The sequence below is a fragment of the Polaribacter sp. 11A2H genome (assembly GCF_011379025.1).
Taxonomy (GTDB): Bacteria; Bacteroidota; Bacteroidia; order Flavobacteriales; family Flavobacteriaceae; genus Polaribacter.
This window is the reverse complement of sequence record NZ_WTLD01000005.1, coordinates 1-189,083: the sequence shown is the minus strand read 5'-3', so window position 1 is coordinate 189,083 and position 189,083 is coordinate 1. Positions and strand designations below refer to the sequence as shown.

General features: G+C 29.9%; 161 protein-coding genes and 1 riboswitch. Of the genes, 58 read left to right on the top strand and 103 right to left on the bottom strand.

Annotated elements, in window-relative coordinates:
- The 15 genes from GQS58_RS08425 to ytxJ form a co-directional block, all read right to left on the bottom strand.
- Nucleotides 1–744: glycosyltransferase family 2 protein (locus tag GQS58_RS08425; RefSeq protein WP_205860409.1), on the bottom strand; the 744-nt coding region annotated here is incomplete at its 3' end.
- 7 nt (nt 745–751) lie between these two features.
- The gene (locus tag GQS58_RS08420; protein WP_166384805.1) at nt 752–2,044 is read right to left on the bottom strand and encodes an O-antigen ligase family protein; all 1,293 of its coding nucleotides are present in this window, start codon (nt 2,042–2,044) and stop codon (nt 752–754) included.
- Between the two features lie 115 nt (nt 2,045–2,159).
- Nucleotides 2,160–3,293 (bottom strand): glycosyltransferase family 4 protein, encoded by a 1,134-nt coding sequence (locus GQS58_RS08415; protein WP_166384803.1) that lies wholly within the window; start codon nt 3,291–3,293, stop codon nt 2,160–2,162.
- A gap of 4 nt (nt 3,294–3,297) precedes the next feature.
- Nucleotides 3,298–4,437 (bottom strand): glycosyltransferase family 4 protein, encoded by a 1,140-nt coding sequence (locus tag GQS58_RS08410; protein ID WP_166384801.1) that lies wholly within the window; start codon nt 4,435–4,437, stop codon nt 3,298–3,300.
- An 84-nt stretch (nt 4,438–4,521) separates the two neighbouring features.
- The gene (locus tag GQS58_RS08405) at nt 4,522–5,835 is read right to left on the bottom strand and encodes a glycosyltransferase family 4 protein (protein WP_166384799.1); all 1,314 of its coding nucleotides are present in this window, start codon (nt 5,833–5,835) and stop codon (nt 4,522–4,524) included.
- On the bottom strand, nt 5,825–6,391 hold the full coding sequence (locus tag GQS58_RS08400; RefSeq protein WP_166384797.1) for a serine O-acetyltransferase: 567 nt from the start codon (nt 6,389–6,391) through the stop codon (nt 5,825–5,827). The genes GQS58_RS08405 and GQS58_RS08400 overlap by 11 nt, the downstream gene beginning before the upstream one ends.
- Nucleotides 6,384–7,835 (bottom strand): lipopolysaccharide biosynthesis protein, encoded by a 1,452-nt coding sequence (locus tag GQS58_RS08395; RefSeq protein ID WP_166384795.1) that lies wholly within the window; start codon nt 7,833–7,835, stop codon nt 6,384–6,386. Before GQS58_RS08395 ends, GQS58_RS08400 begins: the two co-directional genes overlap by 8 nt.
- A gap of 439 nt (nt 7,836–8,274) precedes the next feature.
- Complete coding sequence (locus GQS58_RS08390) at nt 8,275–8,802, bottom strand: UpxY family transcription antiterminator (protein ID WP_166384793.1); 528 nt, start codon at nt 8,800–8,802, stop codon at nt 8,275–8,277.
- Between the two features lie 1,121 nt (nt 8,803–9,923).
- A complete protein-coding gene (locus GQS58_RS08385; protein WP_166384791.1) occupies nt 9,924–10,202 on the bottom strand; it encodes a hypothetical protein in 279 nt (92 codons plus the stop codon).
- A 99-nt stretch (nt 10,203–10,301) separates the two neighbouring features.
- A complete protein-coding gene (locus GQS58_RS08380) occupies nt 10,302–11,270 on the bottom strand; it encodes a deoxyhypusine synthase family protein (protein WP_166384789.1) in 969 nt (322 codons plus the stop codon).
- A 215-nt stretch (nt 11,271–11,485) separates the two neighbouring features.
- Nucleotides 11,486–13,018, bottom strand: coding sequence for a bifunctional GNAT family N-acetyltransferase/carbon-nitrogen hydrolase family protein (locus tag GQS58_RS08375; protein WP_166384787.1), 1,533 nt, complete (start codon nt 13,016–13,018; stop codon nt 11,486–11,488).
- Nucleotides 13,019–13,027: 9 nt separating this feature from the next.
- Nucleotides 13,028–13,975 carry an agmatinase gene (speB, locus tag GQS58_RS08370; protein ID WP_166384785.1) on the bottom strand — a complete coding sequence of 316 codons (948 nt, stop codon included), beginning with the start codon at nt 13,973–13,975 and terminating at the stop codon, nt 13,028–13,030.
- A gap of 10 nt (nt 13,976–13,985) precedes the next feature.
- The gene (locus tag GQS58_RS08365) at nt 13,986–15,377 is read right to left on the bottom strand and encodes an arginine decarboxylase (protein WP_166384783.1); all 1,392 of its coding nucleotides are present in this window, start codon (nt 15,375–15,377) and stop codon (nt 13,986–13,988) included.
- A gap of 598 nt (nt 15,378–15,975) precedes the next feature.
- Nucleotides 15,976–17,526, bottom strand: a complete 1,551-nt coding sequence (locus GQS58_RS08360; RefSeq protein ID WP_166384781.1) for a DEAD/DEAH box helicase — start codon at nt 17,524–17,526, stop codon at nt 15,976–15,978.
- A gap of 59 nt (nt 17,527–17,585) precedes the next feature.
- On the bottom strand, nt 17,586–17,987 hold the full coding sequence (gene ytxJ, locus GQS58_RS08355; protein WP_166384779.1) for a bacillithiol system redox-active protein YtxJ: 402 nt from the start codon (nt 17,985–17,987) through the stop codon (nt 17,586–17,588).
- A 166-nt stretch (nt 17,988–18,153) separates the two neighbouring features.
- Here ytxJ and clpB point away from each other — a divergent pair, with 166 nt between their 5' ends.
- Together clpB and GQS58_RS08345 are read left to right on the top strand one after the other, a co-directional pair.
- Complete coding sequence (clpB, locus tag GQS58_RS08350) at nt 18,154–20,760, top strand: ATP-dependent chaperone ClpB (protein WP_166384777.1); 2,607 nt, start codon at nt 18,154–18,156, stop codon at nt 20,758–20,760.
- Nucleotides 20,761–20,915: 155 nt separating this feature from the next.
- Nucleotides 20,916–21,413 carry a phosphoglycerate mutase family protein gene (locus tag GQS58_RS08345; protein ID WP_166384775.1) on the top strand — a complete coding sequence of 166 codons (498 nt, stop codon included), beginning with the start codon at nt 20,916–20,918 and terminating at the stop codon, nt 21,411–21,413.
- A gap of 106 nt (nt 21,414–21,519) precedes the next feature.
- On the opposite strand, the gene GQS58_RS08340 is transcribed toward GQS58_RS08345, so the two are convergent.
- Nucleotides 21,520–21,756, bottom strand: coding sequence for a hypothetical protein (locus GQS58_RS08340; protein WP_166384773.1), 237 nt, complete (start codon nt 21,754–21,756; stop codon nt 21,520–21,522).
- 370 nt (nt 21,757–22,126) lie between these two features.
- The gene (locus GQS58_RS08335; RefSeq protein ID WP_166384771.1) at nt 22,127–22,873 is read right to left on the bottom strand and encodes a DUF6503 family protein; all 747 of its coding nucleotides are present in this window, start codon (nt 22,871–22,873) and stop codon (nt 22,127–22,129) included.
- A 101-nt stretch (nt 22,874–22,974) separates the two neighbouring features.
- On the opposite strand from GQS58_RS08335, the gene smpB reads away from it, so the two are divergent.
- The 4 genes from smpB (at nt 22,975) to GQS58_RS08315 (ending at nt 26,473) form a co-directional block, all read left to right on the top strand.
- A complete protein-coding gene (gene smpB / locus GQS58_RS08330) occupies nt 22,975–23,442 on the top strand; it encodes an SsrA-binding protein SmpB (RefSeq protein ID WP_165733248.1) in 468 nt (155 codons plus the stop codon).
- A 38-nt stretch (nt 23,443–23,480) separates the two neighbouring features.
- Nucleotides 23,481–24,410: a geranylgeranylglycerol-phosphate geranylgeranyltransferase gene (locus GQS58_RS08325; protein WP_166384769.1), complete on the top strand. Its 930-nt coding sequence runs from the start codon at nt 23,481–23,483 to the stop codon at nt 24,408–24,410.
- Nucleotides 24,411–24,450: 40 nt separating this feature from the next.
- On the top strand, nt 24,451–25,029 hold the full coding sequence (locus GQS58_RS08320) for a Maf family nucleotide pyrophosphatase (protein ID WP_166384767.1): 579 nt from the start codon (nt 24,451–24,453) through the stop codon (nt 25,027–25,029).
- Between the two features lie 640 nt (nt 25,030–25,669).
- A complete protein-coding gene (locus tag GQS58_RS08315) occupies nt 25,670–26,473 on the top strand; it encodes a carboxypeptidase-like regulatory domain-containing protein (RefSeq protein WP_166384765.1) in 804 nt (267 codons plus the stop codon).
- A gap of 673 nt (nt 26,474–27,146) precedes the next feature.
- Here GQS58_RS08315 and GQS58_RS08310 read toward each other — a convergent pair.
- The 5 genes from GQS58_RS08310 to yiaA all read right to left on the bottom strand — a co-directional run bounded on the left by GQS58_RS08310 (nt 27,147) and on the right by yiaA (nt 32,338).
- Nucleotides 27,147–27,977, bottom strand: coding sequence for a prohibitin family protein (locus GQS58_RS08310; protein ID WP_166384763.1), 831 nt, complete (start codon nt 27,975–27,977; stop codon nt 27,147–27,149).
- Nucleotides 27,978–28,104: 127 nt separating this feature from the next.
- Nucleotides 28,105–28,494 carry an acyl-CoA thioesterase gene (locus GQS58_RS08305; protein ID WP_166384761.1) on the bottom strand — a complete coding sequence of 130 codons (390 nt, stop codon included), beginning with the start codon at nt 28,492–28,494 and terminating at the stop codon, nt 28,105–28,107.
- A gap of 20 nt (nt 28,495–28,514) precedes the next feature.
- Nucleotides 28,515–30,401: a VWA domain-containing protein gene (locus tag GQS58_RS08300; RefSeq protein WP_240914582.1), complete on the bottom strand. Its 1,887-nt coding sequence runs from the start codon at nt 30,399–30,401 to the stop codon at nt 28,515–28,517.
- 375 nt (nt 30,402–30,776) lie between these two features.
- On the bottom strand, nt 30,777–31,697 hold the full coding sequence (locus tag GQS58_RS08295) for an EamA family transporter (RefSeq protein ID WP_166384759.1): 921 nt from the start codon (nt 31,695–31,697) through the stop codon (nt 30,777–30,779).
- A gap of 152 nt (nt 31,698–31,849) precedes the next feature.
- On the bottom strand, nt 31,850–32,338 hold the full coding sequence (yiaA, locus tag GQS58_RS08290; RefSeq protein WP_166384757.1) for an inner membrane protein YiaA: 489 nt from the start codon (nt 32,336–32,338) through the stop codon (nt 31,850–31,852).
- Between the two features lie 150 nt (nt 32,339–32,488).
- Here yiaA and GQS58_RS08285 point away from each other — a divergent pair, with 150 nt between their 5' ends.
- Nucleotides 32,489–33,985: a hypothetical protein gene (locus tag GQS58_RS08285; protein WP_166384755.1), complete on the top strand. Its 1,497-nt coding sequence runs from the start codon at nt 32,489–32,491 to the stop codon at nt 33,983–33,985.
- 2 nt (nt 33,986–33,987) lie between these two features.
- On the opposite strand, the gene hisIE is transcribed toward GQS58_RS08285, so the two are convergent.
- The 9 genes from hisIE to hisG all read right to left on the bottom strand — a co-directional run bounded on the left by hisIE (nt 33,988) and on the right by hisG (nt 42,235).
- On the bottom strand, nt 33,988–34,587 hold the full coding sequence (gene hisIE / locus GQS58_RS08280) for a bifunctional phosphoribosyl-AMP cyclohydrolase/phosphoribosyl-ATP diphosphatase HisIE (protein WP_166385038.1): 600 nt from the start codon (nt 34,585–34,587) through the stop codon (nt 33,988–33,990).
- A gap of 253 nt (nt 34,588–34,840) precedes the next feature.
- Nucleotides 34,841–35,596: an imidazole glycerol phosphate synthase subunit HisF gene (gene hisF, locus GQS58_RS08275; RefSeq protein WP_166384753.1), complete on the bottom strand. Its 756-nt coding sequence runs from the start codon at nt 35,594–35,596 to the stop codon at nt 34,841–34,843.
- A 135-nt stretch (nt 35,597–35,731) separates the two neighbouring features.
- The gene (gene hisA / locus GQS58_RS08270) at nt 35,732–36,469 is read right to left on the bottom strand and encodes a 1-(5-phosphoribosyl)-5-[(5-phosphoribosylamino)methylideneamino]imidazole-4-carboxamide isomerase (RefSeq protein WP_166384751.1); all 738 of its coding nucleotides are present in this window, start codon (nt 36,467–36,469) and stop codon (nt 35,732–35,734) included.
- A gap of 60 nt (nt 36,470–36,529) precedes the next feature.
- Nucleotides 36,530–36,910 carry a RidA family protein gene (locus GQS58_RS08265; protein ID WP_166384749.1) on the bottom strand — a complete coding sequence of 127 codons (381 nt, stop codon included), beginning with the start codon at nt 36,908–36,910 and terminating at the stop codon, nt 36,530–36,532.
- Between the two features lie 12 nt (nt 36,911–36,922).
- Nucleotides 36,923–37,504 (bottom strand): imidazole glycerol phosphate synthase subunit HisH, encoded by a 582-nt coding sequence (hisH, locus tag GQS58_RS08260; protein ID WP_166384747.1) that lies wholly within the window; start codon nt 37,502–37,504, stop codon nt 36,923–36,925.
- Nucleotides 37,504–38,640, bottom strand: coding sequence for a bifunctional histidinol-phosphatase/imidazoleglycerol-phosphate dehydratase HisB (gene hisB, locus GQS58_RS08255; RefSeq protein WP_166384745.1), 1,137 nt, complete (start codon nt 38,638–38,640; stop codon nt 37,504–37,506). The genes hisH and hisB overlap by 1 nt, the downstream gene beginning before the upstream one ends.
- 69 nt (nt 38,641–38,709) lie before the next feature.
- A complete protein-coding gene (gene hisC, locus GQS58_RS08250) occupies nt 38,710–39,765 on the bottom strand; it encodes a histidinol-phosphate transaminase (RefSeq protein ID WP_166385036.1) in 1,056 nt (351 codons plus the stop codon).
- 89 nt (nt 39,766–39,854) lie between these two features.
- Nucleotides 39,855–41,138, bottom strand: a complete 1,284-nt coding sequence (hisD, locus tag GQS58_RS08245; protein WP_166384743.1) for a histidinol dehydrogenase — start codon at nt 41,136–41,138, stop codon at nt 39,855–39,857.
- 239 nt (nt 41,139–41,377) lie between these two features.
- The gene (hisG, locus tag GQS58_RS08240; RefSeq protein WP_166384741.1) at nt 41,378–42,235 is read right to left on the bottom strand and encodes an ATP phosphoribosyltransferase; all 858 of its coding nucleotides are present in this window, start codon (nt 42,233–42,235) and stop codon (nt 41,378–41,380) included.
- Between the two features lie 337 nt (nt 42,236–42,572).
- Here hisG and ttcA point away from each other — a divergent pair, with 337 nt between their 5' ends.
- Entirely contained in the window at nt 42,573–43,367 is a 795-nt protein-coding gene (gene ttcA, locus GQS58_RS08235; protein ID WP_166384739.1) for a tRNA 2-thiocytidine(32) synthetase TtcA, read from the top strand.
- 148 nt (nt 43,368–43,515) lie between these two features.
- Nucleotides 43,516–43,776, top strand: coding sequence for a heavy-metal-associated domain-containing protein (locus GQS58_RS08230; RefSeq protein WP_166384737.1), 261 nt, complete (start codon nt 43,516–43,518; stop codon nt 43,774–43,776).
- Between the two features lie 84 nt (nt 43,777–43,860).
- Here GQS58_RS08230 and GQS58_RS08225 read toward each other — a convergent pair whose 3' ends face one another.
- The 8 genes from GQS58_RS08225 to GQS58_RS08190 form a co-directional block, all read right to left on the bottom strand.
- Entirely contained in the window at nt 43,861–45,186 is a 1,326-nt protein-coding gene (locus tag GQS58_RS08225) for a vanadium-dependent haloperoxidase (protein ID WP_166384735.1), read from the bottom strand.
- 7 nt (nt 45,187–45,193) lie between these two features.
- A complete protein-coding gene (glpK, locus tag GQS58_RS08220) occupies nt 45,194–48,361 on the bottom strand; it encodes a glycerol kinase GlpK (RefSeq protein WP_166384733.1) in 3,168 nt (1,055 codons plus the stop codon).
- A 25-nt stretch (nt 48,362–48,386) separates the two neighbouring features.
- Nucleotides 48,387–50,042 carry a solute:sodium symporter family transporter gene (locus GQS58_RS08215; RefSeq protein WP_166384731.1) on the bottom strand — a complete coding sequence of 552 codons (1,656 nt, stop codon included), beginning with the start codon at nt 50,040–50,042 and terminating at the stop codon, nt 48,387–48,389.
- A gap of 4 nt (nt 50,043–50,046) precedes the next feature.
- Nucleotides 50,047–51,816: a glycoside hydrolase family 36 protein gene (locus GQS58_RS08210; protein WP_166384729.1), complete on the bottom strand. Its 1,770-nt coding sequence runs from the start codon at nt 51,814–51,816 to the stop codon at nt 50,047–50,049.
- Nucleotide 51,817: 1 nt separating this feature from the next.
- Nucleotides 51,818–55,096 carry a VCBS repeat-containing protein gene (locus GQS58_RS08205; RefSeq protein ID WP_166384727.1) on the bottom strand — a complete coding sequence of 1,093 codons (3,279 nt, stop codon included), beginning with the start codon at nt 55,094–55,096 and terminating at the stop codon, nt 51,818–51,820.
- A 156-nt stretch (nt 55,097–55,252) separates the two neighbouring features.
- Complete coding sequence (locus GQS58_RS08200) at nt 55,253–56,830, bottom strand: RagB/SusD family nutrient uptake outer membrane protein (RefSeq protein WP_166384726.1); 1,578 nt, start codon at nt 56,828–56,830, stop codon at nt 55,253–55,255.
- A gap of 18 nt (nt 56,831–56,848) precedes the next feature.
- The gene (locus GQS58_RS08195) at nt 56,849–59,878 is read right to left on the bottom strand and encodes a SusC/RagA family TonB-linked outer membrane protein (protein ID WP_166384724.1); all 3,030 of its coding nucleotides are present in this window, start codon (nt 59,876–59,878) and stop codon (nt 56,849–56,851) included.
- A gap of 503 nt (nt 59,879–60,381) precedes the next feature.
- Nucleotides 60,382–61,398, bottom strand: coding sequence for a winged helix-turn-helix domain-containing protein (locus tag GQS58_RS08190; RefSeq protein WP_166384722.1), 1,017 nt, complete (start codon nt 61,396–61,398; stop codon nt 60,382–60,384).
- A 288-nt stretch (nt 61,399–61,686) separates the two neighbouring features.
- On the opposite strand from GQS58_RS08190, the gene GQS58_RS08185 reads away from it, so the two are divergent.
- The 10 genes from GQS58_RS08185 to GQS58_RS08140 all read left to right on the top strand — a co-directional run bounded on the left by GQS58_RS08185 (nt 61,687) and on the right by GQS58_RS08140 (nt 69,720).
- Complete coding sequence (locus GQS58_RS08185; protein ID WP_166384720.1) at nt 61,687–62,250, top strand: TetR/AcrR family transcriptional regulator; 564 nt, start codon at nt 61,687–61,689, stop codon at nt 62,248–62,250.
- A gap of 74 nt (nt 62,251–62,324) precedes the next feature.
- The gene (locus GQS58_RS08180; protein WP_166384718.1) at nt 62,325–62,876 is read left to right on the top strand and encodes a carboxymuconolactone decarboxylase family protein; all 552 of its coding nucleotides are present in this window, start codon (nt 62,325–62,327) and stop codon (nt 62,874–62,876) included.
- A 97-nt stretch (nt 62,877–62,973) separates the two neighbouring features.
- Nucleotides 62,974–63,708, top strand: a complete 735-nt coding sequence (locus tag GQS58_RS08175) for an SDR family oxidoreductase (protein ID WP_166384716.1) — start codon at nt 62,974–62,976, stop codon at nt 63,706–63,708.
- A 26-nt stretch (nt 63,709–63,734) separates the two neighbouring features.
- The gene (locus GQS58_RS08170; RefSeq protein WP_166384714.1) at nt 63,735–64,049 is read left to right on the top strand and encodes an EthD family reductase; all 315 of its coding nucleotides are present in this window, start codon (nt 63,735–63,737) and stop codon (nt 64,047–64,049) included.
- 2 nt (nt 64,050–64,051) lie between these two features.
- The gene (locus GQS58_RS08165; protein WP_166384712.1) at nt 64,052–64,747 is read left to right on the top strand and encodes a haloacid dehalogenase type II; all 696 of its coding nucleotides are present in this window, start codon (nt 64,052–64,054) and stop codon (nt 64,745–64,747) included.
- A 4-nt stretch (nt 64,748–64,751) separates the two neighbouring features.
- Nucleotides 64,752–65,408 (top strand): DsbA family protein, encoded by a 657-nt coding sequence (locus tag GQS58_RS08160; RefSeq protein WP_166384710.1) that lies wholly within the window; start codon nt 64,752–64,754, stop codon nt 65,406–65,408.
- Between the two features lie 32 nt (nt 65,409–65,440).
- Nucleotides 65,441–66,106 carry a peroxiredoxin family protein gene (locus GQS58_RS08155; protein ID WP_166384708.1) on the top strand — a complete coding sequence of 222 codons (666 nt, stop codon included), beginning with the start codon at nt 65,441–65,443 and terminating at the stop codon, nt 66,104–66,106.
- A 6-nt stretch (nt 66,107–66,112) separates the two neighbouring features.
- Nucleotides 66,113–66,946, top strand: coding sequence for a DUF6503 family protein (locus GQS58_RS08150; protein WP_166384706.1), 834 nt, complete (start codon nt 66,113–66,115; stop codon nt 66,944–66,946).
- A gap of 224 nt (nt 66,947–67,170) precedes the next feature.
- Nucleotides 67,171–68,010 (top strand): helix-turn-helix domain-containing protein, encoded by an 840-nt coding sequence (locus tag GQS58_RS08145; RefSeq protein WP_166384704.1) that lies wholly within the window; start codon nt 67,171–67,173, stop codon nt 68,008–68,010.
- Nucleotides 68,011–68,217: 207 nt separating this feature from the next.
- Nucleotides 68,218–69,720, top strand: a complete 1,503-nt coding sequence (locus GQS58_RS08140; protein WP_166384702.1) for an aldehyde dehydrogenase family protein — start codon at nt 68,218–68,220, stop codon at nt 69,718–69,720.
- Nucleotides 69,721–69,867: 147 nt separating this feature from the next.
- On the opposite strand, the gene GQS58_RS08135 is transcribed toward GQS58_RS08140, so the two are convergent.
- Nucleotides 69,868–70,314 carry a peptidylprolyl isomerase gene (locus tag GQS58_RS08135; RefSeq protein ID WP_166384700.1) on the bottom strand — a complete coding sequence of 149 codons (447 nt, stop codon included), beginning with the start codon at nt 70,312–70,314 and terminating at the stop codon, nt 69,868–69,870.
- A gap of 695 nt (nt 70,315–71,009) precedes the next feature.
- On the opposite strand from GQS58_RS08135, the gene GQS58_RS08130 reads away from it, so the two are divergent.
- The 5 genes from GQS58_RS08130 (at nt 71,010) to GQS58_RS08110 (ending at nt 77,992) form a co-directional block, all read left to right on the top strand.
- Entirely contained in the window at nt 71,010–71,993 is a 984-nt protein-coding gene (locus GQS58_RS08130) for an aldo/keto reductase (protein ID WP_166384698.1), read from the top strand.
- A gap of 108 nt (nt 71,994–72,101) precedes the next feature.
- The gene (locus GQS58_RS08125; RefSeq protein ID WP_166384696.1) at nt 72,102–72,446 is read left to right on the top strand and encodes a DUF3024 domain-containing protein; all 345 of its coding nucleotides are present in this window, start codon (nt 72,102–72,104) and stop codon (nt 72,444–72,446) included.
- Nucleotides 72,439–72,855, top strand: a complete 417-nt coding sequence (locus tag GQS58_RS08120; protein ID WP_166384694.1) for a UPF0158 family protein — start codon at nt 72,439–72,441, stop codon at nt 72,853–72,855. The genes GQS58_RS08125 and GQS58_RS08120 overlap by 8 nt, the downstream gene beginning before the upstream one ends.
- A gap of 268 nt (nt 72,856–73,123) precedes the next feature.
- Nucleotides 73,124–74,326, top strand: a complete 1,203-nt coding sequence (gene sbcD / locus GQS58_RS08115; protein ID WP_166384692.1) for an exonuclease subunit SbcD — start codon at nt 73,124–73,126, stop codon at nt 74,324–74,326.
- Between the two features lie 12 nt (nt 74,327–74,338).
- Nucleotides 74,339–77,992, top strand: a complete 3,654-nt coding sequence (locus GQS58_RS08110; RefSeq protein WP_166384690.1) for an AAA family ATPase — start codon at nt 74,339–74,341, stop codon at nt 77,990–77,992.
- Nucleotides 77,993–78,130: 138 nt separating this feature from the next.
- Here GQS58_RS08110 and GQS58_RS08105 read toward each other — a convergent pair whose 3' ends face one another.
- From GQS58_RS08105 to GQS58_RS08035, 15 genes are all read right to left on the bottom strand, one after another.
- The gene (locus GQS58_RS08105) at nt 78,131–78,946 is read right to left on the bottom strand and encodes an SHOCT domain-containing protein (RefSeq protein WP_166384688.1); all 816 of its coding nucleotides are present in this window, start codon (nt 78,944–78,946) and stop codon (nt 78,131–78,133) included.
- Nucleotides 78,947–79,367: 421 nt separating this feature from the next.
- On the bottom strand, nt 79,368–79,745 hold the full coding sequence (locus GQS58_RS08100) for a hypothetical protein (RefSeq protein ID WP_166384686.1): 378 nt from the start codon (nt 79,743–79,745) through the stop codon (nt 79,368–79,370).
- Nucleotides 79,746–79,866: 121 nt separating this feature from the next.
- A complete protein-coding gene (locus GQS58_RS08095; protein WP_166384684.1) occupies nt 79,867–80,643 on the bottom strand; it encodes a zinc-dependent peptidase in 777 nt (258 codons plus the stop codon).
- A gap of 187 nt (nt 80,644–80,830) precedes the next feature.
- Complete coding sequence (gene typA / locus GQS58_RS08090; RefSeq protein WP_166384682.1) at nt 80,831–82,603, bottom strand: translational GTPase TypA; 1,773 nt, start codon at nt 82,601–82,603, stop codon at nt 80,831–80,833.
- 121 nt (nt 82,604–82,724) lie between these two features.
- The gene (gene moeB, locus GQS58_RS08085; protein ID WP_166385034.1) at nt 82,725–83,777 is read right to left on the bottom strand and encodes a molybdopterin-synthase adenylyltransferase MoeB; all 1,053 of its coding nucleotides are present in this window, start codon (nt 83,775–83,777) and stop codon (nt 82,725–82,727) included.
- Nucleotides 83,778–83,859: 82 nt separating this feature from the next.
- On the bottom strand, nt 83,860–84,972 hold the full coding sequence (gene thiH / locus GQS58_RS08080) for a 2-iminoacetate synthase ThiH (RefSeq protein WP_166384680.1): 1,113 nt from the start codon (nt 84,970–84,972) through the stop codon (nt 83,860–83,862).
- Nucleotides 84,973–85,076: 104 nt separating this feature from the next.
- Nucleotides 85,077–85,679 carry a sugar-binding protein gene (locus GQS58_RS08075; protein ID WP_166384678.1) on the bottom strand — a complete coding sequence of 201 codons (603 nt, stop codon included), beginning with the start codon at nt 85,677–85,679 and terminating at the stop codon, nt 85,077–85,079.
- A gap of 50 nt (nt 85,680–85,729) precedes the next feature.
- Nucleotides 85,730–86,500 carry a thiazole synthase gene (locus GQS58_RS08070; RefSeq protein ID WP_166384676.1) on the bottom strand — a complete coding sequence of 257 codons (771 nt, stop codon included), beginning with the start codon at nt 86,498–86,500 and terminating at the stop codon, nt 85,730–85,732.
- Nucleotides 86,501–86,648: 148 nt separating this feature from the next.
- Nucleotides 86,649–87,254, bottom strand: a complete 606-nt coding sequence (thiE, locus tag GQS58_RS08065) for a thiamine phosphate synthase (RefSeq protein ID WP_166384674.1) — start codon at nt 87,252–87,254, stop codon at nt 86,649–86,651.
- The gene (locus GQS58_RS08060; protein WP_166384672.1) at nt 87,251–88,015 is read right to left on the bottom strand and encodes a hydroxymethylpyrimidine/phosphomethylpyrimidine kinase; all 765 of its coding nucleotides are present in this window, start codon (nt 88,013–88,015) and stop codon (nt 87,251–87,253) included. Before GQS58_RS08060 ends, thiE begins: the two co-directional genes overlap by 4 nt.
- A gap of 571 nt (nt 88,016–88,586) precedes the next feature.
- Nucleotides 88,587–89,189 carry a thiamine phosphate synthase gene (locus GQS58_RS08055; protein ID WP_166384670.1) on the bottom strand — a complete coding sequence of 201 codons (603 nt, stop codon included), beginning with the start codon at nt 89,187–89,189 and terminating at the stop codon, nt 88,587–88,589.
- Nucleotides 89,190–89,388: 199 nt separating this feature from the next.
- The gene (thiC, locus tag GQS58_RS08050; RefSeq protein ID WP_166384668.1) at nt 89,389–91,248 is read right to left on the bottom strand and encodes a phosphomethylpyrimidine synthase ThiC; all 1,860 of its coding nucleotides are present in this window, start codon (nt 91,246–91,248) and stop codon (nt 89,389–89,391) included.
- A gap of 49 nt (nt 91,249–91,297) precedes the next feature.
- Nucleotides 91,298–91,501 (bottom strand): sulfur carrier protein ThiS, encoded by a 204-nt coding sequence (thiS, locus tag GQS58_RS08045; protein ID WP_166384666.1) that lies wholly within the window; start codon nt 91,499–91,501, stop codon nt 91,298–91,300.
- A gap of 49 nt (nt 91,502–91,550) precedes the next feature.
- A riboswitch (TPP riboswitch) is annotated at nt 91,551–91,645 on the bottom strand.
- Nucleotides 91,646–91,716: 71 nt separating this feature from the next.
- Nucleotides 91,717–92,013 (bottom strand): LETM1 domain-containing protein, encoded by a 297-nt coding sequence (locus GQS58_RS08040; RefSeq protein WP_166384664.1) that lies wholly within the window; start codon nt 92,011–92,013, stop codon nt 91,717–91,719.
- A complete protein-coding gene (locus tag GQS58_RS08035; protein ID WP_166384662.1) occupies nt 92,013–93,176 on the bottom strand; it encodes a proline dehydrogenase family protein in 1,164 nt (387 codons plus the stop codon). The genes GQS58_RS08040 and GQS58_RS08035 overlap by 1 nt, the downstream gene beginning before the upstream one ends.
- An 89-nt stretch (nt 93,177–93,265) precedes the next feature.
- Here GQS58_RS08035 and aroB point away from each other — a divergent pair, with 89 nt between their 5' ends.
- The gene (gene aroB, locus GQS58_RS08030; RefSeq protein WP_166384660.1) at nt 93,266–94,324 is read left to right on the top strand and encodes a 3-dehydroquinate synthase; all 1,059 of its coding nucleotides are present in this window, start codon (nt 93,266–93,268) and stop codon (nt 94,322–94,324) included.
- Nucleotides 94,325–94,515: 191 nt separating this feature from the next.
- Here the strand turns inward: aroB and GQS58_RS08025 are convergent, their stop codons facing one another.
- The 3 genes from GQS58_RS08025 to GQS58_RS08015 all read right to left on the bottom strand — a co-directional run bounded on the left by GQS58_RS08025 (nt 94,516) and on the right by GQS58_RS08015 (nt 98,060).
- A complete protein-coding gene (locus GQS58_RS08025; protein ID WP_166384658.1) occupies nt 94,516–97,029 on the bottom strand; it encodes an outer membrane beta-barrel protein in 2,514 nt (837 codons plus the stop codon).
- 207 nt (nt 97,030–97,236) lie between these two features.
- Nucleotides 97,237–97,527, bottom strand: a complete 291-nt coding sequence (locus tag GQS58_RS08020) for a helix-turn-helix domain-containing protein (protein WP_254712997.1) — start codon at nt 97,525–97,527, stop codon at nt 97,237–97,239.
- An 80-nt stretch (nt 97,528–97,607) separates the two neighbouring features.
- Complete coding sequence (locus tag GQS58_RS08015) at nt 97,608–98,060, bottom strand: cold-shock protein (RefSeq protein WP_166384656.1); 453 nt, start codon at nt 98,058–98,060, stop codon at nt 97,608–97,610.
- Nucleotides 98,061–98,336: 276 nt separating this feature from the next.
- On the opposite strand from GQS58_RS08015, the gene GQS58_RS08010 reads away from it, so the two are divergent.
- The 6 genes from GQS58_RS08010 to GQS58_RS07985 all read left to right on the top strand — a co-directional run bounded on the left by GQS58_RS08010 (nt 98,337) and on the right by GQS58_RS07985 (nt 105,190).
- Nucleotides 98,337–99,377 carry a hypothetical protein gene (locus GQS58_RS08010; RefSeq protein WP_166384654.1) on the top strand — a complete coding sequence of 347 codons (1,041 nt, stop codon included), beginning with the start codon at nt 98,337–98,339 and terminating at the stop codon, nt 99,375–99,377.
- Nucleotides 99,378–99,553: 176 nt separating this feature from the next.
- Nucleotides 99,554–100,225, top strand: a complete 672-nt coding sequence (locus GQS58_RS08005; RefSeq protein ID WP_166384652.1) for a TetR/AcrR family transcriptional regulator — start codon at nt 99,554–99,556, stop codon at nt 100,223–100,225.
- A 2-nt stretch (nt 100,226–100,227) separates the two neighbouring features.
- Nucleotides 100,228–101,892, top strand: coding sequence for a peptidase domain-containing ABC transporter (locus GQS58_RS08000; protein WP_166384650.1), 1,665 nt, complete (start codon nt 100,228–100,230; stop codon nt 101,890–101,892).
- Between the two features lie 6 nt (nt 101,893–101,898).
- The gene (locus GQS58_RS07995; protein ID WP_166384648.1) at nt 101,899–103,254 is read left to right on the top strand and encodes an HlyD family secretion protein; all 1,356 of its coding nucleotides are present in this window, start codon (nt 101,899–101,901) and stop codon (nt 103,252–103,254) included.
- Between the two features lie 28 nt (nt 103,255–103,282).
- Entirely contained in the window at nt 103,283–104,683 is a 1,401-nt protein-coding gene (locus GQS58_RS07990; protein ID WP_166384646.1) for a TolC family protein, read from the top strand.
- Nucleotides 104,684–104,755: 72 nt separating this feature from the next.
- On the top strand, nt 104,756–105,190 hold the full coding sequence (locus GQS58_RS07985) for a hypothetical protein (protein ID WP_166384644.1): 435 nt from the start codon (nt 104,756–104,758) through the stop codon (nt 105,188–105,190).
- A gap of 108 nt (nt 105,191–105,298) precedes the next feature.
- Here GQS58_RS07985 and GQS58_RS07980 read toward each other — a convergent pair whose 3' ends face one another.
- From GQS58_RS07980 to GQS58_RS07965, 4 genes are all read right to left on the bottom strand, one after another.
- A complete protein-coding gene (locus GQS58_RS07980; RefSeq protein ID WP_166384642.1) occupies nt 105,299–105,658 on the bottom strand; it encodes a MaoC family dehydratase in 360 nt (119 codons plus the stop codon).
- Between the two features lie 3 nt (nt 105,659–105,661).
- Nucleotides 105,662–106,285 carry a trimeric intracellular cation channel family protein gene (locus GQS58_RS07975; RefSeq protein WP_166384640.1) on the bottom strand — a complete coding sequence of 208 codons (624 nt, stop codon included), beginning with the start codon at nt 106,283–106,285 and terminating at the stop codon, nt 105,662–105,664.
- 76 nt (nt 106,286–106,361) lie between these two features.
- The gene (locus GQS58_RS07970) at nt 106,362–107,483 is read right to left on the bottom strand and encodes a DEAD/DEAH box helicase (protein ID WP_166384638.1); all 1,122 of its coding nucleotides are present in this window, start codon (nt 107,481–107,483) and stop codon (nt 106,362–106,364) included.
- 30 nt (nt 107,484–107,513) lie between these two features.
- Nucleotides 107,514–107,909 (bottom strand): acyl-CoA thioesterase, encoded by a 396-nt coding sequence (locus tag GQS58_RS07965; RefSeq protein ID WP_166384636.1) that lies wholly within the window; start codon nt 107,907–107,909, stop codon nt 107,514–107,516.
- A gap of 105 nt (nt 107,910–108,014) precedes the next feature.
- Between GQS58_RS07965 and GQS58_RS07960 the strand changes: the two genes are divergently transcribed.
- Nucleotides 108,015–109,355, top strand: a complete 1,341-nt coding sequence (locus GQS58_RS07960; RefSeq protein ID WP_166384634.1) for an MATE family efflux transporter — start codon at nt 108,015–108,017, stop codon at nt 109,353–109,355.
- Nucleotides 109,356–109,718: 363 nt separating this feature from the next.
- Here GQS58_RS07960 and GQS58_RS07955 read toward each other — a convergent pair whose 3' ends face one another.
- Nucleotides 109,719–110,390 carry a DUF2461 domain-containing protein gene (locus GQS58_RS07955; RefSeq protein WP_166384632.1) on the bottom strand — a complete coding sequence of 224 codons (672 nt, stop codon included), beginning with the start codon at nt 110,388–110,390 and terminating at the stop codon, nt 109,719–109,721.
- 236 nt (nt 110,391–110,626) lie between these two features.
- Here GQS58_RS07955 and GQS58_RS07950 point away from each other — a divergent pair, with 236 nt between their 5' ends.
- A complete protein-coding gene (locus tag GQS58_RS07950; protein ID WP_166384630.1) occupies nt 110,627–111,439 on the top strand; it encodes a DUF1853 family protein in 813 nt (270 codons plus the stop codon).
- Between the two features lies 1 nt (nt 111,440).
- Here GQS58_RS07950 and GQS58_RS07945 read toward each other — a convergent pair whose 3' ends face one another.
- Genes GQS58_RS07945 through GQS58_RS07930 form a run of 4 tightly spaced genes read right to left on the bottom strand, consistent with a single transcriptional unit; the run spans nt 111,441 to nt 114,349 of the window.
- On the bottom strand, nt 111,441–112,175 hold the full coding sequence (locus tag GQS58_RS07945; protein ID WP_166384628.1) for a head GIN domain-containing protein: 735 nt from the start codon (nt 112,173–112,175) through the stop codon (nt 111,441–111,443).
- 36 nt (nt 112,176–112,211) lie between these two features.
- Nucleotides 112,212–113,285 (bottom strand): hypothetical protein, encoded by a 1,074-nt coding sequence (locus tag GQS58_RS07940; RefSeq protein WP_166384626.1) that lies wholly within the window; start codon nt 113,283–113,285, stop codon nt 112,212–112,214.
- Nucleotides 113,269–113,793: a hypothetical protein gene (locus GQS58_RS07935; RefSeq protein WP_166384624.1), complete on the bottom strand. Its 525-nt coding sequence runs from the start codon at nt 113,791–113,793 to the stop codon at nt 113,269–113,271. Before GQS58_RS07935 ends, GQS58_RS07940 begins: the two co-directional genes overlap by 17 nt.
- Nucleotides 113,783–114,349, bottom strand: a complete 567-nt coding sequence (locus tag GQS58_RS07930; RefSeq protein ID WP_166384622.1) for an RNA polymerase sigma factor — start codon at nt 114,347–114,349, stop codon at nt 113,783–113,785. The genes GQS58_RS07935 and GQS58_RS07930 overlap by 11 nt, the downstream gene beginning before the upstream one ends.
- A 150-nt stretch (nt 114,350–114,499) precedes the next feature.
- Between GQS58_RS07930 and GQS58_RS07925 the strand changes: the two genes are divergently transcribed.
- Nucleotides 114,500–115,159, top strand: coding sequence for a class I SAM-dependent methyltransferase (locus GQS58_RS07925; protein ID WP_166384620.1), 660 nt, complete (start codon nt 114,500–114,502; stop codon nt 115,157–115,159).
- Here the strand turns inward: GQS58_RS07925 and GQS58_RS07920 are convergent.
- Entirely contained in the window at nt 115,149–115,523 is a 375-nt protein-coding gene (locus GQS58_RS07920) for a DUF2200 domain-containing protein (protein WP_166384618.1), read from the bottom strand. The two genes, GQS58_RS07925 and GQS58_RS07920, sit on opposite strands and share 11 nt — an antisense overlap.
- 229 nt (nt 115,524–115,752) lie before the next feature.
- Here GQS58_RS07920 and lon point away from each other — a divergent pair, with 229 nt between their 5' ends.
- Together lon and GQS58_RS07910 are read left to right on the top strand one after the other, a co-directional pair.
- Nucleotides 115,753–118,206 carry an endopeptidase La gene (gene lon, locus GQS58_RS07915; protein ID WP_166384616.1) on the top strand — a complete coding sequence of 818 codons (2,454 nt, stop codon included), beginning with the start codon at nt 115,753–115,755 and terminating at the stop codon, nt 118,204–118,206.
- Nucleotides 118,207–118,530: 324 nt separating this feature from the next.
- Entirely contained in the window at nt 118,531–119,325 is a 795-nt protein-coding gene (locus tag GQS58_RS07910; protein WP_166384615.1) for a phosphocholine cytidylyltransferase family protein, read from the top strand.
- A gap of 173 nt (nt 119,326–119,498) precedes the next feature.
- On the opposite strand, the gene GQS58_RS07905 is transcribed toward GQS58_RS07910, so the two are convergent.
- The gene (locus GQS58_RS07905) at nt 119,499–120,014 is read right to left on the bottom strand and encodes an ankyrin repeat domain-containing protein (RefSeq protein WP_166384613.1); all 516 of its coding nucleotides are present in this window, start codon (nt 120,012–120,014) and stop codon (nt 119,499–119,501) included.
- Nucleotides 120,015–120,077: 63 nt separating this feature from the next.
- Nucleotides 120,078–121,610, bottom strand: a complete 1,533-nt coding sequence (locus tag GQS58_RS07900; protein WP_166384611.1) for a catalase — start codon at nt 121,608–121,610, stop codon at nt 120,078–120,080.
- A 102-nt stretch (nt 121,611–121,712) separates the two neighbouring features.
- Between GQS58_RS07900 and GQS58_RS07895 the strand changes: the two genes are divergently transcribed.
- Nucleotides 121,713–122,636, top strand: coding sequence for a LysR substrate-binding domain-containing protein (locus GQS58_RS07895; protein WP_166384609.1), 924 nt, complete (start codon nt 121,713–121,715; stop codon nt 122,634–122,636).
- A 402-nt stretch (nt 122,637–123,038) separates the two neighbouring features.
- Complete coding sequence (locus tag GQS58_RS07890; RefSeq protein ID WP_166384607.1) at nt 123,039–124,148, top strand: NAD(P)/FAD-dependent oxidoreductase; 1,110 nt, start codon at nt 123,039–123,041, stop codon at nt 124,146–124,148.
- Between the two features lie 496 nt (nt 124,149–124,644).
- Here the strand turns inward: GQS58_RS07890 and GQS58_RS07885 are convergent, their stop codons facing one another.
- From GQS58_RS07885 to GQS58_RS07865, 5 genes are all read right to left on the bottom strand, one after another.
- Nucleotides 124,645–124,857 carry a heavy-metal-associated domain-containing protein gene (locus GQS58_RS07885; protein ID WP_166384605.1) on the bottom strand — a complete coding sequence of 71 codons (213 nt, stop codon included), beginning with the start codon at nt 124,855–124,857 and terminating at the stop codon, nt 124,645–124,647.
- A gap of 11 nt (nt 124,858–124,868) precedes the next feature.
- The gene (locus GQS58_RS07880; protein ID WP_205860406.1) at nt 124,869–127,082 is read right to left on the bottom strand and encodes a heavy metal translocating P-type ATPase; all 2,214 of its coding nucleotides are present in this window, start codon (nt 127,080–127,082) and stop codon (nt 124,869–124,871) included.
- Nucleotides 127,083–127,187: 105 nt separating this feature from the next.
- Nucleotides 127,188–127,757, bottom strand: coding sequence for a helix-turn-helix domain-containing protein (locus GQS58_RS07875; protein ID WP_166384603.1), 570 nt, complete (start codon nt 127,755–127,757; stop codon nt 127,188–127,190).
- Between the two features lie 33 nt (nt 127,758–127,790).
- Nucleotides 127,791–128,474, bottom strand: coding sequence for a potassium channel family protein (locus GQS58_RS07870; protein WP_166384601.1), 684 nt, complete (start codon nt 128,472–128,474; stop codon nt 127,791–127,793).
- 4 nt (nt 128,475–128,478) lie between these two features.
- Complete coding sequence (locus tag GQS58_RS07865) at nt 128,479–130,227, bottom strand: TrkH family potassium uptake protein (protein ID WP_166384599.1); 1,749 nt, start codon at nt 130,225–130,227, stop codon at nt 128,479–128,481.
- A 519-nt stretch (nt 130,228–130,746) separates the two neighbouring features.
- On the opposite strand from GQS58_RS07865, the gene priA reads away from it, so the two are divergent.
- Complete coding sequence (gene priA / locus GQS58_RS07860) at nt 130,747–133,191, top strand: primosomal protein N' (protein WP_166384597.1); 2,445 nt, start codon at nt 130,747–130,749, stop codon at nt 133,189–133,191.
- Between the two features lie 235 nt (nt 133,192–133,426).
- Here priA and GQS58_RS07855 read toward each other — a convergent pair whose 3' ends face one another.
- The gene (locus GQS58_RS07855) at nt 133,427–134,602 is read right to left on the bottom strand and encodes a GlmU family protein (protein ID WP_166384595.1); all 1,176 of its coding nucleotides are present in this window, start codon (nt 134,600–134,602) and stop codon (nt 133,427–133,429) included.
- 502 nt (nt 134,603–135,104) lie between these two features.
- Between GQS58_RS07855 and GQS58_RS07850 the strand changes: the two genes are divergently transcribed.
- Nucleotides 135,105–135,653, top strand: coding sequence for an acyl-CoA thioesterase (locus GQS58_RS07850; RefSeq protein ID WP_166384593.1), 549 nt, complete (start codon nt 135,105–135,107; stop codon nt 135,651–135,653).
- 139 nt (nt 135,654–135,792) lie between these two features.
- Here GQS58_RS07850 and guaB read toward each other — a convergent pair whose 3' ends face one another.
- Nucleotides 135,793–137,268 (bottom strand): IMP dehydrogenase, encoded by a 1,476-nt coding sequence (gene guaB / locus GQS58_RS07845; protein ID WP_166384591.1) that lies wholly within the window; start codon nt 137,266–137,268, stop codon nt 135,793–135,795.
- Nucleotides 137,269–137,477: 209 nt separating this feature from the next.
- Here guaB and GQS58_RS07840 point away from each other — a divergent pair, with 209 nt between their 5' ends.
- The 3 genes from GQS58_RS07840 (at nt 137,478) to GQS58_RS07830 (ending at nt 141,282) form a co-directional block, all read left to right on the top strand.
- Nucleotides 137,478–138,719 (top strand): imelysin family protein, encoded by a 1,242-nt coding sequence (locus tag GQS58_RS07840; RefSeq protein WP_166384589.1) that lies wholly within the window; start codon nt 137,478–137,480, stop codon nt 138,717–138,719.
- 81 nt (nt 138,720–138,800) lie between these two features.
- On the top strand, nt 138,801–140,210 hold the full coding sequence (locus GQS58_RS07835) for a di-heme oxidoredictase family protein (RefSeq protein ID WP_166384587.1): 1,410 nt from the start codon (nt 138,801–138,803) through the stop codon (nt 140,208–140,210).
- Between the two features lie 4 nt (nt 140,211–140,214).
- The gene (locus tag GQS58_RS07830; protein ID WP_166384585.1) at nt 140,215–141,282 is read left to right on the top strand and encodes an imelysin family protein; all 1,068 of its coding nucleotides are present in this window, start codon (nt 140,215–140,217) and stop codon (nt 141,280–141,282) included.
- 219 nt (nt 141,283–141,501) lie between these two features.
- Here the strand turns inward: GQS58_RS07830 and GQS58_RS07825 are convergent, their stop codons facing one another.
- From GQS58_RS07825 to GQS58_RS07800, 6 genes are all read right to left on the bottom strand, one after another.
- Nucleotides 141,502–143,901, bottom strand: a complete 2,400-nt coding sequence (locus GQS58_RS07825) for a TonB-dependent receptor family protein (protein WP_166384583.1) — start codon at nt 143,899–143,901, stop codon at nt 141,502–141,504.
- A 4-nt stretch (nt 143,902–143,905) separates the two neighbouring features.
- Entirely contained in the window at nt 143,906–145,336 is a 1,431-nt protein-coding gene (locus tag GQS58_RS07820; RefSeq protein ID WP_166385028.1) for an HTTM domain-containing protein, read from the bottom strand.
- 161 nt (nt 145,337–145,497) lie between these two features.
- Entirely contained in the window at nt 145,498–146,598 is a 1,101-nt protein-coding gene (locus GQS58_RS07815; protein WP_166384581.1) for an imelysin family protein, read from the bottom strand.
- 92 nt (nt 146,599–146,690) lie between these two features.
- Nucleotides 146,691–147,875 carry a DUF4856 domain-containing protein gene (locus GQS58_RS07810; RefSeq protein WP_166384579.1) on the bottom strand — a complete coding sequence of 395 codons (1,185 nt, stop codon included), beginning with the start codon at nt 147,873–147,875 and terminating at the stop codon, nt 146,691–146,693.
- Nucleotides 147,876–148,004: 129 nt separating this feature from the next.
- Nucleotides 148,005–149,510: a bifunctional metallophosphatase/5'-nucleotidase gene (locus GQS58_RS07805; RefSeq protein WP_166384577.1), complete on the bottom strand. Its 1,506-nt coding sequence runs from the start codon at nt 149,508–149,510 to the stop codon at nt 148,005–148,007.
- A 170-nt stretch (nt 149,511–149,680) separates the two neighbouring features.
- Entirely contained in the window at nt 149,681–150,538 is an 858-nt protein-coding gene (locus tag GQS58_RS07800; protein ID WP_166384575.1) for a hydroxymethylglutaryl-CoA lyase, read from the bottom strand.
- 83 nt (nt 150,539–150,621) lie between these two features.
- Here GQS58_RS07800 and GQS58_RS07795 point away from each other — a divergent pair, with 83 nt between their 5' ends.
- A complete protein-coding gene (locus GQS58_RS07795) occupies nt 150,622–151,797 on the top strand; it encodes an MFS transporter (RefSeq protein ID WP_166384573.1) in 1,176 nt (391 codons plus the stop codon).
- Between the two features lie 293 nt (nt 151,798–152,090).
- Here GQS58_RS07795 and GQS58_RS07790 read toward each other — a convergent pair whose 3' ends face one another.
- A complete protein-coding gene (locus tag GQS58_RS07790) occupies nt 152,091–153,158 on the bottom strand; it encodes a methyltransferase (protein ID WP_166384571.1) in 1,068 nt (355 codons plus the stop codon).
- Nucleotides 153,159–153,488: 330 nt separating this feature from the next.
- Here GQS58_RS07790 and GQS58_RS07785 point away from each other — a divergent pair, with 330 nt between their 5' ends.
- Both GQS58_RS07785 and GQS58_RS07780 read left to right on the top strand, forming a co-directional pair.
- Nucleotides 153,489–156,386 (top strand): FAD-binding and (Fe-S)-binding domain-containing protein, encoded by a 2,898-nt coding sequence (locus tag GQS58_RS07785; protein ID WP_166384569.1) that lies wholly within the window; start codon nt 153,489–153,491, stop codon nt 156,384–156,386.
- Between the two features lie 370 nt (nt 156,387–156,756).
- Nucleotides 156,757–157,746 carry an aldo/keto reductase gene (locus tag GQS58_RS07780; RefSeq protein WP_166384567.1) on the top strand — a complete coding sequence of 330 codons (990 nt, stop codon included), beginning with the start codon at nt 156,757–156,759 and terminating at the stop codon, nt 157,744–157,746.
- A 178-nt stretch (nt 157,747–157,924) separates the two neighbouring features.
- Here GQS58_RS07780 and GQS58_RS07775 read toward each other — a convergent pair whose 3' ends face one another.
- Both GQS58_RS07775 and GQS58_RS07770 read right to left on the bottom strand, forming a co-directional pair.
- On the bottom strand, nt 157,925–158,791 hold the full coding sequence (locus tag GQS58_RS07775) for a flagellar motor protein MotB (protein ID WP_166384565.1): 867 nt from the start codon (nt 158,789–158,791) through the stop codon (nt 157,925–157,927).
- A 186-nt stretch (nt 158,792–158,977) separates the two neighbouring features.
- Complete coding sequence (locus GQS58_RS07770) at nt 158,978–161,617, bottom strand: valine--tRNA ligase (RefSeq protein ID WP_166384563.1); 2,640 nt, start codon at nt 161,615–161,617, stop codon at nt 158,978–158,980.
- Between the two features lie 124 nt (nt 161,618–161,741).
- Here GQS58_RS07770 and GQS58_RS07765 point away from each other — a divergent pair, with 124 nt between their 5' ends.
- Nucleotides 161,742–162,146, top strand: a complete 405-nt coding sequence (locus tag GQS58_RS07765; RefSeq protein WP_166384561.1) for a DUF1573 domain-containing protein — start codon at nt 161,742–161,744, stop codon at nt 162,144–162,146.
- Nucleotide 162,147: 1 nt separating this feature from the next.
- On the opposite strand, the gene GQS58_RS07760 is transcribed toward GQS58_RS07765, so the two are convergent.
- A complete protein-coding gene (locus GQS58_RS07760) occupies nt 162,148–163,485 on the bottom strand; it encodes an aspartyl protease family protein (RefSeq protein WP_166384559.1) in 1,338 nt (445 codons plus the stop codon).
- A gap of 150 nt (nt 163,486–163,635) precedes the next feature.
- On the opposite strand from GQS58_RS07760, the gene GQS58_RS07755 reads away from it, so the two are divergent.
- From GQS58_RS07755 to murB, 4 genes are all read left to right on the top strand, one after another.
- Nucleotides 163,636–164,832 carry a pyridoxal phosphate-dependent aminotransferase gene (locus tag GQS58_RS07755; protein ID WP_166384556.1) on the top strand — a complete coding sequence of 399 codons (1,197 nt, stop codon included), beginning with the start codon at nt 163,636–163,638 and terminating at the stop codon, nt 164,830–164,832.
- Between the two features lie 56 nt (nt 164,833–164,888).
- The gene (locus tag GQS58_RS07750) at nt 164,889–166,352 is read left to right on the top strand and encodes a catalase (RefSeq protein WP_166384554.1); all 1,464 of its coding nucleotides are present in this window, start codon (nt 164,889–164,891) and stop codon (nt 166,350–166,352) included.
- A gap of 165 nt (nt 166,353–166,517) precedes the next feature.
- Complete coding sequence (locus GQS58_RS07745; RefSeq protein ID WP_166384552.1) at nt 166,518–167,303, top strand: hypothetical protein; 786 nt, start codon at nt 166,518–166,520, stop codon at nt 167,301–167,303.
- A gap of 192 nt (nt 167,304–167,495) precedes the next feature.
- Nucleotides 167,496–168,506, top strand: a complete 1,011-nt coding sequence (gene murB / locus GQS58_RS07740) for a UDP-N-acetylmuramate dehydrogenase (protein ID WP_166384550.1) — start codon at nt 167,496–167,498, stop codon at nt 168,504–168,506.
- Nucleotides 168,507–168,654: 148 nt separating this feature from the next.
- On the opposite strand, the gene GQS58_RS07735 is transcribed toward murB, so the two are convergent.
- The 10 genes from GQS58_RS07735 to GQS58_RS07690 form a co-directional block, all read right to left on the bottom strand.
- Nucleotides 168,655–169,329 (bottom strand): SCO family protein, encoded by a 675-nt coding sequence (locus GQS58_RS07735; RefSeq protein ID WP_166384548.1) that lies wholly within the window; start codon nt 169,327–169,329, stop codon nt 168,655–168,657.
- Entirely contained in the window at nt 169,301–169,909 is a 609-nt protein-coding gene (locus tag GQS58_RS07730; RefSeq protein ID WP_166384546.1) for a toxin-antitoxin system YwqK family antitoxin, read from the bottom strand. The genes GQS58_RS07735 and GQS58_RS07730 overlap by 29 nt, the downstream gene beginning before the upstream one ends.
- Nucleotides 169,896–170,672: a YHYH protein gene (locus GQS58_RS07725; protein WP_166384544.1), complete on the bottom strand. Its 777-nt coding sequence runs from the start codon at nt 170,670–170,672 to the stop codon at nt 169,896–169,898. Before GQS58_RS07725 ends, GQS58_RS07730 begins: the two co-directional genes overlap by 14 nt.
- A 68-nt stretch (nt 170,673–170,740) precedes the next feature.
- Nucleotides 170,741–171,847, bottom strand: a complete 1,107-nt coding sequence (locus tag GQS58_RS07720; RefSeq protein WP_166384542.1) for a YHYH protein — start codon at nt 171,845–171,847, stop codon at nt 170,741–170,743.
- 126 nt (nt 171,848–171,973) lie between these two features.
- Nucleotides 171,974–173,422 carry a CotH kinase family protein gene (locus GQS58_RS07715; RefSeq protein ID WP_166384540.1) on the bottom strand — a complete coding sequence of 483 codons (1,449 nt, stop codon included), beginning with the start codon at nt 173,420–173,422 and terminating at the stop codon, nt 171,974–171,976.
- Nucleotides 173,423–173,454: 32 nt separating this feature from the next.
- Nucleotides 173,455–173,769 carry an EF-hand domain-containing protein gene (locus GQS58_RS07710; protein ID WP_166384538.1) on the bottom strand — a complete coding sequence of 105 codons (315 nt, stop codon included), beginning with the start codon at nt 173,767–173,769 and terminating at the stop codon, nt 173,455–173,457.
- A 169-nt stretch (nt 173,770–173,938) separates the two neighbouring features.
- Nucleotides 173,939–174,427 carry a hypothetical protein gene (locus GQS58_RS07705; RefSeq protein WP_166384536.1) on the bottom strand — a complete coding sequence of 163 codons (489 nt, stop codon included), beginning with the start codon at nt 174,425–174,427 and terminating at the stop codon, nt 173,939–173,941.
- 5 nt (nt 174,428–174,432) lie between these two features.
- Nucleotides 174,433–174,756, bottom strand: a complete 324-nt coding sequence (locus GQS58_RS07700) for a hypothetical protein (protein ID WP_166384534.1) — start codon at nt 174,754–174,756, stop codon at nt 174,433–174,435.
- A 61-nt stretch (nt 174,757–174,817) separates the two neighbouring features.
- Entirely contained in the window at nt 174,818–175,396 is a 579-nt protein-coding gene (locus GQS58_RS07695) for an RNA polymerase sigma factor (RefSeq protein WP_166384532.1), read from the bottom strand.
- A gap of 81 nt (nt 175,397–175,477) precedes the next feature.
- On the bottom strand, nt 175,478–176,308 hold the full coding sequence (locus GQS58_RS07690; RefSeq protein ID WP_166384530.1) for a mechanosensitive ion channel family protein: 831 nt from the start codon (nt 176,306–176,308) through the stop codon (nt 175,478–175,480).
- A 133-nt stretch (nt 176,309–176,441) separates the two neighbouring features.
- On the opposite strand from GQS58_RS07690, the gene GQS58_RS07685 reads away from it, so the two are divergent.
- From GQS58_RS07685 to lipA, 4 genes are all read left to right on the top strand, one after another.
- Nucleotides 176,442–176,645 (top strand): membrane or secreted protein, encoded by a 204-nt coding sequence (locus GQS58_RS07685; protein ID WP_166384528.1) that lies wholly within the window; start codon nt 176,442–176,444, stop codon nt 176,643–176,645.
- 13 nt (nt 176,646–176,658) lie between these two features.
- Complete coding sequence (locus GQS58_RS07680) at nt 176,659–177,762, top strand: glycosyltransferase (RefSeq protein WP_205860405.1); 1,104 nt, start codon at nt 176,659–176,661, stop codon at nt 177,760–177,762.
- A complete protein-coding gene (locus tag GQS58_RS07675) occupies nt 177,753–178,316 on the top strand; it encodes an RNA polymerase sigma factor (RefSeq protein WP_166384526.1) in 564 nt (187 codons plus the stop codon). Before GQS58_RS07680 ends, GQS58_RS07675 begins: the two co-directional genes overlap by 10 nt.
- Nucleotides 178,317–178,653: 337 nt before the next feature.
- Entirely contained in the window at nt 178,654–179,523 is an 870-nt protein-coding gene (lipA, locus tag GQS58_RS07670; protein WP_166384524.1) for a lipoyl synthase, read from the top strand.
- Between the two features lie 290 nt (nt 179,524–179,813).
- On the opposite strand, the gene pheT is transcribed toward lipA, so the two are convergent.
- From pheT to GQS58_RS07640, 6 genes are all read right to left on the bottom strand, one after another.
- Nucleotides 179,814–182,240, bottom strand: coding sequence for a phenylalanine--tRNA ligase subunit beta (pheT, locus tag GQS58_RS07665; protein ID WP_166384522.1), 2,427 nt, complete (start codon nt 182,238–182,240; stop codon nt 179,814–179,816).
- 456 nt (nt 182,241–182,696) lie between these two features.
- Nucleotides 182,697–183,254, bottom strand: coding sequence for a phosphatase PAP2 family protein (locus GQS58_RS07660; RefSeq protein WP_166384520.1), 558 nt, complete (start codon nt 183,252–183,254; stop codon nt 182,697–182,699).
- A gap of 4 nt (nt 183,255–183,258) precedes the next feature.
- Nucleotides 183,259–184,422: a peptidylprolyl isomerase gene (locus GQS58_RS07655; RefSeq protein WP_166384518.1), complete on the bottom strand. Its 1,164-nt coding sequence runs from the start codon at nt 184,420–184,422 to the stop codon at nt 183,259–183,261.
- Between the two features lie 8 nt (nt 184,423–184,430).
- Complete coding sequence (locus tag GQS58_RS07650) at nt 184,431–185,159, bottom strand: FKBP-type peptidyl-prolyl cis-trans isomerase (protein WP_166384516.1); 729 nt, start codon at nt 185,157–185,159, stop codon at nt 184,431–184,433.
- A gap of 2 nt (nt 185,160–185,161) precedes the next feature.
- Nucleotides 185,162–185,695: a gliding motility-associated peptidyl-prolyl isomerase GldI gene (gene gldI / locus GQS58_RS07645; RefSeq protein ID WP_166384514.1), complete on the bottom strand. Its 534-nt coding sequence runs from the start codon at nt 185,693–185,695 to the stop codon at nt 185,162–185,164.
- A complete protein-coding gene (locus GQS58_RS07640; protein ID WP_166384512.1) occupies nt 185,685–186,713 on the bottom strand; it encodes a DHH family phosphoesterase in 1,029 nt (342 codons plus the stop codon). The genes gldI and GQS58_RS07640 overlap by 11 nt, the downstream gene beginning before the upstream one ends.
- 403 nt (nt 186,714–187,116) lie before the next feature.
- Between GQS58_RS07640 and GQS58_RS07635 the strand changes: the two genes are divergently transcribed.
- From GQS58_RS07635 to GQS58_RS17165, 3 genes are all read left to right on the top strand, one after another.
- A complete protein-coding gene (locus tag GQS58_RS07635; RefSeq protein ID WP_166384510.1) occupies nt 187,117–187,536 on the top strand; it encodes a nucleoside-diphosphate kinase in 420 nt (139 codons plus the stop codon).
- Between the two features lie 221 nt (nt 187,537–187,757).
- Nucleotides 187,758–188,261, top strand: coding sequence for a hypothetical protein (locus GQS58_RS07630; protein ID WP_166384508.1), 504 nt, complete (start codon nt 187,758–187,760; stop codon nt 188,259–188,261).
- Nucleotides 188,262–188,653: 392 nt separating this feature from the next.
- Nucleotides 188,654–188,899: a hypothetical protein gene (locus GQS58_RS17165; RefSeq protein WP_240914581.1), complete on the top strand. Its 246-nt coding sequence runs from the start codon at nt 188,654–188,656 to the stop codon at nt 188,897–188,899.
- Nucleotides 188,900–189,083: the final 184 nt, after the last annotated feature.

Below are 189,083 nucleotides of genomic sequence, written 5' to 3'. Positions count from 1 at the left end.
ATATTCTTTTAAAAAAGCTACATTGTTATTCTTTTTATATAAATCACACAGCTCCTGACCTACAATATCTACTTTTTCAGGAATTCTATTCGGTTTATTGTCATAGGTATGTGCTCTATCTTGCACAAAAACAGCCAAAGCATTTAAGTTATACGCTATCTGGTTTTTAATTGCCAATTTAGCCCATGTTAATAAATCCTCTCCAGATTTTATACCCAATGGAAAACCATTAATTTCTAGTAACGCTTCCTTTTTAATAACAATTGCAGAAGACCAAAGTGGCGGATGCGAATAGCATGCTACTTCAAAATAATTAGTTAAGATTCCTGTATCACCCTTAAATGGAATCTTATTTAATTTAATAGGTGTCTGATTTCCTTTATAATCTTCCATAAGATAAGCAGTTGCCAATACATTACTATTCGGATACTCTTTTGCTAATGCTTTAATTTCTTTCAGGTAATTTACATTCCATATATCATCTGCGTCTAAAAAGGCAATCCATTCATGTTTTGCTTTATCAACTCCCGTATTACGAGCAACCGAAACACCCGAATTATTTTGATATATCAATCTCACTAATGGATGTTCTAATTTAGATACAATTTTATCTGAACCATCTGTAGAACCATCATTAACAATAACTATTTCATCTGGTAAAACAGTTTGATTTAAGACTGTTTTAATAGTATCAACAATACTATCCTTCTTATTGTAAAGCGGAATAACAACACTTATTTTCATTATAAAATTACTTTCTTTTAGATTTCATTACCAAAGCAAAACCAAAAAATATATACGGATAACTTAAGGTAATTAAAGAATAGTTGACAACATTGTCTGTAAACGCTGTTGCCATAATACCACATAAGGAAGTACCGGCAATAAAAGCAGCATATCTTGCAGAGACATTATTTTTTTTATTGTTATAAATTCTAAATGATTGCCAAACAAAACTGATTATTATGAGTCCGTATAAAACGAACCCTATAAGGCCTGTATCACAAAGTATTTGAAGATAATCGTTGTGAGCAATTCTTATTACTCCAAAAGGATGATTTCCAGAATAAAAACGAGCTTGCATTTGTCCTATACCAGCACCCATTAATTCATTTCCCTTGTAGAAAACTTTTAAACTCCATTCCCACATTGCAAAACGGCCATTACTATCAATAGTATCTGGTGATATTTTACCACTCATATTAAGAACCTCTTCTGCACTATTAAAAGATGTTCTAAACATTTTATTTCTTACTGTAGGCACAAATAAAATAGACGCTACAAAACTGGCAATTATTAAAGCAAACACGGGTATCGCTTTTAACTTATACTTAAAAAAAGATACTGCTAAAAAAAAGACTCCAATACCTATTAAACCCGTTCTTACACTTTCTACTATTGGAATACTAATAAAAAGAAGTATGGCAAGTAGTACATATTTTTTTTTTGAAAACTTGTACAATAATATTCCAGTACCTATAAAAAAAGGATTTACATCTATTACTGCAGGCGGCCACCATAAAATAGGATTATAAATAGAGTAGATGGGAATAATTTTCATTAATACAATACATGTATTTATGATAACACCTGCTATAAAACTTATTTTTAAGGCTTTTATAAAAAAAACATCTGTAATTTTTATAGAAGTAACAACCAATATGACTAAAAAAGGAAATAAAAACTTTAAAAAGACACGAAAACCATATCCTTTTTCGGTAGTTAAAACTAACGAAAACAGCAGCCAACACAAATACAAGGCGTAAATTTTAAGCATCGGTGATGAAAACATTTGTATACCATACTTAAATAATAACCCTAATAAAAATGCCATCCAAATTAATAACAATAAAGCAGAAAAATTACCTGCTTGTACAATTGCTGTAGCCAATAAGAATAAAATAAAACGTTGTTGCGTGTTTATTTTAAATTTAACCCTTTTATTCCAGGTAGTGCTTACCAAATAGGTTTTACCTAAAAAGGTGTATTCAAAACCATAGATGATTATAATTAAAAAAGCTAATAAACTTAATCCTAAAGCCATTTATAATTGAGGATATAAAAACATTCTTTTTTGATTGAAAACAACATTTTCTAAGGGTGTTAAATAAAATTGTAATTTCTTCATCAAACAGATGTATATATTGTTATTAGAAAATTTATATTGTATCATTAAATAATTGAGTCCATTTTGTCATAATTTCATCTATATGAAAACGTTTCACATTCTGTGATGCTGTTTCTCCCATTAGCAACCTTAATTCTTTATTTTTCATTAATTTTTCTAAAGATTTTGAAAAATTTTCTATGTTAAAACCTTCAATTAAATAACCATCTTTTTCATCCGTTATAATTTCTGAAGGACCACATTCGCAATTAAAAGCTACACATGGTAAACCACATTCCATTGCTTCTGTTAGCACTAACCCAAAGCCTTCATATCTTGAAGGAAAAGCGAGTATAGAACTATTTAATAATGCTTCTTTTATTTTTTTTATTGGTGGTTTTAAAAAAAACACATTTTGTAAATTATAACTTTTTATAAGCTCTAGTAAATAATCTTTATCCTGACCTTCACCATAAATTGTTACTTTCCAATCAGGGTTATTTTTTGCTATTAAACTAAAACCTTTAATCAATAAGTCAAATCCTTTTTGCGCTATAAATCTACCAATCGCTATAATTTCTTTTTGTTTACCATTCGATTTTTCTATAGAATTAAAAGATAATGGATTTGAAATTACAGAACTATTTGCAGGATTATTCCACAGTAATTGATCCTTTTCGGTTAATAACACAAACTTATCATACCTTAAAACAACCCTTTGCTGCTTGTACTGAAGATATGAAGCATATAGCTTTCTAAGTCTTCTAAATGATAGATTAGGTATATTAGCCATTAAATGACTTAGATAGTTTTTAGAGAAATGAAATTCGATAATTTTTTTACTACCATCCTTAATCGTATGTAAAAACTGATATTCATCTCCAAACATACTTATGGTAATGTCTGGTTTTAATTCTAATAACTTTTTTGTTAACTCCTTTTTAAACTTTTTTCTATCTGTATTAAAAATTAGATTTAAAACTTTATGATTAGATTGTTTTAAATTTAAATTTTCGACGGTCACATTTTTATTTAACTCAAAAAAAAAGCCGTTTTTAGTATCAGTTCTAGAAACAATAGTTACATCAAATTCTCTTTGAGATGCAAGCCAATTAACTTTAGAAGTTAAAACCCGTTCCATACCACCAGAATCACCTAATGAGTTAATTATATATACAATTTTCATTCTATTAATTAATGGCTAGATGTTTATTATAAATAGCAATATATTTTAAAGCTGTATCTCTCCAAATAAATTTGGATGCTTGTACCAATCCTTTCTTTTCTATTTCGTCTAAGTCAAAAGACTTATTTTCAAATTGTTCCAGTACATCACAAATACCTTCTGGTTCTGAAGATTTTAAATATAAAGCAGCATTACCACCTACTTCTTTTAGAGAACTATTACTGCATGTTATAACAGGGCAACCACAAGCCATGGCTTCTAAAACAGGCAATCCAAAACCTTCATAAGAAGACGGAAAGACTAGAGCCGTTGCTCCATTATAAACTATAGATAATTCGTTATCTGTAATGTTCGCTATAAAATGAATTCTTTCTTTGCAATTAGATTTTTCTATCATTTCTAAAACAAACAAAGGCGGATTTCCCCAAAGAAGCACCAAATCATTAACAGGAAACTGTTTCGATAACTGTATATAAGCTTCTACTAATTTATGTGTATTCTTACGTTCTGCATTACACGAGACGCTTAAGAAATATGAAGAATCTATTCCAATTATTTTTTTAATCCTTTTTAGTAGTAAATCATCTTTTGGTAATTTATAAAAAACCTCGTGCTTTACGCCCCAATAAATAACATCAATTTTAGATGGATCTATTTGCATTGTTTCAACAATATCTTTTTTAGAAGCTTCAGAACAAGTTATAATCCCTTTACATTGCTGCATTAAAGGCGGTACATCTTTTACCATTTGAGTATGATTAAAAGCTTTTTCTTGTATTTTCATAAATAAGGCATCATGTAAAGTTATAATGGCTTTTTTAGGTTTATAAATACGAGCAAAATTATGAGGAACATGCATTAAATCATATTTAGCAAAGCTTTCTTTTATTGGTAGTTTTTCAATTATTTTATTGATAGCTTCTCTATGTGGCAGGTATAAATGCTTCGTTTTAAAATCATCAATAAACTCTTTTGCACCAATACCTTTCATGTTTTGAGAATACAAAATAATCTCAAAAGGCAAATTTTCTTCTAATTTAGAAAATGAATCTATTAACTCTAAAGTTGTTCTACCAACTCCTGTAGTTTTACCTGTTAATAAATAAGGAACTACCGAATTAATATCCAATAATATTTTTTTCATAATTACCTATAAATAATAAACAAATGATACTTAAGAAATAGTCTAATTTTTAAAATCAAAGTAATAAATGCTCTTGTAAGTTGCTTATACAAAACCTCTATAAACTTTCATCAAATCTAATACGTGATTATCTATTAAGTTTACATTTAAAGTTGTCTTTTCTTTTAACTTAAGTAATAAATTAGGCGATTCTATGATCTCTATTATTGCTTTCTTTAATTCATTAACATTATTAGGAGCTATTAATAAACCATTTTCATTATGAGTAATTTGCATTTCTGCTCCACCACATTTTGTTGCTATTACTGGTTTACCCATTTGTAAAGATTCAGCAATGGTAAGTCCAAATACTTCTAAAAAGAAAGCAGGATGTATCATAACATCAAACATTTTTATTTTTTCATTTACTTCTTCTGGAAGTACTTTACCATGCCAGATAATATTTTCGTTTTTATATGTTTTTTTCAAATATTTACTATAACTTTCTTCCACATGATTACCTGTACCTCCTATAACATGAATTTCTGCAGGTAAGGTTAAATTATTAAAAGCTTTCAACATAACATGTACGCCTTTTTCTCTGCAAATTCTTCCTACATAAAAAAACTTTACGGGTTTCTTTTCTTTTGAAACTTCTATGTCTTTCTTTACCTCAGTAATTTTATTTACTTTTATAGAAGGTATTCCATGCGGAATAACTTTTATACTACTTACTGGTGCGCCATTGAGTACCATTGCTTTTTTAATAGCTATTGATGGTGCTATTAATAAACTTGCATTATTATAAATATTTTTCCATTCCCTTTTTTTATTCTCAATAGAAAGTGTGGTTGTAACAATAGGTGTAACATAATAAATAAAAGGAATTTTAAGAAATGCTTTACCAATTGCTAACCTAAGATTAAATGGAATCAATTTTTGTATTGGTAAACTACAAGTTCCTCCTTTTACATTTCTTAATACACAAGGTAAACAGTTGCTCTCTGATGCTGCTACCGTACAAATTTTATCTTTAGAGTTTAACAATGCCCCTGCCGGACATATTAAACCACCATGATGTGCTGTTACAACACAAGGTATCTCTAGTGATTTACAAGCCAACGAAAAGGGAGCTTTAAAACCATGAAGATGTACTATTGATGGATTAATCTCTTTTATAAAATTTCTTAATTCTAATAAATCCCCCTCTAACATTTTGTTCGTAAATGTATAAACAGGTTTTTCTTTATAGTGAGTTAACTTTGTTTCGGAAATCTCTGGTGTTGCAATACTAACATCTATACCTTGCGCAATCATTTGGTTTACGATGTTCTTTACATAAACCTGACCTCCACCATAATTAGAGAAAAAATTAGCCGATGATACTATTAAAATCTTTAAAGGTTTATCATCTTTCATCTGCCTTTGTATACTTTATTATTTTTGCAGGAATACCTACAATAGTTATATTAGATTGAGGAAAAGATTTTGTAACAACTGTATTTGCACCAATGGCAACTTCATTACCAATTTCTATATTACCAAATAACTTTGCACCAGGACCAATGTAAACATTACTACCAATAGTTGGAACTCCATTATTGCTAATTCCTATATTAACACCAGCTTGTAATACGCAATTTGCTCCTACTTTTGCAAAAGGATGCACTACAATTGTTCCGTAATGTGGTATTCTAAGCCCTGGTCCAAAAACATTTGGTGGTATTGAAAAACCTAATTTATAGCCTAAATTTTTATATTTAACTAGATAATACTTTCGCTTTAATCTAGATACTATATCTTTTTTATTTGCATTCAAATAATATTCATAATGTCTTAAATATCTAATAAACATCCATAACAAATTAGGTGTAAAAATTGTTAAAAACTGTTCGTAATTAGTCACAGAAATTATATCATTCGCTTTAGCATCTTCTTCAAGATAATGCTTTAAACTGATTTTATTTTTAACCATTTTTTATATTTAAAACTTCTTTAATTTCTTTAACCATTAAAATTAAATCATTTTTCATGAACACAAAATAGAAAGTCAAAAACACAATTAAAAAAGTAATTGATGCTATTAAAAGATCCATATATAAGATTTCTAAGTAAACATATTGCTTTAATGTAAAAACAATTAATATTGAAATTAGATAGATAACCATATTTTTAATTGAAATATAATACAACTCATTTTTAAAGTTTAATTTTTCTGAAATCACGATTAATCCTGTAACAAAAACAATAATTTGAGCACAAACAAAGCCTATTAAGTAACTATTTAAGTTAGCATAAAATAATAAAATAAAATTTGCAAAAAATAATACCTTATTAAAAATATTAATTTTTAAGTACAAACCAGATAACCCTTTACTTAATAATATATTATAAAATAAATTAAAAATTTGTGGAGCAAAAGCACCAAATATAATTATTTGAAATATACGAACTGAGGGTTCCCATTTTTTAGAAAATAACAATAATATAATTTCATGAGCTCCTACTAAAAACACCCCACAAGCAAGAAAAGATACAAAAGAGATTATCTTAAAAAGTTTTAAAACAGTCTTCTTATATACAATTGGTTCGTTATTAATAGTACTTAAACTAGGTAATAGAATGTTAGATAAAGTAGAAGCTGTATATCTAAATGAAAAGTTTTCTAAAGATTTTGATCTATAGTAATATCCTAAAGTAGCTGGGTTTAATATTTTTCCAATTATTAACGAATCTAAATTTATAAAAATAGTATCTAAAACACCTGTTAAAAAAATTTTTGATCCAAACCCCCATAATTCTTTTACTGCCGTAATACTAAAAACTAATTTAAAACGAAACTTACTTAGTACAAAAATTAATATATTGTTAAGTATTTCTGAAATTAATATCTGGCTAATCAAACTCCATATTCCATAACCATTATATGCCATATATACAGCTATAAAACCACTAATAAAAGCAGATATAATGTTGGATACAGATATGATCTTAAAATTCATGATCCGCCTTAAATGTGCTCTGGTTACATTACCAAATGAATTTATGACAAAACTAAAAGACATCACTCTAATAAGATTTGTTAGTACTTCTTTCTCATAAAAATTAGCAACCAATGGAGCTGTAAAAAATACTAGTCCTCCTAAAAGGACTCCCATAATTACATTCATAAAAAAAACAGAAGCGTAATGTTCATTAGTTACATTAGTACGCTGAACCAAAGCAGTACTAAAGCCAAAATCTAAAAAGACATTTGCTAAATTTATAAAAACGGTAATGATGGCCAATAAACCAAAATCTTCTGGTAATAGAATTCTAGCTAAAATTATGGAAACAAAAAAACCAACTCCCTGCAATCCTAACTTACCTACAAAATCCCAAACAAGACCTGTTAAACTTTTTTTCTTTAAACTTGTCATTTAACTTTATATCCTATTTTTAGAATATTAACTTCTTCACTGTATTGAAGACTCTAACTCAATATTATTAATAGAATCATGATCTCTTAAAACTGAATTATTAAAAAAAACTATTTAATTTTCTGATAAAAGAATTAGAAAAAAAGACCATTCATAAACCCATTAAAATCCTTTTTACAAATATCTTTTAGCCTATAAGTTTTTAGCTCTGAATAGTTTCTATATAAAAGAATCAGTAGCAGTTATAAAACTCTAGAATTACTCTCAATAAAATAGTTTCTTATTATGGAAACATTATAAAATTCACAACAGCAATTAACACCATACCTACCGTTGCTACTAATGCAACTCTTAAAACTTTTTTAATTAAACTCATAGCAATATGTTTTTATTAATTAATAAATATGTTTTTTTGAAGCAGTCTTTTAAAATCAAAATATTATACTTTTTGAAGACTATTTATAGGTAATGTTACTTCAACATAACTCCCTAAGGCTTCCATTTCAATAATTACTTTGTCTTTACCAGAATTAGATAAATAGTTACCATATAAACCTTTAAAGGCTCCTTCAGAAACTGTTATTTTTGTTCCTTTAGCTAAACCAATTGGTCTGTTATATACCGAGGTTAAAAAATTAGTATTGGTAGACAAAATTCTTAAATTTTCAATTTCATAATTTTTCACTACCGCATAGTTTCCTAAATATTTTAAAATAGTTAGAACACCTGCTGTTGGATAAACTTGGGCTAAATTTTTTTGAGTCGATTTTACAAAAACATAAGAATTAATAAAAGGAACTTGTGTTTTCTTTTTACGATCACTCCACTGTTTCACAACAGTTTGCATTGGCAAAAAAGTATCAAAGCCAGCAATAGATAATCTTTCTTCTACCTTTTTTTCAGCTTTTGGTCGTGTATAAACAGCGAACCATTGTAATTCTTCTTTTCTTTTTTTGATTGTATTCATACTATAATATTTTTCTTTTCTCCTATTAATATGTTTTTACATTAACTATAATAGCAATGGTTGTAAATATTTTTGGGGGAATTTTGTGTAAGCGAAAAACCTCCTTAAAAGGAGTAAGTTTAATAGTAAAAATTTGAGGGGAGGTAATTATATTTCTTTTACGGCTTCGCCATCGAAAATCACATTTAGAGTAGTAAATTTTAGAAATTTAAAACAAAAAAAATGACAACGGTGCTAGTACTTAAAAAAAATAAAATAACATATAAAAAATAATTTAGGGAGAAATTTACTATTGTTTATTAAAACCAATATAAAATTGATTAGATAAACAGTAGATTAATTATTTACATTTATACGCCGCTAATTTATACCTTTTTGATTACTGAACAAGTTTAATTAACAAAAAAATCTCTTTTTAAAATAAGTTTAATTAAGTGCTGTTCTTAAACATAAAAAATATAATTGAACATTAAATTTTCAGTAATTTTATTTAGATAGTTTTACATAATTATAAACAACAACATCAAAAAAATAAATATTATACAAAAAATAAACAAAATCTACTTAAATAGTAAATAAGAGATAATTTCTATACAAAATATTTTATTCTCTTAAAATATGTAAAACAAAAATATTAATTTTTATAATTTGGGTTAAAACACCCTTTTTTAATATAGAATAAATTTCTAAAATATAAAAAATTGAGTACTTAATAAAAGTTTTAAAACAACTAACTTAATAGTTCATTGGAACGAAGTATTTAAAAATAAACATCAAATAGAGAGTTCTCAACTTCATCTAAAAAAGTATAAATCGTTTTCAATAATAAATATTTGAGTATGGATCTTACTTTTCAAATTAAGTCTGTTATTTGAACAACATCTGCTTACCTATTTATCATTAAAAAAAATAAATTAGTTCATTAATTTTTCTAAAGAGGTTGTCTTTGGAGTAATTAGCTCCTATAAATTAAAAAAATCACTCAGTCATATTTTTTCCATTATAAAAACACTGAAACAACTATTAATCAATAACAAAAAAATAGGAGTAAAAACACAATGGTTTCTACTCCTATTTACTCATTTTTTACCTCTAATTTATTTAAAGGATTTTTTTACTACTTATATTTCGTCTTCTAGATCATCTACATCTAAGTCTTCATCCTCATCAAAAGAATCTTCATCTTCTGCGTAATCTTCCATAGTTTGCTCTAGTTTAGAGCTAATTTTCACTAAATAAATAGTATCATCAGTCCTTACTTCTACAGCTTTTATGGTTTCTCCTTTTGCATTTTTAAAAGAAATAATATCTTCATAATCATATCCGTCAGGATATTTTTCTACCAACATATCTAATATATCTGTAGTTAATTTTGCGTATTCTACGATTACTCTTTTCATAATATTGATGTTTTATTTGTCATTTCGAATGAGAGAAGAGAAATCTCATGTTAAGATTCCTCAATCGCAAAAAAGCTCATTTCGGAATGACAATTTTATTTACATTTCTAATAAGTAAGCAAAAATTAATGGAGCAACAATCGTTGCATCACTTTCTATGATAAACTTTGGCGTATCAATATCTAATTTACCCCAAGTAATTTTTTCGTTTGGTACTGCTCCAGAATACGAACCATAACTGGTTGTAGAATCTGAAATCTGACAGAAATAGCTCCAGAATGGCGTTTCTGGTCTTTCCATATCTTGGTATAACATTGGTACTACGCAAATTGGAAAATCTCCAGCAATTCCTCCCCCTATTTGAAAGAATCCAATTCCGTTTTCAGAATTATTTGTGTACCAATCTGCTAAAAATGTCATGTATTCAATTCCAGATTTTACAGTACTCGCTTTCAATTCACCTTTTAAAACGTAAGATGCAAAAATATTACCCATTGTAGAATCTTCCCAACCCGGACAAATAATAGGTAAGTTTTTTTCTGCTGCTGCGTACATCCAAGAATCTTTAATATCTATTTCATAATATTGCTCTAAAACACCAGATAATAATAATTTATACATGTATTCATGTGGTAAAAAGCGCTCTCCATTAGCTTCTGCTTCTTTCCAAATTTTGACAATATGTTCTTGAATTCTTCTAAATGCTTCTTCTTCAGGAATACAAGTATCAGTAACTCTATTTAAGCCTTTTTCTAATAAATCCCACTCGTCCTGCGGAGTTAAATCTCTGTAATTAGGTACACGTTTATAATGAGAATGTGCTACTAAGTTCATAACATCTTCTTCTAAATTTGCACCAGTACAAGAAATAATTTGCACTTTATCTTTACGAATCATTTCTGCAAAAATCTTCCCTAATTCGGCAGTACTCATTGCTCCAGCTAAAGAAACTAACATTTTAGATCCTTTATTTAATTGTGCTTCATACCCTTTTGCAGCATCTACTAAAGCAGCAGCGTTAAAGTGTAAAAAGTATTTTTCTATAAAATTTGTAATTGGTTTGCTCATTTTATTTTGTTTTTGATTATTACGAAAATTAAGTTTAAATGTTGACGATACAATTCTGCAAAAAAGCAGAATCACTCGAACTGACAGCACCTATTATTCATGCAGTTTTATCATTGTCACATCGAGTGAAATTTCTTTTTCAGAAATTTTGTATCGAGATGCTTATCAATATAATTGATAATTAAACATCAACTTCTCGTAATACTTTATTTTAATTATTTTTTTGGAAGTTTTCTAACTTCAAATATATCTGTTCTTCTATCTTTTAAATTACGTACGCTACCAAACTGGTTTAAATCTTTTAGCAAATCTAAATCTACATCAGCAATTAAAATCATTTCTGTATTTGTGGTTGCTTCTGCTTTTATTCCATTTGCAGGAAAAGAGAAATCACAAGGAGTAAATACCATGGATTGCGCATACTGAATATCCATGTTATTTACTTTCGGCAAATTACCAACACTACCTGCAATGGCTACATAACATTCATTTTCTATAGCTCTAGCTTGTGCACAATGACGTACTCTAGAATATCCGTTTTGAGTATCCGTTAAAAACGGGACAAACAAAATATCCATACCTTCTTCTGCTAAAATTCTACTTAATTCTGGAAACTCAGAATCATAACAAATTAAAACCCCAATTTTACCACAATCGGTATCAAAAGTTCTTAATTCACTACCACCTTGCATTCCCCAAACTTTTGCTTCATCTGGTGTAACGTGTAGTTTTTCATAACGCTCTTTAGAACCGTCTCTTTTACAGATATAACCAACATTATACAACAACCCATCCTTAATTTCTGGCATACTACCGGTAATTATATTGATGTTGTATGAAATTGCTAATTCAGAAAATTTCTGAACAATTTTTGGTGTATACTTCGCCAATTCTCTAATCGCTTCCGACTCTGGTAAATGGTTATTATCCGCCATTAAAGGTGCATTAAAAAACTCTGGAAATAAAGCAAAATCCGATCTGTAAGCTGCAACTGCATCTACAAAATATTCTGCTTGTTGCATTAATTCTTCCAAATCTTTATACAAACGCATTTGCCATTGAATCAATCCTAAACGCACCACCTTTTTCTTTGTAGCTGCTTTCTTAGACTTTTTCTCGTAATAAATATTGTCCCATTCTAACAAAACTGCAAACTCGCCAGAATTTACATCGCCTTCTAAATATCCTTTTAAAATTTTTGAAGGATGAAAATCATTCGAAATTTGAAAGTTTAAAACCGGATCATGAATTTCTTTACGTTTTACTTTCGCGATGTATTCTTTAGGTGATAAAGTTGCGGCGTATTTATGATAATTCGGAATTCTTCCTCCAAAAGCAATTCCTCTTAAGTTTAGTTTTTCCGCAAGTTCTTTTCTATAATCATACAGTCTTCTACCTAAACGCAATCCTCTGTATTCCTTTTTTATAAAAACATCTATTCCGTATAAAACATCTCCATCTTCATCATGCGTGTCAAAAGTATAATTTCCGGTTATATCTTCATACGTGTGCTGATCATCAAAACTATCATAATCTAATCTAAGAGAAAGCGCACAACCTGCCAAATCTCCATTTATCTTTATTACAACCTGTCCTTCAGGAAATTTATCTATTAAAGATTTAATTTGAGTTTCACTCCAATAAGATCCTGGCATGCTAGAATATGCCTGAATCATTGCTTCTTTAAACTGCTTATAATCAGTTAGAGTTAAATAGTGAAGCTCAATATTTTCTATATTTTTAATCATTTTATAAGACTAAAAATCTTCGTTTTCATCATCTTTAAACTTCGATAATTTGCTAAACGGATTTGCTTTAGCATTCTCATCTCCTTTATCATAATTATCATCATTAGAAGCAAACTTATAGCTTAACATCTTGTAGAATAATTTTGCCGCTAAAAAATCTGATGACTTCTCATTTTCATTCGGACATAATTCTACCATATCAAAACCTACTACATTCTTTTGCGCGAAAACTTGTTTTAAGAATTCTAACGTTTCATAATAGAACAATCCACCAGGTTCTGGAGTTCCAGTAGATGGCATGATCGAAGGATCTAACGCATCTAAATCAAACGTAATAAAAACGTTCTCTGTTAATTGATCTATTACATCTTCTACCCAATCTTCATTTACCGCCATATCATGCGCAAAGAAAACTTTGTCTAAATTCATATTTCTTTTTTCAGAAATATCCATACTTCTAATTCCTACTTGTACCAAATTAGTATTTTGGTTTGCTTCATAAACCGCACAAGCGTGGTTGCACTTAGAACCATCATATTCTTTTCTTAAATCTGCATGCGCATCTATATGCAAAACTGTTAAACTATTAAAACACTCATTAAATGCTCTAATGGTTCCTATAGAAACTGAATGCTCTCCACCAAAAGCAGTTACAAATTTATTTCTGTTGATGTATTTTTTTGTGATCTGGTGCACTTCTTCTACCATTGCTTCTGGAGAAGAATTCTCTGTAATTGCATCTGCTAAATAAACACCTTCTTTATACACTTCAGAATCTGTTTCTATGTCATACAACTCCATGTTTTCAGACGCTTCTAAAAAAGCTTGTGGCCCTTTATCTGCTCCTTTTTGCCAAGTACTTGTTCCATCATAAGGAACAGGAATAATTACGATCTTTGATGTTGACAGGTTTCCAAATTCTTCAGAAATTCCTGCATATGTTTTATTTTTGTTCATTTTTTTCTTTTTAATATCCTAAAATTGATAATAATTCGCTACTTTTTTGCTGTTCTTTAAATACTCTAGAAGTTAAATTTCCGTCTTCATCTCTATCTAAAATTAAATGTTTTGGATGCGGAATTAAGCAATGCTGTAAACCTCCAAAACCTCCAATAGATTCTTGATAAGCTCCAGTATTAAAAAAACCAATATACAATGGGTTATCTTTCTCATAAACAGGTAAATAAATTCCGTTTATATGTTGTTCAGAGTTGTAGTAATCATCACTATCACAAGTTAAACCACCTAATAAAACACGTTCATATTGTCTATTCCATTTATTAATTGGCAACATAATAAATCGCTTATTTATTGCCCAAGCATCAGGTAAAGTTGTTATAAATGAAGAGTTTATCATGTTCCATCGTTCTCTATCATTTTGTTTTTTCTGATACAATATCTCATAAATAGCTGCTCCTGATTCTCCTACTGTAAAGCTTCCGAATTCAGTAAAAATATGTGGCACATCTACTCCTGCATCTTTACAAACTTCATTTATTTGATTGATAATTTCATCAATCATATACTCATAATCATAATCAAAAGCCAATGAGTTTTTAATAGGAAAACCACCACCAATATTTAAACAATCTAACGTAGGGCATATTTTTTTAAGGTTGATGTACACATTTAAACATTTCATCAATTCGTTCCAGTAATACGCATTGTCTTTAATACCTGTATTGATAAAAAAATGTAGCATCTTTAAATCTACTTGCGTATTTGTAGCGATTTCACGTTCGTAAAAAGCAACAATATTTTTATAACCAATACCTAATCTAGAAGTATAAAACTCAAATTTTGGCTCTTCTTCCGATGCTATTCTAATACCAACATTTATCTGTTTATCAGTTTCATCTAATAATAGATTAATTTCTTCGTAATTATCAATAATAGGAATTACGTTCTTATGACCAGAGTTAATTAAACCACCAATATTTTTTATGTATTGGTCACGTTTAAATCCGTTACAAATAACAAACGTGTTGTCTTTTATTTTTCCTTCTTTTTTAAGGTTATTTACAATATCGATATCAAAAGCAGAAGATGTTTCTATATGAATATCATTTTTTAAAGCTTCATGTAAAACATGTTTAAAATGAGAGCTTTTTGTACAGTAGCTATAGAAGTATTTTCCTTTATAGTTATGTTTTTCAATACTATTTTGAAACCATCCTTTTGCTTTGTTGATGTTTTCTGAAATTTTTGGCAAATAAGTAAATTTTAATGGAGAACCATATTGTTCTATTAATTCCATTAAATTAATTCCGTGCCAAAACAATTTATTATTTTCTGTTTTGAATTCTTCTTGAGGAAAATCGAATGTTTGCTCGATTAAATCTATGTATTTTGTGTTCACTTTATTTTTTAAATTAATTGTATGATAAGCCTGTCTGAACTAAAACAGCATGTTTTAGAATAGAAATTATAACCCTAATAAAAAGGATGTTATCACTGTAATATTTGCAAGTAAACAACATGCAGCTTTGAAAAAAGCTGCAATTCTGGAAGAATTGAAAATGGAGATACCTTAATTTTTTCGTTGCATTTCCAAAATGCTAAATAACTATCATACTCCGATTGAGCGTTATTTCCGAAATAAGAAAAACTAAACATTTTACTTAAATAAGTTAAGCAAATGTATATTTTTTTTGAATACAAATAACAAAATCAAAAAAAAAATGATATTTTTTTTGGTTATTAATTTTACTTGTAAATAATAGTAAATAAAGAGGTTACAAACTCTTATTCAGAATAAGCTAAGAGATTTCACCAAAATAAGAATCTAAAAATTTCAAAAAGAAGCTTTTTTTTAGCAAATTAAGGGAAATATATTAAAACAAAAAAACTCTGAAAATTCAGAGTTTTTTTGTCAATCTGAATTTCGTCAGATTTTATAATTACTTCATTTGAGATCTTGGAACAACTTCAATATATCAAATTTTAAAATTTGTTTTTTATTCTTCAATTGGTGGGTGACCATGAATTTCTTCAAAATCTTCATCAAAATTAGTTCTTAAATAAGCGTTTAATTTCTTTCTATAATCGTCTTTTAACCACGTTACAAAATTGTGTGTACTTTTAGAGATACACTTTGCATATCTATTAATTCTATCATCAATTTCTTCACCTAATAATTTTGCTAAAATTAAAGCATCAAAAACATCTTCACTGTTTTCAATACACATTTTTGCATGATGCACTATAGACTTTTCTAAAACCCTTTTAGAAGATTCTCCTTGTCTAATAGTATCTATATATACTTTTTTCATGTCGAAATAAGTATCGGTAGATTTTTCAAACTCTTTTTTAACATCTGCAGTTAACTCATATCTAAAAGTGCTTTCTATATCTTCATCAGAAAGAATTGCATTTAAATAGTAGTCTGGTGCTCTAAACATTTTCTCCCAATCTAAATCTGCTCCCCAAGGACCAAATCTATGAAAGTTGTTACCTAAATCGATAACATCAAAAGTACTTTTATTGTTTAAAACCCTAGAACCACGACCAATCATTTGGTAGTATAAAGTCAACGATTTTGTTGCTCTATTTAATATAATTGCTTCAATGGTTGGCTCATCAAAACCTGTTGTTAAAATACTTACAGAAGAAATAATTGCTCCTGGTGTTTTCTTAAACCATTTTAAGATAAGCTCTCGCTCTGCTCTTGTATTTGTATTGTCTAAATGCGCAATTGGATATCCTGCTTTTTTAAACGCATGAAACACTTGTATAGAAGTGTTAATACCGTTGTTAAAAATTAAGGTTTTCTTTCCTTTTGCAGTTTCTTCGTATGCTGAAACTAATTTAGAAAGCATGTCTGAATTGGTATATAAATCTTCAGAAGACTTTACCGTATAATCTCCATTTGCTCCTACTTCTAATGAAGTTAAACCAACATTATAAGAATATAAATTTGCGCTTGCTAAGTATTCATGATCAATTAAATGCTGAATTGTTTCTCCAACAAATAACTCTTGATAATTCTCATACATTGGCAACTTAATGTTAGAACTCAAAGGAGTTGCTGTTACACCAAGTATAAAAGATTCATCAAAAAATTTAAAGATTTTTGTAAAAGAATTATAATGCGCCTCATCCACAATTACCAAACCGATATCAGAAATATCTAGTTTGTCATCATTTAACCTATTTTTTAAGGTCTCCACCATGGCAACAAAACAACTAAAATCTTCTTGATCGTCTAAAACTGCAGTAGAATTAATAATTTTGTTAGCAACACCAAATTCTTTTAACATCTTAGATGTTTGCTTACTCAACTCAATTCTGTGCGTTAATACTAAAACTTTCTTTTTAAAAGTTTCTAAATAACGTCTTACAATTTCAGAAAAAATTACAGTCTTCCCTCCTCCTGTAGGTAATTGATATAATAAATGGTAATCTTTAGGCGCATCTTTAAACCTTCTAAAAATTTCTTGAAGTGCATCTTGTTGATAACCGTATAATTCTTTACCTACTTTCTTTACTGAAGTGTCTATCTCTGCCAAAGGAATATAAATTTAGGCTACAAAAATAAGACTTAAATAAGGGTTTATGCAAGTTTATACTATATAAATCTCGATAAATTTGTATTTGTGATATCATAATGAGCTGCACTCTCTATAGAAATACCATTTTTAACCACTATTAATTGCGGTGATTGGTGCATTACTTGAAAGGTGTACCCTACTTCATCAGAAATATTTCTGTAATTTAATAAATCTAAATAATAGACTTTTAAATTTTTATGTTCTTCTGTAAAAAGCTTTTCAAATTGCTTAATTACCATACTGCTAATACCACATCTTGTAGAATGTTTAAAAATTAAAACAGCTTCTGTTTTAGAAATTTCTTTAATTTTCTCTAATTCTTCCATAGAAGTTAAAGGAATCCAATTTAAGTATGACACTTTTTCTACTTTTGAGGTATCATCTGCCTTTGCTCCAAAAATCTTATTAAATATACTCATTATCTATTTTTATTGGTTTGTCGATGTAAATATAAGAAACTTTCAAATGTCAAAAAGTCAGCAAAAACAAGGTTTTACAAGACAAATTGACTTATCTTACATACATTATCTATATGGTATTAAAATTGCTTATTACTTATCAAAAGAAAAATAAAAAAAACAAAATATGAACTTTAACAATTATACAACAAAATCGCAAGAGACCATACAAATGGCGCAACAGATTGCGCAAGGTTTTGGTCATAATCAAATAGAAAATGAGCATATTTTTAAAGCTTTAACACAAGTTGATGAAAATGTTTTGCCATTTCTTTTGAAAAAGTTGAACATCAATATAAATATTGTAGAACAAATTTTAGACAAACAATTAGAGAGTTTACCTAAAGTTTCTGGTGCAGAATTAATGATTTCTAGAGAAGCTAGTAAAACCTTAACAGAAGCTGCTGTTATTGCTAAAAAAATGAAAGATGATTATGTTTCTATCGAACATTTAATTCTAGCTATTTTTAAATCTAAAAGTAATATTGCTCAGGTTTTAAAAGACCAAGGTGTTACAGAAAAGCACTTACAAGCTGCCATAGACGAGTTAAGAAAAGGAGAAAGAGTAACATCTCAAAGTCAAGAAGAAACTTATAATTCTTTAAATAAATTTGCTAAAAACTTAAATAAATTAGCCCAAGACGGTAAATTAGATCCTGTAATTGGTAGAGATGAAGAAATTCGTAGATTATTACAGATTTTATCTCGTAGAACTAAAAATAATCCAATTTTGGTTGGTGAACCAGGAACTGGTAAAACGGCTATTGCAGAAGGCTTAGCACACAGAATTGTAGATGGAGATGTACCAGAAAACCTAAAAGGAAAACTTATTTTCTCTTTAGATATGGGCGCATTAATTGCAGGTGCAAAATATAAAGGTGAGTTTGAAGAGCGTTTAAAATCTGTAATTAAAGAAGTAACAAGTGCCGATGGAGATATCGTATTATTTATTGATGAAATTCACACCTTAGTTGGTGCTGGTGGCGGACAAGGTGCTATGGATGCAGCAAACATTTTAAAGCCTGCTTTGGCTCGTGGAGAATTGCGCGCAATTGGTGCAACTACGTTAGACGAATATCAAAAATACTTTGAAAAGGATAAAGCTTTAGAAAGACGTTTCCAGAAAGTACAGGTAAATGAACCGGATACAGAAAGTGCTATTTCTATTTTAAGAGGAATAAAAGATAAATATGAAACTCACCATAAAGTACGTATTAAAGATGAAGCGATTATTGGTGCTGTAGAATTATCTCAACGTTATATTACCAACCGTTTTTTACCAGATAAGGCGATTGATTTAATGGATGAAGCCATGGCTAAACTGCGTATGGAAATAAATTCTAAACCAGAAGAGCTAGATGTTTTAGACAGAAAGGTGATGCAGTTAGAAATTGAAATTGAAGCCATTAAACGTGAAAAAGACGAGACCAAGTTAAAATCTTTACGTTCTGATTTAGCAAATCTAAAAGAAGAACGTAATGAGATGAATGCAAAGTGGAAATCTGAAAAAGATGTCGTTGATAATATTCAAAATGCAAAAGCTGCCATAGAAGATTTAAAAATGGAGGCAGAAAAAGCAGAACGTGATGGAAATTACGGTAAAGTTGCCGAAATTAGATACGGGAAAATGCAAAAAGCCCAAGAAGATTTAGAAGGTTTCCAAAAGGTTTTATCAGAAAATCAGTCTGAAAAATCTTTAATAAAAGAGGAAGTAACCTATGATGATATTGCAGAAGTGGTTGCTAAATGGACTGGAGTTCCGGTTACCAAAATGATACAGTCTGAACGTGAAAAATTGCTAAGGTTAGAAGGTCAATTACATAAAAGAGTGGTTGGACAAGAAGAAGCAATTGTTGCTGTGGCAGATGCCGTAAGACGTTCTAGAGCTGGTTTGCAAAACCCAAATAAACCTATTGGTAGTTTCTTATTTTTAGGAACCACCGGAGTTGGTAAAACAGAGTTGGCAAAAGCATTGGCAGAATATCTTTTTGATGATGAAAACGCTATGACACGTATTGATATGAGTGAATATCAAGAAAAACACTCTGTGAGTAGATTGGTTGGAGCGCCTCCGGGATATGTTGGGTATGATGAAGGTGGTCAATTAACAGAAGCGGTTAGAAGAAGACCTTATTCTGTGGTGCTTTTAGATGAAATTGAAAAAGCACATCCAGATACTTTTAATATTTTATTACAAGTTTTAGATGAAGGAAGATTAACAGACAATAAAGGACGTGTAGCTGATTTTAAAAACACGATTATTATCATGACCTCTAACATAGGAAGTCATATAATTCAGGAGAAATTCAGCAACCCAAAAGCAGATTTAGACGCTGCAACTGAGTTAGCTAAAATTGAAGTTTTAGCACTGTTAAAACAATCTGTAAGACCAGAATTTTTAAACAGAATTGATGATGTAATTATGTTTACCCCTTTAAACAAGGAAAATATATTTGAAATTGTAAAATTACAAATAGCCCAATTAAAGAAAATGATTGGTAAACAAGAAATTACGTTAGACGCAACTGATGAAGCTCTTACGTATTTGGCCGAAAAAGGTTATCAGCCAGAATTTGGAGCAAGACCTGTAAAAAGAGTCATTCAGAAAGAGGTTTTAAATCAGCTTTCTAAAGAAATTTTATCAGGAAAAATCACAACAGATAGTATTATTTTAATTGATGCTTTTGATGACAAATTGGTTTTTAGAAATCAGTCTGATTTGGTAGAAAATTGATAAAAATACTGTCATTGCGAGGAGAAACGACGAAGCAATCTGTGAATATAAACTACAGATTGCTTCGTGTCTCGCAATGGCGTTAAAAATATAGCGGTGTTTGAAAAAACATCGCTTTTCTTTTTTAAGTATATTCGTACTTTAAACATACTCTTATGAAAAAAATTTTATTCCTTATTATACTTACTTTTAGTTTAATAACAGCCTGTTCTAAAGATGAAACAACTACCTATTATTTAATTCGTCATGCAGAAAAAGTTAGAATAGACAATACTAATAGAAATCCTAATTTGAATAAAAACGGACAAGAAAGAGCTAAAAAATGGGCAAATCGTTTTAAAAATGTTCCGTTTGATGCTATTTACTCTACAAACTACAACAGAACCATACAAACTGCCAAACCAACAGCTGAAAGTAAAAATTTAGAAATACAAACGTACAACCCTAGCAAAATGTACGATTCTATTTTTAAACAAGCTACAAAAGGAAAAACTGTTTTAATAGTTGGTCATAGTAATACTACACCCATTTTTGCTAATAAAATTTTAGAGGAAGAAAAGTATCAATTTATGGATGATAACAACAATGCTAGTTTATATATTGTTACTATTACTGGTGATAAAAAAACGAGTGTTATAGAAAAAGTTGAGTAATTTTTTAAGTTTGAAAAAAATTATTGATTTCACTTAACAATTCAGTTTAAGGTTTGTTCATTTTAAGAATTCCAAAAAACGGATTATTTATTGATTTATCAATTAATTATCTGTTTCTAATTTTCATTAAATGAGGAAATTTACTGTACTGCTTTAATCCATATAAAGCTTCAGAAATAAACTCTTTGTTGTATTTCGATTCGATATTCCTACCTTTTAAATATACGATTTCAACATCTTTATTTAGGCTTAGAAGGATACTTTTTTCTATATAATCTTTTGATTTTTTTCTATTATTATAGCAGAAAAAATTCTTCCCTTCATTTTCATTTAGAAATTTCATATATTTATATTGAAACTTTTTCCTTTGAAAATATTTAAATATTACAAACGGAATTGATAAAATTAACACAGAAAATCTTACTACAACTAACAGAACTATTAATAATATTTCTTTTAATTTTTTTACTTATTTTTAGATAATCAATGTTATATATAGAAAATTCACCAATTAGCATTTCCTTTTTTAAATAGTAAAATTATTGATTAAATACAATTAGTTAACAAACACAGGTAGCCCTCATTGCAGCAATTATTTGAACTCTTTTTTATTATTTTCTGAATAAAAAAGCGAGTGCCTTTCGACTGCTCTCAAGATAAACTCCAAGTAGAAAACAGCTTCAAAAAAAATAGATAAAACGTTTTTATCAAGATTATTTTAAAAGCTGTACTTCGATATTTTCTAAATTGATTTCTGACAATTTTTTAAGCTCATTTTTCTCAAAAGCTTTATCAATATCTGTTAAAGAAATTTCTTTGTTTAAAGGCTTATAATTATCATAATTTACAAAACGAATTCCGTTTTTTAAGATTTCTTTGTTGATAGCTCTAAAACGTTTTCCTCCGTCGTTGGTATGGTAAGAATATGCTAAATAATCAACTAAAAAATCTTGTTTTCCAATCCAATAAATAAAAACATCATCAAAATCTTCTCCTCCTCCATCTTCAGAAAAAGTAACTTGTACTTTATAATATTCTTTATCTTTTAAAATAATCGATGGCAATAATTTTTTTACAACAGCTTTGTCATTTAATCCGAATGGTAATACAGAAAAATAATGCACAGAATTTACAGAATTAGATAAAATATTTGCAATTGAATCGTTTACTTGGTAGGGAACTCCATTCACCAATCTTTTAAACTTGTCATTACTTAAAACATCAGTAATAAGTCCTAATTTTTCATCTTTTTGTTTTCTTGTGAGTTCAAAATTTCCATTATTACTTCTATTTGCAATATATTCTTTGTCTCTAAATATAAATTTAATTTCAGAATTAGCCACTTTATCTGCACCAGATGAAATAATGGCTTTATCAATAACTTGTTGTGCAGTCAACTTGTTTTCAGAAGGTTTACAAGAAATTAAGAACGCTAAAAAAAGGATTGGTAAATGTTTCATGGGTTGTTGTTTTATTAGGTGGATAATAGATTTCAAAATTACATTTCTTTGACCAAAGTAAAAATGTATCTTTGTTAAAATTATAAAATTAAAACCAGTCTATGGCTGTTCAGAAAAAGATAAACATAAAGAATAAAAAAGCGCGTTTCGAATTTGAAATTCTAGACAAATACGTGGCTGGAATTCAGTTAACCGGAACGGAAATAAAATCTATTCGTTTAAGTCAGGCTAGAATTACAGAAAGTTTTTGTGAATTTAATGATGGCGGAGAATTGTTTATTGTTAATATGTATATTCAAGAATACATGTTCGGCCACCACTTTAACCATAAACCAAAAAGTGAGCGTAGATTATTAATGCACAAACGAGAATTACGTTCTTTAAGAAAAGACGTTGAAGCAAAAGGAAATACGATTGTGCCTTTACGTTTGTTTATTAATGACAAAGGTTTTGCCAAACTAGAAATTGCATTGGCAAAAGGAAAACAAACGCACGACAAACGAGAAGTTATAAAAGACAGAGATAACAAACGTGATTTAGCACGTATTAAAAAGAGCTTTAACGGTTAATGGATTTTTTAAGACTTATTCGTTACAAAAACCTTTTAATGGTTTTATTAACAATGGTTTTAACCAAATATGCGGTAATAGATTCTATTTTTTTCAGCAATCTTAGTTTTAAAAATTACACCTTAATACATACTACTTATTTAGGCATTACTTTAACATATTATCAATTTACACTACTCGCTTTAAGTATTTTAAGCATCACTGCTGGTGGATATATTATAAATGATATTTTTGATATTGAGGCAGACAAAATAAACAAGCCTTTAAAAGTAATTCTAGAAAAATCTATTTCTAAAAAGAAGGCTTGGATTCTTTACTATTCTAGTACTATTTTAGGTTTATTCTTGGGCACATATTTGTCTTTTACTATTGAAAATAGTTTGTACAGTTTCTTTTTTATAGGAACCATTTTAGTACTATTTCTATATTCTAAATACTTAAAAAAAACACTTATTATTGGTAATTTAATAGTGTCGCTTCTCTTAGGTTTAGTAGTGCTTATCACTGTAATTTTTAACGAACCAAAAGCACATAACAGTAATTTATTAGAAGTAATAAGTAACATGGCAACGAGTATTCGTTTACTATTAATAACAATTACTTATATTGTTTTTTCTGTACTAACCAATCTTATTAGAGAAATAATTAAAGACATAGAAGATATTAATGGTGATTTAAAAATAAAAGCAAAAACATTACCTATTTTATTTGGAAGAAAAAGAGCTTCTAAAGTCGCTTTTTTCTTTTGCGCCGTTTTATTGGTTTTTCTTTTAATTATTTTACAATCTTTAATAAAGGAGTATGTACTTTTAACCTACGGAATTCTATTTATTTTACTACCATTACTCTATTTTATGTATAAATTATGGAGTTCTCAAAGTAAAAAAGATTTTAGCTTACTTAGTAATTTAATGAAAGTTATTATGCTTTTCGGAATTTTATCTATGGTTTTATTTAGACTAAAATAAAAATTGATTTCTGCTTTCGCAGGATGAACAACAAAAATATATGTTAAGAGAAAAATTAAAAGAATACAACGTAATATTAGCTTCTAAATCTCCAAGAAGACAACAGTTCTTTAAAGATTTAGATATCGATTTTACAATTCAATTAAAAGAAGTTGAAGAGATTTATCCGCCTGAATTAAAAGCAACAGCCATTACAGATTTTTTAGCCGATTTAAAATCGAAAGCTTTTTTAAATTTATCAGAAAAAGACATATTAATTACTTCAGACACTATTGTTTGGTTAGAAGGTATAGCATTAGGGAAACCAAAAGATGAAGCAGATGCATTTGCTATGTTAAGAGCATTATCTGGTAAAAAACACCAAGTAATTACCTCTATAAGTATAAAGAGTAAACGTTTTCAAAAAATTATAAACGACATTACTGTAGTTTCTTTTAAAGAGCTGTCTGACAACGAAATAAATTATTACATTAAAAACTACAAACCTTATGACAAAGCTGGTGCGTATGGCATACAAGAATGGATTGGTTTTATAGCTATAGACAATTTAGAAGGTAGTTATTTTAACGTTGTAGGTTTACCTGTACAGAAATTATACACAGAATTAATGAATCTCTAAAGCAATTGAAAAAAGTAAAACAGCAATTTATTTCACTAAAAAACAGTAGATTACCCTAAAACTTTCAATTATTTAACTTAAAGTTAACATACCATACATATTCATTAATTCTAATGTTTTTATAAGATTATAACCTTTGTAATTTTGCACCCGCAAATAAAGCAATTATGAAAACAAGTAATCAAAAAGTAAAAAGTAAAGTTGTAGGACCAACACAAAATTTAAGTAACACAAATTCAACTCTTTGGAATTTAAAAAGACGTTATAGATAAATAGAAATAAACATATAATAAATAAAAAATAAGCTCTTTTTAAATAAAGAGCTTATTTTTTTGATTAACAGTCAACCTAACCATTACTTATACCTACTATTTAAAAATACAAACTAACAAAGAAAATAGATACGAATCGATTATAGTGTCTTAAAATTTATTCTTTTCATTGTCTATAATCTCCTTTCGCAGTCTATCAATTATTTACCAAAACACAAATCTATAAGTTATTGCATTTTCTTCTTAATTTGCTTATTTTATGTATTAATTAGTAACAAATCACTTTTATATTGAATCAACAGTAAAAAAACAGCAGGGTTTTGCAAAAATTTAACCTTTCTAAAAGCAATTATTCCTATTATTGCAATATGCAAAGACTACTATATTTTTTGTGCTTATTAGCTTCCTTAAGCACATTCTCTCAGAACGATACCCTTCGTATTAAAACCTTAAAAGGTCAAATTATTCATGCCGAAACTAAAAAAGCTTTAAGCGCATCTCACATACTAAATCTTAATACCGTAGTAGGTACAATTACAGATGATAGAGGTTTTTTTGAAATTCCTACAAAAGCTAATGACACTATTTTAGTTTCTTACTTAGGGTATGAATCGATAAAATTAAAAATTACAAACGATTTATTAAAAGGTAACGAGTTGCTAATTGCTTTATATGAAAAACCAGAAGAAATTAGAGAAGTTGTTATAAAATCTACCCAATTAATAGGGGTTTTAGAAATTGATGTAAAACTAGTACCTAAAGATCGATTTACAAGAATTAAAATTAATGGTCTTCCACAAACCTACGAAGTTGGTAAACCTAAAGGAAAAGACTTCTCATCACCAATTGCAGCATTATTTCAACCTGTAGATTATTTATACAATCTCTTTGGAAGCAAACCGAAACAATTAAAAAAATTACAGAAACTTAAAAAAGAGGATGACTTACGTAAAATGCTGGCTGGTAAGTTTGATAGAGAAGTAATGATGGAGTATTTGCAAATGGACAGGCAAGAACTTACAGAACTACTTACGGATTGTAACTACTCTGAATATTTTATTAAAAAAGCTTCTGATTTACAGATGATTGAAGCTGTATTGGATTGTTATGAAAACTACAAAGCAATTAAAAATGGTAAAATTGAACGTGATAAAATTCCCGTAAAGAATTAATTTCTTATACCTAAAAACAATAATATTATTATAACCTTGAGGCTAAACCCTCAAGGTTTTTTATTTATAAAATCTTTTCTAAACTTCTATTCTTCAATTAATTTATTGAAACATATTTTCTTAAATCCCTACCTTTCTTAAAAATAACTTGCAAGATAATTAGAAAACACAAAGCTTAGAAGTTAAATTTTGTGCTAGATACTATTAATTAAACACAAGTTGCTAAAGCTAGAAAGAGCCAAAAACAATATTGCTTCCAACTCTAATCAACTACTAAAAACAAACTATAATACAATGACAGTCTTACTTTATATCAAACTTTTTTAACCTCTTTAAAAACACCTTTTAAATTTCTTTTATAGCCTTTATAACTCTTCTCTGTAATTTCAAATGAATTTTACAATACGTATTAACTTATTTTTGATTATAGCCAGAACTAAAAAAACATAGAGCTAGGTAAAACCAATAACCATTGTAAAATAAACAATAGCTTTACACAATTACCTGCGTTTATAAGATAGCAAAAGATACTTTAGATATAACCTAAAACTACCTTACCAGAACTATAAATTTCTAAAAATAGGCACAAAAAAAATCCAGATTTCGCTGGATTTTCATTGAGAAAAAATTTCTCTTATTAATTTTACATCCCGCGTTAGCGGAAATTATCTTTTTACTGATTTCCTAAAATAATAGGTAAACCATCTTTACCAGAACCAATAACAATCACTTTACTGTTTGGTGATTTAGCCAACTCTAAAGTAGCACCGATTCCTTTTTCTTGTAAAATTTTATCAGTTAAAGATGCACTTAAAATTTTATTTGCAACTGCTTTACCTTCTGCATCAATTTTTTGTCTCTCTGCTTCTTTCTTCGCTTTTGCTAATCTAAATTCATATTCTAAAGATTCTTGCTCTTGCTTTAACTTCGTTTCAATTGCAGTTCTAATAGTAGTTGGTAATTTTACATCTTCTACCAAAACTCTTTTTACAAGTAAAAATTGCTCTTTTAAAACTATTTTAATTTCATCTAAAATTTCTTGTTCAATTACATCTCTTTTACTAGAATATAATTGCTCTGGAGTGTAACGCCCAACAACACTTCTTGCTGCCGCATTAATTGCTGGATCTAGCAACTCACGTTCATATTCTTCTCCTTTTGTTTTTATCAACATTCCTAAATTAGAGAATTCAGGCTCATACCAAATTGTACCGTTTACCTTAACCTCTAATCCATTTACAGAAAGTACATTCATTTCAGTAGATATAGACTGCTGACGAACCTTTCTTACAATCATACGATTCCAAGGTGCAACAATCTGAAACCCCTCTCCGTAGGTTTTATCTGTATTAATACCATCTCCTAAAGCTTCAAAAACAACACCTCCTTCTCCAGGCCCAATAGTTACTGTAGATTTAGAAAATAAAATGATTAATACTACCGCTAAAATGATAAAAAAAACACCTCCCTTAGGAAACTTTAGATCTACTTGATTATTCGCCATACTTATAAATTTTGATTAACTACAAATTTACAATTTAACTTTGTGAAACACAATATATATAAACTATATATTCGCTTAAAGATGGTTAACAATTAACATTTGTTAAGATAAAAAATGAATCTTAAATCTAATCTACTAATCGATCTCTTACGTATTCAATCTCCGTTTTTCCATGCTTTTTAGGGTTCCCATTTTCATCTAAACAAACCATAACAATTTTCTCTACCTCAATAATGGTTTTTCTTGTTAATTTATTTCTAACACTGCACGTTAAAGTAAGAGAAGAGTTTCCAAACTTTAAAACATCAATACCTATTTCTATAATATCTCCTTGTCTTGCAGAGCTTACAAAATCTATTTCAGACATATATTTTGTAACCGTTTTTGTGTGTTCTAATTGAATAATTGCATAAATAGCTACTTCTTCATCAATAAATTGTAATAATCTACCTCCAAACAAAGTTCCGTTTGGGTTTAAATCCTCTGGTTTTACCCATTTTCTTGTGTGAAATCTCATATTTAATTCTATTTTTATTTTTAAATTTTCCCGTAATATTTTCTAATAAACCATTCTATAGATAACAAACTTATAACAATAAATAAAACCCATTTCCAATCTATTAAATTTTCTTCTTTAATTATTGATTTTTGTGTTGTATAATAAGATTTATCAGCTAAAAGTGCCTTCTTTAATTTGTTTATTTCATCTTTAAAATAAAGCCTTCCTGCTGTATTATTTGCCAATTTTTGAAGTTTTTTAGCGTTTGCATTGGTAAACTGTTCTTCTATTTGGTAATCTGTAATTTTAAACTTACCGTAGGCATGTATATTTTGTCCGTTTACAGAAACTTTATAATTATAATCTCCTGCAATGAGGTTTTCAATTTCCGTTTGATAAGCGTTATTTATTAATGAAAATGGATTTCTTACAACCTCTTTTGTTGCCATATTAGTAACAATTATCTCTAATGTAGCTCTAGCATCAAACAGATAATTTTTGTCTGTATAAAATGCGGATATTTTAATAACCGAATTGGCAGGATACAAACTTTCTGCATTTACCTCTAAGCGATTTCGTTTCTTATTTGATGCTAAATACTGAACTAAATTCCCAATAAAAGCATCAAAATCTTGAAAGGAATTTGAGTTTAAAAAACTAGCCGCTCTCCATTTCCATAACCCCTCTCCAAACAAAACACTAGATTTCTGATTATTATCTTCTAAAGTTATCAATAAAGGCTGTTTGGTTTCTAATCCGTTTATGTTTTGAAACAATAATGTTTGATGTTCTTTAGAAATCACAACCTCCCCAAATTGATCTTTAAGCGGTGGCAACTGATTGAAACCAATATCTTTTTGTGAAAAAGTTAAAAAAGAATCACTAAATGATGCTCCATAATTTTCTGTTTGATTCAGAATATTTTTAGTAAATCCTAATTGTTGTTTGTTAATGAAATTCCAATCTAAATTTGCTCCAGAAATTAAAAAATAATTGCTTTTATTTATTTTAATTTCACTAAAAACAGTATTAAAGTTATTATTTGGCTGATATAATATAATTAACTGATAATCATTTATTTGATTTTTAAAATTATCAATTAAAAAAACAGCTACAGAACGTTGTTTATTAGTTTCTATCGATTTTTTTAATACGCCTAAATCCGGATGTAAAACAGACGTTAAAATTAACACTTTTGTTTGTTCATCAATTACTTCTACAGAGAAATTTTCACTGTTATTTTTTATATTTTTCTCTCCTTCTATTTTTTTTATGGACGCTGTATAATACTGAAGTCCTTCTTTGCTTGATGTTAAATTAGTTGAAATTGTTTGAACATTATTATTTGCTGAAAACGTTATTTTTTTAGTAAAAACAGTTTTACCTCCTTTAAAGATTGAAAAAAGAGAAGATACACTTTCCTTACCTTCATAATTCAAGAATACTTCTACCGGAAATTTATTTTTTATATAGCTGTATTTATTTACATTTAACTGACTTATTTTTAAATCTTTATACTGAATAGTATCACCAAAAACAATTGGATATATTTTTTGCTTAGAATTGATAAACTCATAATCATTTCCAATCGTTTGGTTTCCGTCTGATAATAAGATTATAGCTGCAATTTTATCTTCATATAAATCATTTACAGCCGTTATTGCTTTAGATATATTAGTTTCTTTCTCTATAAAAAAAAGTGAATCTAAAGGCTTTATTTTACTTCCGAAGGTAAAGGCATTAATATCAAATTTCTCATTAATACTTTTATCCTTTTTAATTTCAGATAAAAATGTTGCTATGTTCTTCGTTTCCTTAAAAAACGAAATAGATTTAGAGGCATCTACTAAAACAGACAAAACAGGCTTTGTGTTTTCTAGTTCTGTTTTTTTTATTATTGGGTTTATCAGCAGTGAAAGTAACAAAAAAAGACTCAATGTTCTTAAAACAAATAATACAACATTAATTTTAGCCTTATTTTTTTCTTTAAAAAAGTACTGAAAATAAGCTACTGAAAGACTCAGTAACAAAGCTAAAATGAGATATGTAATTGTAATTGTTTGCAATGATTTTTATTTATGTAAAAATATATAAAGAACTATGTAAAAACGAATCTTAATTATTATGATACTTGAGTTATACGTAATAGGATACAAAACATTTTATAATTTCTTAGACTAATAAATCTATGAATAAAAAAGACTAATAAAGGATTAAAACAACAAGAGAGCTTCTTAAAATGGTAAGACAATAACTAAATTAGAAATACGAAATAAAAAGAGTTTTCATTTTTTACATATTTATGGTTTTATAACTTCTTCTGCATCTACCTTTGCAATCCTTTTTCTAGAAGTAATAAAATAGACACCTGTTAATAAAACAATAGATGCTAGAATAGATTGATTAGTAAATTTTTCATCTAAAAAATACCATCCTAAAAGCATTGCTATAATAGGATTTACATAAGCAGAAGTAGCAACTTTTTCTGTAGATACTAATTTCAATAAATAATTAAAGGCTGTAAATGCAATAATACTTCCAAAAACAACTAACATAACCATAGATAATTGTACTTCTTGAGACCAATTGAAAGGTGAAATCATAGTTTCATTAAAACTGAAGCTCATAATTAACAAAACTAAGCCTGCAAACAAGGTTTGATATCCTGTAGTAATAAAGAAGTTTTTAGGTAAATCTGCTTTAGAAACAAACACACCTCCATAACTCCAACTTAACACACAGGTTAAAATCATAAATATACCGAGTAAACTCCCCTCAGAAGCGGTTATAGATTGTTGACTTACCAACAAATACATTCCTAAAATACCCAAAGCAACACCAATTACAGATTGTTTTTGCATCGGTTTTCTATCTATTAATCGTAATAATATTAATACAAATAATGGCTGTGTAGATGCTAACAAAGCTGCAAAACCACTATCTAAATAAACAAGTGCCCAAACAAAAACGCCGTTTCCATACACCAAGAAAAAAAAGCCAGAGATACAGCAGTTAATTAGTTGTTTTCTTGTAATTCTAAGATCTAATTTCAAGATTTTAGAAATAATCATTATTAAAATTCCAGCTCCTGAAAAACGGATTGAAGCCATAAAAAAAGGAGGTAAAGCGGTTACTGCAATCTTATTAAATAAATAAGTAGAACCCCAAACAATATAAATTGTAAAAAACGCTAAGACTATTAATATTTTTGATTTTTTCAAAAGAAGTAATTTATTACTCAAAGGTAAATATAGAATAGCTATAAATAAAATTACTGATTAACCTATTTTGCATTTATTTTAACTTATTACAACTATTTAAACCTCACAAGCATAAACTTGTGAGGTTTTGGTTATCTCAAACCATTACTAAACTAACTTTTCTCGTCTGTTAATTTATTATTGATAAAATCTATATCTCTGGTATTTTTCTGTACAGTAATTGCCCCAAATAGACTTAGCAGAAATGAAATTCCGTAAAACCCTTTTTCACTTAAAAGTAAATCAGCATTTCTAAGCCCTATAATTAATAACAATATTGCTGCAAGAACTACAACCCAACTTATTCCGTAATACATTTCACTTACTTTAATCTCTTCTGCTTTATCTCTTACCGCTTTTTGTAGAGAAATTACAGCGTAAATACCCATTAAAAGAATAGCAAAATAAAATCCTTTTTCATTCAATTCCATCGCGGCATTCCATAAACCAATACAGTAAGAAACCAAACCAATCATTAAAGCTCCCCAAGAAGCCCCAACATAAGCAGACGTTGGTTTTGAGTTTAACTCATTCTTTACTTTTTTCTTTTTACTTTCTTTTTTAGTTTCTTCATTAATTGAAGATGTTGTTTGATAATTCATAATATTTAGTTTAATAATTATGATACAAATTTGCAACTCTTTTAAAGTTCTGAGAATTCAATTTTTAATAATTACTGACGATAAAAAGCATTAAAAATTAATAATAAAACATTATTTAAGTATATTTACAAGACATTTACTGACGATATAATGATAAATTTAAAAGAAGTATTAAGTACTTTTACAAAGGAACAACAACAAGATTTCCTTACTTATCTTGATAAAAAGAATAAGAGAAAGGATGCTAAAAACTGTCAATTAGTAACGCTTTTGTTAAAAGATAACTTATCGTCTAAAGAAATTTCTGACAAATTGTACGGAAAACAGAATAAAATAGCTTTACATGCCCTTAGAAAACGGTTATTTCAATCTCTTATAGATTTTACAGCAAACACAAGCATGAAAGAAGAAAATTCCATTGATATTCTTTTGATAAAAAACATTCTTTCTGCACGATATTTTCTCAAAAAAGGGCTACTAAAAGTGGGGTATCAAATTTTAGATAAAACTATTATAACGGCAACTGAATACCAATTATTTGCACTTTTAAATGAAGTATACCATACTAAAATTCAATATGCTCATTTAAATTCGGACTTAAATTTAGATACATTAATTGTAGATTTTAAAGAAAACCAAAATCGACTTATTTTAGAAGACAATCTGAATATTGCATACGCTAAAATTAGAACCTCATTAGCCAATTACCATCAAAATAAATCTAAAATTGACATTAAAAAATTGATAGATGTTGCTTTAAAAGAACAAAACATCACAATTTCCAATTCTTTATCCTTCAAATCCTTGTATCAGATTATTCAAATCACCAGCATTTCTTCTGCTCAAAAATTTGATTATTATCATATTGAAGAATTTATTATAGAAACATATCAAGTTATTCAAAATCATACATCAAAAGACAAACAACTCAATTATCACTTAGAGGTGTTGTATTTAATTGCGAATGTACTTTTTAGAAGCAAGAAGTTTAATGAATCTCAAAAATATTTAAAACTGATGCTCTTCTATATGAATGCGGAAAAGAAAAAATATTATAATGATTTTATTCCTAAGTACAACTTGCTACATGCTTTAAACTTAAATTATACAAATAAACAAGAACAAGCTATTGCTTTAATAGAACCTTATATTGATAAAAAAAACACAGATATTGTTGCTCAATTAGACTTCTCTCTTTCTTTAATCGTATTTTATTATCAGCATAAATCCTTAAAGAAAGCTCAGAAAATAGTATCTAAATTTTACCATACAGATAAATGGTATATTGAAAAAGCCGGAATTGTTTGGACTATTAAAAAAAACTTAATTGAAATTTTATTACTAATAGATTTGGGTAATATAGATTTGGTAGATTCTAGGTTAAAAAGCTTTAAAAGAAACTATTTCTCTAATCTAACAGCAATAAACCAAGAAAAAGTAATTACCTATTTAAAGTTAGTAGAAATCTATTACAAAAACCCAGAGGTGGCTACAACAATTGAATTTAAAGATAAAGTAGAAACTTCTTTTAGTTGGATTAACAATGAAGAAGAAGATATTTTTATGATAAGTTTCTTTGCATGGCTAAAAGCAAAAATGACCAAACAAGATATTTATTTGGTCACGTTAAATTTGATAAATGGATAAACTTATTTACGTCTTCCTTTTAATTCCTTTTCAATGTCTTTTAAAGTAAATCCTTTTGCTTGCAACAACATTAAATAATGAAACATTAAATCTCCAGATTCATATAAAAACAACTCGTCGTTATTATCCATTGCCTCAATAACAGTTTCCACTGCCTCCTCTCCCACTTTCTGTGCAACTTTATTAATTCCTTTTGCAAATAAACTCGCAACGTAAGATTTCTCTGTATCTTTATTAGCTACTCTTTCTGCAATTACATCTTCTAACGTAGAAAAGAAACCATAGTTTTGTTTATTTTCTTCTCCCCAACAAGTAGCTGATCCTTTATGACAGGTTGGTCCATTTGGATTTACAGAAACTAATAATGTATCATTATCACAATCTAGTTTTATATCCACTAAATTCAATACATTTCCGCTTTCTTCTCCTTTGGTCCAAAGTCTATTTTTAGTTCTAGAAAAAAAAGTTACTAATTTAGTTTCTTGTGTTTTTGCAAATGCTTCTTCATTCATATACCCCAACATCAATACATTTTTTGTGGTTGCATCTTGAATAATTGCGGGTACTAAGCCGTCGTTGTTTTTACTAAAATCGATATTCATAATATTATTTTTATACTGTCTTGTCATTTCTAAATGAACCTTTTCAGAGATTTAGACTCCTCCTTATTAGCTTCTCTATTTAATTTCAATCAAAATATATTTTGATTTCAATAACATTCGGAATGACATTTTTATTTCCGTTAATTCCTGCCAGTTCAAGTGATTTCAATTTTCTATCGAAATTGTATCGAGAACTTTTTGTTTATTATCAATTATGAAATTCCTTTTTCTTCGGAATGACATTCTTTATTTTTTATATTCTAACTGGTATATTTTGTTTTTTCAATTCTTCTTTCAACTCCAAAATAGGAATTTCTCCAAAATGAAAAACACTTGCAGCCAAAGCAGCATCTGCTTTCCCTTCTTTAAATGTATCAACAAAATGCTGAATAGTTCCCGCTCCTCCAGAAGCTATAATTGGAATATTCAGTAACTCAGATAAATGCGCCAAAGCTTCATTTGCAAAACCTGCTTTTGTACCATCATGATTCATAGAAGTAAATAAAATTTCTCCTGCTCCACGATTTTCAACCTCTTTTGCCCAATCAAATAAATTCAATTCTGTAGGTATTGTTCCTCCAGCCAAATGGACAATCCATTCTCCATCAATTTGTTTTGCATCAATTGCAACCACTACACACTGACTTCCAAATTTTTCTGCTAATTCGTTTACTAAATCTGGTCTTTTTACTGCAGATGAATTGATAGAAACCTTATCTGCTCCCCATTTTAACAACTCATTTACATTTTCTACAGAAGAAATTCCACCACCAACTGTAAACGGAATATTTACTTGTTCTGCCACTTGATGCACCATTTCTATCATGGTTTTTCTACCTTCTAAAGTTGCAGAAATATCTAAAAAAACCAATTCGTCTGCACCTAAATCTGCATATTGTTTTGCTAAAACCACAGGATCTCCTGCATCTATTAAATTTACGAAATTAACACCTTTTACAGTTCTTCCGTTTTTAATATCTAAGCAAGGTATTATTCTTTTTGTTAACATTTTTTCACTTTTGGCTTTTCGCTTTTGGCTTTTCGCGAATTGCGAACTGCTAAAAGCTAATTGCTATTTAAAATATGTCTCCTTGAGCGCAGTCGAAAGGTTTTTAATAATTTTCGACTGCCCTCGAACTGACATTTAATTATTTAATATAAATTGTTCCAACTGTTTTAAGCTAATTTTATTTTCATAAATCGCTTTTCCTATTATAACACCTTCACAACCATTTTCTGCTAATTTTGGCAATTCATCAAAAGCAGATATTCCTCCAGAAGCAATTAGTTTTACATTTTTTACTTCGGATAAAATCTGATTATAAATATCAAAACTTGGTCCTTGTAACATACCATCTTTAGAAATATCTGTACATATAATATACTGAATACCTTTTTGCTGATAATTAGCAATAAAAGGTATCAATTCTAAAGAACTTTCTTCTTGCCAACCATTCGTTGCAATCTTCCCTCCTGTTGTATCAGGATAAAAATCGGCACCTAAAATAATTTTTTCTGAACCATATTTTTCAATCCAGCTTTCAAAAATTTCATTATTTTTTACAGCAATACTTCCACCAGTAATTTGATTAGCTCCAGAATTAAAAGCAATTTCTAAATCTTTATCAGACTTTAAACCACCACCAAAATCAATCTTTAAATTGGTTTTAGAAGCAATTTGCTCTAATACTTTATGATTGATAATTTGACTTGCTTTTGCACCATCTAAATCTACTACATGTAAATATTCGATTCCTGCAGCTTCAAATTCTTTGGCAACCTCTAATGGACTCTCATTATAAATTTTCTTGGTGCTGTAATCGCCTTTTGTTAAACGAACACATTTTCCGTCAATAATATCTATGGCTGGAATAATTCTCATATTTTTTTTATCTTATATAAGACCTGTCAGGTTTTAAAAACCTGACAGGTCTCAAAGTAATTACTTATTCAAAGCAGTAACCTGAATTTCAATTTTCATTTTTTCATCAATTAACGCTGCAGAAAAAACGGTAGCTGCTGGCTTTACATCTCCCATATATTTTTTTAAAACTGGTAATATTGAATTAAAATCAGACGCAGTTGGTAATATATAAGTAACACGTACTATTTTATCTAAACCAGAACCTGCTTGCTCTAAAACAGCTTTTATATTTTTAAAACACTGCTCAGTTTGGTTTACAACATCATCGGCAATTGTCATATTTTCATAATTAAAACCTGTTGTTCCTGATACAAAAACCCAATCTCCTTCTACTACTGCTCTAGAATACCCCATTTCATCCTCAAAAGGAGAACCCGAACTTATTAATTTTCTTGCCATATTAATTCTATTTTATAAATTTAAGAAGTTTTGTAAAATCTTACTTCCTGCTATACCACTTTTTTCTGGGTGGAACTGTGTTCCATAAAAGTTATCTTTTTTTAATGCTGATGCATATTCAAATTCGTAATCTGTAGTTGCAATTGCTTCTTCACAATTTTCTGCGTAAAAGCTATGCACTAAATACATAAATTCTTTCTCTTTAATTCCTGTAAATAAATCAGATTTTAAATTATAAATAACGTTCCAACCCATTTGTGGAACTTTTACAGCTTTAGAAAATTTCTTTATAGCGACATCAAAAATACCCAATCCTTTTGTATTTCCTTCTTCAGATGAATTACACATCAATTGCATTCCTAAACAAATTCCTAAAACAGGTTGTGTTAAAGTAGGAATTACTTTATCCAATCCGCTTTCTTGCAACATTTTCATGGCAGAACTAGCTTCACCAACTCCTGGGAAAATTATTTTATCAGCAGCTCTAATTTCATCAATATTATTTGACAAAACAGCATCAATTCCTAATCTCTTAAACGCAAACTGAATACTTTTTATGTTTCCTGCTCCGTAATCTATAATTACTAATTTCATTATAACACTCCTTTTGTAGATGGTAAAAACATCTTATTAGCATCTCTTTTAACTGCCATTTTCATTGCTTTTGCAAATGCTTTAAAAATACCTTCTATTTTATGATGCTCGTTTGCGCCTTCTGCCTTAATATTTAAGTTACATCTTGCTCCGTCTGTAAACGATTTAAACAAATGCAAAAACATTTCTGTTGGCATATCTCCAATCATTTCACGTTTAAAATCAGCTTCCCAAACCAACCAAGGTCTTCCACCAAAATCTACTGCCGCTTGCGCCAAACAATCGTCCATTGGCAAACAGAATCCGTAACGCTCAATACCTAATTTATTCCCTAGTGCTTTGTTGAATAATTCTCCCAAAGCAATCATAGTGTCTTCTATGGTGTGGTGTTCATCTACCTCTAAATCTCCATCAACCTTTACGGTTAAATCCATTGCTCCGTGACGACCAATTTGATCTAACATATGATCGAAAAACTTAACACCTGTAGAAATATCATTTTTACCAGAACCATCTAAATTTAATTTGATGTAAATCTTGGTTTCATTGGTATTTCTTGTTATTTCAGAAACTCTATCTTTTAATTTTAAAAACTCGTAAATAGATTTCCAATCTGTAGAAGTTAAAGCAATACAATCTAAAATTTCTTGCTTAGAAGTTTCTATTTCATCTGCACCTAATTCTGGGTCTTCAGATAAAAAGATTCCTTTTGCTCCCAAGTTTTTAGCCAATTCCATATCGGTAATTCTATCACCTAAAACAAAAGAGTTTGCCAAATCATATTGCTCAGAAAAATACTTGGTTAACAAACCTGTTCTTGGTTTACGAGTTTCTGCATTTTCATGCGGAAACGTTTTATCTATATGAACTTCAGTAAAAACAACACCTTCTTTTTCAAAGGCAGACATTACTTTATTTTGTGCTGGCCAAAAAGTATCTTCCGGAAAAGAGTCTGTACCCAAACCGTCTTGGTTGGTTACCATAACCAACTCAAAATCTAATTCTTCGGCAATTCTTGCCATATAACGAAAAACCTTCGGATAAAACTCTAATTTTTCTAAACTATCTAATTGATAATCTACTGGCGGCTCTAATACTAAGGTTCCGTCTCTGTCTATAAATAATACTTTTTTCATACTGTAGCTTTTGGCTCTTGGCTTTTAGCGTTTAGCGAAATGCTAAAGGCGAGTAACCAACAGCTTTATTTATTTTATCGCTTTTAAAGCTCTTAATAATCTTTGATTTTCTTCACAAATTCCAACACTTATACGTAAAGTATTTTCACATAAAGGTTGTGTTGTTCTATTTCTAATTACAACGCCATACTCTATTAATTGCTGGTAACGTTTATTAGCATCATCTACTTTTAACAACAAAAAATTACCGTCTGATGGATATACTTTTTTAATATAAGTTTCACATTTTTCTAGCTCTTTTTTAAGTCGTTTTCTTTCACTTATCAACTGCGAAATTTCGTTTTCAACTTCATCCATTTTCTGCAATCTAACAACGGCTCTTTGCTGGCTTAATTCATTTACGTTATAAGGCGGCTTAATGTTGTTTAAAATTTTAATAATTTCTTTGGATGCATAACAAACTCCCAAACGAATTCCGGCTAAACCAAAAGCTTTAGATAATGTTTGTGTAATTATTAAATTAGGAAACTCTTCTAACTTTTCTAACCAACTTTTATGTTCAGAAAAATCTATATAGGCTTCATCTATAACCACCAAACCTTTAAATTTCATTAATAATTCTTTCACTGATGCTACCGAAAAACTATTTCCTGTTGGGTTGTTTGGAGAACACAAAAACAAAACTTTACTATTTGCATCTGCTTCTTTTAAAATCTTACTAACTTGTGGCTGAAAATCATCATTTAATAATACCGCTCTATTTTCGATGGCGTTAATATTTGCCAACACAGAATACATTCCGTATGTAGGTGGCAAGGTGATTACATTGTCTCTATTAGGCTCACAAAAAGCTCTAAATATTAAATCTAAAACCTCATCACTTCCGTTTCCTAAAAGAATGTTTTCTTTAGAAACTCCTTTTATACCAGACAATAAATCTTTTACATTGTTTTGTTGCGGATCTGGATATCTATTTACACCGTTTTCAAAAGGATTTTCATTAGCGTCTAAGAAAATCATTTCTGTTGTATTAACGTCTTTATACTCATCTCTTGCAGATGAATATGGCTTTAGAGATTTTATGTTTTCTCTAACTAAGTTGTTGATGTTAAAGTCTGTTTTCATTTTATTTTTTGTCATGCTTAATTTATTTCAGCATCTAACTATTTATGTTTTGAGATTCTGAAACAAGTTCAGAATGACAAGCTTACTAATTATTTTAAATCTTTTAAACGAATTGAAACTGCATTTTTATGTGCATCTAAACCTTCTGCTGCTGCCATTAACTCAATAGATTTTCCTATTGTTTTAATACCTTCTTTAGATATTTTCTGAAACGTAATACTTTTTGTAAAACTATCTAAGTTTACACCAGAATACGATTTAGAAAATCCGTTTGTTGGTAATGTATGGTTGGTTCCAGATGCATAATCTCCCGCACTTTCTGGTGTGTAATTACCAATAAAAACAGAACCTGCATTTTCTATATTATCTACATAAAAATCATTATTATTTGTACAAACAATAAAGTGTTCTGGACCATACTGATTAATCAACTCTAAAGCGATTTCATCATTCTCTACAAAAATAGATTTCGAATTATTGATCGCTTTCTGAGCTATTTCTGCTCTCGTTAATTTAGCTAACTGAGTTTCTATTTCTTTGGCAACCTCAGCAATCATTTCTTTTGATGTTGATACCAAAATAACTTGACTATCAGCACCATGTTCTGCTTGACTTAATAAATCTGAAGCCACATAACTTGCGTTTGCAGAATCGTCTGCAACCACTAACAATTCACTTGGACCTGCAGGCATATCTATGGCAACACCATGTTTTGTAGACAATTGCTTTGCAACGGTTACATACTGATTTCCTGGGCCAAATATTTTATAAACTTGCGGAATGGTTTCTGTTCCAAACGTATATCCTGCAATAGCTTGAATTCCGCCAACTTTTATAATTTTTGTAACTCCGCATAAATTTGCAGCATACAAAATAGCCGGATGAATTTTACCTTCTTTATTTGGAGGAGAACATAACACTATTTCTTTACAACCTGCAATTTGTGCAGGAATTGCCAACATCAAAACCGTAGAAAACAAAGGTGCTGTTCCTCCAGGAATATACAAACCAACTTTAGTAATTGGTCTTTTTTCTTGCCAACATGAAACTCCGTTTGCCGTTTCTACAAAAACTTTATCGGTTTTTTGAGCAGTATGAAATTTGGTTATATTTTCTTTTGCAAGAATAATAGCGTCTTTTAATTCATTAGAAACTAATGAAATTGCTTCTTCTATTTCATCTAGCGAAACAATTGTATTTTCTAAAGAAACACCATCAAATTTTGCGGTGTATTTATTTACAGCTGCATCTCCGTTTTCTTTGATATCAGCAAAAACTTCATTTACAACTCCTTCTATATCATCAACCGTTTTTGTAGGTCTCTCTAAAATTTGAGACCACTCTTTTCTGGATGGGTTTATAATTGTATTCATGTTTTAAATTTCTCCTGCAAGGTTTCTAAAACCCTGTAGGTATTTTACTTTTTAATTTATACGAACAAAGTTTTTAAACCTTGCAGAATGTTTGCAAACTTGCAATTTGCGTTAGGGATTGAAACGGCATCCTTTTTGTTTTTTACAAAAAGATATAGTGTAAAGCCCGTTAAAACGCCCTAATAATAATAAATCAACACCTACAAGGTTCTGAAAACCTTGCAGGAGTAGCGGGCTAATTAAAGCACCATTTTTTCGATAGGGCAAACTAAAATACCTTCTGCACCATTAGCTTTTAACTCCTCTATAATTTCCCAAAATTCATTCTTGCTAATTACTGTGTGTACAGAACTCCATCCTTTTTGTGCCAATGGCAAAACAGTAGGACTTCTCATACCTGGTAATAAATTTAAAATGTCATCTAATTTATCGTTAGGTGCATTTAGCAACACGTATTTAGAGTCTCTACCTTTTAAAACAGACTGAATTCTGAATTGAATTTTCTCTAAAATGGCCATTCTTTCATCTGAAATTAATGGTGAAACAGCTAAAACTGCTTCCGATTTTAAAAGAACTTCAATCTCTTTTAATCCGTTTTTAAATAGTGTGCTTCCACTAGAAACGATATCACAAATTCCGTCTGCTAAACCAATATTTGGTGCAATTTCTACAGAACCGTTAATAATGTGCAACTGTGCCTCTATATTATACTCTTTTAAATATTTTTTAACCGTTTCTGGATAAGATGTAGCAATTCTTTTTCCGTCTAAATCTTTTAATGAATTCGCTTTAGATTCTTTTGGCACTGCTATAGAAACTTTACATTTAGAAAAACCTAAACGCTCTATAAAGTCTAAATCGTTTCCTTTTTCTATTAAAACATTCTCGCCAATAATAGCAGCATCTACAACTCCATCTCTTAAATACTGAGGAATATCTCCATTTCTAAGATAAAAAACTTCTACTGGAAAATTTCTTGCAGATGCTTTTAATTGATCTTTTCCGTTGTCGATAGAGATTCCGATATCTTTTAAGATACTCATTGAATCTTCATTTAATCTTCCTGATTTCTGTACTGCAATTCTTAAATTACTCATTTTTGTTTTGTTTGATGCCTGAGCAAATACGGTTTAAAATTAAAAAAACCCGTTTGATTCGCTCAAACGGGTTTATAAATATCTTGATTTTATTCAATACACTTTTAAATCGCTTGACTGCAATTGTAAAAATGATGATGATGGTTTTGAATAAAAGTCATGTCTTGTTTATTTATATGCAAATATCAAAATTTTATTTTTAATTACACTAATAAACATATAAAAAAAGTTATTAAAATTAAATATTAATCAAAATATTAATATTTGTTTAAAATTTATATTTTTTTATTTATAAATCTCTCTTAGCTTTTAAGAACAAACTACTATTTTTGCAGCCATGGAAAACATAAAACAGGTAACAAAAAAACTACAGCGCGCTGTTGCAGAAGCAATACAGCAATTTACTATGATTGCTGAAGGAGATAAAATAATGGTTTGCCTTTCTGGAGGAAAAGATAGTTATGCAATGCTAAATATGTTACTATATTTCCAGAAAGTAGCGCCAATTTCTTTTAATATTGTTGCCGTAAATTTAGATCAAAAACAACCTGGTTTTCCTGTAGAAGTACTCCCTACCTATTTACATAACTTAGGGGTTGATTATAAAATTATAGAAAAAAACACCTATAAGATTGTAATGGACAAAACTCCAGAAGGTAAAACTACCTGTAGTTTATGTTCACGTTTACGTAGAGGAACGCTATATGAAGCCGCCAAAGATTTAGGCTGTAATAAATTGGCTTTAGGACACCATAGAAATGATATTCTAGAAACATTTTTCTTGAACTTCTTTTTTGCTGGAAAAATGGAAACCATGCCGCCTAAATTTAAAAATGATGCAGGTGACTTAGTGGTATTAAGACCTCTTGCTTTTTGTAAAGAAAGTGATATTGAAGAATATGCCAACTTTATGAACTTTCCTATTATACCTTGTAATTTATGTGGCTCGCAAGAAAACTTACAGCGCCAAAATGTAAAACAAATGATTACAGATTGGGAAACAGCGTTTCCTAATAGAAATGCTATTATGATGAATGCTTTACAAAATGTATCTCCTTCTCATCTTTTAGATAAAAACTTGTATGATTTTGATAATCTAGATAGTAAAATAAATGAGGCTTCTTTGGTCTAGTAGTTCTGATTTTAATTCTTTCTTAAAATTATAAAAACATTAGCATTTTATTTTTATGATTCTAACTCGAAAGCGCTAATTTAGCTATGAATTAGAAGTTACCTCAACTTTAAAAAATAGAGTTATTCATTATTTAAAATCATTAAATATGAGCTTAATAACAAAAAATGTGATTACTGGAAATCACGGAAAAGTATTTGAAACAAATGCAAAAGAAAATCACGATTTAGAAAAAATTAAAGACAAACTATCATCTTTAGACGGCATTAAAGATGTAATTATTAATGCAGAAGTCTTTCCTAAAGAATTTACAGTTCATACAACAGAACTAGTTAATATTAAAGAGATTGAAAGCGTAGTAAAGTCTCTAGGTTTTCATGCAATTCCAAAAACTCCTTTTTCTTTATAAAAAAATGCATTCTTGTTCAGTTCTATAAAATTTTGAACTTAATAAGAATGCATTAAATATGACCAAGGTAATAGGATTAATATTTTACTTATGGGGGATTGCTTTTAAAATATATCTTCCTATATTAATACCTTGATCTACTCCATTATCTATCGCTGCTCTAAAATGAATACCTCCATACAACCTACTAATAGCAGCTTCTTTTGCGGCAGCATTAAAAGAGTTAAAATTTCTAATAGGCAATCCAAAAGGCAATTCTGTATCATCTGAAAAACTAAAATTTTCTCCAAAAATAGCCGTTAAAATGGTTGCTGATGCGCCTGAAACTACAGAATGACCACTTGTATATTCTGGAAACGGAGGCGTTTGTAATAAAGGCGTCCAATTTTTATCTATTGTTTTATTTATAAGGGTTTCTGGTCTTATTAAATTACTTCTATACTTCTCATCCCAACAACTTATAAAAGCATCAAAAATACCTATTGATGTTATTGTGTTTGCAGATACAGATTCTTCAAAATTAAAATTACTTTTTTTACAAGCAATCTTTGTAATTCCAATCCAATGTGCACCTGGCGTAATCTTTTTTGTAGCAATCATTAAATGCCCTTTACTGGTTGTCACATAAGGATTACAGTCCCAAAATCTTGCAATTTCGACTTCTTCGGATGTATCTCCGTTTTTTCTAATCTCATTGGTAACTGTATAGACTTCTTGTACTTCTTTATAAAATGTACTGCCTTCATCCATAGAAAATGTTGGATGTCTTTTTGGTTTAAACTGCGAAACCGAATCTAAAAGCATTGGTCTAATTTTCATCCAATGAGGCTCAATTCCGTCCATATAAGCTGGCGGAGTTGGTTGCCATCTAGATGGATCATCAGAATAAAGCTCAAATTTAGGATATGTTCTAGTCTCTTTATAATTGTCTTTACCAGACCATTCTTTAATATGCTTTGCTACTTGCAATCCATATTTTTCTGAAGCTATAAATTCTTCTTTATTTAAGTCCTTCCAACCTGTAAATAAGCTGTCTGCGTATTTTGTAATAATATCATCTTTAAAAATAAGATCTTTACTTACATTAACATAAGCCACTATTGCAGCTACTTTTGTATTTACATTTTTACCTGGTTTTGGAATTGCAGCTAATGATTTTATCTTTGTTGAAAGGGAAACATAATTACTGTCTTTTTGAGCAATAACCTCATAAGCAGCAATATTTGGATATACATAGATTCTGCTGGCAACAGGTGGCGAAAAAATATCATGAATCATTGTTTCCGTTATTTTATCGACAACCTCAAAATAATTATTGGCAGTAACGGTTATTGGCAGCGCTTCCTTTTTACACGCTTGTAGTAGCAGTGTAAGTGTAATAAGTACTAATAAATATGTTTTCCCTTTCATAAATAAATTATTTAAACTCTTCTGAATAATAGGTTGTAGCATCCGTTAACAACAATTCCATTTTCTCTTTCTCTAAAAGGATTCTTTTATCGTCCCAGTCTAAATATTTTATAAAATCTTTTAAAACAATATCAAAATAGACAGCAATACTTGGTATGTTAAAATACAATCTTCCTGTTCTTCGTACAAAGAAATCTGCTAAACTATTGGTCATTTCATAGTTTATACAATACCAAAGTTCTGCTCTAATTAAGTTTTCTAAAGGAGTTCCGTTTATAAAGAAATCCATTTTAGCAACAATTAAATCTGCCTTTTTACCAAAAGTAGTTGTTAAATACCAAGCATGATACGGATCTGAAACACCTTTCTTTAACAAATCATTTTCTACTTCTTCTTGATAAAGTTCTACTTCATAAGAAGAATGTAACGTTGGCGTTACCAAAGAAATATGTTCTGTATCTGTTTTTTTTAATCTCTTTTTTCTTTTCTTTGGAAGCGTTTTTAAAATGACATCAATAACTCTGTGCGCCATTTTTCTATAGCCCGTTAACTTACCACCAGCAATAGAAATTAAACCGCTGTCTGAAACAAAAATCTCATCTTTTCTAGATAATTCTGATGGATCTTTCGACTCTTCATGAATTAAAGGTCGTAAACCTGCCCAATTAGATTCTACATCATCAATGGTTAAATTTACTGTTGGAAACGTATTATTTGCTGCTTTTATTAAATACGCTACATCTTCTTTTGTTGCCACTACTCTATTTAAGTCTCCATTATAATTAGTATCTGTGGTACCAACATAAGTACATCTTCCTCTTGGAATTGCAAAAATCATTCTACCATCTTCTACATCAAAATACACAGATTGCTGCACCGGTAATTTTTTATTAGGAAAAACAATATGTACACCTTTGGTTAAATGTAAGTACTTATGATTGATAGAATTATCTTTCTTTCTAATTTTATCTACCCAAGGGCCCGCAGCAGATACATAATTTCTTGCCGTTAAATTTATTTTCTTACCCGTGTTATGATCGATACAATTTAGGCTTTCAATTTTATTATTGTTATCATAAATGATCGATTCCATTTCACAATAATTAATAACAGTCGCTCCAAATTCTGATGCTTTTTTAAGTAACTCAATTGTTAATCTTGCATCATCTGTTCTGTATTCTGCATAAAAACCACTTCCTAAAACGGTACTATCATCTAACAAAGGTTCTTTCTTAAAAGTATCTTCTTTGTTTAGCATTCTACGTTTATCATCTCCACCAACATTGGCCAACATATCATAAACTTTTAAACCAATAGAAGTCATCATTTTACCATAAGTTCCTCCTTCAATTAAAGGTAACAGCATTTTTTCTGGTAAAACCAAATGAGGTGCTAATTTATGTACAATTGCTCTTTCGGAACCAGATTCTCTTACCAACCCAATTTCTAATTGTTTTAAATACCTTAACCCTCCGTGAATTAGTTTTGTTGATTTATTACTGGTACCCGAAGCAAAATCATTTTTCTCAATTACACAAACACTCAACCCTCTCGACGAAGCATCTAAAGCGATTCCTGCCCCTGTAACACCTCCACCAATTACAATAATATCGAACTTTTTAGAGGTTATTTTTTTTAACTGTTTACTTCTATCTAAAATTGAAAAACGAAGCGGTTTGTTCTTAACCTTCGTACTAGTTGTTTTTGTTTTATCAATTGCATTTAACCAACCTTTGTATTTTTTATTCCTTACTTTTGGTTTCATTTCAGGTTTAAAAACAGTTTCTACTTTTCTTAAATCTTCAATATTTTCTTTCACCCAAAACCCAGCTTTAATACCTGCTAATAATGCAGCACCAAAAGCAGTAACTTCAATCATTTCTGGCCTGTCTACATCAACATTTAAAAGATCTGATTGAAACTGCATTAAGTAATTGTTGGCACTTGCGCCTCCATCTACTTTTAAGGTTCTCATTTCTTTACCAGAATCTTGAATCATCGCATCAATCACATCTTTTGTTTGGTATGCTAATGCCTCTACTGTTGCTTTTATAATTTCTTTTCTACCCGTATCTAACGTCATGCCGTAAATACTTCCTTTTGCTTTAGCATCCCAATAAGGTGCTCCTAATCCTGCGAAAGCAGGAACCACATAAATGTCTTTTAAAGGCGGAATACTTTTACAAATTTCTTCTGTATCGGATGCTTTTTCAATAAGTTGCATGCTATCTCGTAACCATTGTATAGAAGCACCTCCTACAAAAATGCTTCCTTCTAATGCATAATTTACAGGCTCGTTTTCTAAACTACAGGTAAGTGTAGTTAATAAGCCATTATGAGAAACCACTTGCTCTTTACCTATATTCAACAGCATAAAACAACCAGTTCCGTAAGTGTTTTTAGCGATACCAGATTTAAAACCTCCTTGTCCAAACAACGATGCTTGTTGGTCTCCTGCAACTCCGTAAATAGGAATTTTAATATCTTTATACGTTACCGACCCAAAGTCTGATGACGATTGTTGTACACTTGGCAATACACTTTTAGGAATGTCTAATGCTTTTAGAAGGGTTTCATCCCATTTTAATTCCTTAATATTATAAATTAACGTTCTCGAAGCGTTTGTATGGTCTGTTACATGTTTCTCGCCATTGGTAAATTTATAAATTAACCAACTATCTATGGTACCAAAACACAATTCGCCTGCATTTGCTTTTTCTCTTGCTCCGTCAACATTGTCTAAAATCCATTTTAATTTTGTTCCAGAAAAATAGGCATCAATAACCAAACCTGTATTTTCTTTTACGTAATCTGTAAGTCCTTTGTGCTTTAAATCTTCACAAATTTCAGATGTTCGTTTGTCTAACCAAACAATAGCATTATGTATTGGTTTACCTGTTTTACGATCCCAGACAACCGTAGTTTCTCGTTGATTTGTAATACCAATTGAAACAATTTCTTGTGGATTAATTTTAGAATCTTTTAATACTTTATAAAAAGTTTCTAATTGATCGTTATAAATATCTTCTGCATTATGCTCTACCCAACCAGATTGCGGATAATGTTGTTTTAATTCTTTCTGAGAAATTGCTACTATTTCTCCTTGATGATCAAAAATGATGGTTCTGGTGCTTGTTGTTCCTTGATCGAAAGCAACTATATATTTTTTTCCCATGATTATAAAAATCTTATGTTATTTTCTAAAAAATTAAGTAAGTACTTAATACTAAAATTGTAATTGCAACGCCTATAACTTTTGCATATTTCCAAGGAGTAATATCTATTTCTTTTGTAATTTTTGGTGTGTACACTTTTTTACTAGGGTATAATTTTCCCATAATAAGCATAAACGCAACATTAATTACAAACAGAATTCCCATAATATGCAAGAAATGCGGATAGGCTTTTGCCTTAATAATACTTAACTCTTTTGCATTTGTAATACCATTTATGGCGGCTTCTGATAAAGCGGCATCTATAAAATGAGGACTCAATACAAACTGACTTATTAAATACATTAATACACCAATAGTTAATACAATTTTTGCAGCCAACGCTGGTACTTTTTTAGTTGCCATACCAACCGCTACAACAGCCAAAATAGGCACACTTAAACTTCCTAAAGATTCCTGTATGTAAGAGAATAATCCGTCTGGTGCATTTGCTATAAAGGGTGCAATACTCATAGAAATAATTGCTAATAAAAGACCAAAGAATTTCCCAGCTTTTACCATTTTTAATTCAGAAGCATTTTTATTAAAGTATTGACGGTATAAATCGACTCCAAATAATGTAGAACTACTATTTAACAAGCTATTAAATGAACTTAAAACGGCTCCAAATAAAACGGCTGCAAAGAATCCTAAAAATGCTGCTGGCAATACTTTTTTAACCAAAGCAGGATATGCTTGATCTGGATTTGCCAAGTCACTACCAAAAATATGCCACGCAATAATACCTGGAAGTACTACAATAATTGGAATTAAAAACTTTACAAAACCTGCTAAAATCATTCCTTTTTGTCCTTCTGCTAAACTTTTAGCGCCAAAAACACGTTGTAAAATAGATTGATTGGTTCCCCAATAATACATCTGCGCAATCATCATTCCTGTAAAAATGGTACTAAAAGGAATAAAAGAATCAATCTCTCCTTTTGCATTAAACTTCTCTGGGTTCTGAGTCCATAATTCTGTAAATCCATCAGAAATACTTCCATCACCAATAAGCATTAAACCAAAAACAGGAATTAAAAGTCCACCTATTAACAACCCGATTGCGTTTACTAAATCGGAAACTGCAACCGCTTTTAAACCTCCAAAAATGGCATAAATAGAACCAATAATTCCAATAGATAAAACACAAACCCAAATAACGCTAGCTTGCGATATGCCCAATGTTTCTGGTAAATCGAACATGGTACTAAAAGCCAAAGAACCAGAGTATAAAATGGTTGGTAACAATACAACACCAAAAGCTACCAAAAATAGAATTGATAAAATTGATTTTGTTTGTCCATCAAAACGTTCCTGTACAAATTGTGGAATTGTAGTTATACCAGAGCGCATGTATTTTGGTAATAAATAAATGGCTGTTACAATCATAGAAATAGCTGCTAAGGTTTCCCACGCCATTACTAAAACTCCTTGCGCAAAAGATTGTCCGTTTAAACCAACAATTTGTTCTGCCGAAAGATTGGTTAATAATAAGGAGCCTGCAATGGTTATTGCCCCTAAACTTCTACCGCCTAAATAATAACCATCTGCAGATTTTTCGTCTGTTTTACGAGTTGCATACCAAGCAATAAAGGCTACCAATAAGGTAAAACCTAAAAACGAAGCAATAGAAAGTATATCCATTTTTTTATATTTTTTTAGTTAATTGAATCAATCCACAAGCAGGAGCTTCTAAACTAGAAATTCCTTTATTTAATTTAAAAACTGTTGTTTTTACCACTTCCCCTTCACAATTAAAAATTGTTGCTGTAAATTCTCCTAAATCAAATTTTGATTTAAGAATAATTGTTTCACTCAATTTTGCATTTAAGATATCTAAGTTTTCTACTTGCTCATTTATTTCTGAAACGTAGTTGTCGTAAATACCCAAAATCATTTTATCAGCATTTATAATTTGTTTCTGCGGATAGTTTAACAAAGGATTAAAAGGGGTAAAATTCCCTTCTGTAAATAACACCTTATTTTCATTCCAATAATTGGTGTAGAATTTAATCATTCTTAAATGACTTTGGGGTGCTTCTTTTAATAAAATTGAAATTTGCGGTACACCAAACAACGTATTTACCAATTGCAAAGCAGCAACCTCTACAGTTTCTTCTTTATGCCAAGTAATCATATCTGAATGTACAGCCGTATTACCTGCTAACATTTTAATATCTGCAATTCTTATTCTGTTCATCGTAGCATCTCCAGGACAATCGAAAGCTCTAAACATATTACCATATTTACGCATTGCAGGACCTACGTATTTTTGTCTAAACTCTATAAAAACATCCGACTTAATTGCCTTTAAAGTTGTAATAACATCCGTTAACAAACGATCTACAGCTTCATTTATAGAATGATAATCCATTTCTGGTGTCTTCTCTTTTGTCTCTGGATAATGTTTAAAATCATCAATAAAATCAAGTTTAAAACCATCTAAATCCCACTCTATTAAAGCAGATTTATAAATATTGATTAAATATGCTCTCACATCTGGATATCTTGGATCAAAAACGGGTGCCCATCTATGGTTTTCCGTTAAGAATTTTCCTTTAAAACGCTTGAAAGCTTTTGATTTATGTCCGCAAAAAGGAACCGAATACCAAAAACCAACTTTCATACCTATTTTATGAATTTTAGCTACAAATTCTTTTGTCTTATCTAGTCTGTCTGGTTCCCAATCTCCTGTATAATCATAACCTCTATTATCATCTTTTGTTTGCCAACCGTCATCTACAATAATGGCTTTATACCCTAAATCATAAGCCAGTTTACATTCTTCTTCTAACTTATCTTCATCTAAATTTTGATGAAAATTATACCAAGTAGAATACAAAGGCACTAATGCACTTTCTGGTACAGAGGTTGGTTGTAAGTTGTCAAAAGATTCCCACCATTTAGAAACATCTTTAAGCGTTTCTGAAAAATGAACATTTCTAGTATCTATTCTTAATTGAATATTAAAGTCTTTTACTTCATAATTTGTTTCTGTAAATAGGTTGATAAAGCAATAGAAATAATCATCTTCTTCTCTATATCTTGCATTTAACTCTAACTTATTAATGGCGTTAGAACATGCAAAAGTTAACCGATTGCTATCATCATGCCCAAAAAGATTTATTATTGGCGCATCAATAGAAATACGAGATTCCATGTGGTCTAATTCCCAATCTGCCTGAATTCTCTTTGCAAAATCGGTGGTTGGTTTCCACACTCCTTTTACATTATGTGCAGGTATTTTCCATTTTATGGTAATGGGCGCTGGTATCTCTGCTTTTTCTCCGGTTATATTTATATCGAAAATGGTAATATTATTTTCGTTTGATACTACTTTTAAGTTTGATGAAAAGTTCTCTGAACCTCCAACTATTGTAATGTCCTTTTCTGAAATTGTATAATTTTCTTTAATCATCTTATTGTTCTAAATTGATTTTAAACGTTTTAGCTTTCTCGTTGTTCTGTGTTGCAATAATTAATTTCTCTTTATTTATAGTCTGTATTTCTACAATATGATTTGATTGTTCTGGTACATAAACCCCAGATTCATTTGATTTCTTAGCAATAAAACCTGTTTTACTTCCTTCTAAAAAGACACCCGTTAAAGCATCTGAATGTCCATAAATAGTTTCAGTATTTTTATCATTACCTACTAGCAAGGCATCTAAAAAACCATCGTTATTAAAATCTTTTACCAAAATATCATTTATAGGTGCTGTTTGGCAAATAGTTGGTAATTTGTGTACTTTAAAAGAATTCTGACCTAAATTTTCTATATAACAACTAGAAAAAATAGCCGCTTTTAAAGTCTCTTTCTCAAGATCTTTTATATTTAATAATTGGTTAAAGGTGGTATTTGAAAAATCTTTATAAGAAACATAGGTGTCCTTTAATTTTACAAGCTGTTTCATTACATCATCTCTGGTATGCACTGGCAATAAATCTTCACTCCTTTTAGGATCGTTAAAATATTGTGCCATTATTGGATCTACACTTCCGTTTCCGTCAAAATCTTGTTTGTAGATGTAAACAGGCTTGTTTTTCTTCGGATTTACAAAACCATTTTCTCCTTGGTTCCCTACTATAAAATCGATATCTCCATCATTGTCAAAATCACCATATTTTATGGTATTCCACCAACCAGAAGTATCGATATTTTCATCTAAAGTATTTAACCAATTAGAAGTAGATTTTTCTAATTTCCCTTTTTTATTGATAAAAACAGTAATGGGCATCCAATCTCCAACCACCACTAAATCGAACCAACCATCTTTATTTATATCCGCCCAAACGGCATCCGTAATCATTCCTAAACTTTGTAGATCTTTATTAATTGTATCAGTAAAGACACCATTATCATTTAATATCAACTGACTTTTAGGTGCTAATGGATAGCTTCCCTTTATCATTCTACTACCAACAAAAAAGTCTACATCTCCATCTTTATCAAAATCGAAAGGTTTTACACAAGAGCTAATTTCTAGTGTATTTGGTAATCCGTTTTCTTTTCTTGTAAAATGCCCTTTACCATCATTAATATAAATTCTGTCTTGCAGAAACTTAGATCCTTTAGAAAATTCAGATCCTCCACTGGCAACATATAAATCTAAATCCTTGTCATTATCTACATCAACAAAAACAGCATTTGTATCTTCAAAATCTGAATCTAACTCTTGCTGAATTTCAAAAACACCTTGTTTGTTTTGTTTCCAAATGGTAGACGCTTGTCCTTTGCTACTACCAACAAATAATTCATCACCTATATTATTATCTACATTTGCAGCAGCAATACAAGGGCCTAACTTAGAGAATTGACGCATTAGTAAATGTTGAGAAACAAAATCGTGTCCCTGGTTTTCTTTGTGTTTAAAAGAAAACACATCTTCTTTTGCTATAAAAAGGTTATTTATCTTTTCTTCTTTTATCACTTGATTTTTCCCTGAAGAAATATCAACCTTTAAAATAGAATTTGATTTAACGTTGTAAATTTTTGAAACTTTTTTACTTGGCCAAATCACTTGTACAGAATCTACCAAACTATCTTTTAACCCAAAATGTATTTTTGACTCAACTGATGATAAATAACCTCTTGTTTTAGATTGATACTGCTGTTGTACTTTATTGTGAGACCAAAGGGTGACTTTTGCACCAATTGCGTCTTTATTTTCTTTGTTTCCTTTTAGCTCAATTTTTAAATAATTGCTTTTTGGAAAATTTTCTATGGTATTATTTTTTATTAAAAAGGCTTCTTGGTTTAAGTTATTTACAACCAAATCTAAATCTCCATCATTATCAAAATCTGCATATGCTGCTCCGTTTGACAAAGAATTTTCTTTAGAAACCCAATCTGTACTAACATCTGTAAATTTTAAGCTTGTATTGTTTTGATAAAAATAATTAGGAATAGAAACACTTGGTGTTTTAGCTAATAAAGCTGATAATTTCTTGCTTTTAGATTCTTCTGTACCAAATAATGTACTCTGATTAGAATAATTGATAAAATCTAAATCTGTAATGTCTTTTGCATATCCGTTTGTGATATACATGTCTTTATCGCCATCATTATCAAAATCTGCTAAAATTGGCGCCCAACTCCAATCTGTAGAAGAAATACCTGCGTAATTACCAATTTCACTCGATTTTAAAATAGAATCATTTACAAACCCATTATGGAGTTGTAAGGTGTTGTGCATAAATTGTGGCGTATAATTGTTTCTTTTAGAAATTAGATATTTATCATAATTCATAGAACCCAACATGCTTTTTTGCCTTTGGTAACTTTGTGGCAACATGTCTACCACCATAACATCTGGTAATTCATCATTATTAACATCTGCAATATCCACACCCATTGCATTGTATGTAAGGTGATTAAAAAACTGTTTATTTGCTTCTTTAAAACCTAAATGTTTTTTTGTTTTTGCATCTATTCCTTTATTTAAATACACTAAATCTTCTGTAATAAAATCATTAGAAACATAAATATCTGGTAAGTTATCATTGTTAAGATCTTGTACGTTTACACCTAAAGAAAACCCTTTATAGGTAATGCCTAAAGTATCTGAAACGTTTGTAAAAACTGGGTGATTTACACCTGCTACTTTATCGTTTCTTAATAAATAATCTGCTAAGTTTTTAGGCATATAGTGTTTTGGAACTGGAGAGTTTTTATCAAACTTTACATTTCCATTATGTGCTATAAACACATCTAAATCTCCGTCTGAATCATAATCTAAAAAAACAGCTTGCTGACTGTAATTACCATCATTTAAATTATATGCTGCTGCTTGCTCTTTAAAAGTTGGAATTCCTTTTTCGTTTAATTTTTGATTAACAAATAAAAGATTATTACAATTATTCTTACAATTTATACCCGCAACACTTAAATAAATATCGTCCCATCCATCTGCATTAATATCTACAATAGCAACACCTGTTACCCAAGAATTGGTAACAAAACCAGCTGCTTTAGAAATATCTTTAAACTTTAAATCCTTTTGATTTAAGTATATTTTTGATGATACTTGGTTTCCTGTAAAAACAACATCTGATAAACCATCATTATTAAAATCTCCAATACCTACACCGCCACCATTGTATACATATTGAAAATTGACAACATTTAAGGTATCATTTTCTGTAATGGTATTTTTAAACGTAATATTAGATTCCGAAGAATTTATATACGTAAACATCTTTTTTTCCTTTTTAGAAGAACATCCTAAAAAAAGAAATAAGACAAAGCAAGAAGTAAGTAGTTTTAATTTCAAAATAAATGCGGTTTTTAGAAAATAAAAGCCAAGTTTTTAAGCTTGGCTTTTACCAATCAATTAACAGAATTCAAAAAAATCTTAATACCCTAGATTTTGATTTAAGTTTGGGTTTGTTCCTCTTTCTGAAATAGGAATCCAAACAAGTTCATTTTTTCCTGACTGAAATGTACCGCCACTTATAGATTTTGGGTGATATGTTTGCGATCCGTTTGTAACGTGTTTAGACGTTGATCCTAAATAATCTTCTGCCAATCCCCAACGAACCAAGTCAAAGAAACGGTGTCCTTCTCCTGCAAGCTCCATAGCTCTTTCGTCTATAATTGCTTGTCTAACATCTGCTTGAGAAATTGCCGTTGTAAGCGCTAAACCAGAACCAGGTCTTTGTCTTACCAAGTTAAGGTTTATAATTGCATTACCTGTTTGGCCATCTTCATTTAAAGATTCTGCAAGCATTAACAATACATCAGAATATCTAATTATTCTCCAGTTGTTACCAACATTAGTCCCAAGAAAATCTACTTCTCCTCTTGTACCTAAATCCATACCTGTATATTTTTTAGAAAATATAGGTTCTACATTATTATCATTTGCTACTGCAATATCATCTACAAAATCTGTAGTATAAGCAACACCTCCGTAACCAGTAGCTCCAGGATAATTATACGCTAAAGTTTCATTTCTTCTAAAGGTATCTCCATTGTCTTCGTACAATTTCTTTAACCAAGGATTTACAATATGTCCAAAATCTGGCGATTTAGATGGCGGTGCATAATCAATATGATAATTACCCATTGTACCTGTCTGTGGAATATCTGTACCCCATACAAAGTTAGATTGCCCTAAAAATTGTAATTCAAAAACAGACTCTGAATTGTTTTCATTATTTACACCAAAATTATCTCCAAATTCTGAAGCAGGTAATAAACTATACTTACCTACTAAAGTACTTAAAGTAGTATGTGCTTTTTCCCATTCTTTCATAAATAGGTAACTTTTTCCTTTTAAAGCAGTTGCTGCTCCAGAAGTTGGTCTACCCGTATTATCTCCTGTCCAAGTTGCGGGCAACATTGTTTCTGCCATTTTTAAATCTTCAATAATTTGTGCCCAAACATCTGCTGGAGCTGCTTGATCTACTAATAGATTATCAAAATCTGGCAAATCTGTAATTAAAGGCACATTACCATAAAGGTTTACTAAGTACCAATAATCGAAAGCTCTTAAAAAATATGCTTGTCCTAATAACGGATTAATATCTGTACTAGAAAATGTATCTGGAGTATTAATTATTATATTATTACACCTAGCAATAGACTTGTACAATTCTTGCCAAGGCTCTGTTGCCCATCGTCCGTTTCCTGGTCCTCCCTGAAAAGTAGACATTACTGTGTTACCTCCATTCGGAATTATATTAAACTCATCTGAACGTAACAATGCACCTGCATGTGCTATTCTTCCCCAGAAAAAAGTACCCGTTATTGGATGAAAAGCTCCGTTTACTGCAGATTCTACCTGTTCTAAGGTTGCCCCAAAGTTTCCTGTAGAAATTGCATTATTGTTTTTTTGATCCAAAATATCTTCAGAACAACCTATAAGAGAAACAATTGTTGCAACTATAGCCAAACTTAAAAATGATTTTGTTTTATTTAGTTTTTCCATTTTATTATTTTTTATTTATTAGAAAGTTGCTTTTAACCCAACACTAAAAGTACGTGCATTTGGATACGCTCTTAAATCTAAACCTCTTGATAAAAGTGGGTTTACTGAATTTCTTACACCAGGAACTCCCGAATTGATATTAGAACGCCCTCCGTTAGCAGATGCTACATCTGGATCATAACCACTATATTTTGTTAAAACAAAAACATTTTGAACATTAAAAGAAACTCTTAAGTCTTTTACCCAAGCTAAACCAGGATTAGATTCTGTATTAAAATTATAACCAACTTCTAAGTTTTTTAATCTAAAATAAGAACCATCTTCTACAAAGAAAGATGAAGGAGCTCTATTACCCGCTGCATCATTTACAGTAGCTACAGGAATATTAGTATCTGTGTTTGTTGGGGTCCAAGCGTTTAAAACTTCCGATAATTTACCACCATCTTGCCATAAGATATTGTAATAACGACCAACATTGTAAATTTCATTTCCTTGTACTCCATTAAAAGCTAAAGAAAAATCGAATTCTTTATAATTTGCTTTAAAGTTAAGACCGTATGTAAAATCTGGTGTAGGGTCCCCTATTTGAGTAATATCATTTTCATCAACTATAGAATCTCCATTTGTATCTACTCTTACAAAGTTACCTGTTAATGGATCTACTTTATCTTCTACAACCCAACCATAAAACGCGCCCACTGGTGCATTTTCTCTTGTTTCATTAACAACTCTTAAATCTTCATCTATTGCAGGTCCTTGAATTGTTGCTGGAATATTTTTTGCTTGGTTTTTAAGGTTGAATGAAAAATTAGTACCAATTGTGTATGTAAAATCTCCGTCAGATTTATTGTAAGCTACATCAAATTCGAAACCATTGTTTACTAAAGACCCTGCGTTTCTAATAACTGCCTGACTAACTCCTGCTGTAGATGGTACATTAATTGGTACAATTGCATCCTCTACGTTTTTAGAATAATAATCTGCAGTAATTTTAACTTTACTATCAAACAAAGACATATCAAAACCAACATCAAATGTTTTTGTTGTTTCCCAAACTAAGTTTTCATCAACTAAAATTGTTTGTGCTAAACCATTTGCAAGACCACCACCAAAACTTGTTGCAGAACTATTACCATATACACCTTGTGTTGGGTACACTGCATCTGGATAAGAACCTAACTCACCATAAGAAGCTCTTAATTTAAAGAAATTAATTGTTTCTGATTTCCAAAATTCTTCGCTACTTAAATTCCATGCTCCAGAAAATGCAGGGAAATAACCAACTCTATTCGCTTTTGCAAACCTAGATGATGCATCTCTTCTTATTGTCGCAGAAAACAAGTATTTACCATCATAACCATAATTTACTCTACCAAAATAAGACAACAATACAGCTTTAGAATCATTACCTAACGCTTGTGTAAGTGTGTTTAATTTTTCTGAAACTCTAATTAAATTATCACCCGTATTTTCTCCATACAAACCATTACTGCTTTGCGATTCTACAAAACGTGTATGCCCTAAAACAACATCTAATTTATGTACATCATTAAAAGTCTTATTATAGTTAATAGTAGGTTCAAAAGATAAATTTATATTGTCTCTATTAAAATTTGTTAAATCATTTAACTCATTCACATTTCTTACTGGATCTATACTGTTACCACTAGCAACAGAATTTGTCATTAAAAAAGTTGGTGTAAATTGGTAATTGTGTCTTGTTCTATAATCTGCTCCAAAATTTACAGAAGCAGTAAAATCATCATTTATTTCATAATCTAATTTTAAACTCGTAAACAAGGTTCTTGTTGTTTCTAAATTGTCTTCTAAAGAAGCCAAACCAAATTGATTTAATCCTCCTGGACCATGAATATCTTCTGTTGGGCCATCAAAACCACCATCTAAATTTGTGTTAGATAAAGCAATTGTTGGTGCCGTAACAGCATCAAAACCATACCAGTTATTGTTTTGTAATTTTCCTTCTGCTAAACCTAAAGAATGTGTAATTTTTAATTTATTAAATTGATGTTGACTGTTAAATCTTGCATTTAATCTTCTAAAACCAGAACCTATTAAAATTCCGTCTTGATTAAAGTAATTTAATGATCCAAAGTAAGAAGAGTTTTCTCCACCACCAGAAATAGAAATTCCATAGTCTTCTACAAGACCTGCTTTTAAAGACTCTTCTTGCCAATCTGTATTTACACCATTGTAAGTAACCTGCGTTGCAGAACCTTCATTTGTAAAACGTTGGTTTAAATAATCTGTGTATTGTTCACCATTAATAAAATCTAACTTTTTACTTGGTGTATCAAAACCAACTCTAGCAGAAAAAGTAACCTCTAATTCTCTATTCTTTCTACCATGATTTGTTTTAATCAATATAACTCCATTTGCAGCTCTAGAACCATAGATTGCTGCTGCTGCTGCATCCTTTAGTACAGAAATATCTTCTATATCTGCAGGGTTTACATAATCCATATTTGTAACAAATAAACCATCTACAATATATAAAGGACTTGCATTACTTAATGAGTTAACCCCTCTAATAAATACGTTTGGCGATCCTCCTGGTTGCCCACCTGGTGCCTCTACCTGTATACCAGACAATTTACCTTGCAATGCATTTGTTGGGTTACCCGCAACTGTATTAACAATATCTTTTCCTTTAATAGTAGAAACCGCACTTGTTGCTTCTCTTTTACTAGAAGTACCGTAACCAACAATTACAACTTCGTCTAAAGAAGCTGCATCTTCTTCCATAGCAACGTTTAAAGTTTTCTGACCTGTAAAAGTTACCTCTTTTGTTTTAAAACCTAAATAACTAAATACTAATACATTTTCTTTACTTACTTTATCTAAAGTAAAATTTCCATCAAAATCAGAAGTAATCCCTAATGTTGTTCCTTTAATTATAATATTAACCCCAGGAAGCGGACCTTCTCCGTCTGTAACAACTCCACTTACAGAAGAAGTTTGAGCATTTACTACAAAACCAACTAGAAATATGGCTGTGTAGAATAGTTTTTTTAATAATTTTTCATTCATAAAATTAAAATTTAAGTTAATGTTATTTAAAACACAATTTTGCGTTAAAGTCAATTGTTTTTATGATTTTTTACTGCTACTTTTTCATAAAAAACACAAACTGTGATACCCTATGCTACTTGCAAATATATGTATAAATTTCTTATACGCAAGTTTTTAGGTTGTAAACTGAGTTTATCGTAAAATATAAGGCTTAAAATATATTATTGATAATAAATATAACAGACACACTATATTAACATAAATTGTGACTTTTATGAATGGTAGTACAATACAAGGAAGGATTGCCGAGACTAAATCTAATTAAAAAAATTATATATAATTATGAAAGCTAAGAATTCTTAAAATAGGTATACAGATAAATTTTACCCAATGCAGATTGGGCAAAAGAACATTAGAAGAAAAGTGTTTTAGGTTTCCGCTATCGCGGGATTTAAAAAAAGAACACTACTTATTAGGTAAGAATTAGACAAATTATAATCAATTAAAAGATAAGCAAGTAACTATAGAGAATCTATTCTTTTTATATTAAAAGGAATAATTTTATGCACCGTAGTTCTGTGCTTTACAAAACTAGCTGCTTCTAGAGCCATCTGTTTAAAATCTGCAGAAATAGTTGTAATTCCATCAAAAATAATTTCTTTAAAATCGGCATCATTATGGGTTAAAATACCAATGTCTTTACCAACTTTATAATTTAAATCTTTGCAATCTTTTAGCACTTGCCATAGGTTAGAATCACTAATAAAAAAATACAATGTATTTAACTTAATACTTCCTTGTTTATAAGTCTTCTGTACAGATCCTTTTATATTATAATCTTTAATAAACTTATTAAATCCTTTTTTTATTCCTACCGGATAATCCGAATCATCTCTATAAAAAAGAACCACTTTATCATACTTTAAAATCCTACTATGCATCTCCTCTAACTTATGATATGTAGAAAGTTCAAATTCTTGAGAAATGTAAGAATACTCGCTTGGCATGTCAATAAATCTATCTACAATTAATGTCTTTTCTGAAGGAAATTCTTCTATTAAAACAGTAGATTCTTTACTTGGTATTGGTGCAATTACATACATACCATATTTACCATTTATAGTCTCTAATATATTTTTAAAAATAGCTGCATTATTATGATGAAAGAAAATATCTATTTGATAATTTTTACCTAAAGATTTTCTAAATGTATTGTAAAAGTCTTCATGAAAAGATTGAAAAGCAAACAATAACAAAGCAACCTTTAATTGAGATTTAGTATTTACGTTGGCTACATAATACCCTTTAAAGTTTTTAGATTCTACAATACCTCTATTTTTTAAATCTTCGTAAGCCTTTACAATTGTTTTTCTAGCAAAACCAATTTCGCTTACCATTTTATTTATAGAAGGAAGTTTGTCGCCTTTTTTAACAATTTTTTCGTTAATAGCATTAATAACTCCATTAACTAGTTGCTCGTGCTTAGATCTAATGCTTTCGTCTTGCAACTCTTTAATTTTCTCAAAAAAATCATTCATTTGGCAAAAATAACATTTTTTACCACTAATTCAAGATGCTTTTATAGTCTAATCTATATTCCTATAAATGGATAAGCATTACTCAACCTACAAAAAAAGTACTAATTTATACAAGAAAGCAAAAGTCACCTTATTTGTTAGCGCTATTTTTAAAGACTAAGAATGCAGGAATTTTTAACACCTAAACACCTCTCTATTTCTTAATATTATCATAAAACTTAAAAGAAAACATCAAATTGTTTTTTTATTACTAAACGATTGTTTAGTTTTGCATTGTAATTAGAAATAATGGCAAGAAAGAAACAATACAACGAAGACGAAGTAGTTGAAAAAGCAATGAACCTATTTTGGCGAAATGGCTACCAGACAACTTCTATGCAAATGCTCGAAAAAGAAATGGGTATTAATAAGTTTTCTATATATGCTAGTTTTGGTAACAAACATGGCTTGTTTTTAGAAAGCTTAAAAAGTTATAAAGTAAAGGTTAATGTAATTTTAGAGAAATTTAAGAAAGCACAAAATGGTGTAGAAGATATTAAACAATTCTTTTACGATTCTGTTTACATTGATCATAAAGGAAGTGCTCAAAAAGGATGTTTAGTAACTAATACTTATAATGAGTTTTCTGAAAGTGAAGACGCATTAATAAAAGAACAAATGAATTCTTTTATGGTAAATCTTAAGGATTTATTTATAGAAAAATTACAAAAAGACACCACTAAAGATAAAGCTACTGTACTAAAACAAGCTAACTTTTTATTATTAGCAAAGCACGGTTTAGCAGCAGCAACTAGAGTAAATACTCCAAAAGAAATAGAAGATTACATAGAAATGACGTTTATAAATATATAAACTTTTTTTTACCAGATAACTAAACGATTGTTTAGTTAAATTAAACATAAATTATAAATATAAAAACAAAAATTATGACAACTTTAAAAATTCACAACAGCGAAACAGCACCAGAAGAAAGTAAAGCATTATTAGCAAAATCTCAAAAAGCATATGGTATGATACCTGGTTTACATGGTGTTTTAGCTGCTTCACCTCAACTTTTAGATGCTTACCAAGTATTACATGAATTGTTTACAAATACCTCTTTTAACGATGAAGAGTTAACCGTTGTATGGCAAGCAATAAACGTAGAACATTCATGTCATTATTGTGTACCTGCACACACAGGAATTGCAAAAATGATGAAAGTAGATGATGCAATTATAGAGGCTTTACGTAACGAAACTCCTTTAGAAGATGCAAAATTAGAAGCATTACGTACAATGGCTTTAACAATTACTCGTAATCGTGGTAACGTTACTCAAGATGATTTAGATGCATTTTATGCAGCAGGTTACGAAGAGAAACAAGTTTTAGAAATTATTTTAGGTTTGTCTCAAAAAGTAATTAGTAACTACACAAACCATATTGCAAATACACCTGTAGATGCTGCCTTTAAAGCTTTTGCTTGGGAAAAAAAATAATTAGGTAATTTTTTAATTACATAGTAACATCTATAAACCTTTCGTATTTTTTTACGGAAGGTTTATCTTATATTTAATACTTTAAATTTTACAATACATGAGTATTTCAATAGAAAATAAAATTGCTTTAGTAACTGGTGCCAACAGAGGTATTGGAAAAGCAATTGTAGAATCCTTTATAAATCATGGTGCTAAAAAAGTATATCTAGCCGTAAGAGATGTAAACTCTACAAAAGAATTAGTAGAAAAATATGGAGCTAAAGTAGTTCCGCTAAAAGCGGATGTTTCTAATACAGCTTCTATTAACGAATTGGCACAAAAAGCAAATGATGTAGACATTGTTGTTAATAATGCAGGTATAGGAACCCCTTACCCTACAATTGGTAAAGATGCAGAAAGCGATTTTATGAATCAGTTGCAAGTAAATGCTTTTGGTTTATTAAGAGTTGCCAATGCTTTTGCAAAAATATTAGAAGATAAAAAAGGCGCTTTAGTACAATTAAATTCTATTGCTTCTTTAAAAAACTTCGAGCAGGTTTCTACCTATTCAGCTTCAAAAGCTGCTTCTTACTCTTTAACACAAGGCTTAAGAACAGAATTAGGTGCAAAAGGCGTTTTCGTTTTAAGTGTACATCCTGGTCCTGTTGCTACAGATATGAGTGCTGCTGCTGGTTTTGACGGAGGCGCATCTGCCACAGAAATATCCGAAGGAATTGTAAAAGCATTAAAATCTGGCGACTTTCATTTATTTCCAGATGCAATGGCAAAACAATTTGAAAGTGCTTACCAAAGCTTTTCAGAAAATATTGTTTTAGCAAATCTTTCAGAATAAAAAAACACCTATAAAAACACATAATTATGATAAAAGTATCTGTAATGTACCCAAACTCTAAAGATGTAAAGTTTGATGTAGCATATTATAAAACAAGTCATTTACCTATGATTTCTAAAGCCGTTGGTAGTGCTTTAAAAGGTTTAGAATTAGATTTAGGCGTTGGAAGTAGAGTTCCAGGAGAACCTGCTCCTTATGTAGCAATCGCTCATTTATTATTTGATGATGTTGCTTCTTTTCAAGAATCATTTGGCCCTCATGCAGCTGTATTTGCTGCCGACATAAAAAACTACAGCAATGTAAAAGGAGAACTTCAAATTAGTGAATTGATTACTTTTTAAAGATGAAAAACAACCGTAACATAAAACCGAAAGTACTTTTTTTTGATGTAAATGAAACTCTTTTAGATCTTACCAAAATGAAAAAACAGGTTGGTGCCGCTTTAGGCGGAAAAGAAGAATTATTGCCTTTATGGTTTACAACGATGTTACAATATTCTTTAGTAACATCTGCAAGTAGAGATTATAAACCTTTTGGGCATATTGGAGCTGCTGCGTTGCAAATGGTTGCGGCAAATAATGGAATTAAATTATCCGAAGAAAACGCGCGCAAAGTAACTGTAACTGCTATGCAAAACCTACCTCCTCACCCAGAGGTAAAAGAAGCATTGCTTCAATTAAAACAAGCGGGTTACAAATTAGTTGCCTTTACAAATTCATCTACCGAAGGTTTAAAAAATCAATTTAAAAATGCTGGCTTAACAGATTATTTTGATAAAATGTTAAGTGTAGAAGAAACCGGTAAGTTTAAACCTTTTACAGAGACTTACTTATGGGGAGCATCAAAAATGAATGCAAAACCAGAAGAATGCATGTTAATTGCAGCACATGGTTGGGATGTATATGGAGCAATGAATGCTGGTTTTAGAGCTGCTTTTGTAGCAAGACCTGGTCAGCAATTATTTCCTTTAGCGCCCAAACCAGAAATTATAGAAACCGACTTAAAAGAAGTTACAAACGTACTTCTAACTTATATATAAAATTATGACACAAAAATTAAAAATAGACATCGTTTCTGATGTTGTTTGTCCGTGGTGCACCATTGGATACAAGCGTTTAGAAAAAGCAATTATAGAACTTGGTATTCAAGATAAAGTAGACATAGAATGGCAACCATTTGAGTTGAACCCTAATATGCCTGTTGATGGTCAAAATTTAGATGAACATATTACAGAAAAATATGGATCTACTCCAGAACAACAAAAAGATTCTAAATTAATGATGACTGAAGCTGGGGAAGAGCTTGATTTTACTTTCGATTATTTTGATGAAATGCGTATGGTAAACACTTTTGATGCGCATGTTTTATTAGAGTATGCTAAAGATTTTGGAAAACAAACAGAATTAAAAATGTGTTTAACAACTGCCTTTTTTAGTGAACGTAAAGATGTTTCTAAAAGAGATATTTTAAAACAAGCCTTATTAGCTGTTGGTTTAAATGCAGATGAAGGAATGGCAAAGCTAGATAATGAAAATGCTAGAAAAGAAGTAAGAACCAAACAAGATTACTGGAAAAGTTTAGGTGTTAATTCTGTACCAACTATGGTCTTTAATAGAAAAAGTGCAGTAACTGGCGCACAACCAGTAGCTACTTTTAAACAAGTACTTACAGAACTCTTAAAAGAACAGCAAACAGTTTAAACCTACTACTAATTAATTTAAAAATCACTCAAATGGAATCAACAAAAAATAAAGGCGAATTAGATACATTATTAGCTATAAAACGTAAAGAAGGTGCACTTAAATATGGTAAAGAAAAAAATCAACTGTATTCAGATGGTATTGACGCTGTAGCTACTTCCGGTATTTTAGAAAGTGCTTTAAATGTGGGTGATAAAGCCCCTAATTTTACACTAAAAAATGCGTTGAATCAAACGGTTAGTTTATATGATGATTTAAAAAACGGCCCCGTAGTTTTAACCTGGTATAGAGGTGGTTGGTGTCCTTATTGTAACATCACTTTACACTATTTACAAGAAAAATTACCAGAATTTAAAAAAGCAGGTGCAACACTTATGGCTTTAACACCTGAGCTGCCAGATAATTCTTTAAGTACTTCAGAAAAAAATAAACTAGGTTTTAACGTTTTAAGTGATATTGGCAATACCGTTGCAAAAAATTACGGAATTGTATTTCAATTAATAGAAAAAGTGGCAGTAGTTTATGAAAGTGGTTTTGGTTTAAGCAAAGTAAACGGAGATAATAGCAACGAATTACCTTTAGCAGCTACCTACGTTATTGACACAAACGGAATTATTCAGTATGCTTTTTTAGATGCCGATTATAGAGAAAGAGCAGAACCATCTGCTATTTTAGATGCCCTAAACAAGTTAAAATAAAACCAAATGAATACAACCAAAATTATCTTAATCACTTTTAGTGTCTTCTTTTTTTCTTGTGGAAACAAAAAAACAAATTCAGCAGTAAAATCAGATACAAATACAGAGAAAGCAACTCCAATTACCTTTAAAAACAAAGGACACGAATTGGTGTACAATACCGTACAAAAAACGGGAAACTATCAAATGCTTGCTGCTAAAAAAGATGTGGTCTATACCTATTCTTACCAAACGCCAGATGGAAAAACAGATATTTCTACAGAGAAATATATTTTTGATGGAGAACTTTCTTATGGAGAATATGTAAAGCACGAAAGAACATTAACCGAGCTAAAAGGAAAAGTAGAACAAGGATATGATGGAAACGAATATTGGTTAAAAAATAATGGAGAAAACATAACAGATTCAGTAGCCTTAAAAAGAGTTGCTTTTAACAGACCTACCAATTTTTATTGGTTCTGTATGATTCAAAAATTATTAGACCCAAGTGTAGAATATCAATATGTAAAAGCGCAAACAATTGAAGGAACTGCTTATGATATTGTTAAAATAACTTTTGATGGTAGCAATAACAAACCAAAAGACATTTATCAACTATACATAAATAAAGAAACCCAAATGATAGATCAGTTTTTATTTACAGTAATGGATTTTGCAAAATCAGATCCTTTATTAATGAAGTTGAAATATGAAAAAATAGACGGTATCTTAATTCCAACACAACGTACATACAAAGCCTCTAATTGGGATGCAGAAGTTACAGATGCACCATGGGTTCATGTAAATTGGACCAATATTAAATTTAATAATGGCTTGCAAAAAGCGATGTTTAAAAAATAATTAGAAGCCCCATTCTAATAACATTATATCTATTTATTTAGCCCCTTCAGGTTTTTGAAACTTGAAGGGGTTTCTTTTGTAAAAAAACAGTCTTTGCTTAACAAAGATGACAACGAAGAAACTGATTTATAACAAATACCCAAGTAATTTGGATTAGTTTTATTACTTCTTTCAAGAATAAAATACTAATTTTACAATCTTTCACCCGCAAAAACAAAGACTGAATGGCAATTGAAAACATCCCAGAGATATACATAGATAACACTAAAGAGAGTTTAGATTTATTTGTGTACGATTTTAAAATGACCAGTGACGTTGTTAAAAGCAAGGTTAATTTAGGGATGAATATGTTTAGTTTTTTACAAGTTGGTAAAAAGCAAGTGCATTTTGCAGATACTGCTATTGCTGTAAATAAAGAACAGTCTTTATTATTAAAAAAAGGAAATTGGCTTTGGACAGAATTACTAGACACAGAAGCTATTTATTACTGCAAACTTTTCTTTTTTTCTGAAAAAAAACTCACTGATTTTTTAAGTAAATACACCAACAATGTAAAACCATATAAAGAAGAATCTGCTTATTTTGTGATAGAAAACGACGATTACATAGCTTCCTTTATCAGCTCTTTATCTTCTAAAACATTTGACAAAAACAGCTATAGCACTGCCCTACTCTCTCTAAAGTTTGATGAAATAATGCTGTATTTATTAGACAAATATGATACTAAATTCGAGTATTATTTACATTCTTTAATCTCTAAAGAAATATCTCCTTTTAAAAAGACCATAGAAAGTAATGTAGATTCTAATTTAAAAATAGAAGAAATTGCTTTTTTGTGTAACATGAGCTTATCAACTTTTAAACGTCATTTTACAGCTGCTTATAACGAACCTCCTGGAAAATGGTTTCAAGACAAACGACTTCAAAAAGCAAAAAAACTACTACAAAAAGGCACCTTAACACCATCTGATATTTACCTAGATATTGGCTATAACAACCTGTCTAACTTTAGTATAGCTTTTAAAAATAAGTTCGGAATAAGCCCAACGGATGTTTCAAACTAATTAAAACAAACACAAGTATCTGATTTTTAAGACATTAACTTCATATCAACTTTTTCACTTCACCCAAAACACAACATTGAACTTTTTTCATAAGCTATTGAACCAAATCAATAAATAAAACCTTTAGATACCAACATACATTTGCTACATACTTACAAACACCTGTTTTGTAAGAAATTATTAAACATAAATTTAAAACATATAATTATGGCAAATGTAACTAAGCCTGTATTTAAAGAAAAATACGGAAATTTTATTGGCGGTAAATTCGTTGACCCAATTAAAGGTCAATATTTCGAAAACAGATCTCCAGTAGACGGAAAAGTATTTACACAAGCAGCACGTTCTACAGAAGAAGATATTAATCTTGCTTTAGATGCAGCACACGAAGCTTTCCCTGCATGGAGTAACACGTCTGTAACAGAACGTAGTAATGCGTTATTAAAGATGGCTCAGGTTATGGAAGATAACTTAGAGTATTTAGCAACTTTAGAAACAATTGATAACGGGAAACCAATTCGTGAATCTCTTGCAGCAGATATTCCTTACTGTATAGATCATTTCCGTTATTTTGCAGGTGTTATTCGTGCTGATGAAGGAAGTATCTCTGAACACGATAAAGACACGGTAAGTATCGTTTTACACGAAGCTGTTGGTGTGGTTGGGGAAATTATCCCTTGGAACTTTCCAATGTTAATGTTAGCTTGGAAAATTGCGCCGGCTTTAGCGGCAGGTTGTACAGCAGTTGTTAAACCAGCAGAACAAACACCTACAAGTGTTATTATATTAATGGAACTTATTGGTGATATTTTACCTGCAGGTGTTTTAAACATTGTAACTGGTTTTGGTAATGAAGCAGGTGCAGCTTTAGCAACCTCTAAACGTATTGCAAAATTATCTTTTACAGGTTCTACAGCAACAGGACGTACAGTATTGCACAATGCAGCAGAAAACATTATTCCTGTAACGATGGAATTAGGTGGTAAATCTCCAAACATTTTCTTTCCATCTGTAGCAGCTCAAGACGATGAGTTCTTTAGCAAAGCTATAGAAGGTGCATTAATGTTTGCTTTAAACCAAGGTGAAATTTGTACATCTCCGTCTCGTATTTTAGTACACGAAGATATTGCAGATCGTTTTGTAGAAAAAATGCAAGAGCGTTTAAAACTAGTAAAACCAGGAAACCCATTAGATCCAGAAACCATGATTGGTTCTCAGGTATCTAAAGCACAATACGAAAAAATACTAAACTATATTAAAATTGGTATTGAAGAAGGTGCTGCTGTTTTAGCAGGTGGTGAAGCTGGTAATTATGATGGTGAATTAGCCGAAGGTTACTACGTACAACCAACTGTTTTAAAAGGTGATAACAAAATGAGAGTGTTCCAAGAAGAAATTTTTGGGCCTGTTGTAGCCTTAACAACTTTTAAAACAACAGAAGAAGCTATTGCTATTGCAAACGACACTCCTTACGGATTAGGTGCTGGTGTTTGGTCTAGAGACGCCCACGAATTATACCAAGTACCACGAGCTATACAAGCAGGTAGAGTTTGGGTAAACCAATACAACACCTACCCTGCACACGCTCCTTTTGGTGGTGTTAAAGAATCTGGTTTCGGACGTGAAAATCACAAAATGGCTTTAGATCACTACCGTGTTGTAAAAAACATGTTAATCTCTTATGACAAGAAACCAATGGGCTTCTTTTAAGTAAGAAACCACATTCACTTTTTTAATAAAACCTCAGATTCGTCTGGGGTTTTTTCATTTTTTATTTTAAAAGATTATTCTTTTATATACAAAAACAGCCTTTGTTAAATGAACAAAGGCTATTTTAAAATATTGAGAAAAATTACATTATTCTGTAACTGCAGTTTCTTTAATTTCTACTACTTCAAGGTCAAAAACAAGATCTCTACCTGCTAAAGGATGGTTACCATCTATAACAACACTTTCTTCTTTTACCTCTATAATCATTAAATTCATTTCTTGTCCTTCTGGAGACTTAGAAACCAATCCCATACCAACTTTTGGCTCCATATCTTGTGGAAGATTTGCTCTTTCAATTTCTTGAATTAATTGCTCATTTACTTCACCATAAGCTTCTTCTTTAGCAATAGAAATGGTTTTCTTTTCATTCAATTTCATGTCAATTAAACCTTGTTCAAAACCAGGAATTAATCTTCCTTGTCCTAAAACAAATTCTATAGGCTCTTTTCCTTCAGAGGTATCAAAAACTTGTCCGTCTGCTAATTTACCTGTATAATGTACTTTTACTGTATTATTCGCTTTTACTTGACTCATACTATAATTAATTTGAAAAAATAGGCGTTGCATAATTCTTACACAAAAACTATTTTAGTTTAAACTTACAAAAAAGTATCTGCCATAACCAAGCCAAAACTAAATAAAAAGAGTTGCTTTAGTAAAAAACACACGATTTAAAAAGAACAAATAATTCGCTATCACTATAATAGCAGGAGTTAAGAACGTTTTCTCTTTTTTACAAGACAAAATGAACACGTATTTTTAAAACAGCAACTTTGTCAGTATTTGTTCTAAATTATGTTTTTTTTCTGACAGGTTTGTTCTTTCTAGCCCTTTGACTTTTCTGTCAAGAAGATGAATTTTATAAAGAAACAGCGTTTCATTTTTATTTTTTTGTCAATTTCTCCTAAAGTCGGATGAAAAGTCGGAGTGTTTTTTAAATCTTACACAGCACTTTATGCACTGCTTGTCATTTCTACTAGAAGAAAAAATCTCATAAGAATAAGTCTTTTATGTTTTCTCTCTTATAAGATTTCTCCTAAAGTCGGATAAAAAATTGGAGTGTTTTTTTAGGTTGATAAGTAACTAATTACTGTTCATAAATTATACTTCTAAATCTCATTAAATTTGTATTTTTATCTAAAAAAACACGCTCTTATTTTTACTTAGAAAATTTTAAACTAAAAGAAGTAATTGAGTATATATTTATAAAATAGTAAAGAAAATATAAAATGAAAAATAGAACATTAGGAAATAACGGTTTTGAGGTTAGTGAAGTTGGTTTAGGTTGTTGGCAAATTGGAGCTAATTGGGGCAATGAAATCGATAAGAATAACGCTTTTAAAATACTTAATGAAGCTGTTGATAATGGTGTTACATTTTTTGATACGGCAGATGTTTATGGAGATGGAAGAAGTGAAAAGTTAATAGGAGAATTTTTAAAAAACTCTAAAGCTAATATTAAAGTTGCTACAAAATTTGGACGAGCAGCTAATGTATTCCCTAATAATTATAGCGAACAAGCATTAAGAGACAGTGTAGAAGCCTCTTTAAAACGTTTAAATGTAGACGCTATTGATTTATTACAATTACACTGTATACCAACTGTTGAACTAAAAAAAGGAGAAATTTTTGATTGGTTAAGATCCTTAAAAAAAGAAGGGAAAATAGTTCATTTTGGAGCGAGTGTAGAAAGTGTAGAGGAAGGTTTAATATGTCTCGAACAAGATAAACTACAATCACTACAAGTAATTTATAATATATTTAGACAAAAATTAACTCATAATTTATTACCACAAGCCAAGAAAAAAGGGGTAGGAATTATTGTTCGTTTACCACTAGCAAGCGGCTTACTTACTGGTAAATTTACACAAGAAACCAAGTTTTTAGAAAACGATCATAGAAATTTTAATAGAAACGGAGATGCATTTAATGTGGGGGAAACTTTTGCAGGTCTTCCATTTGATGTTGGTGTTAAATTAACTGATGAATTAAAAGCATTTTGTCCAGAAAACATGACTATAGGAGAAATGGCGCTTCGCTGGATTTTAAATCATGAAGAAATATCAACCATAATCCCTGGAGCAAGCTCACCTAAACATATTTCTAAAAATACTAAAGCAAGTGATTCAACACCACTTCCAACAGAATTAATGAACAAATTAGAGGAATTTTACACAAAAAATATTCACCAACATGTTCGTGGAGTATATTAACGAATACAAACCAGCCATAAATAATATACAGTAAAGAGAACTTATGTTAGAAAAAAAATCTAGTATAAATATTATCTTGAAAAATAATTTGGCGAAAAACATTACTAAATGCCAACAAAAATTATAGACATTAATGAAGCTACTATAAAAAAATATGTAGCTTCATTACGTCCGGAAGATTTAGAAATTAGAAACCAAATAGATATTGGTTATCTTTATAAAGCAAATGTTGTCTGCTTATTTGAAATAAGACCAGATTGGCAAAATCCAAATCAAATGCAAAAAATAGAATTTGCTAGAATTAGGTTTTATAAGACTAAAAAAATATGGAAACTATATTGGATGCGAGCAAGCGGAAAATGGGAACTTTATGAACCTTTTTCTGAATCTACACATTTAGGTAAAATTATAGAAATTATAAAAGAAGATAAACACGGTTGCTTTTATGGATAATAAAAAACAACAAATAATTAAAGAAATTGCACAAGAAATAGATTGTGGCAGTGATTGCTATTATAATTTGAAAACAAATGAAATTATAGCAATTCCAGATTCTTCACAAGTATTTGATGAAGATGAATTTAAAGAGGCTTTTAGCGAATCTCTAGAAAAGGTACGTGTGCAAAAAACAGACTTCATAAAAATTAAACCCTTAGAAAGTTTCGAATCCTTTAAAATAATGGAAAGCTTTGTAGCAGCGTTAACCGACCTAAATTTTAAAGAGGAATTGCAAACTGTTTTACAGAGAGGAAAACCGTTTCAGAATTTTAAACATCAAATAGACCATTCTATTTTTAGGCAAGATTGGTTTGATTTTAAACAGCAAGAACTAGAGAAAATAGTAGCTAAAAGGTTATATTAAAGAATCTATAGATATAACTTCTGTATGATTAAATTTATAATCTATAAAAAATTTCAAAAAAATATAATAATAAATTACTCACCTCCTATTTTCTAAATTCATATTTAGAAAAATCACAAAAAGGTCTTTTTGATTGCTCCTTATATAACTCAAAAAAGTTAATTTAGCTTTTAAGTGAATCTTTTATTATACAAATCTTTATTTTCGATTTTAAAACCGATTTAATTCTACTTTTTCAAGATTCACCCGCTAAAAATTTGAAAAGAAAATGAAAATACTGCACACTGCCGATTGGCATTTAGGACATAGATTACACGAACAATCTCAACTAGAAGAACAATCTTTATTTTTAAGCTGGATTGAAACCTACATTATTGAGCAAAAGATTGATATCCTTTTAATTTCTGGTGATATTTTTGACTCCGGTTCTCCGTCTAATCAAAGTTTAGAAATGTATTACAGTTTTTTAGTAAAACTAAACGGAACCACTTGTAAATCGATTATTATTACTGGTGGAAATCATGATTCTCCTGGAACTTTAAATGCGCCAAAACATATTTTAGATGCTTTGTCTATAAAAGTAGTTGGTAAAGCAACCGAAAATATAGAAGATGAGGTTTTTGAAATTGAAATAAACAATGAGAAAGTAATTATTGCGGCCGTTCCTTATTTGCGAGATGGAGATATTAGACGTGCGGTTGCAGGTGAAACTTTTGATGAATTAACAGATAAATACAAAACGGCATTAATTAACCATTATGCAACTGCTGCAGAACAATGTAAGCTTATAAACACAGGCAATGTACCTGTTATTGCTATGGGGCATTTATTTGCAACTGGAGGAACTATTTCTGATAGTGAGCAAAATATCTATGTGGGAACTTTAGGACATATTGGCGCCGAAGATTTCCCTACCTATTTCGATTATGTGGCATTAGGACATCTGCACAGAGTTCAAATTATTGGAGGAAATGACAAAATTCGTTATTCTGGATCACCAAATATTTTAAGTTTTAGTGAAATTAATTACGATAAAAAAATAATTATTTTATCCGTAGAAAACAATAAAATTTGTGATATCAAAGATGAGGTAATTCCTAAATTTAGAACGTTTTACAAGCTTACAGGAACATTGCAAGAATGTATGAATGCTTTTACTACAATTACTTCTAATACCTACAATTTAACGCCTTGGGTAGAAATTGAGCTAAAGGAAGATAACACTGTAAATACAGACGATTTAAAAAAGGAAGCAGAAAAACACCCTTTTGAAATCTTAAAAATTGGGTTAAAAAACCAGCGAAAAGTTAAAGGAATAGAAGAGTTATTAGAAAACACAAAATCAATCAAAGAATTATTGCCTACGGAGGTTTTTAAACTAAAGTGTAAAGAAATGGAATACGATTTAGAAAAAAGCCCCGAAGTTTGGGATGCTTTTAATGAAGTTTTACAATCCGTTAAAAACCAATAAGGCTGCTTTCCTATGAAAATTTTAAAGATAGAATTACAAAATATAAACTCCTTAAAATCGGATACTCCTATTGTTATCGATTTTGAAAATGAACAATTTAAAGATGTGGGTTTGTATGCAATTACAGGCTCTACAGGTGCTGGTAAAACCACTATTTTAGATGCTATAACTATTGCATTATATCATAATGTTCCTCGTTTTAGCGGCTCAAAGGGTACATTATTAGACGTAGTGAGCCATAGTGCACACGATGCTTTTAGTAGGGTTACCTTTGAAAACGACAATAACATTTACGAGGCTTTTTGGGGAATTAGAATTGCTGATAAAAATGGAAAAGCATATAAAAACCCTAAAGAGGAAGTCAGTTTAAAAAACTTAACTACAGATGCCATTTTAGCAACTCAAAAGCGGAATTTAATTATCGAAATTGTTAATGTTACTCAATTAGACTATAATCAGTTTTTAAGGTCTGTAATGTTAGCACAAGGAGAATTTGCTTCGTTTTTAACAGCTAAAGGTCCAGAAAAAGGAAAGTTATTAGAACAAATTACTGGAGAACAGATTTATAAAAAAATCGGTCAAGGAATTTTAGATAGAAAATCTGAGGAGGAAAAAAAATTAAGAGAAATTGAGGCAAAAATTAATGCAGATGATGTTTTAACAGAAGATGCTAAAGCTAAATTAAAGCAACATGATAAAATTTTAGATACCGATATTCTTAAAACTGAAAAGGAAATAAAATCTACGCTAGTTATAACAGATTGGTATGTTCAGTATAAAGAATTAGTTGCAGCTTCTGAAGTATTAAATCAAAACACTAAAACTTTAGACACTTTTATAGAGAAACATAAACCAGAATTAGATTTATTAGATTTAAACGAAAAAGCAGAACCGTTTAAAGAAATCATCCAGAATTTTAATAGAACCGAAAAAGAAATTAATGACAAGGTAGAGCTATTAAAAAAGATTGAAAAGGAAATAATTACACTGAAACCTCAGATTGAAAATTTAGAAGCAATTACAAAAAAAGAAGCTCTTGAAGTAGAAGCTTCTGAGAAAGAGTTTTCTTCTTGGTTGCCAAAATTCGATGCTGTTACAACCTTAGATGGAGAGATAAAAAGTGAAATTGCAACTCAACAGAAATCAAACGAACAGTTAGCACAATTAAAGCAACAGATGGATGCTTTAAAAGTAGATCAGCAAAAACTGACGAAAGAGTTAAACTCTATACAAACAACTATAAAAGTTGATGAATCTTTTGTTGCTGAAAATAAATTTTTAAAAGAAGTTGATTTAGAAATCTCAGACTGGACAACTGGTTTAACAACCTTAAAAGGACATAAAGAAATACTAAACACAAGTATTTTGTCTGTAATTGAAAAGAATAAAGCAATTGCTAAAACTACAGAAAGTTTAAAAGTAAATAATGAACTACTCTTAAAAAAAGTTACTGATGTTACCAAAATAGATCAAGAAATAACCACTATAAGTGCTGCAATAGATAAAAATAATTTATCTGATTTATTAGCAAAAAAAGACAAATTTCTTGTTGCTGAATCTAATTGGAAACAGTTTAAAACACTTGCAGAACAACATAAAAAGACTAAAGAAACCAAAACTACTTTATTAGAAAGCAATAAATCTTACACCTTAGATTTAGAAGTAATTAATAAACAAATAACAAGCTTAAAAAAGGATATTGAAATTCAAGAAAAAGCGGTTATAGATGCTTCCAAAATTTTAGATTTAGAAAGAAGTGTTGCTAAATATGAAACCGATCGTCAATATTTAATTGCTGGAGAGCCTTGTGGTTTATGTGGTTCTAAAGAGCATCCGTTTACTGAACATATAACGGAAATTAATATCTCTAAATCTGAATTAGAGTTAAATAATAGAAAAGAGAAACTACAAACGCTTACCAACTCTAAAGCTACTTTAGATAAAAATGATGTCCAATTAAACACAAGTATTGATAGTTTAACAAAGCAAATTAACACACTTACCTCTGAGTTAAATGCTATTGAAACAAATGCAAAACAATTAAATATTTCTTGTGAATTAAGCAATAGTACTAAAATTGATATCGAGTTAAATTTACTTATAACACAAATAAAAGACTTAAATAAAAATTTAGCCATAGCACAACAATTACAAGTTGATAAAAATAAATTATCAAAAAATATTGAAGGCGAAAAACAAGAGCTTCAATCACTAAAAACAACAATTGCAACGCTTCAGGAAAAAAATAAAAATGCAAAAGTTGATATTGAACAGAGTCAAAAAACGATAGATAATGTATCTGAAATTTGTAAAATTTTAGAGACAGATTTAAAAACTAAACTTTCTAAGTATAAATATGAGCTGCCACTACCAGAAAATACAAACGCATTTATAAATGAGATTGAAGCCATAATTACTCAATATTATAAAAAACAAAAGAATTTAGATGCTTTAAGAGCAGAAACAAAAGTAATTGACACAAGGTTAGAAAATCATAAAAAACAATTAGAAACCTATTCTAAGACAGAAACTGAAACTCTAAAAATCATTAGTGATTCAAACTTAAAATATGCGCAATTAAAAACTCAACGAACTGCTATTTTACCTATTGATATTACCATAGAAAGCAAAAGAAATAGTTTACAAGAGTTAAAAAACAAAACAGTCGAAAAAACAAAGTTGAGCAACATTAGTTTGCAAAAATTACTAGACTCTAAAAATAGATTAGATACTTTAAAAGTTGATAATATTGCCAATCAAAAAGAGCTAAAAAACAAATTAGATACATTTAAAACTTCACTTAATTTACAATTAGTTGGTAGTGGTTTTACATCAAAAGAAACTGTTGAAAGTGCTTTATTAGCTACAGAAGACAAGTTGAAATTTACAACGAATAAAGAACGAATTAAAGAAAATCAGCTTAAGATAAAAACATTAAAAGAAGCAAATTTTAAAGCAAAAGAAGCTTTACATAAAACCAAGAATTTTGAAACTTCTGAAGTAGAAAGCAAACTTACTTTAGAAAATTTAAAATCAAAAAAAGATGGTTTTATTACTGAAAGAGGTAAAATATCTGAAGCTCTTAGAAAAGATAAAGAAATTAGAGATCGAAATAAAGAAGTCTATAAAAAGATTGATGCACAGGCAGATATTTGTAAAGTTTGGAAAGAGCTCTTTAAAATTATTGGAAACTCTAAAGACGCATTTAACGTGTATGTACAACGATTAACGTTAAAACATTTGTTAGACCTTGCCAATGTGCATTTGTATCAATTAAATAAGCGGTATTCTTTAAAAATGGAAGAATCATACAAGCCAAAAGAAGAGCTTAATTTTAATTTGATAGACCATTATCAAACAGATCAAGCAAGATTGGTCGATACTTCTAGTGGAGGTGAAAAATTTATCATTAGTTTGGCATTGGCCTTAGGATTGTCTGATTTAGCCAGTAAAAATGTAAAAATAGATTCTCTTTTTATTGATGAAGGTTTTGGTACTTTAGATAGTAATACATTAGAAACCGTAATTTCTACCTTAGAAACCTTACAATCTCAAGGTAAAATGATCGGAATTATATCTCACGTAGAAAACTTAAAAGAGCGCATACCTACTCAAATTCAGATTACAAAGAAAAGTAACGGTGTTAGTGCAGTTAAAATCATATAGAAAACACAAAAATTCCTCGCCGTAAACTCGCTCGGAATGACAGTAAAAAAAATAAATTACCTACAAAAAAAGCTCAAGTTTAACACTTGAGCTTTTAATTTATAAGATGGAATCGTTTTAATAAAAACGAAGTGAAATTTACAATCTGCTTAATAAATCTATTTTTTTATTTTCAAATTCTTCAACAGAAAGAATTCCTTTGTCTTTTAAACCTGCTAATTTTTCAATTTTACCAAAAATATCTTCTTCAAAAGCACTATTGTTATTATTATTGAAGTTATTATTGTTAACTGGCTGCACTGGAGCTTCCATAATAGGTGCTACTGAAGTTTCTACAACATTATTTTGTACGTCATTATTATGAAAAACTTCTGGTTGTTGTTGCTTATTTTCACCAGAAATAATAGGTAAAGAATTTAAATTTACATTACCATATTGGCTGGTAAAAGAAACCGAATAATTACCACCTTGTTGTTGCCCTACTCCACCAATATTATGATCTAACGTATCAAAAATGGTGACTTTTCCATTTTGCTGAATTGCCAAACGATGTATGTTATTAAAAATAGCATAGCTAGTATCATTTTGACTTCCAGTAGAATTTGGAAAACCTAAATCTCCCCACCAGTTTCCAGAAAAACCTCCTTGTGAATTCGCCGTTTTCGGTAAAGGCTTGTATTGTATTTCTCCTTGGTGAATTAAATTAGATAAATCTACACAAAGTCCGTCTACCAAATATTTAAGGTTATTGTTAAACATATCCCCAACCATGGTCATACCACCTTGCATCCACTGGCCACCACCACCTAATTCGGCAATATTAAACTGCGCCATAGAACCATTACTCCCCATAAGACAATACGTTAAATCTGTAACAGCATTTGTACTTACTCCGTATTTGTTTGCTACGTTTGTCATGTTCTGAAAACTAGCATCTGTAAATATTGCATTCATAATTCTATGTGGTATAATTCTTAGTTCAGTTACACGTTTCTATGTAACAATTTTAATACAAAGGTAGACTATAGTACTATCAATAAGGTTTTTTTAACTTTAAGTTTTAATACTATTAACATGGTAATAAATACTTTAACTCAACATTTTAATATTGCTTTAATAATAAAAAAGTGTAGATAAAAATAACAAATGAAGACTTTTATCCTAATTTATTGGTAAAATGATACATAAAGTAAAATCTAAAAGTGATAGATTTTTTATTGAAGCAAAAAACAATATATAAAATTTTATCTTTTATTATTAAACCTCAAACTTTTGGATACATTTTCTACTTTTAATCGGTAAAACTTATTTTTTTAAAACTATTCTATTTCTAAATTTAAGACTAGATATATTCAGTTTTAAAAATTTCTATAAATTAAGATTGCATTGGAATTTCTGGAAGTTTATTTTTAAAACTTGGAGCATTGTCTCTGTAAGAAACCAATTTCTTTTTAGAAACCATTACAATTAAATCTTCGCTTAATGTAAATAAAGTAGCGGCTCTAAAAGTTTCCATAAGTAGTTTTTCTACTTCAGTCATTACACCTTCTAAAGAAAATTGTAGAAACTCATTTTCTTCTGCATGACGGTATTTTAATTCAAAAACATCTTCACCATCAACCTTAAATAAACGCACATATACATTTAACAACCCTTCACTTTTACGCATCGGTTTGCTTAATGTTAGTTTTACAAACTCATCATTGGTTAGGCTACGTTGTAATGTTTCAAATAAAACTTTAAATTCACTCATGCTGCAAAAATATAAATAACAAATTGTTAAACCCTTTTTTAATCCATTTTATTTGAGGGATTCTTCTCTTAGTTTTTAAGGCGATAAAGAACAATGTAAAAACAGTTGCTAGATACTTTCTTTACTTAATAAAACAAGCTTCTAGCATTTTATACAATTCAGGATGTTTTCTTTGAAACAGTTTTGGTCTTTCAAAGAAATACTCTCCGGCAACCGCTAGAAATTCAATTTCAGAGGTTCCACCATAACTTCTAATATCTGAGTGATCATTATTAATAGCCTCCATTTCTTTATGCACTAATTGTAAATAAGGAATAATATATTGCTTGTCTAATAAGACAGCAGGAATACCGTCTATAACGCCATCCGCTTTATCTAAAAGGTGAATAAACTCGTGAATTGCAGTATTCCCTTTATCGGTTTTGTTGCTAAAACCAAGATGTAAAGCTTTTCTAGATAAAATCATCTGATTTTCAAACCTTCCTGTGCCAACCAAACCTCCAATAGTTCTTCCTTCTATTTGAGAATCAAATTGCAAATCATCATCAAAATAATCTGGATAAATTAATACGGTAGATAAGTTGGTGTACTTCCAATTTGGGAATCTAAAAACCGGAATTACAGCACTCGCAGCAATCAATAAAGTATCTAACTCTTCTAATTCAAAATGAATCGCTTCAATATTAGTTTCCTTTAAAAAGGAAGCCATTTTAGCACGAAACACCTCTTGTTCATCATCATTTAATTTTTCATAAAATAGAATATGTTTTATTAATAAAGGATGCCAATGCTCTGGAACAACAAGTTTCTCTAAAGAAGCTGTACTCTTTTTTCTCTTAGACTTTATGCTTACAAAAAAAACAATAAGAAGTATCGCAATAGCAATTATATATAACATCTATTTTTTTTAAGAATGGAAAACTACGAAAATTTAAAAGATTTAGAACTTATTAACTTGCTACTTTATTTTTCTGATTTTAATTTAATAGCAATTAAATTCCATAAAAAAAGCTCAAGTTTAAAACTTGAGCTTTTTAATTTTATATAGATTTCTGCCTAAACAGAAATGAAAATAATTTTTAATATTATCCTTTAAAAACAATTTTACGCATACGTAAGCTTTCTGGAGTTACTTCTAAGTACTCATCTGCTTTAATGTATTCCATGTTTTCCTCTAAAGAAAAATCTACTTTAGGTGCAATTTTCATAGCTTCATCTGTACCAGATTTACGCATGTTTGTTAATTGCTTTCCTTTAATTAAGTTCACAGCCATTTCATCAGACTTACTGTTCTCTCCAATTACTTGACCAACATAAATTTCTTGGTTTACATCGATAAAGAAAACTCCTCTATCTTGTAAACGGTTTAATGCATATGCAGTTGCTTTACCAGCAGCAGAAGAAACAATTGCTCCTTTTACTTCTTCAGTAAAGTCTCCTTTATAAGGACCATATTCACTAAATCTGTGGTTAATAATAGCAGTACCACCAGTTGCAGTTAAAATTTTGTTTCTCAAACCAATTAATCCTCTAGAAGGAATAGAAAATTCTAAGTGTTGTAAATCTCCTTTTGGTTCCATAATTAACATATCTCCTTTTCTAAGAGATACTAAGTTAATTGCTTTAGAAGCCATTTCTTCTGGTACATCAATAGACAATGTTTCCATTGGCTCATGTTTCTTACCATCAATCATTTTAATAATTACTTGTGGTCTTCCCACTTGTAATTCATATCCTTCTCTACGCATTGTTTCAATTAAAACAGATAAGTGTAAAACTCCACGTCCAAAAACGTTAAATTTATCTTCACTATCAGTAGTTTCAACTTTTAATGCTAAGTTTTTTTCTAATTCTTTAAACAGACGATCTCTAATGTGACGAGATGTTACAAATTTACCTTCTTTACCAAAGAAAGGAGAGTTGTTAATTGTAAACAACATACTCATTGTAGGTTGGTCAATTTCTGTTCTTGGTAATGCTTCTGGCTCTTCTAAATCTGCAATTGTATCACCAATTTCAAATCCGTCAATACCAGTAATTGCACAGATATCTCCACAAGGTACTTTTTCTACTTGAACTTTACCCATTCCTTCGAATACGTGTAATTCTTTAATTTTTACTTTTTTAGTAGTACCATCAGCTTTACATAAACTGTATTCTTTACCTACTTCTAAGTCTCCTCTAAAAACACGTCCAATAGCAATTCTTCCTGTAAATTTAGAAAAATCTAAAGAAGTAATTTGCATTTGTGGCGTACCTTCGTTATATTTAGTTGCTGGTATAGATTCTAAAACAGCATCTAATAAAGGAACGATATCAGTAGTTTGGTTTTGCCAATCTGTAGACATCCAGTTGTTCTTTGCAGAACCATAAATTGTAGTAAAGTCTAATTGCTCTTCTGTAGCTTCTAAAGCAAACATTAAATCAAAAACTTTTTCATGAACGATGTCAGGAGTACAGTTTTCTTTATCAACTTTATTTACAACAACAATAGGAGTTAATCCTAATGCTAAGGCTTTTCCTAATACAAAACGAGTTTGTGGCATAGGACCTTCAAATGCATCAACTAATAATAAAACACCATCAGCCATTTTTAATACACGCTCTACTTCTCCACCAAAATCGGCGTGACCAGGAGTATCAATTACGTTAATTTTTGTGTCTTTATATTGAACAGATACGTTTTTAGAAAGAATCGTAATTCCTCTTTCACGCTCTAAATCGTTATTATCTAACAATAAATCTGTACGTTCTTTACGATCGTCTAAGATTTTAGCTTGATCTATAATTTTATCTACTAACGTTGTCTTTCCGTGATCGACATGGGCTATAATAGCAATATTTCTAATTGGCTGCATTAATATGTTCTTAAATTTCGTGCAAAAGTAGTGATTTTTGATTAAAGAATCTATTCATTCTAAAAAAGTTTAACTATCTAAACCTTAATTTTATATAAAAACACACTTTTTATGTTCTTAATTAAAAACAACCGCCTTTTAAATTTAAAACTCTAGATTTAAAATTGTTGCTTAATAAAGTAGTAATTGCTGTACTACTTCGCATACCTGACTTACAATAAACAACCAAATCTTTATTTTGATACACCTCATCAATACGTTCTAATAATTCGCCCAAAGGGATGTGTTGTCCACCAATATGGTACGCTTCTCTTTCATTATTTTGACGAACATCTAATAAATTATATTTTTCTTTATTCTTATTAAGTTCCTCTAAAGTAATTTCTTCTTTGGATACAATTCCACAGAAAAAATCATAATCGGTTTCTAAAACAGTAACTTCTAAAGTAGTGTCTTTTTCATAATTTAAGACTGTTTGATTCATTTGTAAAGAATCATACATCAATAATTTATTGGCTAAGACCTCCCCTATTCCACAAATAATCTTAATCGTTTCATTGGCTTGTAAACTCCCTATAATTCCGGGTAGCACACCTAAAACTCCAATTTCTGAACAATTTGGAGACTCATCTGGTTTTGGTGGCGTTGGATACAAACATCTATAAGTTCCACTTCCTTGATAGTTAAAAACACTAACCTGACCTTCGAATTTAAATATAGATCCGTAAACTAAAGGTTTCTTTGTAATTACAGCCGCATCATTTACCAAATAACGGGTCGAAAAATTATCGCTTCCGTCTACAATAATATTATAATTAATGAATAATGAAACAGCATTTTCTTTGGTTAATTTCTCATTATAAACATCAAATTTTACAAACGGATTTAATCTTGATAATCGTTCTGCTGCTGTTTTAGATTTAGACAAGCCAATATCATCTATCGTATATAAAATCTGACGTTGTAAATTACTTTGATCTACCACATCGTCATCAATAACACCAATCGTTCCAACTCCTGCAGCCGTTAAGTACTGTAAAACTGGGCAACCTAATCCGCCAGCTCCAATAACTAAAACTTTAGCCTTTTTAAGTTTCAATTGTCCTTCTTCTCCTATTTTATCTAGAATTAAATGTCGATTGTATTGTTTTTTTTCTTCTGATGTTAGCATGATAAATCTAAGTTAAAACGTGAACTTCATAATTTGAAACCCGTAATTATTAAATGATAATTGATCACTGATTATTGATAATTGATTAATTAAAATGTTCCCAATCTTTCCAAACCACTTCTAAATCTTGATTTTTTAGCATTTGTACCACCTCAGCAGTACTTCTTTCATCAGAGATTTCAAATTGTTCTAAAGATTGTGGCTCTACGGTATAACCTCCAGGATTTGTCTTCGATTCGGCACTAATAGATGTAATACCTAAATTGACAATGTGATTTCTAAAAACTTCACTTTCTCTGGTAGACATTGATAATTCTATATCTTCATCAAACAAACGAAACGCACATATAAGCTGTACTAAATCCGAATCTGTCATCTCTACTTTTGGCTCTAAACCACCAGAATGCGGACGCAATCTTGGAAAAGAAATCGAGTATTTTGTTTTCCAATACGTTTTCTGTAAATATTTTAAATGTAAAGCGGTAAAAAAACTATCGGCACGCCAATCTTCTAAGCCGAATAAAGCCCCCAAACCAATTTTATGAACTCCTGCTTTCCCTAATCGGTCTGGTGTATCTAACCGATAATCGAAATTAGATTTTTTTCCCTTCGGATGATGTTTTTTATACTCATCTCTATGATATGTTTCTTGATACACTAAAACTGCATACAAGCCATTTTCTACCAATAATTCATATTCATCTTGGTCTAAAGGCTGTACTTCTATAGTAATATTAGAAAACTGAGAACGGATTAATTGAATCGCGTTCCTTATATATTCTACTCCAACCGTTTTATTTGCTTCTCCGGTTACCAACAAAATATGATCGTAGCCTTTCTCTTTTAAAAAAGCGACTTCCTTTAAAATTTCTGCATCTGTTAGCGTCCGTCTCGGAATTTTATTCGTCATACTAAAACCACAATACGTACAAATATTCTGACATTCGTTACTCAAATACATTGGCACATACATTTGCATGGTATTTCCGAAACGTTTTTTGGTCAATAATTGACTCTTATACGCCATTTCTTCTAAAAACGGTTTTGCAGCAGGAGAAATTAAGGCTTTAAAATCTTCTAAATCTAGCTTATCTTTTGCCAACGCTTGTTGTACCTCAACAGTTGTTTTGTCGAAAATACTTTTTAGGCTAAAATCCCAATTATAGGTATTAAATATATTTATAAACGTGTTATCCATTTTACCTTTGTAATTTATACAATTAATGATTCTATAAGTTTTAAAACTATTTTACTCTTGTTTAGTAAAAATAATTTACTGAATTTAAAATACTACTTCTTGTATTATTCTAGTTTTAAGACTCCAAAAGATTCTGCTACATGAAAATCTGGTTTTTTTGTTTTTGGATCCACCCAACTTATCCACTTAATTGTAGCTATGTCATTTACTAACTCAACACAGTGCCCTCTATAAAGACCAATTTCTAATTGATTCTCTTTAAGTATTTCCTTTTCCTTCAAAAAAGACAAACTTAACTTACCTTCTAATATATAACGATCTTCTTTTATTACAGTTTTAATACATAATGATGTTGGCCACATCCATTTACGATTAAACTTGCGGTATGTATTTGCTTCATAATCTAAAACTCGTCCATTCGGATCCATTTCTAAACAATAATAAGGTGTCATTTCTTTATTTTTTCTAAAAAAAATTTCTACCCTTTCAGATTTTGTTACCTCTAACTTGTTATTAGTTGCTACAAACACTTTAGGCTTGGGCCCAAATGCTTCAAATCTAAAATTTATATATGCGTCATCATAAAAAGCACTAAATAATGTTTTAGGTGAAGTTTCTTTTTCCCAAGGGTAAAAAAAATCATCTAATACAGTTAAATCATCTCTGCTTTCTCCTTCTTTTAATTTATAAATTACAAATTGTTTCATTCTTTTTAATTTTATAACAAAAAAAATAATTTAAAATAATGACTCATACTTTAACTTAAAAAACTCGTTAACGGACTACTTGCTATGGCCATTTCGCTTCTCGGAGCTAACTTTGCTTCATAAGCCATTCTACCAGCTTCCACAGCCATTTTAAATGCTTTTGCCATAACAACAGGGTTTTGAGAAACTGCAATCGCTGTATTTACCAAAACAGCATCTGCGCCTAATTCCATCGCATACGCTGCGTGAGACGGTGCGCCAATACCTGCATCTACAATTACTGGTACGTTAGATTGCTCTATAATAATTTCTAAAAAATCGACCGTTTTTAAACCTTTGTTACTTCCAATTGGCGCACCTAAAGGCATTACACATTGCACCCCAACATCTTCTAAACGCTTACATAAAACAGGATCTGCATGAATATATGGCATTACCACAAAACCTAATTTCACCAATTCTTCTGCTGCTTTTAAGGTTTCTATAGGATCTGGTAATAAATATCTTGGATCTGGATGAATTTCTAATTTCACCCAATTCGTTTGTAAAGCTTCTCTAGATAATTCGGCAGCAAAAACAGCCTCTTTAGCAGTTCTAACCCCAGAGGTGTTTGGTAATAAATTAATACGTTTATGATTTAGATGCGATAAAATATCATCTTCTTCATTAGCCATATCTACCCTTTTTAAAGCCACTGTTATCAACTCACTTTCAGAAGCTAATAATGCTTCTTTCATTAATTGAGATGAACTAAATTTACCTGTTCCTGTAAATAAACGAGATGTAAATTCTTTGTCTGCTATTTTTAATACGTTGTTCATTTTTTTCTTTTTTGATCACTTGTCAGGTCGAGCGCAGTCAAGACCTTTTAATAATTCAGTTAAAATAAGAACCTCTCGAAAACTGCGTTTTCTACTTTCAATTAAAATATATTTTAATCTCAGTAATGCTCGAGGAAACATTGATTTATCAATTTAAAATTTTTTGAAATTCAGCAATACTGCTAACTTTTTTTGTTATTTCTCCAGAAACTGCAATTCCATAAATTCCTGTATTTATTATTGCAGGAACATTTTTTAAAGTGATTCCGCCTATTGCAATAATTGGAGTTTCAGTTTGTAATTCTTCGAGTATTTTTTTGTAACCTAAAACACCCAAAACCGGACTTAAATTCTGTTTTGTTTTGGTAAATTGATAAGGGCCTAAACCAATATAATTTACTTTTTTATCTAATAAACTGGAACAATCTTCAGTAGTGTTTGCAGTCCCTCCAATTATAAAAGACGCCCCTAAATAGGCACGAACTACTAACGGACATTCATCACTTTTACCTAAATGCACTCCGTCTGCTTTTATTACTTTTGCAATTTTGTAATGATCGTTTATAATAAGTCTAGCTTTAAAACTATTTGTTATTTCTCTTGCTTTTTTTGCCGTTTCTAGAATTGTTTCAGCATCACAATTTTTTAATCGCAACTGCACCCAATCTGCTCCAGCAACACACACTTTTTGTATGTTTTCTAAATGAACTTCAGGCGTTTCACCTTGTGATATATATTGTAATTTACTAATCATTCGTTTTGATAATTATGTGTTCCTAATAAAGATTCGTTAGAACTTAAAAACTGTTCCGTGTAGAATTTTGTATTTCTACAAGCATCTTCCAAAGGAAGCTCTTTTAATAAATTTGCCGCTAAAGCGGATGATAAAACACAACCACTTCCATGTTTTTCAAAAATCGGGTTTGTAGTTATTGGCGGAATATTTAGTTTTACTATTTTACTGCAATACACTTCGTCCCAACCTTTTTTATCGGTTCTATGTCCGCCTTTTAGATAAACATTTGTTCTTTCTGCGATAAATTCTATGGTTTGTTCTATGCTTTTATCAGGAAACAACGCTTTTATTTCATCATAATTTGGCGTTATAAAATTGCAATTTTGTAATACTTTTTCAAAGGTTTCTAAATCTTTTAGGGTATGAAATGTAAAACCTGTACTTGCTTTTAAAATAGGATCTAAGACAATTTTAATATTCGGATTCATTTTTTTTAAAGTCAGAATTACTTCTAACAGCGTTTTCCAAGATTGAATAATTCCAATTTTTACAACAGGAATTGAAAAACGTCTAAAAAGTTGTTTTACTTGACTTAATATTACTTTTTTCTTGATCCAAATACAATCTGTAAATTCAATATCATTCTGAACCGTAACTGCCGTACAAACCGATAATCCATATAGATTATGCGCTTCAAATGTTTTAATATCCGACGTAATGCCTGCGCCACTTGACGGATCTAAACCTGCAATGGTTAATATGTAGTTTTTTTGACTCAATTTTTTATTTCTTTTTTTTAATTTTTTCCTTTTTTTTTTAACAGTTTTGTATTTTGAAAACGTGTTCTCGATACATTTTTATTTCGTTACCACTTCATAAAAACACTCGAACTGACTAGAGTTCTCTTTATTGTGTTTAAAATATGAGTTAAATAATCTCCTCTTTTATACCTTTAATTATGGCGTTCCCTTTTAGGTCAGGCTTTCGCTACTCGCTTTTTTGTGAAAGAAAAATTCACAAAAAGAGCTTAGACAAACCGCTCAATCCTTAACGCAAAACAACTTAGTACCTTAAAACGTTTTCTCGATACCTTTTTTATTCCGTTACCACTTTATAAAAACACTCGAACTGACAGGAGTTCTCATTTTTGTGGTTAATTAGTATGCGTAACAGACTTATTTGTTCTCAATAAATTTTAATCATAAAACAAAGATTCTACTTATTTCAACTGTCATTGCGAGGACGAAGGACGTGGCAATCTATACTTAATGCACTTTCCTAATTCTTCCATCTAAATGACTTTTAATTTATATAGTTCTCGACTGCGCTCGAACTGACAAGCCAAAGACATTAATTTATTAAACATACTTGATAAGCATGTTTTATACTTTTAAAACTCTCAACCGGTTTTTCAGCATTCCAAATGCCGCCTAAAACTCCAATTCCTTTAAAACCTAATTGCAACGTTTCTTGGATAGTTTCTGCATTGATTCCGCCCATACCAACAACTTTTTTATTAATATGGTTTACATCAAAACCTCTGCCTTCATATCCTTCTTTAGAAATGGAAGAAAAAACAGGACTTAATAAATGGTAATCGAATTCGAAATAACAATCTTTTAAAACTTTTGGTTCATGAAAAGAAGAGCTAATTGTTTTACCATACATGTTTAAGTTTTTAAAATATTCACTCGGATTATCGATACAATCTATTCTTTTTTGTTCTTGAAAATGAATTCCTTTTAAGTTGAACTCGTTAATCAATTCATGATGATAATGCACTACAATTCTGTTGTGAAATTCGGTATCTATCTGATTCAAATATGCAACGTGTTCTTCGTAATTTTTAGCTGGTTTTCTAAAATGATAATACATTAAACCTTCTTCAAATAATTGGTTTAGTATTTCTATTTCGTTTGGAATATCTTTTTCTGGTGCAATAAGAATTATCATAGTGATTTTAGTTTTTGATATTAAAAGATAAGATTACTTCGTTGTACCTCCTCGTAATGACGATAACTTTCACCTTCTTGTAATTACGGTTGCTAGGTTTTGAGTTAGGGATTGCAGTGGCATCCTTTTGCTTTTTTGCAAAAGATATAACGGAAAGCCCGCCCACGCTTTTTTTTAGCGTGGGAACTTCCTAATTATTTTACAAATACACTTCGGATCCTTTTTCTTTAAACTCCTTAGATTTTTCTTTGAAACCTTTTGCAATTACCTCGTTGTCTACAATGTCGTTTTCGGCTGCAAAGTCTCTCACTTCTTGAGAAATTTTCATAGAACAAAATTTCGGTCCGCACATAGAACAGAAATGTGCCACTTTTGCTCCATCGGCAGGTAAAGTCTCATCGTGATACTCTAAAGCACGCTCAGGATCGAGTCCTAAATTGAATTGATCATTCCAACGGAATTCAAAACGCGCCATACTTAAGGCGTTATCTCGGTGCTGAGAACCTGGATGCCCTTTTGCTAAATCGGCAGCATGGGCAGCCAATTTGTAAGTAACCACACCAACACGAACGTCTTCTTTATTAGGCAAACCTAAGTGCTCTTTTGGCGTTACATAACACAACATAGCGCAACCAAACCAACCAATCATAGCAGCTCCGATACCGGATGTAATATGATCGTATCCTGGTGCAATGTCTGTAGTTAAAGGTCCTAATGTATAAAAAGGCGCTTCGTCGCAAACGTCAATTTGCTTCTCCATATTTTCTTTAATCATGTGCATTGGCACGTGCCCTGGTCCTTCTATAAAACACTGAACTTCGTGCTTACGAGCAATCTGAGTTAACTCGCCCAAAGTTTCTAATTCGGCAAACTGCGCTTCGTCATTTGCATCTGCAATAGAACCCGGACGTAAACCGTCTCCTAAAGAAAAAGCAACATCGTATTGTTTTAAAATCTCACAAATATCTTCGAAATGTGTGTATAAAAAGCTCTCTTTATGATGCGCTAAACACCATTTTGCCATGATAGATCCTCCACGAGAAACGATTCCGGTAACACGTTTTGCGGTCATTGGCACGTAACGTAACAAAACACCTGCGTGAATGGTAAAATAATCGACACCTTGCTCTGCTTGTTCTATTAAAGTATCTTTAAAAATCTCCCACGTTAAGTCTTCTGCAACTCCATTTACTTTTTCTAAGGCTTGGTAAATTGGCACGGTACCAATTGGCACAGGAGAATTACGAACAATCCACTCACGTGTTTCGTGAATATTTTCTCCGGTAGATAAATCCATAATATTATCTGCTCCCCAACGACACGCCCAAACTGCTTTTTCTACTTCTTCTTCTATAGAGGATGTTACGGCAGAATTACCAATGTTTGCGTTTATTTTTACTAAGAAGTTTCTACCTAAAATCATAGGTTCTGCTTCTGGATGATTGATATTTGATGGAATTACAGCACGACCTCTTGCAACTTCGCTTCGTACAAATTCTGGTGTAATTTTATCTGGTATAGAAGCACCAAAATGTTCGCCTTTGTGTTGCTTTCTAATCTCCGTCATTTCATCGATTCGTTGGTTTTCACGAATAGCGATGTATTCCATTTCTGGCGTAATCATACCTTGTTTTGCATAGTGCAATTGGGTAACGTTTTGTCCTTTTTTTGCTCTTAAAGGTTTCTTTAATAAGGCAAAACGCATGTGATCTAAACTCTTATCGTTTAAACGCTCGTTGCAATAATCCGAAGAAAAGCCATCTAATTGTTCTACGTTTTTTCTATCTAAAATCCATTGTTCACGAATTCTTTCTATCCCAGCGTGAATATTAATTTCTTTGTTTGGGTCTGTATAAGGTCCAGAGGTATCATACACCGTTACAGGTTCGTTTGGTGTTTTCTTTTTCGTCATAGAATCCGTCGTATCACTCAATGCAATTTCTCGCATGGCAACTTTTATCTGTGGATGGATTTTACCTGCTACATATACTTTTGTAGAATTAGGAAACGGGTGTCTTGTAATTCCGTCTTGTTTTGGTGCGGTGTCTTTGCTCTTCATAAATTTTAGTTAGATCAATTAAATAGTTCGTTTTTTAATAGTCTAATTACTAACCTCCTTGAGTGGATTTAATAATTAAAACTTCATCACTATTTTGAAGTAACCGTAAAGACCAATCGCTTTTTTTAACGACACTGCCGTTTATAGCAATCGCAATTCCGTTCGTTTTTATTTCTAAAAAACGAATTAATTGTTCAACCACTAAAATTTCTGAAAATTGATGTTTCTCTTGGTTTACTTTTATAGTAATCATATTTTTTAAATATTTACTGTAAACCGTAGAGAGGTAGTTTTTGTATAACTAAATCTAAGCAACTTTTTCCTACGTTGGTATTAACCAAATCAGGTTCTAAGGATTTTTCTCAAACTAATTTAATAGCTACTCCTAAAGTTTACTCTACAAATGTATTGTATTATTTTTTGATAAATAAAGTTTTAAGGACTTAAATTTTAAAATAATTTTAAGACCTATTTTTTGTCACCAGGTAAATCATCTTTAAAAGCCGATGGTAAAATATCTGGAATTAATTTTATTAAAAGTGGTAATAACAATGCGCCTCCCGGAAGCAAGAATACAGCTAAAGCAGGTATAGACTTACAAATATCTAACAATTGTATTCTAATCTTTCCCTTTTCTTCTTCTGTTAAATTAGAATGTGTTGCTTTCTTTATAAGATAAACAGCTTCTTTACTTTGTCTTAATTCTTGTGCAAGACGTAACTTATTTCTATAAAGCAGCGCTTTTATTTCTTCTAAACTTGTCATTATAATTTTCTTCTCTTTCTTTCTGTTTTTAAGAGATTTAACTCTCTACTTGTTTGTCCTGAAACCGATGTATTCTCTTCTGCTCTTCTTATTAAATAAGGCATTACGTCTCTAACAGGTCCAAATGGTAAGTACTTTGCAACATTGTAACCTTGGTTGGCTAAGTTATAACTAATATGATCGCTCATACCAAATAATTGCCCAAACCATAAGCGATTATCATTTTCTTTTATGTTGTGTTTTTTTGCTAAATCCATTAACAAATAAGAACTATCTTCATTATGAGTACCTGCAAATAAAGCCATTTTAGGTTGTTCCATCATGTAATTTATAGCAGCATCATAATTAATATCTGTAGCTTGTTTGTCTTTGCAAATTGGTGATGGATAGCCTTTTTCTTCGGCTCTTTCTCTTTCTTTTTCCATATATGCACCTCTCACTACTTTCATACCAATATAAAATCCTTTGTCTTTTGCTTTGGTATGTAGAGTTTTTAGATAGTCCATTCTATCGTGTTTATACATTTGTAATGTATTAAAAACAATGGCTTTTTCTTTATTATACGTCTCCATTAATTCCTCAATCAATTCGTCTGCAGCTTTTTGCATCCAACTTTCTTCTGCATCAATTAATAACGGAACATCTTTTTGAATAGCTACTTTACAAACTTTATGAAAACGGCCTACTACTCTGCCCCATTCCGCTTGCTCTTCTGTGGTTAACTCTTTTTCTTCGGATAATTTTTGAAATAATCCAAAGCGTCCAAAACCTGATGGTTTAAAAACAGCATAAGGTATCGATTGTTTTTCTTCACAAAAATTAAGAATTTTTAATATTTTTTCTAAAGCGCCATCAAAACTTACCTCTTTATCTTGCCCTTCTACAGAATAATCTAAAACACTATGTACATTTCCGTTATTATACATATTATCTATAATTGGCATACAATCATCTTCTGTTACACCTCCACAAAAATGATCGAAAACAGTAGAACGAATTAATCCTTCTACGGGCAAATGTACTTTTAAAGCAAAATTAGTTACAGCAGAGCCAATTCTTACCATTGGTTCATTTTGTATCATTCTAAACAAAAAATAAGCGCGTTCTAATTGAGAATCTGTTTTTAAAGAAAATGCAACTTTGGTATTGTCAAAAAGTTTCATACTATATCGTTTTAGTAGAAACAAATATAGTTATAGAATGGTAATAATTGAATAATTTATTTTTAATTTGCATACTTAATAATTTATCTATGAAATCTATTAAATCAATAACATACCCAGTTCATTTTCAAGACAAAGCCTACAAAGAGCTTTCTAATTTAATTGCAACTAATAACTATTCTACGCTCTTTATTTTGGTTGATGAGAATACAATGGAACATTGTTATCCTAAATTTATACCCAATCTAGAAACAGACAAACGTATTGAAGTTATAGAAATTGAGTCTGGAGAAATTAATAAAAATCTAGAAACTTGTATTGGCGTTTGGAATGCTATTACCGAATTAGGTGGTGACAGAAAAAGTTTAGTAATTACTTTAGGTGGTGGCGTTATTACTGATTTAGGTGGTTTTGTAGCTTCTTGTTTTAAGCGTGGAATTGACTTTGTAAATATTCCGACGACTCTATTATCTATGGTTGATGCTTCTGTTGGAGGAAAAACTGGAGTTGATTTAGGTGTACTAAAAAACCAAATTGGATTGTTTGCAAACCCCGAAATGGTACTTGTAGATACCGATTATTTAACGACTGTTACAGAGAGAGAAATTAAATCTGGTACTGCAGAAATACTTAAATATGGTATTACCTACGATCTTAAACTATTTAATGAAATAAAGAACAACAAAGGACTGAATATTAATGATTTAATATATAGATCTATAGAGATAAAAAACGAAGTTGTTTTACAAGATCCTAAAGAACAAAGCTTACGTAAAATTTTAAATTTCGGTCACACATTAGGGCATGCAATTGAATCTTTTTACCTAGAATCTGAAGACAAAGAGAACCTTACCCATGGAGAAGCAATTGCTATTGGAATGGTTTGTGAGTGTTTTATGTCTGCTAAATTATTAGGTTTCCCAACCGAAAAAGTAAACGAAGTAAAAGAAGTTGTTTTATCAATCTATACTAAAACAAATCTTTTAAAAGAAGACTTTTCGGACATTATGGAATTACTAAAACATGATAAGAAAAACGTAAACGGACAAGTAAATTTTGTCTTACTAAACGATTATCAAGATTATAAAATTGACTGTAAAGTTCCTGAAGAATTGATTATTGAAAGTATGGAGTTTTATAATAGCTAAGATTATTAGGTAGCTTTGCTTTTAGAAACAAGACATTAAAAAGACCTTTCAACTTAAAAATTGAAAGGTCTTTTTTATGATGAAATAGAAAAAACTAAATGATAAGTACTTCTTTAAATATGCTATCAAAAAAAAAAAAACCCCTTCAGGTTTTAAAAACCTGAAGGGGCTGAATATATATAATCTATGTTTTAAAACTCTTTCTTACCAAATTCACTATCAATAAATTTCGATTTATTTTTGGCTGCATTAAAGGTATAAGATAGGTTTAAAGAAACCATATCTACTTCATACTTATAGTTTGTACTTGTAAAAAAGTTACTTCCAGATGTCCTTATACGCTGTTCATTAGTGCTTAACAAACCCATATCTATATTTTGCCATTGTAAAGTAGCCGTTAATCGATCGTCCATAAACTTTTTTCTAAAGGTTAAGTTCGGAGAGTAAAAACGAGAATCTTCTCCCATTGCTGTATTTCTATCAGACAAATAATTAAAGGTAAACTGTACAGACGCATTTTCCCAGAAATTATAGGTAGAGTTTAGGTTTAAAGAATAAATAGTTGATTTAGAATCTATATTATAACTTCTTTCAATACCATCTCTGTGTTTAAAATTTAAAATACCATCAATTGCATAATTATACACATTTGCACCAAACGAGTTGGTCCAATTTTCTGTTGGTTTAATAGTTGCCCCAATCTCTAAACCAATTGCATTACTTTTACCTACGTTAGAAAACACTCTATTAATTACACTATCTATTATTGCTCCGCTTTGCTCGTAAGCCAACGTATTTACACGATTAATAACATTATCTACATGTCTATAATAAGCCGTTGCATACACAGAATTTCCTTTTTTTAATTTTTTAGTAATTCCTAATTCTACTAAATCTATAAATTCTGGTAATAACGTGTTATCTCCTTGTTCAAAAACCTCTGAATGCTCACGCTCTGCAAAACTATTCATTTTAAAAGTAGTTGTTCTTTCTACTCTTTTACTATACGCTGTTTTTATATTTGTTTTATCATTAATCTTATATTGTAAAGATGCTGATGGAAATAACTTTACAAAATCGTAATTATATACATTTTCGGTTGTTTCACTTCTTAAAGCCTCTTTATACACTCTATCCATAGATTCTAAACGAACTCCGGCTGCATAATCCCACTTACTTTTAGAACCTGTTAATTGCGCATAACCAGAATGAATGGTTCTTTTTAGGCTTACATCACTAGAAAACTCTGGCACAAGGTTTCCATCTCTTTCATACACAAACTTACCTGTGTGGTCTAAATCTCTATATTGATATCCTGTTTCTAAAGTACCAAAAGAAAAAGGTTTCCATTGATAATCTAAGTTAAAACGAGTTCCGTATAAAGGATTATCGTTGGTATTATATTCTTGTTGATAAACAATTGCATTATCAGGGTTTCCTAAATTGTCATTTTCTGTTGGTCCTCCTAAAAAAGTATATTCATATAAGATAGAAGCAGATAATTTTGAAGTATTATCAAATTTATGTGCATAATCAAAACTACCTAAAGCAAAATCTCCTTTTCTAATTCTTAAGTTGTGGTTGTAATAGCTAAAAGTATATTGACGATTATCTGTACCTATTGGAGATACTGCATGATTATCAAAATATACAATATCTGCTAAACGTTCTTTAGTTCGTTTTCCTGCAAAAAGACCAACTGAATATGTGTCTTTTTCATTTGGTGTATAATCTACGTTAAAACGTCCGTTATAAGTAACCTCATCAAAACTACGTTCACCATCCGAAGGTAAAAAAGTTGTTTTATTTTCTGGAGTATTCACAATAAACATTTCTCCTTCTCTTCTACCCGTTTTATCATTTCTTTGGTAACTAGCACCTACAGAAATATTCCAATTATCTGTTCTTTTATTAACAGTTGCATCTATTCCATATCTTCCCGCAGGAACTTTAGTATCGTATTCTTCTATTGAAGGAAATCCGCCACGAACATTAATCTGTGCAAAAGTTCCGTTAACGGCACCTTTTTTAGTGATAATATTTAAGATACCTCCTTTTCCTTCCGGATCATATTTTGCAGAAGGCGCTGTAATTAACTCAACACTCTCTAAAGCATTAGCAGGTAATTGTGCTAAAATAGCACTTGCATCTCCTTGTGTTGGTTTTCCGTTTATTAAAACAGTAAACCCTTTACTACCTCTTACACTAATATCTCCTAAACCATCTACAGTTATAGACGGTAAGTTTTTAACCACATCTACTGCATTTCCACCAACGGTACTTTGGTATTTTTTTGTATCAAAAACTTGTCGGTCTATTTTATGTACAACCGTACCTCTTTCTGACTTTATAACAACTTCATTCAACTGATTTCCAGCACCTAAAACTAATTTTATAGTTCCTAAATCTTTTCTTTCCCCTTTTTTATTGATAACAATTGACTTAATCGTCTTTATTTGATATCCTATAAAAGAAGCTTCTAAATAATAGTTACCAGGTTTTACATCTGCTACAGAAAATAAACCATCAAAATTAGTAACAACACCAGTAACCAATGTTTTATTATTTGTTTTATACAAAGCTACAGTTGCATATTCTAGCGGATAACTTTCATCTGCTTCAATAATTTTACCAGTTAATTGAGCGGTTGCAAATTGACTTATAATAAGCGTGAGTAATAAAAATGCACATTTTTTAAATTTCATTGAAATAAGTTTTTATGTAAGTTATATGTTGGTTAAACTATATTAAGTGGTTAGACTAAATAAGTATAAAAGGTTTAATTGATTTGTTTTGTTACATCACAAAAAAAAACACCTCTTAAACAGCGTCCTTAATAATATCTAGCAAAAGTACTTTAGCTTCTTGTTATTAAAATGGTCTATTTGAAAATTTCACGGTCTATATAGCCTTCATATTAATTTTAACTCCTTATGGGTTTCCCCTGTATATCGTTTAAAATATTTAGTAAAGTGAGAAGAATCTTTAAAGTCTAAACTATAAGCAATATCACTTATTGCGCCATTAGTATATAACAATCTTCTTTTAACTTCTTTAATTATATGTTCTGAAATAATATCTGAAGCAGATTTATCATACTCTTTTCTACAGTTTGCATTTAAGTTTTGAGGAGTAGTCTTTAAATTTTCTGCATAAAAGTTTACATTATTTTTTAATGTGTGAGATGAAAAAGATGTAAATATTAATATACTTTATAGTAAGAAGTAAAAAAAAAATCCTTCTTAAAAGAAGGATTTTTTTTATAAAGTATCTGTGTAAAGTATTAAACTTTCTTAACTTTTACTGCATTCATACCACGCATTCCTCTTTCTAATTCGAAAGAAACTTTATCGTTTTCTGCAATTTCATCTATTAAACCACTTACGTGTGTAAAATATTTTTCGTTATTTTCTAAGTCTATAATAAAACCAAAACCTTTAGAAGAATCAAAGAAAGAAACCTTTCCTTTTCTAACAGGATCTTCTTCTGGTAAATCTTCTTTTTTGGTTACAGAAATCTGAATATCTTCCAATTCATATTCTACTTTTAATTCTGGATCTGGTGGAGTATCTGTTAAATTTCCATTATGATCCACATAAGCAAATTGGATACCTGTTGACCCATTTTCATCTTTGTCCGCTTTTCTAGCGTCCATTTTCTTTTGCTTATCTAAACGTTTTTTTAAACGTTTTTTTTCTTTTTCACTTTTACTAAAGGTTTGCTGCGATTTTGCCATTAAAAATATAAGAGTTTTTTAAATTAATATTTCTGAAAAGATAAAATACCTAACTGGAAATTCGAAATCAAACTAACGCTAACTAGTGTATTTAGAGGAGTGTATTTTTTCTTATGTCTGCAAAGATACGATAAATTTAAAAGTTTTCAAAATAGTTATAGGTTTATGACCATTTATTTTATTAATCCTTAAAATATTATAAAAAAATGCATTTTTAAAAAACCAACTCTAAAACTATTACGTATATATTTTTGATAACTAAAAAAATATTAAATTATGAAGACAATTAAAATTTTCACATTAGTATGTGCAACAGCCCTAGGTTTAACATCTTGCTCTGATAACGAGAATAATATTACAGCTCAAGTACAAACTAAATTATTATTTACCTCTAACAATTCTGACGGAAATGTAAATATTTACAACGTAAACAATACAAAAGCTGTTACTAAATCTACATTAACCACAACCACTAGCGCTGCAGATGGCATCTATTATAATAGTGAAGAAGATTTAGTTATACAAGCATCTAGAACTACTTTTGGCATAGAAGGTTATGCAGGTGCATCATTAGTTCCATCTGATGTTTCTGCAAATGTAAGTGCAAGTGTAACTGCAAGTGTTGTTGGAAGTCTAGATATGAAAAGTCCTAGAGAATTGGCCGTAAACGGTAATTTTTATGTAGTAGCAGACAATGCCGATGCAGATGGAAATACAGAAACTAAGGACGGAAAATTATTTATCTACACTAAAAGTGGAAATCAATTTAATTTAAGAAATACAATTACAACAAATTTTAAACTTTGGGGAATAACCTTTATTGGTAACGATTTGTATGCTATTGTAGATACAACAAATGAGTTAGCTGTTTTTTCTAATTTTTTAAATAACAAATCTACCACCTCATTAAGCGCTACAAAACAAATAGCAGTAGAAGGTATTGTAAGAACACACGGCTTAACGTATGATATGGATACAGATACTATGATTTTAACAGATATTGGTGAAGCTTCTAACGGGCAAGATGATGGTGGTTTTCAAGTAATAGAAAACTTTACAAGTAAATTTAGCGCTACTACTAATGGAAATATTTTAGCTTTAACTGAACAAACAAGAGTTGCAGGTTCTAATACCTTAATGGGCAACCCAGTAGATGTAGCTTATGATGGTGACACTAAAACTGTTTTTATTGCGGAAGCAGGAAATGGTGGTGGAAGAATTCTAGCTTTTAATAATTTTACTAATGGAGGAAACTTAACTCCTATATATAATGCAAGTTTAACTGCAGCTTCTGCAGTATACTTATATAAGAATTAAAAAATATTTCAACTTTTTTAGTTGAATATTTAATGTTGATGTTAGCCTTCCGTTTTTACGGAAGGTTTTTTTATGCAGTCTTTTTAAGTAACCTTTTGTTAAAAATTAAATAAAAAATAGTAAACCATACTTTTATAATAGTAATACTATTATATTTGCACTTTAAATAATAAATTATGAAAAACTTATTATCTGTTTTAAAAATTTCTGTATCAGATAAAATTTTTATAAAAGATCCCGAAACTTCTGTTTTAGGGAAAAAAATTATAGAACATAGTATTTTACTGATTCATGAAATTGGTTTTGAAGCTTATACTTTTAAAAAACTAGGAACTAAAATTGGTTCTAATGAGAGTTCTATTTACAGGTATTTTGAAAGTAAGCATAAGTTGCTTTTATACTTATCATCTTGGTACTGGGCATGGTTAGAATATCAATTAGTTTTAGAAACCTTTAGCATTACTAATCCTTTAGAAAAGCTAGAAAAAGCCATTTTTATTGTAACTAGAGTTGTAGAAGAAGATGGAAATTTACCGCACATCAATGAAAAAATATTATATAAAATTATTGTTAGCGAAAACTCTAAACACTTACTTCCTAAAGAAGTAGATGCAAAAAACAAAGAAGGATATTATGAAACTTATAAAAGAATAATTACTAGAATTAGTGATATTATTTTAGCTGTAAACACAAACTACCCATACTCTTTAAGCTTAGCGAGTACACTAATAGAAGGCAGTTTACATCAACATTACTTAAAAGAACATTTCCCTTCTATTACAAACTGTAATAAAGATAAAAATTCAACACAGTTTTTTACTGAACTCGTAAAAAATACAATTAAATAATTATGGAACAAAAACAATTAACTCCTTGGAAAAGGTTTATTGGTTTATTAAAACTAGAAAGAAAAGACATCTTCCAAATATTTTACTATGCTATTTTTGGCGGAATTGTAGCTTTATCTCTACCCTTAGGTATTCAGGCAATTATCAATTTAATACAAGGTGCACAAATATCTAGTTCTTGGATTGTGTTAGTAATTATGGTTACCATTGGTGTTCTTTTTTCTGGAGCATTACAATTAATGCAATTAAGAATTATAGAAACCATTCAACAAAGAATATTTACACGAGCTTCCTTTGAACTCAGTTTTCGTTTTCCAAAAATAAAAATGAATGAACTGCGTAATGATTATCCACCAGAATTAGCCAATCGTTTTTTTGATACATTAACCATACAGAAAGGACTATCTAAAATATTAATTGATATACCAACAGCACTTCTACAAATTATTTTCGCCTTAATTTTGTTATCTTTTTACCATTCTTTTTTTATTGTATTTGGTATTCTATTGTTACTTTTAATATATATCGTATTTAAATTTACAGCTCAAAAAGGACTAGAAACTAGTTTAATAGAATCTAAGAAAAAGTACAAAGTAGCCCATTGGATACAAGAAGTTGCAAGAACTCTAGTGAGCTTTAAATTATCTGGAAACACTAGTTTAGCACTTCAGAAAAACGATGATTTAGTGAGTCAATATTTAGAAGCAAGAGAAAATCATTTTAAAATATTGATGATACAATTTATTCAAATGATAAGTTTTAAGGTAATAGTAACTGCTAGTTTATTGCTAATTGGTGGTGCTTTAGTTTTAAATCAAGAAATGAATATTGGGCAATTTGTTGCTGCAGAAATCATTATCCTTTTGGTTATTCAGTCTGTAGAAAAACTAATTATAGGTTTAGAATCTTTTTACGATGTGCTAACATCCATAGAAAAAATAGGACAAGTTGTAGATAAAGAGCTTGAACCTCAAGAAGGAGAAAGACCTTTATTTAAAGAAGGTTTAACAATAGAGTTAGAGGATGTTTCTTTTGGTGTAGAAAATAGAGAGAAACATATTATTAAAAATATTTCATTTACCTTAAAACCTAAAAGTAGAATTTTAGTAATGGGAGAAAGTGGCGCAGGTAAGTCTACTTTATTACGTTTAATTTCTGGAGTTATAGAACCCGTTGCAGGTAATATTTATATCAATAATCTATCACTAAGTAGCCTACATTTAAATCATTATCGTTCTCAATTAGGTTTATCGTTATCAGACGAAACACCATTTGAAGGTAGTATTAAAAACAATTTAGTTTTTGGTGATAAAAACATTAAAGATGATATTATATATGATGCTTTAGAAATTGTTGGTTTAACACAATTCTTAAAAGAGCAACCCAAGGGATTAGAAACTGTTTTATATCCCGAAGGGAAACAAATGTCTTACACAATTGCAAAGAAATTAATTTTAGCGAGAGCTATTATAAAGCAACCTAAAATAATGATTTTAGAAGACCCTTTAGATCAATTTAATTTAGAAGAAACAGTCCGTATCATTAATTATTTAACAGATATTAAAAGACCTTGGACTTTAATTGTAGTGAGCAGTAAAAAGAGCTGGAGAACTCAATGTAACGAAACAATTACGTTAGAAAAAGGTGAAATTAAATCAATAAATTAAGTAGCAATGTTAAATATATCTAACAACCAATTACATAAAAACTTTGATTTAGCTGCGTTTAAATCTGGTAAGAATATTTTTACTAAAGAATATTATAAGGCTTTTAATAAATTTCTTTTAGCCTTTGCTATTATAGGTTTTATAGCGCTCTTTTTACCTTGGACACAGAATATAACGGGCCAAGGTTTAGTAACCACTTTAACACCAAACCAAAGACCACAAACAATTCAATCTCAAATTCCTGGAAGAATTGAAGAATGGTTTGTAACAGAAGGAGATTTTGTAAAAAAAGGAGATACCATTTTAAGAATATCTGAAGTTAAAAGTGATTATTTCGACAATCGCTTAATAGAAAGAACTAGCGATCAAATTAATGCTAAATCCTCTTCAGTTATATCATACCAAGGTAAAGTAGCCGCTTTAAAAAGACAAGTTAATGCGCTTAAACAAGAACAAGTGTTAAAAATTGAGCAAACAAAAAACAAACTTTTACAATCTAAATTAAAAGTAAAAAGTGATAGTATAGATTTTGAAGCTGCCAAAACAAATAGCACCATTGCAGAAACACAATACGATAGAACAAAAACTTTGCAAGAAGAAGGTTTAAAAGCCGTCATAGATGTAGAGGAAAAACGAATAAAACTACAAGCTACACAAGCCAAATTAATTTCACAAGAAAATAAATTATTAGCAAGTAGAAATAATGTTTTAAATGCAAAACTAGAGTTATCTAGAATTAATGCAACGTATACCGATAAAATTTCTAAATCACAAAGTGATATGTACACAGCACAATCAAGTGGTTTTGATGCTGAAGCACAAGTGTCTAAATTAGAAAATAGTAGAAGTAATTATAGTGTTAGAAATAGCTTATTATTTATTACGGCACCACAAAATGGTTACATAAACAAAGCGCTAAAAGGCGGAATTGGAGGTACTTTTAAAGAAGGTGAAGACCTTGTTGGTATTATGCCAGAAAAATACGATTTAGCAGTAGAAACCTTTGTAAGACCAATTGATTTGCCCTTATTACATATAGGTGAAAAAATGCGTATTCAGTTTGATGGTTGGCCAGCAATTGTATTTAGTGGATGGCCAAATGCTTCTTACGGTACGTATGGTGCAACGGTTATTGCTATCGAAAATTTTATTAGTACTAATGGTAAATATAGAGTTTTATTAGCGCCAGATAAAACTGCTGATAATGATTGGCCGGAAGCAATTAGAGTGGGATCTGGCGCTAGAACAATTGCGTTGTTAGAAGATGTACCTATTTATTTTGAAATATGGAGACAACTAAATAGCTTCCCTCCTAACTACTATCAACCAAAAGGAGCAAAAAGTGATACAAAGAAAAAATAATATCAATTTGTTTATTTGACACATTATTATGAAAACATATATTTTAATATTTCTTCTATTTTTTACTTCTGGGTATTTTGCACAAGAAAAAGTAGCTTCTGTTATGACATTGTCGGAGTATTTAGGCTATGTAAAAAACTATCATCCTATTGTAAAACAAGCGCATCTTATTATCAATGAAAGTGAAGCTAAATTACTAAAAGCAAGAGGTGCTTTTGACCCAAAAATTGAAGTGGATTTTAATAAAAAACAGTTTAAAGAAAAAGAGTATTATAATAAATTAAATGCCGCTTTTAAAATACCAACGTATTACGGAATTGAGTTTAAAGCAAATTTTGAAAACAATGATGGCTATTACTTAAATCCAGAAAACACGGTTCCAGAAGATGGGTTATATAGTGCCGGAGTTTCTGTTTCTTTATTAAAAGGTCTTTTAATAAATACAAGAATGGCTTCTTTAAAACAAGCTAAATTTTTTTTAAACCAAGCAAAAGAAGACCAACAGATTTTGGTAAATGAAATTTTATACAACGCTTCTCTTTCTTATTTTAATTGGCTTAAAACATATCATCAAAATAGTGTCTATAAAGAGTTTTTAACAAATGCAGAAATCCGTTTTAAAGCTACAAAAATAGCTTTTTTAGAAGGAGAAAAACCAGCGATAGATACTACCGAAGCATCTATTACATTAAAAACCAGAAAACTAAATTTAGAAAAATCTAGAATAAAATTAGTAAAATCTTCTTTAGAATTGTCTAATTTTTTATGGTTAAATGATAATACACCTGTAGAACTAAAAGAAACTATTATTCCTGATATTCATACAGTAGATAATGTAGATGTTACTTTTAATATTGCGTTATTTAATAATGCTAATTTTGATATTACTAACCATCCTAAAATTAAATCTTTAGAATACAAAATAAAAAGTTTACGTATTGATAAAAACTTAAAATTAAACAACTTACTCCCTAAACTAGATGTTCAGTATAATTTTTTAACAGAAAAAAGAAATCAAATAAACTCTTTAAATACTCAAAATTATAAAGCAGGAATTAATTTTAAAGTCCCTTTATTTCTAAGAAAAGAAAGAGGAGATTTTAAACTATCGAAAATTAAGCTTCAAGACAAAAAATTTGAAAATGAAGTAGCTAAAGTTGCCATCAAAAATAAAGTAAATGCTATTCAGCAAGAATTAGATTCTTATGTTTTACAAAATAGTTTAACAACTGATATTGTTAAGGATTATGGAACCTTGTTAAAAGCAGAAGATCGTAAGTTTTTCTTAGGAGAGAGCTCTCTTTTCTTGGTCAATTATCGTGAAGTTAAATTAATTGAAGCCAAGCTAAAAGCTATTGATTTAGAAAATACTTTCTTTAAAACTAAAGCTAGTTTATTTAAAGCTACTGGTATTTCTATTGTAGAATAACTTACTGAATTACATAGTGATACATGCTTTTTTTGTACATTTAGTAAATTGATGAACAATAAAAATAGATGTATGAAAAATAACCTAAACAAACCAAGTAAAGCTTTTTGGATAATTGCAATTGTTGGATTACTTTGGAACACTATGGGTGTAGATGGTTATCTAAACCAGGCTTATCAAACGGAACGTTTTAAATTAATGTACACAGAAGAACAACTAGAATTTATTTACAACACACCGTCTTGGGTAATGGCTGCTTTTGCAATTGCAGTATTCTCATCTGTTTTGGGTTGTATTTTATTATTCTTCAAAAAAAAATTAGCCAAAGTATTTTTTTTAATCGGATTAATTGCGGTATTAATACAAACAACTTATAATGGCTTTATAAACCCTGGTAAAGAACTGTATGGCGTTATGGAATACTCTATGCTAATCATAATTCCACTTTTCGCTGTTTTTCTATTTTGGTTTTCTAAAAAATGTGCAGACGATGGAATTCTAACTTAAAATCCTTTTATTTATTTCCTTTTTATTGAAAAAAAGCGGCAAGAAACTCTGCAACACAAGCTGGTTTTTCTTGTCCTTTAATTGCTATCGTACAAGAAAATGTAACTTTTATTCCGTTATGGGGCATTTCTTTAATTTCCTTAATTGACTATTTACAGGAACAGGATTAGGAAAACGGACTTTATTTAAGCCATAATTCAAGCCCATTTTAATACTTTTTATCGAAAAAGAAGCCTCTAATAATTTAGAAATCATGGCTACAGACATAAAACCATGTGCAATGGTAGCTTTAAAAGGACTCTCCTTCTCTGCTCTTTTTTCATCAATATGAATCCATTGTTTGTCTAAAGTAGCATTTGCAAAATCATCAATCATTTGCTGGGTAATAGTATACCAATCTCCAACAGGCAATTGTTGTCCCTTTATCTTTTTAAAATCTTCGAAATTTGTAAACTCTAATGGTTTCAACTCTTACTTTTTTGTAAATAGATCTTCTTTAATTTTAGGCAATTCTAACTGAAACTTAACAGAAACTACCCTGATAATAACTATAATACATGCTGATAATACAAAAACTACATTTTCAGGAACCTTAAATTGACTTAAAATTAAATAAGCGATTCCACCAACTAAACAAGCAGAAGCATAAATTTCTTTTTCAAAAATTAAAGGTATTTTATTGGTTAAGACATCACGTAAAACACCTCCAAAAACAGCAGTAAGCATACCCATTATTAAAGCAATAATAGGATGTAAATCAAAAAATAATCCTTTTTTTAAACCTAATAAAGTAAAAACACTAATCCCTATTGTATCAAACAAAAACATTGTTTTCCCTAAGTAAATTATTTTACTTTTAAAAAGAAATGTAAAAATAACGGCTGTAAAAATAGTATAGAGATAATTTAAATCACCAATCCAATTTATGGGATGCGCATTCATTAAAACATCACGCAACATTCCGCCACCAACTGCAGTTACAAAAGCAATAATTAGCACACCAAATAAATCTAACTTTTTATCAGATGCTACTAAAGCGCCACTAATTGCAAAAGCAAAAGTTCCTAAGATATCTAAAACATAAATGAGTTCCATTTACATCAATTTAATTATGAAAAATAGTATCAAAAAACCGAAGTTTTTCAACTAAAAAACTTCGATTTGGATTTTGTTATACGGTAACTTCAGAAAACTTAATATTTAACTCTTTCTGAATTTCATGAATTCTCACGATTTCTGAAGGTAAAATAAAAGCAATTGAAACTCCTGTTTTTCCTGCTCTTGCAGTTCTTCCACTTCTGTGGGTGTAGTATTCTAATTGTTCTGGTAATTGATGGTGAATTACAAATTCTAAACCACTTACATCAATACCACGTGCAGAAACATCTGTAGAAACCAAATATTGTAAATTCTCTTTCTTAAAAGCACGCATTACTTTGTCGCGTTCTTTTTGTTGCATATCTCCTTCTAAAGCTGCCGTAGAAAAACCTTCTTCAATTAAAAATGCAGCTAAATTCTGTGCACCTGCTTTTGTTCTACAAAAGATAATACCTCTTTGGTCTTGTCTCTTTTCTAAGAAAGTTACAATATCTGCCGCTTTTTCTTTTAAGGTAGTTTTAGCAAAATGATGACGGATATTTGCATTTACCAAAGAGCTTCTATTAATTTCTACTCTTGGCGCATTAGCATCCATATAGGTCTTTACAATTCTCTTAATTTCTTCTGGCATTGTTGCAGAAAACAACCAAGTTTTTCTATCAGATTCAGTTGTAAACTTTAAGATTCTATTTAAATCTTGTTTAAAACCCATGCTTAACATTTCATCAGCTTCATCTAAAACAACTGTTTTAACATGGCTAATATCTATGTTTCCTCTTTCTATTAAATCGATTAATCTACCAGGAGTAGCTACAACAATATGCGTAGTTCTCTTAAGATTATTCATTTGTCTGTCAATTTTTTCTCCACCAAAAACAGCTTCCACAAATATTTTATCTTCACTAAACTTCGTAAACTTAAATAATTGCTTTTTTATTTGTTGTACCAACTCTCTGGTTGGCGATAAAATTAACGCTTGTATATGGTCTGAACTCGCATCTATATGATGAAGTATAGGCAAACCAAAAGCAGCCGTTTTACCTGTACCTGTTTGTGCTAAACCAATAAAATCTGTAGGCGCATCCAATAAAATTGGAATTGCTTTCTCTTGAATTTCTGAAGGCGTAGAAATCCCTAATTCTTTAATTGCTTGTATATAATCTTTGGTAATTCCTAAGGAAGAAAAAGTTGACATTTTGTATCTTAATTTTGTGCAAAGATACTTTTATTTAGGAAGTTGTAATACTTTTAAAACATTTTCTCTAATTCTTGCAGGCTTAAAGGTTTTAGAATCTAACATTGCCCATATTGTTTTAGCTTTCACCAATATAGTATTCTCTTTATAAAACTCCATAAAACGGACAGAAGTAATCCCTTTGGTTTCTCCCACCCATGTTTTTACAGTAATTAAATCTCCTAAACTAGCTTGTTTTAAATAATCAATTTCATGCCTCATTACTACCCAAACATACTGTGGTAGTGGATGATTTTTGGTTAAATGAGCCCAATGTGTTGTTGCTATTTTATCCATCCATTTTACATAGACCAAATTATTTACATGATCTAAATTGTCTATATCTTCGGATGAAACTGTAATCGTTAATGTAAATACGTTTTCCACTTTAATCAATTTTAGCAAACATAAAAATTTTATGATATATATAACAATTATTGCTGCGTAGATTTATGCAGAACTTAGTCTTTATATCGATATTTGTAAAATATTATGACAGAATTAGCAAACGACTTAGGGACTCAAAAAATTAGTACACTATTAATCAAGCAAGCAGCTCCAGCTACCATAGGAATTCTTGTAATGTCTTTAAATATGATTGTCGACACTATTTTTGTGGGACAATGGATTGGTGTTTTAGCAATTGCTGCTATTACAGTAGTTTTGCCAATTGCTTTTCTAATTTCTTCTATAGGAATGGGAATAGGTATTGGAGGAAGCTCCATTATATCTAGAGCTTTAGGAGCAGGAAATTCTAAGAAAGCCTTTTTAACTTTTGGTAATCAGGTTTCATTAACTGTTATTTTAGCCATTCTTTTTGTAATTCTTGGATTTTTTTTTAGTGTACCTCTTCTAAATTTATTTGGCGCCAAAGGCGATATTTTACCCATAGCATCAGAATATTTTAGTGTTGTTATATATGGAGTTCCCTTTTTGGCTTTTGCAATGATGGGAAACCCAACCATTAGAGCAGAAGGAAAACCTAAATTTGCCATGTATGCAATGATGGTTCCTGCTGTACTAAATGTTATTTTAGATATTATTTTTATCAAATTCTTTAATTGGGGAATGTGGGGAGCAGGTTTAGCAACTACCATTTCTTTTATGAGTTCTGGGTCGTATATATTGTACTTCTTTTTATCTTCTAAAAGTGAATTAAAAATTATTCCTAAAAACTTTAAATTAGATTTTAATATTGTTAGAGAAATTGTAGAATTAGGAGGCGTTTCTATTGTAAGACAAGGTGCAATAAGTATCTTAATGATTGTTTTAAATTACTCTCTTTTTAAATATGGAGGAGAAATATCTATTGCCGTTTACGGAATTATTAATAGAGTAATGATGTTTTCACTCTCACCTGTTATGGGGGTTTCTCAAGGTTTTTTACCTGTTGCTGGTTATAATATTGGTGCAAATAAAAATGAAAGAGTTAAAGAAACTATTAAAAAAGCGCTTTTATATGGTTCTGTTTTAGGAACCATCATTTTTATAGCCATTTTATTTTTTAAAGAAGAAGTAATTGGTATTTTTACAACTGATACTACTTTATTAGCTGAAACACCAAATGCAATGTTAATAGTCTTTTTAGCAACTCCAGTAATTACCATGCAGTTAGTTGGTTCTGCCTATTTTCAGGCAGCAGGAAAAGCATTACCTGCTTTATTTTTAACCCTTTTAAAACAAGGGATTTTCTTAATTCCGTTAGCTTATTTTTTGCCTAAATATTATGGAATTAGTGGTATTTGGTGGTCTTTCCCTATTGCAGATGTTTTATCGACCATAATTACAATTATCGTTTTAAAACGTGAGGTTGATAAGAATTTGAAGCACTAAAATTTTTATATTATTCAGAATGAAGCAGGAAGAAGAAGCTCAATTTTAGAAGCTAAGAGATTTCTCAATCGCCTAAAAAGGCTCATTTCGAAATGACAATTGTCTTTAAAACGAAATTAAAAACCTCCATGAATCTCTTTATGTTCTCTGTGAATCTCTGCGAAAGAACCCAATTATGTTTTCAATGTATTTACAACTGACTCAGTAAAAGGAAACTTCATTTTAGAATATTCAAGATTTCTCAATCGCCTAAAAAGGCTCATTTCGAAATGACAATCGTCTTTAAAACAAATTTAAAAACCTCTGTGAATCTCTGTATTTTCTCTATGAATCTCTGCGAAATAACTCGCCAAAACTCAACTATTAAACAATAGTCTCTCCATTTAAGTTCGTCGTTAAAACATCACTAAACAGATTAAAAAACGGACGTAAAGCTTTAAAACTTTTATCCAATTCTTCTAAAAAGTTAGGTGCTAAAACTTCTACATCTGTAAAATTTCGAGTTGCTACAAATCCTTTTTTACGCAATAAATCGATGTCTTTATGTTCTTTGTCAAAACCTCTTGGTGCAGATTTTAATTCATCTCCGCCAAATTTTCCTTCAAAGTATCTTACAAAGTCTTTATGCTCTAAAATTTCTCTAAATTCAAATGAATCTTGTTCAATTTCTTTTCTTAATCTGAATAAATCATCTTTTTCTGGTTGCCAAAATCCTCCACCCAAAAATGTCCCTCCAGGTTTTATTTGCAAGAAATAGCCTCCGCGTAATTGTTTTCCTAATCTGGAAAAAGAAACAGCAAATCTGGGATTGTAAGGTGTTTTATCTTTAGAAAAACGAACATCTCTATAAATACGATAAATTTTCATTTTATCTATTTCATCATGCTTTTCTAAATCCATTTGCATTGCTAAAAATAATTCTTTTAGATTTTTTTGATGCTTTACAAAAGTAGGTTTGTGCTCTGTAAACCACTCTCTATTATTATTTTCTTGTAAATCTTTTAAAAACTGAAAGCTAGATTTTTCGAATTGCATTTTGGTGAAATTTTTAGAGGTTAAACTTACGAAGTTTTTAGATATTATTGATACGGATTTTACGAATATTCACAGAGATGTTTTTTTTCTCGCAAAGACACAAAATTAAAAATTTAGCAATATCGTTTTTGTTGAGAATACTATTTTAAAATGAGCTTTATAAATTACATTATTTATAAAATCGTACTTTTATTTGTGTGCTTAGCATTAAATTAATTTAAATTTGTGTCTTATATATGCATCAAAAAACAAAAGATATTCAGAAAAGGTATGAAGGATTTTTACAAACACATTGTTTGTGGAAAGGCAATACTGTTTGTGGCTTACATCAATTTAAAATTGAATTGAAATCAACAAAAATTGATATAGACATCAATGAAAAACTACGTTTAGGTAAATATATAGAACGTTTTGTTTCTTATCAATTAGCACAAGAAAAATCGATTTCTATTATTTGTGAGAATATTCAAATTCAGAAAGAAAAAATTACGCTAGGTGAGTTAGATTGCGTCTTGTTAAGAGATGAAAAACCAATTCATTTAGAAGTTATTTATAAGTTTTATTTATATGATTCTTCTGTAGGAAAAACAGAAGTAGAACATTTTATTGGTCCGAATAGAAAAGATTCTTTAGTAGAAAAATTAGATAAACTAAAAGACAAACAACTGCCTCTTCTCTACTCTAATGAATGTATATTGTATTTAAAAACCATTAATTTAAAAGCTTCAGAAATAGAACAAGAAGTTTATTTTAAAGGACAATTATTTATTCCTTTTTCTGATAAAAATCTTGAGTTATCAACATTAAATCAAACTTGTATTGCTGGTTTTTACATCAACAAAAACGAGTTAGAACAATTTAAAGATTGTAAGTTCTTTATCCCAAATAAAAAAGATTGGATTTCTATTCCTCATAAAAATGTTGCTTGGTTAAATTTTGAAGGTTTTAGCCTTGTTGCCGAAGAATATTTGCAAAGAAAATTCTCACCACTTTGCTGGTTGAAAAAACAAAATGGCGAGCTTATTAAAATATTTTTAGTTTGGTGGTAATTTAATTTTTATCAACCACACTTCCAGAACCAACCGATTTACTATTAACTTTTGCAGGGTTTCCTTTGTAATAAACATTACCAGAACCTACTAATTTTGCTTCAATTTTAGAACTTACGCTCGTTTTTACACTACCCGAACCAGCAACATTTACATAAATCTCATCCGTTTGTAAACCGTACGCACTAATGTCTCCAGAACCAGCAATAGAACAAGTAAACTCGTTACAACTACCTTCTAAGTTCATATTTCCAGAACCACCAATAGCAGCTTTAATATTGTTCGCATCAACTTTTAAAGTTATGTTTCCAGAACCACCTAAACTAATACTAAAATTGTTTGCCTTAATTAAACTTTCACTTAAAATGTTTCCAGAACCGCCCAAAGCAACACTTTCAATATCTATATAAGGCACTGTTACTGTTAGTTTTTTAGTGGTACTAATATTTGTATTGTTCTTAAACTTTACTTTTAAAGTGCCGTCAGAAACTTCAGTTTCTATAAAAGGAAGTATATTTTCTTCTCCCTCTAAAGTTATTTTACCTTCTTTCCCTTTAACAAGAATTACATCAAAAGATCCACCTATAGAAATACTTTTATACGTTTCTGTAGTTTTCGTTAGCGTAATCAAATTTCCGTTTCCTTTTATTTGTTTACTGCTTCCAAACCAATTTTGTGCATTTATAGTAAAACTGACCGTTAAAATTAAGCTTGTTAAAAGTATTTTCTTGTTCATAATCGTTGTTTTTATTTTATTTTTTTTATTAGAAATCTATTTAATAGTAACCCCTCCGTACTGAGATTTAACTTTAAGTTTAGAGTTACTTTTTCCAATTCCAAATTTACCCTCGTAATATTTATCTGTTGACTTAGAAATATTTTTAGAAAACACTATATTATTCTCATTTCTATTAAAATCTGCATATTGTAAATCTATTTCAAATTCGAAAACTGCATCTGAATCTACACCAATATTTACACCTGCATATTCTGCATTTACCACCACGTTTTGGAAACCTTTTACTAAGTTTTTAACGGTTAAAGATCCATAATCTGTTTCTATAAATAAATTTTTCTTTACAGTACCAAATTGCATACTTAAATAATCTGAATTTCCTTTTATTTCTTCTGCCTCCTCAATATACATAGAACCGTAATCGCAATTAAAAGCTACATTTACAGCATTTTCTATTTTTACAGTAGAATACTTTGCGTTTATTTTTATATTTCCTGATGTTCCTATATTTAGTTTAGAATAATCACTTTTCACAACCCCTTCTTTCATATAATTAATATTTGAAGTTGTGCAATACTCTAAGTTAATATTATTATTTACTGCTGATAAATTTCCAATAGAAACCTTGCCATAATTGCAATTAATAGCTGCGCTTCCATCTAAAATATCTAGGTAAATATCACCATACACATTATTTAAATTTACGGAGTTAGACCTTGGCATTTTAACAACATAATTAATTTTATAATTAATTTTTTTACTTTTCCCCCACCAAGACCAAGCACTTTTTTGGTTGTCAATAATTGTTCTCGCTTCTACTAAAGAAGAATTTGAATTAAAAGCAACATCTATCGTAGAAAGTTTTTCGTTAACATCATCTAAGTCATCACCTTGTATAGTAATCGTTACTTCAATTTCTACCCTATTTTTATCCCAAGTTGTAATGTTTAAATTGCCGTACTTATTGTTTATAATTAGCTTAGCATCTGTATTTACATTAAAAAATTTAGTAATAACCTTATTTTTTTCATGTTTCTTTGTATCAATATTAGCAGACGTTAATAAGGGAATTAAAAGAAATAATAATGTAATTTTATAGATAGGTTTCATTCTTTTCTAAATTAAGATTTTTAACTTGTTCTATCTGTTTTAAAGTGTTTTCTAATACAGATAAACGTTGCTGATAATTTTTAATCATAGCACTAATAACTTTTATTTGCTTACCATTTTTGTTCAATTCCTTCACAAAAGTAGCATATACATCTTCTAACTCTTCTAACTCCTCTAAAGCATTCTCTATAATTTTTTCTGTATCTAAACTTCTATTTTTTTCTAAAGTTTGTAATTCTTGATAAATTGTTGATACAAAATAAGTCTGTACTTCTTCCATCTTAGGAGAAACATCTGCCAAATCTAATTGTCTTTTTTGATGACTAGACCCCAACCAAAAACCAACAACCAAAACTATAGAAGCTGCTACAGACATCCATGTCCAAGAAGTTTTATTTTTTTTTGTTGAATGATTTAGTTTTCGTTCAAAACGGTCTAAATGCCCCGCATGTGGTTCTTGAAAATCGAAATCCTTTTCAGAAAAAAATTGATTTAATTTATCTTCCATACGCTTGTACTTTGCTATTTTCTGCAAGTAACACTTGCTTTAATTTCTTTTTTGCTCTAGAAACAGTGGTTCTTACATTTTCATTTGAATAATCTAAAATCTGTGAAATTTCTTCATAATCATATCCTTCTATTAAATGCAAAGTTAATACCAATCTGTAATTTTCTTTTAAACTTTGTAAACAAGTCAAAACGTTTTTTGCTTTTAAACCGGTATAGTCAATCTCTTCTTCATCTACTTCATCTATAGAAACAACTTCCATCTTTACTTCTTCATATCGGTTATTTTTCTTTAACTGCGTTAAACTTTTATTAATTACAATTCTCTTTAACCAAGCACCAAAAGTAACTTCCCCCTTATAACTGTCCATCTTTGTAAAAACCGTTAAAAACGCTTCTTGCATAATATCTTCCGCCTCAAAACTGTCTTTTAAAATGCGATAAGCAGTATTGTACATTGCATGGTAATATGCTTTATACAAATCTAATTGCGCGTTTTTATCCGACTTTTTGCAGCGTTTTATAAGGTTGGTTATATGTGGTTGATTAGTTTCCAATAAAACGTTTGTATTCTATAGACTACATTCTTTTTAATTTGTGACAGTTTGCAAAAATAAAAATACTCTTTTTTTATGTGAGATCCATTTTTAAGTATTTGTTGTTACATTTGAACCCTAATAATTGTGCGTGTTTTACTTTAAATTTCTATGGATAAAAAAACAAAGAAACCTTGGCCAACAAAAAAGGCAATGGAACAAGTTTACGAAATGAATCTTTGGGGAAGCAACAACGCTGAGTTTTATTCTGGTTCGGGCTCTCATCAACCAGAAATAATAGCACCTTATATAAAAACTATTAGTTCTTTTTTAACTTCTTTTAAAAGCCAAATTACTGTTTTAGATTTAGGATGTGGAGATTTTAATATTGGTAAAAACTTTGTAAAACTTACTCAAAAATATACGGCTATAGATATTGTCTTAGAATTGATAAAACACAATAAAGAAAACTTTAAAGCAGATAATTTAAAATTTGAATGTTTAGATATTGCTACGGATAATTTACCAATAGGAGATTGTATTATTTTAAGGCAAGTTTTGCAACATTTATCTAATGCAGAAGTACTAAGTGTTGTAGAGAAATTAACAAATTATAAATATGTTATTCTTACAGAACATCTTCCTTGTGATGATTTTATTCCTAATAAAGATATTATTTCTGGACAGGGAATCCGAATTAAAAAGAAAAGCGGAATTGACTTATTAGCGACACCTTTTAATATGAAGGTTAAAGAAGAAAAAGAATTATTGTCTTATACCTTAGAAGACGGAAAAGGCAAAATTGTGACTACACTTTATACTATTTTTTAGGCGCTTGCCTTAGTATCTTTTCCATCTTTTTCCCCTTCGCTAACTCATCAACTAATTTATCTAAATAACGAACTTGCTGTGTTAAAGAATTCTCTATCTCCTCTACTCTATAGCCACAAATCACACCCTTTATCAAATGTACATTTGGATGTAATGTTGCATTTTTAAAAAAAGTTTCAAAGGTAACTTCAGTAACTATCAGTTCTTTTAACTCTTTTTCATTATAACCAGTTAACCATTCAATTACTTCGTGTAATTCAGCGATACTTCTTCCCTTTTTTTCCACTTTTGTTACATAATGAGGATACACAGAAAAAAAATTCATATTTGCAATACGTTCATCATGATGACTTGTATCTTTCAAAATTGGAAATTAATTATTTTATTCAATCAAATTTACTAAAATTATAATAAGTTAAATACTTTAAAAGGAATCTAAACTATTTTAACCTTGGCATAACAATTGTTTTTATATATTAGAGATTAAGAAAAAATATTATTACCTTCTTGATTATCAATAAACTAAAAACAACGAATTGATATTGATCTTAAACTTTTTAAGAATCAATGTCAGTATGACAGAGATATAACAGATGAGCAAACCAAAAATAATGCATTTAGACAATATGTCGCTACATAGTATGTTGAATGAAGATTCTGAATTAATTCCGTTAATGACTCCAGAAGATGAGGAAATTATTAATAAGGAAAGCGTTCCAGAAGTTTTATCCATTTTACCTTTAAGAAACACCGTATTGTTTCCTGGTGTTGTAATACCAATTACAGCAGGTAGAGATGCTTCTATTCAATTAATAAAAGACGCTAACAAAGGCGATAAAGTAATTGGAGTGGTTGCGCAAAGAAATGAAGACGAAGAAGAACCTACTTTAAAAGACATTCATACAACTGGTGTTGTTGCGCAAATTTTACGTGTTTTAAAAATGCCCGATGGTAACACAACCGTTATCATTCAAGGTAAAAAACGTTTCGAGATCGATGCAATAATTCAAGACAAACCGTATTTAAAAGCAACGGTAAAAGAAGCGTTAGAAGACAGAAGTGTAGATGACGAAAAAGAATTTGAAGCAATTATAGAGTCTATTAAAGAACAAGCTTTAGAGGTAATTAAGGAAAACCCAATGTTACCTAGTGAAGCTTCTTTTGCTATTAAAAATATAAAATCAGATTCGTTTTTGGTGAATTTCATTTCATCTAACATGGATTTATCAGTAGCTCAGAAACAAGTCATTTTAGAAAAAGACAATCTAAAAGAACGTGCTTTATTAGCGTTGAAAAACCTAAACAAAGAGCTTCAGAAATTAAAATTACGTAATGATATTCAGTCTAAAACTCGTGAAGATTTAGACCAACAACAACGTGAATATTATTTAAATCAGCAATTAAAAACCATTCAAGATGAATTAGGTGGTGTTTCTAATGACGAAGAGTTAGAAGAAATGCGCAAGCAGGCTAAAACTAAAAAATGGAGCAAAGAAGTTGGTGAAACTTTTGAAAAAGAGTTAAATCGATTAAAAAGAATGAATCCGCAAGCTGCTGAATATGGTGTTCAGAGAAGCTATTTAGAATTGTTGCTAGAGTTACCTTGGGGAATTTACTCAAAAGATAAATTCGACTTAAAATTTGCTACTAAGGTTTTAGATAGAGATCATTTTGGTTTAGAAGAAGTAAAAGAAAGAATTATAGAACACTTAGCCGTTTTAAAGTTAAGAGGAGATATGAAATCGCCAATTATCTGTTTATACGGACCTCCGGGAGTTGGTAAAACTTCTTTAGGGAAATCTGTAGCAGAAGCATTAGGACGTAAATATATACGTATGTCTTTAGGTGGTTTGCGTGATGAAGCAGAAATTAGAGGACACAGAAAAACATATATTGGTGCTATGCCAGGGCGTTTAATTCAGAACTTAAAAAAAGCTGGAACTTCGAATCCTGTTTTTGTTTTAGATGAAATTGATAAACTAAGTAACAGTCATCAAGGAGATCCTTCTTCTGCAATGTTAGAGGTTTTAGATCCTGAACAAAATGAATCTTTTTACGATAATTATTTAGAGGTTGGTTACGATTTATCTAAAATACTTTTTATTGCTACCGCGAATAACTTAGGCCAAATTCCTTGGGCTTTGCGCGATAGAATGGAAATTATAAATGTTACTGGATATACAATTGAAGAAAAAATAGAAATTGCTAAAAGACATTTATTACCAAAACAATTAAAAGAGCATGGTTTAGCAACTGCACATTTAAAGTTAGGTAAAAAACAATTAGAGCAAATTGTAGAAGGTTATACAAGAGAGTCTGGAGTACGTGGTTTAGAAAAGAAAATTGCAAAAGTGGTTCGTTTTGCTGCAAAATCTATCGCTTTAGAAGAGGAATATGACATTGCTATTTCTTCAGAAAAAATAGAAAAAATCTTAGGAACTCCAAGGTTTAGAGATAAATTCGAGAATAATGAAGTTGCTGGTGTAGTTACTGGATTAGCTTGGACAAGCGTTGGTGGAGATATTTTATTTATAGAATCTATTTTATCTAAAGGAAAAGGAAATCTTTCTATTACAGGTAATTTAGGAAATGTGATGAAAGAATCTGCAACGATTGCTTTGCAATACATAAAATCGAATGCAGAAGAATTTGGTATTAAACAAGAAATTCTAGAAAAATATAATGTACACATTCACGTACCAGAAGGCGCAACACCAAAAGACGGACCAAGTGCAGGTATAACTATGTTGACTTCTTTGGTTTCTTCTTTTACACAACGTAAAATTAAAAACAAATTAGCCATGACTGGCGAAATTACTTTACGTGGAAAAGTGTTACCAGTTGGCGGAATTAAAGAAAAAATATTAGCTGCTAAAAGAGCCAATATTAAAGAAATTATTCTGTGTAAAGAAAACGAAAAAGATATTTTAGAAATAAAAGAAAGCTACTTAAAAGGTATGACTTTCCATTATGTTACAGAAATGAAAGAAGTAATAGAAATTGCACTTACAAAGCAAAAAGTTAAAAATGCAAAGAAATTAGTATAAATAACTATTTCATAAACTAATAAAACCTCTATTTTACTGATATCAAATAGGTAATTAGAGGTTTTTTTACGCCTTTTAGAAAATGATTTTTTTATTTAATAAATTGTTAAAAATAAATAGTACCATTCAACTTAGGATAGTAAATTTGCCAAAAAAGGATTTTAAATAAACAATTATACAAGTCAATTATTACATTAATAGACTTTATAAATGTTCTTTAAATTATCTATAAACAAAATATTAAATCATTCAATTTAGTAAACATAAAAGCTTTTAAAAATGCTTTTATGTTTTTTTTTGATAGTATCCCCTAATTAATATTACATGACGAATACTTCTGAAAAGAACACCAACAATAATAGAATTACTACAGCTTTATTACTTGCTGCCGGAACCGGAAGTCGCCTTTTTCCTATCACTAAAGACGCTCCAAAATGCTTAACCTTAGTCAATGAAAAATCGATGTTGGCGCGTTTGGTTACCAATTTAACAGCACAAGGTTTTACACGTCTTATCATTGTAACAGGTTACAAACAAGAATGTATTGTAGACTTTTTAGGTAATCAAAAAGAAGGTTTAAATATTGAGTATGTACACAGTCCGTTATACAAAACCACCAACAATATTTACTCACTTTGGATGGCGCGTAATAGCATTAAAGAATCGTTTGTTTTAATAGAAAGCGACTTGGTTTTAGAAACATCCTTACTAACCAATATGGTGTATCCAGATAGAATGGCTGTAGCAAAAATGCAACCTTGGCTTAACGGAACCACAGTAACGATTAACAACCAAAATAAGGTAATTCAGTTTCAAGCAGGCACTACAGAAGCATATTCAGAAACACGTTATAAAACGGTAAATATTTATAGTTTCTCATTAGATTCTTGGCAAGAAGTTAGTAAAAAACTAAATCAATATATTGAAGAAGGAAGTGTAAATTCTTATTATGAAACTGTTTTTTCTGATTTGGTAGATGAACAAAAATTACAATTAGAAGCCGTTTCTTTCGATAAAAAACCTTGGTATGAAGTAGATAATATTGAAGATTTAGCGGAGGCAGAAAAATTATTTCCAGTAATTGTAGAGGAAGAAGAAATTGAATATGCCTTATATTAAATATTCTTTTAAAAGCTGTTTACTGCTTATAATTTATCTTAAGCAAAGTCAAAAAAACAATATCTTTTTCAATAGAGATTTCTGCTAAAAGCAGTTTTCTCTATTAAAAAAGGATGTCGTTTCAATAAGGACTAAGCTTGTTTATTCATTTTATTAAAAGCTAAAATATTTAATTACTTATTTAAAAGTGCTATCACAGCGGTATTTCCTTGCATAACCGCATGTTTTAAAGCAGTATTTCCTCTATTATCTGTTAAATTTTTATCAGCATTATTAGCCAATAAATATTTTACAATTTCTGTATGACCAAAAGTACTTGCATAAATTAAAGCAGTTGCTCCGTTATAATTTTGTGCATTAACTTCTGCTCCATTTTCTATCAATATTTTAACAATAGAAATAGATCCTTTAAAACAAACGCCCATTAAAGCTGTGTTACCAGATGCATCTTTAGCTTCTACGGCAACTCCTTTTTCTAATAAAAAAGCAACAACTTTTAGTTGGTTATTATAAGCCGATAAAATTAAAGGAGTAAAACCTTTAGTATCTGCTGTGTTTATAACATTATTGTCTAAAGTATAAAGAGCTTTAATTTTATCTAAATCACCATTTCTAGAAGCATCAAAAATAGACTGAGCAGAAATAGTAGATGATAAAATTAGAATTAAAATAAATGTAAGTTGTTTCATAATATATGTAATTTACAAAGAGGAAGCTTAAACTTCCTCTTTGTAATTTGTTTTGTTATTTACTTAGTGGTTCATAAAATCTTTTGCAGAAAAACCAAGAGACTTTGCTACTCTCATTCCATACTCTTTATCTGCTTTATAGAAATAAGTAATCATTTTCATTTGAATCTTTTTATCAGTAACCTGACCTAAATCTCCTTTTAAATTTTTAATTAAATTATCTTGTTGTTGCTTAGAAAGCGATCTATAAAAATCTCCTACTTGTGCAAAATCATTTGTTTTAGAAATCTCTTTTTGTGTAATTGTTACGTTTGTTAGTGTAGTTTCCACTTGTTTATATTGTGGGTCTTCAACTAAAGAAGATCTACTACTTGGTTGGTAATTTACATCTGGGTTTTCAAATCTTTTGTTTCCGGCACTTAACCAACCATCAGAATTATAATTATTAGGATTTTTTAAAGGCTTATTAATTTCTAATTGCTGAAAATTAGGTCCTAATCTATGTCTTTGCGTATCAAAATAAGAAAACAATCTTCCTTGTAAAAGTTTATCTTCAGAAGGTTCTACACCTGGTATTAAAGCAGCCGGAGAAAAAGCAATACTCTCTACTTGTTCAAAATAATTTACTGGGTTTTGGTTTAAAGTCATGGTACCAATCTTAATCTTTTCAATCTTATCTGCTGGCCAATCTTTGGTAGCATCTAAAGGCCAAAAATTAAAAGAATGCATATCTTCTGGCTTTATCAATTGCACATATAAATCCCATTGAGGATAATTTTTATCAGCAATATCTTTACGTAAACTTACCGTTGCATGTTGCCAATCTTTACCTTGTTGTATCGTTGCTTCTTCTGCTGTTAAGTTTTTTTCTCCTTGTTTAGAAACCCAAGAATACTTTACATAGGTTACTTTACCGGCTTTATTAATCCATTTATAACCATGTACACTACTTCCGTTCATATATTGGTAGCCTTTTGGAGTTCCTAAATCTGTATACAATCTCGTAATTAGATGTGTAGATTCTGGTTGATGAGAAAAGAAATCGAAAAAACGATTAGGATCTTGCTTATTCGTTACTGGAGAAGGTTTTAAAGAATGCACCATATCTGGAAATTTAATAGCATCTCTAATAAAAAAGACAGGTAAATTGTTACCAACAATATCATAATTACCTTGTTCTGTATAAAATTTTACAGCAAAACCTCTAGGATCTCTTGCTGTTTCTGGAGAACCTTTTCCGTGAATTACGGTAGAAAAACGAACGGCTAAATCCGTCTTTTTTCCTGCTTCTGCAAATAATACAGCTCTAGTGTAATCAGACATATCTTTTGTTGCTTCAAAGTAACCAGACGCTCCTGCTCCTCTTGGGTGCACTACCCTTTCTGGAGTTCTTTCTCTATCAAAAGCCGCTAACTTTTCTATTAAATGAATATCTTCTAATAAAACAGGTCCGTACTCGCCTACCGTTTTAGAATTTTGATTGTCACCAACAGGAACTCCTCCATTTGTTGTAATTGTGTTTTTGCCGCTATTATTTTGTGCAAATCCAAAAAGGGCTACAGATAAAGCGATAAATGTTATTAATCGTGTTTTCATTTGTAATTGATTTTATTTATAATTAAAGTACAAATATCAATCAGCCCCTCTCATAAATCAAATTAATAGTTTATATCCTTGTATTACTAAAATCAATATAACATGACCCTCCAACAATTAGAATATGTAATTGCCCTAGACACCTATAGGCATTTTGTAAAAGCTGCCGAAAAATGTTTTGTTACCCAACCAACAATTACAATTCAAGTTAAAAAGTTAGAAGACGAAATTGGTTTTTCTATCTTCGATAAAAGTAAATCTCCATTTAAACCCACAAATTTGGGCGAAGTATTTATTAATAAAATTAAAGTAATATTAAGGGAAGTTAGCGAGTTAAAAAACATGGTAAATACCGAATTAGATAGTATGAACGGTGTTTATAAAATAGGAATTATCCCCACTGTTTCTCCCTATTTAATTCCATTAATTTCTGGTTCATTTTCAGAAAAATACCCAAACACCACATTAATTATCGAAGAAATGCAGACAGAAAACATTATTGCTGCATTAAAAAATAAAGAAATTCACATTGGTATTTTAGTAACTCCGCTTAACGAATCTTTTATAAGAGAAATAAAATTATACAACGAACCATTTGTGTTTTACGGACAAAAAGGACAGTTTCCGGAAGATAAAAAAGTAGTTTCTGCAAAAGAAATAGAAAATTTAGATAATATTTGGCTGTTAAAAAGCGGACATTGTTTTAGAAATCAGGTTTTAAAGATTTGCTCTAAAAACACAAACCCAAAAAGTATTCAATTTCAAAGTGGTTCTATAGAAGCTTTAAAAAAGATGGTAGATAATTATGGCGGATTTACCTTAGTACCCGAAATGGCGATTAATAAAAACGACATTGGTTGTCATATTAATTTCGAAGATCCAAAACCGATCAGAGAAGTTAGTATAGCAATACATCATTCTTTAGCAAAAGACCATTTAATAGACGCTATTCGATTAGAGGTTTTAAATAAAATACCGACAGAATTTGTAAAAAACAACCGATTTATTAAAATTAATTGGAAGTAATTTAAAATTCTTTTTTAGAAGCTATTTCCTGCTTTCCACTATATCTTTTTTTTCGTCCCTAAAAAAAGGATGTCGTTTCAATCAGGGCTAAACTTGTTTGTTCACTTTATTTAAAAACAAAAGACTCATATAAATTCTATTTATTATTAAACCTTAAAAAAAAGTAAAATCACTTTTTAAAACGGTTCTATAATCTAATTTTAATACTTAACCTCTCCTTCTTCCATAAGAACAAAAACTAACGTTACATTAAAAAATAACTAGTATCTAAGAACTCATTTAAACTACTAACTATAAACAAACTAGCACTCTATAAAACTCATATATTAAAATCTTTATTTTATCTATTTTATTTTTATTATAATTAAAATAGAATTATTTTACACCAATATTTAAAAGTCTATGAATAATTTTGATGTAGTTATTGTTGGTGGTGGTACTGCTGGTTTAATGTTAGCTAGAGAGCTTGGTAATTTTAAACAAAAAACACTTATTTTAGATAGAAAAGATAATTTATTAGAGTTTTCTTTTAACACACTTGGTAGTTTTATAAATTTAGAAGATTTCAATTTATCTACAGAAGTTGTAGCACAACAAATAGATACACTCGTTTTTCAATCTAAAAGGGTAAAAAGAGAAATTAAAAACATTAATATGTATGTTTTAGACAAAAAGAAACTGCATGAAGAACTTATTAATTCTTTAGACACAAACTACGTAACCATAAAAACTGAAGTTCATATTAAAGATGTTTTAAAAGATGATGCGGGGCTATTTACCTGTGTTACAGATAAAAATGAAAACCAATATTTTGGAAAAATTATTGTGGACGCATCTGGTACAAATGGAATTATTAGTAAAAAAATAGGATTAAGACAAAAGAAAGGAAAACTAGCAACTGGAGTTGAATATAATGTTGAGTATTTAGGAGAATCAAATAAAATGTATCTTTTAAGTGGTAAAGATTATCAAGGTGGTTATGGGTGGATTTTTCCATTAAAAAATAAAAGAGCAATTATTGGTTTTGGAACCTACAATGAAGCCATTATAAAAAATTTAAAACCTAGGTTAAATGAGGTTTTAAACTTACCATTAATTAAAAAATTAGTTAGAAAAGATAATGACAAAGTAGAAGGTGCTAGCGTACCAATTACCCCCGTCTTAGAAAAATTTGTAATTAATAACTTAGTTTGTGTAGGTGATAGTGTTTCTCAAGTAAACCCTATTGTTGGAGAAGGTTACAAGTTTATTTTTGAAGCGGCTATAATGGCAAGCAAGGCTATACATAAATCTTTACAAGAACAAAATATCAATTTTTTAAGTGAATATGAAACTGAATGGAAAAATAGATTTTCAGCAAACTATAAGCGTTCTAAAAGTGCACAAGAAAAAATATTTAAGTACTCTAATAATGATGTTGTAATGGATATAGCATTACTATCAATGAGACTGCGTTCTAATGATAGAATTATCCGTTCTATATCCGGTGAATATGGACTTGAAAAAAATTAAATTTTATAATATAATCTAAATAAAAACCTCTAAAACTGAAATTCAATTCAATTTTTAGAGGTTTAATTTTTTGAATAACTAATATTTAATTTATTATACCCCCTCATTATCTGTATTTAATCACTCACCTCCTTTAGAGTCATAAAAAAAGCATCAAACTCATACCTATCAAAAATTACGCATCCCGTCTTGGTTTTTAATATCTATTACATAAAACCTTTTTGAATCAATCTAAAGAAATTTCTCAGACTTCAAATCAGCTTATTTTCTTTGGTAAATGAATTACTTCTCCAGTATTACAATAGATATCTTACTATTATACCTTTCTGTAACTCTTATAAAAACACACCTATTTTTATAAGAGATATTGTTCTTTACAATTTCCTTCAGCTTGAAATTTAATACTAAAAAAAGTAAAGCTCAAAACACCATAAATTAGTGTTTTGAGCTTTATAATATGTAAATTATAATAAAGATGTTTGTGCAAACTACTTATTTATTGAATTTCTTCAATTTCAAAACCAGCACTTTTAACAGCTTTTAAAACACTCTCTTTATCTTCATCATCTAATTTTACTTCTAAAACTTTATCATCATGCTCTAAATCTACTTTCCAAAAATCTAAGTTATCTAAATCGTTTAGCACAGGTGTTACAGATTTAATGCAGCTACCACAATGAATATTTGTTTTGTATTTTACGGTTGTCATAATTTTTATTTTTAATTTAATTTTTTATTTTTTAATCTTAAACTGTTAGAGAGTACAGAAATAGAACTCATAGACATGGCTGCACCCGCAATCATTGGGTTTAATAAAAAACCATTGATAGGATATAACGCTCCTGCAGCAATTGGTATTGCAATAATATTATAAATAAATGCCCAGAATAAGTTCTGTTTTATAGTTTTCATCGTTTCTTTAGACAATAAAATGGCTTTAGAAATCTGTTTTAAATCGGAATGCATTAAGGTAATTCCAGCACTTTCCATAGCAATATCTGTTCCGCTTCCCATGGCAATACCAACATTTGCTTGTGCCAATGCATGAGAATCGTTTATTCCGTCTCCCGCCATTGCTACAATTTTTCCCTGTGCTTGTAGTTCTTTAACAAAAGCACCTTTATCTGCTGGCATTACATTGGCTTTATATTTTTTTATCCCAACTTTGTTGGAAATAGCTTTTGCCGTTTGTTCATTATCACCCGTAAGCATGTATATATCGATACCCATTTGCTGTAATTTTTGAATGGCTGCAAGTGTTGTTTCTTTTACTTTATCGGCCACTGCAATAATACCCACAACATTATTTTGATGCGCTACATAAACGACCGTTTTAGCTTCTATTTTTAATTCGTTTGCTTTTGTGTTTAAATCAATCGGAATTGTAATATCCTTTTGAAGCATTAAACTTTCATTACCTATGTAATAGAGTTCTTCATTAAATTTTGCTTCTGCGCCTAAACCAGTGATACTTAAGAAAGAATCGATAGCAACACTTTTAGTATCTAACTCTTTTAAATAAGCTACAATTGCTTCTGCAATAGGATGTTCTGACTGTGTTTCTATCGCCAAAACTACTTTTTGTAATTCGGTGGATGAAGTGTTTTTATCCCAAATTAAATCGGTTACTTTTGGTTTCCCTTCTGTTATAGTACCTGTTTTATCTAAAATTAAAGTATCAATTTTATATGCTGTTTCTAGCGCTTGTGCGTCTTTAATTAAAATTCCTTGCTGTGCTCCTTTTCCTATTCCTACCATTAAAGCTGTTGGCGTTGCCAAACCTAGCGCACACGGACAAGCAATTATTAGAACCGTAATTGGCGCTAGTAATGCGTACGTTAATGATGGTTCTGGACCTAAGAAATACCATAAAACAGCAGTAATTAAAGCCAAACTAATTACAACCGGAACAAAAATTCCTGCAATTTTATCTGCCATTTTTTGAATGGTTGGTTTGCTAGATTGCGCTTCTTCTACTAATTTAATTATTTGAGAAAGTAAAGTTTCATCACCAATTTTATTGGCAATAATTCTTAAAGATCCTTTTTGATTAATGGTACCAGCAAACACTTTACTTCCTTTTATTTTTTCAACAGGAATCGGTTCTCCAGAAATCATGCTTTCATCAATAAAAGAGATTCCTTTTTTTACTTTTCCATCTACAGGAATTTTATCTCCTGGTTTTAAAATGATCAGTTCTCCTTTTAAAATTTCATCATACGTAATTACTTTTTCTTCTCCATTTCTAATAGCTGTTACTTTTTTAGGTTGTAAACCCATTAATTTCTTAATGGCTGAAGATGTTTTACTTTTGGCTTTTTCTTCAAAAAAACGTCCTAATAGAATTAGGGTTATAATAATTACTGCCGATTCAAAATACACATGCGGCACAAGTCCTTTACTTAAAAAATATTGCGGATTTATGGTATTAAAAACACTGAATAAAAATGCAATTCCGGTACTTAATGCCACAAGTGTATCCATATTTGTGGAAAACTTCTTTAACCTTTTCCAAGCAATCGTATAAAATTCTGATCCACTATAAAATAAAACAGGCAGTGCAAGTAGCATCATAATCCAGTTTTCATAAGGTATTTTTCCCATAAGAAACATAGACATGATAAAAATAGGTACAGAAAATATAGCAGCGAAAATCAACTTCCTTTTAAGGGAAATCAATCTTTTTTTCTCTAATATTTCAAACTCCTTTTTAGTGTCTTTCCTATTTCCTGTAATTAGTTTAAAACCTATTTCCTTTACTTTTTTAGAAATTGTTTCAAGTGAAATAGTATTTTCATCGTACTTTATGGTTACCGATTGATTTGGGTAATTTACAGCAACTTCCAAAATACCTTTCTGTGGTTTTAAATAGGTTTCTATACTAATTGCACACGAAGCACAGGTCATACCAGAAACTTTATATTGTTCTTTCATGCTATCATCAATTTATTGTATCACAAAAATACAGTTACTGTTTGCATAAAAGGTTACACAATTCCTACTATCATTTGTATAATTATGCCATAATGATTTTTAACTTTAAAGACTATCTAACGGTTGATGATTGGGGTCTTTCATCTTTTTAAACTGAGAAGGAGACATGCCTGTTTCTTTTTTAAACTGAGCAGAAAGGTGTGCCACACTGCTATAATTCATTTGAAAGGCAATTTCCGATAACGTATATTCTTTGTAAAAAAGAAGTTCTTTTACGTGTTCTATTTTTTGCTTTAAAATAAATTTCTCAATAGTAATTCCTTCTACAGAAGAAAAAAGTCTGCTAAGAGAAGCATATTCATGTTGTAATTTATCAGCAATATAATCAGAAAAATTAATGGTTAAAGGTTCTTTAGAATGATGAATTTGAGCTACAATTAACGCTTTTATCTGAGTAATCATTTTTTGACTTTTATCTTCTAAAAGTTCAAAACCTCTTTCCTTTAAACGTGCACTCAACAATAATTTTAGCGTATTATTTATTTCTAAATTACTTTCTAATTTACCTAATTGAATATCCTTAACAGATATTTTTAAATCTTCACAAATTTCTTTTACCACGTCAATACAACGTGGGCAAACCATGTTTTTAATGTAAATAACGTTTGTTTTCATTTTAAAAATTTTAATAAATATTACTGAGGTTTATTATTGGTTTGTAAAGTTTCTTAAATCTTTATTCGCACCATAAATTACTAAAATATCATTTTCATCAAGAACAGTATCTGGTGCAATAACACCTTGTACTTGTTCTTCATTTCTAGATCTTCCTACAACTGTTTTTACTTTTGTTTTTTTAATGGTAGTTAAGGCTAAGATATTATACTTTCTACGCAACTGAATTTCTTTAATACTGCTACCAATGTATCTTGTAGGAATATTTACTTCTATAATACTAAAATCTGCACTTAACTCAAAAGAATCTACCACGTTTGTTAAACATAATTTTTTTGCCCATCGTTCTGCAGATTCTTCTTCCGGATGCACAATTTCTTCAATACCAATGGCATTTAAAACTTTTTCGTGTAAAGGATTAATTGCTCTACTAATTAAGCGTTTTACTTGCAAATTTTTAAACAAAGCGGTTGTCATTACATTGGCACCTTGGTCTTGGCCAAAGGCAATAATAACAATATCTGTATCACTTAAAGGGAGCCCAGAAACAGTAGATTCATCTGTAGAATCCATACAAATAGTATGTGAAATTCTTTCTTTATACATTTCTACTTTTGCCATATTACTGTCTATTCCTATAACTTCATTTCCTTGCGTTGTTAATTTCTCAGCTAAAGGCCCTCCAAAATTTCCTAGTCCTACAATAATATACTTCATAATTTTAGTTTATTGTTATTTCTTCGCTTGGATAGCGATAATTTTTATGTTTAATTTTTTTGAAAACCGCTACCATTATAGAAAGCATACTTACTCTTCCAATAAACATAATAGCAATTACAACTATTTTACTTGCCGTACCCAGACTTGCTGTAATACCTAAACTTAACCCTACGGTACTATATGCAGAAAAACTTTCGAAAGCGATGTTTAATAATTTTAATTCGGGGTTAAATATGGTAATAAGCATAACTCCCAAACCTATTATAATTAATGAAAGTGCTATAGTGGCAAATGCTCTTTTTACCGAAATATCGGCAATTTCTCTTCGATATACTTCTATTCTATTTTTACCTTTTGCAAGACTTAATATATTTAAAATTGCAATGGCAAAAGTACTGGTTTTAATTCCACCTCCGGTGGATGCAGGAGAAGCCCCAATCCACATTAATAAAAAAGTAATCATTATGGTAGGTGATGCCAAAGCATTTAGGTCTACAGAGTTAAAGCCTGCCGTTCTTGGTGTTGTAGCAATAAATAAAGCATTTACCATTTTTCCAAAAAGAGAGTGTTCTTCTAAAGTATTGTGGTATTCTATAATAAAGAAAAGTATAAATGCAATACCTGTAAGTGATAAAGTGGTTATTAAGTTAATACGGCTATTAATTTTTAAAATCCAAGGTTTATACCTTTTTCTGTAAGATTGAAATTTAAAAAAATTTAAAATTACGTGTTTTAAATAATTTAAAAGATTTACAACAATAGGAAACCCTAAACTACCTAAAAAAAAAGTAGCAATAATAACCAGTTGTAGCGGGTAATTAAAACGAAAACCAACTTGGTAAATACTATTACTTAATGTAGAAAAACCAGCGTTACAAAAAGCAGAAATTGCATGAAAAATGGAGAAAAATGATTTGTCTGCAAAATTGGTAATTAATTGATCTCCTAAAGAAATATAAATAAGCAAAGCTGCACTTAACTCTACCGTTGCAGTAATTACAATAATATTTTTTAAGGTATTAAAAACCCCACCAATTCTTTGTGAGTTGGTCATTTCACTTAAAGTTAGTTGATTTTCATAAGTACTACCTCCTTTAAAAAAATAACTAAAATAACTGGCAAAAGTTAAAATACCTAAACCACCAATTTGAATAAGAACAAGGATAATAGATTGACCAAATACCGTAAAATAAGTTCCTGTATCTACCACAGATAAACCGGTAACACAAACAGCACTTGCAGACGTAAATAAAGCATTTATAAAAGACAAACCACTGTGTGTTGCTTTTGGCAACATTAACAATAAACTACCTAAAAAAATAATGATTAAAAAACTTAAAATAAATAACTGAGCAGGATTCAAGTAAATTCTTTTCAAATTTAATTTCAGTTCAGAAAATTCTCTAATAAATGATAAAATAACAGCTAAAACAAGCCACAACGGATTTTCTAAAACTAAATCTGTTTGAAAAGCTTCTCCTACAAATAAATACATATAAAAGATGCCTAACGAATACACCACAGAAAGTAAATCAAATACTGCTACATTTCTTTTTAAGAGATGCAGACTCGCAAAATATCTTACAAAAGTAGCCATTAAACCTAAAGCAATTACAACAAAATAGAACCCATCTATAATTTGTTGTACTAATATACTTTGATCAAAACCAAAATGAAATATAAAGGCAAACAGTCCTAAAACACTTGCCCAAAATGCAATTTTATATATTTTTTTGTAAGCAAAATTCATTAAGTAAAAGTAATCTACCTAATTAATATTTTTATTAAAATTTAAAAGTTTTTTAACCAATAAGATATGTTCTAATAATTCTAAAAGAATATTGTTTTCTTATATATATAACGTCTTTAATTTGCGTTATTAGTTATTATAACACCTGTTTTTTCATAAAATAATTAAATGTATTCTACCCAATACTAAATTTAATAAAGAAAATAACCATCAAAAGCAATAAAAAACATTTAGCTACTACAAATTTTATATTTTTTAGGCAGCATAGTAATTTGTTCTAGAGAAAAAACACCTTTTTAAAAATAAATTCAAGATTAATTTCTTGTACTCTCTTTTTAAATCTCAATAGAAAAAAAGCGCTATTTTAATTCTAATTTTATGTAATTTTGAATCCATCGTTAATTTTTATATTATTGAAGTCGATTAACAAAATTGATTTCTATTTAAGAAGAGAAACCTTTTAATAAAATTTTATATTTCTTAAAATAATATAACCACAAATAATTAAAAAACAACTATTTGTCACATTTCATAGACGTCATACTACCTATTCCTATCCAGAAAACATTTACGTATTCTGTTACAGAAGATGAAGCTAATTTTCTAAAAAAAGGAATGCGTGTTGCAGTTTCTTTTGGAAAATCTAAAATGTATTCTGCCTTGGTTTTAAACATCCATCAAACAAAACCAGTTTTGTACGAAGCCAAAGAAATTCATCAGATTTTAGATGAAGTTCCTTTGGTAAATGAATTACAATTAAAACATTGGCAATGGATTTCTAATTATTATGTATGTTCTTTGGGTGACGTTTATAGAGCTGCTTTGCCTTCTGCTTTTTTGTTAGAAAGTGAAACAATTATTAATAAAAATGAAGATTTTTCTGATGATGCTATTTTAGCAGATGATGAGTTTTTAATTTTCGAAGCTTTACAACATCAATCTCAATTAACCATTCATCAAGTAATTGCTATTTTAGGAAAGCAAAAAGTAATGCCTATAATAAACTCTTTAATCAAAAAAGAAGCAATTATAATTAAAGAAGAAATTTACGAACAGTACAAACCAAAACTGGTGAAATATGTTCGTTTACATGCAGATTATTCTTCGGATGATTCTTTAGGAAAACTACTAGAAGAATTATCTAGAGCAAAAAAACAACGGGAAGCTGTTTTAGGTTATTTTCAATTATCTACTTCTAAAAAACCAATAAAAGCAAAAGATTTAGAAGAAAAAGCAACTGTTTCTGCTACCATTTTAAAATCTTTAGTTGATAAAAATATCTTTGAGTTTTATCACATTCAAACAGATAGAATTAATTTTAATGGAGATACAAATGATTTAAAAGTGCTAAATGAATTTCAAGAAAAAGCACTTGCAGAAATTAAGGAAACCTTTAAAGAAAAAGACGTTACACTTTTACACGGAATTACAAGTTCTGGTAAAACGGAGGTATATACAAAGTTAATTCAAGAAGTATTAGACCAAGGTAAACAAGTAGTATTCTTGTTGCCAGAAATTGCATTAACTACGCAAATAATTACACGTTTACAGTTTTATTTTGGAGAACAAATTTCTGTTTTTCACTCTAAATATTCTATGAATGAACGTGTAGAAGTTTGGAATAATGTTTTAGAAAACAAACCAAAAGCACGCATTATTTTAGGAGCTCGTTCATCTATCTTTTTACCTTTTTCTAATTTAGGTTTAATTGTGGTTGATGAAGAACACGAAACTTCTTATAAACAATTTGAGCCTTCACCTAGATACAATGCACGAGATTCTGCTATTGTTTTAGCAAAACTTCATAATGCTAAAATCTTATTGGGTTCTGCTACTCCATCTATAGAAACCTATTTTAATGCACAACAAAATAAATATGGTTTAGTTACATTAAATCGTCGTCATGGAAATGTACAATTACCAAAAATAGAATTAATAGACGTAAAGGAAAAGCAGCGAAAAAAGGAAATGACTGGTCATTTTTCTGATCGTTTGCTAAAACTAATTCAGGAAGCTTTAGACTTAAAAGAACAAGTAATTTTGTTTCAGAATAGACGTGGGTTTTCACCAGTGGTAGAATGTAATACTTGTGGAGTATCACCAGAATGCCCAAATTGTGATGTCAGTTTAACCTATCATAAATTTAGACACGAACTGCGTTGTCATTATTGTAACTATCAAAGATCCATGCCAAATAGTTGTGGTGCTTGTGGTAGCAACACTTTAGACAATAAAGGTTTTGGAACCGAGCAAATTGAATTAGAATTAACAGCCTTATTTCCCGATTTTAAAATTGGAAGAATGGATTTAGATACCACTCGTGGAAAATATGGGTATCAAAAAATAATTGGTGCTTTTGAAGCCAAAGAAATAGATGTTTTAGTGGGAACGCAAATGCTTTCTAAAGGGTTAGATTTTGAGAATGTAACATTAGTTGGCATTATAAATGCAGATTCTATGTTAAATTTTCCAGATTTTAGAGCACATGAACGCGCGTATGATATGATGGTGCAAGTTTCTGGAAGAGCAGGAAGAAGTAAAAAACAAGGAAATGTAGCCATACAAACCTACAACCCTCATCATAAAATATTGCAGCAAGTATCTACTACAAGTTATGCTGAAATGTATAAAGAACAATTGCAAGAACGCTGGCAATATAAATATCCGCCTTATTATAGGTTGATAAAAATCACCCTAAAACACAAAGATTATAACAAAGTTGATAGTGGTGTAAATTGGCTTTTTAAAGCATTGTCTAGTTCTTTTGGTGAAAACGTTTTAGGCCCAACTGCACCAGCTGTTTCTAGAGTTAGAAACCAATATATTAAGAATATTGTCATTAAAATTCCGCCAAAACAAAATTTAGCACAAACAAAAAAACAACTTCAAAAGATAAAAGATACTTTTGAAGCTGTTAAAGATTTTAGACCTATCCGATTTATTACGGATGTGGATGCTTATTGATTTAGTTGGCAGTGTTCAGTTGCCAGTGCACAGTCTCAGTTTCCAGTAAGAAGCTAACCGCTTTCGCTAGCGAGAGCGTCCCGCTCGTGAAGACTCCGGTACAATTTTGTCTTTAATTTTAAAACTCGCTCATAACGATACGAGCGTTTATGTGAGTATTAATTAGTTGGCAGCACTCGTCTCAGTTTTCAGTTACAAGCTAACTGCCTACTGCAACTGAAAACTGCAAACTTTTTTAGTAATTTCTATATTTTTTCGTTTCTTCAAAAACGTGTTCTAATATTTTTTGATCTTTTTCATCAAAAATCATATTTCTACGCTTCATAACCACTTCTGCCACTTCAAAAACTTTATTGGTTTTATATTCTGTAAATCCAGAAGCGCCTCCCCAACTAAAAGACGGAATAAAATTCCTTGGAAATCCACTACCAAAAATATTAGCACTTACACCAACTACCGTACCTGTATTAAACATAGTGTTAATACCACATTTAGAGTGATCTCCCATCATTAAACCACAAAACTGTAAGCCTGTTTTGGCAAAACGACCAGTTTCATAATCCCATAATTTTACTTCTGCATAGTTATTTTTAAGATTAGAGTTATTAGTATCTGCACCTAAATTACACCATTCTCCTATTACCGAATTTCCAAGATAACCATCGTGTCCTTTACTTGAATATGCAAATAAAACAGCATTACTTATCTCACCACCTACTTTACAATAAGGTCCTAAAGTGGTTGCTCCAAATATTTTTGTCCCTAATTTTACAACGGCATTTTCACACATAGCAAAAGGTCCTCTAATTGCAGAATTTTCCATAATAACAGCATCTTTACCAATATAAATAGGCCCTGTAGATGCGTTTAAAGTTGCAAAAGTAATTTCTGCTCCTTCTTCTATAAAAATATTTTCTTTATTTAAATACCTTGTACCTTCTGGTATAGGTTCCGATTCTCTTCCTTCTGTAATTAAATCGAAATCTTGTTGAATGGCTTTTTCATTTAAAGAAAAAATATCCCACGTGTTTTTAACTTGTATCAAATCTTCATCAAACTCAATTTGAGTGTACTCATCAAAATTTACTTCTTCTTGAGAATCTGAAGTAAAAAAAGCAATGACATCATCACCTTTAAAAATAGCTTCATTTTTTGATAAATTTTTTACTTTTTCAATCAAATTTTCAGTCGGACAAAAAGAGGCATTGATTAAAATATTTTCTTCCATTTCTACCATCGGATATTTTTCTTCTAAATATTCCTGAGTAATAGTTGTGGTTGTTAAACCTAAATATTTCTCCCATTTTTCTCTAATGGTTAATATTCCTATTCTAATGTCTGCAACTGGTTTTGTATATGTAAAAGGTAATAGAGCGTTTCTAACATCTCCATCAAATAGAATATAATTCATTTTTTCTTTTTAAAAGTGGCACAAATTTACTTTAAAATGAGCATAAAAAATACGAATTGTATTAATTACAGTTCCTTTTTATCAACTCTTAAATAAAATAGCACTTTTTTTATGCTATTCTAAAGCATTATTTATTCTAATATTAACATATCATAAAATTTAGGTGCTACTTTTATATAAAATTCTGTAAAAGGAAGTATATTTTAACTTCAAAAATTGTTTTCTTAATATTATTTATCAAAAATCACTAAAAAATGTATTTCAAAAGTTCTTTTAAATTAAAATACCGCCACAAGTAATCATATAATTTTACACCTTTAATAATAAAGAATCCATAATAATTACTTCATTAAACTAATAAATACCTAATAATAGATAATAAGTACTCTTTTTTATTTAAGAGCGTAAATAAAATGATATTTTAGCTTTATTAGAAACAAAAATAGGCAACGATAATATTTAAGTTATAGAAGCCCTATTCTTATAAGCTTAAAACTAAATTATGACTAAACAATTTAAATACATTAAAGAATCGCAAGTAAAGATTATGGAGTTAATGAAACCATCCAACTCTAATTTTAGTGGTAAAATTCATGGAGGTTATATTTTAAATTTGATGGATCAAATTGCTTTTGCTTGTGCTTCTAAACATTCTGGAAATTACTGTGTAACAGCTTCTGTAAATAAAGTAGATTTTTTAAATCCTATTGAAGTTGGTGAGTTGGTTACCATGAAAGCTTCTATTAATTTTACTGGTAGAACCTCTATGGTAGTTGGTTTACGTGTAGATTCTGAAAACATTAGAACTGGAGAAACAAAACATTGTAATTCTTCTTATTTTACAATGGTAGCAAAAGATGATGATGGAAAAAGTACTCCAGTACCAGGTATTATCTTAACAACAAAAGACGAAGTAAGACGTTTTGCCAGAAGTATTACTAGACAAAATGAAGGAAGAAATAGAACATCTCGTTTTCATAGTAAAGTTTTTAAAGTAGATGAATACATTCACTTATTAGAAGAAAGCAATGCTAAAATTGACTTAAAATAAGATTTTACTTGTTCTATAGACATATAAAAGAGCTATGCTAAGAGACTCAAAAAATATTAATCTTAGATTATTACTTTTGTAAAATAAAAAAACCGAGTAAAATTAATTTTACTCGGTTTTTTTATATCTTAAAATGTGTTTATCTTCTACTATAATTAGGCGATTCTTTAGTAATAACAACATCATGAGGATGACTTTCATTAATTCCGCTTGCGGTAATTCTTACAAATCGTCCTGTTTCTTTTAATGTTTCTATATCTTTTGCTCCACAATACCCCATACCTGCACGTAAACCTCCAATAAATTGGTGAATACTTTCAGATAATTCTCCTTTATAAGGAACACGACCTACAATACCTTCTGGAACTAGTTTTTTAAGATCATCTTCTACATCTTGAAAATACCTGTCTTTAGAACCTTGTTTCATCGCTTCTACAGATCCCATACCTCTATAAGACTTAAATTTTCTTCCTTCGTAAATAATAGTTTCTCCTGGAGATTCTTTTGTACCGGCTAATAAAGAACCTAACATTACAGAATCTGCTCCGGCAGCCAATGCTTTAGGGATATCTCCTGTATAACGAATTCCTCCATCTGCAATTACTGGTACGCCACTTCCTTTAATAGCTGCGGCAACTTCTAATACTGCAGAAAACTGAGGAAAACCAACTCCTGCAACAATTCTGGTAGTACAAATAGAACCTGGTCCAATACCAACTTTTACGGCATCTGCTCCTGCTTCTACTAAATATTTAGCTGCTGCACCTGTTGCTATATTACCAACAACTACATCTAATTCTGGAAACTTAGCTTTTACTGCTTTTAAAACCGTTACCACACCTTTTGTATGTCCGTGAGCGGTATCTATAATTACAGCATCTACGCCTGCATTTACTAAAGCTTCTGCTCTATCTACTGCATCTGCAGTAACACCTAAAGCAGCTGCAACTCTTAATCTACCAAAAGAATCTTTGTTAGCAATTGGCTTTTGAGTTACTTTGGTAATATCTCTAAAAGTAATTAATCCTTTTAATTTGTAATCTTCATCAACAATTAAAAGCTTTTCTATTTTATAATTCTGAAGAATTTTTTCTGCATCGCTTAAAGAAGTTCCAACAGCTGCAGTTACTAGATTTTCGCTAGTCATTACATCTACAATTGGTCTTTGGCTATCATGCTCAAAACGCAAATCTCTATTGGTAACAATTCCTTTTAAAATACCGTTGTCATCAACAATAGGAATTCCTCCAATACCATGTTCTTTCATGTTTGCTTTTGCTTCAGAAACTACAGCAGTTAAAGGCAAAGTAACCGGATCTATAATCATTCCGCTTTCTGCACGTTTTACTTTTCTAACTTCTTTGGCTTGTTGCTCAATAGTCATGTTTTTATGTAAAACACCAATACCGCCTTCTCTTGCAATAGCAATAGCCAATGCAGATTCTGTAACGGTATCCATTGCCGCTGATGCAATAGGAACGTTGATTGTAATATTTCTTGTAAATTTTGTTTGAATGCTTACTTCTCTTGGAAGTACTTCGGAAAAGGCTGGGACTAAAAGAACGTCATCGTATGTTAACCCTTCTCCTAAAATTTTGTTGTTGTGTGCTGTCATGTTGCAATTAAGATATAATTGCGTGCAAATTTACAAATAATATATCAATTTTATACTAAAAATAACTTAGTATCTCTAATGATAACAATTAAGTCACATTTAAAGTTATTTTTATTTATTCTAAATAAGGTTTGTGTAACTGCATTTGAATTGTATATTTGCTTCAAAAAAACAAATTATTTATAACTAGTCTAAATAAACTTAACTCGATGAAATTCAATTTTACAAAGCTTACATTACTCTTATTTACAAGTATTTTAACTATTTCTTGCTCTAGTAATGACGCAGAAGAAGAAATGATAACAAAAGAATTTACAAATGCAGATTTTATAACAAACTACACAACTATTGCTGCTGCAAATTATGCAGACACGTATAACACAGCGGTAGTTATGCAAACAAAAATTGAAGAATTTATTGCAAATCCGTCTATTACAACTTTAGCAGATGCCAGAAAATCTTGGTTACATGCAAGAGATTTTTACGGACAAACAGAAGCGTATAGAGTAGCAAACGGACCTATTGATAATGAAAAACTAACGGTTGCAGAAGGATTTTTAGCTACAGAAGGAAGAATTAATGCATGGCCTTTAGATGAAGGTTTTATTGATTATGTTTTTAATACTACAGGAGGAACTATACAAAACGGATTAATTGGAGATACTTCTTTTACTATAACTGCCGATAATCTTATCAATAAAAATGAAGATATAGATGCAGATGATATTGCTACTGGTTGGCACGCAATTGAGTTTTTACTTTGGGGACAAGATTTAAACTACGATCCTATCAATCAAACTACAGATAATTATGCGGTTTCTGGAGATAGACCTTATACAGATTATACAACAGCAGACTTTGCAGACAGAAGAGCTACTTATTTACAAGTTGTTACAGATTTATTGGTAAACGATTTAAATGACTTAAATACTACCTGGAAAGTTGGAGGAACTTACAGATCAACTTTTGAAGCTTTAAGCGAAGAAGTTGCACTAAAAAACATCTTAAATGGAATTGGTTTTATCTCTAATGGAGAGGTTGCACAAGAAAGAATTTATGCAGCTATTGATGAAGGTCAAGAAAATGAACATTCTTGTTTTTCTGACAATACAAACCAAGATATGTGGGCAAATGTACACGGTATAAACAATATTATTATTGGTAGTTATACCACAGAAAGTGGTGCTATAATTTCTGGTGCTTCTTTAATAACATTAGTAAAGCAAAACAACACCGCTTTTGGAACTACTTTAGAAACAAAAGCAGATGACACTATTTCTAAATTAAATACTTTATTAGGTTTAGGTAAGAATTTTGATGAAATTATTAGCGAAGAAAATTTAACTTCTGGTGGTCCTGCTAATGATTTGGCTTTAGCTTTAGTAGAACAAAGTCATGCAATTTCTGATGCAGCTAATGCATTAGGGGTTACTATTACAGTTGGTGGATAATTATAGTAAAACGTATTAATTTTTTAATAAAACTGAAGACTTTAGGGGCTTCAGTTTTCTCTATTTTATAAATAAAAGCAAATGAAATATTTTTATTGTATTTTAATATTCATGTTTTTTTCTTGTAATTCTGATGGACTTTCAGATGAAGAGTACATTAATATTGAGTATGAATTAGGTGAAGAAAACTTAGTTTCAGAATTATCTATAGAAGCTTTTACAGCAGAAAAAGCTTTTGGAACGAGTATCCCTGGTTTAATCGGTTTAGAATCTGCTTTCTTTGGCATTGGTAATGCTATGTTTGAGCAAAGTTGGGTTTCTGCACCTGCAACCACCACTTCTAGAGATGGTTTAGGTCCTATTTTTAATGCGAGAGCTTGTGCTTCTTGTCACTCTAATGACGGAAGAGGAAAACCAGTATTAGAAAATAATGCAAGTTCTCAAGGATTTTTAATCCGTTTAAGTGCTGGTAATGATCCTATAAATGGACCAATTGATTTCCCTAATTATGGCGGACAATTACAAGATAATTCTAATTTAGGTATTACTAAAGAAGGAACTATTAATGTAAGTTTCCAAACAATTACAGGCACCTATCCAGACGGAGAAACGTATGAATTAAGAAAACCAACCTACACAATTGTAAATGAAAATTATGGTAGTTTACAGCATGTAAAACAATCTGCTCGTGTTGGGGCACAAGTAATTGGTTTGGGTTTTATAGATGCTTTAAGCGAAGCTAGTATTTTGGAAAACCAAGATATTAATGATTTAGATGGTGATGGAATTTCTGGTAAAGCAAACTATGTTTGGAATGTTAAAGAAAAGAAAACTACCATTGGTAAATTTGGATGGAAGGCCAACCAACCCTCTTTAGAACAACAAGTAGCAGCCGCTTTTAGTGGAGATATGGGATTAACAACGTCTTTATTTCCTGATGAAAATTGCCCTAATGGTTTAGATTGCAGCAAATTAAATAATGGAAATAATGTTGGTGAAACGGTAGAAGTTACCGATACTCAAATGAGCAGAATAATGGTGTATCAAGCTGCTATTTCTGTCCCTAAAAGAAGAGATTATAAAACTCTTGATGTTTTAGAAGGAAAACAATTATTTAATGATTTGGCATGTGTTACTTGCCACGTAAACAACTTTACAACTGGTAATGATTATTCTTTATTAACACAATTAGAAAATAGAACGATTAGACCTTATTCAGATTTTTTGTTACATGATATGGGTGATGAACTTGCAGACAATAGAGCCGATTTTTTAGCCAACGGAAACGAATGGAGAACACAACCTCTTTGGGGTTTAGGTTTAATAGAAACGGTAAACAATCATACTTTTTTATTACACGATGGTAGAGCTAGAAATATAGAAGAAGCTGTATTGTGGCACGGTGGCGAAGCTGAAAGTGCTAAAAATAACTTCAAAAATTTATCAAAAGAAAAACGAGAACAAGTCCTTAAATTTTTAAACTCTTTATAAAATTATGAAAAAAAATATTTTATTATTTCTTTCTACAATCCTTTTAATAATGTCTTGTAGCAAAGAAAGTGACAACTCAACATCTGCAATAGATCTTTTTCACGAAGAATATTATAATGCAAATATACTTCCGTCTTTAAATAATTTTAAAGCAGAAATTACAAAACAAATTGAATTAACAGAAGCTTTTCAAACAAATACAACGCAAGAAAACTTTACGTTATTACAAGAACAATGGTTAAATGCTGCAAGTTCATTTTCTAAAACTAGAGTTTATAATGTGGTAGATGTAAAATCGCTTTATTTTGATATTATCATTTACAATTTTCCTGTAAATGAAACATTGATTGAAAAAAACATTGCTGAGAAAACAAGTTTTGACACCACTTATATAGAAAATAGTAGCACCGTTTCTAAAGGTTTAGCAGGAATAGAATATTTACTTTTTGATAAAGAAATCGCAAAAAACAGCCTTACATTATTGCAAGAAAATACTTTTAGGGTAGATTATTTGTTATCAATTACACAAGAAAATTTAAGACAAATAAATAAATTAATCGATTTTTGGGAACAAGGCTACAAGGAAACTTTTAAGAGTTACAAAAGTTTGTCTTGCGTAGAAAATGCACGTTGTTTGGCTTTTAATCAACTCATAAATATAATAGATATTATTAGAGTTACTAAAATTGGTAAACCTGCAGGCTTAGAGAAATCTCCTAATACAGATTTAAGTATTTTAGAAGCTTATAGAAGTAGAAGTTCTTTAAAATTAATTAAAAGTTCTTTAGAAGAAGTACAGAAAGCATATGCAACAAGTAGTGTCAATTTTGCAAATATTGTTGATGAAATAGCAGGTTCTTCAGAAATATCTACAGAAATAGACAATAACTTTAACTCCGTTTTTACTAATATTGATGCTATTGATGGAGATTTATATACTGCAATTTCTAATGGAGATAAAAGTGTAGCAACATTACATGCTTCTTTAGCTACTTTATTGCAATATTTCTCTGTAGATGCTGCGAGTACTTTATCTGTAAATATTTTACCAACAGATAATGATGGTGATTAATACCAAATAAATATCCTTCGAAAAAAACAATTTAAAATCATTCAACAAAAAAAGAGGCTTTCTAAAAAGTAATAAATCTTGTCATGCGGAACTTGTTTCAGTATTTTAATTTACTGAACATCAAAATTCAAAAGAATCTGAAATAAATTCAGATTGACAAAAACTCACTTTTTAGAGAACCTCTTTTTTATATCAATAAATTTAATAAAAGTTGCCTTTTTAAAACTTAAATTCTAAAGTAACATAATAATTTCTTGGTGACGATGGAATAATTCCCGGACCAGGATACCCCGTTGCTCTACGTGTAAAATAACTATTGTCTAAAAGATTATTTACACCCGTTTCTAGCTTCATAAATTTAAATTTATAAGAAGCAGAAAAGTCTAAAATATCATAGGCAGGTATTTCTCCTGTAACTCCGCTAATACTTCCTCCAGATGCATTTGTAGCATCAGAAAACTGACTTGATAAATAAGAATATTGAATACTTGCTAAAAAGTCTTTGTACCCAAAACGTGCACCTGTTTTTATATTGATCTTTGGTATAAACTCTACTTCATTCCCCACTACTCCATTAATATCCGATTTTGTGTATTCTGATGTTATAAAAGAAGAATTTATAAAGTAATTTAACACATAATCAGAATTATTAGTAAACAGTTTTTTTAGGTTAAAATCTATCAAACTTTCAACTCCTAAAATTCTTGCATCACCAATATTTGCTCTTTCTGCTTTACCATCATCTCTTGTATAAATATTAATTCTATCATTATAAAACAACCCAAAAACATTGGCGTCATAAGAAAAGAAGTTTTTGTAATTACCACGAAAACCTGCATCAATTGTAAAACCATTTTCGTCAGAAATATCTGGCGAAATTTCAAAAGCAGGATTTGCCGTACTAATATCAGAAAAAGTTACGGAACGGTAATTTTGAGAAATATTACCGTAAAACTCCGTGGTATTATTCAGTTTATAACTTGTTCCCAATCCTAATAAAGCAAATGTTCTTTCGTTAGAATCTTCCACGTCATCTATACTTTCATCTATTTTATTTCCTGCAGCATCAAACTTAAACTCTTTAACAATCTCATCTCTTTTTGTATTGATATACTCCAATCTAAAACCTGGTGTAATTGATAGTTTATCATTTATATACATAATGTTTTCACCAAATAAAGACACATTCAAATTAGGGAATTTACTATCCGATTGCCTCGGATAATCTGGAGATTCATCTAAATACATCTTAAAATCGGCATCCGAACCATCAGATCCAGGACCTTGCATATTGGTATTGTTTGCTTTATAAAACTTGGTACCAATCAAAAAAGTAGATTTTTTATCAAACAAGGTATAATCACTAACCAAACGCGACTCAAAACCAAAGTTTTTGAAAGTACCTTTTATCAAGTCTCTTTCATCTCCAGAATCTGCTTGACTTACTCTATTTGTTCTAAATCCTAAGGCATCTCTAGACGCATCTAAACCAAAGAAATTAAAAGAAAAATTGGTTTTATCAGAAAAAGCATGTTCCCATTTTAGATTGTATAAAAACCATTTTACCTGAAACCAATTACGCGCTCTATTACTCTGTAAAGGATCTTCATTAAACATTCTATCTGTTAAACCACCTGCTTGTTGTGCTAAATATTTTAACACGGTAACTTCTGCAGACAACTTACTTTTATCGTTAATTTTATAGCCTAAATGTGCAAATACATTGGTAGATTCAAATTCTGAATTCGGTCTAAATCCGTCTCCTTTTTTATAATTTACATACGTGTAATAACTAAACTTTCCGTGTGTGTTACTCAAACTGGTAAAGTTGGTGTACAAACCGTAACTTCCAACAGTATTTCTAAAAACAATTTCTTGGTTTTCGGTTGGTTTCTTGGTTACAAAATTTACCAAACCACCAAATTGCGTTCCGTATTGCAAAGAAGCTGCACCACGAATTACTTGTATTTCATCTAACCCTTCACTTGCTGGAGTGTAATAACTTTCTGGATATCCTAAAACATCTGCGCTAATATCATATCCATTCTGACGTGTATTAAAATTAGCGGTTCTGTTAGGATCTAAACCTCTACCACCAATATTTAACTGCAAACCGGCATCATCATTCTGATAAATATTTAAACCTGCAACTTGATTAAAAATCTGACGCGCATTATTTGTTGATAAAGCTGCCGCAGATTGATTCACCAAAACGACTTCTGTTTTTTTACCTGCAAAAATAGAAGTTCCTTCTACATCTTTCAATCTTTTTAACTCAAAGACCTTACGTTTTCTGGCTTTTATTTCAATTTCTGATAATTCTTCTGAGAACGAGTTTAAAACAATTTTCACATCATTATAGGCATCAGAATTTAAAACAGTTCTATTTACTCTAAAATTATCAGTATAAAATACAAGAGAAACTGTTTCTTTATCAACCGAAAAAGAAAATTTTCCTAATGCGTCTGTTTGTGTTAATAATCCGCCAGATTCATTATAGATTTCTACATTTTTTAAAGCTTTATTCCCATCAGAAACTACGGTTCCAGATACTTTATATTGACTGTAAATTGCCGTTTGTAATAAGGTAAGAATGATAAAAATGATTCTAAATTTCATATACTTAAATTCCTTTAATTTTTATTTTTGATGAAAACGGAATAATCCAATCTTTGTGTTTAAAGCTTTCTTTTTGTTGATACAAATCTACCTTTGGGTTGATGAATCTTGTACTTAATCGTCCGTTTAAGGCGACGTAACTTTCTGCAAAAATAGCAATATTTTTATGTCCCTGACTTTTAAAATGATCGCCCAAATAATGCACGTATTCTAAAATAAAATCAGGTTGATAACTCATTTGTTTTTCTTGAAATGTGGTTAAAAAATCTTTATTATCCACCATAAAAGAACGGCCTGTTTTTGTATCTAACACTCTAAAGGTTGTCATTCCTGCTTTTTCCATTAACATAACTCGCCAAGAAAAACGATAACCTTCTTCTGTCCAAAATAATTCTCCCGGATACAATAAAGATCTAAAAGGCATTAGTAATTGAATTATTAAAAACACGCCTAAAATTGGTAAAACCATTTTCCCTTTAAAAGTTGAAAACGTATAGTTTTGATTTAAAACAACACCTCTCGACTGCGCTCTAGGAGATAAATTAGTTCTCGATACAATTTTTCGTTCCTCAAAATCATTCGAACTGACATTTAGGATATATCTTTTTATAAAAGCTATTATTTTCTGATGAAAACCAGCATCAAAAAATATCAATGTAGAAATAATCATCACAAAAGGAAACATACCAATTGGGAACAGAATCCTTGTAAATACATGGAAAAAAACCACTAAAACAAACGCAAAAACTCTTGTTCTTTTGTACAATAATAAAAACGGAATGGTTAAATCATACAACATACCAGACCAACTCATGGCAAAATGAAACCACTCTTGTTGCATAAAAGTATTTCCAATTAAAGGAAAATCATATTTAGATGGCAACCATATTTTTAGAGGCATTGCTCTAAACATCCAATCTGAATTTAGTTTTGCCAAACCTGCATAAAAATACACAACGCCTAAAAGGATTTTAATAATATCAATAGTCCATTTTGGTATGTTTGTATATTTCTTTTTGTTGATTAAATTATCAACAGAAAAAGTAGCATTTGCAGGTAAAAAAATAAGTACAAAACTAAGAACAGTAATAAAATAATAATGGTTTAAATACGTGGTTTTATCCATGAATTCTATATACGTAAAGGATAGAAAAAAGGTAATTATTGCCAATCTATATTTATAACCAAACGCTACAAAAAGAGCAGATAAGCCACAAATAATAAACAGCAAATACGTGTAATTACCTATTGGTTTTATCCAACTGAATCCATAATACGTAAAATGAAACTTTGGTTCTAGATACAATGTTTCAATCCAACCGTTTGCCCAAAAACGCACAATACTAGCAAACATCATAAAACCAAAAAACAAACGAAAAACAGCTAAAGGAGCTGCATTTGTTTGTTCTTTAAAATTGTAATTTAAAAATTTCATCAAAATAAAAAAAACTGAAAAAGTTCTGTACTTATCCTGCAAGGTTTCAAAAACCTTGTAGGTATATTATTTCTATCTTGGTAAACATCTTTTATAAACACCTACAAGGTATAAAAGAAAACCTTCCAGGAGAAAAAATCCGTTCAATAGATTAATATGTATTAATCTCCATCTGCATCAACATAATCTACACTTATATTAAAAGCCTGTAACATATCAACCTTTAATAAAATAACTACTTTTTGTAATTCATCATACGCCATTGTCATTGCAGAATTATCTGTATTAATTTGTGTAGAAAAACTATTGTCTAATTTGTTAATTTCTATATTTGCAAGTCTAAATTGAGTCTTTATACCTGCAACAATATTCCCACCATTTAAAGCTTCTAAATATTGTTGAAAACTAGGGCCAACAGTTGAAGAACTGAAATGTTTCCCTTCAAATAAATCTTGAACCGCAGTTAAAGCTTCTAAAGCTAATTCTTTAGAAACATTATTTTTATAAAAACCTTCTACTTTTTCAGGCAAAGGTGTTGCAGAAAAAATACCTGCAGGTATTCCTATTTTATTTGCTCTTAATCCTTTTTCGTAGTAAAAAATATAATCATTAATTAGCATGTTTACAGCACTGTTTACGGTATTAGAAGTACTTGTAACAAAACTATCTCTTTGTGTTTTAAAATCTGAAACGACACTTGTAGTAAGTGTATTCATTTTATTTAAAACGTCTGTAATGTATTTTTTATAATTGTCTTTATTGGTATCTGTAGTGTATTTAGCTAAGATAGTTGCATCAGAATCTGCGACACCATACAATAAATAGTCTAATGCAGGAAAACCTTGTGCATCATGATTATTAGCACTATCTAAATCGTACACTCCATTAGATATATTAGTTTCTACATCTGCAACCGTTAAAGGGTAAATATTCATGTGAAAAGAATATTGAAGCTCGTCTGCTTTACCAATATTAAACATTTCTATATGTTGCCAAGTTTTGTATGCTGTTAACCAAGAAGTTCTTAAAGCGTCTAAATTTACTTGATTTGGAGTTGTAGTAAATGTTTCTCCTGCAGTTTTTAAAGCGGTCATTTTTGAGCTAAAATCATCATAAGCAGGAACTATAATATTATCTGCAATATTTACAAGCATTGCATTTCTATCAAAACTATCTTTTACTTTTGGTTCTCCTTCATCAGAAGAATTACAAGAAGCAAATAAAGTTATGGATATAAAAAGGATACAAAAATTTTTAATCATCTTATTTTTATTAAATCTAAATATAAAGCAAAAATAGTAAAAAGCATTTAAAAAAATACTTTTTACTATTCTTAAAAAGAACTATTAAGGTATTAACTACCTGCCTGTAAAACTGTAAAATTGAATTTAGAAGCTATAGTTTCTGATACCTCATCTAAAGTTGTAGTTGTAACATCCCAAAAACCATTACCAGATTGTAGTGTTTCTAAAATTGTATCTACTTCTGTTTTTGATAAATATGGTTCTGTAGAGTTTGGTTGTCTTGTAAATTGTAAGCTATAAATAAAACCTACTGCTTCTGATAATGCGTGAAAAGCAGCTGCTTCATCTACACTTAAAACAGCTTTACCTTGTTGTAAATAGTAAATACCTCTTACTGCAATAACTTCAGAAATTTTTTCTTTTAAAATTGCTACCTGACGATCTCTAGTTATATAATCTTTATTTACAATTGCTGCCCTACCTAAAGTAAAAGCATTGTAAATATCTGCTGCAATACCTGCAAAATCTTCATCGTCATTAACTCTGCTTAAATATTCATTTAAGAAACTGTCGTTATTTAAAACGGGAGAAGTAGCATCTGCCTCTAAAGCGTATAAATAACCAAAAGCTTCATCCCATTTATGTTCCATGGTGGTGTAGTTATGATCTCCATCTAAAGTTTCATTATCGTTATCTGTTCTATTAGACGCTTCATCTAAAACAGCAGTACTTAAATAATTATTTAAAATTTGATCTACCACTAAAGCTCCAATTAAACCTTTATTAATTGCTTGGTTATACTCTAATCCTTTTGCATTAATATATCTTAAAGATCCACCACCTGCTTGTTGAATTTGACCTGCAACACCTGCAGAAGCATTTACATTCCAATTAGGAAAAACCTCGGTTACTTGTAAAGAAATCCAAGTATCAAATTGTGTTTTTATAGTAGAAGCATCTGTAGAGTTTGCTGCATAAAAATCTGTAGACGCTGCCGTTTTACTTCTAATACTTTTATTTGATTCATTTAAACTTGCTTCAGAAAAATCTAAATTCCCTTCTGAATGGGCAAATTTACTGTTTAAAGAAGTTACTGTTTCTGTAGGTACTTTTAAAGCATCTAACAACTCTTCTCCCATTTTAATTCTTGTCGTTTGGCCACCATAACTTACGGTAGATTCTCCGTTTCTAGAAAAACTATAGCTTGATGGTGAAACTGTTGGGTTTTCATCATCATTACTATTACAAGATATTAATGTTGCTACAATTGCTAACGATAGGATTACTTTTTTCATTTATTTAGATTAATTACAAATAATTTTCCGCAAATATAAAATTGATTTTTACATTGACAAAGTTTATTTAGATTTAATTTAAATAAAACCAACATACAACAAGTAAATACCTAAAAATCAGTTAACAACTTATAAGTTTTCAAAATAAGCAACAACAGCTTTTCTAATATCATAAGCTAATTCTTCTTTTTGGGGAGTATATACAGCAAGTATTTCTTTATTTTCTTTTGATAAAAAAGGAATATCAAACCCTTTTAATAAATAGTCAGAAAAAGCAACCGTATACGTTTTATTTACGTTTAATTCTTCACTTTTAATCATCCACTTCTCACCTACTTTCTCTGCATTATAACGTTGTAAATAAGCGCCGTTGCCTACAGCTAAAACACCATAATCTAAAACACGTTTTAATAGTCTTCCTTTTATTTTAACTTTTAAAACTTCGCCTCCATAGGGCAATACTCTAAAAATATCTACTGCAGTTATATGACCACTTAATTGGTCGTCAATTCTTATAGAACCTCCATTCACCAAAGCACAATCTACTTCATCATTAAACGCAAAAGACATTGCTTTGGTTATTACTAGACCTAAATTTGTTTGTGTACTTCTAATGGGTGTATCTCTACCATCTAAAGGTATTTTAGCTTCAAAAATAACTGCTTCTGGGTTCTTAATAATTTCTTTAATTTTTGATGTTAAAATGGTTTGCCATTTATTTACAATTTCGGCTATTTTTTTATCCGACTTTATTGTTGAATTAATTTCTTTTAATTCTGATATCACTACTGTTTTCTTCGTTTTTTTATCATAAGAAATTCGATGTACATACATTGTTTTTGCATTAGCATCTGCTTTAGCTATAATTACCTTTCCTATAGTGTCATAAGAGTTAGTGTGCTCATGACCTCCCATAATTAAGGGTAAATTAGGTATTAACTTTGCTATTCTTTTATCATTAGTTAATTTAACATGTGTTAAACCAAAAACTACATCTACAGAATCTTTTATAGCTGCATAAGAAGCTCTTGCTTTTACAAACATATTACCGTATTCTACAAACTCTTTTGGGTTAGAAGGTATACAAACACTTATAAAGCCTACTTTTATTTTGGTACCGTCTTTATCAGAAAATTCTTTAATAAAAGTTTCTCCTATATGTTCTTTTTGTCCGTTTATTTCTTTATAAAAAGGAATTGCTGCTTCTCTTGTTGTTTGTTTTACGTTGGCAGTTATCCAAGGAAAATTGCTTTCGTTTAATCTTTTCTGAAGGTCTTTTTTAGAAACATCAAACTCATGATTACCAAATGCTACCAAATCGAAATTCATAGCATTCATTACTTCTACCATTTGTTTTCCTCTTACTCTTTCTCCGTCTACTTTTATGGTACCTAATAAAGACGGATTTAAAAAATCGCCTGCCATAAAAAGCATGGTATTTGGGTTCTCTTTTAATAATTCTTTGTGTACCGTTTCTACTCTTGCCATTCCGCCATATTCTCCACCTTGTATGGGTGCAATTTCGTAGACATCATTTAATTGTAGAAAAGTAAAGTTTATTTTACCATCATCTTTAGAGCAAGAAATAACTACGAATATTGATAGAAAAAATGGAAGTAATTTTATAAATTTCATTATATATGGGTTGTTAGCTTTGTAATGCGTCTGTTAATTTTAAAAACGGATATAAGGCTTTTAATTTTTTTAAGATATGATGAGAAGTTAAAACAGATTTAGCTTGAAATTTTTTACTTTTCTCCTTTCAGATTATGTAAATTTTAGTCACTTCAACTTTAAATAAAATCTTAAATAAAAGTCTCTAATGCTTTGTTATAAGCACTTTCAAAACTCATTGGTTTTAAATTAGTATCTGCTTTTTGAGCTGTAAAATAACTCAATAATTTTTCTGTTGGCATATTACCCGTCAATTCATCTTTTGCCATTGGGCAACCACCGTAGCCTTTAATTGCACCATCAAAACGGTTACAACCAGCTTTGTAAGCTGCGTCTACTTTTTCGTGCCATTTATCTGGTGTAGTATGTAAATGTGCGCCAAATTCTATTTTTGGATAAGCAGAAATTAAATTCGAAAATAAATAATCTATTACTTCTGGCGTAGAACTACCCACGGTATCTGAAAGAGATAAAATTTTAACGCCCATTTTAGATAATTTTTCTGTCCACTCACCTACTATTTCCACATTCCAAGGATCTCCATACGGATTTCCAAAGCCCATAGATAAATAGGCAACCACTTCCTTGTTGCTTTTATCTGCAATATTTAAAATGGCATCTAGGGTTTCTATAGATTCTGCTATTGTTTTGTGCGTGTTACGCATTTGAAAGTTTTCTGAAATTGAAAATGGATATCCTAAATAATCAATTTCTTCAAACTGAGAGGCATCATCTGCTCCTCTTACATTGGCTATAATGGCTAACAGTTTACTTTGGGTTCTAGACAAATCTAATTTTGATAAAACAGCGGCAGTATCTCGCATTTGCGGAATTGCTTTTGGAGAAACAAAGCTGCCAAAATCAATCGTATCAAACCCTACTTTTAATAAAGAGTTTATATACAATGCTTTTTGTTCTGTAGAAATAAAATGGCTTTTTATTCCTTGCATCGCATCACGCGGACATTCTATGATTTTTACTTTTTTCATCAGAACCAAAGATAGAAATTCTAATGAAGTAGCAAAACATTTTTCAATTGATTATTACCTGCTTTTTGTACTTTTGCTTTTATATGAGCAAATCAAAATATATTTTACCAGTAATCATTATTTCTCAGTTTTGTTGCACCTCTTTATGGTTTGCAAGCAACGGAGTAATGACAGATTTAGTAACTAGTTTTAACTTAAGTGATATTGCTTTAGGCTACTTAACCTCTGCAGTGCAATTTGGCTTTATTATGGGTACGTTGGTATTTGCTTTGTTTACCATTGCAGATCGGTTTTCGCCATCTAAAGTGTTTTTTTTCTGTGCTATTTTAGGCGCGTTTTTTAACTTGAGACTTATTTTTGAAAATCAAACTTTTTTAACACTAATAGGAATGCGTTTTTTAACCGGGTTTTTCTTAGCAGGAATTTATCCTGTAGGGATGAAAATTGCTACAGATTATTACAACAAAGGCTTAGGTAAATCTTTAGGTTATTTAGTTGGTGCATTGGTTTTAGGCACTGCTTTACCGCATTTACTTAAAGATTTAATGCAAAATTATACATGGAAAACAATTATAGTATCCATCTCTATTTTAGCTGCTTTTGGCGGATTATTAATGTTACTTTTTGTGCCTAACGGACCTTATAGAACTGCTGGGAAAAAATTAGATATTACCATCTGTTTTTCCATTTTTAAAAACGTAAAGTTTCGAAAAGCTGCTTTTGGTTATTTCGGACACATGTGGGAACTCTATACTTTTTGGACTTTTGTGCCCATTCTTTTAAAAATCTATGAGAATTTACATGCTGATGTTTCTTTTAACATCCCTTTATTATCATTTATAATTATTGCAATTGGAAGTATATCTTGTGTAATAGGTGGTTATTTATCTGAAAAACATGGCCCAAAGAGCATTGCTTATTTAGCCTTATTTTTATCTTGTATCTGTTGCCTTATTTCTCCGTTGATGTTTCAACTAGCTAATGAAAACCTGTTTATAGCTTTTTTACTCTTCTGGGGAATGGTTGTTGTTGCAGATTCTCCATTATTTTCTACTTTAGTAGCTCAAAATGTAGCTTCAGAAAATAAAGGAACAGCGCTCACCATTGTTAATTGCATTGGTTTTGCCATTACTATTGTTAGCATTCAATTAATAAGTAACTTTAAAAGCATTACAGATTCTAATGTTATTTTTGCGCTGTTAGCTATTGGACCTATTTTGGGTTTATTCACTTTTTCTAAAAATCGTGTTAGCTCATAAGTTAAAATTATCTAGATACAATTTTGCAAAAAGCAAAATTACTTGATGTGACAACTCCACACTAAACCCAATAGCACGAACTGTAAGTTCGAGTGAAACTTCTTTTCCAGAAATTTTGTATCGAGAACATTTTGTGTCTTTTTCAGATATTACATTTATCACAAAAAATAAAGGATAGCAAAACGAATTGCTATCCTTTATTTTTATATAAACTTCCCGAAATTTAGAGAGATAAGTTAAGTATTATGATTGTAATAAATTTTCTCCCTTTGGCAGAAATTACAAATAATTATCTAAACTTTAGTCAAAACCCAAAGTTGTACTTCTTCTAAAGGAGCTTCTTTTTTGTTTCTTTTTGTTTTATCAACCGTAGGTTTAATTGTTTTCTTTAAACATTTTTCTAGTTTAAAACGAACTCCTTTAGCCAATTCTTTTTCAATAGGATTTTCTTTTGTCAGCTTTTTTATTTGAGCAGAATTAGAGAATAAAATCACTAACCTTCCATCTTCAGCTAATCTATTACTTGCTTCTGCAAAAAACTTAGGAAACAAGTTTTTATTATAATAAACAGCTTCATCTATATTTTCTTCATTAGAAATTGCAGGTAACCAAGGTGGATTAAAAACAATTAATTCGGTTTCTTTCTCTATTGTAGCAAAAAGGTTTCCGTGTTCTAACTCTATTTTACGAGACAACTTAGTCTCTCCCATAAATTCTTTTAACCCCAAAATTGCATTTGGGTTTGTATCTGTACCAAATACTTTCTGAAAACCATGTTGCACCATTTGAAAAGACAAAACTCCACTACCAATACCAACATCTATAGCAGATTTCTTCGGTCCTTCGTATCGTTTTAACCAATTATCAAATAACGTTAAATGATCGAAACGAGTAGGAAAATATGTACCTAAATAAGGATGTACTTTGTTTCTTAAAACAGGCACTTTAATTCCCTTATTATACTTTTGCCAAGCACTGTTTAGTCTTTGAACTTCTGGAAACGTTAATAAAAAATTATTTTTATTTGCATACAATTTAGAAAACCAACCAATTTTAGGTGCTTTGTCTACCACCACTTTTTGATTTTTAATTTGTAATAAAATTTGATTAGAAAGTGTATGATATTCTACACGAAATGCATGTTGCTCTTTAATTGTTTTATTTGGCAAACGGATTTTTAAATGTTTTTGCAACTCTTTTAAAAGTAACATTCCGTTGCTATAAAATTCCGTAATTAAAACAGATTTGCCTTCTCTCATCGCATAAAGCGTTTCCCTTACATCTGTATTGCTATCGAATTTTATTAGATCATCACCAGGGTGAATTGGTGTTGGTTTGTTTATTTGCAGCGCTGAACTCATTAATTTATGTGGTATTATATAGAATTGCAGATACTTAACATTTACAATTCACGATTTTAAATAATAAAATTAGAAAAAAATAGCAGCAATCTGAATACAAATTTTTGCTAAATAATATTTTGCAAAGATACTTTTTAAAACCTAGTATTATTACTATTCTTAGAATTAGCAAAAAAATTAAAATATCACTTTTTTATACTTTCAAATTAGCAGTTTTATTAACCATTTTTTATAGAATCAATAAAAATAATTAAAGAAGTTTTTTGAGATAGAAATAATGATTTTTTATTCGGATATTTGTTTCTTATTCTTACTTTTTAATAGTAAATAATGATAGACAATACTACTTTAGATAATTTAAACAACTCACTTTCTGGTGATGTTCTTTTTGATAAGTTACACAAAACATTATATGCAACAGACGCTTCTGTTTACAGGAAAATTCCATTAGCAGTAGCATTTCCAAAGGATGAAAAAGACTTAAAAACCCTAATTGCCTTTGCAACTAAAAATAAGATTACTTTAATACCTAGAACTGCCGGAACTTCTTTAGCAGGACAATGTGTTGGTGACGGACTTGTAGTAGATGTTTCTAAGCATTTTACCAATATTATTTCTTTTGATGAAAAAGCAAAAACAATTACGCTACAACCTGGTATTGTAAGAGATTCTTTAAATGTGTATTTAAAACCATTTGGTTTGTTTTTTGGTCCAAACACCTCCACCTCTAACCGTTGTATGATGGGTGGAATGGTTGGTAATAACTCCTCTGGAAGTACTTCTATAAAATATGGAGTAACACGTGATAAAGTTTTAGAAATTGATGCTGTTTTAAGTGATGGTAGCACTGCTATTTTTAAAGAAATTAGTGCTGCAGATTTTATCAAAAAAACGAAAGAAAACACACAAGAAGGAAAAATATACAAAAGTCTTTTTGATGAACTTTCTATAACAGAAAATCAAGAAGAAATAAAGAATGAATTCCCTAAAAAAAGTATTCATAGAAGATGTACCGGTTATGCGATTGACGAGTTATTAACGTCAGACTTATTTGGCGGAACTTCACCAACCATAAACGTTGCAAAATTATTAGCAGGGAGTGAAGGTACTTTGGCTTTTTCAACGTCAATTACCTTGCAATTAGATGTGCTTCCTCCTACAGAAAGCATTATGGTTTGTACACATTTTAAAACCGTAAATGAAAGTTTAATTGCCACAGTAATTGCTATGAATCACAATTTATATAATTGTGAGTTAATGGATAAAACCATTTTAGATTGTTCTAAAAACAACAGAGAATTAGCTAAAAGTCGTTTCTTTTTAAAAGGAGATCCAGAAGCTGTTTTAATGCTAGAAGTTTCTGCAAACACTATTGAAGAAACAGAGGTTTTAGCAGATAAATTAATTGCCGATTTAGAAAAAAACAATTTCGGCTATCATCATCCTAAAGTGTACGGAGCAGATATTGCTAAAGTTCATTATTTACGTAAAGCTGGTTTAGGTGCTTTGGGTAATATTGTTGGCGATAATAAAGCGGTTGCTTGTATAGAAGATACTGCAGTTGCTTTAGAAGATTTGCCAAATTATATTGAGGAATTCACTCAAATTATGGCTAAATATAAGCAAAACGCAGTTTATTATGCACATGCTGGCGCTGGTGAATTGCATTTACGTCCGATTTTGAATTTAAAGAAAAAGGAAGACGTTGTTTTATTCAGAAAAATTACAACGGAAACTGCCGAATTAGTAAAAAAATACCAAGGTTCTTTTTCTGGTGAACATGGAGACGGAATTGTGCGTGCAGAGTTTATTCCTTTAATGATTGGTGATAAAAACTACCAGTTATTAAGACGAGTTAAAAAGGCTTTTGACCCAAACAATATTTTTAACCAAGGAAAAATTACAGATGCTTTTTCTATGGATAAAAATCTTCGATATGAAATTGATAGAGAAGAACCAGAAATTAAAACCATTCAAGATTTTTCTGATAGTGAAGGAATTCTAAAATTAGCAGAAAAATGTAATGGTACCGGAGATTGTAGAAAACCTGTAGAAGCTGGCGGAACGATGTGCCCTAGTTATAGAGCTACCAAAGACGAAAAAGACACCACTAGAGCAAGAGCAAATACGTTACGTGAATTCTTAACAAATTCCGACCAAGCAAATAAATTTAATCATAAAGAATTAAAACAAGTTTTCGATCTATGTTTAAGCTGTAAAGCATGTGCATCAGAATGCCCAAGTAATGTAGATATTGCTACAATGAAAGCAGAGTTTTTATATCAATATCAAGAAACAAACGGGTATTCTTTTAGAAATAAAATGTTTGCAAATAATGCGAAATATAATAAATTAGGAAGTTTAGCACCTTCTATCACTAACTTTTTTACCAATTCTACACTAGCTAAAAAGGTTTTAGGAGTTGCGGTAGAACGTTCAGTTCCTAAATTAGCGAATCAAACTTTAGAAAGTTGGTTAAAGAAACATCACCCAAAAACATCTAAAAAAGCAGTTTATTTATTTAATGATGAATTTACCAATTTTTACGATTCAGAAATTGGACAAGATGCTGTTATTGTATTAGAGAAATTAGGCTACGAAGTAAAAACCGTAAAACATGATGAAAGCGGTAGAAGTCATATTTCTAAAGGATTTTTAAAAGAAGCAAAAGCCATTTGTAATAATAATGTTGCAATTTTTAAAGATCTTGTTACAGATAAAACTCCTTTAATAGGAATAGAACCCTCTGCAATTTTAGGTTTTAGAGATGAGTATATTCGTTTAGCTGATGATAAAACATCCGCAGAAAAAATAGCGAAAAATGCTTTTACGTTCGAAGAGTTTTTAGCAAAAGAATTAGAAAAAGGAAATATTGATACTTCTTTATTTACAAAGGTGTCTAAGACTTTAAAAATACATGGACATTGTCATCAAAAAGCATTGTCTAGCACGCAAGCTAGTTTTCAAATTTTAAATATTCCAGAAAATTATAAAGTAACCATTATTAGTTCTGGTTGTTGCGGAATGGCTGGTTCTTTTGGTTATGAAAAAGAACATTATAAGGTTTCTATGCAAGTTGGTGAAGATACTTTGTTTCCTAAAATTAGAAATTGTAGTTCAGATACTGAAATTGCTGCTGCAGGAACAAGTTGTAGACATCAAATTTTTGATGGTACAAAACGCATCGCAAAACATCCAGTTACGTTGTTAAGAGAAGCTCTTATCTAGTATTCAGTTTTCAGTAGCAGTTTGCAGTAAAAATAGCCTATTTAAATAGTACAAATTGAATTCGTTATATTTGCATAAACAACTAGTAATCAGTTGTATTATTATTTATACTTTGCTCAATACAAGCTTTATCGAATACTTCTTTTTAACAACTGAATATCCTTCGACAAGCTCAGGAGGACATTTTGAATTTTAATTGTTTTACGACATTATAAAATTCATTTGATATTAGAAAACATAAAAAGAAGACCCAAGGTAATTAAGTAAAATTTAAAAGATATATAACGGAAATATATGAAAAGCAATGATTGTAAAATCGTTGCTTTTTTGTTACTTTGAAAATAGAATTCGACCCTAAATATTAATAATCATGGCAAAATACAAAGCAGATTCAGAGAGGTACAATAAAATGAACTATAGAAGAACAGGAAATAGCGGTTTGCTGTTACCTGAACTTTCTTTAGGTTTATGGCATAACTTTGGTAAAAATGACGATTTTGATAATGCAAGAAACTTATTAAAATGTGCGTTCGATAATGGAATAACCCATTTTGATTTAGCTAATAACTACGGACCACCTTATGGTTCTGCTGAAAAAACTTTTGGAAAAATCTTGAAAAAAGATTTCAAAAAGTATAGAGACGAATTGATTATTTCATCAAAGGCAGGTTATGATATGTGGGAAGGTCCTTATGGGAATTTTGGTTCTAAAAAATATTTAATTTCTAGTTTAGACCAAAGTTTACAGAGAATGAATTTGGAGTATGTTGATATATTTTATCATCATAGACCAGATTCCGATACACCATTAGAAGAAACTATGGGAGCTTTAGATTTAATAGTAAGACAAGGAAAAGCATTATATGTTGGCTTGTCTAATTACAAACCTAAAGAAGCAGAAAAAGCCTTTAAAATATTAAAAGACTTAGGAACTCCATGTTTAATTCACCAACCAAGATATAGTTTATTTGACCGTTGGATAGAAGATGGACTTTTAGGTTTATTAGGAAATTCTGGAGTTGGAGCCATTTGCTTTTCTCCATTAGCACAAGGAATGTTAACGGATAAATATATTAACGGATTGCCAAAAGATTCAAGAGCTGTAAAAGATGGACGCTATTTAAAAACAGATAAAGTGATGGAAATGCTTCCAAAAATTAAAGCCTTAAATGAAGTTGCTAAAAGCAGAAATCAGAATTTAGCACAAATGGCAATTTCTTGGATTTTAAAAGATGATAGAATTACATCTGTTCTAATTGGGGCTAGTAAAACCGAACAAATTTTAGACAGTGTAAAAGCTACTGAAAATACTGTTTTTTCTGATGAGGAACTGACTAGAATTAATTCCATTTTAGCGTAAAATAAAATGATAAAAGCTTCTTTAAGTTTTATAAATCTAAAGGGCTCTTTTTTTATTATCTACTAACAAAAGTAGATTATTTATTACATAAAAAAAAGCTCCTTTAACAAGGAGCTTTTCACTTTTTAATACTGCACTCTTTCTTTTCCTAAACTCTTCCTTTTTCATACAATTTTTATTATTCAGAAAGTTGATCATCTGCAAGTAAAGCAAAGAATTTATCTAAATTTGGTAAAATTACAATTCTAGTTCTTCTGTTTTTTGCTCTATTAGCATTTGTAGTATTTTCTACTAAAGGCATAGTAGAACCTCTACCTGCAGCAATCAATCTACTCCCCTCAATATTATATTTACTTTCTAAAAGACGTACAATAGATGTTGCTCTTTTTACACTTAAATCCCAATTGTCTTGTACAGTTACATTGTTAATCGTTCTAGAATCTGTATGTCCTTCAATCATAACATCCATACTTGGTTCAGATTTTATAACTGCTGCTAATTTTTCAATTAAATTATAAGCACCACTTTTTACCTTATAACTTGCTGTGTTGAATAGTAATTTATCCGAAACAGAAATCATAACTACAGTTTGATCTATATCGATATTTAAATCATCAGAATCTGATAAATCAGAAGTACTAATTTTATTCTTTAAGTTATAAGCAATAGCAAGGTTTAAAGAATCTTTTAATGTTTTTGCACCAGAAAGTAATGTTGGATCTACTTTAGATAAAGTTGCTCTCATTCTCTCTCTCGTTTTATTAGAGATAACTGCTGTTTTACCAACCATGTCTAACTTTACATCATTCGCATCTTGTAAACTAGAATTATCACTTTTTAAAGAATTAATTTTTTCATTATAATCCGCTACTCTATTCTCAATTTTAGCAAATTTCCCCTCTAATGCTTCTTTTTCTAAAGTAGTTTTTTGAAGATTTCCTTTTGTATTAATATACTGGTTTTCTAAAGTAACATACTTTTTTTTAGAAACACAAGATGTTGCTAACAAAGAAATTGCTACAACAGGAATAATAAATTTTTTCATAATTAATTAGTTTAAATGATATAACCTTTAGCGGTTATTTTGTTATTTAAAAGTTACTACTATCAATAAAACAACTCAATTTATAAATACCCTACCTTAAAAAGGTGTTTTTTTAAACTAAAAATTAAAAAAGTCCATAAAAACTTAATTTTCATGGACTTATAATATTAAAAAAATATAAAATTTTTATTGTAACGAACTCAAACTACTTTTAATCGTTTCAATTTTAGCAACGGTATCTGCTTCTTTTTTACGTTCTAAAGCCAACACTTGTTCTGGTGCATTAGACACAAAACGCTCGTTAGACAATTTCTTTGTAATACCAAATAAGAAACCTTGGGCTCTTTTAAGCTCTCCTTCTAATTTTTTAATTTCTGCTTCTACATCTATATTTTCTATAGAAATTGGTACAAAGTATTCATTAGATTTAACTCTAAACGAAGCGCCTTCTACCTTTTCTGAAACGTAGTTTATAACCGATGTATTTGTTAATTTCTGAATAACAGCATCAAATTGTTTTGTGCTTTTATCATTATCAATTACAAATAACTCAATGGCATCTTTAAAAGAAATGTTCTTATCTTTTCTGATGGTTCTAATTCCTGATACAACTCCGGTTGCAAATTCAAAATCTTCTATAATTTTTGCATCAAAATCTTTAATTACAGGATATTTTGCAATAATTAACGCTTCTTCTGGTGTTCTGTCTGTAATATATTGCCAAATATCTTCCGATAAAAATGGCATAAACGGATGCAATACTTTTAAGTTATTTTCTAAAACTTCTATAATAGCATCAAACGTAGTTTTATCTATTGGTTGTTGGTAAGCAGGCTTAACAATCTCTAATAACCATGAAGAAAAATCATCATTAATTAGTTTATAAATTGCCATTAAAGCATCAGACAAACGGTATTTAGAGAAATGGTCTTCTATTTCTGCCAACGTTTTTTGAAACTTAGCTTCATACCATTCTAAACCAATTTTAGAAGTTTCTGGTTGTGGTAAACTTGCGTCTACTTCCCAACCTTTTATCAAACGGAAAGCATTCCAAATTTTATTTGCAAATCCTTTTCCTTGCTGACATAAATCTTCCTCAAACATTAAATCGTTTCCGGCAGCAGAACTTAATAAAAGTCCAACTCGTACTCCATCTGCTCCATAATCTTCAATTAACTTTAAAGCATCCGGAGAGTTCCCTAAAGATTTAGACATTTTACGTCTTTGTTTATCTCTAACTAATCCTGTTAAATAAACATTATTAAAAGGCTTTTCATCTTTATATTCATATCCTGCAACAATCATTCTTGCTACCCAGAAAAATAAAATATCTGGTCCGGTAACTAAATCGTTTGTTGGGTAATAGTATTTAATTTCTTCGTTTTCTGGATTTCTAATTCCGTCGAAAACAGACATTGGCCATAACCAAGAAGAAAACCAAGTATCTAGTGCATCTTCATCTTGACGAAGATCTTCTATTTTAAATGAAGCATCAACTACGTTCTTAGAAATTGCTAATTTATATGCCTCTTCCCTATTCTCTGCTACTACAAAATCTTCTTTTCCGTCTCCGTAGAAATAAGCCGGAATTTGTTGTCCCCACCAAAGTTGACGAGAAATATTCCAATCACGCACATTTTCCATCCAATGACGGTAGGTGTTTTCAAATTTCTTTGGATATAAGTTGATTTCTGCATCTTCACCCAAAACTGCATCAATTGCAGGTTGTGCAAGATCTTTCATCTTTAAAAACCATTGATCTGACAATCTTGGCTCTATAACAGCTTTTGTTCTTTCTGATGTTCCTACTTTATTTGTATGAACTTCAGTTTTCACTAAAATACCTTTTTCTTCTAATTCTTGAGCAATTTCTTTTCTTACTACAAAACGGTCTTTACCTTGATAATGTAATCCGAAAGAATTTAAAGAAGCATCATCATTAAAAATATCAATTACCTCTAATTTGTGCTTGTCTCCTAAATTCTTATCATTTTCATCGTGTGCAGGCGTCACTTTTAAACAACCTGTACCAAATTCTAAATCTACATATTCATCCTCTATAATAGGAATTACTCTGTTAGATAAAGGTACAATTGCTTTCTTGCCTTTTAAATGCGTAAAACGTTCGTCATTTGGGTTGATACAAATTGCAGTATCTCCAAAAATAGTTTCTGGCCTTGTAGTTGCAATGGTTAAAGTATCCTCAGATCCTTCAATTTTATATTTTAAGTAATACAAGTTTCCTTGTCTTTCTTCGTGAATTACTTCTTCATCAGAAAGTGTTGTTTTTGCTTCCGGATCCCAATTTACCATTCTGTAACCTCTATAAATTAAACCTTTGTTGTATAAATCAACAAAAACTTTTATTACAGATTCAGACATTTCTGGATCCATGGTAAATGCAGTTCTTTCCCAATCACAAGAAGCACCTAGTTTTTTTAATTGTTCTAAAATAATACCTCCGTATTCATCTTTCCAATCAAAAGCATGTTGTAAAAATTCTTCACGTGTTAAATCGCTTTTTTTAATTCCTTGCTCTTTTAACTTGGCAACCACTTTTGCTTCCGTAGCAATAGAAGCATGATCTGTACCAGGAACCCAACATGCATTTTTACCTAATAAACGCGCACGTCTAATTAATACATCTTGAATTGTATTATTTAACATGTGCCCCATGTGTAAAACGCCTGTTACGTTTGGTGGCGGAATTACAATTGTATAAGGCTCTCTTTCGTCTGGCGTAGAATGAAAATAGTTATTTTTCATCCAGTAGTCGTACCATTTACCTTCTACTTGGCTTGCATCATATTTAGATGGAATTGTCATACTTTGGTATCGTTTTTGATATATAGTTTGCAAAAATACAAAACTCTAATTTGTCGAGAAAATTAGTAGTAGATTTTTTAAAACAAATTATTAGTCATAAATTTACGGTATAAAATATTAAAATATGAAAGCTTTCGGAACATTATTAGTAATCTTCTTTATTTCTTTGTCTATAAACGCTCAAGAATTTAAGTTTGAAAAAGAGACCATTAACTATGGAAAAATTGAAAAAGGATCTGACAGAGAAAGAGTCTTTGTTTTTTCTAATATTGGTGATGAACCAATAGTTATTAGTAGAATTCAATCTTCTTGTGGTTGTACAATTCCTAAAAAGCCAGAAGCACCAATAATGCCAGGAGAAAAAGGAGAAATTAAAGTATCTTATGATACCAATAGACTTGGTGGTTTCTCTAAATCTATTACAGTTTTTTCTAATGCAAAAGAAGGAAATAAAGTAATTAGAATTAAAGGGATGGTAACAAAAGAACTTTCTTTAGAAAAAGAAAAAAGTATCTTAACAGATATTTAAACTATATTTTTTTTAGTAAACGAAATTCGAATTTCATTTTTACGCCATTGCGTTTAATTGTAATTCGAATTTTCTTTTTATCTCTTTCTTGAAATTTATGAGTAATATCTTCTATCTTTAATTCATGCGCTAGTTTGCCATTTATTTTAAGAATAATATCTCCTTTTAAGACACCTGCTTTTTCTGCTGCTGAGTTTTTTAACACATGACGGATAACAAAAGATGGTTTAAAATTAAAAGAATAACTAGTTACAAATGCTACCGAATTTCTGTTTAATTCTTCTTTACCATAAACACTGGTAAACTTTTCTAAAACTTCTTCTTTTACCAATTCTTTTCCATTATAAACAACATCTAACCCACTCATATTATAATTAAAGCCAGCAGAAAGAGAGCCATTCTTTTTTAAAGTGATTTTTTTATGCGGATAATCAATCCAAACTTTAAACCTGCTTAAAACACCGCCACCAACACTACCATTTCTTGCTTTAAATTTTCTAGCATTATGTGTAGATGCCGAATCTAAAAAAGAAACCGTTGGGCTTTTAATTACAAACCTACCTAGTTTAAATTTTGGCACCCTACTTCTATTACCAAAAATAGGTCCGCTTAAACCTTCGCCTAAAATATCATTAAAAAAACGTTTGGGTGTTCTAATCGATTTCTTAGAGTTTTCGAAAAGCCACACAGCATCACTTCCACCAGAATCTACCAATAATTTTACCTTTGTAAATGTACCTCCAATAGTATCTAAAAGAACCTCCGCATTAATATATGGCTTTTTACGGTAAAACTTAAACGGAATAGTTTCGCATTTTTTACACTTTCTGTATGTAAACGTTTTAGGATTGTAAAAGTGAATCCTTTTTGACTTATAGTTAATTTTTACAATTACATTTTTTAATAAACTATACCCAATAATACCATGAATGGTAGTCCCCATTTTACTTGATAAATCAAAATAATCATTTAAAACAACATAAATAGTTTCATTAGTACTTACTAAGTTCTTTATTTTAAATGTATTCTTTTTTGAAATTAAAGCATCTACCGCATCACCATTACCTAAACCACGTAATTTAACATTTCTAGTATTTAATAAGCTAATACTATCATTTTCAAATAAATTAAATAAAATGGTTTTATTCACTCCTGTATCTAAAATAAAAGACAATTCCTTCCCATTAATTTCTAGAGGTATTACAATTAGGTTGTTAATTAATCTAAATTTAATTTGTTGTCGATACTTATTCCCTTCATTAAAAGTAAAACCCACCTGAGCATTAATTGTTAATGAAAATAAAAATGAGCATAGAATAAGAGCATATTTTTTTATCAAGTTGCCTGTTTTTAGAACATATACAATATACAACTTAAGTTTTTAACGTTAAAAAACACACAATCATCAACCTACAAAGTTTCTTTAATATACTCTATTAAATAAAATATATTTCGGAAATTTGCATATACAAATATTTAAAACATAATTATGCCTGCAATATCTAAGAAAGGATTAAAAATGCCAGAATCGCCAATTAGAAAATTGGTACCATATGCTGAAGATGCAAAAAAAAGAGGTGTTAAAGTATTCCATTTAAATATAGGTCAACCAGATATTAAAACACCACAAGTTGCTTTAGATGCCGTAAAAAACAATGACATACAAACATTAGCGTATGCACGTTCTGAAGGTTCTGAAGAATATAGAAATAAACTAGTTTCTTATTATAAAAAACATAATGTTAACGTAACTGCAGACAATATTGTAGTAACAACTGGTGGTTCTGAAGCCTTGCTTTTTACTATTGGAAGTATTACAGACCCGGGTGATGAAATTATTATCCCTGAGCCTTTTTACGCTAATTACAATGGCTTTTCTACTGCTTCTGGAGTTACAGTTGTTCCTGTAATTTCTAAAATTGAAGACAATTTTGCATTGCCAAAAATTGAAGAGTTTGAGAAATTAATCACCAAGAAAACCAAAGCAATATTAATTTGTAACCCAGGTAATCCTACCGGATACTTATACTCAAAAGAAGAGATTCAGAAATTAAAAGAAATTGTTTTAAAACACGATTTATTTTTAATTGCCGATGAAGTGTATAGAGAATTCACTTACGATGGTTTAGAGCATACTTCTGTAATGGCTTTAGATGGTTTAGAGCAAAACTCTATTGTAATAGATTCTGTTTCTAAGCGTTATAGTATGTGTGGTGCAAGAATTGGATGCATTGTTTCTAAAAATGAAGACTTTATAAAAACCGCTATTAAATTTGCACAAGCACGTTTAAGTCCGCCAACATATGCATTAATTGCCAGTGAAGCTGCTTTAGATACACCTCAACAATATTTTGATGATGTAAAAGAAGAATATGTAGACAGAAGAAACACTTTAATTAAAGAATTAAACAAAATTGAAGGCGTAAAAGTAGCCAACCCAAAAGGTGCTTTTTACTGTGTTGCAGAATTACCTGTAAAAGATTCAGATCATTTTGCAAAATGGTTATTAGAAGACTATAATTTGAATAACGAAACGGTTATGGTAGCCCCTGCAAGTGGTTTCTATTCTACCGAAGGTGAAGGAAAAAATCAAATTAGAATGGCGTACGTTTTAAATAAAGTAGATTTAATTAGATCTGTAGAAATTTTAGGTGAAGCTTTAAAAGTATATAAAGATTCGTTATAGTAAGACTTATAAAACATTAAAAAACCAAATAAAGTTGATATTATAAAATAACTATTATGAAAGATGAAAAGAAAAAACTAACTTCTGTCTCAGGAAGACCTATTGCAGAAAATCAGAATGTAAAAACTGCCGGAAAAAGAGGTCCTATGCTGTTAGAAGATTATTGGTTTCTAGAAAAATTAGCTCATTTTGACAGGGAAGTAATTCCGGAAAGAAGAATGCATGCTAAAGGTTCTGGAGCCTTTGGATCATTCACTGTTACACATGATATTACCAAATATACAAAGGCAAAAATATTTTCTGAAATTGGTAAAAAAACAGAAATGTTTGCCCGTTTTTCTACAGTTGCCGGAGAAAGAGGTGCTGCAGATGCAGAAAGAGATATTAGAGGTTTTGCCATGAAATTTTATACAGAAGAAGGAAATTGGGATTTAGCTGGAAATAATACGCCAGTTTTCTTCCTAAAGGATCCATATAAATTTCCAGACCTTAATAAAGCTGTAAAACGTGACCCTAAAACAAATTTAAGAAGTGCAAACCATAATTGGGATTTTTGGACTTTATTACCTGAGGCGCTGCATCAAGTTACAATTACAATGAGTGAAAGGGGAATTCCAAAATCATTTAGACATATGAATGGTTATGGAAGCCACACCTTTAGTTTTTTAAATGCTGCTAATGAACGCTCTTGGGTAAAGTTTCATTTTAAAACTGCACAGGGAATTCAAAATTTAACAGATGCAGAAGCAGAAGCTATTGTTGGTAAAGACAGAGAAAGTAATCAACGAGATTTATTTGATTCTATTGAAAATGGAGATTTTCCAAAATGGAATTTAAAAATACAAATAATGCCAGAAGCAGATGCTAAAAACTATCGCTTCAATCCTTTTGATCTTACAAAAGTATGGCCTCATGAAGACTATCCATTAATGGATGTTGGTGTTATGGAATTGAATAGAAATCCAGAAAATTACTTTGCAGATGTAGAGCAAGTAGCATTTAACCCTGCTAATGTGGTTCCCGGAATTGGTTTTTCTCCAGATAAAATGTTACAAGGTCGTTTGTTCTCTTACGGAGATGCACAACGTTATAGATTAGGTGTTAATCATTATCAAATTCCTGTAAATAAACCAAAATGTCCGTTTCACAACGCACATAGAGATGGAGCAATGCGTGTAGATGGCAATGAAGGATCTACCATACATTATGAGCCAAATAGTTATGGGCAATGGGCAGAAAGCAAAGAGTTTGCAGAACCTGCAAGTCCTTTAGATGGTGAAGCTTTTCATTATGATCATAGAGAAGATGATGATTATTATACGCAACCAGGAAATTTATTTAGAATGATGACTGCAGAACAACAACAAGTTTTATTTGAGAATACAGCACGTCAAGTTGGTGGTGCAGAAAAATTTATTCAAGAAAGACATATTGGTAATTGCTACAAAGCAGACCCTAATTATGGAATTGGAATTGCAAAAGCATTAGGTATAAACCCTGCTGATTTAGATTTATCTTAAACAGAATAGGCTTACAATAAAAAGTATCGTTAATGGCGGTTTTAGTCTTAATTTTAACACTTTAGCATGTATTAAGTCAAGCGCTAAAGAGAAAGTTAAATACAGAGGAATCCGCCACTAACCATACACAAATGGTTGTAAAACATTTGATAAAATTAACAAACAATGAGAAATATTTTAAGTTTAGTGCTATTAATTAGCATTTTTTCGTGTAAAAATTCTGAAAAAGAAAATAATCAGAATCAAAAAGAAACTGAGTTAACTCAGCAAGAAAAGAACCTGGAATCTAAAACTACAGAGCTTGAAGTAAGTGAGCAAGTATTAGCACTTAATGCAGAAGTTAAGAACAACGTTATTCATTGTGAAAATGAAAAGTTCTCTATTAAAGTAGACAACCTTAAAAATGGAGATTTAAGATACACTTCTTGGGATAAGCCAAGATCTACTTCTAACAAACCAGACCTTGTTCTTTATGACGGAAAAGTTGAACAACAAGGAACTAGTGGAGGATATCATTATGTATTTAAAAGTGGTGAATGGAAGTATATCATTGAGAATAACTTAATAGGAGAAACAAAGGAATCAATGGGAGTTTTTTTAAAACTACTTAAAGATGGAGAACAGAAAGGGTATTCTAAAATGAATGATTTGACCATAAAAAAGAATTATGATCTTAAAACTTACACAAATAAAGAACTAATAGGAAACTGGTCTACGCCACATTATGCGGTTAGAAAAGTAACTTTTTTTGAGAACGGAACATTTTTATTTGAAAATGGAGATGGAGATGGAGAAAATCTAAAAGGAAAATTTGAGCTGAATGACAAATCTGTAAGCTTAAATTTCGATAGTGGTCTTAAGAAAGTATTAAAAATTGGACGAGGAAAAGAAAACACAAGTTTTACTTTAATTGGCGAAGGAGAAAACTTTGTTAAAAAATGGAAAAAATAAAAAGGTTTTACACTAACTAGTATAATTAATTACTGGTTTTAGTAAACTTAAAGAAAGTCTTCATGGACTTTCTTTAAGTTTTACCAACAATAATTGCTCTTGTAAAGGTTTTAAAGAGTGAATTTAAAGGAAAAACATAGAATACCGCTTCGTTAACAAAGAATTCCGTTTAAAGCAACATAAATATTAATTGTGAATATTCAAGAAAATACATCCTTAAAAAATTACAATACATTTGGCATTTCTGTATATGCTAAACGTTTTATTTCTATTGATTCTGTCTATCAATTACAACAACTTTTAAAGGTTGAAAAAGACCTTTTTTTAATTTCTGGAGGAAGTAATATGTTACTGACAAAAGATATTGAAAAACTAGTAGTACATATAGATATTAAAGGTATTTCTATTGACAATGAAAATGAAAATGCTGCTTATATTACCGTAAATGCTGGCGAAAATTGGCATGAATTTGTGTTGTGGTGCGTTTCTGAAAATTATGGCGGAATAGAAAACTTGTCTTTGATTCCGGGGAATGTGGGCACCTGCCCTATTCAGAATATTGGTGCTTATGGTGTGGAAGTAAAAGACACCATTACAAAAGTGGAAGCATTAGATATTGAAACTGGTAGATTGGTTCCGTTTTCTAATGAGGACTGTAATTTTGGCTACAGGAATTCTATTTTTAAAAATGAAGTAAAAGGAAAATATATTATTACTTCGGTTAGTTTTAAACTGACTAAAAAAGACCATAACTTAAACTCTTCTTATGGTGCTATTAATACAGAATTAACATCTAAAAATATTATAAAACCCACTTTAAAAGATATTTCTGATGCTGTAATTGCTATTAGAAAATCGAAGCTTCCAGATCCGAAGGAAATAGGTAACAGTGGTAGTTTTTTTAAAAACCCTGTAATTGCAACTACGCAATTTTTAGAGTTGCAAAAAGATTTCCCAACGATACCAAGCTATAAAATATCTGATTCTGAAGTAAAAGTGCCTGCTGGTTGGTTAATAGAACAAGCTGGCTTTAAAGGAAAACGTTTTGGTAATTACGGTGTGCATGAAAAACAAGCCCTTGTATTGGTAAATTACGGAAACGCTACTGGAAACGAAATTTATCAGCTTGCTGAAAAAATAAAAGAAACCATCTTTAAAAAGTTTGGTATCGCTTTAGAAATTGAAGTGAATATTATTGCATAAAAAAGAAACTGTCTCAAAAAGCAGTATTTTTGTCAATATTAATTTATTTCAGCCCCTTATAAATACTAAAAAGCAATAGATTAAGATGCTGAAACGAGTTCCGAATGACAAGCTATATTTTTTAAAATAGTGTCTTTTTTTTTAAAAATTACTGCTCTACTTGTAGCGTTTTAATATCAGCAATTAATTGTTTTACAGAATTTTTATTTAACCCATTATAAATACCTCTTATGTGTTTATTCCTATCGATAAGAATAAAGTTTTCTGTATGTAAAAAATCATCAATTCCTTTTGGTTCTCCTAAATCTTCTTCAACAAAATAAGATTTTCTACCTAAATCGTAAATTTCTTTTTTATCACCAGTTACCAAATGCCAATTTTTACCAATATTTTTATCTAAGGCATATTTTTTTAATTGCGCTACAGAATCGATAGAAGGAGTTACTGAATGAGATAACATTAAAACACTAGTATCATCTTTAAAAGCATCTTGTACAAGTGTCATGTTTTTTGTCATCATTGGGCAAATACCCGGACAAGTTGTAAAGAAAAAATCTGTTACATAAATTTTACCTTCAAATGTTTTTTGAGTGATATTTTCTCCATTTTGATCTGTTAAACTAAATTCTGGAATGGTGTGAAAAGATTTTAATTCATCACTATTAGCATCTATCCATTTTGGAGTAAAAGATGCTTCATTATAATAAGGCAAAGTATCTACTCTACTTAAAACGGTTTCTTTATTTGTGTTCTTACAACTGATTGTGGTTACTATAATCAATAATAAAAAAAATCTACTTACTATTTTCTTCAACTTTTTCATCTTTTAATTGGTAACATAAATTTGCTCTTTGTAAGCCAAAAGTTCTTCCGTTTTTAGCTTCATAATTAATATAAATTTTCCCGTTTTGCAACCAAGCTTGTTGCAAACCATTTTCTTTTCCGTCTGTTAAATTTTTCCGTTTCGCTAATTGCCCGTTTATAAACCATGTTTTTTGAATTCCATGTTTTTTTCCGTTTACATAATTAGACTCTAAATAAATATTTCCATTCTTAAAATAATGCAACTTTAAACCATGCAATTTATTTTGAACATAATGTGCTTCCATTTTTATAGTTCCATCATCAAAATATTTAAACATTTCCCCTTGCCTTTTTCCATTAAAAAAACCAGTTTTTTCAGATAAAACTTCATTCTTATTATAAGTAATAGCATAGCCATTAAAAGGTTGGTCTTTATAAAACCATTGTCCTTTTAAAGGATTCAATTTTACTTGCTCTTTAGGTATCAAAATGTTTACAATCTCTTTAGTATTTATAATAGATATGTTTTTGGTAGTTTGATTTTTACAACTACCAAAAACACATATAAATACTAAAAAAATATATTTATCTAATTGCATTAGGTGTTCCTTTATATGGGCCAGGAAAAACAAGATATCTTCCTGTTGTTGTATATAATTCGTTAATAATATGATAATGATATTCTGCTGTTGTTGTATGTTGTGTTGTACTTGTATGACCGCCAGAAGTATCTAAATCTGTTGGATATGTTCCTGTTGAGTTACATTTTCTTCCATAGATAAAAAAACCATCAGAAATAATACCATTTAATTTATCATCGTCATCAGAAAAAGCTAAAGGCTCTAAATGATAGTGATAATCTGTTGGGCCAATATGTGCACCCGAATAATCTAAACTTCCTGCTGCAGCATCTAAAGCACCATTTCCTTCTTGATCATTATAAAGATAAGCACCACTTACAGCAATACCAATTGCACCTAATTGTGTTGCTGTTGTTGCACTTGCTAAACTAGCATTTTGAGAGACCGTTAAAGTACTTGAATTATCTCTGTTAGAAGTATCAATTCTAGTTGGTGTCATTTGAGCTTCACTTGTAACTGTTGGTGCTATATATAATGGGTGACTTTCGCTCCAATAAGGAGTTTTGTGATTTGGTAAACCTGTAGTTTCTATTACTACATTTGATCCTGAAAGATAAATTGTTGTTTCGTTTTCATCAAAATCTGCAAAGGCATTATGTAATGTTCCTGTTGTTTCTTCTTGTTCTTCTTCTCCTACAACTTCATCATCTGAGCTACAAGAAACGATTCCTGTAAAAAGTATTGCTAAAAGTACTGTGATTTTAATAAATTGATTTTTCATTTTTTAATGGTTTTTTAGTGTTTTATATTTAGATGCTTAATTAAAACAAAACTTGCGTTTTATTTAAATTAATTGTGTTTAGGCACTCTTTGTCCTTGTCTTTGCCCTACATTTCCTAATTCTTCTTTGGTTAAAAAGCCATCCTTATTTTTATCTATACGATCAAAATTTTCACTTAGAGGTCCTTTTGCTTCGGCTTTACTTACTTTACTATCCTTATTAGTATCCATCATTTTTAAAATTTCGTCAAAACTTGGTTTCCCTCCTTGTTGTTGATCTCTTGATGGTCCTTTACGCTCTTGCTGAGTAACTTCTCCCATTAAACATCTACTGACATAAGGAAATTCATTTGTTACCAAATACATATATTTTCCGTTAATTGTAATTCCATTACATTCATCTAAATCTCCTGAATTTGCTACATATTCGAAGTCAGCACCAAAAGTTCCATCATGATGCCCACCAACAGAAATATCTATCGTTTCTTTTGGGTTTGTATAAGCACAATCTTCTCCTTCTCTTGTGCCGTCTAATAATTTAAAACTTGGTTTATACTTTCCGTTTTTAGAATAATACATAGGAAAACCATCGTGTGCAAAACCAATATGGACTAAATCTTTGCCAGTATCAAATTTCTCAATAACAGAAGTAGGTTTACCATGATAATGATATGCGCCTGTTGGTTGTACATGCGCATGATTATAATCTAAACCTAAGTCTATTAAAGCTTGTAAAGCTTCAACTCTATAATTTTCGCCAGTTTCACAAACTACAACTTCTGCAGTTCCTGGTTCAAACTTAACACCATTTAAAGCAACTCCTGGTTCTCTAACCCAAGTAGATTTTCCTGTATACTTTGGATTTATTGGAAATGTATACGTTCTATTTTGTGCAGAAATTGTATTCGGGTTTCCAGAATTTGGGAACTCGCCAGTTTTATGGTTTGGTAAAGCATTTGTTACCATTTTACGTTCCGATGCTTTTACAGTAACAATTGTTTTTGTTCCGTAAGTTTTATCTACTAAACTATACGAATCAAAATAATTATTTTTTTCATGCACATGTACTTCCACATTTTCATCATGACTATGAGCGTGAGTCTCTTTATTTTTTTGACTTTTACAACTAACAAACAAACCGCTTACTAGTATTGCAATAAAATATTTCTTTATCATTTTAATAAGTTTATAAAAGTTTAGATGTTTTTTTTTTGATAAAACTTGCGTTTAATATTTTATAAGAAAAAAGCTTCGCAATTTCTTACGAAGCCTTCAATCAATCGAACTCAAATTTTTAATTTATTAATCTAAATAATTTTCTACAGCAGTTTTTCTACTTGTAACATGACTTTTTAACTGGTTAACAGCAGTTTGAAATTCTGAACTATTATTTAAAAAAGTATAACCACTTATTTCTGAAGTTGCATGTTCTTCAATTAGTGAAGCATACGTGCTGTATAAATTTTGAATAGTAGTTTCATTAAATGCTCCTTCAACTACTTCTTTTACATACACATCGTATTTTGCTTTGTAAACTTCATCTTGATATAAATAACCTATTAATGGCCATTGTGCTGCATTTAATCCAGAGAAATCTAATGGTAAAGAACCGCCTTGTTTACCTTCTTGCAATGCTTCATTATTATCCCAAGGAATCCAAGTTAATTTACTTGTTGTAGGATCATTGTACATAAAATAATTATGTGTCATTCTACCATAAGTATCCCAGTTTTGTACTACAGTGTTTACAGCCAAATACTTTAAAAAGATATCTGTATTAAAAACAGCCTCTAAGCTTGCTCTCCAAGTTGCCGCATCTGTAGTTCTAGTTTCATCGTGTAAAATGGTTAATAAACTCTGTACATCAGAAAAATCTGCTTCATCCTCATTATTTTTCTTCACATATTCATCTTCATCAAAAGTAGCATTTGCAAAAGAAGCTGCATCTCCATCTGGTTTGTATAAATTTCCTTCATCCGAAGAAAATTGCGTATCTAAAACAGTATCATCTACTTCTTCTACCAAGGTATACAACCCAAAATATTGTGGGCCATCTCCGTAATCTACATAAACCGTATAAAAAGCGGTGTGAGATGCTGCTAAACCAGCATTTCTAAACACATCTGTAGCTACTTTTTCTCTTAACATAGATTTGTCATCGTAATTATTTTTAAGACTTAATTTTTTAAACCCATAAAAACGTTGATTTTTTATTTGTGGATACTCATCTTCAAATTCATCAAAATCTAATTTGAATGATAATTTTAAAATACCTGCTTGCCAACTAGATTGTAAACTAGAATTCCCTTTAAAACGCAAACCAACTCTATACCATTCTTTACCTTCATAAAACACTTCTCCAGGAACAAAAATAGGATCTATATCTGTAGTTGTAGCTCCTCCTCCTGGTTGTTGCCCACCAGGTCTTCCCGGACCACCTTGTCCGCCAGAACTAGCGTTAAAGGTTCCGTAATTTACGGCCATATCATCTAACATATTTTGCCAGCGTTCTGCTGTTATTACTAAATCTAACCTTTTTACAGTATTATCTTCAAAGACTTCGTTAAAATTCGCATCAGCATCTTTACTATGCGTTTCGGGAGTCCAATCGGTAGCATCAAAATCAGTGTCGTCTATTGTTACTATAATTTCCTCATCTTCTTTAACTTCTTCTGTAATATCATTACTTGTACACGAAAAAATACTGGTTAGTATAAATGTTGATAAAAATATGTATCTAAAATTTCTCATTATCGTTAATTTAATCAGCTTTTATTATTTTTTTAGTTTCTTGGTCTTTGTTGTCCACTTGGTTTTGGTGCTTTCTTTAATTCCTCTTTAGAAATATAACCATCTTCATTTGCGTCTATAGTAGAAAAACTTTTAGACAAAGGTCCTTTTGCTTCACTTTTAGATATTTTACCATCTTTATTCGCATCCATTTGTGTGAAAATAGTTTCTAAATTTGGACGATCACCGACTCTCTTTTGTTCTGATCTTACTGTTTTTTCTGTTGTTGCTTCTGATGATGATTTACAAGAAATTACTAGAGTTGAAATAGTAAATAATGCTGCTATAATAATGTGGTTACGTTTCATAAAATATAGTATTTAAAGTTTTTAATATTTTTAAACTAGAGATTTCTTCTCTGTTTTAACTTTAGATGTTCTTTATTTATAAAACTTGTGTACGTTAACTTTACTTTAACAAAAAAGCCTTATTAACTAAATAATAAGGCTTTTTTTAAATTGATTAAATCAATAAATTTTATCTTGGAGGTGGCGGCATACCTTCTCTTCTTGGAGGAGGATTTCTACCATCTCTTGGCGGTGCGCCTTCTCCTGCTCTTAAAGCTCTTTTTAAAATTTTATCAAACTTTTTTGTTTGCTCAACAGTACACAAAGTTCTTACACTTTTAAAAAAACGATAAACTTCTGCATCTTTTTTTGCTGATAAAACACCTATTTTACTTGTTAATGAATCTATATTAATAGCTGATTTATTAAAAGAATTAAATAAAATATCTTTTTGCTTTCTAGTTTCTTCTTCTAAACTTCTCATAAAATCTCTATGAGTTTTATCTAATTCTTTAAATTTTTCAGCTTGAGAGTCCGTAAAATTTAATTGCGTAGTTAAGAAATTATTTTTCTGATGATCTCTTTGGTTTTCATGAGGTTTCGTTACCAACATAAAAATTAATACGCCATTTAAAAGTATTAATAAAAACAATAAAATAGGAAGTAATTTTGATTTCATATCTTTTAATTTAAAATTGAATCATTATCCGTTTGTAAAGAATAATCTTGTGCAAAAAGTTCAATGTCTGATGTTGTACTTGTACTTTCTTGAAAATTATTAAAAGCATAGAAAATAGTTCCGAAATTTAGCAACAACACAATACTTACCGTTGCCAATTGCAATTGCGGCGTAAACCAAGAAAAAATAGATTGCTTCACTTCTTTTTCTTCATTTAGTTTTTGCAGAACTTTATGCTTAAAAAAATGATTTACGTCTACTTTTTCTATCGTTTCTAATGCTTTAAAAGTAGCTGCTACTTGCTGATTAATATCTTCTTTATTTTTCATACTTATTTGTTCTTAAAACAATTACTATTTATTTAGATGCTAGAAATCTTAAAAACTTGCGTTAGTTTTCTAATTTATAAAAATTTTCTAATTTAACTTGTAAATTTTTCTTAGCTCTAAACATTAAAGACTCTACAGATGATAAACTTTTACCTGTAATTTCTACAATTTCTTGATAGCTTTTATCATCAATCTTTGCCAAAGTAAAAACCACTCTTTGCGCTTCTGGCAAGGTATTTATCGCCTTAAAAATAATTGCTGATTTTTCTTTATTCTCTAATAAAATTCCCGGGTGGTTTACCTCTGTAAAATAACTAGTTTTATCTAAAGGAATTTCATTACCTAAGATTGTTTGCATAAATGCAAATCTCTTTTTCGTATTTTTTTTTCTAATAAATTCTAAGCACTTATTTGTGGCTATCTTATAAATCCAAGTAGAAAGTTTAGAATCTCCTTTAAATTTATGTATCGATTTAAAAACTTCTAAAAAAACTTCTTGCGCAACATCTTCTGCATCTTCTTTATTTGGGATAAAAGAAATACAGGTACCAAAAACTTTCTGCTGATAATCATCTAAAAGTTGACTAAATGCAGACTGTTTTCCAGCTGTTAATTGCGTTATAAAATCTTGTTCGTTCAAAGAGTATTTTATCAAAAAAGTAAACATACAAAAAAAGACTGCTTGTTAAAACAGTCTTTTCTAAATATATGTAATTATAAATTATTTTGTCATCGTTACAACACGCTGCGGTAAAGGAGCTTCGTAACCTGCATTCCCTAATGCTTCTACAATTTCTTGTCTTGTGTCCCAATAAACATCCCAATAGTTTTCGCAATTAGCATACGGTAAAGCCAATAACTCAACACTATTTTGGCCTAAATTATTAACAGCAACTCTAGGTACATTTGTTCCTATTTGCAAAACATTTTTATCTTTTTTAAGAACATCTAATACAATCTCTTTTGCTTTTGCAATATCCGAACCATATCTAATAGCAAACGGCATGTCTATACGTAAGTTTCCTATTTTAGTTAAGTTGGTAATTTTATTAGAAGTAATTGCCGAATTTGGTATAATCTCCGTTTCATTTTGAAACGTTTCTATAACCGTTACAAAAACAGAAATTTCTTTTACAAAACCAAAGGCTCCGTTTGTTTTAATTAAATCGCCCACCTTAAAAGGTTTAAAAATAAGTAACATTATTCCAGATGCAATATGCCCTAAAGAACCATTAAAAGCAGCACCAATTGCCAAACCAACACCTGCTAATAAAGCTGCAAAAGAAGCCATTGGCAAACCAACAATACCTGCTATAGAGATAATTAACAATAACTTTAAAAGAAAACCAATAGTTGTTAATAGAAACGGTTGTAAAGTTTCATCTAATTTTGTTCTTTCAAATGCTTTAGAAATTCCTTTCATTATCATTCTAATAATCCAAAGGCCAATAATTAAAGCTGCAAGAGCTCCTATTAATTGAAGTCCCCAATCTCCTAAACCAGCAGATATTGAATTGTAAAAATTTTTTAAAGAGTCTGTAGTTGTATCCATAATACTATGTTTAATTTGTTAATTATATTCATAATTTTGACACATCTAACTTTAAAAAGTCACTTTATAAATATCTCATATTGTTTTTTAAGAAAGCTTAAGAATTTGTACCTTTGTAGATCAAATTTTTATTATGAAATTATTATTTCTTACTTTAGGTTTATTAGCACTTGCAGTGGCAGGAATTGCTATAAAAATATGGGCAAAAAAAGATGGTAAATTTGCAGGTACTTGTGCAAGCCAAAACCCAATGTTAAACAAATCAGGAGAATCTTGTGGTTTTTGTGGAAAAAGCCCAGATCAATTTGATACTTGCGAAGACACCGAACATAACTAACTCTCGTTTTTAAATGATATTAACTGTACTCTTCTACTCTTTTGTAGTATTTACAGCAATACAAATTATTTATTATCTTCTTTTTTCTTCTTTTTTATTTAAAAATAAAAAGGATAAAAAAACTGACTTAGATATTCCTATAACTGTAATTGTCTGTGCCAAAAATGAAGCTCAAAATTTACAAGATTTCTTACCTTCTATTTTAAATCAAGATTATTCAAATTTTGAACTTGTTTTAATAAATGATGCTTCTTCTGACGAAACATTAGAAGTAATGGAATCTTTTAAAAAAGAGCATTCGAATATTAAAGTGATTAATGTAGAAAATATAGAAGCCTTTTGGGGTAATAAAAAATATGCCTTAACTTTAGGTATAAAGGCGGCTAAAAATGAACACCTCTTATTTACAGATGCAGATTGTAAACCTGTATCTAAACTTTGGATTTCTGAAATGGCTAAAAACTTTCATGAAGAAAAAACAATTGTTATAGGATATGGAAAGTATAAGAAAGAAAAATCATTTGTAAATCTATTTGTTCGTTTCGAAACTTTGTTAACTGCAATACAATATTTTAGTTATGCAAAACTAGGATCTCCATATATGGCCGTTGGCCGAAACTTAGCCTACCATAGATCTGAGTTTTTTAATGTAAAAGGTTTTATAAACCATATGCACATAAGATCTGGCGATGATGACTTGTTTATTCAAGATGCTGCAAATAAAGAAAACACTACTTTTTCCATCTCTAAAAAAAGTTTTACAGAATCTATTGCGCCTACCAGTTTTACCGAATGGTTTCGACAAAAAAGAAGACATATTTCTACAGCCAAACATTACAAAACACAACATAAATTCTTTTTAGGTTTATTCTTTGTTTCTAAAGTATTGTTTTACCTTTTAGCAATTTCATTGTTTGTCTTTTATCCTTGGAAACCTGTTTTAGCAATATTTTTAACGTATTATATAGTTCAATTTATTGTTATTGGTTTTTCTGCTAAAAAATTAAAAGAACCTGGAATCATTTATTTATTGCCTTTTTTAGAAATTGGGTTACTAATATTTCAATTTTCGATATTTATCACTAATTTGTCGTCAAAACCAAATCATTGGAAATAGACGATACTAAACTTACTATTAATATTACAAAAGCTAAAAGTGGAAATCAATCTGCATTTAGATACTTATTGGATACCTATTGGTCTGCTGTTTATAATTATCAATTAAAAAGAACAAAAAGCGAAAACGAAGCAGAAGACATTACGATACAAACGTTCTCTAAAGCTTTTGATAAAATTAATACTTTTGATGATCAGTATGCTTTTAAGACGTGGCTAATTACCATTTCTAAGAATGTTCATATAGATTTATTACGTAAGAAAAATAGATCTATTGCAACAGAAACCTCTAAAGAACAAGAAGAAAAGGCTTATTTAGTAGTAGATGAAAGTCCAACACCAGAAGATAAAATTATTACAGAACAAAATTTAGCGAAGTTGTTAAGAGATATCAAACAATTAAAACCTAAATACCAAGAAGTAATTCAGTTGCGTTATTTTCAAGAACTTTCTTACAAAGAAATTTCAGTACAAATTAACGAACCAATGAACAACGTAAAGGTAAAGTTATTACGAGCCAAAAAATTGTTAGCAGAGATTATTAAGAAATCTTAAATTAACAAAAATATTTGCTGTAAATAATAAAATCCATTTTATTATTTGTCTAGAAAATAGCTATAATTTGTCTATTAAGTTATTACATAAAAAAACACTTTTCTTTCTAAAAAAGGGAAAAAAATTAAGGTTAACTATCGTTATTTCTTTAATTTTATTTTTAATATTTAAAGCTATATTTTGTGATTTTAAAAACTTTAAAGTTAGAATATCAGGTGGTTTAAAAAAAAACGGCTATACCTTAATTATTCAAAGTAAACAGACTAATTACTTAGAAGTTTTAACCATTCATTTTTACTTTTTCCTTTGTATCTTTGCTTTTTAATTTAGAGATAAAATGGCAATAGAATCCGTAATACTTCCAGAAAAACTTAAAAAACCAAAATGGTTACGTGTAAAATTACCGGTTGGTAAAAAATACACTGAACTAAGAACTTTGGTAGATAAATATAAACTAAATACTATTTGTACCAGTGGTAGCTGTCCTAACATGGGAGAATGTTGGGGAGAAGGAACTGCAACATTTATGATTTTAGGAAATACCTGTACTCGTTCTTGTGGTTTTTGTGGTGTAAAAACCGGAAGACCAGATACTGTAGAATGGGATGAACCAGAAAAAGTAGCACGTTCTATAAAATTAATGAGTATAAAACATGCTGTAATTACTTCTGTAGATAGAGACGATTTAAAAGATGGTGGTTCTATTATTTGGGCAGAAACTGTGGATGCAATTCGTAGAGCAAACCCAAATACAACTTTAGAAACTTTAATTCCAGATTTTCAGGGAAACACAAAACAGATTGATAGAGTTATAGAAGTACACCCAGAAGTAGTTTCTCATAATATGGAAACTGTTAGAAGGTTGACTCGTGAAGTTAGAATACAAGCAAAATACGATAGAAGTTTAGGTGTTTTAAAATACTTAAAAGAAAACGGAATGCGAACTAAAACTGGTTTAATGCTAGGTTTAGGTGAAAAGGAAGAAGAGGTTATACAAACCATGAAAGATTTACGTGCAGTAAATTGTGATATTATTACTATTGGTCAGTATTTACAACCTACAAAAAAACATTTACCTGTTAAAGAATTTATAACTCCAGATCAGTTTAAAAAATACGAAACTCTAGGTTTAGAAATGGGCTTTATGTTTGTAGAAAGTGGTGCTTTGGTGCGTTCTTCTTACAAGGCACACAAACACGCGGTATAAGTATTTTTAAGTTGATAATAAATTAGCAAAAATGCTTATAATTTTACATAAAAAACGAATAAAATTTAACGATTCTCAGTATAGAGTCGTTTTTTTATTAAATTAATATAAAAATCATATTTAATTAACATATTATCATATAATACACTATTTTTGCACTCGCTTGAAAGAGCGCTATTAAAAACAACTTTGTAAACTGTTTTTGATGTACTTATTTGAATTAGTGAATAAAAAAACCATCTCAATTGAGATGGTTTTTTTTATGAAAATTAATAAAAGAAATTTTTAAATTACCTTAAAACAGCCTCTAAGTTTTTCTCAAAAGATTGCTGTAATTTTTGCATTATTTTATCTATTTGTTTGTCTGCTAAAGTTTTTGTTTCATCTTGTAATAAGAAACTAACTGCATACGATTTTTTTCCTTTTGGTAATTTATCACCTTCGTAAACATCAAATAAATCTACTTCTTTTAAGATGCTTTTTTCCGCTTGAAAAGCTAAATTATACACTTCATTAAAAGACACTTTAGAGTCTAATAACAAGGCTAAATCTCGTTTTACAATAGGGAATTTAGATAATTCACTTACCTTAACATTCTTATTACCTACTAATTTTAAAATAGTATCCCAATTAAAGTCTGCAAATAAAACCTCTTGCTTAATTCCGAATTCTTTTAATAAAGAAGCTTTAACTACACCAAATTCAACTAATTTTATTTTTCCTAAACCAAAAGAAATTCCTTCAGAAAAAATATCTTGTTTAGATGGAGACGATTTTATTTTATCTATACCTAACCTACTTAATAATGACGTTATAACACCTTTTAAGTAAAAGAAATCTGTAGTTTTACTAGCAACACTCCAGCTTTCTTTAGATCTGTTACCAGTAACAAAAAGCGTTAAGTGTTTATTTTCTTCATATTTATCTGCGTATTTATGATACGTTTTACCAAATTCAAAGAATTGTAATGAATTATTTTTTCTGTTAATATTATAACTTACAGACTCTAAACCACTAAATAATAAAGACTGACGTAGCACTTTTAAATCGTTGCTTAACGGATTTAACATTTCTACATTTGCTTCTTCATTAATATTCTCAGACAAAGCAGTATACTCTGGCTTTGTTAAAGAATTTGCCATCGTTTCATTAAAACCTAAAGCACTTAATTGGTTTGCAATAACGTTTTCTATCTTTGTTTCTTTATTAGAATCATAAGAAATAGATGTATTTAGTTTGTGAGAAAACTCAATATTATTGTAACCATATACTCTTAAAATTTCTTCAATAATATCTGCTTCACGCTGTACATCTGTTCTATAAGAAGGTATTGTTAAGCCAAGACCACCATTTGTTTCACTATTTATTTTAATTTCTAATGAAGCTAAAATATTTTTAATGGTTTCTTTTGGAATCTCTTGACCAATTAAACGATACACGTTATCGTAAGACAAAAAGACTTGAAAATCTTCTATTCTAACAGGATAAAAGTCAGAAATATCTGAAGCTAATTTACCACCTGCATATTCTTCAATTAATAAAGCTGCTCTTTTTAAAGCATATTCTGTTGTATTAATATCTATTCCACGTTCAAAACGGAAAGATGCATCTGTATTTAAAGCATGTCTTTTGGCTGTTTTACGAACACTAACAGGATTAAAGTAAGCACTTTCTAAAAATATAGATGTTGTATGGTCTGTAACTCCAGAATGTAAACCTCCAAAAACACCTGCAATGCAAAGAGGATTAGAATCTCCATCACAAATCATAATATCTTCGGCAGATAATTCTCTTTCAACTTCATCTAAAGTGGTAAACTTAGTACCGGCTTCTAATGTTTTTACAAGTATTTTATTTCCTTTTATTTTCTGAGCATCAAACGCATGCAAAGGTTGCCCAAGTTCATGTAAAACATAATTTGTAATATCTACAATATTGTTTTTAGGTATTATGCCAATAGCCTTTAACCTATTTTGAATCCATTCTGGCGAATCTTTTACTTCTATATCTGTAATAGTGATACCACAATAACGTGGAGTTGATTCTTTATTTTCTACTTCTACATCTATACGCAACGTTCTTTCATCTACATGAAAATTACTTACAGAAGGAGATATCAATTCTAATTTAAGATCTTTTTGAATTAAACCTGCTCTTAAGTCTCTAGCTACACCAAAATGGCTCATTGCATCAGACCTATTTGGGGTTAACCCTATCTCAAAAACATAATCTGTTTCTATTTTAAAAACTTCTGCAGCAGGCGTTCCTTCTTTTAGGTTATCATCTAACACTAAAATTCCGTCATGACCTTTACCTAAACCTAATTCGTCTTCGGCACAAATCATTCCATGACTTTCTTCTCCCCTAATCTTCCCTTTTTTTATTTTAAAGCCGTCACCTTTATCATCATATAAAGTAGTTCCAATAGTTGCAACTGGCACTTTTTGTCCTGCAGCAACGTTAGGCGCTCCACAAACAATTTGTACGGGATTTTCTAGACCTAAATCTACTGTAGTTATTTTTAAACGATCTGCGTTAGGATGCTGTATACAAGTTAAAACCTTACCAACAACAATTCCTTTTAAACTTCCTTTTATAGATTCTTTGGTTTCAATTCCTTCCACCTCTAATCCTAAATCAGTTAACAATTCTCCTGTTTTAACAGGCTCCCAATCTATCTGCAAAAATTGTTGTAACCAATTGTATGATATTTTCATATTATTTTTTTCCGGGTTTGTTAACTGCAAATTTACTTAAAATCTACTTTTTATCATCCTTTTTAATTCTAAAAACGCAAGTTTATTTTTAATATTTCTAAAATAAATTTTCATGCGTCTTTAAATCTTAATAATGTTGTAGAAAACACTGAATTACCAACTACTTTCTAGCAAATATTTTATTTCTGAAGAGCACCAATTATAGCCTCTTTTTTTAGTTTAAGATCTGTAATTAAAAAAAATTGCTACTTCTAAAGTTTAAATGTATTTTGATTACATTTTTTTTATTAAAAACAAAAATTAGTGCGTGAAAAAAGTTATAATAACTTAATTACACCACTAATTATGCATTTACAAAACTGGTTTCTAATATTTTAAATTGAAGAATTTATTGCATGGCTTTTTTTCGATAATTATCGAAAAAAACACTAAATAAAGTAAGTATCTTGTCTAATTTTATTTAAATATTTTTTTATCTACCTTCTTAAAAAAGAAGTAATAAATATAAGCAAGAGTAATACCAACTAAGGCTCCTACAATAATATCAATAGGAAAATGCACACCTAAATACAACCTACTATAAGCGAAAATTAATGGCCAAAATAAGATAAAGTAGATATACTTGTATTTATCTTTTAAAAGTAACACTACAAAAACAGAGAAAAAAGTTGATGTAGAAGAATGACCAGAGGTAAAACTATAACTCTGAGGAGTAATTAAAGTTCTTAATAAGTGTTTTATTTCTGGATCGTTATTAGGTCTTAAACGTTGGACATTATTTTTAATTAAGTTGGTAAATTGGTCTGAAAATGCAACCAATAAAATCATGGAAAAAATCATAAATCCACCCTGTTTCCAACCATAAGCTTTAATGGTTAAATAAAAAATAAGAATAAACAATGGGCTCCAATAAAGTTGATTGGTAATTACCAACCAAAACGGATCCCATTGCTCACTCCCTAAACTGTTTAAGAAAATTAATAGATTTTTATCTAAATGTATAATATCTTCCATCTAATTATTTTCCTATTTTTAAAACTTCAACTTCAAAAACTAAATCAGATTTTGCAGGGAAAGGTCCGTATTTTTCTTCACCATACCCTAAATAGTAAGGTATAAATAAACGTACTTTTTCACCTTCATTCATGGTTAATACACCTTCTTTAAAACCAGCAATCATAGGTCTTTGAACATCATTTAACTGACATACAAAAGGCGTACTACTAGTTTCTGCTGTAGATTGAATCTTTTGCCCATCTGCAGTATACAATGTATAATTAATAGACAAAGGTTTGTTGTCTACTATTTTTTTACCAGAAGTTTTCTTTAGTTTTAATATTCGAAGTCCAGAAGATGTTTTCTTTGCTTTCGCTTCATCCATTTCTTCTAAAAAAGCTGCTTTTTCAACTAAATAATTAGCATATCTTGCTTTTTCTACTTCATCTTCTGCTTTCTTTTTATTTTTTTCTAAGTTTTCAAAATCTCCTAACTGGGTATCAAAAACTTCTGCAGCATTAAAATTATTTGCTTCAGTACCTAGTTTAAGAATCTTTACAGATAAAATAGTATCTTTTTGTACGATACTATTTACAACAGACATTCTTGTAGAATCTATTGCTCTATTTAACTGTAAAGAATCTTTAATTTTACTTTTTAATTCTTTTAATTGAAGTGTGTTTATTATTGTTTTACCAAATACAGCGTGTTTACCATCTAAATGCGGAATTGGTTTATGAGTAATAAAAAACTGAGTATTATTGGTTGTTGGTCCTGCATTTGCCATAGAAAGAATCCCTTTATCATCATGTCTGTACATTAAATCTCCATCTTCACTTTTTGGAAATTCATCACCAAAAACATAACCTGCATCTTTTCTTCCTTTAGCTGTAAAACCACCACCCTGAATTACAAAATTATCTACCACTCTATGAAAAATAACACCTTCATAAAAGTCTTTACCTTTTAAAGAATCTACTAACTTACTATTTGTTCCTTCTACAAGAGAAACAAAATTAGCAACTGTCATTGGTACATCTTCTGCATATAATTTTACTAAAATTTCTCCTTTATTGGTTAAAATTTCAGCATAAACTCCATCATCAAGTCCTTTGTACTTTTCTGGTGTAGTGCTACATGCAGTTAATAAAACAACAAATGCTATTAAGTATTTTAAATTCTTCATTCAGGATATTATTTTGTAATTTCTAATAATTCTACTTCAAAAATTAATGTAGAAAAAGGCTTAATATCTGCACCTTTTTGTTGTGCTCCGTAAGCTAATTCTTGAGGAATAAAAAATTTGTATTTAGAACCAACACTCATTAATTGTACACCTTCTGTCCAACCTTTAATTACTTGGTTTAATCCAAATTCTGCTGGTGTACCTCTTTCTACAGAGCTATCAAATACTTTACCTTCTATGTTCGTTCCATGATAATGAACTTTAACTTTAGTAGTTGGTCCTTCTGGCTTGTCTCCGTTACCTTCTTTTAAAACAATGTATTGTAAACCACTATCTGTAGTAATTACTCCTTCTTTTGTTTTGTTTTCTGCTAAAAAGTCAATTCCTGCTTTTTTATTTTCTCCAAACTTAGCTTCTGCTTCATTAGCTGCTTTTTCTTGCTGCTCTTTCATTTCTGCTGCTTGTTTCTTTTGAAAATATGGGCTTATTACAGACTGAATATCTTTAATGTCTATTAATAAATTAGTAGAATCTAAACCATTTCTAATAGCCTGTGTAAGAATATCTTTATTTACTTCATCGAAACCTGTTTTTAATTGACCAGACATACTTAACCCAATTGCATAACTAACAGAATCTATTTCTGTTTCTAAAGATTTTACTTCTTTTACTTGGTTATCACAAGATACCATAGATGCAACAACTGCTAATGCTAAAACACTTTTTACTACTTTCATTTTTACTTATTTATATTGATTAATGTTACTGTACTCTTAATTGATTGATTAATTCCTATTTTATTTCCATCTCCAGAAATGCCATAAGCACTATAAGACGGAATGACAAATGTAATGGTTTCTCCAACTTTCATCAACTTTATTCCTACTTGAAGTGCAGAAATAAAATCTTCTTTATCTACTCTGTATTCTTTTGTACCTAATTCTGCCTCACTATAGATTATATTACCTTGCAAATCAGCCACATTATACGTTATTGTTGCAATATCTCCTACTTGTGGAGTTGGAGCGTTTTCTGCTACTTTGTTAATATAGGCATACCAAAATCCATTAGGAGAAACTTGAAACGTTTTTGTAGAATCTTTTTTAATAATATCTAAAACCTTAGCCTCTTCTAAAGCGTTTAGCTTTATAGATTCATTAATGGTTTCTTTTAATATAGTTGTAGAATTCTTAGGATTAATAGGTCTTCTAGGTGCTATTTTAGAACAGCCTAAACATAAAATTAACGTAAGAACTAAAATTTTAATTTTCATAAGATGCTTCTAATTCTTTTTGATATTGTGGTAATAAACTAACAAATTTGGTCACGGTCTCTGCCATGGAAGCATCAGACCTTCCTCCTGCTGCATTATCATGTCCGCCTCCAGAAAAATGATTTCTAGAAAACTGATTTACAGAAAAAGCACCTTTAGAACGGAAAGAAATTTTAACCATTCCTTGCTCACTATCTTCTATAAAAATTGCGGCAAAAATAATTCCTTTTAAAGAAAGTGCATAGTTTACAACACCTTCTGTATCTCCTTTCTGAAAATCGAATCTCTTTTTTTCTTCCGAAGACAATGTAATATACGCTGTATTGTACGTTGGTAAAATTTGTAAATTACTTAATGCTTGCCCTAATAACAACAATCTATTATAAGAATTAGCATCATATACATTATTATGTATTTTATCATTTTTTGCACCTTTATCTATTAAAGCTGCAATAATTCTGTGCGTAGTACTTGTGGTAGATCTAAAGCGAAAAGACCCCGTATCTGTCATGATACCGGTATATAAACAAGTAGCAATGTCTGCATCAATTAAATCTAAATCGGCATTCATTTCTATAAATTGATACACCATTTGGCTTGTAGAGCAAATAGTAACATCTGAATACATATATTTTACATCATCTGGTTGTTGATGATGGTCTATCATAGCAAAATCGTTGGGATATTTTTCTAACGTTTTTTGCATATCAGAACCTACTCTATGTAATGTATTAAAATCTAAAAGAAAAATAAGATCTGATGCATTAATTGCTTTTTGAGATTGATTATTTTGCCAATCGAAACGATATGTGGTTTTTGAACCAGGCAACCAATGTAGAAATTCTGGATATTCATTGGGCACAACAACAGTTGCATTGTGTCCTTTTTTATCTAAATAATGTTTTAAAGCTAATGTAGATCCCATAGCATCTCCATCTGGATTTCTATGCCCTATAATTACAATATTTCTCGATGTGTCAAGAAAGCTCTTTAACTCTTCAAATCCTTTTAAAATCATAAGATGCGAAGATACAATTTAATAACATTGTTCAAAATATATTTTCTTTTACATTTCTGTTAAAATAAACCCATTTAGTCTTAAAATTTAACAATTGGAATCTACCTTTTAGTTGTTTTTATTTAGAATATTGGGCATCTTCTAATGAAACTTACCACAATAACATCAATTACTTTACTTATAGCCAACTTATAAATCCCTACAATAATTTCCTCTAAAAAAACGGACAAACACATATTACAAAATGTAGTTTTAGACTTATAAAATTCATTTTTAAGAAAAAAGAAATCGCCCTAGAAATGTTAGGTAAAAACAATAAATTACAACAAGAATTCACACAAGTTTGCCCTTAACTTGCAATTAACATTAAATAATGTACTTTTGCAAAAATATAAAAAATAGAATGGCAACAAATAGAACATTTACAATGCTGAAACCAGATGCTGTAGAAAACGGACATACTGGAGCAATTTTAGACAAAATTAACGCTGCTGGATTTAGAATTGTAGCTTTAAAGAAAACTCAAATGACACAAGCAGATGCAGAAACTTTTTATGCTGTACATAATGAGCGTCCGTTTTTTGGTGAGTTAGTAGAATTTATGACACGTGGACCAATTGTGGCTGCAATCTTAGAAAAAGAAAATGCTGTAGAAGATTTTAGAACCTTAATTGGTGCTACAAACCCTGCGGATGCTGCTGAAGGAACTATTAGAAAATTATACGCAACTTCTATGGGAGAAAATGCTGTACATGGTTCTGATTCTGATGAAAATGCACAAATTGAAGGAAATTTTCACTTTTCTGGAAGAGAGCAGTTTTAAGGATTTATAAAATTCTTAATCAAATATTTTAAAGAAACTCGTAACGTAATTGTTACGAGTTTTTTTTGTTTGAAACTTTTAGTTTGTATCTAAACGAATTTTTAGATAATTCAATAAATAAATTATCTTTACAGGATAACAGTAATATATAATGACACTATATCTAGATAATTTTACGGATATGAATAGTAAAAGTTACTATATAACGAGTTCTACGCAATTTGACCAAACCAACGAAAATTGTTCTTAAATTTAAAATTTTAGATTTTAAAAAAAGAAAAAGTGAAACCGAATTTGAAACAGAATTAGAATTGGAGAAATGGTTGAAAGACAATTGTTATCCTATGAACGAATATAGTATAAATGGAAATTTCATTTACGAAGGTTGTGGACTTAAAAATAATGGTGGAATTTATCAGTGGTATTTTATCGAACGTGTAGTAAAAACGACTATTAAATATTTCTCAACGGAAAAAGATGCTGTAAAATATGCTTTGAAAGAAATTAAGGCGGACGAACACGCAAAACTAAATCAAATCGGAATTTATAAAGAAAAAGAAGAAATTGAGAGAATAATATCTGAACTTGAAAAAAGAGAAGTGGAATATTCTACTGACAAAATTCCTTATGGCGGAATAAATGATTGGAGAACTCGAATTTTTGTAAGTGGTTGCGAAATTAAAAAAGTTGAGGATTTAATTCAAAATGAAGAAAAAACTACGTAGAACACCGTATAAACTTTATTGCTGGTTTTGGCTCACTTAGGAAATTCCTCCGGAATTTCGCCGTTCGTATTTTATTTACTAAATTCACTGCTTAAACAACGCAACAAAGCTTATACAACAACGTTAGGGCACATAAAAACGATGAAGCGTCCTAAAATAGGTTGACTAAAAATTAAACATTTAATTATAGTCACTTATGAAAACACAAAAAGAACACTGGCGAAAAAAAAAGCTATGAAAAAGTAACTTTAGAACTCAAATTATTCTTCGTTGACCAAATTCAGAATGGACAGATTTCCACAAACTTTGCTTCCAAAAAATATGATGTTCCTAGAACTACAATTGGGTATTGGATCAAAAAATATAGTACTTTATTCCAACAAAATACTGGTATGAGTAAATTAGATGAGATTAAAAAACTAAAGGAACGTATTGAAGAATTGGAGTTTGTAAAGGAATTTCAGCAAGATATTATTGCTGATATGGAAATCATTACTGGAGTCGATTTGTCAAAAAAGTCGTTACCCAAAACATTAGCAAAAGAGATAGAACTAAAGAAGAAAAACATTTTAAAAGAAAATGGTTCTATCAATGTTTTGGGATTAGTAAACAAGCCTTCTACAAAAGAGAAAAAGTAAAACAATGCAAAGCTATAAACGACACTAAAATAATTACGATGGTCAAAGAATATCGTAAAAAAGTAAGCTCCAGAACTGGGGGTAAAAAACTCTATAAAGAACTTAAAAATCAGTTGATAGAACAAGAAATTAAAATCGGTAGAGATAAGTTTTTTGATGTATTAAGACTGCATAATTTACTCGT

Bases quoted from the DNA above. Each gene is read 5' to 3' on its own strand.
- hisA (WP_166384751.1), bottom strand. From the start codon at position 36,469: ATGAGAATTATTCCAGCCATAGATATTATTGACGGAAAATGTGTTCGT.
- GQS58_RS07890 (WP_166384607.1), top strand. From the start codon at position 123,039: ATGAATAATTTTGATGTAGTTATTGTTGGTGGTGGTACTGCTGGTTTA.
- GQS58_RS07990 (WP_166384646.1), top strand. From the start codon at position 103,283: ATGAAAACATATATTTTAATATTTCTTCTATTTTTTACTTCTGGGTAT.
- GQS58_RS07910 (WP_166384615.1), top strand. From the start codon at position 118,531: ATGACGAATACTTCTGAAAAGAACACCAACAATAATAGAATTACTACA.
- hisH (WP_166384747.1), bottom strand. From the start codon at position 37,504: ATGAAATTAGTAATTATAGATTACGGAGCAGGAAACATAAAAAGTATT.
- pheT (WP_166384522.1), bottom strand. From the start codon at position 182,240: ATGAAAATATCATACAATTGGTTACAACAATTTTTGCAGATAGATTGG.
- thiE (WP_166384674.1), bottom strand. From the start codon at position 87,254: ATGATTAGTAAATTACAATATATATCACAAGGTGAAACGCCTGAAGTT.
- GQS58_RS07765 (WP_166384561.1), top strand. From the start codon at position 161,742: ATGAAAGCTTTCGGAACATTATTAGTAATCTTCTTTATTTCTTTGTCT.
- GQS58_RS07715 (WP_166384540.1), bottom strand. From the start codon at position 173,422: ATGAGAAATTTTAGATACATATTTTTATCAACATTTATACTAACCAGT.
- GQS58_RS07655 (WP_166384518.1), bottom strand. From the start codon at position 184,422: ATGAAGAATTTAAAATACTTAATAGCATTTGTTGTTTTATTAACTGCA.
- GQS58_RS08140 (WP_166384702.1), top strand. From the start codon at position 68,218: ATGGCAAATGTAACTAAGCCTGTATTTAAAGAAAAATACGGAAATTTT.
- GQS58_RS07815 (WP_166384581.1), bottom strand. From the start codon at position 146,598: ATGATTAAAAATTTTTGTATCCTTTTTATATCCATAACTTTATTTGCT.
- GQS58_RS08310 (WP_166384763.1), bottom strand. From the start codon at position 27,977: ATGGCGAATAATCAAGTAGATCTAAAGTTTCCTAAGGGAGGTGTTTTT.
- GQS58_RS07905 (WP_166384613.1), bottom strand. From the start codon at position 120,014: ATGAAACAACTTACATTTATTTTAATTCTAATTTTATCATCTACTATT.
- GQS58_RS08025 (WP_166384658.1), bottom strand. From the start codon at position 97,029: ATGAAATTTAAAAAATGTGCATTTTTATTACTCACGCTTATTATAAGT.
- hisC (WP_166385036.1), bottom strand. From the start codon at position 39,765: ATGAAAACAGACTTTAACATCAACAACTTAGTTAGAGAAAACATAAAA.
- glpK (WP_166384733.1), bottom strand. From the start codon at position 48,361: ATGGGAAAAAAATATATAGTTGCTTTCGATCAAGGAACAACAAGCACC.
- GQS58_RS08125 (WP_166384696.1), top strand. From the start codon at position 72,102: ATGCCAACAAAAATTATAGACATTAATGAAGCTACTATAAAAAAATAT.
- GQS58_RS08170 (WP_166384714.1), top strand. From the start codon at position 63,735: ATGATAAAAGTATCTGTAATGTACCCAAACTCTAAAGATGTAAAGTTT.
- GQS58_RS08205 (WP_166384727.1), bottom strand. From the start codon at position 55,096: ATGTTTACGTATATAAATTCTTCGGAATCTAATATTACGTTTAAAAAT.
- GQS58_RS07775 (WP_166384565.1), bottom strand. From the start codon at position 158,791: ATGAAAAAATTTATTATTCCTGTTGTAGCAATTTCTTTGTTAGCAACA.
- GQS58_RS07800 (WP_166384575.1), bottom strand. From the start codon at position 150,538: ATGAAAAAAGTAAAAATCATAGAATGTCCGCGTGATGCGATGCAAGGA.
- GQS58_RS07945 (WP_166384628.1), bottom strand. From the start codon at position 112,175: ATGAACAAGAAAATACTTTTAACAAGCTTAATTTTAACGGTCAGTTTT.
- GQS58_RS08015 (WP_166384656.1), bottom strand. From the start codon at position 98,060: ATGGCAAAATCGCAGCAAACCTTTAGTAAAAGTGAAAAAGAAAAAAAA.
- GQS58_RS08345 (WP_166384775.1), top strand. From the start codon at position 20,916: ATGAAAAAAATTTTATTCCTTATTATACTTACTTTTAGTTTAATAACA.
- GQS58_RS08185 (WP_166384720.1), top strand. From the start codon at position 61,687: ATGGCAAGAAAGAAACAATACAACGAAGACGAAGTAGTTGAAAAAGCA.
- GQS58_RS07820 (WP_166385028.1), bottom strand. From the start codon at position 145,336: ATGAAATTTTTAAATTACAATTTTAAAGAACAAACAAATGCAGCTCCT.
- GQS58_RS17165 (WP_240914581.1), top strand. From the start codon at position 188,654: ATGAGTAAATTAGATGAGATTAAAAAACTAAAGGAACGTATTGAAGAA.
- GQS58_RS07970 (WP_166384638.1), bottom strand. From the start codon at position 107,483: ATGTCAACTTTTTCTTCCTTAGGAATTACCAAAGATTATATACAAGCA.
- GQS58_RS07690 (WP_166384530.1), bottom strand. From the start codon at position 176,308: ATGGATACAACTACAGACTCTTTAAAAAATTTTTACAATTCAATATCT.
- hisG (WP_166384741.1), bottom strand. From the start codon at position 42,235: ATGAGTAATTTAAGAATTGCAGTACAGAAATCAGGAAGATTAAATGAA.
- GQS58_RS07880 (WP_205860406.1), bottom strand. From the start codon at position 127,082: ATGAAAGAACAATATAAAGTTTCTGGTATGACCTGTGCTTCGTGTGCA.
- GQS58_RS08040 (WP_166384664.1), bottom strand. From the start codon at position 92,013: ATGACAAGTTTAGAAGAAATAAAAGCGCTGCTTTATAGAAATAAGTTA.
- GQS58_RS07875 (WP_166384603.1), bottom strand. From the start codon at position 127,757: ATGAAAACAAACGTTATTTACATTAAAAACATGGTTTGCCCACGTTGT.
- guaB (WP_166384591.1), bottom strand. From the start codon at position 137,268: ATGACAGCACACAACAACAAAATTTTAGGAGAAGGGTTAACATACGAT.
- GQS58_RS08000 (WP_166384650.1), top strand. From the start codon at position 100,228: ATGGAACAAAAACAATTAACTCCTTGGAAAAGGTTTATTGGTTTATTA.
- GQS58_RS07770 (WP_166384563.1), bottom strand. From the start codon at position 161,617: ATGACAATTCCATCTAAATATGATGCAAGCCAAGTAGAAGGTAAATGG.
- GQS58_RS08190 (WP_166384722.1), bottom strand. From the start codon at position 61,398: ATGAATGATTTTTTTGAGAAAATTAAAGAGTTGCAAGACGAAAGCATT.
- GQS58_RS08285 (WP_166384755.1), top strand. From the start codon at position 32,489: ATGATAAATTTAAAAGAAGTATTAAGTACTTTTACAAAGGAACAACAA.
- thiH (WP_166384680.1), bottom strand. From the start codon at position 84,972: ATGGATAACACGTTTATAAATATATTTAATACCTATAATTGGGATTTT.
- hisD (WP_166384743.1), bottom strand. From the start codon at position 41,138: ATGAATACAATTATAAACCCATCCAGAAAAGAGTGGTCTCAAATTTTA.
- GQS58_RS08155 (WP_166384708.1), top strand. From the start codon at position 65,441: ATGGAATCAACAAAAAATAAAGGCGAATTAGATACATTATTAGCTATA.
- GQS58_RS08095 (WP_166384684.1), bottom strand. From the start codon at position 80,643: ATGTTATATATAATTGCTATTGCGATACTTCTTATTGTTTTTTTTGTA.
- GQS58_RS08110 (WP_166384690.1), top strand. From the start codon at position 74,339: ATGAAAATTTTAAAGATAGAATTACAAAATATAAACTCCTTAAAATCG.
- GQS58_RS08420 (WP_166384805.1), bottom strand. From the start codon at position 2,044: ATGGCTTTAGGATTAAGTTTATTAGCTTTTTTAATTATAATCATCTAT.
- ytxJ (WP_166384779.1), bottom strand. From the start codon at position 17,987: ATGAGTATATTTAATAAGATTTTTGGAGCAAAGGCAGATGATACCTCA.
- GQS58_RS07925 (WP_166384620.1), top strand. From the start codon at position 114,500: ATGGATAAAAAAACAAAGAAACCTTGGCCAACAAAAAAGGCAATGGAA.
- GQS58_RS08055 (WP_166384670.1), bottom strand. From the start codon at position 89,189: ATGATAATTCTTATTGCACCAGAAAAAGATATTCCAAACGAAATAGAA.
- GQS58_RS07895 (WP_166384609.1), top strand. From the start codon at position 121,713: ATGACCCTCCAACAATTAGAATATGTAATTGCCCTAGACACCTATAGG.
- GQS58_RS08150 (WP_166384706.1), top strand. From the start codon at position 66,113: ATGAATACAACCAAAATTATCTTAATCACTTTTAGTGTCTTCTTTTTT.
- GQS58_RS08200 (WP_166384726.1), bottom strand. From the start codon at position 56,830: ATGGAAAAACTAAATAAAACAAAATCATTTTTAAGTTTGGCTATAGTT.
- GQS58_RS08340 (WP_166384773.1), bottom strand. From the start codon at position 21,756: ATGAAATTTCTAAATGAAAATGAAGGGAAGAATTTTTTCTGCTATAAT.
- GQS58_RS07995 (WP_166384648.1), top strand. From the start codon at position 101,899: ATGTTAAATATATCTAACAACCAATTACATAAAAACTTTGATTTAGCT.
- GQS58_RS07850 (WP_166384593.1), top strand. From the start codon at position 135,105: ATGACTAAACAATTTAAATACATTAAAGAATCGCAAGTAAAGATTATG.
- GQS58_RS08395 (WP_166384795.1), bottom strand. From the start codon at position 7,835: ATGACAAGTTTAAAGAAAAAAAGTTTAACAGGTCTTGTTTGGGATTTT.
- GQS58_RS07855 (WP_166384595.1), bottom strand. From the start codon at position 134,602: ATGAATTATATTCTATTTGATGGAGATGTTAGAAACGCTCTATTACCT.
- GQS58_RS07700 (WP_166384534.1), bottom strand. From the start codon at position 174,756: ATGAAAAATAAAGAAGATATTAATCAGCAAGTAGCAGCTACTTTTAAA.
- GQS58_RS08195 (WP_166384724.1), bottom strand. From the start codon at position 59,878: ATGAATGAAAAATTATTAAAAAAACTATTCTACACAGCCATATTTCTA.
- GQS58_RS08105 (WP_166384688.1), bottom strand. From the start codon at position 78,946: ATGAATGCAATATTTACAGATGCTAGTTTTCAGAACATGACAAACGTA.
- GQS58_RS07660 (WP_166384520.1), bottom strand. From the start codon at position 183,254: ATGGAAGATATTATACATTTAGATAAAAATCTATTAATTTTCTTAAAC.
- GQS58_RS07730 (WP_166384546.1), bottom strand. From the start codon at position 169,909: ATGCAATTAGATAAATATATTTTTTTAGTATTTATATGTGTTTTTGGT.
- hisF (WP_166384753.1), bottom strand. From the start codon at position 35,596: ATGTTAACAAAAAGAATAATACCTTGCTTAGATATTAAAAACGGAAGA.
- GQS58_RS08145 (WP_166384704.1), top strand. From the start codon at position 67,171: ATGGCAATTGAAAACATCCCAGAGATATACATAGATAACACTAAAGAG.
- GQS58_RS07960 (WP_166384634.1), top strand. From the start codon at position 108,015: ATGACAGAATTAGCAAACGACTTAGGGACTCAAAAAATTAGTACACTA.
- GQS58_RS08385 (WP_166384791.1), bottom strand. From the start codon at position 10,202: ATGAAAAGAGTAATCGTAGAATACGCAAAATTAACTACAGATATATTA.
- GQS58_RS07735 (WP_166384548.1), bottom strand. From the start codon at position 169,329: ATGAAAAAGTTGAAGAAAATAGTAAGTAGATTTTTTTTATTATTGATT.
- GQS58_RS07640 (WP_166384512.1), bottom strand. From the start codon at position 186,713: ATGATTTTAAAAGGATTTGAAGAGTTAAAGAGCTTTCTTGACACATCG.
- GQS58_RS08325 (WP_166384769.1), top strand. From the start codon at position 23,481: ATGGTTTTATTAACAATGGTTTTAACCAAATATGCGGTAATAGATTCT.
- GQS58_RS07790 (WP_166384571.1), bottom strand. From the start codon at position 153,158: ATGAGTTCAGCGCTGCAAATAAACAAACCAACACCAATTCACCCTGGT.
- GQS58_RS08405 (WP_166384799.1), bottom strand. From the start codon at position 5,835: ATGAAAGATGATAAACCTTTAAAGATTTTAATAGTATCATCGGCTAAT.
- GQS58_RS07795 (WP_166384573.1), top strand. From the start codon at position 150,622: ATGAGCAAATCAAAATATATTTTACCAGTAATCATTATTTCTCAGTTT.
- GQS58_RS07635 (WP_166384510.1), top strand. From the start codon at position 187,117: ATGGCAACAAATAGAACATTTACAATGCTGAAACCAGATGCTGTAGAA.
- GQS58_RS08010 (WP_166384654.1), top strand. From the start codon at position 98,337: ATGAAGACAATTAAAATTTTCACATTAGTATGTGCAACAGCCCTAGGT.
- typA (WP_166384682.1), bottom strand. From the start codon at position 82,603: ATGCAGCCAATTAGAAATATTGCTATTATAGCCCATGTCGATCACGGA.
- GQS58_RS07885 (WP_166384605.1), bottom strand. From the start codon at position 124,857: ATGACAACCGTAAAATACAAAACAAATATTCATTGTGGTAGCTGCATT.
- ttcA (WP_166384739.1), top strand. From the start codon at position 42,573: ATGGAAAACATAAAACAGGTAACAAAAAAACTACAGCGCGCTGTTGCA.
- GQS58_RS08380 (WP_166384789.1), bottom strand. From the start codon at position 11,270: ATGAGCAAACCAATTACAAATTTTATAGAAAAATACTTTTTACACTTT.
- GQS58_RS07710 (WP_166384538.1), bottom strand. From the start codon at position 173,769: ATGAAACGTAACCACATTATTATAGCAGCATTATTTACTATTTCAACT.
- GQS58_RS07840 (WP_166384589.1), top strand. From the start codon at position 137,478: ATGAAATTCAATTTTACAAAGCTTACATTACTCTTATTTACAAGTATT.
- GQS58_RS07935 (WP_166384624.1), bottom strand. From the start codon at position 113,793: ATGGAAGATAAATTAAATCAATTTTTTTCTGAAAAGGATTTCGATTTT.
- lipA (WP_166384524.1), top strand. From the start codon at position 178,654: ATGGCAATAGAATCCGTAATACTTCCAGAAAAACTTAAAAAACCAAAA.
- GQS58_RS07785 (WP_166384569.1), top strand. From the start codon at position 153,489: ATGATAGACAATACTACTTTAGATAATTTAAACAACTCACTTTCTGGT.
- GQS58_RS08180 (WP_166384718.1), top strand. From the start codon at position 62,325: ATGACAACTTTAAAAATTCACAACAGCGAAACAGCACCAGAAGAAAGT.
- GQS58_RS08315 (WP_166384765.1), top strand. From the start codon at position 25,670: ATGCAAAGACTACTATATTTTTTGTGCTTATTAGCTTCCTTAAGCACA.
- GQS58_RS07830 (WP_166384585.1), top strand. From the start codon at position 140,215: ATGAAAAAAAATATTTTATTATTTCTTTCTACAATCCTTTTAATAATG.
- GQS58_RS07870 (WP_166384601.1), bottom strand. From the start codon at position 128,474: ATGAAGTATATTATTGTAGGACTAGGAAATTTTGGAGGGCCTTTAGCT.
- GQS58_RS08415 (WP_166384803.1), bottom strand. From the start codon at position 3,293: ATGAAAATTGTATATATAATTAACTCATTAGGTGATTCTGGTGGTATG.
- aroB (WP_166384660.1), top strand. From the start codon at position 93,266: ATGAAATCTATTAAATCAATAACATACCCAGTTCATTTTCAAGACAAA.
- GQS58_RS07950 (WP_166384630.1), top strand. From the start codon at position 110,627: ATGCATCAAAAAACAAAAGATATTCAGAAAAGGTATGAAGGATTTTTA.
- GQS58_RS08210 (WP_166384729.1), bottom strand. From the start codon at position 51,816: ATGATTAAAGAAAATTATACAATTTCAGAAAAGGACATTACAATAGTT.
- gldI (WP_166384514.1), bottom strand. From the start codon at position 185,695: ATGAAAATTAAAATTTTAGTTCTTACGTTAATTTTATGTTTAGGCTGT.
- GQS58_RS07685 (WP_166384528.1), top strand. From the start codon at position 176,442: ATGAAATTATTATTTCTTACTTTAGGTTTATTAGCACTTGCAGTGGCA.
- GQS58_RS07680 (WP_205860405.1), top strand. From the start codon at position 176,659: ATGATATTAACTGTACTCTTCTACTCTTTTGTAGTATTTACAGCAATA.
- GQS58_RS07975 (WP_166384640.1), bottom strand. From the start codon at position 106,285: ATGGAACTCATTTATGTTTTAGATATCTTAGGAACTTTTGCTTTTGCA.
- hisB (WP_166384745.1), bottom strand. From the start codon at position 38,640: ATGAAAAAAGTATTATTTATAGACAGAGACGGAACCTTAGTATTAGAG.
- GQS58_RS07865 (WP_166384599.1), bottom strand. From the start codon at position 130,227: ATGAATTTTGCTTACAAAAAAATATATAAAATTGCATTTTGGGCAAGT.
- GQS58_RS08130 (WP_166384698.1), top strand. From the start codon at position 71,010: ATGAAAAATAGAACATTAGGAAATAACGGTTTTGAGGTTAGTGAAGTT.
- GQS58_RS08165 (WP_166384712.1), top strand. From the start codon at position 64,052: ATGAAAAACAACCGTAACATAAAACCGAAAGTACTTTTTTTTGATGTA.
- GQS58_RS08070 (WP_166384676.1), bottom strand. From the start codon at position 86,500: ATGAACAACGTATTAAAAATAGCAGACAAAGAATTTACATCTCGTTTA.
- GQS58_RS08120 (WP_166384694.1), top strand. From the start codon at position 72,439: ATGGATAATAAAAAACAACAAATAATTAAAGAAATTGCACAAGAAATA.
- GQS58_RS07745 (WP_166384552.1), top strand. From the start codon at position 166,518: ATGAGAAATATTTTAAGTTTAGTGCTATTAATTAGCATTTTTTCGTGT.
- GQS58_RS07985 (WP_166384644.1), top strand. From the start codon at position 104,756: ATGAAAAATAACCTAAACAAACCAAGTAAAGCTTTTTGGATAATTGCA.
- GQS58_RS08410 (WP_166384801.1), bottom strand. From the start codon at position 4,437: ATGAAAAAAATATTATTGGATATTAATTCGGTAGTTCCTTATTTATTA.
- GQS58_RS08390 (WP_166384793.1), bottom strand. From the start codon at position 8,802: ATGAATACAATCAAAAAAAGAAAAGAAGAATTACAATGGTTCGCTGTT.
- GQS58_RS08215 (WP_166384731.1), bottom strand. From the start codon at position 50,042: ATGGATATACTTTCTATTGCTTCGTTTTTAGGTTTTACCTTATTGGTA.
- GQS58_RS08175 (WP_166384716.1), top strand. From the start codon at position 62,974: ATGAGTATTTCAATAGAAAATAAAATTGCTTTAGTAACTGGTGCCAAC.
- GQS58_RS07720 (WP_166384542.1), bottom strand. From the start codon at position 171,847: ATGATAAAGAAATATTTTATTGCAATACTAGTAAGCGGTTTGTTTGTT.
- GQS58_RS08225 (WP_166384735.1), bottom strand. From the start codon at position 45,186: ATGAAAGGGAAAACATATTTATTAGTACTTATTACACTTACACTGCTA.
- GQS58_RS08375 (WP_166384787.1), bottom strand. From the start codon at position 13,018: ATGATTAAAAATATAGAAAATATTGAGCTTCACTATTTAACTCTAACT.
- GQS58_RS08005 (WP_166384652.1), top strand. From the start codon at position 99,554: ATGAAAAACTTATTATCTGTTTTAAAAATTTCTGTATCAGATAAAATT.
- GQS58_RS07835 (WP_166384587.1), top strand. From the start codon at position 138,801: ATGAAATATTTTTATTGTATTTTAATATTCATGTTTTTTTCTTGTAAT.
- hisIE (WP_166385038.1), bottom strand. From the start codon at position 34,587: ATGAATATCGATTTTAGTAAAAACAACGACGGCTTAGTACCCGCAATT.
- GQS58_RS07810 (WP_166384579.1), bottom strand. From the start codon at position 147,875: ATGAAAAAAGTAATCCTATCGTTAGCAATTGTAGCAACATTAATATCT.
- GQS58_RS08400 (WP_166384797.1), bottom strand. From the start codon at position 6,391: ATGGTTAAAAATAAAATCAGTTTAAAGCATTATCTTGAAGAAGATGCT.
- GQS58_RS07900 (WP_166384611.1), bottom strand. From the start codon at position 121,610: ATGAAAACACGATTAATAACATTTATCGCTTTATCTGTAGCCCTTTTT.
- GQS58_RS08135 (WP_166384700.1), bottom strand. From the start codon at position 70,314: ATGAGTCAAGTAAAAGCGAATAATACAGTAAAAGTACATTATACAGGT.
- GQS58_RS08035 (WP_166384662.1), bottom strand. From the start codon at position 93,176: ATGAAACTTTTTGACAATACCAAAGTTGCATTTTCTTTAAAAACAGAT.
- GQS58_RS08265 (WP_166384749.1), bottom strand. From the start codon at position 36,910: ATGGCAAGAAAATTAATAAGTTCGGGTTCTCCTTTTGAGGATGAAATG.
- GQS58_RS08335 (WP_166384771.1), bottom strand. From the start codon at position 22,873: ATGAAACATTTACCAATCCTTTTTTTAGCGTTCTTAATTTCTTGTAAA.
- GQS58_RS07940 (WP_166384626.1), bottom strand. From the start codon at position 113,285: ATGAAACCTATCTATAAAATTACATTATTATTTCTTTTAATTCCCTTA.
- GQS58_RS08075 (WP_166384678.1), bottom strand. From the start codon at position 85,679: ATGAAACAATTTGTAATTTATAAATTAAAAGAAGGAGAAAGCAGAGAT.
- GQS58_RS08320 (WP_166384767.1), top strand. From the start codon at position 24,451: ATGTTAAGAGAAAAATTAAAAGAATACAACGTAATATTAGCTTCTAAA.
- thiC (WP_166384668.1), bottom strand. From the start codon at position 91,248: ATGAAGAGCAAAGACACCGCACCAAAACAAGACGGAATTACAAGACAC.
- GQS58_RS07750 (WP_166384554.1), top strand. From the start codon at position 164,889: ATGAAAGATGAAAAGAAAAAACTAACTTCTGTCTCAGGAAGACCTATT.
- GQS58_RS07755 (WP_166384556.1), top strand. From the start codon at position 163,636: ATGCCTGCAATATCTAAGAAAGGATTAAAAATGCCAGAATCGCCAATT.
- GQS58_RS07955 (WP_166384632.1), bottom strand. From the start codon at position 110,390: ATGCAATTCGAAAAATCTAGCTTTCAGTTTTTAAAAGATTTACAAGAA.
- GQS58_RS08100 (WP_166384686.1), bottom strand. From the start codon at position 79,745: ATGAGTGAATTTAAAGTTTTATTTGAAACATTACAACGTAGCCTAACC.
- clpB (WP_166384777.1), top strand. From the start codon at position 18,154: ATGAACTTTAACAATTATACAACAAAATCGCAAGAGACCATACAAATG.
- GQS58_RS08160 (WP_166384710.1), top strand. From the start codon at position 64,752: ATGACACAAAAATTAAAAATAGACATCGTTTCTGATGTTGTTTGTCCG.
- GQS58_RS08230 (WP_166384737.1), top strand. From the start codon at position 43,516: ATGAGCTTAATAACAAAAAATGTGATTACTGGAAATCACGGAAAAGTA.
- sbcD (WP_166384692.1), top strand. From the start codon at position 73,124: ATGAAAATACTGCACACTGCCGATTGGCATTTAGGACATAGATTACAC.
- GQS58_RS07805 (WP_166384577.1), bottom strand. From the start codon at position 149,510: ATGAAATTTATAAAATTACTTCCATTTTTTCTATCAATATTCGTAGTT.
- GQS58_RS07780 (WP_166384567.1), top strand. From the start codon at position 156,757: ATGGCAAAATACAAAGCAGATTCAGAGAGGTACAATAAAATGAACTAT.
- speB (WP_166384785.1), bottom strand. From the start codon at position 13,975: ATGAACAAAAATAAAACATATGCAGGAATTTCTGAAGAATTTGGAAAC.
- GQS58_RS07705 (WP_166384536.1), bottom strand. From the start codon at position 174,427: ATGAAATCAAAATTACTTCCTATTTTATTGTTTTTATTAATACTTTTA.
- thiS (WP_166384666.1), bottom strand. From the start codon at position 91,501: ATGATTACTATAAAAGTAAACCAAGAGAAACATCAATTTTCAGAAATT.
- GQS58_RS07650 (WP_166384516.1), bottom strand. From the start codon at position 185,159: ATGAAAGTAGTAAAAAGTGTTTTAGCATTAGCAGTTGTTGCATCTATG.
- GQS58_RS08305 (WP_166384761.1), bottom strand. From the start codon at position 28,494: ATGAGATTTCACACAAGAAAATGGGTAAAACCAGAGGATTTAAACCCA.
- GQS58_RS07725 (WP_166384544.1), bottom strand. From the start codon at position 170,672: ATGAAAAATCAATTTATTAAAATCACAGTACTTTTAGCAATACTTTTT.
- smpB (WP_165733248.1), top strand. From the start codon at position 22,975: ATGGCTGTTCAGAAAAAGATAAACATAAAGAATAAAAAAGCGCGTTTC.
- yiaA (WP_166384757.1), bottom strand. From the start codon at position 32,338: ATGAATTATCAAACAACATCTTCAATTAATGAAGAAACTAAAAAAGAA.
- lon (WP_166384616.1), top strand. From the start codon at position 115,753: ATGAGCAAACCAAAAATAATGCATTTAGACAATATGTCGCTACATAGT.
- GQS58_RS07825 (WP_166384583.1), bottom strand. From the start codon at position 143,901: ATGAAATTTAGAATCATTTTTATCATTCTTACCTTATTACAAACGGCA.